Origin of the sequence: Pollutimonas harenae (genome assembly GCF_004153685.1) — a bacterium.
GTDB lineage: Bacteria > Pseudomonadota > Gammaproteobacteria > Burkholderiales > Burkholderiaceae_B > Pusillimonas_C > Pusillimonas_C harenae.
This window is the reverse complement of sequence record NZ_SDQD01000002.1, coordinates 343,402-574,087: the sequence shown is the minus strand read 5'-3', so window position 1 is coordinate 574,087 and position 230,686 is coordinate 343,402. Positions and strand designations below refer to the sequence as shown.

The 230,686-nt window shown below is 56.0% G+C and carries 209 protein-coding genes, 3 tRNA genes, 1 other RNA gene and 1 pseudogene (2 of these 214 running past the window's edge); 67 read left to right on the top strand and 147 right to left on the bottom strand.

Features of this window, described 5'->3' with window-relative positions; genetic code table 11:
- The 3 genes from sucC to metE form a co-directional block, all read right to left on the bottom strand.
- Positions 1 to 410, bottom strand: the 5' end (the start) of a protein-coding gene (sucC, locus tag ERD84_RS09510) for an ADP-forming succinate--CoA ligase subunit beta (RefSeq protein ID WP_130039376.1). It extends 751 nt beyond the left edge of the window; 410 of the gene's 1,161 nt are visible here — the first part of the coding sequence; it begins with the start codon at positions 408 to 410; its stop codon lies beyond the left edge, outside the window.
- An 80-nt stretch (positions 411 to 490) separates the two neighbouring features.
- Positions 491 to 1,063, bottom strand: coding sequence for a DUF2889 domain-containing protein (locus ERD84_RS09505; RefSeq protein WP_130039375.1), 573 nt, complete (start codon positions 1,061 to 1,063; stop codon positions 491 to 493).
- Between the two features lie 30 nt (positions 1,064 to 1,093).
- Positions 1,094 to 3,388, bottom strand: coding sequence for a 5-methyltetrahydropteroyltriglutamate--homocysteine S-methyltransferase (gene metE / locus ERD84_RS09500; RefSeq protein ID WP_130039374.1), 2,295 nt, complete (start codon positions 3,386 to 3,388; stop codon positions 1,094 to 1,096).
- Between the two features lie 127 nt (positions 3,389 to 3,515).
- Here metE and ERD84_RS09495 point away from each other — a divergent pair, with 127 nt between their 5' ends.
- On the top strand, positions 3,516 to 4,436 hold the full coding sequence (locus ERD84_RS09495) for a LysR family transcriptional regulator (RefSeq protein ID WP_130039373.1): 921 nt from the start codon (positions 3,516 to 3,518) through the stop codon (positions 4,434 to 4,436).
- A 15-nt stretch (positions 4,437 to 4,451) separates the two neighbouring features.
- Here the strand turns inward: ERD84_RS09495 and recX are convergent, their stop codons facing one another.
- Together recX and recA are read right to left on the bottom strand one after the other, a co-directional pair.
- Entirely contained in the window at positions 4,452 to 4,967 is a 516-nt protein-coding gene (recX, locus tag ERD84_RS09490) for a recombination regulator RecX (RefSeq protein WP_130039372.1), read from the bottom strand.
- A 55-nt stretch (positions 4,968 to 5,022) separates the two neighbouring features.
- Positions 5,023 to 6,099: a recombinase RecA gene (gene recA, locus ERD84_RS09485; protein ID WP_130039371.1), complete on the bottom strand. Its 1,077-nt coding sequence runs from the start codon at positions 6,097 to 6,099 to the stop codon at positions 5,023 to 5,025.
- A gap of 251 nt (positions 6,100 to 6,350) precedes the next feature.
- Here recA and ERD84_RS09480 point away from each other — a divergent pair, with 251 nt between their 5' ends.
- The 4 genes from ERD84_RS09480 (at position 6,351) to ERD84_RS09465 (ending at position 11,670) form a co-directional block, all read left to right on the top strand.
- The gene (locus tag ERD84_RS09480; RefSeq protein ID WP_130039370.1) at positions 6,351 to 7,040 is read left to right on the top strand and encodes a response regulator transcription factor; all 690 of its coding nucleotides are present in this window, start codon (positions 6,351 to 6,353) and stop codon (positions 7,038 to 7,040) included.
- Positions 7,041 to 7,082: 42 nt separating this feature from the next.
- Complete coding sequence (locus ERD84_RS09475; protein ID WP_130039369.1) at positions 7,083 to 8,582, top strand: sensor histidine kinase; 1,500 nt, start codon at positions 7,083 to 7,085, stop codon at positions 8,580 to 8,582.
- A 215-nt stretch (positions 8,583 to 8,797) separates the two neighbouring features.
- Positions 8,798 to 10,423, top strand: a complete 1,626-nt coding sequence (locus ERD84_RS09470; RefSeq protein ID WP_167667434.1) for an MFS transporter — start codon at positions 8,798 to 8,800, stop codon at positions 10,421 to 10,423.
- Between the two features lie 347 nt (positions 10,424 to 10,770).
- Positions 10,771 to 11,670 carry a recombination-associated protein RdgC gene (locus ERD84_RS09465; protein ID WP_130039368.1) on the top strand — a complete coding sequence of 300 codons (900 nt, stop codon included), beginning with the start codon at positions 10,771 to 10,773 and terminating at the stop codon, positions 11,668 to 11,670.
- Between the two features lie 51 nt (positions 11,671 to 11,721).
- Here ERD84_RS09465 and ERD84_RS09460 read toward each other — a convergent pair whose 3' ends face one another.
- From ERD84_RS09460 to ERD84_RS09445, 4 genes are all read right to left on the bottom strand, one after another.
- Positions 11,722 to 13,014 (bottom strand): aspartate carbamoyltransferase, encoded by a 1,293-nt coding sequence (locus tag ERD84_RS09460; protein ID WP_130039367.1) that lies wholly within the window; start codon positions 13,012 to 13,014, stop codon positions 11,722 to 11,724.
- A gap of 208 nt (positions 13,015 to 13,222) precedes the next feature.
- Positions 13,223 to 13,804 carry a SecDF P1 head subdomain-containing protein gene (locus ERD84_RS09455; RefSeq protein WP_130039366.1) on the bottom strand — a complete coding sequence of 194 codons (582 nt, stop codon included), beginning with the start codon at positions 13,802 to 13,804 and terminating at the stop codon, positions 13,223 to 13,225.
- Between the two features lie 106 nt (positions 13,805 to 13,910).
- Positions 13,911 to 16,082 carry a penicillin-binding protein 1C gene (gene pbpC, locus ERD84_RS09450; RefSeq protein WP_130039365.1) on the bottom strand — a complete coding sequence of 724 codons (2,172 nt, stop codon included), beginning with the start codon at positions 16,080 to 16,082 and terminating at the stop codon, positions 13,911 to 13,913.
- 16 nt (positions 16,083 to 16,098) lie between these two features.
- A complete protein-coding gene (locus ERD84_RS09445) occupies positions 16,099 to 22,053 on the bottom strand; it encodes an alpha-2-macroglobulin family protein (protein WP_245150659.1) in 5,955 nt (1,984 codons plus the stop codon).
- Positions 22,054 to 22,325: 272 nt separating this feature from the next.
- Between ERD84_RS09445 and ERD84_RS09440 the strand changes: the two genes are divergently transcribed.
- Entirely contained in the window at positions 22,326 to 22,757 is a 432-nt protein-coding gene (locus ERD84_RS09440; RefSeq protein WP_130039364.1) for an Ivy family c-type lysozyme inhibitor, read from the top strand.
- A 24-nt stretch (positions 22,758 to 22,781) separates the two neighbouring features.
- Complete coding sequence (locus tag ERD84_RS09435; protein ID WP_130039363.1) at positions 22,782 to 23,069, top strand: hypothetical protein; 288 nt, start codon at positions 22,782 to 22,784, stop codon at positions 23,067 to 23,069.
- A 61-nt stretch (positions 23,070 to 23,130) separates the two neighbouring features.
- Here ERD84_RS09435 and ERD84_RS09430 read toward each other — a convergent pair.
- From ERD84_RS09430 to ERD84_RS09395, 8 genes are all read right to left on the bottom strand, one after another.
- Positions 23,131 to 23,209 (bottom strand) — tRNA-Ile (locus tag ERD84_RS09430).
- 83 nt (positions 23,210 to 23,292) lie between these two features.
- A complete protein-coding gene (locus ERD84_RS09425; RefSeq protein WP_180001931.1) occupies positions 23,293 to 24,117 on the bottom strand; it encodes a ferritin-like domain-containing protein in 825 nt (274 codons plus the stop codon).
- A complete protein-coding gene (locus ERD84_RS09420; protein WP_130039362.1) occupies positions 24,114 to 25,310 on the bottom strand; it encodes an MFS transporter in 1,197 nt (398 codons plus the stop codon). Before ERD84_RS09420 ends, ERD84_RS09425 begins: the two co-directional genes overlap by 4 nt.
- 156 nt (positions 25,311 to 25,466) lie before the next feature.
- Positions 25,467 to 25,811, bottom strand: a complete 345-nt coding sequence (locus ERD84_RS09415; RefSeq protein ID WP_371743162.1) for a hypothetical protein — start codon at positions 25,809 to 25,811, stop codon at positions 25,467 to 25,469.
- Positions 25,812 to 25,910: 99 nt separating this feature from the next.
- Positions 25,911 to 26,231, bottom strand: a complete 321-nt coding sequence (locus tag ERD84_RS09410) for a hypothetical protein (RefSeq protein ID WP_130039361.1) — start codon at positions 26,229 to 26,231, stop codon at positions 25,911 to 25,913.
- A gap of 117 nt (positions 26,232 to 26,348) precedes the next feature.
- On the bottom strand, positions 26,349 to 26,726 hold the full coding sequence (gene crcB / locus ERD84_RS09405) for a fluoride efflux transporter CrcB (protein ID WP_130039360.1): 378 nt from the start codon (positions 26,724 to 26,726) through the stop codon (positions 26,349 to 26,351).
- Positions 26,727 to 26,735: 9 nt separating this feature from the next.
- The gene (locus tag ERD84_RS09400) at positions 26,736 to 28,637 is read right to left on the bottom strand and encodes a potassium transporter Kup (RefSeq protein WP_130039359.1); all 1,902 of its coding nucleotides are present in this window, start codon (positions 28,635 to 28,637) and stop codon (positions 26,736 to 26,738) included.
- A 104-nt stretch (positions 28,638 to 28,741) separates the two neighbouring features.
- Positions 28,742 to 29,197 carry an MgtC/SapB family protein gene (locus ERD84_RS09395; protein ID WP_371743161.1) on the bottom strand — a complete coding sequence of 152 codons (456 nt, stop codon included), beginning with the start codon at positions 29,195 to 29,197 and terminating at the stop codon, positions 28,742 to 28,744.
- 102 nt (positions 29,198 to 29,299) lie between these two features.
- Here ERD84_RS09395 and ERD84_RS09390 point away from each other — a divergent pair, with 102 nt between their 5' ends.
- Entirely contained in the window at positions 29,300 to 30,457 is a 1,158-nt protein-coding gene (locus ERD84_RS09390; RefSeq protein WP_130039358.1) for a benzoate/H(+) symporter BenE family transporter, read from the top strand.
- A 4-nt stretch (positions 30,458 to 30,461) separates the two neighbouring features.
- On the opposite strand, the gene ERD84_RS09385 is transcribed toward ERD84_RS09390, so the two are convergent.
- Positions 30,462 to 31,226 (bottom strand): LamB/YcsF family protein, encoded by a 765-nt coding sequence (locus ERD84_RS09385; protein WP_130039357.1) that lies wholly within the window; start codon positions 31,224 to 31,226, stop codon positions 30,462 to 30,464.
- Between the two features lie 201 nt (positions 31,227 to 31,427).
- Between ERD84_RS09385 and ERD84_RS09380 the strand changes: the two genes are divergently transcribed.
- On the top strand, positions 31,428 to 32,591 hold the full coding sequence (locus ERD84_RS09380) for an alpha-hydroxy acid oxidase (protein WP_130039356.1): 1,164 nt from the start codon (positions 31,428 to 31,430) through the stop codon (positions 32,589 to 32,591).
- Between the two features lie 49 nt (positions 32,592 to 32,640).
- Here the strand turns inward: ERD84_RS09380 and rpoD are convergent, their stop codons facing one another.
- The 19 genes from rpoD to ndk form a co-directional block, all read right to left on the bottom strand.
- Positions 32,641 to 34,890 carry an RNA polymerase sigma factor RpoD gene (gene rpoD / locus ERD84_RS09375; RefSeq protein WP_130039355.1) on the bottom strand — a complete coding sequence of 750 codons (2,250 nt, stop codon included), beginning with the start codon at positions 34,888 to 34,890 and terminating at the stop codon, positions 32,641 to 32,643.
- 244 nt (positions 34,891 to 35,134) lie between these two features.
- The gene (dnaG, locus tag ERD84_RS09370; protein ID WP_130039354.1) at positions 35,135 to 37,096 is read right to left on the bottom strand and encodes a DNA primase; all 1,962 of its coding nucleotides are present in this window, start codon (positions 37,094 to 37,096) and stop codon (positions 35,135 to 35,137) included.
- The gene (gene rpsU, locus ERD84_RS09365; RefSeq protein WP_013742464.1) at positions 37,097 to 37,309 is read right to left on the bottom strand and encodes a 30S ribosomal protein S21; all 213 of its coding nucleotides are present in this window, start codon (positions 37,307 to 37,309) and stop codon (positions 37,097 to 37,099) included.
- A gap of 104 nt (positions 37,310 to 37,413) precedes the next feature.
- Positions 37,414 to 37,956 carry a phosphoribosyltransferase gene (locus ERD84_RS09360; protein WP_130039353.1) on the bottom strand — a complete coding sequence of 181 codons (543 nt, stop codon included), beginning with the start codon at positions 37,954 to 37,956 and terminating at the stop codon, positions 37,414 to 37,416.
- Between the two features lie 132 nt (positions 37,957 to 38,088).
- Positions 38,089 to 39,384, bottom strand: coding sequence for an adenylosuccinate synthase (locus tag ERD84_RS09355; RefSeq protein ID WP_167667374.1), 1,296 nt, complete (start codon positions 39,382 to 39,384; stop codon positions 38,089 to 38,091).
- Positions 39,385 to 39,469: 85 nt separating this feature from the next.
- Complete coding sequence (locus ERD84_RS09350) at positions 39,470 to 40,633, bottom strand: ATP phosphoribosyltransferase regulatory subunit (protein WP_130040013.1); 1,164 nt, start codon at positions 40,631 to 40,633, stop codon at positions 39,470 to 39,472.
- 175 nt (positions 40,634 to 40,808) lie between these two features.
- The gene (gene hflC / locus ERD84_RS09345) at positions 40,809 to 41,705 is read right to left on the bottom strand and encodes a protease modulator HflC (protein WP_130039352.1); all 897 of its coding nucleotides are present in this window, start codon (positions 41,703 to 41,705) and stop codon (positions 40,809 to 40,811) included.
- Between the two features lie 9 nt (positions 41,706 to 41,714).
- On the bottom strand, positions 41,715 to 43,025 hold the full coding sequence (hflK, locus tag ERD84_RS09340) for an FtsH protease activity modulator HflK (protein WP_130039351.1): 1,311 nt from the start codon (positions 43,023 to 43,025) through the stop codon (positions 41,715 to 41,717).
- Positions 43,000 to 44,097: a GTPase HflX gene (gene hflX / locus ERD84_RS09335; RefSeq protein WP_130039350.1), complete on the bottom strand. Its 1,098-nt coding sequence runs from the start codon at positions 44,095 to 44,097 to the stop codon at positions 43,000 to 43,002. Before hflX ends, hflK begins: the two co-directional genes overlap by 26 nt.
- 78 nt (positions 44,098 to 44,175) lie before the next feature.
- A complete protein-coding gene (hfq, locus tag ERD84_RS09330) occupies positions 44,176 to 44,412 on the bottom strand; it encodes an RNA chaperone Hfq (RefSeq protein WP_013742471.1) in 237 nt (78 codons plus the stop codon).
- Between the two features lie 115 nt (positions 44,413 to 44,527).
- On the bottom strand, positions 44,528 to 45,613 hold the full coding sequence (hisC, locus tag ERD84_RS09325; protein WP_130039349.1) for a histidinol-phosphate transaminase: 1,086 nt from the start codon (positions 45,611 to 45,613) through the stop codon (positions 44,528 to 44,530).
- Positions 45,610 to 47,049 (bottom strand): ribosome biogenesis GTPase Der, encoded by a 1,440-nt coding sequence (gene der / locus ERD84_RS09320; protein WP_130039348.1) that lies wholly within the window; start codon positions 47,047 to 47,049, stop codon positions 45,610 to 45,612. The genes hisC (ERD84_RS09325) and der overlap by 4 nt, the downstream gene beginning before the upstream one ends.
- Positions 47,046 to 48,203: an outer membrane protein assembly factor BamB gene (gene bamB, locus ERD84_RS09315; protein WP_130039347.1), complete on the bottom strand. Its 1,158-nt coding sequence runs from the start codon at positions 48,201 to 48,203 to the stop codon at positions 47,046 to 47,048. The genes der and bamB overlap by 4 nt, the downstream gene beginning before the upstream one ends.
- A 3-nt stretch (positions 48,204 to 48,206) precedes the next feature.
- Positions 48,207 to 48,842 carry a YfgM family protein gene (locus ERD84_RS09310; RefSeq protein WP_130039346.1) on the bottom strand — a complete coding sequence of 212 codons (636 nt, stop codon included), beginning with the start codon at positions 48,840 to 48,842 and terminating at the stop codon, positions 48,207 to 48,209.
- 3 nt (positions 48,843 to 48,845) lie between these two features.
- Positions 48,846 to 50,135, bottom strand: a complete 1,290-nt coding sequence (gene hisS / locus ERD84_RS09305; RefSeq protein WP_130039345.1) for a histidine--tRNA ligase — start codon at positions 50,133 to 50,135, stop codon at positions 48,846 to 48,848.
- Between the two features lie 27 nt (positions 50,136 to 50,162).
- Entirely contained in the window at positions 50,163 to 51,467 is a 1,305-nt protein-coding gene (gene ispG, locus ERD84_RS09300) for a flavodoxin-dependent (E)-4-hydroxy-3-methylbut-2-enyl-diphosphate synthase (protein ID WP_130039344.1), read from the bottom strand.
- Positions 51,464 to 51,964, bottom strand: a complete 501-nt coding sequence (locus ERD84_RS09295) for a helix-turn-helix domain-containing protein (protein ID WP_130039343.1) — start codon at positions 51,962 to 51,964, stop codon at positions 51,464 to 51,466. The genes ispG and ERD84_RS09295 overlap by 4 nt, the downstream gene beginning before the upstream one ends.
- A complete protein-coding gene (rlmN, locus tag ERD84_RS09290; RefSeq protein ID WP_130039342.1) occupies positions 51,961 to 53,121 on the bottom strand; it encodes a dual-specificity RNA methyltransferase RlmN in 1,161 nt (386 codons plus the stop codon). Before rlmN ends, ERD84_RS09295 begins: the two co-directional genes overlap by 4 nt.
- A 34-nt stretch (positions 53,122 to 53,155) precedes the next feature.
- Positions 53,156 to 53,581, bottom strand: coding sequence for a nucleoside-diphosphate kinase (gene ndk / locus ERD84_RS09285; protein WP_130039341.1), 426 nt, complete (start codon positions 53,579 to 53,581; stop codon positions 53,156 to 53,158).
- A 254-nt stretch (positions 53,582 to 53,835) separates the two neighbouring features.
- Between ndk and ERD84_RS09280 the strand changes: the two genes are divergently transcribed.
- Positions 53,836 to 56,688, top strand: a complete 2,853-nt coding sequence (locus ERD84_RS09280; protein ID WP_130039340.1) for a valine--tRNA ligase — start codon at positions 53,836 to 53,838, stop codon at positions 56,686 to 56,688.
- Between the two features lie 55 nt (positions 56,689 to 56,743).
- Here ERD84_RS09280 and trmD read toward each other — a convergent pair whose 3' ends face one another.
- From trmD to ERD84_RS09190, 18 genes are all read right to left on the bottom strand, one after another.
- On the bottom strand, positions 56,744 to 57,499 hold the full coding sequence (trmD, locus tag ERD84_RS09275; RefSeq protein ID WP_130039339.1) for a tRNA (guanosine(37)-N1)-methyltransferase TrmD: 756 nt from the start codon (positions 57,497 to 57,499) through the stop codon (positions 56,744 to 56,746).
- 77 nt (positions 57,500 to 57,576) lie between these two features.
- Positions 57,577 to 58,197 (bottom strand): ribosome maturation factor RimM, encoded by a 621-nt coding sequence (gene rimM, locus ERD84_RS09270; protein ID WP_130039338.1) that lies wholly within the window; start codon positions 58,195 to 58,197, stop codon positions 57,577 to 57,579.
- 77 nt (positions 58,198 to 58,274) lie between these two features.
- Positions 58,275 to 58,529 carry a 30S ribosomal protein S16 gene (gene rpsP, locus ERD84_RS09265; protein ID WP_013742489.1) on the bottom strand — a complete coding sequence of 85 codons (255 nt, stop codon included), beginning with the start codon at positions 58,527 to 58,529 and terminating at the stop codon, positions 58,275 to 58,277.
- Between the two features lie 168 nt (positions 58,530 to 58,697).
- On the bottom strand, positions 58,698 to 58,955 hold the full coding sequence (locus ERD84_RS09260) for a sulfurtransferase TusA family protein (RefSeq protein ID WP_130039337.1): 258 nt from the start codon (positions 58,953 to 58,955) through the stop codon (positions 58,698 to 58,700).
- Positions 58,956 to 58,985: 30 nt separating this feature from the next.
- Entirely contained in the window at positions 58,986 to 61,607 is a 2,622-nt protein-coding gene (gene alaS / locus ERD84_RS09255; protein ID WP_130039336.1) for an alanine--tRNA ligase, read from the bottom strand.
- Positions 61,608 to 61,650: 43 nt separating this feature from the next.
- Entirely contained in the window at positions 61,651 to 62,679 is a 1,029-nt protein-coding gene (locus tag ERD84_RS09250) for a hypothetical protein (RefSeq protein ID WP_130039335.1), read from the bottom strand.
- A gap of 64 nt (positions 62,680 to 62,743) precedes the next feature.
- A complete protein-coding gene (locus tag ERD84_RS09245; RefSeq protein WP_130039334.1) occupies positions 62,744 to 63,304 on the bottom strand; it encodes a type 4 pilus major pilin in 561 nt (186 codons plus the stop codon).
- Between the two features lie 27 nt (positions 63,305 to 63,331).
- On the bottom strand, positions 63,332 to 64,468 hold the full coding sequence (locus ERD84_RS09240; RefSeq protein ID WP_130039333.1) for a general secretion pathway protein: 1,137 nt from the start codon (positions 64,466 to 64,468) through the stop codon (positions 63,332 to 63,334).
- The gene (locus tag ERD84_RS09235) at positions 64,465 to 66,180 is read right to left on the bottom strand and encodes an ATPase, T2SS/T4P/T4SS family (RefSeq protein WP_130039332.1); all 1,716 of its coding nucleotides are present in this window, start codon (positions 66,178 to 66,180) and stop codon (positions 64,465 to 64,467) included. The genes ERD84_RS09240 and ERD84_RS09235 overlap by 4 nt, the downstream gene beginning before the upstream one ends.
- Positions 66,177 to 66,632, bottom strand: a complete 456-nt coding sequence (locus tag ERD84_RS09230) for a hypothetical protein (RefSeq protein WP_130039331.1) — start codon at positions 66,630 to 66,632, stop codon at positions 66,177 to 66,179. Before ERD84_RS09230 ends, ERD84_RS09235 begins: the two co-directional genes overlap by 4 nt.
- Complete coding sequence (locus tag ERD84_RS09225; protein ID WP_130039330.1) at positions 66,550 to 67,923, bottom strand: type 4b pilus protein PilO2; 1,374 nt, start codon at positions 67,921 to 67,923, stop codon at positions 66,550 to 66,552. The genes ERD84_RS09230 and ERD84_RS09225 overlap by 83 nt, the downstream gene beginning before the upstream one ends.
- A 1-nt stretch (position 67,924) precedes the next feature.
- Positions 67,925 to 69,514, bottom strand: a complete 1,590-nt coding sequence (locus ERD84_RS09220; protein ID WP_130039329.1) for a hypothetical protein — start codon at positions 69,512 to 69,514, stop codon at positions 67,925 to 67,927.
- Positions 69,514 to 70,371 (bottom strand): TrbG/VirB9 family P-type conjugative transfer protein, encoded by an 858-nt coding sequence (locus tag ERD84_RS09215; protein ID WP_130039328.1) that lies wholly within the window; start codon positions 70,369 to 70,371, stop codon positions 69,514 to 69,516. The genes ERD84_RS09220 and ERD84_RS09215 overlap by 1 nt, the downstream gene beginning before the upstream one ends.
- Positions 70,372 to 70,629: 258 nt before the next feature.
- Positions 70,630 to 71,952 carry an extracellular solute-binding protein gene (locus tag ERD84_RS09210; protein WP_130039327.1) on the bottom strand — a complete coding sequence of 441 codons (1,323 nt, stop codon included), beginning with the start codon at positions 71,950 to 71,952 and terminating at the stop codon, positions 70,630 to 70,632.
- 6 nt (positions 71,953 to 71,958) lie between these two features.
- Positions 71,959 to 73,212 (bottom strand): D-amino acid dehydrogenase, encoded by a 1,254-nt coding sequence (locus tag ERD84_RS09205; protein ID WP_130039326.1) that lies wholly within the window; start codon positions 73,210 to 73,212, stop codon positions 71,959 to 71,961.
- Between the two features lie 65 nt (positions 73,213 to 73,277).
- Positions 73,278 to 74,312 carry a CDP-6-deoxy-delta-3,4-glucoseen reductase gene (locus ERD84_RS09200; RefSeq protein WP_130039325.1) on the bottom strand — a complete coding sequence of 345 codons (1,035 nt, stop codon included), beginning with the start codon at positions 74,310 to 74,312 and terminating at the stop codon, positions 73,278 to 73,280.
- 113 nt (positions 74,313 to 74,425) lie between these two features.
- Positions 74,426 to 76,729, bottom strand: coding sequence for a DNA topoisomerase IV subunit A (gene parC, locus ERD84_RS09195; RefSeq protein WP_130039324.1), 2,304 nt, complete (start codon positions 76,727 to 76,729; stop codon positions 74,426 to 74,428).
- Positions 76,730 to 76,765: 36 nt separating this feature from the next.
- Positions 76,766 to 78,727, bottom strand: a complete 1,962-nt coding sequence (locus tag ERD84_RS09190; protein ID WP_130039323.1) for a DNA topoisomerase IV subunit B — start codon at positions 78,725 to 78,727, stop codon at positions 76,766 to 76,768.
- Between the two features lie 230 nt (positions 78,728 to 78,957).
- On the opposite strand from ERD84_RS09190, the gene trxA reads away from it, so the two are divergent.
- The 3 genes from trxA (at position 78,958) to gdhA (ending at position 82,102) form a co-directional block, all read left to right on the top strand.
- Complete coding sequence (trxA, locus tag ERD84_RS09185) at positions 78,958 to 79,284, top strand: thioredoxin TrxA (protein ID WP_130039322.1); 327 nt, start codon at positions 78,958 to 78,960, stop codon at positions 79,282 to 79,284.
- Positions 79,285 to 79,353: 69 nt separating this feature from the next.
- Complete coding sequence (gene rho, locus ERD84_RS09180; RefSeq protein ID WP_130039321.1) at positions 79,354 to 80,610, top strand: transcription termination factor Rho; 1,257 nt, start codon at positions 79,354 to 79,356, stop codon at positions 80,608 to 80,610.
- Positions 80,611 to 80,758: 148 nt separating this feature from the next.
- A complete protein-coding gene (gdhA, locus tag ERD84_RS09175; protein WP_130039320.1) occupies positions 80,759 to 82,102 on the top strand; it encodes an NADP-specific glutamate dehydrogenase in 1,344 nt (447 codons plus the stop codon).
- Between the two features lie 88 nt (positions 82,103 to 82,190).
- Here gdhA and ERD84_RS09170 read toward each other — a convergent pair whose 3' ends face one another.
- On the bottom strand, positions 82,191 to 85,853 hold the full coding sequence (locus ERD84_RS09170; RefSeq protein ID WP_130039319.1) for a YhdP family protein: 3,663 nt from the start codon (positions 85,851 to 85,853) through the stop codon (positions 82,191 to 82,193).
- A 103-nt stretch (positions 85,854 to 85,956) separates the two neighbouring features.
- On the opposite strand from ERD84_RS09170, the gene glnE reads away from it, so the two are divergent.
- Both glnE and ERD84_RS09160 read left to right on the top strand, forming a co-directional pair.
- The gene (gene glnE, locus ERD84_RS09165) at positions 85,957 to 88,731 is read left to right on the top strand and encodes a bifunctional [glutamate--ammonia ligase]-adenylyl-L-tyrosine phosphorylase/[glutamate--ammonia-ligase] adenylyltransferase (RefSeq protein ID WP_130039318.1); all 2,775 of its coding nucleotides are present in this window, start codon (positions 85,957 to 85,959) and stop codon (positions 88,729 to 88,731) included.
- Positions 88,732 to 88,791: 60 nt separating this feature from the next.
- Entirely contained in the window at positions 88,792 to 89,472 is a 681-nt protein-coding gene (locus ERD84_RS09160; protein ID WP_130039317.1) for an epoxyqueuosine reductase QueH, read from the top strand.
- Between the two features lie 416 nt (positions 89,473 to 89,888).
- Here the strand turns inward: ERD84_RS09160 and clpB are convergent, their stop codons facing one another.
- Positions 89,889 to 92,483, bottom strand: coding sequence for an ATP-dependent chaperone ClpB (clpB, locus tag ERD84_RS09155; protein WP_130039316.1), 2,595 nt, complete (start codon positions 92,481 to 92,483; stop codon positions 89,889 to 89,891).
- Positions 92,484 to 92,645: 162 nt separating this feature from the next.
- On the opposite strand from clpB, the gene ERD84_RS09150 reads away from it, so the two are divergent.
- From ERD84_RS09150 to fnr, 3 genes are all read left to right on the top strand, one after another.
- Positions 92,646 to 92,876, top strand: a complete 231-nt coding sequence (locus ERD84_RS09150; RefSeq protein ID WP_130039315.1) for an AbrB/MazE/SpoVT family DNA-binding domain-containing protein — start codon at positions 92,646 to 92,648, stop codon at positions 92,874 to 92,876.
- Between the two features lie 26 nt (positions 92,877 to 92,902).
- Positions 92,903 to 93,241 carry a type II toxin-antitoxin system PemK/MazF family toxin gene (locus ERD84_RS09145; protein ID WP_130039314.1) on the top strand — a complete coding sequence of 113 codons (339 nt, stop codon included), beginning with the start codon at positions 92,903 to 92,905 and terminating at the stop codon, positions 93,239 to 93,241.
- Positions 93,242 to 93,454: 213 nt separating this feature from the next.
- The gene (gene fnr / locus ERD84_RS09140) at positions 93,455 to 94,183 is read left to right on the top strand and encodes a fumarate/nitrate reduction transcriptional regulator Fnr (protein ID WP_130039313.1); all 729 of its coding nucleotides are present in this window, start codon (positions 93,455 to 93,457) and stop codon (positions 94,181 to 94,183) included.
- A 20-nt stretch (positions 94,184 to 94,203) separates the two neighbouring features.
- Here fnr and ERD84_RS09135 read toward each other — a convergent pair whose 3' ends face one another.
- The 10 genes from ERD84_RS09135 to aceA all read right to left on the bottom strand — a co-directional run bounded on the left by ERD84_RS09135 (position 94,204) and on the right by aceA (position 102,296).
- The gene (locus tag ERD84_RS09135; protein ID WP_167667372.1) at positions 94,204 to 94,458 is read right to left on the bottom strand and encodes a hypothetical protein; all 255 of its coding nucleotides are present in this window, start codon (positions 94,456 to 94,458) and stop codon (positions 94,204 to 94,206) included.
- 28 nt (positions 94,459 to 94,486) lie between these two features.
- Positions 94,487 to 94,726 (bottom strand): FixH family protein, encoded by a 240-nt coding sequence (locus ERD84_RS09130; protein WP_130039312.1) that lies wholly within the window; start codon positions 94,724 to 94,726, stop codon positions 94,487 to 94,489.
- A 13-nt stretch (positions 94,727 to 94,739) separates the two neighbouring features.
- Positions 94,740 to 96,239 (bottom strand): cytochrome c oxidase accessory protein CcoG, encoded by a 1,500-nt coding sequence (gene ccoG, locus ERD84_RS09125; RefSeq protein WP_130039311.1) that lies wholly within the window; start codon positions 96,237 to 96,239, stop codon positions 94,740 to 94,742.
- A gap of 9 nt (positions 96,240 to 96,248) precedes the next feature.
- Entirely contained in the window at positions 96,249 to 97,172 is a 924-nt protein-coding gene (gene ccoP / locus ERD84_RS09120) for a cytochrome-c oxidase, cbb3-type subunit III (RefSeq protein ID WP_130039310.1), read from the bottom strand.
- The gene (locus tag ERD84_RS09115) at positions 97,165 to 97,338 is read right to left on the bottom strand and encodes a cbb3-type cytochrome oxidase subunit 3 (RefSeq protein WP_130039309.1); all 174 of its coding nucleotides are present in this window, start codon (positions 97,336 to 97,338) and stop codon (positions 97,165 to 97,167) included. Before ERD84_RS09115 ends, ccoP begins: the two co-directional genes overlap by 8 nt.
- Positions 97,339 to 97,995, bottom strand: a complete 657-nt coding sequence (gene ccoO, locus ERD84_RS09110) for a cytochrome-c oxidase, cbb3-type subunit II (RefSeq protein ID WP_130039308.1) — start codon at positions 97,993 to 97,995, stop codon at positions 97,339 to 97,341.
- Between the two features lie 11 nt (positions 97,996 to 98,006).
- Positions 98,007 to 99,491: a cytochrome-c oxidase, cbb3-type subunit I gene (gene ccoN, locus ERD84_RS09105; RefSeq protein ID WP_130039307.1), complete on the bottom strand. Its 1,485-nt coding sequence runs from the start codon at positions 99,489 to 99,491 to the stop codon at positions 98,007 to 98,009.
- 136 nt (positions 99,492 to 99,627) lie between these two features.
- Complete coding sequence (gene ccoS / locus ERD84_RS09100) at positions 99,628 to 99,780, bottom strand: cbb3-type cytochrome oxidase assembly protein CcoS (protein ID WP_130039306.1); 153 nt, start codon at positions 99,778 to 99,780, stop codon at positions 99,628 to 99,630.
- Positions 99,781 to 99,789: 9 nt separating this feature from the next.
- Positions 99,790 to 100,746, bottom strand: a complete 957-nt coding sequence (locus ERD84_RS09095; RefSeq protein ID WP_130039305.1) for a P-type ATPase actuator domain-containing protein — start codon at positions 100,744 to 100,746, stop codon at positions 99,790 to 99,792.
- 224 nt (positions 100,747 to 100,970) lie between these two features.
- Positions 100,971 to 102,296, bottom strand: a complete 1,326-nt coding sequence (aceA, locus tag ERD84_RS09090) for an isocitrate lyase (RefSeq protein WP_130039304.1) — start codon at positions 102,294 to 102,296, stop codon at positions 100,971 to 100,973.
- 328 nt (positions 102,297 to 102,624) lie between these two features.
- Here aceA and queF point away from each other — a divergent pair, with 328 nt between their 5' ends.
- Complete coding sequence (gene queF / locus ERD84_RS09085) at positions 102,625 to 103,449, top strand: NADPH-dependent 7-cyano-7-deazaguanine reductase QueF (protein ID WP_130039303.1); 825 nt, start codon at positions 102,625 to 102,627, stop codon at positions 103,447 to 103,449.
- A gap of 39 nt (positions 103,450 to 103,488) precedes the next feature.
- Here queF and ERD84_RS09080 read toward each other — a convergent pair whose 3' ends face one another.
- From ERD84_RS09080 to paaA, 14 genes are all read right to left on the bottom strand, one after another.
- The gene (locus tag ERD84_RS09080) at positions 103,489 to 104,775 is read right to left on the bottom strand and encodes an MFS transporter (protein ID WP_130040011.1); all 1,287 of its coding nucleotides are present in this window, start codon (positions 104,773 to 104,775) and stop codon (positions 103,489 to 103,491) included.
- Positions 104,776 to 104,818: 43 nt separating this feature from the next.
- A complete protein-coding gene (gene pgsA / locus ERD84_RS09075; protein ID WP_130039302.1) occupies positions 104,819 to 105,397 on the bottom strand; it encodes a CDP-diacylglycerol--glycerol-3-phosphate 3-phosphatidyltransferase in 579 nt (192 codons plus the stop codon).
- A 15-nt stretch (positions 105,398 to 105,412) separates the two neighbouring features.
- Positions 105,413 to 107,236, bottom strand: coding sequence for an excinuclease ABC subunit UvrC (gene uvrC, locus ERD84_RS09070; RefSeq protein ID WP_130040010.1), 1,824 nt, complete (start codon positions 107,234 to 107,236; stop codon positions 105,413 to 105,415).
- Positions 107,199 to 108,257 carry a beta-N-acetylhexosaminidase gene (gene nagZ, locus ERD84_RS09065; RefSeq protein WP_130039301.1) on the bottom strand — a complete coding sequence of 353 codons (1,059 nt, stop codon included), beginning with the start codon at positions 108,255 to 108,257 and terminating at the stop codon, positions 107,199 to 107,201. Before nagZ ends, uvrC begins: the two co-directional genes overlap by 38 nt.
- Positions 108,257 to 108,703 carry a holo-ACP synthase gene (gene acpS, locus ERD84_RS09060; protein WP_130039300.1) on the bottom strand — a complete coding sequence of 149 codons (447 nt, stop codon included), beginning with the start codon at positions 108,701 to 108,703 and terminating at the stop codon, positions 108,257 to 108,259. Before acpS ends, nagZ begins: the two co-directional genes overlap by 1 nt.
- Before the next feature lie 125 nt (positions 108,704 to 108,828).
- Positions 108,829 to 110,145 carry a phenylacetate--CoA ligase PaaK gene (paaK, locus tag ERD84_RS09055; RefSeq protein ID WP_130039299.1) on the bottom strand — a complete coding sequence of 439 codons (1,317 nt, stop codon included), beginning with the start codon at positions 110,143 to 110,145 and terminating at the stop codon, positions 108,829 to 108,831.
- Positions 110,146 to 110,224: 79 nt separating this feature from the next.
- Positions 110,225 to 110,701 (bottom strand): hydroxyphenylacetyl-CoA thioesterase PaaI, encoded by a 477-nt coding sequence (paaI, locus tag ERD84_RS09050; protein WP_245150658.1) that lies wholly within the window; start codon positions 110,699 to 110,701, stop codon positions 110,225 to 110,227.
- Positions 110,701 to 111,486 (bottom strand): 2-(1,2-epoxy-1,2-dihydrophenyl)acetyl-CoA isomerase PaaG, encoded by a 786-nt coding sequence (gene paaG / locus ERD84_RS09045; protein ID WP_130039298.1) that lies wholly within the window; start codon positions 111,484 to 111,486, stop codon positions 110,701 to 110,703. The genes paaI and paaG overlap by 1 nt, the downstream gene beginning before the upstream one ends.
- A gap of 17 nt (positions 111,487 to 111,503) precedes the next feature.
- The gene (gene paaN, locus ERD84_RS09040) at positions 111,504 to 113,168 is read right to left on the bottom strand and encodes a phenylacetic acid degradation protein PaaN (RefSeq protein WP_130039297.1); all 1,665 of its coding nucleotides are present in this window, start codon (positions 113,166 to 113,168) and stop codon (positions 111,504 to 111,506) included.
- A 147-nt stretch (positions 113,169 to 113,315) separates the two neighbouring features.
- Positions 113,316 to 114,398 (bottom strand): 1,2-phenylacetyl-CoA epoxidase subunit PaaE, encoded by a 1,083-nt coding sequence (gene paaE / locus ERD84_RS09035; protein WP_130039296.1) that lies wholly within the window; start codon positions 114,396 to 114,398, stop codon positions 113,316 to 113,318.
- A gap of 17 nt (positions 114,399 to 114,415) precedes the next feature.
- On the bottom strand, positions 114,416 to 114,925 hold the full coding sequence (gene paaD, locus ERD84_RS09030) for a 1,2-phenylacetyl-CoA epoxidase subunit PaaD (protein WP_130039295.1): 510 nt from the start codon (positions 114,923 to 114,925) through the stop codon (positions 114,416 to 114,418).
- Complete coding sequence (paaC, locus tag ERD84_RS09025; RefSeq protein ID WP_130039294.1) at positions 114,922 to 115,686, bottom strand: 1,2-phenylacetyl-CoA epoxidase subunit PaaC; 765 nt, start codon at positions 115,684 to 115,686, stop codon at positions 114,922 to 114,924. Before paaC ends, paaD begins: the two co-directional genes overlap by 4 nt.
- Positions 115,687 to 115,694: 8 nt before the next feature.
- Positions 115,695 to 115,982, bottom strand: a complete 288-nt coding sequence (paaB, locus tag ERD84_RS09020; RefSeq protein WP_130039293.1) for a 1,2-phenylacetyl-CoA epoxidase subunit PaaB — start codon at positions 115,980 to 115,982, stop codon at positions 115,695 to 115,697.
- A gap of 59 nt (positions 115,983 to 116,041) precedes the next feature.
- On the bottom strand, positions 116,042 to 117,034 hold the full coding sequence (paaA, locus tag ERD84_RS09015; RefSeq protein WP_130039292.1) for a 1,2-phenylacetyl-CoA epoxidase subunit PaaA: 993 nt from the start codon (positions 117,032 to 117,034) through the stop codon (positions 116,042 to 116,044).
- 192 nt (positions 117,035 to 117,226) lie between these two features.
- Between paaA and paaX the strand changes: the two genes are divergently transcribed.
- The gene (gene paaX, locus ERD84_RS09010) at positions 117,227 to 118,180 is read left to right on the top strand and encodes a phenylacetic acid degradation operon negative regulatory protein PaaX (protein ID WP_167667370.1); all 954 of its coding nucleotides are present in this window, start codon (positions 117,227 to 117,229) and stop codon (positions 118,178 to 118,180) included.
- Between the two features lie 42 nt (positions 118,181 to 118,222).
- Here paaX and orn read toward each other — a convergent pair whose 3' ends face one another.
- Positions 118,223 to 118,768: an oligoribonuclease gene (orn, locus tag ERD84_RS09005; protein WP_130039291.1), complete on the bottom strand. Its 546-nt coding sequence runs from the start codon at positions 118,766 to 118,768 to the stop codon at positions 118,223 to 118,225.
- 49 nt (positions 118,769 to 118,817) lie between these two features.
- On the opposite strand from orn, the gene ERD84_RS09000 reads away from it, so the two are divergent.
- The gene (locus tag ERD84_RS09000; RefSeq protein WP_130039290.1) at positions 118,818 to 120,062 is read left to right on the top strand and encodes a M48 family metallopeptidase; all 1,245 of its coding nucleotides are present in this window, start codon (positions 118,818 to 118,820) and stop codon (positions 120,060 to 120,062) included.
- The gene (gene rsgA, locus ERD84_RS08995; protein ID WP_130039289.1) at positions 120,055 to 120,957 is read left to right on the top strand and encodes a ribosome small subunit-dependent GTPase A; all 903 of its coding nucleotides are present in this window, start codon (positions 120,055 to 120,057) and stop codon (positions 120,955 to 120,957) included. Before ERD84_RS09000 ends, rsgA begins: the two co-directional genes overlap by 8 nt.
- Positions 120,958 to 120,968: 11 nt before the next feature.
- On the opposite strand, the gene ERD84_RS08990 is transcribed toward rsgA, so the two are convergent.
- The 3 genes from ERD84_RS08990 to ERD84_RS15955 form a co-directional block, all read right to left on the bottom strand.
- The gene (locus ERD84_RS08990; RefSeq protein WP_130039288.1) at positions 120,969 to 121,715 is read right to left on the bottom strand and encodes a CoA pyrophosphatase; all 747 of its coding nucleotides are present in this window, start codon (positions 121,713 to 121,715) and stop codon (positions 120,969 to 120,971) included.
- 63 nt (positions 121,716 to 121,778) lie between these two features.
- Entirely contained in the window at positions 121,779 to 122,168 is a 390-nt protein-coding gene (rplS, locus tag ERD84_RS08985) for a 50S ribosomal protein L19 (protein WP_130039287.1), read from the bottom strand.
- A 153-nt stretch (positions 122,169 to 122,321) separates the two neighbouring features.
- The gene (locus tag ERD84_RS15955; RefSeq protein ID WP_167667349.1) at positions 122,322 to 122,498 is read right to left on the bottom strand and encodes a hypothetical protein; all 177 of its coding nucleotides are present in this window, start codon (positions 122,496 to 122,498) and stop codon (positions 122,322 to 122,324) included.
- A 293-nt stretch (positions 122,499 to 122,791) separates the two neighbouring features.
- On the opposite strand from ERD84_RS15955, the gene ERD84_RS08980 reads away from it, so the two are divergent.
- The gene (locus ERD84_RS08980; protein WP_130039286.1) at positions 122,792 to 123,235 is read left to right on the top strand and encodes a universal stress protein; all 444 of its coding nucleotides are present in this window, start codon (positions 122,792 to 122,794) and stop codon (positions 123,233 to 123,235) included.
- 142 nt (positions 123,236 to 123,377) lie between these two features.
- Here ERD84_RS08980 and ERD84_RS08975 read toward each other — a convergent pair whose 3' ends face one another.
- The 5 genes from ERD84_RS08975 to ERD84_RS08955 all read right to left on the bottom strand — a co-directional run bounded on the left by ERD84_RS08975 (position 123,378) and on the right by ERD84_RS08955 (position 128,664).
- Positions 123,378 to 124,019, bottom strand: a complete 642-nt coding sequence (locus ERD84_RS08975) for a peroxiredoxin (RefSeq protein ID WP_130039285.1) — start codon at positions 124,017 to 124,019, stop codon at positions 123,378 to 123,380.
- Between the two features lie 96 nt (positions 124,020 to 124,115).
- Positions 124,116 to 125,939, bottom strand: coding sequence for an acyl-CoA dehydrogenase (locus ERD84_RS08970; RefSeq protein WP_130039284.1), 1,824 nt, complete (start codon positions 125,937 to 125,939; stop codon positions 124,116 to 124,118).
- Between the two features lie 67 nt (positions 125,940 to 126,006).
- Positions 126,007 to 126,936, bottom strand: a complete 930-nt coding sequence (locus ERD84_RS08965; protein WP_130039283.1) for an electron transfer flavoprotein subunit alpha/FixB family protein — start codon at positions 126,934 to 126,936, stop codon at positions 126,007 to 126,009.
- Positions 126,937 to 127,686 (bottom strand): electron transfer flavoprotein subunit beta/FixA family protein, encoded by a 750-nt coding sequence (locus tag ERD84_RS08960; RefSeq protein ID WP_130039282.1) that lies wholly within the window; start codon positions 127,684 to 127,686, stop codon positions 126,937 to 126,939.
- Between the two features lie 54 nt (positions 127,687 to 127,740).
- Positions 127,741 to 128,664, bottom strand: coding sequence for a histone deacetylase family protein (locus ERD84_RS08955; RefSeq protein WP_130039281.1), 924 nt, complete (start codon positions 128,662 to 128,664; stop codon positions 127,741 to 127,743).
- A 10-nt stretch (positions 128,665 to 128,674) separates the two neighbouring features.
- On the opposite strand from ERD84_RS08955, the gene mltB reads away from it, so the two are divergent.
- The gene (mltB, locus tag ERD84_RS08950; protein WP_130039280.1) at positions 128,675 to 129,889 is read left to right on the top strand and encodes a lytic murein transglycosylase B; all 1,215 of its coding nucleotides are present in this window, start codon (positions 128,675 to 128,677) and stop codon (positions 129,887 to 129,889) included.
- Here the strand turns inward: mltB and cysM are convergent.
- The 15 genes from cysM to gyrA all read right to left on the bottom strand — a co-directional run bounded on the left by cysM (position 129,882) and on the right by gyrA (position 146,234).
- On the bottom strand, positions 129,882 to 130,787 hold the full coding sequence (cysM, locus tag ERD84_RS08945; protein ID WP_130039279.1) for a cysteine synthase CysM: 906 nt from the start codon (positions 130,785 to 130,787) through the stop codon (positions 129,882 to 129,884). The two genes, mltB and cysM, sit on opposite strands and share 8 nt — an antisense overlap.
- A gap of 61 nt (positions 130,788 to 130,848) precedes the next feature.
- A complete protein-coding gene (locus ERD84_RS08940; protein WP_245150657.1) occupies positions 130,849 to 131,259 on the bottom strand; it encodes a ComEA family DNA-binding protein in 411 nt (136 codons plus the stop codon).
- Between the two features lie 140 nt (positions 131,260 to 131,399).
- On the bottom strand, positions 131,400 to 132,395 hold the full coding sequence (rfaD, locus tag ERD84_RS08935; RefSeq protein ID WP_130039278.1) for an ADP-glyceromanno-heptose 6-epimerase: 996 nt from the start codon (positions 132,393 to 132,395) through the stop codon (positions 131,400 to 131,402).
- Entirely contained in the window at positions 132,392 to 133,321 is a 930-nt protein-coding gene (gene rfaE1 / locus ERD84_RS08930; protein WP_130039277.1) for a D-glycero-beta-D-manno-heptose-7-phosphate kinase, read from the bottom strand. Before rfaE1 ends, rfaD begins: the two co-directional genes overlap by 4 nt.
- On the bottom strand, positions 133,318 to 134,583 hold the full coding sequence (gene lapB / locus ERD84_RS08925) for a lipopolysaccharide assembly protein LapB (protein WP_130039276.1): 1,266 nt from the start codon (positions 134,581 to 134,583) through the stop codon (positions 133,318 to 133,320). The genes rfaE1 and lapB overlap by 4 nt, the downstream gene beginning before the upstream one ends.
- 20 nt (positions 134,584 to 134,603) lie before the next feature.
- On the bottom strand, positions 134,604 to 134,927 hold the full coding sequence (locus ERD84_RS08920; protein ID WP_130039275.1) for a LapA family protein: 324 nt from the start codon (positions 134,925 to 134,927) through the stop codon (positions 134,604 to 134,606).
- A 152-nt stretch (positions 134,928 to 135,079) separates the two neighbouring features.
- A complete protein-coding gene (locus tag ERD84_RS08915) occupies positions 135,080 to 135,439 on the bottom strand; it encodes an integration host factor subunit beta (protein ID WP_130039274.1) in 360 nt (119 codons plus the stop codon).
- A 5-nt stretch (positions 135,440 to 135,444) separates the two neighbouring features.
- Positions 135,445 to 137,160, bottom strand: coding sequence for a 30S ribosomal protein S1 (rpsA, locus tag ERD84_RS08910; protein ID WP_130039273.1), 1,716 nt, complete (start codon positions 137,158 to 137,160; stop codon positions 135,445 to 135,447).
- Between the two features lie 180 nt (positions 137,161 to 137,340).
- Positions 137,341 to 138,021 (bottom strand): (d)CMP kinase, encoded by a 681-nt coding sequence (gene cmk / locus ERD84_RS08905; protein ID WP_130039272.1) that lies wholly within the window; start codon positions 138,019 to 138,021, stop codon positions 137,341 to 137,343.
- Entirely contained in the window at positions 138,018 to 139,343 is a 1,326-nt protein-coding gene (aroA, locus tag ERD84_RS08900) for a 3-phosphoshikimate 1-carboxyvinyltransferase (RefSeq protein ID WP_130039271.1), read from the bottom strand. The genes cmk and aroA overlap by 4 nt, the downstream gene beginning before the upstream one ends.
- A complete protein-coding gene (locus ERD84_RS08895) occupies positions 139,340 to 140,248 on the bottom strand; it encodes a prephenate dehydrogenase (RefSeq protein ID WP_130039270.1) in 909 nt (302 codons plus the stop codon). Before ERD84_RS08895 ends, aroA begins: the two co-directional genes overlap by 4 nt.
- Positions 140,245 to 141,381, bottom strand: a complete 1,137-nt coding sequence (gene hisC / locus ERD84_RS08890; protein WP_130039269.1) for a histidinol-phosphate transaminase — start codon at positions 141,379 to 141,381, stop codon at positions 140,245 to 140,247. The genes ERD84_RS08895 and hisC (ERD84_RS08890) overlap by 4 nt, the downstream gene beginning before the upstream one ends.
- Positions 141,382 to 141,392: 11 nt before the next feature.
- Complete coding sequence (gene pheA / locus ERD84_RS08885) at positions 141,393 to 142,478, bottom strand: prephenate dehydratase (protein ID WP_130039268.1); 1,086 nt, start codon at positions 142,476 to 142,478, stop codon at positions 141,393 to 141,395.
- Positions 142,471 to 143,598, bottom strand: a complete 1,128-nt coding sequence (serC, locus tag ERD84_RS08880; protein WP_130039267.1) for a 3-phosphoserine/phosphohydroxythreonine transaminase — start codon at positions 143,596 to 143,598, stop codon at positions 142,471 to 142,473. Before serC ends, pheA begins: the two co-directional genes overlap by 8 nt.
- The gene (gyrA, locus tag ERD84_RS08875) at positions 143,598 to 146,234 is read right to left on the bottom strand and encodes a DNA gyrase subunit A (RefSeq protein WP_130039266.1); all 2,637 of its coding nucleotides are present in this window, start codon (positions 146,232 to 146,234) and stop codon (positions 143,598 to 143,600) included. The genes serC and gyrA overlap by 1 nt, the downstream gene beginning before the upstream one ends.
- A 417-nt stretch (positions 146,235 to 146,651) precedes the next feature.
- Between gyrA and ompA the strand changes: the two genes are divergently transcribed.
- From ompA to ERD84_RS08840, 7 genes are all read left to right on the top strand, one after another.
- Positions 146,652 to 147,230 carry an outer membrane protein OmpA gene (gene ompA / locus ERD84_RS08870; protein WP_130039265.1) on the top strand — a complete coding sequence of 193 codons (579 nt, stop codon included), beginning with the start codon at positions 146,652 to 146,654 and terminating at the stop codon, positions 147,228 to 147,230.
- 81 nt (positions 147,231 to 147,311) lie between these two features.
- On the top strand, positions 147,312 to 148,046 hold the full coding sequence (gene ubiG, locus ERD84_RS08865) for a bifunctional 2-polyprenyl-6-hydroxyphenol methylase/3-demethylubiquinol 3-O-methyltransferase UbiG (RefSeq protein ID WP_130039264.1): 735 nt from the start codon (positions 147,312 to 147,314) through the stop codon (positions 148,044 to 148,046).
- A 57-nt stretch (positions 148,047 to 148,103) separates the two neighbouring features.
- Complete coding sequence (gene gph / locus ERD84_RS08860; protein WP_130039263.1) at positions 148,104 to 148,784, top strand: phosphoglycolate phosphatase; 681 nt, start codon at positions 148,104 to 148,106, stop codon at positions 148,782 to 148,784.
- A gap of 111 nt (positions 148,785 to 148,895) precedes the next feature.
- Positions 148,896 to 149,366 carry a (2Fe-2S)-binding protein gene (locus ERD84_RS08855; RefSeq protein WP_130039262.1) on the top strand — a complete coding sequence of 157 codons (471 nt, stop codon included), beginning with the start codon at positions 148,896 to 148,898 and terminating at the stop codon, positions 149,364 to 149,366.
- Positions 149,366 to 151,636 (top strand): xanthine dehydrogenase family protein molybdopterin-binding subunit, encoded by a 2,271-nt coding sequence (locus ERD84_RS08850; RefSeq protein ID WP_130039261.1) that lies wholly within the window; start codon positions 149,366 to 149,368, stop codon positions 151,634 to 151,636. Before ERD84_RS08855 ends, ERD84_RS08850 begins: the two co-directional genes overlap by 1 nt.
- A gap of 4 nt (positions 151,637 to 151,640) precedes the next feature.
- On the top strand, positions 151,641 to 152,243 hold the full coding sequence (locus ERD84_RS08845; RefSeq protein ID WP_130039260.1) for a nucleotidyltransferase family protein: 603 nt from the start codon (positions 151,641 to 151,643) through the stop codon (positions 152,241 to 152,243).
- Positions 152,244 to 152,258: 15 nt separating this feature from the next.
- Positions 152,259 to 153,281, top strand: coding sequence for an XdhC family protein (locus ERD84_RS08840; protein ID WP_130039259.1), 1,023 nt, complete (start codon positions 152,259 to 152,261; stop codon positions 153,279 to 153,281).
- A gap of 36 nt (positions 153,282 to 153,317) precedes the next feature.
- On the opposite strand, the gene ssrA is transcribed toward ERD84_RS08840, so the two are convergent.
- Positions 153,318 to 153,683: a transfer-messenger RNA gene (gene ssrA, locus ERD84_RS08835) on the bottom strand.
- Positions 153,684 to 153,896: 213 nt separating this feature from the next.
- Here ssrA and sstT point away from each other — a divergent pair.
- Positions 153,897 to 155,129 carry a serine/threonine transporter SstT gene (sstT, locus tag ERD84_RS08830; RefSeq protein WP_130039258.1) on the top strand — a complete coding sequence of 411 codons (1,233 nt, stop codon included), beginning with the start codon at positions 153,897 to 153,899 and terminating at the stop codon, positions 155,127 to 155,129.
- A 153-nt stretch (positions 155,130 to 155,282) separates the two neighbouring features.
- Here the strand turns inward: sstT and nirK are convergent, their stop codons facing one another.
- Complete coding sequence (nirK, locus tag ERD84_RS08825; protein WP_209019824.1) at positions 155,283 to 156,689, bottom strand: copper-containing nitrite reductase; 1,407 nt, start codon at positions 156,687 to 156,689, stop codon at positions 155,283 to 155,285.
- 243 nt (positions 156,690 to 156,932) lie between these two features.
- On the opposite strand from nirK, the gene ERD84_RS08820 reads away from it, so the two are divergent.
- Positions 156,933 to 157,583 (top strand): FMN-dependent NADH-azoreductase, encoded by a 651-nt coding sequence (locus tag ERD84_RS08820; RefSeq protein WP_130039257.1) that lies wholly within the window; start codon positions 156,933 to 156,935, stop codon positions 157,581 to 157,583.
- Positions 157,584 to 157,668: 85 nt separating this feature from the next.
- On the top strand, positions 157,669 to 159,060 hold the full coding sequence (gene dbpA, locus ERD84_RS08815) for an ATP-dependent RNA helicase DbpA (protein ID WP_130039256.1): 1,392 nt from the start codon (positions 157,669 to 157,671) through the stop codon (positions 159,058 to 159,060).
- 52 nt (positions 159,061 to 159,112) lie between these two features.
- Here the strand turns inward: dbpA and ribA are convergent, their stop codons facing one another.
- The 6 genes from ribA to ERD84_RS08785 form a co-directional block, all read right to left on the bottom strand.
- Entirely contained in the window at positions 159,113 to 159,787 is a 675-nt protein-coding gene (ribA, locus tag ERD84_RS08810) for a GTP cyclohydrolase II (RefSeq protein WP_245150656.1), read from the bottom strand.
- Positions 159,788 to 159,937: 150 nt separating this feature from the next.
- A complete protein-coding gene (locus tag ERD84_RS08805) occupies positions 159,938 to 160,642 on the bottom strand; it encodes an ABC transporter ATP-binding protein (RefSeq protein WP_130039255.1) in 705 nt (234 codons plus the stop codon).
- Positions 160,629 to 162,467 carry a branched-chain amino acid ABC transporter ATP-binding protein/permease gene (locus tag ERD84_RS08800; protein WP_209019823.1) on the bottom strand — a complete coding sequence of 613 codons (1,839 nt, stop codon included), beginning with the start codon at positions 162,465 to 162,467 and terminating at the stop codon, positions 160,629 to 160,631. The genes ERD84_RS08805 and ERD84_RS08800 overlap by 14 nt, the downstream gene beginning before the upstream one ends.
- Positions 162,464 to 163,330: a branched-chain amino acid ABC transporter permease gene (locus tag ERD84_RS08795; RefSeq protein ID WP_245150655.1), complete on the bottom strand. Its 867-nt coding sequence runs from the start codon at positions 163,328 to 163,330 to the stop codon at positions 162,464 to 162,466. Before ERD84_RS08795 ends, ERD84_RS08800 begins: the two co-directional genes overlap by 4 nt.
- Positions 163,331 to 163,444: 114 nt before the next feature.
- Complete coding sequence (locus ERD84_RS08790) at positions 163,445 to 164,791, bottom strand: substrate-binding protein (protein WP_130039253.1); 1,347 nt, start codon at positions 164,789 to 164,791, stop codon at positions 163,445 to 163,447.
- Between the two features lie 137 nt (positions 164,792 to 164,928).
- A complete protein-coding gene (locus ERD84_RS08785; RefSeq protein ID WP_130039252.1) occupies positions 164,929 to 165,339 on the bottom strand; it encodes a hypothetical protein in 411 nt (136 codons plus the stop codon).
- Between ERD84_RS08785 and ERD84_RS08780 the strand changes: the two genes are divergently transcribed.
- The 3 genes from ERD84_RS08780 to ERD84_RS08770 are packed head-to-tail and all read left to right on the top strand — an operon-like array spanning position 165,332 to position 166,585.
- Positions 165,332 to 165,826, top strand: coding sequence for a hypothetical protein (locus ERD84_RS08780; RefSeq protein ID WP_130039251.1), 495 nt, complete (start codon positions 165,332 to 165,334; stop codon positions 165,824 to 165,826). The genes ERD84_RS08785 and ERD84_RS08780 overlap by 8 nt on opposite strands.
- A gap of 9 nt (positions 165,827 to 165,835) precedes the next feature.
- Positions 165,836 to 166,198 carry a hypothetical protein gene (locus ERD84_RS08775; RefSeq protein WP_130039250.1) on the top strand — a complete coding sequence of 121 codons (363 nt, stop codon included), beginning with the start codon at positions 165,836 to 165,838 and terminating at the stop codon, positions 166,196 to 166,198.
- Between the two features lie 45 nt (positions 166,199 to 166,243).
- Positions 166,244 to 166,585, top strand: a complete 342-nt coding sequence (locus ERD84_RS08770; protein ID WP_130039249.1) for a hypothetical protein — start codon at positions 166,244 to 166,246, stop codon at positions 166,583 to 166,585.
- Between the two features lie 47 nt (positions 166,586 to 166,632).
- Here ERD84_RS08770 and ERD84_RS08765 read toward each other — a convergent pair whose 3' ends face one another.
- On the bottom strand, positions 166,633 to 166,836 hold the full coding sequence (locus tag ERD84_RS08765) for a hypothetical protein (RefSeq protein WP_130039248.1): 204 nt from the start codon (positions 166,834 to 166,836) through the stop codon (positions 166,633 to 166,635).
- 162 nt (positions 166,837 to 166,998) lie between these two features.
- Between ERD84_RS08765 and ERD84_RS08760 the strand changes: the two genes are divergently transcribed.
- The gene (locus tag ERD84_RS08760) at positions 166,999 to 167,262 is read left to right on the top strand and encodes a hypothetical protein (protein WP_130039247.1); all 264 of its coding nucleotides are present in this window, start codon (positions 166,999 to 167,001) and stop codon (positions 167,260 to 167,262) included.
- 41 nt (positions 167,263 to 167,303) lie between these two features.
- The gene (locus tag ERD84_RS08755; protein WP_130039246.1) at positions 167,304 to 167,600 is read left to right on the top strand and encodes a hypothetical protein; all 297 of its coding nucleotides are present in this window, start codon (positions 167,304 to 167,306) and stop codon (positions 167,598 to 167,600) included.
- Positions 167,601 to 167,755: 155 nt separating this feature from the next.
- Here ERD84_RS08755 and ERD84_RS08750 read toward each other — a convergent pair.
- Together ERD84_RS08750 and purB are read right to left on the bottom strand one after the other, a co-directional pair.
- A tRNA-Lys gene (locus ERD84_RS08750) sits at positions 167,756 to 167,831 on the bottom strand.
- Between the two features lie 66 nt (positions 167,832 to 167,897).
- Positions 167,898 to 169,274, bottom strand: a complete 1,377-nt coding sequence (gene purB / locus ERD84_RS08745) for an adenylosuccinate lyase (RefSeq protein ID WP_130039245.1) — start codon at positions 169,272 to 169,274, stop codon at positions 167,898 to 167,900.
- Positions 169,275 to 169,562: 288 nt separating this feature from the next.
- Between purB and ERD84_RS08740 the strand changes: the two genes are divergently transcribed.
- Together ERD84_RS08740 and ERD84_RS08735 are read left to right on the top strand one after the other, a co-directional pair.
- Positions 169,563 to 170,180, top strand: coding sequence for a glutathione S-transferase N-terminal domain-containing protein (locus ERD84_RS08740; RefSeq protein ID WP_130039244.1), 618 nt, complete (start codon positions 169,563 to 169,565; stop codon positions 170,178 to 170,180).
- A gap of 96 nt (positions 170,181 to 170,276) precedes the next feature.
- Complete coding sequence (locus ERD84_RS08735; protein ID WP_130039243.1) at positions 170,277 to 171,086, top strand: sulfite exporter TauE/SafE family protein; 810 nt, start codon at positions 170,277 to 170,279, stop codon at positions 171,084 to 171,086.
- A 67-nt stretch (positions 171,087 to 171,153) separates the two neighbouring features.
- Here the strand turns inward: ERD84_RS08735 and mnmA are convergent, their stop codons facing one another.
- The 6 genes from mnmA to aroG form a co-directional block, all read right to left on the bottom strand.
- Positions 171,154 to 172,269 (bottom strand): tRNA 2-thiouridine(34) synthase MnmA, encoded by a 1,116-nt coding sequence (gene mnmA, locus ERD84_RS08730; RefSeq protein ID WP_130039242.1) that lies wholly within the window; start codon positions 172,267 to 172,269, stop codon positions 171,154 to 171,156.
- 102 nt (positions 172,270 to 172,371) lie between these two features.
- Positions 172,372 to 173,610: a glycolate oxidase subunit GlcF gene (gene glcF, locus ERD84_RS08725; RefSeq protein WP_130039241.1), complete on the bottom strand. Its 1,239-nt coding sequence runs from the start codon at positions 173,608 to 173,610 to the stop codon at positions 172,372 to 172,374.
- A gap of 9 nt (positions 173,611 to 173,619) precedes the next feature.
- Entirely contained in the window at positions 173,620 to 174,717 is a 1,098-nt protein-coding gene (glcE, locus tag ERD84_RS08720; RefSeq protein WP_130039240.1) for a glycolate oxidase subunit GlcE, read from the bottom strand.
- 9 nt (positions 174,718 to 174,726) lie between these two features.
- The gene (locus ERD84_RS08715) at positions 174,727 to 176,220 is read right to left on the bottom strand and encodes an FAD-linked oxidase C-terminal domain-containing protein (protein WP_130039239.1); all 1,494 of its coding nucleotides are present in this window, start codon (positions 176,218 to 176,220) and stop codon (positions 174,727 to 174,729) included.
- Positions 176,221 to 176,284: 64 nt separating this feature from the next.
- The gene (locus ERD84_RS08710; RefSeq protein WP_130039238.1) at positions 176,285 to 177,697 is read right to left on the bottom strand and encodes an FAD-binding oxidoreductase; all 1,413 of its coding nucleotides are present in this window, start codon (positions 177,695 to 177,697) and stop codon (positions 176,285 to 176,287) included.
- 54 nt (positions 177,698 to 177,751) lie between these two features.
- Positions 177,752 to 178,846, bottom strand: coding sequence for a 3-deoxy-7-phosphoheptulonate synthase AroG (gene aroG / locus ERD84_RS08705; RefSeq protein WP_130039237.1), 1,095 nt, complete (start codon positions 178,844 to 178,846; stop codon positions 177,752 to 177,754).
- 352 nt (positions 178,847 to 179,198) lie between these two features.
- On the opposite strand from aroG, the gene ehuB reads away from it, so the two are divergent.
- Genes ehuB through ehuA form a run of 4 tightly spaced genes read left to right on the top strand, consistent with a single transcriptional unit; the run spans position 179,199 to position 182,259 of the window.
- On the top strand, positions 179,199 to 180,050 hold the full coding sequence (gene ehuB, locus ERD84_RS08700) for an ectoine/hydroxyectoine ABC transporter substrate-binding protein EhuB (protein ID WP_245150654.1): 852 nt from the start codon (positions 179,199 to 179,201) through the stop codon (positions 180,048 to 180,050).
- 15 nt (positions 180,051 to 180,065) lie between these two features.
- Entirely contained in the window at positions 180,066 to 180,737 is a 672-nt protein-coding gene (ehuC, locus tag ERD84_RS08695; RefSeq protein ID WP_130039235.1) for an ectoine/hydroxyectoine ABC transporter permease subunit EhuC, read from the top strand.
- A gap of 2 nt (positions 180,738 to 180,739) precedes the next feature.
- The gene (gene ehuD, locus ERD84_RS08690; RefSeq protein ID WP_130039234.1) at positions 180,740 to 181,432 is read left to right on the top strand and encodes an ectoine/hydroxyectoine ABC transporter permease subunit EhuD; all 693 of its coding nucleotides are present in this window, start codon (positions 180,740 to 180,742) and stop codon (positions 181,430 to 181,432) included.
- Entirely contained in the window at positions 181,429 to 182,259 is an 831-nt protein-coding gene (gene ehuA / locus ERD84_RS08685; RefSeq protein ID WP_130039233.1) for an ectoine/hydroxyectoine ABC transporter ATP-binding protein EhuA, read from the top strand. The genes ehuD and ehuA overlap by 4 nt, the downstream gene beginning before the upstream one ends.
- Positions 182,260 to 182,335: 76 nt before the next feature.
- Here ehuA and thpD read toward each other — a convergent pair whose 3' ends face one another.
- The 7 genes from thpD to ERD84_RS08650 form a co-directional block, all read right to left on the bottom strand.
- Entirely contained in the window at positions 182,336 to 183,256 is a 921-nt protein-coding gene (thpD, locus tag ERD84_RS08680; RefSeq protein WP_130039232.1) for an ectoine hydroxylase, read from the bottom strand.
- 18 nt (positions 183,257 to 183,274) lie between these two features.
- Positions 183,275 to 183,670 carry an ectoine synthase gene (locus ERD84_RS08675; RefSeq protein ID WP_130039231.1) on the bottom strand — a complete coding sequence of 132 codons (396 nt, stop codon included), beginning with the start codon at positions 183,668 to 183,670 and terminating at the stop codon, positions 183,275 to 183,277.
- Positions 183,667 to 184,974 (bottom strand): diaminobutyrate--2-oxoglutarate transaminase, encoded by a 1,308-nt coding sequence (gene ectB, locus ERD84_RS08670; protein ID WP_130040003.1) that lies wholly within the window; start codon positions 184,972 to 184,974, stop codon positions 183,667 to 183,669. The genes ERD84_RS08675 and ectB overlap by 4 nt, the downstream gene beginning before the upstream one ends.
- Positions 184,975 to 185,067: 93 nt before the next feature.
- The gene (gene ectA, locus ERD84_RS08665) at positions 185,068 to 185,553 is read right to left on the bottom strand and encodes a diaminobutyrate acetyltransferase (protein WP_180001933.1); all 486 of its coding nucleotides are present in this window, start codon (positions 185,551 to 185,553) and stop codon (positions 185,068 to 185,070) included.
- An 80-nt stretch (positions 185,554 to 185,633) separates the two neighbouring features.
- Positions 185,634 to 186,176, bottom strand: coding sequence for a MarR family winged helix-turn-helix transcriptional regulator (locus ERD84_RS08660; RefSeq protein WP_130039230.1), 543 nt, complete (start codon positions 186,174 to 186,176; stop codon positions 185,634 to 185,636).
- A gap of 152 nt (positions 186,177 to 186,328) precedes the next feature.
- Positions 186,329 to 187,786 carry a metalloprotease TldD gene (gene tldD, locus ERD84_RS08655; RefSeq protein ID WP_130039229.1) on the bottom strand — a complete coding sequence of 486 codons (1,458 nt, stop codon included), beginning with the start codon at positions 187,784 to 187,786 and terminating at the stop codon, positions 186,329 to 186,331.
- Between the two features lie 25 nt (positions 187,787 to 187,811).
- Complete coding sequence (locus tag ERD84_RS08650) at positions 187,812 to 188,630, bottom strand: carbon-nitrogen hydrolase family protein (protein WP_130039228.1); 819 nt, start codon at positions 188,628 to 188,630, stop codon at positions 187,812 to 187,814.
- 146 nt (positions 188,631 to 188,776) lie between these two features.
- Here ERD84_RS08650 and ERD84_RS08645 point away from each other — a divergent pair, with 146 nt between their 5' ends.
- Positions 188,777 to 189,133 carry an H-NS histone family protein gene (locus ERD84_RS08645; protein WP_130039227.1) on the top strand — a complete coding sequence of 119 codons (357 nt, stop codon included), beginning with the start codon at positions 188,777 to 188,779 and terminating at the stop codon, positions 189,131 to 189,133.
- A gap of 38 nt (positions 189,134 to 189,171) precedes the next feature.
- On the opposite strand, the gene ERD84_RS08640 is transcribed toward ERD84_RS08645, so the two are convergent.
- A complete protein-coding gene (locus tag ERD84_RS08640; RefSeq protein ID WP_130039226.1) occupies positions 189,172 to 189,816 on the bottom strand; it encodes a DUF4136 domain-containing protein in 645 nt (214 codons plus the stop codon).
- Positions 189,817 to 189,988: 172 nt separating this feature from the next.
- Between ERD84_RS08640 and pepN the strand changes: the two genes are divergently transcribed.
- From pepN to ERD84_RS08625, 3 genes are read left to right on the top strand one after another with little or no spacing between them, the layout of a single operon-like run.
- A complete protein-coding gene (gene pepN, locus ERD84_RS08635) occupies positions 189,989 to 192,682 on the top strand; it encodes an aminopeptidase N (protein ID WP_130039225.1) in 2,694 nt (897 codons plus the stop codon).
- 17 nt (positions 192,683 to 192,699) lie between these two features.
- Positions 192,700 to 193,710, top strand: a complete 1,011-nt coding sequence (locus tag ERD84_RS08630) for a class 1 fructose-bisphosphatase (RefSeq protein WP_130039224.1) — start codon at positions 192,700 to 192,702, stop codon at positions 193,708 to 193,710.
- 2 nt (positions 193,711 to 193,712) lie between these two features.
- The gene (locus tag ERD84_RS08625) at positions 193,713 to 195,368 is read left to right on the top strand and encodes an alpha/beta hydrolase (protein ID WP_130039223.1); all 1,656 of its coding nucleotides are present in this window, start codon (positions 193,713 to 193,715) and stop codon (positions 195,366 to 195,368) included.
- Between the two features lie 6 nt (positions 195,369 to 195,374).
- Here the strand turns inward: ERD84_RS08625 and ERD84_RS08620 are convergent, their stop codons facing one another.
- Positions 195,375 to 196,361, bottom strand: coding sequence for a quinone oxidoreductase family protein (locus tag ERD84_RS08620; protein WP_130039222.1), 987 nt, complete (start codon positions 196,359 to 196,361; stop codon positions 195,375 to 195,377).
- Positions 196,362 to 196,442: 81 nt separating this feature from the next.
- On the opposite strand from ERD84_RS08620, the gene ERD84_RS08615 reads away from it, so the two are divergent.
- Complete coding sequence (locus ERD84_RS08615) at positions 196,443 to 197,309, top strand: DMT family transporter (protein WP_130039221.1); 867 nt, start codon at positions 196,443 to 196,445, stop codon at positions 197,307 to 197,309.
- Between the two features lie 163 nt (positions 197,310 to 197,472).
- Here the strand turns inward: ERD84_RS08615 and ERD84_RS08610 are convergent, their stop codons facing one another.
- Positions 197,473 to 198,540, bottom strand: a complete 1,068-nt coding sequence (locus tag ERD84_RS08610; RefSeq protein ID WP_130039220.1) for a tartrate dehydrogenase — start codon at positions 198,538 to 198,540, stop codon at positions 197,473 to 197,475.
- A gap of 77 nt (positions 198,541 to 198,617) precedes the next feature.
- Positions 198,618 to 200,141 (bottom strand): helicase HerA-like C-terminal domain-containing protein, encoded by a 1,524-nt coding sequence (locus ERD84_RS08605; protein ID WP_130039219.1) that lies wholly within the window; start codon positions 200,139 to 200,141, stop codon positions 198,618 to 198,620.
- Positions 200,142 to 200,260: 119 nt separating this feature from the next.
- Between ERD84_RS08605 and ERD84_RS08600 the strand changes: the two genes are divergently transcribed.
- The 11 genes from ERD84_RS08600 to ERD84_RS08550 all read left to right on the top strand — a co-directional run bounded on the left by ERD84_RS08600 (position 200,261) and on the right by ERD84_RS08550 (position 209,927).
- Positions 200,261 to 201,004 carry a YebC/PmpR family DNA-binding transcriptional regulator gene (locus tag ERD84_RS08600; RefSeq protein ID WP_130039218.1) on the top strand — a complete coding sequence of 248 codons (744 nt, stop codon included), beginning with the start codon at positions 200,261 to 200,263 and terminating at the stop codon, positions 201,002 to 201,004.
- A gap of 40 nt (positions 201,005 to 201,044) precedes the next feature.
- Positions 201,045 to 202,331, top strand: coding sequence for a phosphoribosylamine--glycine ligase (gene purD, locus ERD84_RS08595; RefSeq protein ID WP_130039217.1), 1,287 nt, complete (start codon positions 201,045 to 201,047; stop codon positions 202,329 to 202,331).
- Positions 202,328 to 203,236, top strand: coding sequence for an oxygen-dependent coproporphyrinogen oxidase (hemF, locus tag ERD84_RS08590; RefSeq protein WP_130039216.1), 909 nt, complete (start codon positions 202,328 to 202,330; stop codon positions 203,234 to 203,236). Before purD ends, hemF begins: the two co-directional genes overlap by 4 nt.
- On the top strand, positions 203,227 to 203,829 hold the full coding sequence (nadD, locus tag ERD84_RS08585) for a nicotinate (nicotinamide) nucleotide adenylyltransferase (RefSeq protein WP_130039215.1): 603 nt from the start codon (positions 203,227 to 203,229) through the stop codon (positions 203,827 to 203,829). Before hemF ends, nadD begins: the two co-directional genes overlap by 10 nt.
- A 22-nt stretch (positions 203,830 to 203,851) precedes the next feature.
- Positions 203,852 to 204,247, top strand: coding sequence for a ribosome silencing factor (gene rsfS, locus ERD84_RS08580; protein ID WP_130039214.1), 396 nt, complete (start codon positions 203,852 to 203,854; stop codon positions 204,245 to 204,247).
- Positions 204,248 to 204,262: 15 nt separating this feature from the next.
- Positions 204,263 to 204,733: a 23S rRNA (pseudouridine(1915)-N(3))-methyltransferase RlmH gene (gene rlmH, locus ERD84_RS08575; protein ID WP_130039213.1), complete on the top strand. Its 471-nt coding sequence runs from the start codon at positions 204,263 to 204,265 to the stop codon at positions 204,731 to 204,733.
- A 12-nt stretch (positions 204,734 to 204,745) separates the two neighbouring features.
- The gene (gene pyk, locus ERD84_RS08570) at positions 204,746 to 206,185 is read left to right on the top strand and encodes a pyruvate kinase (RefSeq protein WP_130039212.1); all 1,440 of its coding nucleotides are present in this window, start codon (positions 204,746 to 204,748) and stop codon (positions 206,183 to 206,185) included.
- Positions 206,186 to 206,196: 11 nt separating this feature from the next.
- The gene (locus ERD84_RS08565; protein WP_130039211.1) at positions 206,197 to 206,796 is read left to right on the top strand and encodes a Maf family protein; all 600 of its coding nucleotides are present in this window, start codon (positions 206,197 to 206,199) and stop codon (positions 206,794 to 206,796) included.
- A gap of 90 nt (positions 206,797 to 206,886) precedes the next feature.
- Entirely contained in the window at positions 206,887 to 207,528 is a 642-nt protein-coding gene (locus tag ERD84_RS08560) for a carbonic anhydrase (protein WP_130039210.1), read from the top strand.
- Positions 207,529 to 207,612: 84 nt separating this feature from the next.
- Positions 207,613 to 208,806: an AI-2E family transporter gene (locus tag ERD84_RS08555; protein ID WP_130039209.1), complete on the top strand. Its 1,194-nt coding sequence runs from the start codon at positions 207,613 to 207,615 to the stop codon at positions 208,804 to 208,806.
- Between the two features lie 59 nt (positions 208,807 to 208,865).
- Complete coding sequence (locus tag ERD84_RS08550; protein ID WP_130039208.1) at positions 208,866 to 209,927, top strand: AI-2E family transporter; 1,062 nt, start codon at positions 208,866 to 208,868, stop codon at positions 209,925 to 209,927.
- Here the strand turns inward: ERD84_RS08550 and ERD84_RS08545 are convergent.
- Positions 209,905 to 210,291 carry an MAPEG family protein gene (locus ERD84_RS08545; RefSeq protein WP_130039207.1) on the bottom strand — a complete coding sequence of 129 codons (387 nt, stop codon included), beginning with the start codon at positions 210,289 to 210,291 and terminating at the stop codon, positions 209,905 to 209,907. The genes ERD84_RS08550 and ERD84_RS08545 overlap by 23 nt on opposite strands.
- A 141-nt stretch (positions 210,292 to 210,432) precedes the next feature.
- Between ERD84_RS08545 and ERD84_RS08540 the strand changes: the two genes are divergently transcribed.
- Positions 210,433 to 210,508 (top strand) — tRNA-Thr (locus ERD84_RS08540).
- A 357-nt stretch (positions 210,509 to 210,865) separates the two neighbouring features.
- Here ERD84_RS08540 and ERD84_RS08535 read toward each other — a convergent pair.
- From ERD84_RS08535 to ERD84_RS08500, 8 genes and pseudogenes are all read right to left on the bottom strand, one after another.
- Positions 210,866 to 211,085, bottom strand: a pseudogene (locus ERD84_RS08535) (zinc ribbon domain-containing protein YjdM); the annotation flags it as partial.
- Between the two features lie 130 nt (positions 211,086 to 211,215).
- A complete protein-coding gene (locus ERD84_RS08530) occupies positions 211,216 to 212,424 on the bottom strand; it encodes a CaiB/BaiF CoA transferase family protein (protein WP_130039206.1) in 1,209 nt (402 codons plus the stop codon).
- 14 nt (positions 212,425 to 212,438) lie between these two features.
- Positions 212,439 to 213,218: an enoyl-CoA hydratase/isomerase family protein gene (locus ERD84_RS08525; RefSeq protein WP_130039205.1), complete on the bottom strand. Its 780-nt coding sequence runs from the start codon at positions 213,216 to 213,218 to the stop codon at positions 212,439 to 212,441.
- Positions 213,219 to 213,239: 21 nt separating this feature from the next.
- Positions 213,240 to 214,523, bottom strand: a complete 1,284-nt coding sequence (locus ERD84_RS08520) for a TRAP transporter large permease (protein ID WP_130039204.1) — start codon at positions 214,521 to 214,523, stop codon at positions 213,240 to 213,242.
- 14 nt (positions 214,524 to 214,537) lie between these two features.
- Entirely contained in the window at positions 214,538 to 215,080 is a 543-nt protein-coding gene (locus ERD84_RS08515; protein ID WP_130039203.1) for a TRAP transporter small permease, read from the bottom strand.
- A gap of 14 nt (positions 215,081 to 215,094) precedes the next feature.
- Positions 215,095 to 216,123, bottom strand: a complete 1,029-nt coding sequence (locus tag ERD84_RS08510) for a TRAP transporter substrate-binding protein (protein WP_245150651.1) — start codon at positions 216,121 to 216,123, stop codon at positions 215,095 to 215,097.
- 76 nt (positions 216,124 to 216,199) lie between these two features.
- Positions 216,200 to 217,711 carry an amidase family protein gene (locus ERD84_RS08505; protein ID WP_130039202.1) on the bottom strand — a complete coding sequence of 504 codons (1,512 nt, stop codon included), beginning with the start codon at positions 217,709 to 217,711 and terminating at the stop codon, positions 216,200 to 216,202.
- An 11-nt stretch (positions 217,712 to 217,722) separates the two neighbouring features.
- Positions 217,723 to 218,937, bottom strand: coding sequence for a pyridoxal-phosphate-dependent aminotransferase family protein (locus tag ERD84_RS08500; RefSeq protein ID WP_130039201.1), 1,215 nt, complete (start codon positions 218,935 to 218,937; stop codon positions 217,723 to 217,725).
- Between the two features lie 207 nt (positions 218,938 to 219,144).
- Here ERD84_RS08500 and ERD84_RS08495 point away from each other — a divergent pair, with 207 nt between their 5' ends.
- Both ERD84_RS08495 and ERD84_RS08490 read left to right on the top strand, forming a co-directional pair.
- Complete coding sequence (locus ERD84_RS08495; RefSeq protein ID WP_130039200.1) at positions 219,145 to 219,882, top strand: GntR family transcriptional regulator; 738 nt, start codon at positions 219,145 to 219,147, stop codon at positions 219,880 to 219,882.
- Positions 219,883 to 219,888: 6 nt separating this feature from the next.
- A complete protein-coding gene (locus ERD84_RS08490; protein WP_130039199.1) occupies positions 219,889 to 222,897 on the top strand; it encodes an FAD-binding and (Fe-S)-binding domain-containing protein in 3,009 nt (1,002 codons plus the stop codon).
- 27 nt (positions 222,898 to 222,924) lie between these two features.
- Here ERD84_RS08490 and ERD84_RS08485 read toward each other — a convergent pair whose 3' ends face one another.
- Entirely contained in the window at positions 222,925 to 223,650 is a 726-nt protein-coding gene (locus tag ERD84_RS08485) for an RNA pseudouridine synthase (protein ID WP_130039198.1), read from the bottom strand.
- Between the two features lie 88 nt (positions 223,651 to 223,738).
- Here ERD84_RS08485 and ERD84_RS08480 point away from each other — a divergent pair, with 88 nt between their 5' ends.
- The 3 genes from ERD84_RS08480 to ERD84_RS08470 all read left to right on the top strand — a co-directional run bounded on the left by ERD84_RS08480 (position 223,739) and on the right by ERD84_RS08470 (position 226,164).
- Positions 223,739 to 224,410: a 7-cyano-7-deazaguanine/7-aminomethyl-7-deazaguanine transporter gene (locus tag ERD84_RS08480; RefSeq protein ID WP_130039197.1), complete on the top strand. Its 672-nt coding sequence runs from the start codon at positions 223,739 to 223,741 to the stop codon at positions 224,408 to 224,410.
- 189 nt (positions 224,411 to 224,599) lie between these two features.
- Entirely contained in the window at positions 224,600 to 225,190 is a 591-nt protein-coding gene (locus tag ERD84_RS08475; RefSeq protein WP_130039196.1) for a hypothetical protein, read from the top strand.
- 32 nt (positions 225,191 to 225,222) lie between these two features.
- Positions 225,223 to 226,164, top strand: coding sequence for a 3-hydroxyacyl-CoA dehydrogenase NAD-binding domain-containing protein (locus tag ERD84_RS08470; RefSeq protein WP_130039195.1), 942 nt, complete (start codon positions 225,223 to 225,225; stop codon positions 226,162 to 226,164).
- On the opposite strand, the gene ERD84_RS08465 is transcribed toward ERD84_RS08470, so the two are convergent.
- The 4 genes in view from ERD84_RS08465 to ERD84_RS08450 are tightly spaced (at most 27 nt apart) and all read right to left on the bottom strand, a layout consistent with a single transcriptional unit that may run on beyond the window.
- Complete coding sequence (locus ERD84_RS08465) at positions 226,161 to 227,462, bottom strand: ABC transporter substrate-binding protein (RefSeq protein WP_130039194.1); 1,302 nt, start codon at positions 227,460 to 227,462, stop codon at positions 226,161 to 226,163. The genes ERD84_RS08470 and ERD84_RS08465 overlap by 4 nt on opposite strands.
- A 22-nt stretch (positions 227,463 to 227,484) precedes the next feature.
- Positions 227,485 to 228,609 carry a zinc-dependent alcohol dehydrogenase family protein gene (locus ERD84_RS08460; protein WP_130039193.1) on the bottom strand — a complete coding sequence of 375 codons (1,125 nt, stop codon included), beginning with the start codon at positions 228,607 to 228,609 and terminating at the stop codon, positions 227,485 to 227,487.
- A gap of 27 nt (positions 228,610 to 228,636) precedes the next feature.
- Positions 228,637 to 229,389 (bottom strand): SDR family oxidoreductase, encoded by a 753-nt coding sequence (locus ERD84_RS08455; RefSeq protein WP_130039192.1) that lies wholly within the window; start codon positions 229,387 to 229,389, stop codon positions 228,637 to 228,639.
- A 13-nt stretch (positions 229,390 to 229,402) separates the two neighbouring features.
- Positions 229,403 to 230,686: the 3' portion of an aldehyde dehydrogenase family protein gene (locus tag ERD84_RS08450; RefSeq protein WP_130039191.1), read on the bottom strand. Its footprint extends 153 nt past the window's final position; the window shows 1,284 of its 1,437 coding nt (coding positions 154-1,437); the start codon falls outside the window, past its right edge; the stop codon is at positions 229,403 to 229,405.

Genomic DNA, 230,686 nt, shown 5'->3' with positions numbered 1-230,686 from the left:
GCAACCTCTTCGATATCCATACCACCTTCGCTGGAAGCGATGAAAGCCACTTTCTGCGTGGCGCGGTCGGTTACGGCGGACAGGTAATACTCTTGCTGAATGTCGGCGCCCTCTTCGATATACAGGCGGCCTACTTTCTGGCCTTCAGGCCCGGTCTGGTGCGTGACCAACTGCATGCCCAGTATTTCGGAGGACAGTTGGCGAACTTCATCGAGCGAGCGAGCCAGCTTGACGCCACCGCCCTTGCCACGACCACCTGCATGAATTTGCGCCTTGACGACCCAAACCGGCCCGCCCAGTTTTTCGGCAGCTGCAACGGCTTCGTCGACGGAAAAAGCAGGAATCCCGCGTGGCACAGTCACGCCAAATTTCTTCAGCAGTTCCTTGCCTTGATACTCGTGAATTTTCATTTATTACCTGTCAGAACGTAAAGATAAAAGAATGCGTTCGCCAGCGCATGAAGGCGCCGTTGCTCGCTGTTGAGAGTTGCCTACTCGCATTTTGCTTCCACCTTGGGCGCTACATACCACTGCGGATAGAACTCTTGCGCAACCGGCCCGTCAAGCCGCAAGGCGTGACAACCCGAAAGCTGGAAAGGTTTTTTCTGAGGGTCGGCTTCTTGCTCCTGGCGCCGCCGGTTGGACATAGTCTGCACAGCCACAGTAGGCAAGACATATGACAGTTCGGTCATATGAGTGCACCCGGCCACTCGTGCAAACCGGTCTTTGACCGATTGCCGAAAGTTGCGCAGCAGATTCATGCCCACCAGCGCTGCATAGTCGGGCGCAATACCGGAACAGTTCTCTGCATAGGGGGCCACATCGTAAGCAGCTACTGCCGCTGTGATCGTAAATGCTTCGTCGATCGTGATGCGAAGATGCATGTGATGGATGGGCTGGCCCGCATAATGTATGGCGCCAGCGTGCCTTGGGAAGTCATAAGCCTTGGTGTCGATAAGCTCTGCTTCAAGATCCCACTGGCCGTCTTCCCGCGCATACGAGTTTACGCGTATGGAACGCGTATGCAGTGGCTCGCGGGCGATATCGGGAGACGGCAAAGGCATGTGTGGAGAAGATGGATTGCGATAAACCCTCTAAGTATAACGCAGTGTTTCTGCTGCCTTGACCATGGCCAGCAAAGCCGCCTCGGTCTCGGGCCAGCCCCTGGTTTTCAGGCCGCAGTCGGGATTTACCCATAAGCGCTCGGCAGGCAATCGCCCACTCGCTTTCTTCATCAGGCCAACCATCCATTCAAGCTTGGGCACATTGGGTGAATGGATATCGTAGACCCCAGGCCCAATATCGTTGGGATACTGAAAATCTTCGAATGCGCCCAGCAGTTCCATGTTGGAACGAGACGTTTCTATGGTGATGACGTCGGCATCCATGGCGGCGATCGATTCAATGATGTCATTGAACTCCGAATAGCACATATGTGTATGGATTTGCGTATCGTCCTGCACACCGCCCGTAGACAGACGAAAGCAGTCCACAGCCCAGTCCAGATAGGCCTGCCAGTCTGTACGCCGTAATGGCAGGCCCTCGCGAAATGCCGGCTCATCGATCTGGATCACCGTAATTCCAGCCGCCTCCAGATCGGTGACTTCATCCCGCAGGGCCAGGGCCAATTGCCGGCAAGTAGTGGCGCGCGGCTGGTCATCCCGAACAAAAGACCACTGCAATATAGTGACTGGCCCGGTAAGCATGCCCTTGACCGGTTTGTCAGTCAAGGATTGCGCATAGGCCGACCAGGCAACCGTCATGGCTGCCGGGCGAGCCACATCACCAAAAATAATGGGGGGTTTCACGCAACGCGAACCGTAGCTTTGCACCCAACCGTTCTGGGTAAAGGCAAAGCCGCCCAGAAGCTCGCCAAAGTACTCGACCATATCATTGCGCTCGGGTTCGCCATGCACCAGCACATCCAGCCCGATTTTTTCCTGAAAACGGATGACCTGCTCGATCTCGGCACGCATGGCCTTTTCATAGGTGGCATCACTGAGCGCCCCCTGCTTCCAGTCACGACGCGCCACCCTGATTTCCGGCGTCTGCGGAAACGAGCCTATGGTGGTGGTTGGGTAACTGGGCAGCCCCAATTTTTTTTGCTGGCCGGCAATACGCTGCTGGAAGGGTGCACGATCACGCCCTACGCCGACGGACGCCTTCAGGCGCTGCTGCACGCCAGGATTATGGATCCGGCTGGAGTTTTTTCTGTTCGACAACGCTAGGCGCTGCTGCTGTAAGGCCCACTGTGTATCAGCGCCTGTCGTATCAGCCAACGAACCCGCCAACACCTTGAGTTCATCCAGCTTCTGAGTGGCAAACGATAGCCAGCTGCGCAGTTCGGCATCGAGGTCACGCTCGACATCCAGATCGACCGGCACATGCAGCAAGGAGCAGGACGGCGCCAGCCACAGGCGTTCACCAAGCTGCCGTGCTGCCTGGCGAATCAGCTCACCCGCCTTGTCGAGATCGCTGCGCCATACATTACGCCCACTGATCAGCCCTGCCGATAGCACTTGCCGATCATCCAATATGGTCAGAACGCGATCAAGCTGTTCCGGTGCGCGGACCAGATCGATGTGCACGCCATCAACCGGCAAGCCCTTCAATACCTGGACATTTTCTTTCAGATCCTCGAAGTAAGTGGCCAGCAGTATGCGCAGTCCGCTTTTGGCCAGGGTTTCATAGGCTGACTGGAAAGCCTGTTTCCAGGCCTCAGGCAAATCCAGTCCTAATATGGGTTCGTCGATCTGTACCCACTCAACCCCCAGCGCCTTGATTTGTTGCAGTACCTGCGCATATACAGGCAAAAGATTCTCGAGCAAGGTCAGCTTGGCCGCATCCCCTGCTCCCTGCGTAAACGCATCCCCCTTGCCCAGCCACAGCCAGGTCAAAGGACCGGGTATGACCGGCTTGACCTTATGGCCCAACGCTTGCGCTTCACGAATCTGATCAAAGAGATAGCTGCGAGCGATGCGATAAGACTGCTCTGGAGCGAGCTCTGGCACGATGTAGTGATAGTTGGTATCGAACCACTTGGTCATTTCACATGCGGCAGCGGGCGAACCACTAGGTGCACGGCCACGCGCCAGGCGAAACAATGTATCGAGCGCTACCGGCTCATCGGAAGGCTGGCCAAAACGCGCGGGTACGGCTCCCAGCAAACAAGTCCACTCCAAAATCTGGTCATACCAGGCAAAATCGCCTACTGGCACCCATTCAAGACCTGACTTGGCCTGGAGGGTCCAATGCCGTGCACGGAGTTCGCGTCCAGTGGCTTCAAGCTCTTGAGCTGTTTGCTTACCAGCCCAATAGGCTTCCAGGGAACGCTTCAATTCCCGCTGCACGCCGATGCGAGGAAAACCCAAATTATGAGTAATTGTCATTTTATTCTCTTGATTAATGAATAATATTTGTACTGTCGTTATTGTGCCTATACAATTTAGTGAAACAAAATCAAATTCAACATACTTAATATGAATTTCTCTCAATCAAATAAAATAAGTTGAGCCTATGCTGGAAATACGTCACCTGGAAACCCTCAGCGCCATACGAGATGCCGGCAGCATGCAAGAGGCGGCAGAAAGACTGCACGTGACCCAATCGGCCTTGTCGCATCAACTGCGCGACCTCGAAGTGCGTCTTAAAACGCCGCTGTTGAATCGTCGCACGCGGCCAGCCCGGATGACGACTGCGGCTCTGCGCATATTGGCCCTGGCCGACGTCGTCTTGCCACAGATCAAAGCAACCGAACGTGAGCTACAACAACTGGCTGCCGGCAAAACAGGCCGGCTTCATCTGGCCATCGATTGCCATTCCTGCTTTCAGTGGCTTATGCCTGCCCTGGATGGATTTCGACGCGAATGGCCGGACGTCGAACTGGATTTGTCAGCCGCCTTCTCGTTTGCGCCGCTGCCAGCGCTGGTGCGTGGAGACCTTGATGTCGTCATTACCTCAGATCCGCAAGAGATAGACGCCGTTGAATACCTGCCTTTGTTTCGCTACGAACTAGTGCTTGCGGTGGCCGCCACCAATCCACTGGCTCAGCACAAATACATAGAGGCCGAGCAACTGGCTGAACAGGTGTTGATTACCTATCCGGTAGAACGACAGCGGCTGGACGTTTTCACGGCGTTCCTGGACCCTGCGGGCGTCGAGCCGGCTGCTTTGCGCAAGGCCGAGCTGACGCCGATTATCGCGCAGCTGGTAGCTGGTCAGCGTGGCGTGGCCGCCCTGCCCAACTGGGCCCTGACCGAATACCTGGACCAGGGTTGGCTACACATATGTCACCTGGGCCAGCAAGGCGTATGGCGCACGTTATATGCCGCAATGCGTTCCGAAGACATCGAGGCGGATTATCTGCAAGCCTTTATGAAGCAAGCACGCGATACTTGCTTCAGGACGCTGACGGGAATAAAAGCTGCGCGCCACTAGAATGCACAAGCAGGCTTAGTCGCTACCGTAAGGGATGTCGCCGAGTATGCGTCGCAGGCATTCGGCTGCGAAACCACGCGAAGCCAGGAAACGATACTGCCGGGCATAGTCTTTGGCATTCTTGGGAGGCTGGCCAAACTTTCTTTCCCAGACGGCGCGGGCGCGTTCGAACTCGGTGTCTTGGAGTTGCTGCCCCATGCTTGCGATGGCGGTATCGTCTACGCCATGCTGCCTGAGCTCGCTCAGGATGCGACTGGCCCCCTGACGCGACGCGCGTCGGTTCAGCAAACTTTGCGCGAAACGTTCGTTGGACAGCCAGTTCTCACGTTCAAGCTGATTCAACAATGATTCGATTTCGTGGGGATCATCGGTAAAAGGCGCGAGCTTACGGCTTAGTTCGCGGCGCGAGTGCTCGCGCCGCGACAAATAGCCTATGGCCCTGGCCTTGAGGCTAGGGCCGGCCTTTTTAGGTGCGCCAGCCTTGGCATTGTCGGGCGACAGTGTTTCGAAATCGTCGTCATTTGATGGCATGGCGCACTTTTACTCTGGCAAGACGACCGGTAAAGGCCGGCTGACGAGCAGCAAGCTAGTCGGTGAGCTCGTCATCTGGTGTTGGCACAGTCTTTTTTGATACTGTTGCTGCCACTTGCGGCACCACGCCCAATTGCTCTCGTACGCGGTTTTCGATTTCGAACGCCATTTCAGGATGTTCTTTAAGGTATTCGCGGGAATTGTCTTTACCCTGACCGATACGCGTACCGCCATAGCTGAACCAGGCACCAGCCTTGTCGACGATGCCAGCCTGTACGCCCAAATCGATGATTTCGCCCTCGCGCGAGATGCCTCCACCGTACATGATGTCGAATTCGGCCTGTTTGAACGGTGGAGCCACCTTGTTCTTAACCACCTTGACGCGGGTCTCATTGCCGACGATTTCATCGGCCTTTTTGATGGAGCCTATGCGGCGGATATCGAGCCGCACCGACGAATAGAACTTGAGTGCGTTTCCACCAGTGGTGGTTTCGGGACTGCCGAACATGACGCCGATCTTCATGCGGATTTGGTTGATGAAGATGACCATGCAATTGGCACGCTTGATGTTGGCGGTAAGCTTGCGCAAGGCTTGGCTCATGAGGCGTGCCTGCAGGCCGGGCAGAGAGTCACCCATATCGCCTTCGATTTCGGCCTTGGGCACCAGCGCAGCAACCGAGTCGATGACGATAAGGTCGACCGAGCCCGAGCGAACCAGTGCATCGGTGATTTCGAGGGCCTGCTCACCGGTATCGGGCTGGGAAATAAGCAGGTCGGCCAGGTTGACGCCCAGCTTGGAGGCGTACTGGACATCAAGGGCGTGCTCAGCGTCGATGAAGGCGCAAGTACCACCGATTTTTTGCATTTCAGCAATGACTTGAAGGGTCAGGGTGGTTTTACCCGAAGATTCGGGACCGTAGATTTCGATGACGCGACCGCGAGGCAGGCCACCGACGCCCAAGGCGACATCAAGCCCCAGTGAGCCAGTAGACACGACCTGGATGTCGTGTTCAACAGTGTCGTCGCCATAGCGCATGACCGAACCTTTGCCAAATTGCTTTTCAATTTGAGATAAGGCGGCAGCCAGTGCTTTGCTGCGCTCGCCGGCGGCTTTGCTGTTTTTGTCGTCCATGTAGGGTCCTTGACTGGAAAACTAATTAATGAGGCAGCTGCTGTAGCTGCCCGCTTTTGCTGACGGATATTGTCTTTATAACTTTGACTACGGCCGCAGCTGTTGTCGGTTAATGAGATTATTGCATCAAATTATACTGTATAAATAAACAGATAACCAGGAAAGTACATCGTTAACCCTGACTGTTCAGGCCTAAACGATAGTGCCAAAATGGGTATTCCTGCCAACAGACCAAGCCAAACCCATCCATCATGCGTATTTTAATCGCCGAGGACGACAGTATTCTTGCCGATGGACTTTCTCGTTCTCTTCGCTATGACGGCTATGCCGTCGATGTCGTCAACGACGGCTCCAGTGCCGATTCCGCACTGAAGCTGCAAAGTTTTGATCTGCTCATCCTCGATCTCGACCTGCCACAAATGCACGGCCTGGCGGTATTGCGTTTGCTGCGGCAGCGGCAAACGCCCCTGCCGGTACTTATTCTGACCGCAGCTGATAGCGTGGAGCAACGCGTCAAAGGCCTGGATCTGGGCGCAGACGACTATATGGCCAAACCCTTTGCCCTGACCGAACTCGAAGCTCGCGTCAGGGCACTCACCCGCCGTAGTGCGGGCGTCAGCACCACTGTACTACGGTATAAACACCTTAGCTTCGACCTGAACGGTCGCACCGCACATATCAACGACCAGCCGCTCGAGCTCTCTGCCCGCGAAACCAGCTTGCTTGAAATATTCCTTTCACGCTGCGGTCGCATGATCAGCAAGAATCAGCTCGTAGACCTGCTATGCCAGTGGGGCGAAGAAGTCACTCCGAATGCCATCGAAGTCTACATACACAGGTTACGTAAAAAAATAGAACCCAGCGGCGCCAAAATCGTTACGGTACGAGGTCTGGGATACTGCCTCGAGCCCGAGAACCACAATGATACGCTTGCGGCCTGAGCCGCTTGCAGCCAGTAAACCGCAACGCCGCGCCGCACAGCAATGCTGATCGACCCGCAAGTCCTGGAAGACACCCACACCAGCATCGAGCCCGATCGCGGCGGTCGTTTTTTTGGTTTGTTCAGGCGTAAGAAGAATCACCGCGCCCTGCTGAACAAGATCATCATCTGGATGTTCGGCCCCTTATTTCTGCTCTGGACCGTCGGCCTGGTCATTACCTATTTCATTGCCCAGAATATCGCTAATGCGCCGTACGATCGTGCATTGGCTGATCATTTGCGTTTGCTCAAGCACGAAGTGGAGCAGCAAAACATACTGAACGGCATACAGCTGAGCCCGTCCGCCATCACCATTTTGCAAGGCGACCCCTTGAACATGATTCACTGGGAAATCCGCGATGCCAACGGAAATTCGCTGGGCGGCAACGCCCACATACCCTTACCCGATAACTGGACCTACGAAGAAGACAAAATACGTCTGCGCAACGAAACCGTCGATAACCGCAGCATACGTGTCGCATATATCTGGGGCGGACAGGATCAGGGCGGCCTGCCTTTTCTGACCATCGTATCGCAATCAAACGAAATGCGTGCCACCCTCCAACAAGAGATCCTGACCGGCATGCTGACCCCGCAGCTGATTGTGTTGCCACTGGCAGCCCTGCTGGCAGGCCTTGGCCTGACACAAGGCCTGGAACCACTCAGCCTGCTGCAAGAACGCATACGTGCACGGCGTGCCAACGACATGTCACCCATCAGCGCCGATCTGGCGCCAGCCGAGATCGTGCCACTCATTGCGGCCATGAACAGCCTGCTTCAGCGCCTGGCGGCAACCAACGAAACCCAGCGACGCTTCGTGGCCAATGCCGCACATCAGCTCAAAACCCCACTGGCCGGCATGCGTACCCAGGCTGAGCTGGCCCTGCGTGAACGCAGCCCCGACAAGCTGAACGCCAGCCTGGAGCAAATGGTATTGGGCTCGGAGCGTGCTACCCGCCTGGTCAACCAACTGCTGACCCTGGCCAAAGCAGAAAGCGCGGAAAACCCCCACCTGATCATCTCAGACGATATCGAATTGAACGAGTTGGCCCGGACGCAAACCTCTGCATGGGTGGATATGGCCCTTGAAAAAGGGCTAGACCTCGGCTTCGAGCCAGCAGCCTATCCCGCCCAAATCCGTGGCGATCGCTTGATGCTTGCCGAATTGCTTAACAATCTCATCGAAAATGCCCTGCTGTACTGCCAGCCGAAGGGCTGGGTCACCGTGCGTGTCGGCGGCGATGCTCTCTCGGCCTATCTGGAAGTGGAAGACTGCGGCCCCGGAATTTCACTAGAAAATCGCGAGCGCGTATTCGACCGCTTCTTCCGAATCCTGGGCAGCGAAGCCGACGGTAGTGGATTGGGGCTCTCCATTGTCAAGGAAATTGCCGACCAGCACGACGGCATCATCAGCTTCATGCCCACCAGCACCCGTAATGGCGTCGCCGGCAGTACCTGCCTGCGCATCACCTTTAGCCGCATCGAGCGCGATCAAACGACCTGATATTCAATGTTTAGTTACAACCATCAAAGTCAACACATGACTCTGTCAGCTTGATGTCAGCCTGCCAACCTAAGGTTCATGAACAAACTGGCAGCAAGCCGGAAAAATCATCCGGGCACGCAAGTATCCGACACGGAGACATAATGGATAGCACGACAACGGTCATCAAGTCCGGCGCCGCGTCTAGAAACGCACCGATGGAAACTCATCGGGCAATGACCCCAGAAGAACGACGCGTCATATTCGCGTCGTCGCTCGGTACGGTATTCGAGTGGTACGACTTCTATCTTTATGGTTCGCTGGCTGCCATTATTGCCGCCCACTTCTTTTCGGGTGTCAATCCCACAGCCGGCTTCATTTTTGCACTGCTGGCCTTTGCCGCCGGCTTCGCAGTGCGCCCATTTGGCGCACTGGTCTTTGGCCGGCTGGGCGATCTGCTGGGTCGCAAATACACTTTCCTGATCACCATTCTGATCATGGGCATGTCGACTTTTCTGGTTGGCGTACTGCCCTCCTATGCATCCATAGGCATGGCTGCACCGGTCATCCTGATCGGCCTGCGCATGCTGCAAGGATTAGCGCTGGGTGGCGAATATGGCGGGGCGGCCACTTATGTGGCCGAACATGCCCCCCAGGACAGGCGTGGTTTTTACACCAGCTGGATTCAAACCACCGCCACCATGGGATTGTTTCTATCCCTGCTCGTGGTTCTGGGCATACGCAAGTCACTGGGCGAAGAAGCGTTCATGGACTGGGGCTGGCGTGTTCCCTTCCTGATTTCGGCTGTATTGCTGCTGATCTCGGTATGGATACGCATGCGGCTGAATGAATCCCCTGTTTTTCGCAAGATCAAGGCAGAAGGCACCTCGTCCAAGTCCCCTATCAAGGACTCCTTCGGTAAATGGAGCAATCTGAAAATTGTGTTGCTGGCTTTGTTTGGCCTCGCCGCTGGGCAAGCCGTCATCTGGTACACGGGCCAGTTCTATGCCTTGTTTTTCCTGACAAAAACCCTGGCGATAGAGCCTAACACCGCCAACATCATGCTGGCCATGGCTCTGCTGTTGGGCACGCCCTTTTTTGTTGTGTTTGGCGCCCTGTCAGACCGGATCGGGCGCAAGCCCATCATCATGGCGGGATGCCTGATCGCCATTGTTGCTTACTTCCCCATATTCAAGGGCTTGACTCACTTTGCCAACCCATCACTGGAAAGAGCCCAGGCATCAGCGCCAGTGACTGTCGTGGCCGACCCGGCCACATGCTCATTCCAATTCAATCCGGTGGGTGTTTCTTCGTTCAAAAGCTCGTGCGACATCCTTAAGGCCTTCATGGCCAGTAACTCTGTCAATTACACCAACGAAGCAGCGCCTGCGGGCAGCCTGGCGAAAGCCCGCATAGGCAGTGATGAGTTTGTTTCATTCGAAGGCCAGCACCTCAACAAGGCCAGCTTCGCCGCCCGCTCGCAAGAGCTCAAAAAGTCCCTGACCGATGCCATACGCAGTCATGGCTACCCGGCAAAAGCAGATCCATCTGAAATCAACTACATCATGATCGTGCTGCTGCTGACCTTGCTGGTCATTATGGTCACCATGGTATACGGGCCTATCGCCGCCATGCTGGTGGAAATGTTTCCCACACGGATCCGCTACACATCCATGAGCCTGCCATATCACATAGGCAACGGCTGGTTCGGTGGGTTTTTACCCCCTGTAGCCTTTGCCGTGGTGGCCGCCACAGGCAATATTTACGATGGCTTGTGGTACCCCATCATCATCACCTCGATTACCTTGTTCATAGGCGTCTTTTTCGTCAAGGAAACCAAAGACAACGACATCAACGCCTAGTGTGCCGCCTGCTTGGTTCGGACAGCACACCACGGCAGCGCCTGGTTTCAGGCTAACGTCAGGCAGGCCCCAGTAAACTGCAATCGTAGAAAGAGCTTTGTGTTTCCTATCGTCTGGCGTCTGATCCCCCGGCTCGACGATGGTGGCTCTTTTTATCACCCGTGTCGCGCCCCCGCGAGCTTTTTTAGTGCGGCACAGTGTGTCTTCAATGGCTCGGCGCTACGGCACCGGGCCGTTTTTTTTGCCGTGGCAAATAGGCTTACAATCAGCGCTCATTCATTTTTGCGACCCTGCACCGCCACGGTGCCTGGGCCCGCAGCATAGACTACTCGAGAAGACATCAGCATATGTGGTTCAAGAATCTCAGGATATTTCGCCTTGCCCCTTCATGGTCATGTACCGCCGACACACTGGAGGCAGCCCTTGAGCAGCAAGCCTTTCAGCCCAGCAGTAGCCGGGACATGCAAAGCTTGGGATGGGTCGCTCCACGCGAAGACAGCGGCCTGGTATACGGCCAGAATGGTCAATACCTGATCACACTCAGAGCCGACAAAAAGCTGTTGCCCACTACCGTCATCAACCAGTTCGCCAAAGCCCGCGCCCAAGATCTTGAAGAGCAGCAAGGCTTCAAGCCAGGCCGCAAACAAATGAAGGAAATCAAGGAACAGGTCACTGATGAGCTGCTCCCCAAAGCGTTCAGCGTATACCGCGACACCCGGGTCTGGCTGGACTTGAATAATCACTGGTTGGTCATCGACGCTGCCGCCGCAGCCAAGAGCGACGAGGTGCTGGGCCTACTGGCCAAGTCCATGGATACCTTGCCTGTCTCTCCGCTTTATGTCGAACAATCCCCTGCTTCGGCGATGACCAACTGGCTGATCAGCGACGAACCGCCCTCGGGTTTTTCAGTAGACCAGGACACCGAGTTGCGCTCTACCAGCGACAGTGGCGCCGCTGTACGCTATGTGCGTCAAAGCATCGAAATCGACGATGTACGCAAGCATGTTCAAGCAGGCAAGCAGTGCACGCGGCTGGCGCTGACCTGGAACGACCGCGTATCATTTGTGCTGACTGAAGGTCTGGACATCAAGCGGGTCAATCCGCTTGATGTATTGAAAGAAGGCCAAGACAGCAGCGCGCATAACGAAGCCGAGCAATTCGATTCGGACTTTGCCCTGATGACGGGTGAGCTTACGCTGCTGATTGCCAGCCTTGTGGACGCTCTGGGCGGCGAGAAGCAGGCCTGAGGCTTATCCGCCCCGCCAGCCTGCCCCAAAGCCTGTTAACCCTTAACAGGCTTAATCCATTCCATGGAATATGCTGTCGTCGGGGCCTATATGCGTGGGCGGACTCCATGTTACGTCCCGCAGCGAATGCTGCACAAGACTTTCAACACCCAACAGCACCGCAAAAATAGCCATGCGCACCGGGATACCGTTGTCGGTTTGGCGGAAGATAGCCAGGCGCGGATCATGGTTCAGATCTACGCTCAAGTCATTGGCTCCTTCTCGGCTGTCGCGCGGCAGAGGGTGCATGACAATGACATCAGGGCCACAGCATTGATCGACGATCGCCTTGTTGACCTGAAAATCAGGGGTATAACCTTCTAGTTCTTCGGCAGCAAAGCGCTCTTTTTGCACACGCGTTGCATAAATGACGTCGGCACCCTGCAAGCCTTGCTCCAGCGAATGGCTTTGCTCGATGACATGGCCGCGCGTGCTGACCTGATCTTGAATATAGTCGGGCATTTCCAGCCCGCGAGGTGACACCAGAGTGAACTTCAGGCCTCGATACAAGGACAGCAACTTGAGCAGCGAGTGTACGGTACGCCCATATTTCAGATCACCCACCAAGGCAATATGCGCGCCGTCCAGCAGCTTGCCCAGGCGTGAGAACTCGGTCAGGATGGTGTACAAGTCGAGCAAGGCCTGGCTGGGATGTTCACCAGGACCATCACCGCCATTGACCACCGGAATATTTGTCGCCCGTGCAAATTCAGCCACAGAACCTTTTTCAGGGTGACGGATCACCATGGCATCGACATAACCACTCATGACACGACTGGTGTCATAAATGGATTCGCCTTTGGCCATGGAAGAAAACGTAAAGCCGGTGGTGTCGCATACCGATCCACCCAGGCGACAAAACGCCGCGCCAAAGCTGACACGCGTACGGGTGCTGGCTTCAAAAAACAGATTTCCCAGCACTGCACCTTCGAGCACCCTTGATACCTTCTGGCGTCGGGCAATAGGCTGCATCTGGTCGGCAATGCGGAAAAGCTCCTCGACCGACTCGCGGCTGAACTGGTCCACAGACAACAACTGATGCTTGCCTTCGGCCGCAATTCGATTGCGTAGCGGGCCCGTCTGTGCGCTTTGCGCATATTTCTGCAGTAAACCCTCGTTTTCGACGATTTCTGTCACGAAGCGGTTGACGACCTCCGGCATGGCCCTGAACTCCTGCGAGCCCTCAGGCAACAGCCAGGTATCAAGCGCACGACGCTTGACGCCTATGCGTCCGGCAAAGACATCGCGCGTCAGATTCAGACGGCGCATGGCATCACGAAGAAACACCTGTTGCGAGACAGACATAGGAAACCCTTAATTTATATACGCAAAGCGTATATTTTATTTCCCATTCCAACAGATGACGAGCAATTTCTATAATCGCCGACAAAATACAACACATAAAAACGGCACCCGAAGGTGCCATTCGTTTTTACCACCGGGCTGTGCCCCAAGGTAACCCACCCCTGGAAGCAGAAAGCCCACTTAACGGGCAAAACCCTGAGGGGTTCTGTTATTGCGTGCCGCCAGTGCTGCTGGTATTACCGGTAGTGCTCGGCGTGGTACTTTGCGCACCCTCTGGTGGAGCCCCGGCGATGGCACGTGCGGCAGCCGTTGCATTTTGTTCAGTGCCTACCGCAAAGACCAGCTGGCCCGTGGTGACTGGCGACGAATAGCCAGGAGCTGCCAGCATGGTCCGGCCCACCACCAGCGCCAAACGCTTATTGGGGTGGTCGGTGGTTGCCTTGGCGACCTTGGCCTTACCCGCGTCATTCAATTCAAGCGCCAGCAAGCCTTCGCCATCTTTATTGGCACCAGCCTGTATGCCCGATAAATCGGCGCGTGTCACGATAGGTTGAGGATTGACGAAAAGCGATCCACCCTGAACATTGACGGAGGTCCAGCCCGACTGCTCTACTGTATCGGCCAGAAATACCGCAACCGGCGCACCTTGCTGCTGCGCCTGGATGCTGGTTTCTGGCTCGGGAGCGTTCGCAGTCTCGGTTGTCTTTTTGCCAGGCATGTTTTGGCATGCTGCCAGCAACACCAGACTGAGTGGCACGAGAATACGGCCTAACGTACCTACTGTTTTCATGAGAATCTCCCTTCAGTAATAATCAATTGGTCGATAGTTAAGTTTAACGGTGTCTTGAACAAAAGCTAAGTCAAAATCTGTCAACTTGTTCTGAACTATATTTGGCTTATTGTAACTGCCCCGCCCGAACCTTTATGCTGACCTGATCGAGTACGAGCCCTCGGTCATCCAACAGTCGAATAATGTGCTGACCAGGCCTTGGAGGCCATCGCAGACTGCTGCCCTGCCCCACCCATCGGCCAGCCACCTGCCAACTGACATGGTCAGCAGCTCCTGCCGCCACATTAGTGGCTTGCAAGCTGACAAGCTGGTTTGCCGCTGGAATATCCGGGTCCAAGGCCAGTATCGTATCATTGGCAGGCGTCAAAATTCTTGGCGAGCCCAAGCCAGGCAAAATATAGTCCTGCGCCAACCGCACCTGACTGATCGCCGTGTCTCTCAAAAAGAAGTCCTGGCGTTCGGGCTCGATATCGTCCTGAAAAACAACATGGCTGGCACTGACGGCGTCTGGCGCGGCGGGCTGAACACTATCATGCTCACGATGCAGATAGCTCATCAAGTCGTGCCAGATGGGGCCGGCCCCAGACACCCCTGACACATCGCGCATGCTGGCGCCGCCACTGTTACCCACCCATACCCCCACCGTATAACGGTCTGACCAACCCATGCACCAGTTATCACGCATATCCTTGCTAGTGCCTGTTTTGACCGCAGTCCAGAAAGGCGTGGACAAGGCACTGTCCAGACCGAACGTCCGGGCCCGTGCCTGTCGGTCCGACAAGATATCGCCCACAATCCAGGCGGCGCCCGGTTGCATCATCTGCTTCACGATGGGTGCAGCAGCCTGAGCGGTAAAACTGGGCGGCGAATACTGCCCCAGGTTGGCCAACGCGCGATAGGCATTGGTCAAGCTCAGCAAGGTCACATCGGCGCTGCCCAACGCCAGGCTATAACCATAAAAATCTCCACTTTGATCCAGGGGCAGCCCAAGGCGCAACAGCCGGCGAGCGAACGCATCCGGCGTCACCATCAGCAAGGTGCGCACAGCCGGAATATTCAAGGAAGATGCCAAGGCAGTGCGCACACTGACCCAGCCCGAAAAATGCCGATCATAGTTCTGGGGAATATATAGGCCGTTGCCGGTGGGCAGATTCAGGGGCTGGTCATTCAACAAAGACACCGTCGTGAGACGCTCTTGCTCGATGGCCTGCGCATAAAGAAAAGGCTTCAGGGTCGAACCGGCCTGTCGCAAGGCACGAGCATGGTCTACCCTTGATGCATCCGAGAGATCGCCCGATGAACCGACATAGGCCAGTACCTGGCCCGTACGATTGTCCAGCACCACCACAGCAGCATCACGCACACTTTGCATGCCCAACTCCTTGATGTGACGCGCTACGCTATGCAAGGCATAGCGCTGCAAGTCGGCATCCAGCGTTGTGTGCAGTGTGCCGCCCCCTGGCATAGGGGCCGTATCCTGTGCTTGTGCCATCCCAAGCCTGGCGTAGTGCGGCGCCATTCTTCGACTGTTGGCCCGCGGCCCGGCCGAACGCATCAGGGTCAGGGCGACAAAATCGCTTAAGCCCTTGCAGTCTTGCGGTGAACCCATATCACCCAATAAGGCACAGGCCCTCTGTACCAGCACCGGATGTGGTGCATTGGGTGCCCGCAGGAACACCGCCGCCAGGGCCGATTCGCGAGCATTCAGGCCACTGGGGTATTTTTGAAACAACACGCGCGACAAGGCATCCACACCAATCAGCTCACCACGGAACGCCGCAAGGTTGAGATACGCCTCCAGGATCTGGGTTTTGCTCCATTGCTCTTCAAGATACCTGGCCTGCCAGGCCTGGTCGATTTTCTGCATGACACTGCGTCCACCCGGACCACGACTATAGTGTTTGTCGATCAGGCCCAGCAACTGCATGCTCAGCGTCGAGGCACCGCGCCGCTGTCCGTGCACCAGATTGCCCCACGCTGCTGCCGCGATGGCTTGCCAGTCTACGCCAGCATGCTCATAAAAGCGGCGATCCTCCGACAAGATCACCGCCCGCTGCAACGCAACTGAAATATCGCTCAAGGCAACCCAGTCACCCCGTCTACCTTGAAAATCGATACGCACCCGATCCAGCAATTGGCCCGATCGATCCAGCACCAGAATATCTGAAGAGCGATAAGCCGCTTTCACCTCGCGATACGATGGTTCGGCCGACACCTGACCAGGCCCGGCCAGCAGCAAGCCCAAACCCAGCAGCAGAAGTCCCACGCAACGCCTCATCAGTCTCGCCCATCGCTCATGGCTTTGCTCCGTCCCGGACCTCCATGCTCGTCGGCCCGGCCAGCTCGCCATACACATCCGGCTGATACATGGCTTCGATACGCGTCGAAGGCAATTGGAATTGGCCTACAGTATTCAGGCGCACCGTATACTCCAGCGTCGATTTCCCCTTGGGCAGATAGTCGTAGTAGGCACGATAAGACTCAAAGCTGCGCTCGATGAAGCTCGGCCCGTACCAGCTGCTGCTGTTTTCTTCGGATCGGGTGGCGATACTGGAATCGCGGCCCAGACCGCCGCCCAGCACAGACGCTCCCGCAGGAATCGGGTCCGTCAGCACGACCCAGGTCATGGGCGACTTCGCATCAATGGTCAGCGTCACCCGATATACATCGCCCCTGGACCAGGCACCCGCTGCGGCTTGCGACACCGGCTTGACGCTACGATGCAGCACATAGCCCGCTGCGATATCCTGGGCCACGGGTACAGCCGCCAATGAGCGGACTGTTGCCCAGGCTCGCCCTTCTCCTTGCTGCGTCAGCACCAAGGTATCTGATGGCTCTCGACCCCAGGGCAAGAAGAACTCATGCGCTTTGACGCCATGATTTGCCTTGACGGCATTCCAGTCGAAAGTCTGTACTTCACCCTCTTGTGCCGTAGCAATACGCAACTGCCCCGAGAGCGGTTTACTTTCGTAATACCGAGAGAACTTTTCGATAGCCAGACTGCCCAGCAAGTTGGCTGTGGTCGTACGCCATGCACCATTGCGCTGCATGTTCAGCAAACCTTGAGCCATACGTGGCAAATCCTGCTCCCAGGCCGGTTGTCCCGCAGCATGCAACAACAAGCTGGCCTGGTTGGATGCACGCCCAGCCATCAGCCACCAATTATCGTTGTGCGCATCTTCGTTCAGGACCATCTCGGTGCCTCGGTCCAGCATACGCGCCAGGATGATCTGCCTGGCGCGCGTCAATTGCGCTTGCTGATCAGGAATGTCAGGCATACGTTGCAATAAGGCCATCCAGTTGATGACGGCAGACGTCGGCCAGCGGTCGGGAGTGATGGATATGCTGTCCAGCAAACGGGGCTGGAGTCGCTCATAGCGCGACAAGGCTTCGAGCGCCATCAATTTACGCGCATCCAGGTCTTGTACCGGCGACCAGCGGTGACGAACGAGCTTGCCTTGCACAAACGCCAGCAAGCCGCCTTGCATCGCTTGTCGGCTGGCTTCGGGGATGGCAAAGGGCAGGCCCAGGCTTTGCGCCTCGTGGCTGACGCTGAGCAAGTAAGCGGTAAGCACTTCGTTGCCATGAATGGTGCCCGGGAAGTAGGCAGCCAAGCCGTCCTCATCGAGATAATCAGGCAAGCGCCGCATGATTTCGTCCCAGTCAGACTGCTCGCGCAGGCCTATGGCCTTGGAGCTGACTTGCTCCAGGCAAGTGTAGGGATAAGCGGCAAACCATTGTTGTACGCCTGGCAGCCCTCCGGCCAGCGTGGACCGCAGCGATACTTGCAGGCCGCCACGAGGCAGGCCATTGGCGTCGGTCAGCGCACCCAAAGGCACGGACACCGGCAACGCCAGCTCCGGCTTATTGCCATCCAATGGCAGCAGTGTCGCCTGCCTTGCCCTGACTGGCACAGCAGGCAACAAGGTTTGCCGGAAAGACAAGGCATCGGAGGCTGCCGCAATAGATCCACCCTGCTCTTGCCGGAGCTGTTCTTGCGCAGACAAGGTCCAGTTCAAGATACTTGTTTCGCCCATGAGATTGCTTTCAGGCGCCTGGATATCCCAGCTTACGGTGCGGGCGGCACCAGCCGCCACCTCGACTTCTTGCACTGGCAAAGCCTCAGGCGGCACACCATTGCCTTCATAAGCAGCCTTTACCTGCAGATGCATGTCGCGTTGAGTGGAATTACGCAAGGTGACCGTTGCACGGTACTGATCCCCTTCGCGCGCCAAGGCTGGTAACCCTTCGATTACTTGCAAGTCTTGGGTGCTGACTATGCTTGCCTTACCCGTACCGAAACGGTCAGGGCCAAAATCGGCCACGGCCACCAATTGAAATTGCGTAATCGAATCATTAAGAGGCAACTTGACTACTGCCTTGCCATGCTCATCCAGCAGTATGGAAGGTTCCCACAGCAATAAGGTGTCGAGGAGCTCACGGGTCGGGCTTTTGCCCCCGCCACCGCCGGCAGGCAAGGCCTTGCGGCCATAGTGCCGCCGGCCAACTACTTGCATCTGTGCCGTGGCCGTTTCAACGCCATAGCTGCGCAGTTGACGCATGGCTGTCAGCAAGTCCCAGCTACGATTGGGAGCCAGCTCCAGTAAAGCCTGGTCAACCGCAGCAAAGGCCACAGTGCCATAGGCCGCAGGCTGCCCATCAGGCAACTTGACCTCTATGGCTACGCTGGCCTCGCCACGGACCTGATAGGTTTTTTTGTCCGGCTGAACACTGACAGCGAGCGTATTTTCGTGGTCGGAAACCCTGATTTCAGTCAGACCAAAACGGAATGACGGCTTGGCCAAATCCACAAATTGAGTGGCAGCCGTCTGATTCCCCCTGGCCTCGGAGTAGGCTCGATACCATTCCAGCGGCTGCCTCCATCCCTGGTCAAAAAAGGATTGCCAGGGCACGTCGTATTGGCGCCCACGCAGTGCCAGCACAGAAACGTACACATTAGGACCCCATTCGGCCTCTATAGGCAGCCTGATGGTGGGATCGCTGCCATGCAGCCGCACCACTCGCGTAGCCAGCACACCCTCGCGTTCGACCGCCACCAAGGCCGTGGCTTCACGGAAAGGCATACGCACCTGGAACTCTGCCGTTTCACCGGGCTTCCACTCTTTTTTGGCCGGAATGATATCGATGCGATCATCGTTCTCGCCGCCAAACCACAGGTCTCCGGCCCCTGTCACCCATAGCGAGGAAGCTGCAGCTGAGCTGCGGCCTTGTTCATCTTGTGCTGTGGCAATCAGCTCTATGGCGCCGGAATCTTGCAAGCTGACAGTGCATGCCAGTGCACCGTCCTGCCCGGTACGACCCGTGCATAATGTGCCCAGATCACGGGTTTCTGTGTGATTATCGTAGCTGTAAAAACCACCGACCATGCGCTTGCGAGTTGAGTAGGTGGTACGCGCCACAGCGGTGACCGTGATGGGAACATTGGCTTGCGGCCGGCCATCAAGCGACAGCGCCAGTACGCTGACGTGCGTGTCCTTCCCGGCTTCGACCCAACCGTCGGCCTTAAGCCCGGCTTGTACCGCGGCCGGCCATACTGGCACCGACTGAGCCAAGGTCTGGATTTGTCCGTTCGGATCCGAAAAGCTGGCTTCAAACAATAACGATCGTGCCCGCGTAAACGCTGGCAGGGAAGCCACGTTCAGACGTCCTCCCCCTTGTGCATCCAGCACCAAGGCCTGCTTATCCAGGAAAAGAGCCTGATTGTCAGTATCCGCTTTATCTTGCAGAGCGGCTTCATTGTCAGCAAACTCAGGTGCACTGAATGAATAGTCATCGTAATCCTGAAAGCTCGGCTGCCAGTCTTGCACCACACCTGAAATCCGGACGGGCAACTGCCCTGCAGGCCCACCCGATAGATAGGCCAGTTGCACATCGGCATCCAGGCTCTCGGGCGCCACCAGGAATGGCCGCCCTTGCCCATCACTGATTTTTAGGTTGCCCGTCAACAAAGGTAACTTGAATTCCTCGACACGGAACTCGCTGCTGCCATACCAGCGCCCCTCCTCGTCAGTCACACGCACCGAGTACTCACCCAAGCGCGCCGTCTCGGGGACGGCAAACTGGGCTATGGCAGACAAACCACCCGATGGGGTTTCTTGCCAATTCAAGGTTTGCTCATAGCGCTGGTCCGAACCCAGATGCTCGATCAGCAACTTGCCGGGCAGCATATCTGAAGCAGCCGGCAGAGCCAGACCATCACGCGTCTGCACACGCACAAAATGCTTCATCGAAACGGTTTCACCCGCTCTCAGCAAAGTACGATCAAACACCGTGTGCACCACCACAGTAGGCTCGGGCTGTGTATCGGTCGGCACATTAAAACGCCACGACTCTATGCCATCATTCCATTCAGACAAAACAAATGAAAAATCTGCCTTGCCGCCTGCCTGTGGATGATCCGCCGGGATGCGAGCCGCCACGTACAGGCCTCTCAAGCCCGTATCTTCGCAATAGTCAGGAGCATCCAGCGCCTGCTGATGATGCCAGATACCTTCTGAATCAGTCTTGCCCTGGGCAAGCAGTTTGCCGGAGCAATCCAGCACGGTAATGGATGCATCCGGCACCACCTTGCCCTCATCCAGCGTGGTAACCCACGCGAGCGTATCGTCGCGCCCTGTTTTGACATGCACCCCCAGATTGGTAAGCAGCACGGCACTGCGCACATACATAGGCTCTTGGGTTTCAAGCAAAGAATGGCCCAGCTTCGCAGACTCCACTTCCAATATATGAAGACCCGGCTCGGACAGCGGTACGCCAATGACCTCGAAGGGTCTTGGGTCGTCGGCATCCATGCCGGGCAAGCGCAAGCTACGCACATCGGACAAGCCCGCAAGCGCCGAGAAACCACGCGTATCCAGCATAGGCTGGTCTTCGGAACGCAACGCTTTCCCGGCCATCACATCCTTGAGCTGATTGCGCGTCAAACGCCGGTTCTCAAGGCGCTGCACCCGTGCATACCATTGCAACGTATCACGATCATTTTGTGTCACGTAATCATCTATAGTGCCCGTTGATATCAACATATCTTGTGTAGCCAGTGCCGCTTCAACATTGCGCACCGTAAGCGGCACGCTGGCCTGCGCCTTGGCTTTGTCGTGGCCAGGCCCAGCATCGGCAAAACGCTCAATAACACCGAAGGAACCTGAGGAAAACTTCACCAAAGGAGGAAAAGCCGCCGTACGAAACGACAAGGGAAACTGATCCGCATTGACCAGCACGCGCCCGGCATCGTCCTTCAATCCTTCAGGCAGGCTCAGGCGCATGTCAGCCTGCTCAGGGAATGCTGGGGAAAACTGAACACTCCACAGGCCATTTTGCTGACCAGCAGCATCATCAATATCTGGAGCCAGCGATGCGGACGGCGTCTGCAATCGTATCTGACGAGCGTCATCCGGAGACACTGGCGCTGAGAATTGAACCGATATGGGGGACACCGGCGTACAAGGCATGCTGGCGTTTTCGCGCATGCACGTAAAGCTTGCCTTGAAGGCTTCTCGTACCTTGAACTCGAACACTTCGGGCTTATTGCTGGCCAATGCCGTGCGGCCTTGCCGTGTGAGCGTAGCAACCCCCGGCCCTACGCTCAGCTCAACCGTGGCCTGGGCGGGCAAGCGCCGAGTGCATTGCAGTAGCTGGGTTGCCTCTGTATCCCAATCCTGGCTTTCGGAACGATCAATGACATCAAGAATCTGCTTGCGCGCATCACCGGTAATCAAACGCAGTGGCACCGCTTCGCCCAGGCCCTGAACCAGGCAGCGGGAATGCTTCAACAAACTGGCAGAATCGACCGCACCGTTGAATCGCAGGGCAAAAACCTGATCCTCGGCTATCGTGGAACCATACGGACGCATACTGGTAACGATAGGCCCGCCCGTCTGAAAACTGAAGCTGGTCTTGCCCGTTACGGGCTCGTTATTCAATGCCTGAAAAGACGGATCCAGCTCGGCCTTGCATGTCACACCCGGCCCGGGATTATCGGTAAAAACATAGGTCCAGCGCTTGCCATCCAGCCAGCGGCCGTTACCACTTAGTTCGGGATCATCGCACTCAATCCGTACGGGCGGCGGCGCCTGCCCATTGCCGAAGGCTATCACCGGCCTGTTAAAAGACAACTTGACGCTCTCTACCTTGGCGACCACCCCCCGGGGACTGAATTGAGTAATCTGTGCGCCCCAAGCCGTCGATACGCATATAGCACCTGCGAACGCTGCAATTCCTAGTTTATGCACGGCGGGCATCCTGATCTTGTCGCTCGTTGTCAACACGCGCCGCACGGAAAACCAGCGGCTCCTCCCTTTATTCCGGCCACAATACCATCGTTTAAATAAGGAGTCAGCCCTCTAAATAATGTGTAACATCGCACTGCTTGCGTATCCCCGGGCATTGCCATGCGCATGCCCTGTCCGGTGCATCGCTTGCATTCAACCTCGAGCACTTCGCAGCCAGGTCGAACCCCGAACGCTTTATGCTTTAATCCAGGGAGACCAACTGAGGAGACATTATGTTCAAAGCTGCTTCCATCGCGCTCTTGGCGCTACCTCTCACGATCTTCAGCCAGATCGGTAGCGCCGAACAAACAGACAAGCACCTGTATGCAGCTGCAAAAGCTGACCCAGCCTTGTCTGCCGAGTTCGAGCGGGTCATGATGCCATTTTCCTCAAACTCTCCTTGGGTGAAATCCTTCGGCACCACAGCACCGGCCACCACTGAAACGGTGGATGGGCAGACCTACGACGTCTACTGGGGCTGCAAGCCTCACGATTGCATCACCGAAAGCTATGTGGTGATGTACAAGCAGAGCACGAAAAAAATTACGGCAGGTGCGTTTCTTCAAAACAGCTATGACGGTCCGAATCTCACGAAAAGCCGCATCACATGGATGGAAAAGACCGATACCGACTCAGCACGTGCGCTGGGCAAGTACCTGTATTAACTCACCAAGTCCAGGATAAGGAAGATGGATCCCAACGAGAAAGCTGAAATAGCAGGAAAACTGCTGGCTATGGAAACCACGCTAGGGATATTGCTATCCTTGGTAATGCGCGATCGCGACGAGCCAGAGAGCAGGATCAATAGGTTGATGGATGCAATAGCTGATGAATTCGAAGAAACAGCCAACGAAGATATCGACACCCCCGAAGATTATCTGGAAGCTATGGTTGAAGCACACGGCGAGACAGTCGAAGTCATTAAATCGGTCGCCATCGGGATGCTGCCGAATCGGAACGAGGACGGCACCTCTTAGTTTTTGTTGACAGCGCAAAAGAAAAGCGGGCTTCCAATTTCTTGGAAACCCGCTTAAATACTGGTGCCCCCCCGCAGAGTCGAACTGCGCACCAACGGATTATGAGTCCGCTGCTCTAACCAGGCATGAGCTAGAGGGGCGTATCGCTCAAAGTCGCTTTTAGCGTATTGCTCGATAGCCCGCAATTATTACATAAACCAGAAAACCTTGCCTAGTGCCAGGCTCAGACCACGCCATCATCAGCCATCCGCAGCAAGGCTTCCAGCTCTGCTTCGTCAAAACCCGCTGCCCGCCGGGCTTCAAGATTGAAAGGGCCACGCAGCCGCGGCGCCTGATACTGCCTGGCCAGCTCCCCATAGCTGCTTACACTATCGCGTTGCTGCTGCGCGCATAGCCATTTGTACCAATAATTGCCGATCGCCACATGGCCCACCTCATCACGCAGGATGATGTCCAATATTGCAGCGCTTTCCTGATCACCCGCCTGCGCAAGCTTATGACGGATTGCCGGCGAAACATCCAGCCCGCGCGCTTCTAAGGTGCGCGGCACCAGCGCCAGCCGGGCCAATAGATTTTCCTGGGTTTTCTCTGCCATCTCCCACAATCCATTGTGGGCAGAAAAGTCCCCGTAGACATGGCCTAATGCCTGCAAGCGGCGCGAGAGCAGGTCAAAGTGCGTAGCTTCCTCGATCGCCACCTTGCACCAATCCCGGTAAAACGCTTCTGGCAAGCCAGGAAAACGCCATAGGACATCCAGAGCCAGGTTAATGGCATTGAACTCAATATGGGCCAACGCGTGCAGCAATGCAGCACGGCCCGCTACTGTAGACATCGCTCTTCGCGGTACCGACGCAGGAGCAACAAGCTCCGGACGCACAGGCCTGCCCGGTATGCCAGGCAGCCTGTCCAGATGAATATCGGTATTAATGCTGGTCGAATCACGCATGGCCCAGACGGCCGCACATTTGGCGTCAGGGTCCTGTAATGCCAAGGCATGGCGCGCCTGCAGACGTATTTCGGTTTGTATGTCAGTTGTCTTGATCATCATGCTGCGGGTTGCATATTCGGATGGCGCTGAAAGAACACCGCAAGCGGTATGCTCAACACGATAACCATGATGCAAAATATCCGTACCGCCACATCCATACCCCAATGGTCGGCAATCCAGCCCACACCCATCATGGGTATCATGCTGCCGATATATCCGATCACCAAATAGCTTGCCATCATACCGGAACGATTGCTGGGCGTAGCAAGTCGATTGACCATGCTCATGCCTGCAAGCATGGACATGCCGTGCCCTATTGCTGTCAGCAACACGCCCGATCCAAACAGAATGGCAGAACTTGCCCATAGATTAAGCATCAGCAAGCCATTACTCAACGCCAGGCTGATCAATCCGACAGCTCCACACCAGTGTATCGGCAAACGCCCGGCCGCTATCTGGACTATCGCCGAGGCAAATAGTATCAATGCAATAGCGGTACCACTGACTACAGGCCCATGCCAGGGCACCAGTTTATCCAGGAACAAAGGAGCCATGGATGCGTACAGGCCGAACACGCCAAAAGCCAGAAACGGCAAGCAGCAAGTCAGCACAAAAGCCCTGGATGTAGCTCGGCCAGGCCATGTCAGCTTAGGCAAGACGTCGCGCCAGCCGACAGGCTCCATCACGCTTGCAGCTTGTGGCAAGGTCAGCCGGAACAAAGCCGTCAGGCCCAGGATGCCCAGCAACAGGGTCGGTATATAAGTCGTGACCAAAGGAGCAGACGCCCATTGGCCTGTGATACCACCCAGCAACGGCCCCAAGCCGAATCCAAAGGCCATCAGAAAGCCTGTCATCATTGCAACCCGCTGCATATTGCCCGACGAGGACAGCTTGGACAAACCCAAGGTAGAGCTGGTCGTCAGCATGCTCGAAGCGATGCCCACAATAAAGCGCCCTATGCTCAAGACCACCATGTCTGACGAGACCATGCTGATGAACGTACCCAGCAAGACCAGAGCCAAGCCGCACTGCATCATGGGACGAAAACCGACACGATCAGGCAAGCGTCCCAAGAACAGCAGCCCACACAAGGCCCCTGCCATGTATATGACATAAATAAACGAAATATCGCTTGCCTGCAGTTGCCATGCCTCTTGGTAGAGTGCGTACAAGGGGCTGATCAGCGCGGTGCCCATGACGCCGACAATCATGGCAAAACTCACCCAGGCGTAGGATGATACGTTGAGTTTCATGGTGTCATGGATGCGTGGCATTTGGTTTGGATGCCACGCATTCTACTACGGGTTTACCCGCAAAACGTCACGTGCGCGACGCAGGCACAGCGCTTGTGGGGTTTCGAGACACAGTCAGCAAAGCGCACCTTCTCATCTTGCAGACGTAAAGGCAGCTCACCAGCCACGCACCCTCGCGGCCGATGCACGATTCAGCCGTTTTGCCTCTTCTTCTGCATATTCTTCTTCATTCGGCTCATACTGGCCTTCGTACATGCAACTGCTGCGACTCCAGGTGCACTCATTGCTGCGGCTCGCGCTTCTGTCTTCGTCTCCGAAACCGAGCATGGAACAGCCGGAAACCTGTGCGGCAAGAAACAGTGCTAGGCCGCATAGGCTTAACCTTTGAACAGACATTTTTTTCCCGATCTCAGAAACTGACAACAAACAATTTATAGCAGATTCCCACTTAAGCACGGGCACGAAAAACGCGCTGGTATCAAATGGATGCAAAGCCAACATCTCGACATCAAACTAAGCAGCAGGCTTGGTTGATTTTCAGTTTCGTTGTCTATTGTCAGGAGCATCGCCGATTGTTTTGTGCGATGTATTTCAGATGGTCTAATCAAGCAATGCGGTTCCCGAACCCAAGGCACCAAGTCGAAGAATATTTCTTAGGTTCTCACTCATCAGTTTGCTGATCACTGCAGAAGCTTCTGCATTTTTCGGGTTGGCCAGGGAGGTCAGCAAGCGTTCTATATCGCCATCGGTCAGTACAACCTGGAGTTGTTCAGAGCTTCCCTTTCCATCGGGTACCCATGCCGTGACTTGTGCGATTAATTTCCCTCGTTCGTCGATCTGTATTTCAGGCACTCCAGGCAGTCGCGCCCGCAATTCGCCCAACTTTCCTTCTGATGACTGTTCTGTTTTCATTATTTTCATGCTGTTTCTCCAGGCAATTTAACGCATCTGTGGATTCTATGCTCGTCGAGCCGCAAAATCCCTCAAGGTAAACCATGATGACTCTGTTCCGACCAAGCGGCAATCATTGGCAAACGCTCACAGTTTGAATTTCAGGAAGTGCAGGACCAGGGCCATGCCGCCGATCGCACCCATCACTGAAACCAACACATACACCAGTGCAGCCAACCACTGTCCTCTATGAAGCAAGGTCATGCTTTCCAGGGAGAACGTAGAGAAGGTTGTAAACCCACCCAATACGCCAGTTGCCAGAAATAACTGAATATGCCGCGGAAGCGCGCCGTGCTGGGACATCAGCACGACCAGCAAACCCATGAGCAATGAACCCAGGACGTTGATAAGCAGCGTGCCTAAGGGAAACCCGCTGGGGCCCACCGTTTTCAGAAAGGCAAGGTTGACCCCGTAGCGCGCCATGCCGCCCAGGCCTGCCCCCAGAAACACGAATAAATAGCCCATTCTTTCTCCTTATATTTCCTGCTGCATACCCATTTCCACCACTCGATTCGGAGGGATCTTGTAGAACCGGGTACTGCGTGTGGCATTGCGTGCCATGAAGGCAAATATCCGACGCTGAAAGCGCGCTATAAGCGGTAATTTCCGTACAACCAGCACCGTCTGGCGCGACATGAAAAATGAAATCTGCAATGGTTCAAGATTGATTTCAGGCATGTCTTGCGCCAGTTGTTCGAGCATCTGCGGTACATTGGGTTCTTGTTTAAAACCCCAGGTTGCCTGGACTTGCCAGCTGGAATGGTTCAGACGCTCGATCTCGTAGCGCTCATGAAACGGAACATAAGGCACTCGGGCTGTCTGGACGGTCACAAACAGCACCTGCTCATGCAGTACCTTGTTATGCTTGAGATTATGCAATAGGGCCGGTGGCACGGTGCCGTAAAGCATGCTCATGAACACGGCCGTCCCTGGTACTTTTACTGGCGGATAGTCTTCCAGGCTTTGCATGAATTCGGCCAGCGAATGTTGCTCTTCAGACAGCGCCTCGTGCAGTTTTTCACGGCCAAGATTCCAGGTAATCATCAAAGTGAATATGGCCAGCCCTATGCCTAAAGGCAACCAGCCCCCCTCGAACACTTTCAGGGTGTTGGACGAGAACAGCAAAACATCGATCACCAGGAATACCGTCAGGCTGACCAACCATATCAGACGCCTGAAACCGGACGATTGCAGCGGCAGCACCCGGAAAGCCAGCAAAGAGGTCATAAGCATGGTGCCGGTAACGGCAAAACCATAAGCATGAGCCAGACGGTCTGCTGAACCAAACCCTATGACCAGCAGCATGACCGCAAGAAAGAGCAAGAAATTCACACGCGGCAGATAAATCTGTCCTTCTGTACTGGCGGAAGTATGTTCGATTTGCATGCGCGGCCAGTATCCCAGCTGAACAGCCTGGCGGGTCAGGGAAAACGCACCAGAAATCACGGCTTGCGACGCAATAATTGCCGCTATGGCCGCCAGCACGATCAGGGGCAGCAACATGAAATCAGGTGCCAACAGGAAAAATGGATTTTTGATGGCAGCAGGATCACGCAGCAGCAATGCTCCTTGTCCAAGATAAGCGAAAGCCAGGCATGGCATGACCAAGCCAAACCAGACTCGTCGGATGGCGCTGCGGCCGAAGTGCCCCATATCGACATAAAGCGCTTCGGCTCCCGTCACAGCCAGGACAATAGCCCCCAGCAACAGAAACACTTCCCAGGGAGCTTCGGCGATGAACTGAACGGCCCAAACAGGATTGAGTGCCTGGAGCACTTGAGGTGTTTGCACGATACGCCACAAGCCCAGCGCACCAATGACAACAAACCAGAGGGCCATGACGGGGCCGAACAATTTGCCCATGGCGCCTGTGCCATAGGATTGGATAGCAAATAGACAGGCCAGTATGAGGAGCGACAACGGGACCACCCAGCCTTCGAGTGTATGGGAGACAACCCCAAGACCCTCGACCGCAGACATGACCGATATGGCAGGCGTAATAACACTGTCGCCGTAAAAAAGGGAGGCACCAATAAGCCCGAAAGTGGTGTAGATCCATTTCCGCCTGCCCTGGAGCTTGGCTTTCGCCAACTCCATGAGTGCCAGGACACCGCCCTCGCCCTGATTATCGGCGCGCATAATGCAAACCACATATTTGATAGAGACAACAAGAGTCAAAAGCCAGATCAGCAACGAGAGCACCCCGAGTATGTGCTGCTCATTCAAGGAGGCAAACCCCGAGAGAGAAACCTTGACGGCATACAGCGGACTGGTCCCTATGTCTCCAAAAACGACTCCTAATGCACCAAGCAGCACCGCTGCGCCGGGCCGCAGCTTCTCGGGATGGCTGAGGTGTTTGCTTTCAAGGCTGCTCATGAGTATTTTGATTTAAGACTGGCTGAATGCCGAGAATAGCGATTATCCACCGATTGGTGCATCGCAGCAAACTCTGACAGTAAATTCGCCGGCATATGATATTTTTACTTTTCGAGTCGTGCGACCACAGCCAGAACGAATAGTGCAATCAGTGTGCTTGCCACGGCAGTCGCTTCTCTTCCGTAACCTGCAGCGACACCCACCGCAGCAGCAACCCAGATACTTGCGGCAGTGGTCAAACCTTTAACGTCGTGCCCCTGCTTGAGTATGGCTCCAGCACCCAGAAAGCCGATGCCTGAAATAATGCCTTGCATGACACGGCTGACTTCCGGCGCGTCCATCCCCGCAGTAACCGGGACCAATACGAATATGGCGGCACCCAGCGATACCAGCATATGGGTGCGCAATCCGGCGTCCTTGCCGCGCAACTCGCGTTCAAAGCCGATCACGGCACCTAGAATAGTCGCCATAAACAAGCGTACTGCAACGACGGTTGCTTCGTGTATATCGGCAATGTCGGAAAACTCACCTGCAATGGTTTGCCAAATATCCGCCATCATGACATGGTTCGCCTCAAAAGCCCGGTAAATAAGCTTAGCAGGAAATCAGTACACTAACTGCTTTCTTGCACAAACAATAATACGAAAACAGTCAGGATATCCGTGAGCAACTGGTTCAGAATTTCGCATATTTCCGCCGGCTTTATTGCCGTTCTTGTCGGCTACACCAGTTCGGTAGCCATTATCTTTCAGGCAGCTCAGGCGGCGGGTGCCACATCTGCCGAACTCAGCTCATGGATGTGGGCGCTGGGCATAGGCATGGGTACAAGCTGCATAGGCCTGTCATTGCGCTATCGCAGCCCTGTGCTGACAGCTTGGTCCACACCTGGCGCAGCCCTGCTGGTTACCAGCCTGCAAGGCCTGAGCATGAATCAGGCCATAGGTGTATTTCTGTTTTCGTCCTTGCTGATCACCTTGGGCGGTGTGACAGGCTGGTTTCAAAAGCTCATGCAGCATATGCCCAGACATATCGCTGCCGCCATGCTCGCAGGGATATTGATCCGCTTTGGTATGGATTTGTTCATCGCCATGCAGACTCAGTGGCTGATGGTCGGGCTTATGTTCCTGACATTCGTTCTTGCCCGTATATGGCTGCCACGCTATACCGTACCGCTCGCACTGGCTGTAGGAGTTATGAGCGCTGGCACCCTGGGCCTGTTGCACCTGGAGGCCTTGAGTTGGGCGCCTGCACGGCCCTTGTTCATGATGCCCGAGTTTTCGCTGTCAGCCATGATCGGCGTGGGCATCCCCTTGTTCATCGTCACCATGACTTCGCAAAATGTTCCCGGGCTGGCCGTGTTACGAGCCAATGGCTACAACACGCCCGCTTCACCCCTGATCAGCTGGACCGGTGGCATAGGCCTGTTGCTGGGGCCATTTGGTGGATTTTCGTTCAATCTGGCTGCCATTACGGCTGCTATATGCATGAGCCCGGATGCTGACCCCGATCCCGACAAGCGTTATGGTGCAGCCGTATGGGCCGGTATATTTTATGTAGTCACAGGAATTTTTGGCGCCACGGTTGTCAGCCTGTTCAGCGCGTTTCCTGGTGAACTGGTTGCAGCCATCGCAGGTCTTGCCCTGCTGGGCACTATCGCCAACAGCCTGGCCGGTGCACTACAGGACGAGCAAGGCCGCGAAGCGGCTATCGTGACCTTCATATGCACTGCATCTGGCCTGAGCTTCATGGGTATAGGTAGTGCCTTCTGGGGTTTGGTATTTGGCCTGGCTGTGCATGCGTTTACAGAACGCCGGGCCTGAGGCCCTACCCACCCATCGCACGAACGACAATGCCTTTTTCTTGCAGCGCCTTGCGTATGGCCTGCGCAAACATAGCGGCACCTGGCTGATCACCGTGGATACACAATGTGTCTGCCTGAACCGGTATTTCGTGGGATTGCTGGGTTACTACCCTGCCATCGAGAACCATGCGCAGAACCTGTTGTATGGACTGCTGGGGATCTTCGATCATGGCATCAGGCTGCTTGCGCGATGTCAGCGAACCATCCTGTTGGTAGGTTCGGTCGGCAAAAACCTCTTGGGCAACGGTCAGGCCAACATCGTTTCCTGCCTGCACCAGCTCGCTGGCGGCCAAAGCATATAAAACCAGCGATGCATTCACATCGTACACAGCCTGTGCAATAGCCAATGCAAGCGGGCGGTTTTTTGCTGCCATGTTGTACAGGGCACCATGCGCTTTGACATGATGCAAACGGCCGCCCTGACTGGCAGCCACTGCTGCCAAGGCACCTATCTGCACAACCACCATATCATAGGCATTTTCAGGACTGATATCCATAGTGCGGCGACCAAACCCCACCAGGTCTGGCAAGCCTGGGTGCGCCCCGAGGGCCACACCATGCTTGATGGCCGCTGCTACAGTCTGCCGCATGACGGCGGGGTCGCCCGCATGGTAGCCGCAAGCTATATTGGCTGAAGTGACGTAAGGCAGGATTTCATTATCCAGACCCATTTTCCATGCACCAAAGCTTTCGCCCATATCGCAGTTCAGATCGATTGAAAGAGTCATGGTATGTCTCGTTATGGTTGTGCTGCCGCCATTGAGCGGCAAATATGTCAGTCTTGAATAATAATCCATAAGACGGCTGGCGCTAGTCTCATACCTGAGGTCCATCGCTATAATCCGGGAAAATCAGGCTTTGGAGGTCGATATGAAACAACCAGGCAAAGATTGCACATCGTTCGGGCTCCAGCCTGCCAGGCAGAACTCATGAGCAGGCTGCTTGATTGCCTGTGCCTGGAAGATTTCGAACGGCAGGCCCGGCGTACCCTACCGCGCCCGCTATACGGCTACATCCGCGCCACCGCTGAAGACGGCATATCGTATAAAAACAATGTTGATGCATTCCGCCGCTACGCTTTTGTTCAGAGATCACTGATAGACGTGTCGGCACGCCACACCGACAGCCTTTTATTTGATCACCAATACAGCCAGCCTTTCGGCATTGCCCCCATGGGCTTGAGTGCGCTGTATACCTATCGGGGCGATATCGTTCTGGCTCAGGCAGCCGCCAATCACAACATCCCCATGATCGTCAGCTCCTCTTCCCTCATTCCCATGGAGCTTATTGCCCGGCATAACCCACAAGCCTGGTTCCAGGCTTATGTTCCCGGAGAAACAGACAAGCTTGAAGCACTGGTAGAACGTATTCTCAATGCCGGATTTCGCACACTGGTGATCACGGTCGATACCCCCGTCAATCCGAATAAGCAAAACTATTTGCGCTATGGCTTCTCATCGCCCCTGAAGCTTACGCCCCAACTGCTATGGCAAGGTATCTCGCACCCTCGCTGGCTCGCAAATACATTTCTGCCAACGGTGCTCAAGCACGGGATCCCTCACTTTGAGAATAATTATGCAACGCGTGGCGTGGCCATTATTTCACGCAAGGTGGAGCGCGACTTCTCTGATCGAGGCAAACTGAACTGGCATCACATCCGGCATATACGCGAGCTGTGGCGCCACAATCTAATCATCAAGGGTTTGCAGGATCCTACGGATGTGGTGAAGGCTGTGGATCATGGTGTGGATGGCGTCATCCTGTCCAACCACGGAGGACGTCAGCTAGACAGCGTGGTGTCACCGCTACAACTCCTGCCTCAAGTCGTCAGCCGATGCCCATCGATTCCAATCATGATGGACGGAGGAATACGGCGCGGGTCGGATGTGATCAAATGCCTGGCGCTGGGCGCCCGCATGGTGTTTGTTGGGCGGCCATTTGCCTACGCGGCGGCAACAGGCGGACGCGCAGGAGTAGACCGGGCTGCTGAACTGCTGTCTCTCGAGATAGACCGCAACCTGGCCATGCTCGGCGTGCCCAATATTGCCGGGCTTGGGCCAGATTGTTTAATCAAGCAGCCCGGGTATCTGTAAGCGCTGGGCAGCCTAAAAAAAAAGCCGGGAAAAACCCGGCTGTTTGTGCTTATTGACCTTCCAGGAAGCTCTTGAGCTTGTCGGCACGGCTGGGATGCCGCAGCTTGCGCAAGGCTTTCGCCTCGATCTGACGAATACGCTCACGCGTGACGTCAAATTGCTTGCCCACCTCTTCCAGTGTCTGGTCGGTGCTCATTTCGATGCCAAAACGCATGCGCAAGACCTTGGCTTCACGCGGCGTGAGAGAATCCAGCACCTCTTTGACCACATCGCGCATGGAGCCATGCAAAGCCCATTCGGACGGCGACAAGGTGCCGGTGTCTTCGATGAAATCACCCAGGTGCGAATCGTCGTCGTCTCCGATGGGGGTTTCCATGGAAATCGGCTCTTTGGCAATCTTCAGGATCTTGCGGACCTTGTCCTCAGGCATATCCATCTTCTGAGCCAGCGTAGCGGGATCAGGCTCAGCGCCGGTTTCCTGAAGAATCTGACGATTGATGCGATTCATTTTATTGATCGTTTCAATCATGTGCACAGGAATACGGATCGTACGAGCCTGATCAGCAATGGAACGGGTAATCGCCTGGCGAATCCACCAGGTGGCATACGTTGAAAACTTGTAGCCGCGACGATATTCGAACTTGTCCACCGCCTTCATCAGGCCAATATTGCCTTCCTGGATAAGATCCAGGAACTGCAAGCCACGATTGGTGTACTTCTTGGCAATAGAAATCACCAGACGCAGGTTGGCCTCGGTCATTTCACGCTTGGCCTTGCGAGCCTTGGCTTCGCCGGTTGCCATACGCTTGTTGACGTCTTTGAGATCTTTGAGCGGCAGGACAACACTGGTTTGCAGGTCGATCAGCTTTTGCTGGATCTCTTGGACGGCAGGAATATGACGCTCGAGCGTTTCGGAATAAGGATGTCCGGCAGCGACCTCTTGAAGCACCCAGTCCAGATTGGTTTCGTTGCCCGGGAATACCTTGATGAAATAAGCGCGCGGCATGCCTGCACGATCAACACAAGTATGCAGGACGGTGCGCTCAAGTTTGCGTACCACGGCAACTTGCTCGCGCAGCGTATCAGCCAGTTTTTCGACCATTTTGGCCGTGAAACGGACCCCCATGAGTTCGTTCAGAATGGCTTCCTGCGCCTCGGTGTACTCTTTGGCCTGGTAACCATCACGCTCGAAGGCCGTGCGCATTTTACCGAACCAGACGCTGATATTTTCGAACTTCTTGAGCGACTTGGTGCGCAAGTGCTCAAGCTGCTTGCTGCTCATGCCGCCCGCAGGACCGTCTTCGTTTTCGTCATTGTCGACCGATACGCCGGCACCTGCGTACTCTTCACCTTCCTGGTCGATCAGGCCGTCGACGACTTCGTCGATCTGGGCTGCACCATCGCGAACGCGTTGGATGTACTGCAGAATTTCATTGACTGTAGTTGGGCATGCAGCAATGGCCATGACCATATGCTTGAGGCCGTCTTCAATACGCTTGGCGATTTCGATTTCGCCTTCACGAGTCAGCAGTTCGACCGTACCCATTTCACGCATATACATGCGGACCGGATCAGTGGTGCGACCGAAGTCGGAGTCAACCGTGGTCAGTGCGGCTTCTGCCTCATCTTCGACATCGTCATCGCTGGAAGCCACGGGCGCGTTATCGCTCATGAGCAAGGCGTCTGCGTCGGGGGCCTGGTCGTAGACCGAGATGCCCATGTCGCTGAATGTACTGATGATGCCGTCAATAGCTTCGGCATCAACCAGGTCATCGGGCAGATGATCGTTGATCTCGCCGTAGGTCAGGTAGCCACGATCCTTGCCCAGCTTGATGAGCACTTTAAGACGGTTGCGACGGGCTTCCTGCTCTTCGGGTGTCATTTGATTGCGAGCAGGCACGTCTTTGTCGGCCTTGCCGCGCTTGCCGCCACGCTTGGGCAGAGGCTTGAGTTCTGGAATGACTTCTGCGTCGCCGTTATCGTCATCGTTGAAATCAGCCGAGTCATTATTGGCGTTCTTGGCCGGCCTTCCTGGACGACGTCCACTAGGCACCTTGGCGGCCGGCTTCGGCGCTGCGGTTTTAGCAGCCGTCTTGCGTGCAGCGGTTTTGCTTGCCGTCTTTTTGGCAGCCGTCTTGCTCGCTGCCGCTGTTTTGGCGGCAGGTTTTTTTTCTGCCTTCGAGCTTGCCCCTACCTTGACTGTTGTCTTGGCAGCGGTTTTGCTTGTTGCCGCAACAGTCTTTGTTTGCTTGACAGTATCTTCTGCAGTAGTGGGGGTTTTACCAGTAACTTGGGTCATAGTCGCTTCCGTAAACGCAAATGCACCCGGTGGACACACGCCAACGAGTGTTGCAAGGGCAGAACGTACTCATCGCAAAGCATGAACATCTTGCGTCGACAACATTGATGCAGCACACACCGCCCAGATAAGAAGTATCCCTGACGTATTATTCATATACCGTTACAGGGCAAAATGGGGCTAGTCGGCTTGCATGCCAGTGGCCATGCAAAATATGTTTAAGTCTTTGCGAAAACTCTCTATTTTAACGCATTTGATGCGAAGTCACACTGTTTACCAGAGCAATTCTTCGCGTCAATTCCTGATACCTTTTTCGGGAGGCATCGTCCCGCAGCCCCGCTTCCACCAATGCCGACTGTTCGGCTTTAATGGCTTCGAGCTCAATGCGTTGCAAGGCATCGTTCCATTCTATTTGCGGATGGGGCAGATCTTCCTGGTCGAGCAATTCGGGCGTCAAGGTGGCCAGCACACTTTCCAGATCGGAACCGGGCTCAGCCGCCTGCAATAAAGCGCCGGCATGGCGCGCGCCTGTCATGTTCGCCAGGGCAATCAATTCTCTTACCAATACCAGATGGGGGCCATGCTCCAGAATTTCAAGCTGCTGGTCACCCAACCCCGATACAAGCTCCGGATGTGCGAGCAACAGTCGTAGCAAACGCTTGGCCATGGGCGTAACGCTTCTGGCCTTGCCAGAAGCGTTACGCCCATGGCCTGGGCGCCCACCGGCCGGTGTGCTGTGGACAGCCGTGTCATTGACCATGATGGCCGGAGCATAAGCGCTGTAATCTTCGTCATCAAAAACGGGGACATCCATGAAGCCAGGCGGTTCGTCCTGGCCTGCGTGTTGGCCGGGCCCTGCCACGCGCTCTACGGGCTGCAAGCCAGGCTCCGCGCCTGCGGCCTGCGGCACAGGCACTGTAGCCATCAATTGATCGAGCTCTTCGGGCGTCAGCTGGACAAGCTTGGCAAACTCACGCTCGATTTGTATACGCAAGGTCGTATCCTCGGGCAACAAGGCCAGCAAAGGCTTGGCTTCGTGCGCACACGCCGCACGGCCCTCTGCTTCGTTCAAGGCATGGCGCGAGGCCAACTCATCGAGCATGAAGCGCGACAGGGGCATCGCCTCGGCCGCGGTAGCCTTGAAGGCCTCGGCGCCATACTCCTTGATATAGGAGTCCGGGTCATGCTCAGCAGGCAGGAACAAGAAGCGCATGGACACGTCATCGCGTACCAAAGGCAGGCAAGTATTCAGGGCACGCCAGGCAGCCCTGCGCCCTGCCTTGTCGCCGTCAAAGCTGAAGATAATTTTGTTGCTGGCGCGCAACAATTTTTGTATATGAAAGGGCGTAGTTGCCGTGCCCAGCGTGGCCACAGCATTGGACAGGCCATGCTGGGCCAGGCCCACGACATCCATATAGCCTTCGACCACCAGCACATAGCCTTCGCTGCGTATGCCGGCGCGGGCCTCCCACATACCATAGAGCTCATGCCCCTTGGAAAAAAGCCCGGTCTCAGGAGAGTTCAGATATTTGGGCTCACCCTTGCCAATAATGCGCCCGCCAAAACCAATCAAGTTACCGCGCGCATTCCGTATCGGGAACATGATGCGTTCCCGAAAACGGTCGTAGCGCCGACCATCGTCAGCTTCGATCACCAGACCGGACTCAACCAGCAAGGTATCTTCGTATTGGGGAAAAACTGCAGCCAGCCCGCGTCGGTCGGTGCCAGACCAGCCCAGACCAAAGCGCGCGGCTATTTCGCCGGACAGGCCCCGCTGCTTGAGGTAGCGGATGGCACTCTGCGAACCCTTGAGTTCACGCAGATAATGCGCCTGCGCCGTATCCAGTATTTGCTGGTGACGGTTAACCTCTTCTTTGCGGCGACGATCGGCAGCCTGCTGTCGGGGGCTGCGGGGCTCTTCGGGCACCGTCATGCCAACGGTTGACGCCAGTGAGCGGACAGCTTCCGGAAAACTGGCGCCCGTATGCTCCATCAGGAAGCCCACAGCGCTGCCATGAGCTCCGCAACCAAAGCAGTGATAAAACTGCTTGGTGGGGCTTACTGTAAATGAGGGGCTTTTTTCGTTGTGGAAGGGGCACAAGCCAAGCAGATTGGCTCCACCCTTGCGCAACTGTACATATCGCCCGACGACGTCAACAACATCAACCCGGGCGAGTAGTTCCTGAACAAATGATTCAGGGATCAATCAATACAGACGCGGAGGCAGTTGTTGGCTGCGGATGCGTTTGTAGTGGCGCTTGACGGCGGCAGCATGCTTGCGCTTACGCTCAGCCGTAGGCTTTTCGTAGAATTCGCGCGAACGCAACTCGGTCAGGAGGCCGATTTTTTCAATAGTGCGCTTGAAGCGGCGAAGCGCGGCTTCAAACGGCTCGTTTTCTTTCAGACGAACGATAGGCATGTAGTCTTAAGCCTTGAAGGTTAAATTAATTTGTGGGTGAAACGGTAACCAAAGAGTTTAACATAAAACCCGCTTCCTTGCCTGCCACCCGAATGCACACAATCCTAATTCCGGACGCCCTTGCGCACCCAGGACTCAAGCTGATGAGGTCGAATGCTGTCGTAGTCTTCGAAGGGTTGATGAATCCAGGGGTTGGTAGGCAGCTTTTCGACGAAATAGTCGGGAACAGCCTGAGAATGCCCCTTCCACCACAAGACAGCGGTTTTCAGCTCGGTAATGGCAGGAAACTGCTGCACCAGGTGATCACGCACACGGCTGAAGGTCATGCCGGTATCGACCATGTCATCAACCAGCAACACCTTGCCGTCGAGCGTACCGCGTGTAATGGTAATAAATTGGGCAATATCAAGTTGCCCTTGCTGTGTACCTGCTGCTTCACGATAACTGCTGGTCGCCAATATACCCAGAGGAATGTCGTAAATACGCGACAACACATCGCCAACCCGGACACCACCACGTGCCAAGCACAGTATTTTGTCGAACTGCCATCCTGATTCGTGGACATTGAGGGCCAAACGCTCGATGAGACGGTGGTACTCGTCCCAGCTGATCCAGAGGTCGCGATCAGTATTCGGAGGCAGATTCATAACAATGGTTCCGTAAAGGGCTATGTTGCAAGGAACGTAATCATAAACCCGTATGCATCACAAGAAAAGGCCAGGCCCCGAATCATACGGAGCCTGGCCCTTCTGACAACCTACAGCCGACAGTGGCGTGGATCAGCCGTTGAACGGATGGCGCAACACAATGGTTTCCATACGGTCGGGACCGGTAGAGACCATATCGATGCCCACGTCGCAGACTTCGGCGATGCGCTCGAGATAGCGGCGCGCATTAACCGGCAGTTTGTCGTATTCGGTGATACCTACCGTGGACTCCGTCCAGCCAGCCATTTCCTCGAGCACGGGCTCGGCTTCGGCCGCCGCATGTGCACCGTAAGGCAAGACATCAAGAAACTGCCCTTTATAGCGATAGCCCACACCAATCTTGAGCTGTTCAACACCGTCGAGTACATCGAGCTTGGTAATGCATAGACCGGAAATGCCGTTGATCATGACGGAACGTTTCATGGCGGCACCATCGAACCAGCCACAGCGGCGGGGACGACCTGTAACCGAGCCAAATTCTTTGCCTACAGTCGCCAGGCGTGCGCCGGTATCGTCGAGCAGCTCGGTCGGGAAGGGGCCACCGCCCACACGTGTGGTGTAGGCCTTGGCAATGCCCAACACATAGTCGAGCGCCTGAGGACCGACACCAGCCCCTGCAGATGCGGCACCCGCTATGCAGTTGCTGCTGGTCACGAAAGGATAAGTACCGTGGTCGATATCGAGTAACGCACCCTGCGCACCTTCGAACAAGAGCTTGTGGCCGGCCTTGCGGGCGAGATGCAAATTGCTGGAGACATCCGCCACCATGGGTTCCAGCACGGGAGCCAGGGCCATGGCCTGGTCACGGACCTCGCTCAGGACAACAGCCTTGCCACCCAGGTACTGCGTGAGCACAAAATTGTGGAAATCAAGGGTTTCAGCCAGCTTTTCGTCAAAAATGGCGGGGTCGTACAAATCTTGCACACGTAGTGCGCGACGACCAATCTTGTCTTCGTAGGCTGGGCCTATGCCACGACCGGTCGTGCCAATTTTGCCGTCGCCCTTGCGTGCTTCGCGAGCTTGGTCAATAGCAATATGGTATGGCAGGATCAGTGGGCAGGCTGGCGAGATTTGCAAACGCGGGCGAACGTCCAGCCCAGCATCTTCGAGTTCGCTGATTTCTTTCAGGAGCGCTTCGGGCGACAGCACCACACCATTGCCGATATAGCAGGTAACGTGTGCATGCATGATGCCGGAAGGAATCAGGCGCAGAATGGTTTTCTTGCCATTGATCCACAAAGTATGGCCGGCATTGTGCCCGCCTTGAAAGCGTACTACACCCTGGGCCGACTCAGCCAGCCAGTCAACGATCTTTCCTTTGCCCTCGTCACCCCATTGGGTTCCGATTACAACGATATTCTTGCTCATGTTACGTATCAGAAAAAATTCCGGCCCGATAGACACAAGGCCAAAGTAGGTTTAAATCATACGATAAAACAAACCGGTTCCCCGGCTAGGCTATCGCCCTCACCTTCCAGGTTCCACCGTCCGGTACCAGCTCACGGTCAACGGTAAACTCATCCAGCCACTGCAGTTGCCCCGGCAGCATCTGTACAACGATCTCGCCTGCAGCGCGCAACTTGCACAAAGCATCGACCAGCGCCGCATCGGTACCCCAAGGAGCACGTATGGCCTTGGCTACCGGGGCTGCCGGCAGCCCCGATGACAATTTGCGTAAATCAAGACTAAACCCTGTTGCCGGGCGGGAACGACCAAAAGCGCGGCCCACACCATCGTAGCGCCCTCCGCGCACCAGCGCATCGTGCCAGCCATGAGCGTAAATGGAAAACACTACGCCAGAGTGGTAGCCATAACCACTGCCCATATCGGCCAGATCAATGCTGAATTCGTGGCCCGGCAATGCTGCAATGAGGACGTCGAGATCGTCGAGAGCCGCATGCAGGGCCGGCAACGCCGGCAACACGCTACGCGCCTTGGTGATGACCCCGGTGGTGCCATACAGTGATGCAAGCTGTATGAGCGCCTGAATACTACCGGTTTGAACACCTGAAATTTGCGTACCCAACTCAGTCAGTCCGGGGACATCTTTGGTGCCCAGCAACTCGTGGATGCGATCAGCAAAGTCGGCCAGCGCCGGATCGGAGTCGATGATCGACCGCAAGACACCAGGGTGATTGAGGTCGACCCGTGCATGCTGGACGCCTGCCCGTTTGACACTGGCCAGGGCCAACTCGATGACTTCGATATCGGCCTCGACACCGGAATGGCCGAAAATCTCGGCGCCAATCTGCAGCAGCTCGCGGTCAGACAACAAGCCTGCAGGCCGTGCATGCAATACCGTGCCGCAGTAGCACAGGCGTGTTACGCCTTCGCGGTTAAGCAAATGAGCGTCTATGCGAGACACCTGCGGCGTCATGTCGGCACGTACCCCCAGGGTACGCCCGGAAACCTGGTCGATAAGTTTGCAGGTACGTAGATTTAGATCGGCGCCGGTGCCTGATAATAAGGACTCGATGTATTCGACCAACGGCGGAGCAACGAGCTCAAAGCCATAGGTGCGATACAGATCCAGCAGGCCACGCCGCAATTCTTCTATGCGACGCGCCTCGGCGGGCAAAATATCGGCCAGGCTTTCTGGCAACAACCAGTTGGACATCATGCGAACCAATGCGGGAAAGTGCCAAACAAAAAGCGACCTGGGGCGTAAGCCCGCCAAGTCGCTTGCGGCAAAAGTTAAACAAAACTTACGCGTTAGTATAAACGATAGCCGCAAGAAGTGAAACAGGCCCCGATTATTCGGAGCCTGTTTTGTGTGTTGCGGGGCAAGTAGCTTAAGGAGTGCCGGGCTGTACGCCTTGCTTGCCTGTACCTGAGTTCCAGAATCGGAAGAACTCGGACTTGGGGCTGATCACAAGCGCATCGCTGGAGTCGGAGAATGCGGCCTTATAGCCTTCAAGACTCTTGTACAGGCTATAGAAGTCGGGATTTGCACCGTAGGCTTCTGCATAAATGGCAGCAGCCTTGGCGTCACCCTCACCCTTGATCCCTTGCGCCTGGGCATAAGCCTTGGCCAGCAACTCCTGACGCTCGCGATCAGCCTGCGCACGAATGCGCTCGCTATCGGCAGCACCCGTCGCCCTCAAGCGATTGGCTTCCTGTTTACGCTCGGCTTCCATACGGCGGTACACCGATTCAGAGATCTCCGGGGCAAAGTCGATGCGGCGCAAGCGCACATCGACCACCTCGACACCAAGCGGCTTGGCACGTTCTTCAACATTGCTCAAGATTTCGCGCATGATGGTGTCACGCTCGTTCGAAACGACTTCCTTGACTGTACGTACGTTTACCGAGGCGTTCAGGGCATCACGGATTTGTGCAGTAAGACGTTCGACTGCTGCCCGGTCGTTGGCACCAAAAGTGACATAAAACAGACGTGGATCAGCAATACGCCACTTGACGAAAGAATCGATCAGCAGGTTCTTCTTTTCAGCAGTCTGGATACGTTCGGGATCGTTGGTTTCGATGGTTTGCAGACGCTTGTCGAGTCTGACCACCGTTTCAAAAGGTGGCGGCAGTTTGAAATGCAAGCCAGGCTCGGTAATGGTGTCGCGCACTTCACCCAGGGCAAAGACCAGTACGGCATCACGTTCGCGGACAACAAATACACAAGTAGACAGGATGGCCAGGAGAATGACCAGGCCGACTAAAGCAGGGAAAAAACGTTGCATTATGGCCTCCTAGCGCGAATACGGATTGGACAACGACGAATTGACCGTAGTGTCGCCGTCGGACGACGTAGCGGGTCGTGCCGGAGCGGACTGCTTAGCCGGCTGAGTCGTTGACGCCGCTGCGGCGCTGGAAGTGCTTTCAATGGATCCACTGAAGCTGCGATGGTCGCCCGCTGCCTGGTTCATGATTTTATCCAGGGGCAGATACAGCATGTTGTTGCTGGCCTGGGAATCAATCATGATCTTGCTGCTGTTCTCTAGTATTTCCTGCATGGTCGACAGATACATGCGTTCGCGAGTGATGTCGGGAGCCTTGGCGAATTCGGCCTCTACTTTGGTAAAGCGTGCCGTATCACCGCTTGCGTCACCAATTACGGTGGCGCGATACCCTTCGGCTTCTTGTATCATCCGTGCGACCTGACCCTGGGCTTCGGGCAACACCTTGTTGGCATACGCGTTACCTTCGTTGATTTGGCGTTCGCGATCCTGACCGGCCTTGACGGCATCATCGAAGGCGGCCTGCACCTGCTCGGGCGGTTGCACGTTCTGGATGGCAACCGTACTGATCTGAATACCCGTTTCGTAGCGATCAAGTATGCTTTGCGCCAGGCTTTGCACTTCAGTTGCCACTTCAGTACGTCCGGAATACAGGACAAAGTCCATGGGCTTCTTGCCGACGATTTCGCGCATGGCGGTTTCAGCGGCTTGCCGCACAGACTCATCGGGATGACTGGTCTTGAACAGGTAGTCTGGTGCACCGTTGGGCATCAGGCGATACTGCACCACAAACTGCAGGTCGACGATGTTCTCGTCGGTGGTCAGCATCAGGGATTCCGGCAGGACCTTGTTACGTGCATTGCCACGATAACCCACTTCGAAAGTACGCAACTGCGCAATATTGACGCTCTGATGTGCTTCAATCGGATACGGCAGGCGCCACTGCAGGCCTGGCGGCAATGTTTTGGTGTACTTGCCAAATTTGGTCACCACCGCAACCTGGCCTTCCTGGACAATGATGAAGCCGCTGGCCAGCCAGAGCGCGACGATAATCGCCACGATGATCGCAATGCTTTTGGGTGATCCTTTGGGCAATTGTGGGCGGCTACCCGAGCCACTGCCATTACCACCGCCGGACTGGCCGCCACGCTTGGGCTTGCGCCCAAACAGAGACCCCAGCCGATTATTGAAATCGCGCCAGACCTCGTCCAGGTCAGGAGGACCTTCGCCCTGATTTGGACGACGGGGCGGTTCGGAACCGTTGTTGTTGCCTCGTCCCCAGCCCGGATCATTCAAATTAAATATTTTCGACATTAAACGCATTATTTCCCGCGATTTGACCGGATTCGACAATTGCCCCACGCAAATCGTCCAAACCCGTGCGCCCTGCGGCGCTTACAAAAACTCGTGCAATCGTACCATGTTCGTTACGCTCCATTCTTGGCTCGTAACCAGCCAGGTCGATTTTGTTATAGACAAGGATCAGTGGAATATCGGCTGCACCGATATCGGCCAATACTTTGTTTACCTCGACAATCTGCTCATCGCGCTGAGGACTTGCAGCATCGACCACATGCAGCAATAGGTCAGCCTGTACGGTTTCTTCCAGGGTCGCCCGGAATGCAGCGATCAGCGTGGGAGGCAGATCGCGTATGAAACCAACCGTATCCGAGATGACCACTTGCCCTGCCCCTTCTATCCATACGCGCCGCGTAGTGGTATCGAGCGTGGCAAACAACTGGTCGGCCGCGTAGGCCCCGGCTCGCGTCAAAGCATTAAACAAGGTCGATTTGCCCGCGTTGGTATAACCTACCAGCGACACCGACAAGGTGTTGCTGCGTGATCGCGCCCGTCGCTGAGTGGTGCGCTGGCGCTGTACACGCGCCAGGCGCTCACGCAGCAAACGCACCTTATCACCTATCATGCGGCGGTCCATTTCGAGTTGTGCCTCGCCCGGACCTCGCATGCCTATACCGCCGCGTTGACGCTCAAGGTGAGACCACATGCGCGTCAACCGAGTCGACAAGTGCTGCAGTTGTGCCAGCTCGACCTGCAGCTTACCCTCGTGGCTCTTGGCCCTGAGGGCAAAGATATCAAGAATCAGCGCAACCCTATCCACCACACGTAGTTTAAAGCCTCTTTCTAAATTACGTTGCTGCGCCGGCGTAAGCGCCTGATCGAACAGAACAAGCTCAGCTTGTTCCGCCTCTGCCACCAGTACAGCCTCTTCGAGCTTGCCTGAGCCAATGAAATGCGCCGCGTCGGGACGTGCCCGTCTGGCAACTATCGTAGCGACGACTTCGGCACCAGCACCTTCGGCCAGCATGGCGAACTCTTCGGCATGAGCGGAATAGTCGGGTTCTCCGAGATCAACGCTGACTATCAGTACCTTCATGCGGGCAGACCAAAAGAAATGCCCGCCGGCGCGAGGCACACGGCGGGCGTTCCGGTGGTGATAAGGCTATGCGGCAGCTTATTCAGAAGGTTCATCCACTTGGAAGTTGACTGGACGGGCAGGTACAACAGTGGAAATAGCGTGCTTGTAGACCATTTGCGTAACGGTATTGCGCAGCAATACGACATACTGGTCGAAAGACTCGACCTGACCCTGCAGCTTGATTCCGTTAACCAGATAGATGGATACAGGTACGTGGTCCTTGCGAAGGGCGTTTAAAAATGGATCTTGTAGTGTTTGCCCTTTATTGCTCATTGGCTAGGCTCCGAATGTGTTGTTATTTAAGGTGGTATTGTGACAGTGCTACTTTACAGGGTTTTCCCTGAATGCGCACGTTACGCAAGTGACAATTAGTCGAGTTCAAGATATTTTAATATGTTTTCTCGAGTATTTTGACCAAGCTATTACATAGACGCTCGCAATCTTCGAGAGTTCCCACGGTAATACGCAAAAACTGGTCTATACGGGGCAGCTTGAAGTGTCGCACCAATATGTTTTGCTCGCGTAGCGCCTGGGCAAGTGCAGCACCCTCGAATTTCGGATGCCGTGCGAACACAAAGTTGGTTTTGCTGGGCAATACCTGGAAACCAAGTCCGGTCAACTGCTCTGTAAGCTGGGTTCGTGCATCGATAACCGCCTGGCACATCTGCTTAAAGTAAGCGGTGTCTTCCAGGGCAGCTACGGCTCCGGCCTGGGCCAGAACATCTAACGGATAAGAGTTGAAGCTATCCTTGACACGATTCAGGCCCTGAATAACCTGAGAGTCGGCTACGGCGAACCCCACACGCAAGCCCGCCAACGAACGCGACTTGGACAAGGTATGCACCACGACGATATTGTCGTACTCTTTGAGCAGTGCAATAGCTGTTTCGGCACCGAAATCGACATAAGCCTCGTCAACCACCACGGGAATATCGGGGTTGGCAGCAGCAATCGCCCTGATATCGTCAAGCGTCAGGGCAATGCCTGTGGGCGCATTGGGATTCGAAAATATAATGCCCGCCGGCTCTACGCTGTGGGCCTGGGTGTAATCGTCGACACGAATCGAAAAATCATCGGCCAGAGGCACCAATTGGACCGGTATCTGGTACAAGGTGCAGTAAGTCCGGTAGAAGCTGTAGGTGATGTCCGGCATCAACAAGGCTCGCCCCGAGCGGCGGAACAAACCATTGAAGATATGTGCCAGGACTTCATCGGAACCGTTGCCGACAAACACCTGCTTGATATCCAGGTCATGCAATTGGGCAATGGCTGCGCGCAGCTTGACCGACTCATTGTCGGGATACAGGCGCAGGCGGTCACTAGCCGCATGCTTGATTGCCTCTAGTGCCCGTGGCGACGGTCCGTATGGATGCTCATTGGTATTGAGCTTGAGCAGATTGGTGACACTCTTGGGTTGCTCACCCGCCACATAAGGCGTCAGATCAGCAAGATGATCACTCCAGAAACGACTCACTGCGCCCCCTGTAGATAAGGATTCTGAGAAGACTTGAACTCTATGCGTAGCGGCGTGCCATCAAGCTTGAACTCGCTACGAAAACGCCCCTCTAGGTAGCGTCGGTAAGAATCCGATATGGCATCAAGGGCATTGCCATGAATGATGATAAGTGGCGGATTTTGCCCCCCTTGGTGCGCATAGCGCATCTTGGGCCGGAAAATGCCCTTGCGTGGCGGCTGCTGTTGCTCGACGGCTGCATGCAGCACACGAGTCAGTTTGGGTGTGGACAGCTTGGCAAACGCTGCAGCATGAGCCGCATTCACAGACTTGAGCAAGGCATTGACACCCTGGCCCTTCAGCGCCGAAACCGTATGCATTTTTGCAAACGACAGAAAATGCAGCTTGCGGTCAAAATCGCGCTGGATGCGCTCGCGCTGATCGCGATCGAGGCCATCCCACTTATTGATGGCCACCACCAGCGCCCTGCCTGTCTCAAGGACAAAGCCGGCGATGTGCGCATCCTGATCGGAAATTTCAGTCTGGGCATCGAGCATCAGCACGACAACATTGCACGCCTCTATGGCCTGCAACGTCTTGATGACAGAGAACTTCTCGATGGCTTCAAAGACTTTGCCACGACGACGCAAGCCGGCCGTATCGATGAGGGTATAAGCCAGACCATTGCGCTCGAATTCGATCTCGATAGCGTCACGCGTAGTGCCAGGCATATCAAAGGCTATGACGCGGTCTTCGCCCAGCAAGGTATTGATCAAGGTCGACTTGCCCACATTAGGGCGTCCGACAATGGCGAGCTTGATACGGTGCGATACTTCTGCGTCTGCGCTTGGTTCTGTGTCGTGCCCGGCCTGATCATCGTCCTCCAGGGAGGGTTCGACATCATCGGCGATGAACTCCGGCTCTTCGGTAGCGTCGGCCTCGTGCACATCGTCGAGATACGACAGCGCATGCTCGATCAGATCGACCACGCCATCGCCATGCGATGCGGAAATGGCATGCGGTTCGCCCAGACCCAGCTCATGAAACTCTGCCGTAGCCGAACCATAGCGCATGCCTTCAGCCTTGTTGACAGCAAGAAAGACACGTTGACCCGATTTGCGCAATAAACGCGCAATTTCGTGATCGTGGGCATTGACGCCTGCGCGTGCATCCACCAAAAAAATGACGACGTCGGACTCGGCTATGGCCTGCTGCGTCTGGCGCGCCATTTCGAGCAGAATGCCATTTTTGGCGACCGGTTCGAAGCCGCCAGTATCGACCGCAATAAATGGGTGTTCGCCCACTCGTCCTTCGCCATAGTGCCGGTCGCGTGTCAGACCTGAAAAATCGGCGACCAACGCGGCGCGCGAACGCGTGATCCGGTTGAACAATGTGGACTTGCCCACGTTGGCGCGCCCTACCAGGGCAACAACCGGCTTATATGCAGTGCTGTTCAATTGACACCAACCAATACCAGATTTCCGTTGCCTGTTTGTACCAGCACGCCATTATTGCTGGCCAGGAGCGGTGAAATAATGGCGTCACCACCCACGTGTACACGGCCAAGCAGTTGACCATCAGCGCGTGACAGGAAATGCACATAGCCTTCGTAGTCACCAAAAGCGACAGCCTGCGGAATGACCGCTGGTGACGACAGGCGGCGGTTGGCCAGAGCATCCTGCTTCCAGACCTCATGCCCGTCATTAAGGGCAAATGCGTGGACTTGCCCCCGCTGATTGGCGGAATAAGCTTGCCGCGTATCGGTGGCCATGCCGGTATTGCTGGAGAAATACTGCTCCCACAGCGGCCTGCCGCCCTGTGTAAGATCAAAGCACACCATGCGCCCCTGATACGTCACACCGCACAGCAAGGGACCTTGCAGCTGCGGTGTACCGACCACATCGCTGATGCGTTCGAGGTCGGTCGCGCCCTGGGACACCGACACGGTGCCTTCCCACTGGACGTTGCCACTACGAGTATCGATTGCAATAAGACGACCATTGGGCAGCCCCGAAACCAGCAGGCCATCGACAATAACCATTTGCATATTGGTTTTCAGAGCCAGAGCCGGGCCGGGGCGCTGCAGGCTCCAGCGCAATTCGCCGGTTTCCTCGTCGAAAGCCTGAATACGGTAATCGCTGCTGCGTACCGCAACAATGCCGTTCCCGACGGCAGGTGGCATATTGACCGCACTGCTTGCCTTGCCGCGCCACTTTTCGATACCCTGGTCGTTAAAGGCAATGACCGTACCATCGCCAGCAGCGACGGCGGTTGTACGTCCGTCGGAACCTACGCCTGCCGACAGATCGACTCCTGCGTTGGACTGCCACAGGACAGCGCCAGAAGCCGCATTCAGCTTGCTGATATTGCCATTGGGCGTAGCGGCGTATACGGCTTCGCCGACCAGTGCGGGAGCAAACCCGTAGCCACCGCCGCTGCCTATCGATACCGACCAGGCGATATGCGCCGATATGCCCGCCGGATATTCGGTAAGGGGCGCTGGTTCATAACGCGGGTTGGGACTGGAGAACATCGAGCAGCCCGCCAGTGCGGCAACGCTCAGGGCAAGGACAGCACTGCGCACGATACGGCGAGAGACGGCAATATGCATGAATCAGGCTCCACCTAAAGCATCTATCTTCAATTGAACGATTTGCGTCACAGGGTCATTACCGAATGCCTTCAGTGCAGTTTCCCAAGCCTTTTTTGCCTCGGCTGTTTTACCTTGTGCCAATAGAATATCACCTTGGCGGTCGGCGTAAAGCCCAGCAAAAGCGGGAGGTGCATCGGCTACCTGCGCAAGAGCCTGATCATACTGTTTTTGCTCAAGCAGCACCCCTGCCAATCTGAGCTTGGCCAGTGGTATCAGGCTTGGGTCGGAACTGTTGTTGACCAGCCATTCAAGCTGCTCACGTGCACCATCGAGGTCGTTGCGTTGCTGCAAGACCTGAGCCGCAATCAGCACGCCACGTGGCGTATAGCCCGACTTGCTGAAATCATCGCGTAAAGTATTGCTGGCAGCCTTGACACGTGCCAAGGCATCATCGCCCTGTTGGCGAGCCGCGCCCTCAAGTGCCTCGAAGTAGCCCATGGCCTGGCTCGCGGTATGCCCTTGATACCACTGCCAGCCACGCCACCCCACGACACCGGCCACCACGACAAAGCTCAGCACAACCAGCAATGTACCGTAGCGTTCCCACCATGCGCGCAATGCGTCAAGTTTTTCCTGTTCTTCTAAATCGTATGCCATGCCTTAAACCTTTAATTTCAATTCTTTCATCAAGCGATCCAGAGGGACCGTTTCCTGCTGAGGCTGGCCTTCAATGGCCGGTTCCCGTAGCCATTTGATACTGGCGCTAGCGGAGGCGACTTCATCTTCCCCAAGAATAACCGCCAGGCTGGCGCCACTGGCATCAGCGCGCTTGAACTGCGACTTGAAGCCAGTCGAACCCGCATGAACAATCACGCGCAAGCCTTCATCACGCATCTGCTCTGCCAGTCGGGCAGCCAAACGTTGAGCTGCTGCTCCCTGGTGAATGACATACACTTGGCATTCAGGAGGTGAAGTGACCTCGCCCGAGTGTGCACACAAGTCAAGCAAACGCTCGACCCCAATGGCAAAACCCACTGCCGGAGCAGGCTTACCACCCAATAATTCAATCAGACCATCATAACGGCCACCACCGCATACGGTACCCTGCGCACCCAGGCGATCAGTCACCCATTCAAAAACTGTCAGGTTGTAATAGTCGAGCCCACGAACCAGACGTGGGTTCAAACGATACTCGATACCGGCGTCGCTCAGGCGATCGCACACCTCCTGAAAATGAGCCAGTGATTCTGCCCCCAGAAAGTCGAACAGGCGCGGAGCGTTGTTGGCCATATCCTGCATGGCCGGATTCTTGGTGTCGAGTACCCGCAACGGATTGGTGTGCATGCGCCGGCGAGCTTCTTCGTCCAACACTTCTTGATGCTGCTCAAGATACTCGATCAGGGCACTGCGATGCGCGGCACGCTCGTGAGCCTGACCCAATGAGTTGAGTTCCAGCCGAATATCGCTAAGACCCAGTATTTTCCAGAGGCGACCCAGCATGATGATGAGCTCGGCGTCGATATCGGGGCCTGCAAAGCCCAGTGCTTCGACGTCGATCTGGTGAAACTGGCGATAGCGCCCACGCTGCGGCTTTTCGTGGCGAAACACCGGACCCATGGCGTAGACACGATGCGGACGGTCGTACAGCATATTGTGCTCGATGCTTGCACGCACCATGCCAGCAGTGAATTCGGGCCGCATGGTCAGGTGCTCGTTATTGAGCGCATCGGTAAATGAGTACATTTCTTTTTCGACGATATCGGTGACTTCGCCGATGCCTCGCGTAAAGAGCCGGGTCTGCTCGAGTACGGGGGTACGCATATTGCGATAGCCGTAGGCGGCCAACCATGCCCGTACCGTGGCTTCCAGTGTTTCCCACTGAGAACTGGTATCGGGAAGTATATCTTTCATGCCTGTGAGGGCACGAACCTTCTGAAACGACTGCGTCATAAATAAATTTTCTATGTATCTGCGGCTTCAGCCGCCTACCTTGTTATTGTTCGTATCGCCCGCACCATAGCGTCGTTCGACATATTGTTCAACGATGGCCTGGAACTCCTGGGCGATAGTATCGCCCTTCAGGGTGACCGTGCGTTTTCCGTCGACATAAACCGGGGCTGAAGGCACTTCGCCCGTACCAGGCAGGCTGATACCAATATCGGCGTGCCGGCTTTCTCCGGGGCCGTTGACCACACATCCCATAACGGCCACATTCATGGTTTCTACACCCGGATAACGATTTTTCCAAACCGGCATCTGATCGCGCAGATATGACTGAATGCTGTCGGCAAGCTCTTGAAATACCGTACTGCTGGTACGTCCGCAGCCTGGACACGCCACGACCATGGGCGTAAAGGCACGCAAGCCCATGCTTTGCAGAATTTCCTGGGCGACGATGACTTCGCGCCGACGATCTCCGCCCGGTTCGGGTGTAAGCGAAATACGGATGGTGTCGCCTATACCCTGCTGCAACAAAACGGACAAGGCAGCCGTCGAGGCCACAATACCTTTGCTGCCCATACCGGCTTCGGTCAGCCCAAGGTGGACGGGATAGTCACAACGTGCCGATAAATCCTGATAAACAGTGATCAAGTCCTGCACGTGACTGACTTTGCACGACAGTACGATGGCATTGGACGGCAAGCCCAACTCTTCGGCACGCCGGGCATTGCTGATGGCGGACACCACCAAGGCATCGCGCATAACAGCCTGGGCATCCCAGGGCTGCGCCCGGCGGCTGTTGTCGTCCATCATGCGGGCCATCAGCTCGTGATCGAGACTGCCCCAGTTAACACCTATTCGTACCGGCTTTTCGTAGCGGCAGGCTACTTCTATCATTTGTGCAAAATTGTCGCCACGCTTCTTGCCTCCACCCATGTTGCCAGGGTTGATGCGGTATTTTGACAATGCCTGGGCACACTCGGGGAAATCGGCCAACAGCTTGTGGCCGTTGTAGTGAAAGTCGCCGACCAGGGGCACCGACACATTCATACGATCAAGCTGCTCGCGAATGGCAGGCACCTCGCGGGCTGCTTCGGGTGTGTTGACCGTAATCCTGACCAGCTCGGAACCCGCCTGAGCCAGGTCTTTGACCTGTATGGCGGTGGCAATGGCATCGGCGGTATCGGTGTTGGTCATGGACTGCACCACCACGGGTGCATTGCCCCCCACCTGAACCACGCGACCGCCCCATTGGACGGCGACAGCCCGTGTGGGCCGACGCCCCGCAGTACCTACTTTCAATGGCGTATCAGCCTGATTCAGGCCTGGTTCGATAATCATGCTTTCAGGGATTTTAGCCAGTCGAATATCAACCAGGAGTCGGGCACCCAGCCACGCTCTATGGCATAGAAACCGGCAACAAACAACAAAATGAGAATAACAATAAACCAGCCCCAGGGTCGATTGGCAGGCTCGCCATGCAGCGGTAGATCGCTGGGCCCGAGCGTCTGAGCCGTATTCAAAGCGGTTGGCTTGGCCACCGCTGTGGTACCAACCTGATTATCGAGCATGACAAGCAAGGCATCGACGTCGGCTTGTAGGTAACGGCCATAGTTCCTGACGAATCCACGCAGCGGCATGCCGCTAGGAAGGCGATCCCACTGCTCGGTCTCCAGGGCCTCGAGTTGACGGCTGGAGAACTTCAGGCGGGCAGACACTTCGCCTGGCGACAGTTGCTTCGCTTCACGGAGCCGGCGCAGCGTTGCACCCACGCCTGTGGGCAAGTCTGGATCATCGACCTCAGGCCGGGCCTCCCTGATTAAAGACGGTTCATTCATCCACGCTCCTGTTTTATTTCGATAATGGCGCGATCCGGCAAACGCTGGCTGATACGCGTACGGTCTTTGACATCGCCGGCTAACTGCCCGCATGCCGCCGCAATATCATCGCCACGTGTTTTACGCACCGTCGTTACTATTCCTGCATCCATCAAACGCTGTGCAAATAAGCGCACGCGTGTTGCTGGAGAACGCTTCAGACCTGATTGCGGAAATGGATTGAACGGAATCAAGTTGAATTTGCATCGCACCTGTTGAGCAATAGTAATCAATTCGCGCGCATGCTGGTCGGTATCGTTGACGCCATCCAGCATAATGTACTCAAAAGTGATGAAGTCACGTGGCGCATGCTCAAGGTAGCGATTACAGGCCGCCAGCAGCTCGGCCAAGGGGTGCTTGCGATTAAGCGGCACCAGTTTATCGCGTAGCGCATCGTTGGGCGCATGCAGCGATACCGCCAGTGCAACCGGGCAATCGCGCCCGAGGCGATCCATCATGGGGACCACGCCAGAGGTCGACACCGTGACGCGCCTGCGCGATAAACCATAGGCATTGTCGTCAAGCATCAGGCGCAAGGCGCCCAGCACTTGATCGTAATTGAGCAAAGGCTCGCCCATGCCCATCATGACCACATTGCTGATTACGCGGGCCGGATCAGCCTGGCTTTGCGAGCCATTGGACGCAGTACGTGCACTTTGCATGTCGGATTGCAGGACGCGCCGCGCATGCCAGAGCTGGCCAATGATTTCAGCCGTGGTCAGGTTGCGATTGAAGCCCTGGTAGCCGGTCGAACAAAAGGGACACGCCACCGTGCAACCCGCCTGGCTGGAGATGCATAGTGTGCCGCGGTCGTCCTCTGGTATGAATACGGCTTCGACGGCATTGTTCTTGCCTACGTCAAATAGCCATTTTCGCGTACCGTCAGCGGAACGCTGTTCGATTGACACCGGAGGGGCGGCAATCGAACAGTGCTCTGCCAGCTGTACGCGAAATTCACGCGCCAGATCGGTCATGTCGTCAAACGAATCAGCGCCGCGCTGATGTACCCAGCGCTGCAGCTGCTTGGCGCGGAAGGGCTTACCGCCCCACTGGCCGACCAGGTCGGTCAGTGCCGGAGTATCCAGACCGAGCAGATTAATGGTTTCGTTGACGGACATGATGTTGGTAGTGTGAATATCGCGAACGCTGCAATTAGCGGCTGTGGATGTTGCTTTCAGGGAAGAAGAAAGCGATTTCGATGGCAGCGGTTTCAGCGGCGTCGGAGCCATGCACGGCATTGGCATCAATGCTGTCAGCAAAATCGGCGCGGATGGTACCGGCATCGGCTTTCTTGGGGTCGGTGGCGCCCATCAGGTCGCGGTTGGTCTGGATGGCATTTTCGCCTTCGAGAACCTGAACGAACACAGGACCCGACACCATGAAATCGACCAGATCCTTGTAGAAAGGACGCTCTTTGTGCACAGCATAGAACCGTTCGGCGTCGTCGCGCGAGAGCTGTTGCAGACGAGCAGCCACAACTTTAAGATTGGCTTTTTCGAAGCGGGCAACGATCTGGCCAATTACGTTCTTGGCGACGGCATCAGGTTTGATAATGGAAAGAGTGCGTTCAATAGCCATATGAGGTCCAAACAAAAATATAGGTGGTTTAAAGGCAGAATCTAAATTTCTAAAGAACTGGTTTGAGCAATTGTTGGCCAAGGAGATGCCTGAAAATTGAAAAAACCAAAAATCTTTAATAAAAACAATAACTTTGCTAAAGTTTATGTTAACCGGGCATTTTAACATGCCACCAGGTGCCCCGCATATATAGCGGGTTTCAGATATAGTCAGACTTTTGCCCTTACGCGGCAACTCGCACGCATCCTCACACCATGACCATAAATCCCAGTCAGAACGATACCGATCAACTCGCCAAAAGCTTCGATCCACAACAAATTGAGTCGCACTGGTATGCGCAATGGGAACGCAAAGGTTATTTTACCGGTGGCCAGCATGTTGCACCCGCCAACGCCGCTCAGAGCCAGGCTTTTGTCATTCAGTTTCCCCCTCCCAACGTGACCGGTACGCTGCACATGGGACACGCCTTCAACCAGACCGTCATGGACGGCCTGGTTCGCTACCATCGCATGCGCGGTGATGACACCGTGTTCATTCCAGGCACCGATCATGCGGGCATCGCCACGCAAATTGTCGTTGAGCGTCAACTTGATGCCCAGAACGTATCACGCCACGATCTCGGTCGCGAAAAGTTCGTAGAGAAAGTCTGGGAATGGAAACAGAAATCAGGCAACGCCATCACCGAACAATTCCGTCGGCTGGGCTCTTCATGCGACTGGGAACGTGAATACTTCACCATGGACGACAACCTGTCGCGCGGTGTCGTAGAAACCTTTGTACGGCTACACGAGCAGGGCCTGATCTATCGAGGTAAACGCCTGGTCAACTGGGACCCCGTCCTGGGTACCGCAGTATCCGACCTGGAAGTCGTCAGCGAGGAAGAAGACGGCTTCATGTGGGAAATACGCTATCCACTGACCAAACCCGTCGATGGCATCAGCCATCTGGTGGTAGCTACTACCCGCCCCGAAACCATGCTGGGCGACGTCGCCGTCATGGTGCACCCCGAAGACGAGCGTTATGCACACCTGATTGGCGCTACCGTAGAGCTGCCCTTGGTAGGCCGCCAGATTCCCATCATTGCCGACGACTACGTCGACCGCGAATTCGGTACTGGCGTCGTCAAGGTCACACCCGCGCACGATTTCAACGACTATGCCGTCGGACAGCGCCACGGCCTGGACATGATCAGCATCCTTACCCTTGATGCCAGAATTTCCGACGAAGCGCCTGAATCCTATCGCGGGCTGGACCGTTTCGAAGCGCGCAAACGCATCGTCGACGACCTGGATGCACAAAACGCCCTGCAAGGCGTCAAGCCGCACAAACTCATGGTTCCTCGTGGCGACCGCAGCAATACAGTGATTGAACCCATGCTCACCGACCAATGGTTCGTGGCCATGAGCAAGCCGGCACCAACCGACACCCTACACCCCGGCAAAAGCATTACCGACGTGGCCCTGGAGGTTGTCGCCGACGGCCGCATCAAGTTCTATCCCGAAAACTGGACCACAACCTACAACCAGTGGCTGGAAAAAATCCAGGACTGGTGCATTTCTCGTCAGTTGTGGTGGGGCCACCAGATCCCCGCCTGGTACGCCGAAGACGGACAAATCTTCGTTGCGCGCAGCGAAGCCGACGCCTTGCAGCAAGCCAAGGCTGCCGGCGTCAGCGGTCCTCTCACACGCGACCCCGACGTGCTTGATACCTGGTTTTCATCCGCTCTCGTACCGTTTACCGATCTTGGCTGGCCCGAGCAAACACCCGACCTCGATCATTATCTGCCCTCAAGTGTGCTGGTCACCGGATTCGACATCATCTTCTTCTGGGTCGCCCGCATGGTGATGATGAGCATGCACATGACGGGTAAGGTCCCCTTCAAAACCGTCTACGTGCATGGCCTGGTTTGCGACATGGACGGCAAGAAAATGAGCAAGTCGAAGGGCAATACCATAGACCCTGTAGACTTGATCGACGGCATTGCTCTTGAAGACTTGCTGGAAAAGCGCAGCAGTGGTCTGATGAATCCCAAGCAGGCAGCCAGCATACGCAAGAAAACCAGCAAAGATTACCCCAATGGCTTCCCCGCCTATGGTACCGACGCCTTGCGCTTTACCATGGCCGCCTACGCGACGCTGGGGCGCAACATCAATTTCGACCTGAAGCGTTGCGAAGGTTATCGGAATTTCTGCAACAAGCTCTGGAATGCAACGCGCTTTGTGTTGATGAACACCGAAGGGCACGCACTTGAAGGCAGTGCGGTCACACCAGAGCTGTCTTTCGCTGACCAATGGGTCATCAGTCAGCTGCAGCGTCTCGAGGCCGATATCGAACGCGGTTTTTCCGACTACCGCTTCGACAACATCGCCAATGCGCTTTACCACTTCATCTGGAATGAATACTGCGACTGGTACGTCGAACTCGCCAAAGTACAGATCCAGCACGGCACGCCGGCAGCGCAATTGGGCACACGCCGCACACTGATCCGTGTTCTCGAAACCCTATTGCGCCTGGCTCACCCGATCATTCCTTTCATTACCGAGGAGCTCTGGCAAAAAGTATCATTGGTGGCGGGCAAGCGTCAGGCCGAGGACGAGACCAGCGTAAGCGTACAGCCCTACCCTGCTCCCAATAGCACCTTGATCAATGAACAGGCCGAGGCCCAGGTTGCAGAGCTTAAGGCCCAGGTGGAGGCAGTGCGTGCGCTGCGTGGCGAAATGAATCTGTCACCCGCACAACGGGTTCCGCTTATTGCCCAGGGCAAGCGTAAGGTACTGGAAGCCAATGGCATGTATCTGTCCGCTCTGGCCAAGCTGGAGGGTGTAGAGATTGTCGATCAGTTGCCCGATGTGGGCGCACCGGTGCAGATCGTCGGCACGACTCAGCTGATGCTGCACGTCGAGATCGATGTCGAGGCCGAAAGGATTCGTCTGAGCAAAGAAATCGAACGTCTGCAAAATGAGATCACCAAGGCCAACGGCAAACTGTCGAATGCCAGTTTTGTCGAGCGAGCTCCAGCTGCGGTGGTTGAGCAGGAAAAGAACCGGGTTGCACAGTTTGGCGAGACACTCACCAAGGTGCAGGAACAGTTGGCCAAACTAGGGTAGTCAGTGCGCCTGCCGGTATACCGGCAGGCTTACAAACCTTGCAGCGCCCGACGACTCAGCCCAACTCCGCCAAGAATTTTTCATCAGCTTTCGACAGCAAACCTGCACGCCTGGCAGACTCAATCAGATCCGGCCGACGCTGCGCAGTCAGGATCAGCGACTGCCTGCGTCGCCAGACTGAAATATTCGCGTGGTGCCCCGACAGCAGCTCAGCCGGCACCGTCATGCCCTGATATTGCTCAGGGCGCGTGTAATGCGGACTATCGAGCAAGCCCGTCAAGGCCTCGTTAAAAGAATCCTGCCGGGCCGACTCCGCATCGTTCAGCACACCCGGCAACAAACGCAGCACGCTGTCCATGATGGCCAGGGCAGCAATCTCACCCCCCGACATCACAAAATCCCCGATGGAAACCTCGTGCGTCACGCAGCGCTTTATAAACCGTTGGTCCACGCCTTCGTATCGTCCGCAGACCAGAACAGCACCCGGGCTAAGCGCCAGTTCCTGTGCCATGGCCTGATCGAAGCGTTGGCCTGTCGGACTCATCAGAATCACCGGCAACGCCGCATCTGCGTCTGTCCTCTCGGTTTTCGCTGCCTGCACAGCCTGCTCGAGGGGCTCAGCCATCATCACCATACCGGGACCACCTCCATAAGGCCGGTCGTCAACCGTGCGATGCACATCGTGGGTATAGTCGCGCGGATTCCATAAGCCCAGCGACCAGCGGCCCTGCTTGTGGGCACGCCCGGTGACCCCCAGGTCACGGACCACGGAGAACATATCGGGGAACAGGGAAATCACATCAAAACGCATGCTTGTGCCTCTTTTGCCGTATTGACAGTCTTGGGAGCCGGCACCGAAAGCCAAGGTTCGATCTCCGTCTGACGTGTTTACAGCTCCACTGGCCAGTCGCTATCCAAACGTCGTGCTGCAAGGTCTACCGTGTGTACGTGGGCGGCCACAAAAGGCACTAGAACCTCTATGGATTTACCTTTGCTGGATTGCAGGAAAACCAGGTCGCCTTCGGCATCAAACTCTGCCCTTGCCACACGCAAGACGGCATGTGCACCGTTATCAACCACATCGAGTACCTGACCGATCAGTGCAGACTGCCCGTCGTGCTCGCCAAACAGGCGGCAACCGATCAGATCTACCCAATAATATTCATCATCCTCAGCAGGAGGAAACTCGGCACGAGGAACCCACACCGTATGCCCCTTCAGGGCTTCGGCCTGGTCTCTGTCGGCCACAACATCAAGCTGTGCGACCACTGTGGCACCTTGAGGCCGACTGGCTGCTACGTTGGTGGCGAACACCAACGCCGAAGCGCCCAGGCCTGTTTTAAGCGTGGGCGCTTTGAGCCACCAGGTTTTTGCTTTGAGCAAAACCTGGCCATTTGAAGAATGGGGCTGGATCTTGACCCAGCCACGCACGCCATAGGCCGACACAACGCGACCAAGCTCCACGAGATCTGTTGGTGCCTGGGAAGGCAGCGTCGTGGACGTGCTCATGTGGCCTTTGAATGGTCAACTATTTACCGTCGCAGCTTGCTCGCAACACTGCGAGCCTGCAACAGCAATATGCGCTATTAGGCAGCGGCTTTAGCCGAGAACTCTTTAACCAGGCGAGTTACTGCAGGCGACAACTGCGCACCGTTTTCTGTCCAGTACTGAACGCGATCAAGGGCTAGACGCAGATTTTCCTGGCCTTCGCTGGCTACAGGGTTGTAAAAGCCTACGCGCTCGATAAAACGACCGTCGCGACGATTACGCGAGTCGGCTGCTACAACGTTGTAAAACGGACGTTTCTTCGAGCCGCCGCGGGCTAGACGAATCACAACCATGGTAATCCTTTGAAAATACTGTGAAAAACAAAAGATTCTAGCACTTTTTGGCTAGCATTCGCAAACCATACCGTGCTGAATCTCTAAATATACAATCAAAAAGCAACAAACCGAATAGCGCGGTAAGCTTGCGGCCTTGTTTCGGAACCACAAGCGCCACACCACATGCTATGTAGCACGTCGACGCAAATAGTGCACCGCGCCTGTCTCGGTTTCGAGTTGTGCCTCTAGTGTGTTACCCGTTTGCCTCGCAAACGCCTGAAAATCCTTGATTGCGTGCGTGTCGGTCGTGATGACTTTAAGAACCTGCCCGCCCTCGATTTGGGCGAGCGCCTTCTTGGCACGCAAGATGGGCAAGGGGCATTTCAGGCCCGAAGCATCGACTTCAAGCTGGGCATCAGGCAAGGATTGGTCGGTATCAGTCATGAGCGGTTTCGATATATTGGGCATTGCACTTTAAGCCAGGCGCTCACGCACCCATGCCTCAACACCGGCGGTTGCCGCTGGCAAAGCACCCACGTCAGTACCACCACCCATCGCCATATCGGGCCGGCCACCACCCTTGCCGCCCACCTGGGCCGCCACCATGCCTACCAGATCACCCGCCTTGACCTGACTGACCAAGTCACCGGTGACTCCGGCTGCCAGACTGATTTTGTCATCGGCCACCGCAGCCAGGAGCACAACCGCCGACTTGAGCTTGTCTTTAAGCTGGTCGATCATGCCACGCAAGGCTTTGGGATCTACACCCGAAAGGCTGGCCACCAAGAGCTTGGCTTCGCCTTGCAGAACAACGGCCTGACTGGCCAAGTCGTTGCCGGCCGATGCAGCCAGCTTGCTTTTCAGGCGATCCAGCTCACGCTCCATGGTTTTTGTCTGAGTCTGCATCAGTGCTACACGCTCAACCAGCTCAGCAGGCTGGGTTTTCAGCAAACCGGCAGCACGCAATAAGGTGTCGTTGGTTTGCTGCACCCAGGCAACGGCGTTATCACCAGTAATCGCCTCGACGCGACGCACACCGGCGGCCACACCGCCCTCTGAGGTTATTTTGAATAAACCGATATCGCCTGTACGTGCTACGTGCGTACCACCACATAGTTCGCGCGAAGAACCGATGTCGAGCACACGTACCGTATCGCCGTATTTTTCGCCAAACAAAGCCATGGCGCCGCCTTGCACGGCGTCATCGTAGGACATCAGCTGGGCCCGGGTTGCGTGATTGTCCAGCACTTCGGCATTGACGATGCGTTCGACCTGCGCAATTTGCTCTGGCGTCATGGGCGCATCGTGGGCAAAGTCGAAACGGGTTTTATCAGGGTCAACCAGGGAGCCCCGCTGCTGCACATGACTGCCCAGTACTTGACGCAATGCCTTGTGCATAAGGTGTGTGGCCGAATGGTTGCGTACCGTACGCGCGCGCCGCACCGTATCGACCTGAGCATCGACGGTATCGCCAACGGCTAGTACACCTTCCAGCATTTCGCCATGATGACCAAAGACGGCACTCTGGATTTTTTGTGTATCGGCTACCGCAAAGCGAGCGCCATGTGCCTGCAGGATGCCAGCGTCACCAACCTGCCCGCCGGATTCGGCATAAAAAGGTGTGGCATCGAGTACAACAATGGCTTGCTGACCGGCAGACACGGATTCAACCTGGGTTCCATCAACATACAGCGCCGTAACCGTCCCCTGGCTTTGCAAATGATCGTAGCCGTCAAAACGGGTGTCGACTCCGCTATAGCTAAGGCCTTCAGCCGCCTTGAACTTGCCCGCAGCGCGCGCCTGCTCACGCTGGTGGTTCATGGCAACTTCAAAGCCCGCCATGTCGACCTGCATTTCGCGCTCACGGCAGATATCGGCGGTCAAGTCGACAGGAAAGCCATAGGTGTCGTACAAGGTAAACAAGGTCTGGCCATCGAGCATGCCTTTTTCGGGAACGGCGGCAAGCGCTGCGTCCAGAATTCTCATGCCATTTTCCAGTGTTTCGCTGAAGCGCTCTTCTTCTTGTTTAAGTACCTGTTCGACTCGGGACTGTTGGGCGGCCAGCTCGGGATAAGCTTGCCCCATTTCGGCGACCAGATCTTTTACCAAGCGATGAAAAAAGACGCCCGATTGACCTAATTTATGCCCATGACGCAATGCCCGGCGCACAATTCGACGCAAGACATAGCCTCTGCCTTCGTTACTGGGGATGACACCATCGACAACCAGGAAGCTGCAAGCACGAATGTGATCGGCAATCACCTTGAGCGAATTGTTGGCGAGATCAGTTGTGCCGGTTTCGCGGGCAGCTGCCTTGATCAAGGATTGGAACAGGTCGATTTCGTAATTGGAGTGCACGTGCTGCAGCACCGCTGCGATACGTTCCAGGCCCATGCCAGTATCGACACAGGGCTTGGGCAGCAAGGGCATGTTTCCTGCAGCATCGCGCTCGAACTGCATGAAAACCAGATTCCAGATTTCGATGTAGCGGTCACCGTCTTCGTCGGGAGACCCGGGAGGCCCACCCCAGACATCGGAGCCATGGTCATAGAAAATTTCGGAGCACGGACCGCAAGGGCCGGTGTCTGCCATCTGCCAGAAGTTGTCTGATGCGTAACGGGCACCTTTATTGTCACCGATACGCACGATGCGTTCGGCTGGCACGCCGATTTCTTTGGCCCATATATCGTAGGCTTCGTCGTCTTCCTGATAGACCGTCACCCACAGCTTTTCTGCAGGCAACTTATAAACCGTGGTGAGCAGCTCCCAGGCATTCTGGATGGCATCTCGTTTGAAGTAATCACCAAAACTGAAGTTGCCCAGCATCTCGAAGAAGGTGTGGTGTCTGGCGGTATAACCGACATTTTCAAGATCATTATGCTTGCCACCAGCCCGCACACAGCGCTGCGATGAGGTTGCCCGGCTATAGGGCCGGCTTTCTTTGCCAGTAAATACGTCTTTGAACTGGACCATGCCCGAATTGGTAAACAGCAAGGTAGGGTCGTTGCCAGGCACGAGCGACGAAGAAGGCACAACCTGATGTCCCTTCGACTCGAAGAAAGACAGGAACTTCTGACGTATTTCGGAGGTTTTCATTGCAGAAAAGCACGTATTGATAGGTAACCAAGCATTATAAACACTAATCCACACACAAAAATCCTACGGTTCGACCCTCCGGGTATACCTGAGGACCACTGTCGGAAATTTGTACCGTCGTGGAGTGCTCAGGACAACTGCAGCCACCCGTCACCGGATTGGCTGTGGATGTTCCAAAACTGTTCTGGCACCCCCGCCACTGATGAGTGGAAAAGCCTCCCGCGCTGCGACGCGCAAGCGGGCGCCACAGTTGGTTTTGGCAAATGAGCATGCCTCCGTTGGACTCACGGCTAATTGCGCCCTCATCGACACAAGGCTGCAGCATTTGCTCAGGCGTATTCAGATATAGATATCGCTGCACACGCAGGTCGGCACCAGACTGGATCGTCCCTTGCACGGTGGCGGTTCCCTGAAAACTAGGATCACGCTCATCGCCCACGCGCAGAAAATCAAGCTTGTGCAGTTGTTCTGAAGTCAGGGCGAGCGCCACTGTTCCGGCTGGCAAGGGTGTACCGGACCAGGGTGGGTTGGCATATTCGAACGCCGCACCGCCCAGGACCCCCGGCCGCTTGCCATCAACCCACCCTCCCCAACCCTGACTGGCCATCAGCCACTGGGCCACCATTTGCTCGTCAACACGATTCGTGTGCTTCTTTAGAAAAGGACTATTGCTATGAATCAAGGCCTCGATGCGGCAGTTGCCTCCCGGGCATGCGCCATGGCGCATGAGACGCACCGTAGCGCCCCCACCCGGCCGAACATGGCCTGGAAAGCCTGGTGAAAGCAAACCATCAGCCTTGAGCTCATCAATCGTGGGGAGTGCCCAATCAACATACCCCGCATCAACCAGCGCCGCAGTGTGTCCGGCCTGCGCCAAAGCACTCGCATAGCGCTCTATGTAATCTTGCACTGCTTTCTTGAGTGACAACATCCATGCCGCATGCGCCTGGGCACCAGCATCGTTGATCTTGTTGATCAATGTTTGCGTGCCCCACCCTGCCAAGAGGGCAGCCAGCAATACAGCCAGGACCAACTCCAGCAATACAAACCCCTGTTGCCTGCGCACTGTCATGGCACCGCACTCCGATCGCCTGATTGCTCCATACTGAAGACCCTCCTTGACCGGCCTTGACGACTCAGCTGGCTGTAAAGACGAAGGTATTGACCGCGCCGGCCGCACAATAAGACTCTGCAGCCAGGGCGCTGTAATGTGTGCTCTGATCTTTGACGGCTGTAGCAGCCTGACCATCAAAACCGACCGTGATAGTGTCTGATACCCGCTGCATGACCGAGGCTATGGACGGGCAGGCTGCATCGTGTACCTTGGATAGCGTAATGGAGAACGCCGCTCCGGAATCAGACTCCGCCACACTCACTTCGCCGCCTGCTCCCAAACCATGCATCACCTTGGTTGTCGCCCCGGTGCCTGACACCGTGAAGATGCTGGAGTCGTGAACCATGCTCGCAAAGTTCAAGGTGGAGATACCGCTATAAGGTGTGCTGGAACCATTGGGCGCATTGACCTTGGTCTGAAGAATGAATCGAGCCAGTTCCTCGCCCACTTTGGGAACCTTGTTTTCAACCACATAGCCGCCGATCGCCGGCACACCGATAATGGCCAGCAACAAGACGATGGCGGTGACGATGGATACTTCGATCAACGAGAATCCCTGCTGGGCAGGCTTCATAGCAGACATGACAGCTCCTTGAAAATAAGCCGGCCCCTATTGGCTGGCGTAGAAAAGCATGAGTGAACGACGCAGTTCATCGATGACGGCGTAATGCCACAGACCCAGGCCCAACAGGCCAGCCAGACAGCCCAACAATAAGCACCACCGTAATATGGCTGCCTGCCTGGCCGTCGCACTCAGTACATGGATGCGCAAGCGCTCAGTACCCAGCATCAGACCGGTATAAAGTCCGCGGGCCGTCATCATGTCGGCAAGAAACCAGAAGTGCGGCTGATCCAGTAAGTTGACATCAAAGGTATCGGCACCGGCTATGCCTAGGTCAATGCGATCGAGCATGAGATCGATATAGCTGTCGAGCCAGCGGGAAGCACCCATTTTTTGCAAAGACAGCACAGTCTTCAATTGCGTGGACCCGACATCGTCCCGCATCAGCAAAATGGCCAGCATGCTCAGAAAACGCAAGGCGTGGATATAACGATAAAGACGCCAGAACGCATAGCGATCGAGCCGGCGACGCAGCGGCCCACCTGTATTGGGTAGTGACCATAGCAACAGTGATGCACCACCCAGCAACAACACGGCCAAGAACAGCCAATACGCCTCGATGACACCCGCAAAACGCAGCAACAAGACAGTCAACCGACCATGGTATTCAGCCGGCACGGCATCGAAGGTATTGAGCAGACGAGGTACGGTGAAACCAGGCACCGCCAGCATCATGACAAAAAGCATGAGCAGGGCCGTCACCCCTGCCCAAAGTGTAGAGCTCAGGATATGCCTGGCTTGCTCAGCCAGCCGCAACGCAGAAGAGAGTTCAGCTAATGTGCGCAGCAAGACGGTACCGCCAAAAGCCTGTGCTGCGCGCAACAAGCCCAGCTCATTTTGCGGGAAGCTGTCCAGCCAGGTGGTGTACAGATCACCTCCGGCCATTTGGTAGGACTGTGCCCAATGGCTGGACAAGCGCCCTCGCACCGAATGCGGTCCGTAACGACGTGCATCCAGCTCAAAAACCTCTTTGAGCGTTCGGCCCTGCTGCATGCCTTGCAACAAGGCCGCCAGATAGTCGTAGTAATCGGCGCGAACAGCCGAAAATCTTTGGCAGTCGTAGCGATGCAGCAAAGCCTGCAGCCACTGCACACGTACCGGCCGACGTGCTGAATAATGGCTCATATCACCATCCTCAAGCCTGCAGCGGGTACTGCTGCCTTTGCTTGCATCGCACGTCGGACTTGCTCGGTCTCGAAGGCATGGAAACGAACTTCGATATCGCGCAGATCGATAAGCCCTGCATCCGCTTTATGCATGGCGCAATCCATGGCAGAACGCGCCTGATGCAAACCAAGCGGAGGTTCGATGATTTCAGCCACGACCGTACGGCCAGCGTATCCGTTCAGTTCGGGCAGACGATCTTTGCGGCATGCCGTGCATCCCTCGGGGTTGCGTATGCGCCAGGAATCTCCGGAGCAGTCGTAGAGCTGCCGCACCAGGTCCAGCCATGCCGCGCCATGCCCCTGGTGGTGGCCGTGCTTTCCAGAATGCCCGCCCAGTTTTTGCAAATATCTGACAGGCAAAGCACACTGCTGGCACAACACCGGCAACAATGCCTGAAATATCATGAGCTTGAGAATTCCGGGCGTAGCCAGGAAATCCGACGATACGCCTATGAAATCGGACGCCAGCCTACGCGGAATATGAGCAGCCGATGGTGCGTGAACCGTGGTGTATACATTGACGCCAGACCCGGCCAGGTCCATGAACGCCCTGCCGGTTTCTTCATCTCGTACTTCGCCCAGAAGAACGTCGGTCATGGCTGAACGCTTCAATGCCCGGAGCTTGGACGCATAGCTATCATGTGCTGCAGTGCGCAATTGTCGTGCAATAGAGTTTTGTATCGAGGCCGGTATTAGATATTCGACCGGTTCTTCGAGCGTGATTACCTTGCGGTGCGAGGGCAGCCGTGTAATCAATGAGGCTAGGCTGGTGGACTTGCCCGAACCGACCGTTCCCGCAAAGATCACCACGCCGCCTTCAGACTGCATGACCCGGTCTACAAGCGATATCTGATCAGCCAGATAACCCAGCTGCCCAAGATCAGGCAAACGGGCAGCCGCATCACGCCTTAGCAAACGCAGGCATACACTGGGCCCTTCGTCGGCAGCCAACGATGCCCAACGCAGCATGATGCTTTGTCCATCGACTTGTTTTACCAGGCTGCCCTGCTGTTCGATGAAGGGATCGAATACGGCGCCATTTCCGCCGCAGATATCCATCCAGGCCACCGACAACATGTCGAACAGCGTGCTGGTAGGCATACGTCGGAAGCGCTCAGGAGCTACATAGCGCCCCGATACCGTGTACTTCACTTCGGATTCAGGCTCATTCAGACGCACGTTCAAGTGAATATCGCTGGCATCGTGACGCACTCCCCACCCAAGCAAGTCCTGGAAAGCTTCGGCCAGTGCGGTTCTGGATTGCTCGAATCCGGTGCGAGGCTGACTGGCAAGAGACTGGGGTGTTATCTGGCTGCGCGCGACGGCCAGCAATAGAGGAGCAGCCAGAATGTATCGGGCCGGCTTGGATAGACGGTATCCTGACGCCAGAACGCGACGCTCCAACTCATCAGCCTGGTCGCTACCTACATGCTCGGCCAGGGAGAATATTGCTACGGACTGATCGTCAAGGAGGACAGGTCCGAGACGACCCGCCAGCAACTCTACATCGAACTGAGCACTCAGGGAACGGACAAATGCGGGGCACAACGCAGCCAGATCGTCAGCGCTGGAGATTGTCACTGCAGCAGCCGAGTTGAAGCGTGTAGACGGCGCAACGGCAGCCAAGTCCTGTCGGGTAGTGCGACGCCATTGTCCAAGTGTTGCATTCATTTATCACCCCATAAGCCCGGGTGCAAGCACAGAGTATGTCCTTCTTCCTCCCGCTTCAGATGCACACAAGAACCAGATATGCCTTGCAAGCGATAAGAAGATGGGCTTGCCTTCATGCCTACCGCCCAAGCCTGGCCACGCATATAGATATGCGTACGTTCACCTATCCGGACTTCGGCCAACAACTTTTTTCCGACTCCGTATATAGCCAGCAGCTTAAGCGCACCACTCTGCGCAATCTGCCCGGCATTCTCTGCAATGTCTTGTCCCACACGCTGCTGACGCAGACGCGCTTTGGTATGTTCGAGCGCCAACGCAGTATCGAGATACATCAGTTCACGCACTGACATCTGATGACTGCTCAGGTCTTCATGGCCCGGCGCAGCGGCCGTCGTCAAGCTGGACACACATAACAGTGCCAGACCCACCATCCATTGCGTTATCAATTTCATAAATATGCCCTTGAAGTGACAAGTTCAATTTGCTGCTGGTCAAGCCAACCTTGTCGGCTTGGTTGATAGTCAGGGAGGCGTTCAGCCAGGACATGGTTTCTGCGTTGGGCAGCAACAGAATGGCCGAACGCAATGGCCCGGCAATCTGAACAGGCCTGGACGCATAGACCATTTGCTCTTTCGGTCGCGGCAATGGTCGCCCCTGCTGGTCTTTGGGCACTACCAACGGAATGGGTACAGGCTGCCCTATTTGCATTTGTAGAAAACTGGGTCTGATGCCCTGCAAGGCACTCAACAAATCACGCTCAGTCTGTGCCGAGGACGACAGGCTTGCTTGCAACAAAGGCATGTCGTGGGACTCAATCTGCCAGCCCACCGACACGCGGTCGAGTGATGAAAACTCGGCTTTCCATGCAGGCAAAGACGAGGCCAGAAAAGAGCTGTTGCTTGCCTTGACATCTTGCCGTTCGTACTCGGCCTGACATAACCAGCGACCTGCTTCGGGCTTGCAGATGGCGCGCTGCAGGGCCCAGCCGCCCAGACTTGTTGGCAGGGCAAGAAAAGAGTCAATCAAGGTACGCATCCCCTTGCGACCATGTACTCGGTGTCTGTTGGCCGAAGCTGTCACGGCCAAACGCCAGGCTTGTGCCGGATTGAGTACCGGGGGTTCTGGCACGCTTGTCTGAGCACCATGGAACAGCGGCAAAGCACGAGGAAGCAACAAGACCAGAACCAGCGCCAGCACAAAGCCCTGCACCGGCCAGGGCATGGCTGATTGCCAGCGCCGAACGGGCTGCAATTGACTACAGCTGGCACTGGCTGCAGCGATCCCATCCAGAGTAGGCAGCTTATTGTCTTGCTCCTGAGAGAGAACTTGAAGCTGTGGATATGCCTGACTCAGGCTATCGATGACTTCACCAGCGTCGTCCAGTGACAGGTAGACTTGATCGGTACGTGTCACCACCGCGCCCTCGTGGATGGCTACCAGCCAGTACCCCATTTGCGGCAGTTCAATCAAAAGGGCCACCGACCCAGTGGAAAAAAGCTGCGCCACATTCTGTGCTGCGGAATACATCTTGATTTTTCTTGAAGGTCTTTGCCTTTTGAGCGATACAAGACCGATAGAACCCAATGCAGTAACAGGCGGTACAAGGTGCGTGGATCTGTGCCTGCGAGCCAGCTTCATCCCTGCCTTGCCAGACTGGCCTCCCAGCATAGGAAACCAGTCCATGCCGAACACGAGGGTGCCAGCGGCTGTGGGCAGTATCAGCGGTGCAAGAGCAGTCGCCATGTCAGAACCCCTCTTCGACCTGCGCTGTGACTATCATGACCGTCATCAGGCTTTGGCGCGAAGCACGGTCACTGCCACCCAACACCAACGGCATACCGGGATTAAGACGCCTGCCTTCGGTCTCTTCCTGTGTACGATCAAACCCTGAAATCAACAGCGGTTGGCCTGGCTGAAGTGCTACCTGCTGTACGGTGCCGTTTCCGTCGATAGTGATTTGTTGCAGCTGCAGGGGATTGTCTTTATCGCCAAAAGTGACTGATTTGAGTGGTTGGGCCACGGTGTTGTCATAAGCCACCGACAACAGTATTTGTCCGTCTTCCTGGGCATCGGGCACCAGAGTAAGCAGTGAGCCCACTGTTTCTTCCTGCTGGCTAACAGAAACCGATGGCAAAGCCATACCCAGGGAGCTGGCCAGCGCAGTGGTCTGAACCTTATCGATATACGAAAAGGTAGTGCGCACCGCATGCGTAACTGGCCGCCGATTCAGGGTCAATACAGGAAGGCTGCTGCGCCGTACGACCCGCCCAACCTCGCTCAAGGCTTTGACGATGGCATCTGAACCCTGAAAAGAGCCCTGCTTCAGGCCCAAGCTGATCATTCCGGGCTCAGCCATGCCGGCTCCCGCCATGGTCATTGCTGCGGCCACCTTGGCGCTGGAAAAGACCAGGTTCCAGTCCAGTCCAGCCTCGGCATGATCATTGACCACAATAGTCAGTTCTTCGAAGATCAAGCGCACGCGGCGCGTAAGTGCCCGGTTTTCGTGCTCGAGGTACGCAGCGATCTGCTGGAGTACGTCGGGGGTATCGGTAACGACGATGGATGAGCTGGCACCCGCCTCGGCCACCAGCACGCCCGAACGCGAAAGAAAGGGTTCGATACGGGCCCTGACCACAGCCAGAACATCATGCTGGCCGCTGTCAAGACTGGTGCGCGACGTGCTGACAAAGCCTTCGCTATTATTGTCTCCGCTCAGGCCCAGCGAGGCCTGGGCACTGGCATTCAAGGTCAGTGCCCGTACATTGAACACCCGGGTTTCCGTACGATAGAACTCGATTCGATCTTGCTGATATCGCCACATGACACCCAAACGGGCACCAATGCGATCCAGGATACGTCCTAACGGTTCTGAGCCTCCGGCCAGGGTCACTCTAGTCGGTTCTTTGACGGTGCTGCCCGATTGCCCCGCTTGTGCAAGGCGAGGCAGAAACTGCTCGAGAGGGAGCAAGGCATCGGGGCGCACATGTACGGGAATATGAGTAGCCAGCGTAATGCGCTGGGCAATGCCAGTCAGATCAAGCGGGCCATCGGCGAACATCAACGTTGTATTGACGTTTGCTCGCAAGGCCGGCGGCAAGGTGACTTCACGGGCTAGCGGCTGAGCACGTCCAGCCAGCCAGGGACGATCTACCTCTTGTGCTGCCTTACGCACCTCGAGGCCTTGCGTAGCTCGCAAGAAGTGCTCATGCTTGTCTTGCGCCGTGGATTGTGCCTGGCTGATCGAGTCGGTAATCTGCCTGACCTGCTCGCTTAAGGCACAAGACGACAAAACCAGGCAGCAGTTCATTGCCGCGATAAGTCGACAGCGCATCATTACGACACCCTCGCGGTTCCAACGGTTCTGTTGCAGGGCTGTGCATAAGGCACGACACGCAAGACCCGATTAGAGTAGAAGCAAGGCTGCAAGGGCCTGTCTGCCAGCTCGGTTGACGCCACAAGCTCCTGAACGGCCTGCTTGAATGGCAAGGCGAAGCTGGCTGATCCGACAATGGGAATATCGACATCCAGAGCCCAATGCTCGGGCTCGAAAGTCCATCCTGCCGCACCCGCCCACTTGGTCAGCGCCGCACGCAAGGTCAGATCGAGCGGGCTGACTTCATAATGCTGCACCAGTATCGGAGCAACGGATTCGGCGGCGGGCTCGACGACAATAGGCTCAAACACCTTTACGTCTATCGAGGTCTCTGGTGGCAGCGCTTGTAATGCAGGTAACTTATCTTGCGCTGGTGCAACTACCTGGGAGTCGACCCCGGATGTTGCCAGAGCGTCGAGCGCTGGCGTTGCTGGCGCGGGGACCGCCTTTGTACGCTTTGCCTGACTTTGCAATGCACCGCCCTGGAACTGCAGATGCTGGGAAAGACTTGGCAGGACAATGTATGGACCTTGGCGAGTGTACGGCAAAGGACGTGCGCCGCCGGGCTGCAATTCAAATATTGCCGGTATTGGTTGCCCAGGCGCAAATTGCAGCCAGACGCGCTGACCGTCGTCAAATATTTGCAAAGGAGCAACCTCTCTGTTGCCTGACAGCTCCCATGCGAAGCTGAACTCGGACAACTCGTGCTGATTTTGGACTGGTCCTGCCGCCCGCAATGCGGAGGGGAACCAGTCAGGAGCCCCTGCGCACGCAGGCAGCAAAACCAACACTATCGAAGCAGCAAGTATTTTCACCATGACGCACACCCAAAACAGGAAACCAACGCCACCCTTTGGCGTTCTGGTCTATCTTGCGTTCATGGCGCTGCCACACAACAGTCCGGCTTATACGGATAGAAGCTTTTATCGCTACCGCAAAAAACAATAAAGCCAAGCAAAATCAGCTGCTTGGCTTTATTTTCAAGCTTGCATGCAACATCGGGAATATGTCGCATGCTTGTCCACCCATCATTCACTCAGGGCCTTTCGGCGGGAGTGATGACCAGCACACACTGCTTATTTTTTACTCATCAACTTGCTCGCCTGTGCCGCCGCAGTCTTAAGAGCTGTAGGTGCCGTCTGGTTACCGCTCAGGGCTTTTTCCAGCGTCTCGTGGAACATGGCCCGGATTTGCGGATAGTTGTCTATGCGAAAACCGCGGCCATTGGCAGCCGGATCTTTTTGGTATGCAGCAATCAGCTCACGCCAGTCACCCAGCTTCTTGTAGAAACTCTTGTCGGTCTCTTTAAACGCCTGCTCGGTAAGGGGCAAAAACCCCGTGTCCTGGTGCCACTGCGCCGCACGCTTGGGTTGGGCGAGCCAGGCCAGAAACTTCGCACTGGCGGCGTCGCTTTCCTTGGAATGGCCGGATGTAACCCACAAGGCCGAACCACCCACAAAGGCATTGCCGGGCTTGGGTGTAATTGCCGGATAGTACGGCAGGCCCGTCAAGGAAAAGTCAAGCTTGCTGCTATCGCGGAACCAGCCAATATTGCTGGAGGTTGAAAACAATACCGCACATTCACTGTTGGCAAAGCGCTTGGTGGCATTGGCATTGAACTCAGGCTTGACCATGAGCTCAGACTTGACCCAACTGATCATCATGGACAAGTGGCGTATGTACAGCACATCAAAGGCAAATGCCGGCTTGCCTTTGCCTGTCAGACCGTTACGATTGGTTGCGTATAGCTGATTATTCACGGCTGCCAGGTTTTCCAGGTTGACCGATACTGGCTGATCGCTGGTCAAGGGGCATTTACGCGAGCCGTTATTGGCCAGTGTCACCAACTGGGCCTGCAGCTTGGCCCAGTCACGCGCGGGTACTGTGGGCTGAAGGTTGGCCTTCTTGAACGCGTCGATGTTGTAGTACATGACGGGAATATCGACCATATAAGGAAAAGCCAGCAGGCGACCCTTGGCGTCACGAGCAAAGGTGTTTTTGTCCGATAGAAACCATTTGGCATCCTTGATCGGATACTTGGCCAGCAAAGTATTCAAGGGCTGAATATACGAGCGGCCGGCCACCTCCTCGGGCGACCGGTCGTCATCTAGCTGTACCAGTTGTGGCCTGTTATCGCGTTTTTTTTCAGTTGCCAGGGCCGTTTCGATGGCTGCTTCGCTGTCAAAGGACTTCAGCTTGACTCTGACCCCGTCCTGTTCTTTATTGAAATCCTTGACCAGATCTTCGAATATGTCTTCGTTGTGGGGGCTGAGCGAGTGCCACAGCACAATATCGGTTGCGGCGACGGCCGCCGTGGAAGACAGCAAGATCGCGCCTGCGCTTACGCACGCAGCCGTACGCCCCGTACGCAGGGCGTCGAAAAACCAAGATAGCTTCATAAAAACTTAGCCTAAAAAAGGGAAATCGGGTTCTGGCTTGCAACCGCAAATCAGATCTGCCAGTGCACGTCCGGAGCCTACGCCCATAGTCCAGCCCAAAGAACCATGCCCGGTGTTCAGGTACAGATTCTGAATTTTCGTTCTACCTATGAGCGGAACATTGGACGGCGTTGTTGGTCGCAATCCAGACCAGTAGCGTACGTTATCAAAAGCAAGGGCCGTTGGGAACAGTTCTTGAGCGAGTTGGGTCAAATTTTCGCAACGGTTTGTATTAAGCGCGCGCGAATAACCTGACAATTCGGCAGTACCTGCCATACGCAACTGATTGCCCAGGCGGGAATACACCACCTTATGAGCGCTGTCGGTCAGGCTGACAGTGGGCGCTGCCAGCTCATCAACGATATCGAAAGTAGCTGAATAGCCTTTTGCAGGATACACATTGCATGGCACCCCCAGCGGCGTGACAAGCGCGGGGGTAAACGAACCCAGCGCAGCCACATAGGCATCTGCCCTGACCGTATCGTACAAGCCATCGGGGTTGACGACTTCAACTCCCTGTATCTGTCCGCCAGCCGGTAACAGACGGCTGATTTGCGTAGCAAAGCGGAACTCGACGCCTGCATGGCGTGCTTGCTCGGCCAAAGCTGTTGTAAACAGGTAGATATCGCCGGATTCGTCCTCGGCCGTGTAGTCACCACCAACAATGGTATGACGCACTCTTTCCAGGGCGGGTTCAATCTGCACGATTTCGTCGGTACTGACAATACGGCGATCCACACCGAAATCACGCATCACGCCGGCCATTCGCTGGGAGTTTTCGAACTCTGCCTGATCTCTGTAAAAATTCAGTATGCCGCGCTCAAGATGGTGGTATTCAATACCCAATTCGCTACGCATGGCCTGCAGAGTATTGCGACTATATTCAGCCATACGCACCATGGCACGTATATTGGGCGCTACCCGGCCCGGCAGGCACTCACGCAAAAACATCAAGCCCCACCACCACTGCCTGAGATCGAACTGCGGCCGGAACAGCATGGGAGAGTTATCCTGGAACAGCCAGCGCAACAGCTTGAGCGGTGCCTGTGGATTGGCCCAGGGCTCGGAGTACGACACTGAAATCTGGCCACCATTGGCGCGGCTGGTTTCCTGGGCAGGCCCACTTTCGCGGTCAATCACGACGACCTCGTGACCTGCCTGATTAAGCCACCACGCAGTGGATACGCCGATAATACCGCTACCCAGCACCGCAATTTTCATGCATGTCTCCTTTGACACTGATTGGGCGGCGCGCCCCGAATATCTGTTCCAGGAATGGCCGGCGCTTAGACTGCGTCAGCCTCGGTGGTGAAAGCATCGGCAAAGAACTCTTCTTCGGGCAAGCCACCCTGGTGAATGAAATCTTTGCGTGCGCTATCGACCATGACTGGAGCACCACAGGCATAGACTTGGTATGACGACAGATCGGGAATGTCTTGCAGGACCGCCTGGTGCACAAAACCGGTACGCCCGTCCCAGGCATCTTCAGCTTGTGCCTCGGAAACAACCGGAATGAAACGGAAATCGGGCAAGTCTTGCTCCCACTGCCGAGCTTGCTCTTGCATATACAGGTCGGCCGGACGGCGCCCACCCCAATAAAGCACGGCAGGTTGCGAGACGCCTTCCTGCACCATGCGCTCGACAATGGCCTTGATAGGCGCAAAACCCGTCCCACTGGCCAAAAATACCAAAGGCTTGTTGCTGTCGTCACGCAGGAAGAACGAACCAAAAGGCCCTTCAACCCGCAAGATCTCCCGCACTTTCATTTGTGTTTCGCCCGCCCCAAATACGTGGTCGGTAAAGCGTCCGCCGGGTGTATGCCGGATATGCAGTTCGACCAGATTGCTGTCTGCCGGAGGTGTAGCCATGGAATAGCTGCGCCGCTTGCCATCCTTCAGGATAAATTCAAGATACTGGCCGGCGTAATAGCGGAAAGGATCGGCTGTAGGCAATTGCAGCTTGACCACCATGACATCGGTGGCGACTTGCTCCATCGCCATGACCCGCGACGGCATCTTGCGTATCTGGATATCGCTGGCCATGCGGATTTCGTGTGCCTCTATCACCAGATCGGAGGTTGGGTGCGCCTGGCAAAACAGGGTATAGCCTTGCTCCAGTTCTTCGGGTGCAAGAATTTGTGCCGGGTTGGGCCCCGCATCGTAAGAGCCCTCCAGCACTTTACCCTTGCAAGTAGAACACGCACCATTGCGACAGCTATATGGCAGGACGATACCCGCAGCCAGAGCTGCATCCAGTACGGACTGCCCGTCCTCGACGGTGAATTCATGATTGCTGGGCTGAACCGAGACTTTGAAACTCATAAGGTCTGAACAAAAGGATAATGTGAAAGATACCAACAATTTTAACCATGTAAACCCAGAACAAGCCCTGGCAACGAAAGCGCTGGTTCAGCGCTGTCTTGCCACGGGATATCTCAGGCAGGCAAAAGCTGGGGCTGCTTGACTTTGACGGAGAGGTTTTTCCCCTTGCGTGCCCGTTTGCCCAGGTATTCATCCAGGAAATCCGGGCCCAGGGTTTCGACCACATCGCGATTGCGATATACGCCTTTGGCCAAAATACCATTGGGTCCCACAGCCACCCATTGAGCCAGCATATCACCCGCATCCAGTCCCATCAGTATGGTACCCCGACCACCGCCAGACAGTCGTTTCAGCTCGGAGAGGGCCACCACCAGGAAACGCCCTTTTCTGGTCAGCATGGCCAGGTGCTGATCGGTATCGCGTAAACGCAAAGGCTTGATCAGCATGTCGCCATCGTCCAGCGTCATGAACTGCTTGCCGGCACGCTGGCGCGTCGTCAAGTCTTTCAGGGTAGTGATGAATCCATAGCCCGACTGCGTACCCAGCACGTAACGATGCTGCGCGTTCCCGGCAATCATATGCGTAATACGGCTGCCAGACTCAATTTCTATCATGGACGTCACCGGTTGCCCGTCTCCTCGCGCAGAAGGCAGGCTCGATACGGCAACGGTATAAACACGGCCTGTGTTGGAGAATGCAACCAGCTCTTCTGTGCTCAGACACTCGATCGCATCGTACAAGCCATCGCCAGCCTTGAAATTGAATTGACTGGCGTCGTGGCCATGCCCCTGACGGCTGCGTAGCCAGCCTTTCTGAGAAATAATAACCGTGACGGGTTCTTCGACAACCCGATTTTCAAGTATTGCGCGCTCGGCAGCCTCGATCAGGGTGCGCCGGTCGTCACCATACTGTTTGGCGTCTGCTTCAATTTCCTTGATCATCAGGCGCTTGAATGTGCCAGGGTTGTCCAGCAAGTCACGTAGCGTGGCCTGCTCGTCACGCTGCGAGGCCAGTTCTTTCTCTATCTTGAACCCCTCTAGACGAGCCAGTTGACGCAAGCGCATTTCCAGGATGTCTTCAGCCTGTCGTTCACTTAAGTCAAAGCGCTGCATCAGGGCTGCACGCGGCTCATCCGACTCGCGTATGGTCTGAATGACCTCGTCCACATTCAGGTAGACGACCATGCGGCCTTCCAGCACATGGATACGGTCGGTAACCTTATCCAGGCGGTACTGGGTACGGCGTGTCATGGTGTGGGCACGGAAACCCAGCCATTCGGTCAACACCTGCCGCAAGGAGCGCTGGCCTGGCCGCCCATCGGTGCCTATGCACACCAGATTGATCGAAACACTGCCTTCCATGCTGGTTTGCGCCAACAGCATATTGACGAACTCATCGCGGTCTATGCGGCTCGTTTTAGGCTCAAACACCAGGCGCACGGCGGCATCTTTGCCTGACTCATCGCGTACTGCGTCGAGGAGCCCCAGCATCAGGGCTTTGGTTTGCTGCTGCTCGGGAGTGAGGCTCTTCTTGCCGGTCTTGACCTTGGGGTTGGTTCGATCCTCGATTTCTTCGAGCACTTTTTGAGCAGAAGTGCCCGGAGGCAACTCATTGACCACCAGTTGCCACTGTCCGCGTGCCAGTTCTTCGAACTGCCAGCGCGCCCTGGCCTTGATGGCTCCCCTGCCACTATCGTAGATATGCGCGATATCGGCTGCCGACGTGATGATCTGACCACCACCAGCGAAGTCGGGGCCAGGCACCAGTGTGTACAGTTCTTCGTCCGGCAGCTTGGGGTTACGTATCATGGCTACGCAGGCCCGAGCTACCTCACGCAGATTGTGGGATGGAATTTCGGTTGCCATACCCACCGCAATACCTGATGCCCCATTCAGCAACATCACTGGCAGGCGCGCCGGCAGCAGCACGGGTTCTTTCTGGCTACCGTCATAATTGGGAACGAAGTCGACAGTGCCTTCGTCCAGCTCATCCAGCAAGACTCGGGCAAATGGGGTCAGGCGTGCTTCGGTATAACGCATGGCGGCGGCATTATCGCCATCGCGCGAGCCGAAGTTGCCTTGGCCGTCGACCAAAGGGTAGCGCAGCACGAAGTCCTGTGCCATACGCACCATGGCATCGTACGCCGCTTGGTCGCCATGCGGATGATATTTGCCCAACACATCACCCACCACACGGGCAGACTTGACGGGTTTTGCACTTGGTCCCAGGCCCATGGCCTGCATGGCATAGAGAATGCGTCGCTGCACGGGCTTTTGTCCGTCAGCCACGTCCGGCAGAGCCCGCCCGCGCACTACGGAAACTGCGTAATCCAGATAAGCTTGCTCGGCATAATGTGCCAGAGCGATGTCGTCACCACCCTGTTCGCCATCGAACAGACCTGCTTGTGTACTATCCATCTTGTATCTCGGTATGTGTTAAGACCGGCTGCACGACTAAACGTCGATCTCGGCCAGATTGCCTTTTTCTTCGAGCCAGACGCGGCGCTGAGCAGACTCGCCCTTGCCCATCAGCATATCGAACATTGCGGTGGTGCCGGACGTGCCCAGCTCGCCGCAAGTAACCGGCATCAGGCGTCGTGTATCGGGATTCATGGTGGTATCCCAAAGCTGTTCAGCGCTCATTTCGCCCAGCCCCTTGAAGCGGCTGATGCTCCATGATCCCTCGCGCACGCCTTCCTTGCGCAGCTTGTCCTGGACGATATCCAGCTCGGCTTGATCGAGGCAATACACCTTGCGGGCCGGCCGTTTACCGGCGGCGGGTACATCGACACGGAACAAGGGCGGCCGTGCAATATATACATGGCCTGCATCGATCAGCTTGGGAAAATGTCTGAAGAATAAAGTAAGCAGCAAAACCTGGATATGTGAACCGTCGACGTCAGCGTCCGACAGGATGCAAATGTGGCCGTAGCGCAGACCGGACAAATCGGGCGTGTCGTTCGGCCCGTGTGGATCGACCCCGATAGCCACGGCTATATCGTGAATTTCGTTATTGGCGAACAACCTGTCGCGATCGACTTCCCAGGAATTCAGCACCTTGCCGCGCAGAGGAAGAATCGCCTGGAACTCTTTGCTACGACCCATTTTTGCCGACCCGCCAGCCGAGTCACCCTCGACCAGGAACAGCTCGGTACGCGAGACATCATCAGACTCACAGTCAGTTAGTTTGCCGGGAAGGACCGCCACACCTGAACTCTTGCGCTTTTCAACTTTCTTGGCCGAGCGGGCCCGGGCTTGCGCCTGCCGGATTGCGGCGTCAGCCAACTTCTTGCCGTATTCGACATTGGCATTCAGCCAAAGGTCGAGCGCGTTCTTGACGAAACCGCCCACCAGCCGGACGGCGTCCCGGCTATTGAGTTTTTCTTTGATCTGACCCTGAAACTGCGGATCGAGCACTTTGGCCGACAGTACAAAGCTGGCCCGGGCGAAGACGTCTTCGGCAAGCAGCTTGACACCTTTGGGAATAAGGCTATGCAGTTCGGCAAAGGACTTGACGGCATTGAACAAACCATCGCGCAAGCCCGCCTCGTGGGTACCGCCGGCAGTCGTGGCAATCAGATTGACGTAGGACTCGCGCACCACCTGGCCCTCGAGCGTCCAGGCGATCACCCACTGTGCCCCCTCGCCTTCAGCGTAAGACTCGTCGTCGTCGGCAGCATACTGCTTGCCTTCAAGTAAAGGAATGATTTTTTCGGTATCGCCCAAGGCCTCTTCGAGGTAACCACGCAAGCCCTCCTGGTATTGCCATTCGCGCATCTCGCCCGTTTTTTCTATGGTCAGCGTCACTTTAACGCCGCTCAACAGCACCGCCTTGCTGCGCAGGGCATGGGCCAGCTCAGCGATAGGCAGCGTCGCCGTATCGAAATACTTTGGATCGGGCCAGACGCGAATGCGCGTCCCGGTTTTTTTCCGGCTGACGGGTTCGAGTTCTTGCAGGGGGGTGTGCACAGCAGCGTCAGCAAAGATCAGCTGGTGCGTGGCGCCATCGCGCCAGACCAGTACCTCGAGCCGGGTGGACAAGGCGTTGGTAACAGAGACCCCCACTCCGTGCAGTCCGCCCGAAAAAGCGTAAGCGCCCGCAGATTTCTTGTCGAACTTGCCGCCAGCATGTAGCCGCGTGAACACCAATTCGACCACAGGAGCCTTTTCCTCGGGATGCAGGCCTACCGGGATACCGCGCCCGTTGTCTTCAACCGACACACTGCCGTCAGTGTGCAAAGTCACTTTGATAGTGGTGCAGAACCCCGCCAGCGCCTCGTCGGCCGCGTTGTCGATGACCTCTTGCACAATATGCAGGGGATTGTCGGTACGGGTGTACATGCCGGGTCGTTGCTTGACGGGTTCGAGCCCCTTCAATACCCGGATGGATCCTTCGTCATAGCGTGGAATAGCCAAAATATCGTCTCGAAATTACGGAAAAGAATGCGGTATTTTACGGAAAGCTCGGCGCTTCCCAAGCGAAGGGTCGGTAAATACTGCTATTACCCATCGTGTGCGCGCCTTCGCCTACAGTGGTATGCTTAACAAAATCCAGAAATAAAAAACACAAGCGCAACACAGAATACACTGTGCTGCGGGCTTGCCTTCCCTTATAGCCTTCAAACCATCCTCTTTTTTCTTTTACCATGAGCGAATCCATCAAACACGTGAGCGATGCCTCATTTGAGGCTGACGTCATCAACTCCGACGTCCCTGTACTAGTCGACTATTGGGCTGCCTGGTGTGGCCCCTGCAAAATGATTGCACCCTTGCTCGACGAAGCGGCCAAGCAATACGAAGGCCGTGTTATTATTGCCAAAGTCGACGTCGACGCAAACCCCGACACAGCCGCCAAGTTCGGCGTTCGTGGCATCCCAACGCTTATGCTGTTCAAAGACGGCAAGGCAGCGGCAACCAAAGTCGGCGCACTGTCAAAATCCCAACTGACTGCATTCCTGGACGAATCCTTGTAATTCCGTTTCTAGCTTTTGCGCGCGAGCCTTTCCTGGCTCGCCATACTGGCAAACCCTCTCTCTTCTCACATGCACCTCACCGAATTAAAAACACAGCACGTTTCCAAGCTGCTCGAAATGGCCGCCGAACTGGAAATCGACAACGCCAGCCGTCTACGCAAACAGGAACTGATGTTTGCCATCATGAAACGACGGGCCAAACAGGGCGAGCAGATCTTCGGTGATGGTGTGCTTGAAGTATTGCCTGACGGCTTCGGGTTCCTGCGTTCACCTGAAACCTCGTATCTGGCCAGCCCTGACGATATTTACATCTCGCCGTCCCAGATCCGTCGATTCAATCTGCACACAGGTGACTCCATAGAAGGCGAAGTCCGCACGCCCAAAGATGGCGAGCGCTATTTTGCCCTGGTCAAGGTCGACAAAGTCAATGGCATGCAGCCCGAGACCATCAAACATCGCATTATGTTTGATAACCTCACGCCGCTGCACCCAGACGAAGTCATGACGCTCGAGCGCAACATCAAGAGCGAAGAAAACATCACGGGCCGCATACTGGATATCTTTGCACCTTTTGGCAAAGGCCAGCGCGCCCTTATCGTGGCCAGTCCCAAGTCGGGCAAAACGGTCATGATGCAGCATATTGCACATGCCATCAGCACCAACTACCCCGACGCCGTCATGATCGTCATGCTGGTCGACGAACGTCCGGAAGAAGTCACTGAAATGCAACGCACCGTGCGTGGTGAGGTTGTGGCATCCACTTTCGACGAGCCAGCAACACGCCACGTCCAGGTCGCAGAAATGGTCATCGAAAAGGCCAAACGACTGGTTGAGCTTAAAAAAGACGTCGTCATTCTGCTCGACTCCATCACCCGTCTGGCACGGGCTTACAATACCGTCGTACCGGCTTCCGGCAAGGTGCTTACCGGCGGTGTCGACGCCAATGCACTGCAGCGGCCCAAGCGCTTTTTTGGCGCGGCTCGCAACGTCGAAGAAGGCGGCTCGCTGACCATCATCGGTACGGCACTGGTAGAAACCGGCAGCCGCATGGATGAGGTCATCTACGAAGAATTCAAAGGCACAGGTAACTCCGAGGTCCACCTCGAGCGGCGCCTGGCCGAAAAGCGTGTTTATCCGGCCATCAACCTGAATAAATCAGGCACACGCCGTGAGGAACTGCTCATCAAGCCTGAGCTTCTACAAAAAGTTTGGGTACTTCGAAAGTTCATACACGACATGGACGAAATCGAAGCAATGGAGTTCATCCTGGACAAAATTCGTGCAACCAAAACAAACTCCGAATTTTTTGACATGATGAAAAAATAAGCGGCAAGCCACACCTGTAAGCCTCTCTAACGAGAGGCTTACTTGTCTGTCATATCACCCCGCGGGATGGTAGCTGCCCAGACCTGAATCACTATTTTCAATACTCACTGAGCCTTGCTTACTCAGTACCTACAACAGAGCATACTTGATGACACTACCTACTCTTGACCAGTTTCTTGACCAAATCAAGGCCCGCGACCCGCATCAACCCGAATTCATGCAGGCCGTGAAAGAAGTCATGAACAGTTTGTGGCCCTTCATCGAGCAAAATCCCAAATACGCCGAGCAAGGGCTGCTGGAACGTCTGGTCGAGCCTGAGCGTGCCATCCAGTTTCGCATCTCTTGGGTCGATGACCAGGGCAAGGTACGAACCAACCGCGGTTTCCGCATCCAACACAGTTCCGCCATCGGCCCATTCAAGGGCGGCATGCGCTTCCACTCCTCAGTCAACCTGTCCATCCTCAAGTTCCTGGCCTTTGAGCAGACCTTCAAGAATGCGTTGACGACACTGCCTATGGGCGGCGGCAAAGGCGGTTCCGATTTCGACCCCAAAGGCAAATCCGATGCAGAAGTGATGCGTTTCTGCCAGGCATTGATTATCGAACTCTATCGTCACCTGGGTCCGGACACCGACGTACCGGCAGGCGATATCGGCGTGGGTGCTCGCGAAGTCGGCTTCATGGCCGGCATGATGAAGAAACTCTCGAACTCGTCAGCCAGTGTCTTTACAGGTAAAGGGTTAAGCTTTGGCGGCAGCCTGATACGCCCGGAAGCTACCGGTTACGGTACCGTATATTTTGCAGAAGAAATGCTCAAGCAGGCCCGCCAGTCTCTTGAAGGCTATACCGTGTCGGTATCGGGCTCGGGCAACGTAGCCCAGTACGCCATCCAGAAGTGCATGCAATTGGGTGCCAAGGTCATTACCGTGTCGGATTCTCATGGTGTCGTCATCGACAAAGCTGGCTTCAGCCCCGAGAAACTCGAAGCGCTTATACACATCAAGAACGAGCAGCGCGGCCGGGTCGAAGACTACGCCAAGCAATTCAATCTGGTTTACGAAGCAGGCAAACGCCCCTGGCATGTACCGGTCGATGTCGCCCTGCCTTGCGCCACCCAGAACGAACTTGAGCTGGAAGACGCCAAAGCCCTGATTAAAAATGGCGTACGCTGTGTAGCCGAAGGCGCCAACATGCCCACCAGCCTTGACGCTGTCGAAACCTTCCTGCATGCCGGCATCCTGTATGCGCCCGGCAAAGCCAGTAATGCAGGCGGTGTGGCAGTGTCAGGCCTGGAAATGAGCCAGAACGCACAAAGGCTGCACTGGACCCGTGAGCAGGTCGACAACAAGCTGCACGCCATCATGCGTGATATTCACGAAAACTGCGTTTTGCACGGTGGCATGCCGGGTGGCAAGGTCAACTATGTGAATGGAGCCAATATTGCCGGCTTCGTCAAGGTCGCTGATGCCATGCTGCAGCAAGGCGTCTACTAAGCCAGACCAGGTACCGACCCCCAACATCATGGCGAGCCAAATGCTCGCCATGATGTTGTTGGGCTTATTCGAGTCTTGATGACCCAGCTCAGTGCTCGATCACCGGCTCTGGCTGCTCCGGGGTCGCTGGCCTGGCACCGGCGTCAGGCTCAGGCCCCTCCAGCTCCTTGATTTTCGGATCATCCCACTTACCGCTTATTTGATACTGGACCGTCATGGCCTTGGCCAGGGGCACCTGCAGCAACCATTGGGTAAGAAATGCACCCACGCCTACAATGGGGTTGATGGCGATACCGGCCGCCACCGCCGCACCACTGATATCCAGACTTGGAATGACTACGGCCTGCAAGTCCAGCAGCTCGTTGACCAGGTCGATGTTTCCGCCTATCACTATGGTGCCAACCGGCCCGATAACCCGATAGTCACTGGTGCTCATCAGGCCATTGTTGATACTGACAGTGCCGCGCAGATCGTCGTAAGGAAAGCCTTCCCGGGTTAGCCCGGCGGGGTTGAAGTCCAGGCGGGCCAGACGTTTGACTGATTGCAATGACAAAAGCTCGAGCAGGCGTGCCGAGTACGAATTCAGTGAGCTGAAGCGCCCTTTGCGTAAACTGAACTCGATCTGGCCATTCAAGTCAGCCCTGCTGAAATGCCAAGGCATGTTGTGCCATTCAAGCTTGCCTTTAACCGTACCCTCGCCTGCTTTCATTACATCCTTTTGGCCGATTTGATCCAGATATTCGCCCAGATTTGTAATCTGGACTTCAGCATCCAGTGTCAAACCACGGTTGGGTCCCTGCAGGCGCCAGAGGCCAGACCCCGATAACTCGGCTGATGGACTCTTGAGTCTCAAGCTTTCGAGTTTCCATAAGTCGCCGCGAGCCTGATTGACCCCCACCAAAGACAGTTCTCCGACATCGCGCCCATACAGACGGAATTTCCTGACATGTAGATTGACCCCCGGAATATCCAGCTCGTCATCGATTTGAAATTCGTCTGCTGACTGATGAGATGACTCACCCTCTTGTTCGCTCCCTAAAGACAAGCGGTCAAAATTGGCATCGATGCGTCCCGCCACGCGGCCGTTGGCTTCGTGCCAGAACAAGGTTCCGGCTGTTTGAGACGAACTGATATCGGCGCGCCACTGCTGTGGCTCCGGGCGGTGCGCCGCAAAGGTGAATGTATCCAGCATAACGCCCTTGACCAGTACCTTGTCGGCCTGCAGCCGCAAGGTTTGAATGGCGGGCAGTAAGGGCTGACTACGCGCTTTGTCGGCGCCTGGCAGGGTATTGGAAAACTCATTGACGAGATCGGTCCAGGCGTCTATGTCGACGACGGGATAGCTCAGATCGAGCGCAAAGCCAGACTTGGGCAGTACAGCTTTCTTGTTCACCCCTAGTGCAGCCGCATGAAAGTAAGCACCGTCTCTTGCATTATCGCGATGCAGCAACTTTGCCTGCAGTTCTGTACCCAACGCAAGACCCAGGGCCATGCTCTTGCCATCACCATGACGCTGCCAGCTGATCCGCAGAGGCAAGCGTTTGCTGGTAGTCTTCTTAAGGGGTGGCGGAAAATCCATGGCCAGGCCGACCAGATCTGACTCGATATCAAGCACGAAAGCCCTGTCTTTACCTTTACCCTGGTGCAGGCCTGCCCGATAGACCATATGCCCCGTCAATCGCTTCAAGCCTTCCAGGCCAGTATATTCGCGTATCGCACTTGCCTGCGCCGTGCCCTGAAGCCGCAAACCCTTGAGCGCTCCACCCACTCCTCCACTTATGGCTACGGGCCCACCGAGGAATTCGCTTTTAAGGTCCGACGTGCTGAAACCAGTATCGCTAAACTCCAGCGTGCCCGTCACCTTGCTGAAAACAGGCATTTCAGGTGTCAGGCGCAAATCCCCTTCAGAAAAATGAATGGCACCCTTTACCGTAGTGTCGCGACTATGCATCAACGGGATCGTCAGGGCCAGCGGTACTGACCACACACCTGTTGCGCGTGTCTCGTTGAATTGCTCGTCCAGCATGCCGCCCAATGGAGTATGCGTCATCAAGGCAAGATAAGTGTTGCCGTCAGCCTGGGTCTGGCCTGTGATGCTGAGTACGGAATTCTTTTCCAGATTGGGTATCCGTGCCTGAACATCATGCAGCTGTATCGACTGCTGCGGCGTTGGCCACATGACAGCCTGATCGGCCGATAGACGCAAGTCTGCGCGATCCAGTGACACCTTGCCCTGCATATCAACCAGGCGCGGCCAACCTGGCGATTTCTTATTGGCCGGCAGATAGTCAATAATGGCACCTGAATACTGGCCAGCTATGTTGAAAACGCCTTCATCAGCCGTATCGTTAAAGGGGAAGTCGTCAAGATCTCCCCGCAAAACAAGGCTGGCATCGTTGACCTGTCCAGCCAGCAGGCCGCGCTCCATCCATTCTCGCGCATCCGGATTGACGCTGGCGGGCAGATAATGCTTTATGGCCGGGATGGCGAGCCGCGTTATGCTGCCCTGCAGATCGATAAAGCCGCTTGTATCGACACCATGCTGCCGCCAGTGACCTTGCAGTCTGGCTGCCATATCGGGGCCGGACAGGTCCAACTGAGACGCATCCACGCGCCAACCAGTATCAGGGCGCTGCACAGCGCCGCGTGACACCAGGTGCTCGAGCCTTATGGCTCGCTCAAAGGTATTAGGTGCCTGTATTTCCAGTTTTTGCGCCAGCAAGCGGTACGCCACCCCCTGGAGCGTAGCCCCCTCTTTGGCAGGGCTTTGGGGCGCAGCGTCATACTGATTCAGCAGCCGTGTGTAATCGCGCCATGGCCCAGACATGAACAATCGCACGGCCTGCGCCTTGACCCCATAGCGTGTCGACTCCCAGTACCCATCCATGACGGTCACGTCCGAGGTCAACGACTCTATGTCGCCGGACTGGAACTTGAGCCAGCTACGCACTGATAACCGCCCTGATTTCAGACTGCGAGGCATATCGATCCACGGCGCCCAGCCCAAAGGCTGCATGTTCTCGACATGCGCGTATAGCTGCCCCCTGCCCTCGTTCAGGTCCAAGGGCTCGGATTCATTGGTGGGGGTATGCAGGAATTCTCCCCGCAAATCCAGTGTTTTTCCCAGAGCTTCAGGTATATCAGCCTGCAACATGAATCGGTGATCGTCATGGCGGTTGCTCAAACGCAACGCGACACGTTTGAGCACCAGAGGCGGTGCGTTCCGTGTCTCGTCTATCCAGCGCAATGTGGCTGAGCGCAACATGATATCGCGTTGCCCGAGCAGCCAGTCGGCGGCTGTTCCGGTATCTTCCGACGAAGGCCTGGGCCCACCCAGGCTGAAAGAGCGGCCCATGACCCAGACCTGGTCATCGAGGCCTCTACGCAGAGTCAGGTCTAGCCCACTGGCTTCGAGCATAACCAGTTGCAGATCGCCGCCAAGGAGACTGCGCCAGCTGATCGTTGCCTGGATTTCAGGAACCGCCAACAAGCTGCGCCCTTGCTCATCCTGAAGCTTGACATCCAGCGCCTGAAGCTTGGGATTAGGCCCCTTCCAATCGACGGCAATGGCGCCCAGACTGACATCACTATTGAGGGCTACGGACAAATGCCTTTCGATCTGCGGCCGCCATTCGTTGATGTTGGGGAACACCCAATAGCGCGCCCCCAGAAACAGCAGGCCCAGGACAAAGTACGCAATCAGCGCTATTTTTCCGACCAGCTTGAAAATGAGAGTAGAAAATTGAAGCACAGATTGAGCCAGGGCCTGTAATATTTACGGTATCGTGGGATTGGAGCTGTTTGGCGGTCAAGCTGCAGCTGTTTTCCGCTTTTTTCCTATTTTTGCATGCCTTATGTCTGAAGCCATTATATTAGCGCCCGCCCTGCAATGGTCAGGATCACTTCGCCGCAAACTGATGGCCAACACCGCATTTGAACAATGGTTGATCAATGCGGCCGGTCAGGCCCTGAATCGTAAAACTATCCTCCAATGGTTTTACGACCTGAAAGGCGACGACACCGACCGTGCGCTGCCAGTGACAGACATCCGGCGCGTATTGCGCCAGTTACGTGAACGCGTATTTTTTACAGCAATGGTACGCGACCTGAATCAGACCGCATCGGTCCAGGAAGTAGTCGGCGCCATGTCGGTGCTGGCCGACCTTGCCGTAACCGAGGCGTACAAAAGTGTCGCCACCAGCCTGGCCGAGCTGCACGGCATACCGATCGATCCCAATACCGGCAAGCCGCAAGAGCTGCTGATTGTAGGAATGGGTAAGCTGGGCGGCAAGGAACTGAATGTATCGTCCGATATCGACTTGATCATGATTTATGGCGAAGAAGGCGAAACGGATGGGCGCCGCAAGATCAGTCACCACGAATTCTATGGCCGGGTCACACAGCGCATGATGCCTGTACTGTCAGAAATCGACGCCGACGGTCACGTATTCCGTACAGACCTGCGCTTGCGCCCCGATGGAGACTCAGGCCCATTAGCCTGGAGCCTCGACGCCCTTGAAAACTATCTGGTCACCCAGGGGCGCGAATGGGAACGCTACGCCTGGCTTAAAGGCCGAGTCATACGTTGCCAGGCTTTTGCAGGCAGCGATCCTCGTAGCCAAATTGAGCAGCTGGAATCCTTGCGTATTCCATTCGTATACCGTAAATATTTTGATTTCGACGCACTGGCGGCCTTGCGCGGCCTGCGCGAGCGCATACGCCTGGACTGGCAAAAGCGCGCGCTCGCTCGTACTGGCATAGACACCGTGCACAACATCAAGCTCGGGGACGGTGGCATACGCGAAATAGAGTTCGTTGTACAGCTGAGCCAGCTCATACGCGGCGGACGCATGCCTTCACTGCAGCAACGCGGGCTGCTCTCGGCCTTGCACAAGCAAGACAAGGCTGGCCTGATTGCCACCGATGTCGCCGAGCAGCTGGCATCGGCCTATTGTTTTCTGCGGCGTGTCGAACATATGCTGCAATATCGCGAAGATGAGCAAACTCATCTGCTGCCGCGCGACCCCAAAATATGCGCCGACCTGGCGCAAGCAATGGGCATGGCACAAGCCGATTTTGACGCGCAATTAACCTCGCTACGCGCCTTTGTATCCCAGACATTCCGCAATGCATTCAGAATCGCTGGCATGGGTAATGATGATAGCGACGATGATACGCCATCACCGCAGGCCGATACGCCTTGCGCCGACCTGAACGATCACATCCAGCAACGCGTAGGCGAGCAGGCACAGGCCGTCTCAAAACGAGTCGAAGCCTTCCTGGACAGTCATCGTATTCGAAGCTTGTCGGGTACCAGCCGCAAGCGTGTGGAAGCCCTGCTGCCTGCCATCGTCAACATGGCGGCCCAAACCGAAACGCCCGAAACAACGGCAGTCAGGCTGCTGGCATTGGTCGAACATATTGCCCAGCGCAGTGCCTATCTGGCCTTGCTGGCCGAATACCCCGAAACGCTGGCACGTGTCACGCGTATCATCAGTGCCAGCCCGTGGGCCTCTGAGTTCCTGAGCCGCTACCCCCTTTTGCTTGATAGCCTGATCGAATGGCATTCGCTGCTGGCACCGCCCGACTTTGAGCAACTGGCGCAGCAATTGCGCGACGACCTGGACGCCTGCGTACTGACAGATGGGCAGCCCGACGTCGAACAGCAAATGAACCTCATGCGCGACACCCAGCATCAGGTCACCTTTCAGTTGCTGGCCCAGGATCTGGAAGGCGTGCTGACTGTCGAGCAATTAGGCGATCGTCTCTCGGCGCTGGCCGACATGATGCTGACTGAAACCATCCATCGCGTATGGCCTTTGGTTCAACCACGTGGCGAGCGCAGCAACCTTGCTCCGCCTCGATTCGCCATCATTGCTTACGGCCGGCTCGGTGGCAAAGAATTAGGCTATGCCTCCGACCTCGACTTGGTATTCCTTTACGATGACCCCACCGACGAGGCCAGCGAACTCTATGCCAAGCTCGGACGGCGGATGGCCTCGTGGCTGTCCACCATGACCTCTTCAGGGCGGCTGTACGAAATCGACCTGAGGTTGCGTCCCGACGGCGACGCCGGCCTGCTGGCCGTCTCGGTCGAAGCCTTTTCCCAGTATCAAACCCAGCATGCCTGGGCCTGGGAACATCAAGCCATCACACGGGCGCGTTTTGCAGCAGGAGACCCCGAAATCGGCCAGCGTTTCGAAGATATCCGCCAGCAAGTGCTTCTTCTGCCGCGCGACAGTCAGGCTTTCAAGAATGAAGTGCGTAATATGCGCCAGAAAATCAGCGCCGGCCATCCCAACCGCACGCCGGATTTCGACCTGAAGCACGACCGGGGCGGCATGGTAGACGTCGAGTTTGTCACCCAATACCTGGTATTGTGCTTTGGCCGACAGCATCCGGCCCTGCTGGACAATCTGGGCAACATCACATTATTGCGTCTGGCTGCCGAATCGGGCTTGATTCCAGCCGATCTGGCATCGAAGTCCGGAGATGCCTACCGGACGTTCAGAAAACGCCAGCATGCCCTGCGTCTGCAGGGTGCCGAGAAGGCTCGCGTACCCAGCGAACAGCTGGTTGCAGAACGCAAGACTGTACAGGCACTTTGGAATACCGTCATAGCAGACTAAAATAGCTTTATCTACGACTAGTACACTAGGCGCTAGTCATCTTGACAGCGCCTTTCTGCCATGACCACTGTTCAACGCCCCAAACTCGTTCTGCCCGATAACCGAAAAAAGGTGCTGCTGCACTCCTGCTGCGCGCCCTGTTCCGGCGAAGTCATGGAAGCCATCACGGCATCGGGTATTGATTACGCCATTTATTTTTACAACCCCAATATTCACCCCGATCGCGAGTACGAGATTCGCAAGAATGAAAACATCCGGTTTGCCGAGCAAAACGGCATTGAGTTCATCGACGCCGATTACGATCGCGACAATTGGTTTGAACGCGTCAAGGGCCTCGAAAACGAGCCCGAGCGGGGCCATCGCTGCACGGTATGTTTCGATATGCGTTTCGAACGCACCGCCCTGTACGCTCACGAACACGGCTACGATACGATCAGCAGCTCGCTGGGTATTTCACGCTGGAAAGACATGAACCAGATCAACGGCTGTGGCGAACGTGCTGCTGCCCGTTATCCCGGAATGCTCTACTGGACGTACAACTGGCGCAAAGGCGGCGGATCGGCCCGCATGATAGAAATCAGCAAGCGCGAAGAGTTCTACCAGCAGGAGTACTGCGGCTGCGTGTATTCACTGCGTGACACCAACCGCCACCGACGCGAGCAAGGCCGGGAGCGGATCAAGATCGGCATCAAGTTCTACGGAAAGGACGAACTCACGCTGAATCCTCCTCCCAAGAGCTGATCGAACGAAAGCCGCCCCAATTGGGCGGCTTTTTACATGACTCTCCAGTCACTACCACGCTGTACATGGCTGTCGGCATGAATCAGGCTGAGCCCTGTTATTCACTGCAGCTTAAGAAGCCTGTTGCCGGGGTGTAGGGTGGGGCTGGCGTTCAGGCGTGCGCCGCGTGCTACGGAAGGGAGGCTGGGGGAAGTCGTCGGGCGCTGTTTGAGCGAGCGTAGCGAGTGAGTTCGCCCGACGCCCGGCTGGACGACGTAGACGCGGAAAAAAGCACGCCGTGCCTGCACCGCCCTACACCCCGGCAACAGGCTAAGTGCACCAGATAACAGGGTTCAGCCTGATTCAGGCAAGCTTTTTAACCCGGACCAAACAATTCGGCCGGCCCTGCATAAGCAGAGACCGGCCAAATATGCGGCTTACTGCAAAGTCCGCTCGAACACGAACTCGTCATCGTGCCAATCCACCGGCACCACATCCTTAGGCCCGAACTTGCCTTCCAGAATCAGGCGGGCAATCGGGTTCTCAATGTGCTGCTGGATGGCCCTTTTCAGGGGACGCGCACCAAAGACCGGATCGAAGCCAGTACGGGCCAGCTGCGCCAGTGCTGCATCTGAGACCTCAAGCCGCATCTCCTTCTCGGCCATGCGTTGCCCCAGACGTTGCAATTGAATCCGGGCGATGGACTCAATATGTTTTGCTTCCAGGCCATGGAACACCACAACTTCGTCTATCCGGTTCAGAAACTCAGGCCGGAAAGACTGCTTGAGCTCATCCCAAATAACTTCTTTCACAACCTCGTAGGGCTGCCCAGCCATACTCTGGATATGCTGCGAACCCAGATTGGACGTCATGATGATCACCGTATTGCGAAAATCTACTGTACGGCCCTGGCCATCGGTCAGCCGGCCATCATCCAGCACCTGCAACAATACGTTGAAGACATCAGGGTGGGCCTTCTCGATTTCGTCCAACAACACCACGCTATAGGGCTTGCGCCTGACCGCCTCGGTCAGGTAACCGCCCTCTTCATAGCCCACATAGCCCGGAGGCGCACCTATCAGTCGTGCGACCGAATGCTTCTCCATGAACTCGCTCATGTCTATGCGTATCATGTGCTCTTCGGAGTCAAACAGAAAATTCGCCAAGGCTTTGGTCAGCTCGGTCTTGCCCACCCCGGTAGGCCCCAGGAACAGGAAAGAGCCATAGGGCCGTGATGGATCGGACAAACCCGCCCGCGAGCGACGTATGGCATCGGACACCAAAGTAACCGCCTCGTTCTGGCCTACAACACGCTGATGCAGGAAATCTTCCATTTTCAGCAGCTTGTCACGCTCACCCTGCATCATCTTGGCCACGGGTATACCGGTGGCGCGCGACACGACCTCGGCAATCTCTTCCGCACCTACTTGCGTTCGCAACAAACGCGGACGCTCCGCGTCGTCATCCTTCTGCTGGCTGGCTTCAGCCGACTGCAAGCGGCTTTCCAGTTCGGGGAGCTTGCCATACTGCAGTTCGGCAAGCTTATCGAACTGGCCTTTACGTTGCAGCTCGGCCATCTCGGCACGAACCCGTTCGATTTCCTCTTTGATGACCTGTGAACCCTGTACTGCGGCCTTTTCCGACTTCCACACCTCTTCGTAGTCGTTGTACTCACGCTGCAATTTGACCAATTCATCTTCGATGGCCTTGAGCCTGCGCTGTGATCCCTCGTCAGTGTCCTTGTTGACCGCCTCACGCTCGATTTTCAGTTGAATGATGCGGCGATCCAGCTTGTCCATGACTTCGGGTTTGGAGTCGATCTCCATGCGTATGCGGGCAGCAGCCTCATCGATCAGGTCGATGGCCTTGTCAGGCAGGAAACGGTCGGTAATGTAACGATTGGACAGCTCGGCAGCGGCCACAATGGCCGGGTCGGTAATCGCCACACCGTGGTGCAACTCATAGCGTTCTTGCAGGCCACGCAATATGGCAATGGTCGACTCAACATCGGGCTCATTGATCAGCACCTTCTGGAAGCGCCGCTCCAGTGCGGCGTCTTTCTCGATGTACTTGCGGTATTCGTCCAGCGTCGTGGCGCCTATGCAGTGCAATTCACCCCTGGACAGCGCAGGTTTGAGCATATTGCCGGCGTCCATCGCGCCCTCGGCCTTGCCTGCACCCACCATGGTGTGCAGCTCGTCGATGAAGACAATGGTGCGCCCATCGTCCTGTGACAATTCCTTCAGGACAGCTTTAAGACGTTCTTCAAATTCACCGCGATACTTGGCACCAGCCAGCAAGGCCGCCATATCCAGCGACAATACCCGCTTGCCCTTAAGGGTTTCGGGCACTTCATTGTTCACGATGCGTTGCGCCAACCCTTCCACAATGGCGGTCTTGCCCACACCCGGCTCACCGATCAGTACCGGGTTGTTCTTGGTGCGGCGCTGCAATATCTGTATGGAGCGGCGAATTTCATCATCGCGCCCAATAACCGGGTCAAGCTTACCCAAACGGGCGCGCTCAGTCAGGTCGGTGGTGTACTTGGTCAGGGCCTCCCGATTCGACTCACCGTCGGAGTCGGACACGGATTCTCCGCCACGCACCGCCTCAATGGCGGTTTCCAGGGCCTTGCGCTGCAAGCCTGCTTCACGCATCAAACGGCCGGCCTCGCCTTTGTCGTCGGCCAGCACCAGAAGAAACAGCTCGCTGGCGATATAGGCGTCGCCACGGTTGGACGCTTCTTTATCTGTACGCGCCAATACAGACTGCAGGTCGCGACTGACTTGTATATTGCCTTCGGCGCCCTGCACTCGCGGCAAGCCTTCTATGAGGGCATCGACCCCGGTTGCCAGACGCTTGACCGCAGCACCCGCCCGTGCCAACAGACTGGCGGCACCGCTGTCGGTGTCGGCCAGCAACGCAGACAGTACGTGGAGGGGTTCTATGTATTGATTGTCGTGTTTTACAGCCAGACTTTGCGCATCGGCAATGGCCTGCTGAAACTTCGTTGTGAGTTTATCGAATCGCATAATCTTTTCACTGAAATAAAGGAAGGGCACGTGCCCGAATAGTGAATATGTGTGGCCAAAATGAAAAATTTCAAGGGTCACAGGGACTTACACTAGCGTCGACACACCGTTTACACTACAGTTTTATCGATTTCCGGCCACCTGTTCTATAAGGAGATAGCCATGCGTGGTGTAATAAAAAAATGGGGTAATAGCGCAGCAATCCGTTTACCCTCCTCCATGCTCAAATCGCTCAAGCTTAGCGCCGACGACATCGTGGATTTACGACTCGAACGCGGCACGATAGTCATCCAGCCTGTACGCTCCGAAGAATATCTGCTCGCGCAGCTATTGAGCGGCATCAAACCCAAGAACCTGCATCCCGAAATTGATTTTGGTGCGGCCAGCGACTAACACGTGTCAATACAAGGGAGCATGCCATGAATAAGCGTTATACACCCGACACCGGCGATATCATTCATTTGCACTTCGACCTTCCTGGCAACAGCGCCAGTAATGGCTACAAGCCGGCCGTCGTGCTCAGTCCGACGGCTTACAATAAGAAAACCGGGCTTATGGTCTGCTGCGCCATCACGGGCGATATAAAAAGCTACCCATTCGAAGTTCCGATTCAGTCCGATCCGCCCATAGCCGTGCTGTCAGATCAAGTCAAAAGTATCGATTGGGTACATACCAAAATCAGCCATCATGGCCGTATCAGTGCAAACGAACTGGCACAAGTGCGAGCCAAGCTGCTGGCACTCTTGTCTAAGGCATAATAGGAAGCCAGACAACCCAAAAGGCAGTAACACCCATTTACACCTCGTTTTTTGCATTAACCCTACGAGTAACTCAACAATTTACGGCGCGCTACCGTATACTTGATATAAATCAGCTGCCAACAATCTAAATCTAGGGTTAACCCTAGATTTAATCGCTGACACTTTTCCTCATTCACCCGGTTGATATTTTTTCGTCCTCAGGGCGACCGCATGCAAAAAAGAATCTCTGTAACACCTGACTCTACCCGTTGCTCGACCTGCATGCTAAATGAGATATGCTTGCCACTGGGCATGCAGCGTGGTGACGTCAATAAACTTGATGAGCTCATCAAAGAGCGTATACGCATTGCCAAGGGTTCCGCACTGTTCCAGTTAGGTGACCCAACCGAAGCCGTCTACGGTATCCGCTCCGGCTCACTCAAGACGCAACTGGAAGATTCGTCTGGCCAGGTCCAGATTACCGGCTTCCTGCTGCCTGGCGAAATCATCGGCATGGACGGACTGCTCGACAATACACATGTATCGAATGCCATAGCCCTCGAAGACAGCGAGGTCTGTGTCATCCGCATCGATGAGCTCGACGAGCTATCGCACCACCTGCCTGTGTTGCAACAACAATTACGCCGCCTCATGAGCAAGGAAATCAGCCGCTCCCACCAGCTGGTGATGTCATTGGGTGCCTTGCGTTCAGAGCAAAGGCTGGCTGCATTCCTGATCAATCTGTCGCAGCGCCTCTCAACGCTGGGATACTCGCCCAGCGAGTTCATCCTGCGCATGAGCCGCGAAGAAATTGGCAATTATCTGGGTTTGACCCTTGAGACGGTCAGCCGCCTGTTTTCACGCTTTGCGCGCGAAGGCCTGATACGTGTCCACCAGCGCGAAGTACACATTCTTGACATGGGTGGCTTGCGCTTGTTGTCGGGCACCGACTGCGGCTGAAAGCCCCGTCATTTGACCGCCTAGCCCTCTATTGGGTCGCCAAAGTCGTCTACGATACGTCCGCGCGGCGCCATATGCAGGGTTAGTGCACTTGATAGCGCCGCCATCAACCAGAACAGAAAGAAACCACCGGCATAAACCTGCTGCCTGCTGGCTTTCAAATACCCCAAAAAGGTGATGTCCAGTGGATCGACCAGAGCAAAAACGGTTGCACTGGTTGCTGCGCCTATCAGGAACGACGGCCATAGAATCCACATTAACGAACGATACTGCATGAGCGGTCTCCTGTTGTATTGAAACAATCTATTTTTGAGGTTCTGGAGCTGGCGCCTGTACTTGCTTGGTGACAACCAGCCCGCGTTTGATGCCGCCATCTTTGATGACCTGGTTGCCCGCATTCTGAAACGCCAGCACGATGGTGATGATACACCCAATGACGGCAATGGCCGGCCCAGCCATGATTATCCAGGGCCAGGGTTCACGCCACCATGGGCCCTTATCCTGGTTTCTTGACAAGCCGGTTTTTTCTGTTTGGGGTGACATTACGTTTTCCTTGCTATTTCGGCACAAAGAAGCTCGAGCGCTCGACCACAGAAATACTATTGCCTTCTTGGTACTGGCCAATCGCTGTCAACTCGATTTCGTGCAGACCGGGAGTAGTCTGGCCTGCCGGCGCACGTACTACAACAGGAACCATTTTATTGGATGCAGCATCAATCTTCACCATTGTCGCTCCACCGTCTGCAGTAGCGACAGACAACTCAGGAACACCCGTGACACCAAGAGTGAGGGTCATGGGCGACTCTGATGCATTCATGAACTGCAAGCGATACACGTTTTCTATCATGCCACCCGGAACCTCGCGCCCCAATGTACCGCGATCACGGATGATATCCATGCGCAGAGTGGTACGCGTGGCCAATGAAACGACAAAGGCGATTGCAACAAGACCCAATATGGCCGAGTAGATCAGTACGCGTGGGCGCAACATGCGCTTGCGCACCTGGCTTTGTGTCATGCCATCGGTAATGGCGCGCCCCGACGTATAACGTATCAGGCCGCGATCGTAATTCATCTTGTCCATGACCGTGTCACAGGCATCGACACAGGCCCCGCAACCTATGCACATGTACTGCAAGCCATCACGGATATCAATGCCGGTTGGACATACTTGTACGCACAGGCTGCAATCAACACAATCACCCATGCCCGCTTCTTTGTGATCAACGCGGCGCGAGCGTCCGCCTCGGGGTTCGCCACGCACGTGGTCGTAGGTCACCACAAAGGTATCATCATCCACCATGACGCTTTGAAAGCGCGCATAAGGGCACATGTACTTGCAGACCGCCTCACGCATGAAGCCGGCATTACCCCAGGTAGCAAAGGCGTAAAACACCATCCAAAACCATTGCCATGGACCCAGCGACAGTGTCAGCAGACCCATGCCAAGTTCGCGTATGGGAGCAAAATAGCCAATAAAGGTGGAACCCGTCCACCAGGCAATCAGGATCCAGACAATGTGCTTGCTGACCTTGAGCCTTATCTTGCGGGCGTTCCAGGGTTGCTCGTCGAGTCGTATGCGGGCAAGTCGGTCGCCCTCGATACGGCGTTCGACCCACATGAAGATTTCGGTATAAACCGTTTGCGGACAGGCATAGCCGCAAAACAACCGCCCCGCCATGGCCGTGAACAAAAACAGCGCGAAAGCGGAAATTACCAGGAGCACCGCAAGATAGATCACGTCTTGCGGCCAAAGCACCATGCCAAAAAGATAAAACTTGCGGGCCGCCAGATCGAACAACACAGCCTGGCGTCCGTTCCATTGCAGCCAGGGCAAGCCGTAGAAGATCAGTTGGGTGGCGAACACCATAATGACCCGCCAGCGCGCATAAATACCCGTCACCGACCGCGGATATATTTTGCGACGGACCTCCGACAGGGCCTTCTCGACCTGAGGAGAGGTCCCCCCCGCCTTGCGGACTCTGGGCCGCTGCCTGGCAGACGCAGCTTCGGCAGATTGCTCTTGATCCAGCTTGACGGGTGGTTTGCTACTCATGTAATACCTTTAGTTTGTGGTGGTCTTCGTATCCTGGTTGTTCAAACCCCATACCCATGCAGTAAGCATACGAATCTGATCCTCAGTAAGAATGCCTTCTTGGGCGGGCATGATATTGACACGACCGTTAAGGATGGTTTCCACAATAGTTGCTTCAGAGCTACCGTACAGCCAGACGTTGTCGGTCAGGTTGGGAGCGCCCAGCATTGTGTTGCCTTTGCCTTCCGCCCCATGGCAGGCCACGCAGAATGTATCGAAGCCGCGCTTGCCTGGCACGACCCGCAGGGAATCTGCTGCCAGTCCGGACAAGGACCGCACATACTGGGCAATATCGGAAGCTTCGGCTGGCTTGATCTGGGCTGCCCAGGGCGGCATCATGCCGTGACGACCTTTGGTGATGGTTTGCAGAATCTGCTCGGGAGCACCACCATACAGCCAATCGCCGTCAGTCAGGTTGGGAAAGTTCGCGGCCCCCCGCGCGTCGGAGCCGTGACACTGGGCACAATTATTCAGGAACAAGCGCTGTCCAATCTGCCGTGCGTCGGCGTCATGCGCAACCTCGGGTATGGACATTTTCTGGTAACGCTCATACACCGGCCTGATGCGCTCATTGAGCGCCTCTTGCTGTGCCTTGACCTGGCCCGCAGAGGTATAGCCCAGCGAACCTTTGTATGTCCCCAGCCCTGGATACAAAAAGAACAAGGCCAGAGCCGCAACACAAAGCCCAATATAGAAAACCGTCCACCAGCGCGGTACCGGTGTATTGAATTCAGTGAGATCACCGTCCCAGACGTGACCGGTTTCTTCGACCTCTGGGGCGGATTGCTTGAGCCATGCCCTTTGCGTATACAGCAGCCACAGACAGAAAACCACACCGCCCACGGCGATAATGGTGATGAAATAGCTCCAGAAGCTACTGACAAAATCACTCATGAGAGCCCCCTTCATTCTTGTTCGAGACGCCTTCGTCAGGGACGTTAAAAGGCAGCATGGACGCGTCGTAATTGGCCTGTGCCCGGCCTCGTGAAAACGCCCACCAGACTATTCCCAAAAAGGTCAGCATGGCGAAAATCGTCGCCACCGCATTGAGCATGGCCATTTACAGTTCTCCTTCAGCCACAGCTTTGGCAGCAGCAGCACGACCCGCCACACCCAGCCCTTGCAGGTAGGCAATCAGCGCATCTTCTTCTGTCTTGCCCTTGAGCTGCTCAGGGGCCTTGTCGATTTGCTCGTCGGTATAAGGCACGCCCAGCGTGCGCAATACCTTCATGCGGTCCTGCACATTTTCGTTTTCAACGGAGTTGTGCTGCAGCCAGGGATAGGCCGGCATATTCGATTCCTGGACGACATCACGCGGATTACGCAAATGCACACGATGCCAGTCATCGGAATAGCGTTTTCCAACACGCGCCAGGTCAGGGCCAGTGCGCTTGGAACCCCACAGGAAAGGATGGTCGTATCTGGACTCTCCGGCCAGGGAATAAGGACCGTAGCGCTGCACCTCTGAGCTGAGCATGCGGATCTGTTGCGAATGGCAACCTACGCATCCTTCACGTATATAGACGTCGCGACCAATCAGGTTCAGCGGCTCGTAGGGCTCTACACCCGGCGTTGGCTGAGTGGTGGAGTGCTGAAAGAACAGCGGAACAATCTGGGCCAGGCCAGCAAAAGAGATGACGGCAATGCTCAGGATGATCAGCAGGCCAACATTGGTTTCAATCATCTTGTGAGAAAAACCGGTACTTTTCTTGGTCATTTATGCTCTCCTTATGCCGTCGCAGAAGCCGGACCGATAAAAGCGGGATCGCGCGCGTCAGGACTGTACAGCGGCACGGCCGGATTGACCTTGGGTTGACCTTTGACAGTTTTCCAGGTGTTCCAGGCCATGATGCACATACCCGACAGGAACAGCAGACCACCCATCAAACGTATGGCGTAGAAGGGGTAAGTTGCCTTGACAGCCTCGACGAAACTGTAAGTGAGCGTACCGTCTTCGCCCGTGGCGCTCCACATCAGGCCTTGCATGACCCCGGCAATCCACATCGAGCTGATGTACAGCACCACACCCAGCGTAGCAACCCAGAAATGCAGCTCAACCAGCTTCATGCTGGCCATGGAGGTACGGCCGTACAAGCGTGGAATCATGTAGTAGAAAGAACCGAAGGTAATCATGGCCACCCAGCCCAGGGCACCGGAGTGCACGTGGCCTATTGTCCAGTCGGTATAGTGCGACAAGGCATTGACCGTGCGGATGGACATCATCGAGCCTTCAAAGGTCGACATGCCGTAGAACGACAGGGCCACCACCAGGAACTTCAGGATGGGGTCGGTGCGCAGCTTGTGCCAGGCTCCGGATACCGTCATGATGCCGTTGATCATGCCGCCCCATGACGGCGCCAGCAGAATCAGCGACAGCGCCATGCCCAGTGTCTGGGTCCAGTCAGGCAGCGAGGTATACAGCAAATGGTGCGGACCCGCCCACATATAGGTGAAAGCCAGCGCCCAGAAGTGCACGATGGAAAGGCGGTACGAATAAATGGGACGCTCGGCCTGCTTGGGCACGAAGTAATACATCATGCCCAGGAAGCTGGTAGTCAGAAAGAAACCCACCGCATTGTGGCCATACCACCACTGCACCATGGCATCCTGCACACCGGCATATACCGAGTACGACTTCCACATACTGACAGGCAGCTCGAGGTTGTTGAAAATGTGCAGGACGGCGATGGTCAGGATATACGAGCCAAAGAACCAGTTGGCTACGTAAATATGCTTGACCCGGCGTTTGGCGATCGTGCCAAAAAACACCACGGCGAACGCAACCCAGACCAGAGTGATCAGGACGTCGATGGGCCATTCGAGTTCGGCATATTCTTTGGTGCTGGTATAACCCAGGGGAAGGGTAATGACCGCAGCAACCAGAACCACTTGCCAGCCCCAGAAGGTAAAGGCCGCCAGCTTGTCACTGAACAAGCGCACCTGACAGGTACGCTGCACGACATAGTAGGCAGTGGCGAACAATGCACTGCCCCCAAACGCGAAAATTACACCATTGGTGTGCAACGGACGCAGACGCCCGTAACTAAACCACGGTGTATTGAAATTCAACTCCGGCCAAATGAGTTGCGCGGCGATCAGTACACCGACCGCCATGCCGACAACACCCCAAAATACCGTGGCGATCGTAAACTGCCTGACCACACGGTAATTGAAGACTTCGGCCTGTGCTCCGATCGTATCGGACGTGCCCATGAGCTTCCCCTAAAACAAATAAACAATGCGAGACGCCAGCATCTTGCTGCAAGAGCGGCTTGCTCTCTTTGACTTGCAACAAGAAGAGCCGCTTGCCTCGAATACTGACGCTTTCGCGCCACACTTTATAAAGAACTTAGCTGTCGGTATCGTTATCGTGCAGGATGGATTCGGCGGCCTGGTTCGTATTGTCGAACTGGCCCGAAAAAATAGCCCACCAGAACGCTACGCCTATCAAAATCACCAATAACAGAGAAATCGGTAAGAGCAAGAACAGAGATGCTTCCATTGTCAGCTCCTATGCCACCGCGGCCTGCCAGCCGTCATGCGGGCGCGTGTACTTACGGTACAAACGCCAGGAGTTAGCGGCGACGGCAAGCGACGAAAGCAGCATGGTAATGGCCGCCAACCACGGCGCAACCAAGCCAAAGGCTGCCAACGGAGTCATCAGTAGGTGCCAGGCTACCGCTCCATAGAGATTTTGCCGGGCGATCAGGCCGGTTGCCTGCACCAGTTGGAGTGTATTGAGGCGGGCCGCATCGGGAGCGGCCGAATAGCTCGCATGCGCCGCTGCTACCGCCGTGGGCACGGCCATGGCCATGGCGCAGGGACAGCTCATGACCAGCAAGGCCACCATCACTGCAATGGCATGCTGTGGCGCGTAAACATACCAGACGGCGCCGACCAGAAAGGCCAGGACTAGTTGCACCAGCACAAACCAGAATGCCACACGGTTGGCACGCACAGAGACCGAAATACGAAACTGTTCGATCATTTGGTGTACTTTGCCCCCCCCTACAGACTGCCGCGCACAGAGCTCAAGGTAGCGGGCGGTCAAGAGGAAAGCCACAAACATGGTGACGGAATCAAAGTAGACCTCTCCGTGACCCGTCCAGGTAGTGACTGCACTGGGAATGAATGCGGCAATAATGCCCAGGGCAACGGGTACATCCATGCCCACCCTGCCCCGTCGCAGGCTGTTGAAAGCACCCTGCCAGACCGGCCAGGCGCAATACAGCATGACGGGTACCGTCAGGATCAGGCTGATCCAGTTCATGAGAAAAATTGCTTGATCGAGCAGCTCGAGATTCTCGGGCGCCATACTTTCCGAGCGCAAATAGCCCGGAAAGGCAAACATCATGACTTGCATCATGGCAAGCCATCCCAGCCCCATGCGGGCAAGCATATGCCGCCGCTTCTGGCGGTCGCCATCCGACAGGCCACTGGGTGTGGAGAATATTGAAAATGCGCGCATGGAAGGGAATATAGCAAATGGCCCAGCGAATGGCTTGATTTAAATCAAGGTTTTGAAAAGACTGAGTTTTACCGGTTGGCCTCGCAGCAACGAAAAACAAAAAAAGCGTAAGAACATCGCATTGCAATATTCTTACGCCGTGGCTGGCGAGTCGTGGCTACAGGCAAAAATGCTTATGCAGCCATTATGTCACTCACGAAACAAACAACCCGCCGGATGGGTCATCAGGCCACCTTCCTTTCGTTCGCCCCCTGTGTTTCGAACTGGGCCTCTTCGGTCGATCCAGTCAGTGCTGTGGTGGACGATTGCCCGCCTTCGATAGCCTGTGTGACAGCATCGAAATAGCCAGTACCCACCTCACGCTGATGCTTGACAGCGGTAAAGCCCAATTCAGTCGCCGCAAATTCTTTCTGCTGCAGTTCAACGAAAGCACTCATCTGGCGACGGGCATAACCATGTGCCAGCTCAAACATGCCATAGTTCAAGGCATGGAAACCCGCCAGGGTAATGAACTGGAACTTGTAGCCCATGGCGCCCAGCTCCCGCTGGAACTTGGCCACCGTTGCATCATCAAGATTTTTCTTCCAATTGAATGAAGGCGAGCAGTTGTAGGCCAGAAGCTTTCCGGGGAACTGACGGTGTATGGCTTCAGCAAACTGACGGGCATACTCGAGATTGGGCGTGGACGTTTCGCACCACAACAGGTCGGCGTAAGGCGCATAGGCCAAGCCCCGCGAAATACCTTGTTCAATACCAGCACGCGTACGGAAGAAACCTTCAACCGTGCGCTCCCCGGTAATGAAGGGGCGGTCATTTTCGTCAATATCACTGGTGACCAGGTCGGCCGCATCGGCATCGGTGCGTGCCAGCAACAATGTGGGTACCCCCAGCACATCGGCGGCCAGACGAGCCGACACCAGCTTGGCCACAGCGTCGCGCGTGGGCACCAGCACTTTACCGCCCATATGGCCGCATTTCTTAACAGAAGCCAGTTGATCTTCAAAGTGCACGCCCGCGGCACCAGCTTCAATCATGGCTTTCATCAATTCGAAGGCATTCAGCACGCCGCCAAAGCCTGCTTCGGCATCGGCAACAATGGGGGCGAAGTAATCCAGATAGCCGGGATCCTGAGGATTCTTGCCTTCCATCCACTGGATTTGATCGCATCGGGCCAACGCATTATTAATGCGCCTGACCACTTGCGGCACAGAATTGGCCGGATACAAGGACTGATCGGGATACATCTCACCAGCCCCATTGGCATCGCCCGCAACCTGCCAGCCCGACAGATAAATGGCCTTTAGCCCTGCCTTGACCTGCTGCATGGCCTGGTTGCCCGTCAGCGCTCCCAAGGAGTTTACAAAGGGTTCGGAATGCAGCAGGCCCCACAGTTTCTCGGCGCCACGACGAGCCAAGGTATGCTCGACCTGCACCGAACCACGCAGACGGATCACGTCTTCGGCACCATAACCGCGCTTGATGCCCTGCCAACGGCTGTCTTCAGCCCAGGCTTTCTGCAAACTGCGTATTTCATTTTCCCGTGTCGTCATGATGTTGCTCCTTAAAAGTAAAAAAGAAACCTGAAATTCATGAGGAAAGTCTACGCGTTTGCTGCGAAGCACATACGGCTTTTGTCTTATATAAGACTAAAAATATTATTTTTTAATAACAATGACTTAAAAATATTTTTTTATAATACGGGATAATATTTTTCCCTATGAAATGGTTGATCTTGCGTCGCAACAAGAAAATTTCATAATCTGAAATGCATCTTTCACCATACGGTATGAACGCGGTGGCAAGTACAATCAGGTTTGCTTATCCGCTCAAGCGCGCCCACAACACGCACTTTCCCCTTTTTATTTGATAGTTACCATCATGCACGACCCTGCTCTCGTCAAGGCGCCGCTAGGCCGCGAGATTTCCTATCCCGACGCCTACGATGCCAGCCTTCTTTTTCCTATTGACCGCAGCACCAATCGGGCTGCGCTCTCCCTCCCTGAAAGCTGGTATGGGGCTGATATCTGGAATGCCTACGAGGTGTCATGGCTTACGCCCAAAGGCAAGCCCGTCGTTGCTTTGGCACGCTTCATATTTCCGCAGAACAGCCCGCGGCTGGTCGAATCCAAATCGTTCAAACTCTACTTGAACTCCTTTAGCGAGGAGCGATTCGATAGCACAAACACCGTGCGCACAATTATGCAGGCTGACTTGAGTCTGGCGGCAGGGGCAGATGTAAATATTGAATTAAACCCACTCTCCCAGCCACCGGCGCTGGAATATGGCTCAATGGAAGGAATCAATATTGACGACACCGATATTGAAATTTCCACCTACGAGCCTACTCCTGGTCTGTTGCAATGCTTGCCGGCAGGCAAAAACATCAGTGAAACTCTGGTATCCGATCTGCTGAAGTCCAACTGCCCCGTTACCGGCCAGCCAGACTGGGGCAGTGTTCAAGTACGTTATACCGGCTTGCAAATTGATCGGGACGCGCTGCTCCGGTACATTGTGTCGCTACGCCGGCACACGGAATTTCACGAACACTGTGTCGAAAAAATGTATTGCGACATCTGGCAGGCTTGTAAGCCGACCTCTTTATTTGTGTACGCGCGCTATACCCGTCGTGGTGGTCTGGATATCAACCCTTGGCGCAGCAGTGAGCCGGCCCATGTCAGCCATGCCAGGACGGCACGGCAATAATTCAGCTTGCCAAGAAGCCGACCTGATATAAGAGCCGTTTCAGGCCCGTGCGGGGGTGGCGGGCAAAACGCCACGACTGGCAGATTTGGCCACCAGCACTGCCAGGCCTGCCGCGAGCATAAAACCCGCAGCCGCACCAAACCATGGCCCCTGGGTGAATCCCGCATCAAGCATTAGACCGAAGCCTACCGGGGCCAGCGACGAACCGACATCCATGCCTGAATAAACCAGGCCATACACGGTACCGGTCGCCCCTTTTGGGGTGACACGCCGTATGAGCATGTCTCGAGACGGAGCGGATACGCCAGAGCAAAATCCTGCCAGACCCACCAATGCCATGGCAAACGCCGGAGGCACACCGCCAATGGCCAGCACTACCAGCAAACCGCCAGCCAACAACAGGGAAACAGCCACCGTACGCTCGGTATTAGGGGTTGCGCCAACCAGGAACCCCCCTGCCACCATTCCCAGTGCTGCAGCAATCATATAGCCGGACAAAGTCGTGCCCGCCAGCACCTTGTCTATGCCATAGACATCGCCCAGCATGGGTATAGTGTAGTTTTGCACCGCCGACAAAGCCATGGAGGTAAAGGCAAAAAACAGAAAAGCGCCCCAAAGTGCCGGTTGCACCAGCAGGGTGGCCAGCGTCTGCCCTACTGTTTGCTGAGACAGGTCAGTTTGTGGCGTGGCACTGGTATCGATTGCCGGTGCCATGGCGGTATTCTTGCCCGCCAGGAGGTTACGGCCTAGCCATGTCAGGAAAAGCACAAAAGCCACTAGCGCCGAAGCGCCAAATGCAGCTACCCGCCAGTTGGCCAAATAAATGAGGGCAGCCATGAATACCGGCGTCAGGGCCCAGCCCAGGTTACCCGTCAGGCCGTGCGTGCTGAAAGCATGTCCTAGCCGCTGCGGGCTGACGCGATGGTTGATAATGGAATAATCGACGGGATGGAAAACGGAATTACCAATACCGCCAATTGCGGCAGCCAACAGCAGCATGGTATAGCCATTGGAGGTGGCGATCAGGACGCCCGACAACACAAAACATGCAAGACCGAAACGTAGCACCGGAGCCGGGCCGATTCGATCGACGATAAAACCCGAGGAGGCCTGACCAAAACATGACACCAGGAAAAACACGGTGGCAAGCAACCCCAGCCTAGCGAAATCGTAGCCATACTCGTGAGCCAGCGACAGATACAGTGTGGGGAACACCAATTGAAAAAAATGCGAGCAAGCGTGCGCCGACCCTATCAGACTGATGATTTTCCAGTCTTTGCGCTTCAGTGCCCGGTTTTCTTTTTGGGTCTCCAGATCTAGAGCCATCATTTTTACGTCTCGGAAGTCTCTTTCCTGCCTTGGACGCGCCTCAGCGCCTGTCGGCGCGATCGCGTATTTCAGGCCACGCGCGACGCAGGTAGTAGCACATGGACCAGACCGTCAGGATGGCGGCGATCACGATCAGAATCTGGCCAACCAGCTGCAGCGAAACCCCATACAGCGGCTGCCAGTACAACAAACACGGTATCGCTATCATTTGCGCAGCCGTCTTGAATTTGCCAAGACGATGCACCGCCACGCTGCCGCTGGCGCCAATCTTGGCCATCCATTCGCGCAAGGCAGAAATAGTGATTTCACGGCCTATGATGATAAGCGCAATAAAGGAATCGACGCGGCTCAAGTCGAGCAAAATAAGCAGTGCCGCGCAAACCATTAATTTGTCGGCAACGGGATCGAGGAAAGCGCCAAATGAGGAAGTTTGATTCCAGCGCCGGGCCAGCCAGCCGTCGAACCAGTCAGTCAGGGCAGCAACAATGAACGCAAACGCTGCCACAGCATCACGGACCGGAATGGATATCCAGTCGACGGGAATATAAAACAGCCCGACGATCAGCGGGATCATGGCGATGCGCAGCCACGTCAGGGCAATAGGTAAGTTCATAGGCATAAGCTGAATACTACCCTATCGGAGCGCCTGATAGATACGTTCTGCCAGTTCATCTGAAATTCCTTCTACTGACCTGAGATCGTCGACGCTGGCGTCGACAACACCCGTGAATCCACCAAAGCGTGCCAGCAATTTCTGGCGTCGCTTGGCGCCTATGCCTTCGATCTCTTCAAGACGAGACACATTGCGCGCCTTAGCTCGTTGCGCACGCATGCCGGTAATGGCGAACCGATGCGCCTCGTCGCGGATTTGCGCCACCAGCATGAGCGCCGCCGACTCAATCCCCAGGGCGACAGACTCTCTGCCATCAACAAATACCAGCGTCTCCAGGCCCACCTTACGGCCTTCACCCTTGGCAACACCGACTATCGTATGCGCATCCAGGCCCAGTTCAACAAAAACTTGCCTGGCCACCTCGACCTGCCCCTTTCCGCCATCGATAAGCACGACACTGGGCATCTCTGCCTGCCCGTCCGCGACTCGGCTGAATCGCCGGGTCAGCACTTGCCTCATCGCCGCATAATCGTCACCCGGGGTGATACCTGCAATGTTGTATCGGCGATACAAGGATGGCTGCATATCATGATGCTTGTACACCACACACGAGGCCTGGGTGGCCTCTCCCGCGGTATGACTGATGTCAAAACATTCTATGTGCATGACATCCAGGGCGGCTTCGTCGGTATCCATGTCCAACGCCGTGGCCAACGCCATCGTACGTGCCACGCGCGCACTGGATTCGGTCAGCAGTCGGGCCAGGGCTAACTCGGCGTTCTTGACCGCCTGTTCAAGCCAGATTTTGCGCAACCCTTGCGGCCTGACCAGTACCCGGGCCTTGGTCCCGGTTTGCTCAGCCAGCAGCTTGATCAGGTCGGGATCAGGTAAGACATGCGAGCAGACCAGGACGGCCGGCATGGCATTATCGAGATAGTGCTGGGCCACAAAGGCCGCCAGGACGTCCGTGGGGTTGTCGTCCAGTGTATGGGTGGGAAAGAATGGCTTGTCACCCAAATGACGGCCACCTCGCACCATGGCAAGGTTGACACAAATCCGGCCGCCCGCCGCGGCTACCGCAATGACATCGACATCGTCATTGCCCACCTTTTCCATCGATTGTTGCTGCAATACCTTGGCCAACGCAGCTACCTGATCCCGCAACACAGCAGCTTTCTCGAATTCAAGCGCCTCGGATGCCTGATGCATGCGCTGCTCAATATCGCGCATGACCTCATTGGCCCGGCCATCCAGAAACTGAATGGCACGATCGACATCCGCCTGATAATCCTCGGCAGAAATCAGGTTTACACAAGGTGCGGAACAACGCCCGATCTGATACAGCAGGCAAGGTCGTGAACGATTGGCAAAGACGCTGTCTTCACAGGTACGCAGGCGAAATACCCGTTGCAGTATCTGTATCGTTTCCCGCACGGCCCAGGCATTGGGATAAGGCCCAAAGAACCGCCCTTTGCCGCTGGTACTACCACGATAATAAGCAATGCGAGGTGTCTGGTGACCACTGAACATCAGGTAGGGATAAGATTTGTCGTCCCTGAACAAAATGTTGTAGCGCGGCTTCAGGCGCTTGATCAGATTGTTTTCCAGCAGCAAGGCCTCGGCCTCGGAGCGTGTAATCGTGACCTCCAGCCGCTCTACCCGCGCCACCATGTGGGCGATGCGCGGACTGCTTGGTGTTTTCTGAAAGTACGAACTGACGCGCTTTTTCAAATCGCGCGCCTTCCCTACATACAGCACCGTCCCTTCGGCATCCAGATGCCGATAAACACCTGGAAGGTGCGGCAGGTCAGCCAGAAACGATTTGAGATTGAAGTCGTCTGGCATATTGGTATCGTTCATCAGCCTGCAGGGCATCCCAGCCCGGCGCAACACTGGCCGGCATCAGGCGGCGTATGCGCTGTACCGACGCTGCATCGTGCTCGGTATTCAGGCGTGACAGCAGTTCATCGGCCAGGTCGGGACGATTGCATACCAATACCATGTCGCAACCTGCTCCCAAGGCAGCCTCGGCCCGCGCCAGAATATCGCCGGCCACGGTAGCACCTTCCATGGTCAGGTCGTCCGAAAAGACCACTCCATCGTAAGCCAGGTCTTGCCGCAACACTTGCTGTATCCAGTGATGGGAAAAGCCAGCCGGCTGCGGATCTACTTGCGAATAGATGACATGGGCGGGCATGACCGATGGCAGTATCATATCGCCCAGCCAGCCATACGGTGCCGCATCTTCCTGCATGATTTCTTCGAAACTGCGTGTATCGACTGGAATCTCGTGATGGGAATCCGCCTCGACCGCCCCATGGCCCGGAAAATGCTTGCCGCAAGCCGCCATACCCGACAGCATCAGGCCTTGTATCAGTGCCCTGGCCAGCATGGACACCACCCGTGGATCGCGATGGAAGGAACGGTTGCCTATCACTTTGCTGACACCGTAATCGAGATCGAGCACGGGGGTAAAACTAAGATCCACGCCGCAAGCGCGCAATTCGGCCCCCAGTACGTACCCCGCCTCGGACGCCAACCGCATGGCTGCCAGGGAATCTTGCGACCAGAGCTCACCAAAAACACTCATGGCCGGAATGGAGGTAAAGCCATCCGTACGAAAACGCTGTACGCGGCCGCCCTCGTGATCGACGGCGATCAACAACGGCTCATCGCGTTCGGCATGAATGGCCTGGCATAAGGCGGTGAGCTGCTCACGATGATCAAAATTACGTGCAAATAAGATCACCCCGCCCACCAGGGGATTGCGCAGGCGCTCACGCTCGTGGTGAGTAAGTACTGTGCCTTCCACATCCACCATAACCGGGCCAGGCGGCAAGCTCTTAAGCATAGGGCTGTCTGTCATTAATTTGTTTCCGTTAAATTCCTGGGTATCAGGTTCAGCGCCTCGACGACGACAAAGGCCGCTACTGTATCAGTTTCGTCTGTGACTGAGATATGGGCTTTGCCAAAGCGCTCCGCATACCAGCTGGCCAAAGGTTCTGACAACTGTACACGCGGCTTGCCACCGGGTTCGTTCAGGGTTTGCATGCGTGACCATGCCATGGGGCTGTGCATGCCCAGGCCTATGGCTTTGGAAAACGCCTCTTTGGCGGCAAAGCGTGTTGCCAGGAAGCGTATGCCGCGTTGAGGATCACGTTGGCTGCGCAGCCGGAATTTTTCGATTTCCTGTGGGCCCAGAATACGGCGTACGAATTTTTCTCCGTGACGCGCATACACCCCTTCGATGCGGTCCAGCCGCAGCAAATCAACGCCAATACCCGCTATGCCCGGAACCGCTGCCGCTTCCATTATCAATATCCGTCCACGATACCTCTCGAACTTGGAATGATACCTTGTCGAATGGGGATAATGCTTCGTTCATATCTATGCGGTTTCAATGACGTTGTCTGGAGCACAGATAAGGCAATAACAGCCTACTTCGCCCGTTTATCCAGTACCCGACGCGCCTTACCCGTCAGCGTACGCTCAACCAGCCCCGCCGTCTGCACCGTCACGCGCGCCGACACCCCTATATACGTCTTCACCGCATGTCGCAGCTTATCGGCAATCACATCCCGCGCAGCAACACTCAAGTGATCGAACTCGGGACGCACCTCGGTCAGAATTTCGAGTTCATCAAGATTGCCGCTACGCGTCAATACCAGTTGATACTGCGCGGCCAACTCTGGGATCTTCAGGACTACTTCTTCGACCTGAGTTGGGAACAGATTAACCCCTCGAACAATCAACATATCGTCGCTGCGGCCCGTAATCTTGTCGATACGACGCATGCTGCGCGACGTCGGCGGCAACAAACGGGTCAGGTCACGCGTACGGTAACGAATCACCGGCATGCCCTCTTTGGTCAGTGACGTAAAGACAAGCTCGCCTTCCTGCCCATCGGGCAGCACCTCGCCCGTAACAGGATCGATGATCTCCGGATAGAAATGATCCTCCCACACCACTGGGCCGTCCTTGGACTCGACACACTCCATGGCCACGCCCGGCCCCATCACTTCCGACAAACCATAGATATCAACCGCGTCTATTCCCGTGCGTTGCTCGATATCCGCGCGCATCTGCCCCGTCCAGGGTTCGGCGCCAAAAATTCCTATACGCAGGGAGCTTGAAGCGGGGTCCATACCCTGGCGCTGCATCTCCTCGATAAGATTGCAGAAATACGATGGCGTCACCATGATGATGGACGGCTCAAAGTCGCGTATCAGCTGCACCTGCTTTTCAGTTTGCCCGCCAGACATCGGCACCACACTGCAACCCAGCCTCTCGGCGCCATAGTGCGCCCCCAACCCGCCTGTAAACAAGCCATAGCCATAGGCCACATGTGCAATATCGCCTGGACGGCCACCGCCAGCCCAAATCGACCGCGCCACAAGATCGGCCCAGTTATCGATGTCCCTGGCCGTATAGCCCACCACGGTAGGCTTGCCAGTGGTTCCGCTGGACGCATGAATACGCACAATCTGCTCACGCGGCACGGCGAACATATTGAAGGGATAGTTATCGCGTAAATCCTGTTTGCTGGTCAGTGGAAATCGGGATATATCCGATAGCTGCTTCAGATCGTCGGGATGGATGCCCGCCGCATCAAACGCCTTTTTGTAATGAGGCACATTTTGATAAGCGTGCCTCAACGTCCACTTCATACGCTCCAGCTGCAAGCTTTGCAGCTCATCCACACTCGCATGCTCGATAGCGTCGCGGCCGGCGTTCGACAACTTGGCTTCAGACATTTTCGGCTCCTACCTTTTTGTTATTCAAAATGATTTATTTTTATACGCGTCGACAAAGCAACGCATGCGCACTACAGCATCAGTCACCAACCACCTGTCCCTTGATGCGATACGAGCGCCCTCGGAAAATGGCAATGCGCTTGCCCTCTTGGTTGGTGACCTGGACGTCATAGACACCAGTTCGACCAGACAGTGAATATTCGGCGGCGTTGGCGGTGAGCACGTCACCCTCGAATGCTGGCGCCAGATAATCTATGGTGCAGCCTGCAGCCACTGTTGCGGCATTACGCGAGTTGCAGGCAAACGCAAAGCTACTGTCGGCCAGCGCAAAAATGAAGCCACCATGGCAGGTTTTATGACCATTCAGCATATCGGCCCGCACTGGCATGCTCATGCTCGCCTGACCAGGAGCCACGGATACGATATGCATGCCCAGGGCTTGCGAGGCAGGGTCATTGGCATACATGACACGCGCGGTCAGCTCTGCCAAAGCCTGAGGATTCTCGGGCAAGGTATCTTCGGTCTGCTCGTTAACACTGGCTGACATGGAGTTCATCAGTTTCCCTTGAAAACAGCCGGACGTTTTTCCAGAAAGGCCGAAACGCCTTCAGCGTAATCCTGGCTGGCACCCAATTCACGCATCAGGTCACGCTCAAGATCCAATTGTTCATCCAGCGTATTGCTCAGACTCTCGTTCAAGGCTCGCTTCGTGTAGGCCAAGCCCTTGGTCGCCGCAGCGGCGAAATGCCTGGCCAATTCATCCAGACGGACCTGGAAGGCGTCATCGGAGACACATTCCCAGATCAGACCCCATTGCTCGGCCTGCTGAGCGCTTAGCTTGTCACCCAACAAAGACAGCCCCATCGCTCTGGCCCGACCCACCAGCCGAGGCAAGACATACGTACCGCCGGTATCCGGCAATAAGCCCAGACGGCAAAACGGCTGGATGAAACTGGCGCTTTGCTTGGCAATGACAATATCGCCGGCCAGGGCCAGGTTTGCCCCAGCCCCTGCAGCCACACCGTTTACGCCAACTACAACGGGCATGGGCAAGGCATGCAGGCGCCGAACCAGTGGCGCGTAGTATTTATCTATGGTCTGGCCCAGGTCGACTTCATTCGCACGGCTCATCTGCCCTTCGGAAAGATCCTGCCCCGCACAAAAACCACGCCCATTACCCGTCAGTATCAGCACGCGGGCACCTTGAGCCTCGATCACGCCCAATGCATGCGCCAGCTCGTTATGCATGGCGACGTTGAAGCTATTCAGCTTGTCGGGACGGTTCAATGTCACACGGGCTATGCCGTCATTAAGGCTGAACTCGATATTTTCATACTGCATGGAAACTCCAATAGCGGTTATGCGTGCCAACGGGTTTGTACGACGCGGAAACGATTGGCGACATAGGCCGAATCGGATAAAGCGGCATTGGCAGCGGGATTGGCCCCCGTGCCATGAAAATCGCTGAAGGCTGCCGTCTGGTTCACGAAGACGGCGCCCGTCAAATTCACTGAAAGCGATACGCCAGCACGCTCTGACGCTTTACGCGTCTGTTCGAGCACCGCATCGTCTGTGGAATAGACAGCAAGCGACAAGGCGCCGTGGTCAATGACGGTTTGCTGGGCCAGCTTGATGCTGCTCTCGGTAGAGTCGGTAGCCACTACAAAGGCGATAGGTCCAAACCACTCACGCTGGATAGCGGAATGGCTGGCATCGGTCTTGAGTAACAAGGGGGTGTGCACATTGGCCTGTTCGAACTGTGGATGTTCGAGTTGCCTGCTATCGCACAGTATGGGCAAGCCTAAGGCACGAGCCTCAGCCACCCGCCGGGCGATGCCATCGTTCTGGATGGCGCCGGTAATCTCGACCGCGCGGGCCGGGTCGGACACCAGTTTCTCCACGGCCTGGGCCAGGCCTGCGGCAACCTCATCGAAGCTCATGCGGCCGTCGGCCGTCTGGATGCCATCACGCGGTACATATACATTTTGCGGCGCTGTACACATCTGGCCGGAATACAGGGAGAATGAAAACGCCAGATTGCGTGCCACACTTTTAAAATCATCGACGGAATCGATGATGACTTGATTGACGCCTGCTTTCTCGGTATAGACCTGGGCCTGGCGGGCATTTTGCTCGAGCCAATCGCCATTGGCGCTGCTACCCGTAAAATCTATAAGCCTGACTGCGGGGTCCAGGGCCAGCGCCTGAGCGGTATCGTCAGTGACCGAATGCGCAGCCAACTGCACAACATTGGGATTGAAGCCCGCCTCAGCCAGGACTTCGCGTGCGATTTTTACAGTGATTGCCAGCGGCAAAATAGCCCCCGGGTGAGGCTTCACTATCAAGGTGTTACCCGTAGCCAGACTTGCAAACAGACCCGGGTAGGCATTCCAGGTTGGAAAGGTAGAGCAACCTATCACTAGGGCAATGCCACGCGGTACAACAGTAAACCGTTTCTGCATCTTGATGGGATCGTGCTTGCCCTGCGGCTTTTCCCAACTGGCCAAGCCTGGAATACGCGCCATTTCCTGCCAGGCGTAGGCCACTGCCTCGAGGCCGCGGTCTTGCGCATGTGGCCCCCCTGCCTGGAAGGCCATCATAAAGCCCTGCCCTGTTGTGTGCTGCACTGCATAAGCCATTTCAAAGCTGCGTCGATTCAGTCTATGCAGAATTTCCAGCGCCACGCCCACCCAGGCCTGAGGGCCGGCCTCACGCCAGGACTCAAGTGCCGCTTGCGAGCTGTTGATGAGCGTAGACGCAGGCACCTGGGGGTAGCGAATACCCAAGGCAAACCCGAAAGGCGATGCTTCGTTGCCGGTGCTGCCGCTTGCGCCTTCCTGATGCAAAGGGAAGTCATTATTGCAATAGGCATCAAAAGCCGCCTTGCCCTCATCATTGGCAGTTTCACCATAGGCTCGCGGGCTGGGCGATTCGGAAAATGGGCTCCAATAACCGCGTGTTGCAGCCGCAGCAACGGCCTGCTCAAGGACATCACCGTGAGTCTTGAAAAAATCGGTGGACACTGTTTTTGCTCCTAGTACGCCACTCCACTTCAGGAGATCAAGGCTTTGTTCAAATTTAAAGGAAAAATCAAAATCATGGTATGGCTGTTTTACCTAAAAGGCGGCGTGACCTGAATCGCCCACGGCAAGCAGCTCCGGAATCAGCACTCAGGTTTCCTGATCAAAATCTATGAGCAGTGTGTCGGTGACGGGAAAGCTCTGACAACACAGCACGAACCCCCGGTCGACTTCGTAGTCTTCCAGTGCGAAGTTGGCGTCCATGTCGACCTCTCCATCGATGACCTTGCATCGGCAGGTGGAACAGACACCTCCCTTGCAGGAATAAGGCAACTCTATGCCCTGTGCCAGGGCAGAATCAAGCACACTGTCCTTATTTTTTTCGATAGTGAGCGTGCGCGTGAGTCCGTCGTGCACGACGGTGACTTCACATAAATCCTTGCCGGGCGCCTTGCGTGCATCGTGTCCAGTGCGCAAGGCTCGCGGCCCCTTGGGCGACCCAAACAACTCGAACTTGATCTGGTTTTTTTCCAGACCTTTGGCTTGCAAGGCCTGCGTGACCGATTCGGTCATGTCTTGAGGACCGCAGACAAAGGCGTAGTCAATGCTGGCAGGATTCATCCATAGTGTCAGCAACTGTTCGACCTTGGCGCCATCCAGCCGCCCGTTGAACAACTCAATATCCTGATGCTCGCGACTCATGACATAGACCAGAGAAAACCGCTGCATATAACGGTTCTTCAAGTCTTCGATCTCTTCGCGAAACAACACGGCTGACGAAGCGCGGTTGCCGAAGAAAAGAGTAAAGCAGCTGTCGGGCTCGGTTTCGAGCGCAGTTTTGATCAGCGACAAAATAGGAGTGATACCGCTACCCACCGCAAAGGCCACATAGTTGCGGGCGTGTTCAGCGGAAAAATCAACCGTGAAATGCCCATCAGGCGGCATGACATCGAGTAGCTGGCCGCCCGTCAGGTGTTCGTTGGCCCAGCTGGAAAATGCACCGTCACTCAAACGCTTGATGGCGACCCGCAATTGCCGATCGCCTGGCGCCGCGCAAATGGAATAAGAACGGCGCAGCTCCTGACCGTCCAGTTGCGTACGCAAAGTAAGGTACTGGCCAGGCCTGAACCGGAACTTTTCATTGAGCTCGCCAGGCACATCGAAGGTGACCACCACCGCGTCGCGTGTATTCTTTGCGACCGATGCCACCCTGAGCGGATAGAACTTGTTCATGTAGTGACCCGTTAACGCTAGTGCGGTTTAAAGTAATCGAATGGTTCCCCACACGTCTGGCAGCGGTATAAGGCCTTGCATGAGGTTGATCCAAAATGGCTGATGGCCCGGGTATGGCTGGATCCGCACAAGGGGCAGGCTACGACAGCAGCGGTCTTTTTGCGGGTCAGGCCCGAGATATCAATGGCTTTTTCAGCAGGCGGCGCAATACCATAGCCGAGCAAGGCGTCTCTGCCCTTCTGGCTCATCCAGTCTGTTGTCCAGGCGGGTGACAAGCTTGTGCGGATAAGCAAATGCTCTATACCATGGCTGGACAAGACCTGCCGTATGCCGGCGGAGATCTCCTGCATGGCCGGGCAACCTGAATACGTAGGCGTAATGGTGACCGCACAAGTGTCGCCATCCCAGGCGATATGGCGTACCAGCCCCAGGTCAACGATGGACAGCACGGGAATCTCGGGGTCGGACACCTCTGCCAGCCATTGCATGAGCTGGTCAACACTGGGGCGTTGAATGATCGCATTCACCAAGAGGCTCCGGGATAACTGCGCTGCAAATGCTGCATTTCAGCCAGCAAATAGCCCAGCGCTTCAGTGTGACGGCCATATACCCCACCAGTGTGTGCCGGATGCACAGCAGCATCGGGGTCGGGCATGGTCAGCGTAGCTTCTGCCAATGTGAGCGCTACATGGTTTAACCACGGCTGCCATAGGCTGGCATGGGCGGGCACAACGCCTTGCCCTTCCAGAGCCAGCGTAATGTCGTCGTCAATAAAGAGCTCGCCGCAGAAGCGCCAGGCATCATTGACGGCATCCTGCATGCGGGCATGGCTTTCGGCGGTTCCATCACCCAGCCTGACCAGTATGTCGGACGAGCGCCGTGCGTGGTAGCTGACCTCTTTGATGGACTTTTCGGCAATGGCTGCAACATGCTCATTGGTCGACGTACAGAGGCCCTGCAGCAGCAAATAGTGCCACGCATCAAACAAGAACTGGCGTGCGATGGTATGACCATAGTGGCCGTTATCGCGTTCCACCAACAGGTAGTTTCGGTACTGAGGCGCATCACGCAAGTAGGCAAGCTGGTCTTCGTCTCGTGAGGCACCTTCCAGCTCGCCGGCCAGTGTCAGCCACATCCGCGCCTGCCCAAGCAGGTCCAGTGCCACGTTGGTCATGGCCAGGTCTTCTTCGAGTTCCGGCCCGTGTCCGGTCCACTCAGACAAGCGGTGCGAAAGTATCAAGGTGGTATCGCCCATGCGCAGCGAATACTGAAACAAGGTTTGGTCCATGCGATCTCCTACATATGCTTGATTTCGTCAGGCATGGGAAAGAAGGTCGGATGACGGTAGACCTTGCTGTTGGCCGGCTCGAATAAAGGCTGTTTGTCGTCGGGGCTGCTGGCAACGATGTCGGCGGCCCTGACGACCCAGATGCTCAGGCCTTCGTTGCGGCGCGTGTAGACATCACGCGCGTTGTTGACGGCCATTTCGGCATCGGGTGCATGCAGACTGCCCACATGCTTGTGGGCCAGACCATGCTGGCTGCGTATGAATACTTCCCATAAAGGCCATGCGTTCTGGCTCATGTTCGTCTCCGTCATGCCAGTCTGCGTGGACAGCCGGCCATGTCTGAAAAGTGCCGGAATCAGGCCACTGCCTGTTCCGATTCGTGTTTGTTGGCGTAGGCTGAAAAAGCCTCTCGTACCCACTGGCCCTCTTTGTGTGCGTTAACCCTGGCTGCCAGCCGTTCACGATTGCAGGGGCCATTACCCTTGATTACCGCGTAAAACTCATCCCAGTCGATTTCACCAAAATCGTAATGACCTTGATCTTTGTTCCATTTGAGATCGGGATCTGGCACCTTGAGGCCCAGGTATTCGGCCTGAGGTACGGTTTGATCAACCATTTTCTGGCGCAACTCGTCGTTGGAGAACAGCTTGATGCGCCACTGCATGGACTGCGCGCTGTTGGGGGAATCGGCGTCAGAGGGACCAAACATCATGAGCGCAGGCCACCACCAGCGATTCAAGGCTTCCTGGCACATGTCTTTTTGGGCTTGCGTGCCGTGCAGGCACATCTGGATCAGCAAGTCATAGCCTTGACGCTGATGGAAAGATTCTTCTTTGCAAACACGTACCATAGCGCGCGCATAAGGGCCATAGGAGCATCGACATAGCGGTATCTGATTGATAATGGCCGAGCCATCGACCAGCCAGCCTATCATGCCGATATCGGCCCAGGTCAACGTGGGGTAATTGAAAATGCTGGAGTACTTGGCCTTGCCCGAATGCAGGTCGCCGACCAGTTCATCGCGCGAAACCCCCAGCGTTTCAGCAGCACTGTACAAATACAGCCCGTGGCCTGCTTCGTCTTGCACTTTGGCCAGCAAAATGGCCTTGCGCTTGAGAGTTGGCGCCCGCGTGATCCAGTTTCCTTCAGGCAGCATACCCACGATTTCGGAATGGGCGTGCTGCGAAATTTGCCGGATCAATGTTTTACGATAAGGCTCAGGCATCCAGTCTTTGGGCTCGATGCGTATGCCTTCGTCTATGCGTTGCTGGAACGCCTGCTCGTCCCCTGTCAACTGGTCAGTGGAACGGACGCTTTTGACCCCGGTTTCAACAAGCTGCGCATACATGATGACAGTCTCCATTATTGCAAACGGCCTAAAGGACTCGCCGCCTGCATTGCTTTGACACCATTATTTAATACAAAAATATTGATGTCAATCAAATTTTAGTATCAAATGAGACGTAAGGCGCTGCCGCCCACTACAGATTCTTATAATTTGATATCCACATAAAGCCGCTCACCATGGCGGCACCATGCCATGCACGATATGCAGCAATCCCTACAATGCCAGCTACATGCCTTGCTCGAACGGGACCCACCCCGCGCGAAGTCGCTTTGTGTGACCTTGCTCGGCGACGCCATCGAACCGCATGGCGGCAGTATCTGGCTCAGCAAGCTGATCGAACTGGTTGCACCCTTGGGTATCAACGAAAGGCTGCTGCGTACCAGCGTCTTCAGGCTGGTGGCACAAGACTGGTTGCAATCAGAACGGCATGGCCGTCGCAGCCTGTATCGCTTGAGCAAGCAGGGGCGCGACCTGACGGAACAAGCATCCGAACGCATTTACGAAGGTCCTTCGCCAAGCTGGCAAGGCGACTGGACGCTGGTGGTGCTGCCACGTTTTGGCAATGCAAGTCTGAGCAAGCGCGGTGAAGTGCGCCGCGAACTGATCTGGGCAGGCTTTGGCGCCATTGCGCCGGGTATTTTTGCCTTGCCCCGCAATCAGACGGTTACAGCCAACAAAGTACTGGGCAAGCTCAAGCTCGGCAACCACGCCCTTGTTCTGGGCGCACATGAAATGAATGAAGGCAAAGGCTTGCTGATCAGCGAATTGGTCACGCAATGCTGGGACCTGGATGGCGTCGCCAGACAATATCAGAATTTCCTGGACACCTTCCAACCCATATTGGCCGCCATCAATACAGACATGCACCCTCTGCAGGCCTACCTCATCCGGGCGCTGACACTGCACGAATGGCGCCGAATCGTGCTGCACGACCCCCAGCTGCCCACTCAGATGCTGCCCTCGGACTGGCCTGGCCATACGGCACGTACACTGTGCGGCGCTTTGTACTGGCGGGTATTCGACCAGGCGGAAGTATTTCTTGACGAATCGTTAGGCCAGGATCCTGAACACTACCAGCCCCTCCAGCCCTTTGTATACCAGCGTTTCGGCGGTCGAAATACCGTTCGGGGCGTACAGGCAGCATGACAGGCATGGCCACGGCCTGCGCCGCCTGGCCAGGCGACGATGTTATATTTTGATGAAGTGCTCGCGATAATGCTTGAGCTCATCGATGGATTCATAAATATCGGCCAGGGCTTCGTGCCGGCTCTTCTTGATAAAGCTTCTATAGACTTCGGGCTTCCAGCGCAACGACAGCTCCTTGAGCGTGCTGACATCCAGGTTGCGATAATGAAAGAAGGCCTCCAGCCTGGGCATGTACTTGACCATGAAACGACGGTCCTGCCCTATGGTGTTGCCACACATAGGCGACTTGCCCACCGGTACATGCTGCGCCAGAAAAGCCAGCAATTGATCTTCGGCCTGGGCTTCAGTAAGCGTCGAGGCCTTGACCTTGTCAATGAGTCCGCTCTTTCCGTGCGTCGACTGATTCCATTTATCCATCGCATCAAGCAAAGCATCGCTTTGGTGTATAACCAATACAGGGCCTTCAGCCACGAAACTGAGGTCGGGTTCGGTCACAACGACCGCCACCTCAATAATCCGTTCTTTTTCAGGGTCTAGCCCTGTCATTTCCATATCGAGCCACACCAAGCGTTGGTCATTCGACGCCATAGCCATAATCCTTCTTTAAAACAGAGATTCTCTCATACGCCCGCTTCCTATGTTTACATTGCTGTTTATTGCCTTCCTGATTGTGGATATTGTCTTCCGATTCTGGCTCGATTCCCGTCAACTGCGCCACGTGCAGGCGCACCGCAATCAAGTCCCCGATGAGTTCTCCGATCGCATAGGCTTGCGCAGTCATCAACGTGCCGCCGGCTACACCAGCGCAAAAATCCAGTTTTCCATAATTGAGCGTATTGTCGAAGCCGCCGTGCTGGTAAGTCTGACGCTGCTGGGCGGCCTGCAATTCATCGACCTGCAGCTCGGCGTCTTGATCGATAACGAAATGCTGCGTCAGCTCGCCCTGATTGCTTCTGTGCTCGCGATACTGGGTGTCATTGGCCTGCCCTTCTCGGCGTGGCGCAAGTTCAAGCTGGAAGCACGCTACGGCTTTAATCGCGTTACACCTCGTCTCTTCATTCTGGATGCATGCAAAACCCTGGCCATCACGCTGGTCCTGGGCGCTCCGCTGGCAGCAGGCGTATTGTGGGTCATGGCCAACGCCGGTGCCAATTGGGTCTGGTGGGCATGGGGCATCTGGGTTGCTTTCAACTTTTTGATACTGTGGCTCTTCCCGACGGTTATCGCTCCCTTGTTCAACAAATTCACGCCTCTCGACAATCCCGAGATGGCCGACCGCATCCATGCCCTGGCACAGCGCTGCGGATTTTCACTTGGCGGACTCTTTGTGATGGATGGGTCAAAGCGCTCAGCTCACGGTAACGCCTATTTCACCGGCTTCGGCAAGGCCCGACGCATTGTCTTTTTCGACACGCTGCTGGCCCGCCTGAACACTGACGAAATAGAAGCGGTACTGGCGCACGAGCTGGGACACTTCAAGCATCGCCATATCATCAAGCGCATGCTCATCAGCTTCAGCCTTGCATTGGTATTCTTTCTATTGCTGGGGTGGCTATCCACTCAGGTATGGTTTTATACCGATCTTGGTGTGCTGCCGCAGTTGGGCAGACCCAACGACGCACTGGCCCTGATTCTGTTTTTTCTTGTCATGCCCGTCTTTACCTTTTGGGCCACGCCTCTGGCAAGCTGGATGTCACGCCGTGATGAGTTCCAGGCTGATCGCTATGCCGCCGAACAATGCTCATCTACCAGCCTTATTTCCGCATTGGTCAAGCTATACGACGATAACGCCGCCACACTGACGCCTGATCCGGTACACTCTGCGTTTTACGATAGCCACCCGCCCGCCGTGCTGCGCATACAACAGCTAAAACATGGATAAAGATCCCGTCCTGCACGGGCGCATTATCGCGGCTCATGGCCGCCACTACACCGCAGAACTGCCAGACGGCAGCCTGCGAAAATGCTTTCCCCGCGGCAAAAAGGCAGTAGCTGTGGTGGGCGATCGCGTAAGCATCGTCCCGCAAGGCACCGAGGAAGGCGCTATCGACCAAGTACTCGACCGCCGCAATCTGCTGTATCGATCCGACGACGTGCGTACCAAGCAGTTTGCTGCCAATGTTGATCAATTGTTGATCGTGGTGGCGCCCGAGCCCATGTTTTCCGACGACCTGCTGGGCCGGGCACTGGTCGCCGCCCACAGCGCCGGAATAGAACCCTTTATTGTTCTGAACAAGATAGACCTGGAAGCCAAGCTGCCTCGTGCCCGCGAACGCCTGGCTTTACTATCGAAAGCGAATGTCCGAATTATTGAGGTCTGCGCCACCGATCCGGAACAAGTACACACAGCGCTGGGTCATCTGCTGCAAGGACGCAGCAGCCTGCTGCTGGGACAAAGCGGCATGGGCAAGTCGACTTTACTCAATGTGCTGGTGCCTCAGGCGCAAGCACATACGCAGGAACACTCACAGGCGTTGGGCACGGGCAAACATACAACCACCAGCACCCGCCTATACTCTCTGCCAGAAGGCGGCGACTTGATCGACTCGCCCGGTTTCCAGGCCTTTGGCCTCTATCACTTGAGCTCAACCGAGATTGAGCAAGGGTTTCCAGAGTTCAGCGCCGAAGTGGAACACTGCCGCTTTTATAATTGCACGCATCGCCATGAGCCCGGCTGCGGCGTGTTGGCTGCTCTGGCCCGTGGAGACATATCTCCCGAACGCCACGAGCTATACAAAAGAATATTGGCCGAGAACGAGGCCCAGGGACGGTACTGATACTTGCCTGACTAAGGTCGCCGGCCGCCTTTAGTTTGGGTCTCAGCAGCAGCCAGAAAATGATAAAAGTTGCGTATCAGGGCAGCCGTGGCACCCCAGATAAAGTACGATTTCCAGGTAAGCGAGAAATAAAAACGATGCCCGCCATCGGGTAGATTGGCCTGATGTAGGCGATGCAGGCGGGTATCCATCAGTACCGACAGCGGCACCTCAAAAACCTCGGCAACCTCGGTAATATCGGGAACAATGGTAAAACCAGGGCGTATCAAGCCAATGATTGGCTTCATGGTAAAACGCGTTGATGTCAAAAACCCCGGTTGCGTGCCTATATATTGAATATATTCAGGCCCTATACCAACTTCTTCCTGGGTCTCGCGCAAGGCCGCGGCCACCGCATCGTGATCGCCAGGCTCTATGCGGCCACCTGGGAAAGATATCTGCCCGGCATGGTCGTATAGGTGCGAAGCGCGCCGCGTAAACAACACATGCAACCCGGAAGGCCGCTGCACAAGCGGAAATAGCACTGCCGCTTGCACGACATCTTCTGGCTGTGTGATGTCTACCTGAAACGATTTGGTAAAGACAGGCTCTACTTGCCAGTTTATGGGGCAGGAAAAAGCCGAACAAATAAAATCAGGCTCAAGACTGCTTGGCGCCAATGCCTGCAAAGCGTTGCTCTGGACAATAGGTTGCGTCAGGGGGTCGAAACCCGCCGCAATAATACGCCTGTTTCGAGAAGGTAATATGCTTTGCGACATAACACTCATAAAACAAAGGCACCCGTCGGGTGCCTTTGCTGGATTGTATCGGGAAGCTGCAGCTTATTCTGCTGCGACCTTTTTGGCCGATTTGCGCACCAGTTTTTCTTTAATACGAGCGGCTTTACCCGAGCGGCTACGCAGATAGTAAAGTTTAGCACGACGGACATCACCACGGCGCTTGACTTCAATGCTGGCAATTTGCGGGGAATAAAGCTGGAATGTACGCTCGACGGCTTCGCCCGAGGAAATCTTGCGGACGATGAAAGACGAGTTAAGACCACGGTTGCGACGGCCGATGACCACGCCTTCGTAGGCCTGCACACGCTTGCGTGCGCCTTCAACCACGTTTACATTGACAACGACAGTGTCGCCAGGGCCAAATTCAGGTTTGGCTTCGCCGCCGGTCAGGCGAGCGATTTCTTCTTGTTCGAGAGTTTCGATAAGGTTCACGTTGAACGCTCCAGGTTTCATCTTGATGCAGGCGCAGTGTATGGCCAAGTGGCCTAAGGCTTATTCCTTGGGAGTACATGAAACCCAGGTTTTATTGCCCCTGTCAGAGGATGAGTTAGCAAAGCCGAAAATTATACAAGCAATTGGCCTTTTTTAAAAGCCACCCATTGCCCCCAACCACATCAGACCTGGAATGGTAGCGCCCCATACCGCCACCAGGCAGACATCGGCCACCATAGACCCACGGCTAAGAGAGGCCGATTGCTTCCGGGCCGGACGTGCGGGAAAAGGCCATTTTGATGGTGCATTCTTGGGTTGATAAGTTTTCATGATTGTCTCGCAAAAAGGGCGGCCGACTTGACGCTTGTAAGGCTACCAACAGAGCAACCTGGTACAGACCGCATGATACTGTTTAAAAACACAGCTAATCCATAAGATGAACTGTACAAAAGAACAGTAGTTTTTGCAAGCACTTATTTTCGACCTAGTTCATTGCCCTGCTTCGTGCCGGCTAATCATTCAGGCCCTGCCTCTGCAACTCAAAAACATAATCATGAATCGCAGTACCAGGACCCGAATTACGGCTATCATCAAACAGTCAATGACTGTGATGGAGACCTGCCATGTATAAACGTATCCTGGTTGCCACCGATGGTTCCGAGTTATCGGCGAAAGCAGTAAGCACCGCTCTGGATTTCGCCCAGCTGGCCAATGCCGAACTGGTGGCCCTCAATGTCATTCCCCCCTCTCCAGTCAGCTACTGGGATGGCACATCCCGTAGCCAAATGAACGCAGTGACTGTCACAGAAAGTGCACATATCGAAGCCGGCCAAAATATCGTGCATGCCGTCAAAGAGGCGGGCGAACTAAAAGGGGTCAGCACACAAGCCATTACCATCAAGTCGGATTTGGTGGCTGAAAGCATTATTTCGGCCGCCCACCAATACGAGTGCGAACTCATTGTCATGGCATCACACGGCCGACGCGGCATTAACAGAGTACTGATGGGCAACGAAACCATGAACGTACTGACCCACTCAAAAATCCCCGTGCTGGTGCTGCGTTAGCACGATAAAAAGCCATTTTCTGCAACAACCTTTCGCCATAAAAAAACACCCCAAATGCGGACTCTGGGTCCAGCCTTTGGGGTGTTACACAACCATGCCAGGGCTTGCCGCCCTCTGGCCAACAGCCTGATATCAGCTACTGTTATTTATTAGGTTGTGGTGTTACACGCAGGTACGGGCGTACTTCCTTGTAGCCTTTGGGGAATTTCTCTTTCAGGACGGCCTCGTCTTTCAGGGAGGGCACGATAATGACATCGTCGCCGTCTTCCCAGTTGACCGGGGTAGCCACGCTGTGGCTGTCGGTCAGTTGCAGCGAATCGAGCACCCGAAGGATTTCATTGAAATTGCGACCCGTGCTGGCCGGATAGGTAAGCGTCAGGCGCACCTTCTTGGCCGGATCAATAATAAAGACAGAACGAACGGTAGCCGTTGTACTGGCATTGGGGTGAATCATGTCGTACAGCGTCGAGACCTTGCGGTCTTCATCGGCCAGAATGGGAAACTCTACCTTGGTGTTCTGGGTATCGTTGATGTCTTCGATCCACTTCCGGTGCGACTCGGCATCGTCGACCGACACGGCGATGACCTTGGCGTTGCGCTTGGCGAACTCGCCCGACACAATGGACGTATAGCCCAGCTCGGTGGTGCAGACTGGTGTGAAGTCGGCAGGATGGGAAAACAAAACCCCCCAACCATCACCCAGGAACTCGTGGAACTTGATCTTGCCTATAGAGGAATCTTGTTCGAAATCAGGGGCGGTATCGCCCAAACGCAGTGTCGTCATGGCAGCTCTCTTTACGTTGAAACAACAGTCAAAAACAATATGCCATATATTGTGGCAACATAAGCACGCTATTGGAAATAACTATTCAATATAACCTTATGTTGCCTGAATCATACCGGCATATTCGCTAGCAACCCTCCCTTCGAGTACGGTAGCCGCCAATGCCTCGGCACGCGGCATTATTTGTGCAGCATAAAAAACGCTGGTTGCCATCTTTTGCTGATGAAAATCCGTGGCATTGCCGTTGTTGGCATATTCGGCGCATACCAGCGCAGCACGCGCCATTTGCCAGCCCGCATGCACCACGCCTGCGAGCATCAGATATGGCACGCTACCCAGGAAAATGGCACGAATGTTGTCAGCCGCATTGCCCAGCACAAAAGCACTTGCCTGTTCGTAGGCCTGTATGCCCGCCGCCAGACGCCGCGCAATCAGCGCCAAGCCTTCGGCATCAGCTTTGGATGTACTGGCGGCCTTTTCCAGCTGCTCGACAGTGGCACGCATTTCATGTACCAGTGCCTGGACGACCGCGCCCCCATCACGCAATACCTTGCGGCCTACGAAATCATTGGCCTGAATCGCTGTAGTGCCTTCGTAGATAGGCAATATCCGGGCATCGCGATAATACTGGGCGGCACCGGTTTCTTCGATGAAGCCCATACCGCCATGCACCTGAACCCCCAGCGATGCCACCTCGGTGGACAGTTCGGTAGAAAATCCTTTGACGACAGGCACCAGATACTCGTACAGGGCTTTATTGTTGGCCCGCTCTGCCTGGTCAGGGTGGCGGCGCGATTTGTCGCAGGCTGCTGCGGCCACATAAGCCAGCGACCGGGCGCCTTCAGTCAGGGCCTTCATGGTGAACAGCATACGTTGGACATCGGGATGGTTGGCAATGGCGACCGGTCCCGCCGAGCCTTCCAGTGCCTGGCCTTGCACGCGTTCTTGAGCGTAGGCGCTTGCCTGCTGTAACGCCCTTTCAGAAAGCGCCACCCCCTGGATTCCGACGGCGTATCTTGCCGCATTCATCATGATGAACATGTACTCCAGGCCGCGGTTTTCTTCGCCGACCAGATACCCCACCGCGCCCTCGCCCACATCGCCCTTGCCAGAGCCATACAGCAAGACTGCAGTCGGGCTGCCATGTATGCCCAGCTTATGCTCAAGCGAGGCGCACCAGACGTCATTGCGGTCACCCAGTGTACCGTCTTCGTTGACCAGAAACTTGGGCACGATGAATAGAGAAATCCCTTTGACGCCCTTGGGTGCATCGGGCGTACGCGCCAGTACAAGATGCACGATATTCTCTGCCATATCGTGCTCACCATAGGTGATGAAGATTTTCTGGCCTGATAGCCGATAAGAACCATCGTCTTGCTTGACCGCCCGGGTGGCGATTAACGCCAAATCAGATCCGGCCTGGGGCTCGGTCAAATTCATGGTCCCCGTCCAGCGACCTTCGAGCATGGCGGGAATAAACCGTGACTGCTGCTCATGACTGCCAACGGCCGCCAGGGCTTCGATTACCCCATCGGTCAGCAAAGGGCACAGTGAGAACGCCAGATTTGCCGAGTTGATGTTTTCGCTGGCTGGCGCCCCCACCAGCTTGGGCAAGCCCTGCCCCCCAAATTCTTGTTCGTGCTGCAAACCCTGCCAGCCACCCTGTCCAAACTCGATGAAAGCCTGCTTGAAGCCGGGCGAGGTCGTCACGCTGCCATCCGACCATTTTGCGCCGGTGGTGTCACCATTGCGATTCAAAGGTGCGATGGCCTGCTCGACGAAGCGAGCATTCTCTTCGAGCACCGCATCGACCAAATCTGTGGTCACTTCTTCGAAGCCGGGCAAGGCAAGAACACCATCCAGATCTGCCAGCTCATGCAGAATAAAACGAATGTCTTGGACGGGTGCACGATAAGTCATAAGGTCTCCGATTCCGTAAAAAAAGCCTGCAAGCAAAACACTTACAGGCTTTATGCTACATCAAGGTTTATAGCGCTTCGACAAGTTCCGGTACAGCCTGGAACAAGTCAGCCACCAGGCCGTAGTCGGCCACGCCAAAAATAGGTGCCTCAGCGTCTTTGTTGATGGCCACGATAACCTTGGAGTCTTTCATGCCGGCCAAGTGCTGGATCGCACCAGAAATACCCACTGCCACATAGAGCTGAGGTGCCACGATTTTTCCGGTTTGGCCTACCTGCCAGTCGTTGGGGGCATAGCCTGCATCGACCGCTGCACGCGAAGCGCCCAGCGCAGCGCCAAGCTTGTCTGCCAACGGGTCCAGCAGCTTGAAGTTCTCGGCACTGCCCAGACCTCGCCCGCCCGATACCACGACGGCCGCACCAGCCAGTTCAGGGCGATCGTTTTTGGCGACCTCACGGCCAACAAAAGCAGACAGGCCGGAATCGGCTACAGCACTTACCGACTCAATGGCGGCGCTGCCACCTTGTGCGGCAACCGCGTCGAAAGCCGTAGTACGTACGGTAATGACTTTGATCTGGTCAGCCGACTGCACGGTAGCGATGGCGTTACCTGCATAGATGGGGCGGGTGAAGGTATCGGCCGACTCAACTGAAATGATGTCGGAAATCTGGGCGACGTCGAGCTTCGCAGCCACGCGCGGAGCCACGTTTTTACCTGCGGCAGTAGCCGGGAACAAAATATGGCTGTAGCCGGAGGCCAGCGCCAGCACCTGCTCGGCTACGTTTTCAGCCAGACCTTCTGCCAAAGCCGGCGCATCGGCCAACAAGACTTTAGTCACACCGGCAGCCTGTGCCGCCTGGTCTGCAACCGCCTGGGCGCCGCCACCGGCGACCAGTACATGGACGTCGTCGCCCAGCTTGGCAGCTGCGGCTATGGTGTTGAGGCTGGCGCCTTTCAGTTCTGCGTTATCGTGTTCAGCAATTACCAATATCGTCATTTAAACCACCTTCGCTTCGTTCTTCAGTTTGTCGACCAAGGTTGCCACATCAGGCACAACAATACCCGCCGAACGTGTGGGCGGTTCGGAAACCTTGAGTGTCTTCAGGCGAGGAGCGACATCTACACCCAAGTCTTCAGGTGTAACGACCTCCAGGGGTTTTTTCTTGGCCTTCATGATGTTAGGCAGCGTCACGTAGCGCGGCTCATTCAAGCGCAGGTCGGTGGTGACAATGGCCGGCAGCTTGAGCGCCAGGGTTTCCAGACCGCCATCGACTTCACGGGTAACCGTTACTTTGCCGTCAGCTACTTCAACCTTGCTGGCGAAAGTGGCTTGAGGCCAGTTGAGCAGTGCCGCCAGCATCTGGCCGGTTTGATTGGCGTCGTCATCAATGGCCTGCTTACCCAGAATCACCAGCTCAGGCTGCTCTTTGTCAACCAAGGCCTTGAGCAGCTTGGCCACGGCCAGAGGCTGAAGCTCGGCATCGGTTTGCACCAATGCGGCGCGGTCGGCGCCGATAGCCATGGCGGTACGCAAGGTTTCCTGGCATTGTGCAACACCGCAAGACACCGCAACCACTTCGGTAGCGACACCTTTCTCTTTCAGGCGCGTGGCCTCTTCGATCGCAATTTCGTCAAAGGGATTCATGGACATTTTTACATTAGCGATATCCACAGCGCTTTGATCGGACTTCACGCGTACTTTGACGTTGTAATCAACCACACGCTTGACAGGTACCAGTACCTTCATCGAGCATCCTCCAAGGGAACTATTAAAAAAACCGTAAAGAAAATTCTTTGTATTCTACAACTTTGCCAGCGCCCTGATATGAACCTCGGTGCTGCGCCCGAGTGCAGACAGGCAGTATCCGCCTTCCAGAAAGCTGATGATCCGGCCTTGGGCGGTCTCATCGGCCAGCGCTACTATTTGTTCGGTAATCCAGGCATAGTCTGATTCCACCATGCCCAACTGCCCCATGTCGTCTTCGCGATGACCATCAAAGCCAGCCGAAATCAAAACCAGCTGAGGCTGGAATGCCTGTAGCCTGGGCATCCATACATCACTGACCAGAAAGCGCAGTTCATCGCCTTTGGCATAGGCATGTACCGGTATATTTACCATGTTTTCCGCCGGGGGATCCTGGTAGTGATCAGGAAACAAAGGGTGCTGAAAAAAGCTGCACATCAGCACTCGCGGATCGCCAGCAAAGGTTTCTTCGGTTCCATTGCCGTGGTGAACATCGAAATCAATGATGGCCACGCGATCAAGCTTATATTTTTCAAGGGCATAGGCTGCGGCAATGGCGATATTGTTAAGAAAACAAAAACCCATGGCCTTGGCCGGACCGGCGTGATGACCCGGCGGACGAACCGAGCAGAAAGCATTGCGATGTGTTTGCCGCATGACGGCATCGACAGCGTTGATGCCCGCGCCTGCCGCCACCCAGGCGGCTTCAAGAGTATGTGGGTTCATGAGGGTATCGGGATCAACCTGAAAATACCCTTCGGTGGGCGCATGCATCCGCAAATACGCTATATACCCAGGTTCATGTACCCGCAGCAGATCGGCATCGGTGGCCGGCTCGGCTGTTTGCTCGTCGATAAAATCCATCAGGCCGCTGGCAACCAGGCGGTCGTTGATGGCATCGAGCCTGCCGGGGCATTCGGGATGCCAGTTGCCCATTTCATGCAAGTGGCAAGCAGGGTGGGTAATATATAGTGTCTGCATAAGGATGATTATGTTCAAACCTGCTCGTATATTGCAAGTCGTCTTCTTTAACTTACTCCTGGTGGGGTGTGCCTCCACTCAAAATGGCCCTTCCGGACATGACACAGCCCAGGCTGCGGCTGCGGCTGCGGCAAAGCCTGAAACGGCATCAAACGCCCTGCCACTGTCTACTCCCGAGCCGGCGCCCTCCATACAGGCCGGACGATCCATACCCGGCAACAGCGGTTTTCTGCAGGCCAATGGTCAGCTCACCGACAATATCCAGGCCTATGCCAACGAAGTCGCACGTGCGCGCGGCATACCTTTGGCCCATGTCGAAGCCTTGCTGAAGCAGGCGCAGTACAACGCGACAGCAGCCAAATTGATGACACCGTCAAAGACCCGCATACGTCGAAGCTGGGTTACTTACCGCAAGCGCTTTGTCGAGCCCGTCCGTATCAACGCGGGCACGACTTTCTGGACAGAGAACAAAGCCACTCTCGACCGCGTGGCAAGCCAATATGGCGTACCGCCATCAATTATCGTCGCGATTATTGGCGTCGAAACCGTATACGGCAGAGTCACCGGTAATTTCAAGGTACTCGATGCATTGGCCACACTTGGATTTCGCTACCCTGATGATAGCCGCCCCGAGCGCAGCCAACTGTTTCGTGACCAGCTTGCAGACCTGATTCAGCTCGATTACGAAAACAAACTGGATGCAAGCCAGGTTGAGGGCTCGTTTGCTGGTGCCATGGGACTGCCGCAATTCATGCCAGGCAGCTTGATGCGCTATGCGGCAGACGGCAATAACGATGGCCGCATCGATCTGCTCTACAGTACAGACGATGCCATCGCATCGGTGGCGCGTTTTTTGCGCTTACACGGTTGGGTTCCTGGCTTGCCGGTGTTTGCCCCCGCCTCATTGCCTAAGAATCCCAAAGCATTGGTCGTAGGCGGGTTATACCCCACCTTGGATTGGTCACAGTTACAGGATCAGGGCGCGCGGTTCCGTACAGCAGCCGGAAACTCAAATACGGCTTATGCGCAAAATAGCAGCTGGACGCAGCACAAGCTGGGCATCGTCGATTTGCTGGACGAGCCCAGAAATCTGGCCGAATACCGGGTGGGAACGCCCAACTTCTTTGCCATTACCCACTATAACCGCAGCTATTTCTATGCTAGTTCGGTGGCCGACCTGGCGCAGGCGCTGGCCGACCGCGTGGGATACGGTGGCCCTAATTGAATACACCGGTAGATAAATAGCGGTCGCCCCGGTCACACACAATAAAAACGATGGTGGCATTACTGACTTGCGCTGCCACACGGGTGGCTGCAACCAATGCGCCTGCCGATGAAATACCGCCGAAAATGCCTTCTTCGGCAGCCAGCCGGCGGGCCATGGTTTCGGCTTCGTCCTGACTGATCAGCTCGAACTGGTCAACCTGCTTGGGCTGATAAATTTTGGGCTGATAGGCTTCGGGCCATTTACGTATGCCCGGAATTTGGGACCCTTCGGCGGGTTGCGCACCCACGACTTGTATAGCCGAATTCTTTGAGCGCAAATACTGCCCTACTCCCATGATGGTTCCGGTCGTGCCCATGGCACTCACGAAGTGAGTAATCTGCCCGTCGGTTTGCTGCCAGAGCTCAGGGCCGGTGGTTTCGATATGAGCCAAGGGGTTATCGGCATTGGCGAACTGATCAAGTACCTTTCCCTTGCCGTCTGCCTGCATCTTGTCGGCCAGGTCACGGGCATATTCCATACCACCCTCTTTGGCCGGTGTGAGGATGAGTTCGGCGCCATATGCCGTCATGGAGGCACGCCGTTCAACCGAAAGGTTGTCGGGCATGATAAGAATCATTTTGTACCCCCGTACCGCCGCCGTCATGGCCAGTGCAATACCCGTATTGCCGCTGGTGGCCTCGATAAGCGTATCGCCCGGCTTGATCTCGCCGCGCGCTTCGGCCTGCCGTATCATGGAGCTGGCGGCACGGTCTTTGACGGAGCCGGCGGGGTTATTGCCCTCGAGCTTGGCCAAAATAACATTACCGCGCGGCTCACCAGCGTCGCCAGGGATACGCTGCAGTCGTACAAGCGGGGTTGCGCCAATGGTGTCTTCGATAGTCTGGTATTTTTTCATGCGGAAATCATACACCCTAGCACCTGACAACAACACTACGGCCTGGCGGACTGCAATGAAATTATTTAGGCCTGGTTTTGGGGGTAGACGGATTCTTGGGCTGAGACAGACTGGCGCCAGCGGTCAGGCCTGCGGCCTGCAAGGCTGCCGCCTTTTTGGGCCCTATACCCTTGACCCGGTCAGATAAATCTTCAAGCGAGTCGTAGCGGCCTGCGCGCGAACGTTCTTCTATGATGATTTTTGCCGTTTTCGGGCCTATACCGCGCACGCCGAGCAGTTGTTCTTGCGTGGCAGTATTGACGTCCAGCGCATGTACCCCGGCGGGCAAGGCAAGGCCGGTAAGCACACCCAGTGTAAGCCCTAGCAAAGCACGCCGCTTGCGGCGACGCATGGCTGTGGCAGCACCATTAAATCGGGAACATACGCCCTCAGCCAATGGCCTTGCCACAGTAGATTCAGTAAACGGATTCATGAGCAGCCTCCTGGTGTGGAAAAGAACTGTCATGATCGCCACAATGCCCGCAGCCCGATAGCCGCAAGACGGCAATTGATCCATGCGTACAGCTACCGGTGGATGGTATGGGGCGCGCAGTCGGCGCGCAGTCTATCTGGCTAGACTCTGCCCTGCTCCAGCAGGAATTTGACGTATTCGCTCACGCCCTGCTGCACATCGCGAAATGGCTGTTCGTAGCCGGCCGCGCGCAATTGAGTCAGGTCAGCCTGCGTATGACTTTGGTAGCGCCCTTTGAGATCGTCCGGAAACTCGATATAGCGAATCAAACCCTGCTCGACCAACTCCGGCAAAGACAAAACCGGCTTGCCTTTGCCAAGACGGAATGTGTTCACGACTGAGCTTGCCACATCGTTGAATGGCTGGGCCCGACCTGTGCCGCAATTGAAGACACCTGTTTTTTCAGGGTGATCGAGAAAATGCAGATTTACATTGACCACATCGTCGATATGGATGAAATCGCGCATCTGACCACCATCGACATAACCATCCCAGCCACCAAACAGACGTACGTGTCCTTCTGATCGGAACTGATTCATGTTGTGGAAGGCCACCGATGCCATGCGGCCCTTGTGTTGCTCATTGGGACCGTAAACATTGAAATAGCGCAGCCCCACTACGGGTGCTGTCAGCGTTTGAAGCTGGCGTCGCAACACCTGATCGAACAAATACTTGGAATAGCCGTAAACGTTCAGCGGCGATTCGTACAACGCATTTTCGACATAGACAGGCCCCGCCCCATAGACAGCGGCCGACGAGGCATATATGAACGGTATCTTGCCGGCCTGGCAAAATTGAAAGAGCTCAAGCGTAACGCGATAGTTGTTATCGAGCATGTACTGCCCGTTGCGCTCGGTGGTATCTGAACATGCTCCCTGATGGAAAACCGCTTCGATATTGGAAAACTGGCCTTGGGACACACGCTGCCTGAAATCATCTTTATCGAGATAGTCGGCAATCTGGCCGTCAACCAGGTTCCGAAACTTATCGCCTTCAGTCAAGTCATCGACCACCAGAATATCGGTATAGCCGCGCTGATTGAGGCCGCGCACAATATTGCTGCCGATAAAGCCGGCGCCTCCGGTAACAATAATCATGAAAGTTCTCCTGCTGTAACAACCGACGTACCCAATTTACCCACCACCAGGCCACCGGCACGGTTAGCCCACAAGACAGCATCAAACCAGCTCATGCCGGATGCTTTGGTTACGGCCAAGGCAGCCAGCACCGTATCGCCTGCCCCCGACACATCAAATACTTCATGCGCATAGGCGTCGGTATGCTGGCGACCGTCCTGAGTGAAAAGCGTCATGCCCTGCTCGGAACGAGTCACCAGCAAAGCATCCAGCTCCAGTTCCTGGCGTAGGGCCTGCGCCCGCTGCTCAAGCTCTTCTTCGCTATGCCAACGGCCAACAGCCTCTTGCATCTCGAGACGGTTGGGGGTGATAATGCTGGCGCCGCGATAACGCTGATACAGATGGCCTTTGGGATCGACCAGCACGGGGACACCTGCCTCGCGGGCGGCCCCAATCAGGGCCTCGACCTGCGACAACGCCCCTTTGGCATAATCGGACAAGACCAGCATATCGTGTTGTGCAATCAGCTGCTTGGCCTGGGCTTCGAGCTTGGCCAGCGCCTGAACGCCCGGGCCTTCTTCGAAATCTACGCGCAACAACTGCTGCTGCCGCCCCATCACACGCATTTTGAGAGTGGTCGGCAAGTCATTGTCGACCACCAGGCAAGAATTGATACCTGCCTCGCGGGCCAGATCGCGAACCTTGCCTCCCGCCTCATCACCACCCACGATGCCCAGCAGGCTGGCCTGCGCACCCAATGCCACAATATTGCGCGCCACGTTGGCAGCACCACCCAGACGATCCTCACGGCGGGCTACGCGCACCACCGGAACAGGCGCCTCGGGTGAAATACGATCGACTTCGCCGAACCAATAGCGGTCCAGCATGATATCGCCGGCCACCAATACTTTGACGCGGCTGACTGCCTCTGCCGGGAACGGCATCATTTGATTTCCTCCAGACGGCGGGGAGCGTAGGTTTCCCACGAATTACATCCCGGACATTGCCAATAAAAGTGCCGGGCCTCGAAGCCGCATACCCGACAGGCATAGCGATCGAGTCTTTGAGTATGCTTGTGTATGAGCGAACGCAACAGGCTCAGGTCGGCGCCTGGCACGATGTCGGACTGAACATTATCGGTCGTTGCACTGCCTTGGGCTGGGCTGCGTTCGGTGGCCTTGTCGGCGTCATAGACCGCCAGCTCAGCCTCCAGCAAACGATCGAGACCGAGTAGCGATGGATGCATGCGCAAAGCGTCGCGCGCAAATGCCCATGCGGGACCATGGCCTTGTTGGGCTCTTAATTCTCGAAATACCACATTGAAGGTATCCAGCGACGGATAGCGCATATAGTGCGACTGCAGTACTTGCAGGCCTTCCTTTTGTTGGCCCATGCGCCGGTAGCTTTCAAGCAAGTCGGCGGCCACCAGGCTGGCGTATTCGGGCGCAGTCGTCAGAACGGATTCCAGATAGCTGCGCTCGCGCTCGGGCTGATTGCCTAGTCGGGCCAGATGCGCGCGCAGCATGGCTATACGTGCTTCAGACGCCTGCCCCTTGCTTTGTCCCCGCAAGGCCCCGGCCGCATGATCAGCCTCATCCAGGGCCGCATCTGCGGCAGCCAGATCGGGCGTCTGGGCCGTCAAGGCACTGACGGCCCTTTCGCATTGATAATGCACCAGCTGCGGTACAGGTTCGTCAACCAGGGCACGGAGTCGTTTAACCGCCTCGATGGCGCGTGGCCAATCGTGCTCGGATTCGTAGATGCGTATCAGGGCACGTACCGCAGGCACGGCAAAGCGGGTATCGAGGACCTGCTCGAAAGCTTGCTCGGCCCGGTCCAGCATGCCTGCCTTGAGAAAATCCTGAGCCAGCTCGTGCTGTGCATTTTCACGATCGGCCTGCGGCAAGTCTGCGCGCGAGAGCAAGCTTTGATGCACCCGGATGGCCCGCTCCATTTCACCTCGGCGGCGGAACAGACTGCCCAGGGCAAAGTGCAGCTCAGTGGTTTCTGGATCGAGCTTGGCGACTTCGACAAAAGCATCGATGGCACGATCAGGCTCTTCGTTCAATAAGAAGTTGAGTCCCTTGAAATACGAATTTGGCAAGGAGCGCGTTTCGGAAAGCATTTGCCTGATATCGACACGCGCGGCTATCCAGCCGAGCGCGAACAAAAGAGGCACGAAAATTAACCACCACGGTTCAAAATCCACTTATTAAGCCTCGGTGCAAGTTACAAGGGAGCCAATGGTGCGACAGTTTCTGGTGCCACCGAACTGGGAGGCACGCTGTTTGATGTGGATTTGGTGTCGAGCTTGGCAAGCTCGCGCCGCAGGCGCGCCGCTTCGCGTCGCTTGCGCATAATGGCTGGCGCGGCGAGCAAGAACCCGAACAAGGCCCCGAGCACGAATACCACCAGCATAACCACAATCAGAGGCACACCTGTCACCATATGGTCGGCAAAAAAGCGCACATCTACTAGCCCGGTATTTTTGAGTGCGAACATCAGCACGACGATAAAGACCACGAGCCTGAGTATCCAAACCACATAACGCATAACGAGTTCTCCAATAATCCCGGAATTAGGCAATTGTAAGGGGAATCGCCCTCCATGCCCCCCGGAGAGGCCAAAAAAAAGAAAGCAGATCTTCCTGAAGGAGGATCTGCTTTCTTGCATGCATGGCCCAAAGAGGCCAAAAGGCGAATCAATCAGCCGTGCATGATGCGCGTGTTGAATTGACCCAAAGTGAAGATAGACTCGTCGGCAGCCGATTCGGTCTCTTGGTCGTAAGCCGAGTCAACGCGCTCGCGCAACTCTTTGCCTGGCTTGAAGTGCGGTACCTGTTTACCAGGAACCTGTACTTTTTCACCGGACTTGGGGTTGCGACCTATGCGCGGTGCCCGCTCGGACAGGGAGAAGCTCCCGAACCCACGGATCTCGATGCGCTGACCAGAGGCCAAAGCCTGGGTCATGGCATCGAGCACCGTCTTGACGGCGTAATCAGTATCACGCGCCGCCAATTGCGGGTAACGGCTAGCAAGTATCGCTATCAGTTCCGACTTTGTCACGCCAATTAACCGTCGTCGCGCGCCTGGTCAAGCTTGGCCTTCAGCAAAGCACCCAGGTTGGTTGTACCTGACGAAGCGCTGGCATCGGACATGCGCTGGATGGTATCGGCTGTTTCGGCATTGTCGCGCGCCTTGATCGACAACTGGATCGAACGCGTCTTGCGGTCGATGTTGATGATCATGGTTTCGACTGAGTCGCCCACGTTCAGCACGGTGCTGGCGTCTTCGACGCGGCCGGCTGAAATTTCAGAAGCGCGCAGATAACCCTCGACGTCAACCGACAGGGTTACTACAGCACCCCGGGCTTCTACCGATTTGATCACGCCGGGAACAACAGCACCCTTGTCGTAGGTAGCCACGAAGTTGTTGAAGGGATCGCCTTCCAGCTGCTTGATACCCAGCGAGATGCGTTCCTTGTCGGTATCGATACCCAGAACCACTGCATCGATTTCGTCGCCCTTCTTGAAATTGCGAACAGCTTCTTCACCGGTTTCAGTCCAGGACAGATCGGACAAGTGGACCAGACCATCGATGCCGCCAGGCAAGCCAACGAACACACCGAAGTCGGTAATCGACTTGATTGCGCCGCGGACTTTGTCGCCACGCTTGAAGTTGATGGAGAACTCTTCCCATGGGTTGGCACGGCACTGCTTCATGCCCAGGGAAATACGGCGACGGTCTTCGTCGATTTCCAGAACCATGACTTCGACTTCTTCGCCCAAGGTAACAACCTTGCGTGGGTCGACGTTCTTGTTGGTCCAGTCCATTTCGGAAACGTGAACCAGGCCTTCGATGCCGGCTTCGACTTCAACGAACGCACCATAGTCGGTGAGGTTGGTAACCTTGCCGAACAGGCGAGTGCTTTGGGGATAGCGACGGGCCAGACCGACCCATGGATCTTCGCCCAATTGCTTGACGCCCAGCGAGACGCGGCTCTTTTCCTGGTCGAACTTGAGCACTTTGGCTTCGACTTCCTGACCGACTTGCAGAACTTCGGAAGGATGACGGACACGGCGCCATGCCATGTCGGTGATGTGCAACAGACCGTCGATACCGCCCAGGTCGACAAACGCACCGTAGTCGGTGATGTTCTTGACCACGCCCTTGACCACAGCGCCTTCGCTGAGGGTTTCCAGGAGCTTCTGACGCTCTTCGCCCATGCTGGCTTCAAGCACGGCGCGGCGCGACAGCACGACGTTGTTGCGCTTGCGATCGAGCTTGATGACCTTGAACTCCATGGTCTTACCCTCGTAGGGGGTAGTGTCCTTGACGGGGCGCAGATCAACCAGCGAACCCGGCAGGAAAGCGCGGATGCCGTTGGTCATGACGGTGAGGCCACCCTTTACTTTGCCAGTAATGGTGCCGTTTACCATTTCGCCCGATTCCAGGGCTTGTTCCAGCTGCAGCCAGGCCGACAGGCGTTTGGCACGATCACGCGACAAAATCGTGTCGCCGTAACCGTTCTCGAGCGAATCGATGGCAACCGATACGAAATCACCGGCTTCGACTTCAAGCTCGCCCTGATCATTCAGGAACTCTTCGAGTGGGATCAGCGCCTCGGACTTAAGGCCTGCATTGACAACGACAAAATTGTGATCAATACGAACGACTTCTGCAGAAATGACCTCACCGGACTTCATGTCCTGGTCTTTGATACTTTCGGCAAACAGGTCGGCAAAGCTTTCGCCGCCAGTGGCAGCAGTGGTTGGAGTGGTGGACATTAAATGAAATCCATAAGCCAGAAATGGCTGTTAAAAACACACCAAGGCTATAAAAGTGGCCCCAGTGGAGTAAAAAATAATTCCGGATGCAGCCGGCACGCATTGGGCAATATCGCCCGCCGTCATGCACTGCACCGAAACACCAAAACCGCATATAGCGGGTACCGCCGGTAAAGCAAACTACACCTTTTTGCAGGCCTCTGACCATAAGTCGAGCACCTGCTTAACCGTTTCATCGATACTCAAGCACGATGAATCGACTGTTTTGGCATCATGTGCCGCAACAAGCGGCGCATTGGCCCGGTTGCGATCGCGCTCATCGCGCGCACGCATATCCTCTAGCAAGCCCGTTAGATTAGCAGAAAACCCCTTTTCCTTCAACTGCTTACAACGCCTTTCTGCCCGCGCCTGCACATCGGCAACCAAAAATACCTTCAACGGCGCATCGGGAAAGACCACTGTACCCATATCCCGACCATCTGCAACCAGGCCCGGAGCCACGCGAAATGCCCGCTGTCGTTCGAGCAATGCTTGCCGCAGCGGCGCATAGGCCGCAACTTTAGAAGCCAAATTTCCTACGCTCTCCTGCCGTATCAGGGCGGCCACATCCTGGCCCGACAACAACACTTGCTCACCCTGGAATCCGACATCGAGCCGCAAGGCGACTTGGGCGACCGCGAGCTCATCAAAGGCATCGACGCCTTGCTGCTGCACCGCTAATGCGGTCAGACGGTACAAGGCACCGCTATCGAGCGTATGCCATCCCAGTTGCTGGGCGACGCGATGAGCAATGGTTCCCTTGCCCGATGCAGTCGGGCCGTCTATGGTGATGACTGGAACGACAGCTGGATGCTTGCTCATGCCTGGACCAAATCCTTGAACACTGAAAAATAGCCGGGAAAAGTCTTGCCAACACAGTCGGGATCAAGAATCGTGACGGGCACGGGACCAAAGGCGGCAAGCGAAAAACACATGGCCATACGATGATCATCGTAAGTTTTAATGGTGGCTGCCTTCCAGGCGGATGAATCGACCGGATGCACCCTCAGCCAGTCCGACCCCGACTCGACCTGTGCACCCAGCTTTTCCAGCTCGGCATGCATCGCGTCAATACGATCTGTTTCTTTCACCCGCCAACTGGCAATATTGCGCAATGTGCAGGGTCCATCAGCATAAAGTGCCATGGCGGCGGCCGTCATGGCGGCATCAGGGATCAAATTGAAATCACGATCAAAGGCCTTCAGACGATCGCCCTCCGCCACCCTGACACCGCTGACAGTGACCGAATCAGCGTGGCGAACCACTGTGGCCCCCATGTCTTCAACCACATCGGCAAACGCCATGTCACCCTGTATGCTGTTGGCACCCGCGCCCTGTATATGCAGCGGCCCGCCGCCCAGCGCACCCAGCGCCATGAAGTATGAGGCTGTCGATGCATCGCCCTCGATCGTGAGGGTACCCGGAGACCGATAACACGCCCCGGCGGGAATAATGAAACGCTGCCAACCTTCACGCCTGACCGTAACGCCAAACCGACTCATCAGATTCAGGGTAATCAGAATATATGGCTTGGAAATCAGCTCGCCTTCGACCTCGATGACCAAATCAGCAGACTGCTGCCCTGTATGGATAGGCGCCGCCATCAGCAAGGCAGTCAGAAACTGGCTGGACACTGAACCTTTGATTGAGATTGGTCGGCCAGCACTGATGCTGCCTTTGCCTAGGGTCAATGGCGGGTAGCCCGGCGTGCCTGTATGACGGATATCTGCGCCCAGCGCAATCAGGGCATCGACCAGATCGCCAATAGGACGCTCGTGCATACGCGGCACACCTGAGAGCCGGTAATCGCCTCCCATGAGAGCCAGTGCAGCGGTCAGGGGCCGGAACGCAGTGCCTGCATTACCGAGAAACAAATCGGCCTGCTTGACAGGAAAAACGCCGCAACCCCGGACTTGTGCGCGGCCTGCCGGAGCATCGGCGTCGACCTCGACACCCAGCGTCCGCAATGCATCAAGCATCACACGCGTGTCATCAGAATCAAGCAGGCCTTCCAGATGCGTCACGCCATCAGCCAGCGCCGCAAGCAACAACACGCGATTGGAAATGCTTTTGGAACCCGGCAACCGGAACTGCCCAGCCGCAAGCCGAACCGGCGGCAAACATAAACTGGACCCATCACTCATGACAAACCACTCCTGCTGCCCCAAAACCTGCGTGCCAGTGCTGCACGCTCCAGAAAATCCTGCAAATCCGGACCATCCGCATCTTGCAGGGCTAGCTCCGCACGTGCCAACGCTGCCTTGACCTCTTGTAACTCGGCCAGGATGGCCGGACGGTTGGTCAGGAAAATATCGCGCCACACTTCGGGCGAACCTGCGGCAATACGGGTGAAGTCCCGAAAACCGCTACCGGCCAACCGCATGCGCAGATCAGAATCTTGCGCTGTGGCAACCTGCCACATGAACACCGAAGACAGGAAATGAGGCACATGACTGACAGAGGCCATGGCCGCATCATGCGCTTCGGGTTCCATGACGATGACCTTGGCACCGCAGCGTTCCCATATCTTGGTCAGCGCGGCCTTATCGCCACCGCTGTTCTCAGGCAGCGGTGTCAACACGACATTCCGGTGTCGGTACAAGGCGGGGTCAGCGGCTTCTGGACCTGTTTTTTCGGCACCTGCAATAGGATGACCTGGAATGAACTGTCTAATGCGCTCGCCCAGCGCTTCGCGTGCAGCAGCCACGACATCGGCTTTGGTGCTGCCCGCATCGGTAATCAGGGTTGAATCCCGCAGGCAGGGCTTGAGCGCGGCCAACATCGGGGCAATCGCGCCCACCGGTGTCGCCAGAAAAATCAGGTCAGCTTCGCGGCCCGCACGCTCAAGCGTTGCCACCTCGTCAATAATGCCCAGTTCACGTGCCGTGCTCAGCGACGTCGCACTGCGCCCTACCCCGAGCACCTTGCCCACAGCCCCCGACGCACGCAGGGCGGCGGCAAATGAGCCACCAATCAGCCCCACTCCCACGACGGCCAGCACCGGCACCAAAGGCCGCGCTGGCTCGACCGTAGTATGGGCCGCTGTCATGGAGCACCGAGTATGTCGGCGAGCGCTTGCAGGAAGCGCGCGTTCTCTTCGGGCAAGCCAATCGAGATACGCAGCCATTCGGGCAAACCATCACCCGCCACTGGTCGTACGATCACACCACGCTTGAGCAACTCAAGATTGACGCGCGCAGCGTCACCGACTCGCAGCAGCACGAAATTGCCATAGCTGGGCACGAACTCCAGACCTAGCCGGGCAAAGCCTTCAGTCAGGGCTTGTTTGCCAAGCCGGTTGACTTCGTAGGACTGCTCCAGAAAAGCGGCATCATTCAGGGCGGCAATCGCGGCTGCCTGCGCCAGGCTATTCACATTGAAAGGCTGCCGGACACGATTGAGCAAGTCGGTGAGCCTGGGCTGGGCAATTGCAAAGCCCACACGCAAACCAGCCAGGCCATAAGCTTTGGAAAAGGTGCGCGAGACAATCAAATTGGAATACTGCTCGACCCAGCGGGCGCTATCTACGCGCAGGCTGGCATCGAGGTATTCGTTATAAGCTTCGTCAAGCATCACGGTGACGCTGTCGCCGTGATGCTCATGCACGCGCGCCAGGAAAGCAGCCACCTCTTCGGCGGGCAGGAATGTTCCGGTGGGATTGTTCGGGTTGGCAATGAACACCACGCTGGTATCTTGATCGATAGCATCAAACATGGCGTTCAAGTCGTGGCCATAGTCACGGGCCGGCACCATGATGTGACGCGCTCCGCGAGCCTGGGTGGCCAGCCTGTAGACGACAAAGGCATGCTGTGCGTAAACGCAAGACAAGCCGGGGGACAACAAGGCCAAAGAAGCCAGCTCCAGCAAATCGTTCGACCCATTACCCAGGGTGATCCAATCGGCAGGTACGCGATAATGCTTGGCTAACGCTGCCTTCAGTTCAAAACCGTTGGGGTCAGGATAGCGCCCCAGCCCGGTGATGACCGTTTCCATGGCGCGTCGCGCCGATGCCGGCACCCCCAACGGGTTTTCATTTGACGCCAGCTTTATGATGGTGGCTGGATCAAGTTTGAATTCACGCGCCAGCTCTTCAATAGGCTTGCCTGCCTGATAAGGTGCGATGGCCCGTACGTATTCCGGGCCAACGTCCGACGTGGCGGATTTTATGTCATGAGTGCTCATGCAGCTTGTTCCTATTGCCTGGGATAAGAGCCCAACACCTTGAAAAAGGCGACTTCTTTTTTGAGATCAACCAGTGCCTGAGCCACGGCCGGCTCATTGCGGTGGCCCAATACATCGACGTAGAAATAATATTCCCACTGGCCTGTACGTGCCGGACGCGACTCGAAGCGCGTCATGGACACACCATTGGCAGCCAGCGGTGCCAGCATGTCGTAGACGGCCCCGGAACGATTGGGTACCGCCAGAATGATGCTGGTCTTGTCGCTATCGGTAGGCAGGGTTTCAATAGCCCCCACCGCAAGGAAACGTGTTCGGTTTTGCGGGTCATCCTGTATGCCTGAGGCCACCACCTGCAGATCCCAGGCCTGCGCTGCCGTAGCACCGGCAATGGCAGCCACCGTGGGATCCAGCGATGCATTGCGAGCTGCTTCGCCATTACTGGATGCAGCATCGCGAATCAGCTTGGGATAATGCTGCGTCAACCAGGATTGACACTGAGCCAGGGCCTGCGGATGAGCCATGACACGTGTCACGCCCTCGAGGGTGCCGGATTGCGTCATGAGATTGTGATGAATCTTGATGGAACGCTCGCCCAACACTTTCAGTGGTGAGTTCAGCAGCAAGTCCAGCGTACGATTGACAGCACCTTCTGTGGAGTTTTCCACGGGCACCATGCCCACATTGGCCTGACCGGCTTCTACCGCCCGGAACACTTCGTCGAAGGAATCACAGCGCAGGCGTGTAATTGCATGGCCAAAATGCTCCAGGGCGGCCTGCTCTGAGAACGAACCCTGCGGCCCCAGATAGGCCACCGTCAGCACACTTTCCAAGCCACGACAGGTGGAAATGATTTGTGTCCAGACCGCATCAATGGCCTGTTCGGTAAACGGGCCTTTATTAAGTGCCTGCAGGCGTCGGATCACCATGGCCTCGCGCTCTGGCTTGAGTACCGGACCGTCAACGTCGAACTCTTGCTTGACCTCGCCTACCGCCTGGGCCGCTTTGGCCCTTTGATTAAGCAAGTCTAGAATCTGCTCGTCCAACGCATCGATGCGCTCGCGCAGTGGCAATAAACGGGCTTGCAAAGAGTTATCCATGGCGGCGTTCGAAATCCTGCAGGTATGAAATAAGTTCCTGGACCGCTTCCAGCGGCACGGCGTTATAAATGGAGGCGCGCATGCCTCCTACGCTTTTATGGCCTTTCAATTGCATCAGGCCGGCTTTTTCAGCCTGGGCCAGGAATTCAGCGTTAAGCGATTCATCATGCAAGAAAAACGGCACATTCATGCGTGAGCGCGAGGCGGCGTGCACGGGGCTGACATAGAAGCTGGAGGCATCCAGGAAACCATACAGAGCTTGTGCCTTGGCAATATTGGCCGCTTCAATGGCCGCTACGCCGCCCTGCCGCTTGAGCCACTTGAACACCAGGCCCGCCATATAAATAGCATAGGTAGGTGGTGTATTGAACATGGAGCCGGCGGCCGCCACATTGGCATAATCGAAAGCCGAAGGACATATCGGCAAGGCATGCCCTATGAGGTCTTTACGCACAATGACGACGGTTACCCCCGCCGGCCCGGCGTTTTTCTGGGCGCCGGCATACACCATGGCCGCTTTTGAAAAGTCGATGGGGCGCGACAGAAAGTGCGATGACGCATCAACGACCAGGGGCACACGGGCGGCGCCCAGCGCAGCCATGTCGGGGAGCTCGGAGAGCTCCAGCCCGCCTATGGTTTCGTTGGAACACAGATGTAAATAAGCCGCGTCACTGCGTACATGCCAGTCTTGTGCAGAGGGATACCAGGTCCAGGGAGCCTGGCTGACGCCGTTGATGACGGTGTCGGTGCCACTACTGCCGGCTATGGCGATATCACCATAGCGCTGGGCTTCTTTGTGCGACTTGTTCGACCAGATACCGCTAAGGACGTAATCGGCCTTGCCCAGACCTGCACGCCCGATCAGATTCATGGGCACGATGGCATTCTGTGCCGTAGCGCCACCCTGCATGAACAAGACGTCGAAGTCGTCTGGAATAGCCAGGAGCTCGCGCAAGTCGGCTACCGCTTCATCACGTATCTGCGTGAACTGCTTGCCGCGATGGCTCATTTCCATCACGGACATACCGCAGCCGCGCCAATCCGTCATTTCAGCGGCTGCCTGTTGCAGCACCTCCAGCGGCAGGGCCGAGGGGCCTGCCGAAAAATTCCACGGGCGCATCAGGACTCCTTGTCGTCCACGTTATCGTCGGCATCATCGACCAACACCTCGACATCATCATCATCGGCATCGCTTTCGACGACTCGACGCACGCCTGAAAGCATGCTGTTGTCATCGACGCTGATCAGGGTGACACCTTGTGTGGCACGTCCCATTTCACGAATCTCGGATACGCGCGTGCGCACCAGCACCCCACCCGTTGTGATCAGCATGATTTCGTCAGACGGACGCACCAATACGGCACCCACTACCTTGCCGTTGCGTGTGGATGTCTGGATGGCGATCATGCCCTTGGTGCCGCGACCGTGACGTGTGTACTCTACGATGGACGTACGTTTGCCAAAGCCATTTTCAGTGGCCGTCAGGACGCTTTGAGTTTCGTCTTCGGCAACCAGCATGGCGATCACAGTCTGGCCGTCTTCGAGCATCATGCCACGCACACCGCGTGCGGTGCGCCCCATGGGCCTGACGTCGTTCTCGTCAAATCGCACTGCCTTGCCGGCATCGGAGAAGAGCATGACATCGTGAGCGCCATCGGTCAGGTCGGCGCCAATGAGATAGTCGTTGTCGTCGAGCGCCACGGCAATAATGCCGGCCTTACGCGGATTGGAAAAATCCGACAGCGGTGTTTTCTTGACGGTACCGCGCGAAGTGGCCATGAATACATAATGGTCTTCGCTGAACTCCTTGACCGGCAATACCACCGTGATTTTCTCGTCATCGATCAAGGGGAACATATTGACGATAGGCCGGCCGCGTGAGTTGCGCGAACCTTGCGGGACCTCCCACACCTTCAGCCAGTAGACCCGGCCGCGATCGGAGAAGCACAGCAGATAATCGTGGGTATTGGCGATAAACAACTGGTCTACCCAGTCATTTTCCTTCATGGCGGTTGCCTGCTTGCCTCGGCCGCCCCGCTTCTGCGAGCGATACTCGGACAAAGGCTGGCTCTTGATGTAGCCCGTTTGCGACAGCGTTACCACCATATCCATGGGGGTGATCAAGTCTTCGGTGTCCAGCTCGGTCGCATTATGCTCAATCTCGGAGCGGCGCGTATCTTTGGTGCCTGTAGAGAACTCAGCCTTGATGGCCAGGAGCTCATCGCCAATGATGGTAGTGATGCGCTCTGGACGTGCCAGGATATCGAGCAAATCGGCGATGGTGGCCATGATGTCTTTGTATTCGCCGACAATCTTGTCCTGCTCCAGTCCTGTCAGGCGCTGCAGGCGCATGTTCAGTATTTCTTGGGCCTGCACTTCGCTGAGGCGATACAAGCCATCTTCTTGCAGGCCAAAAACCTGAGGCAAACCCTCGGGACGATAAGCCGTCCGTCCGCCCGGCGTAGCGCCGTCGTCGGCACGCACCAGCATCTCGCGCACCAAAGAGGAATCCCACGAACGCGCCATGAGTTCCTGGCGCGCCACCGGTGGCGTAGGCGCCGCCTTGATGATGGTAATGAAATCATCAATATTGGCCAGCGCAACCGCCAGACCTTCGAGTACGTGGCCACGCTCGCGTGCCTTGCGCAGCTGAAATACTGTGCGCCGGGTAACGACCTCGCGTCGGTGGAACAGGAAGTACTCCACAATTTGCTTCAGGTTCAGCAGACGCGGCTGGCCATCGACCAGCGCCACCATATTCATGCCGAAAGTGTCTTGAAGCTGCGTGTTTTTATACAGATTGTTCAGGATGACTTCGGGGACTTCGCCGCGCTTGAGTTCAATGACCAGGCGCATGCCGTCTTTGTCGGACTCGTCGCGGATATCGGAAATACCCTCGATTTTCTTGTCGTTGACCAAGTCAGCAATCTTTTCCTGCAAGGTCTTTTTGTTGACCTGATAAGGAATGGCGTCGACGATAATCGCCTGCCTGTTCCCTTTTTCCATGTCTTCGAAGTGGGTTTTTGCGCGCATGATGACGCGACCCCGGCCAGTGCGATAGCCTTCGCGAACACCCGACATGCCATAGATAATGCCGCCCGTAGGAAAATCGGGCGCAGGGATCAACTCGATGAGCTCATCAATCGAGCAATCGGGATTACGCAAACAATACAAGCACCCTTCGATGACTTCGGCCAGGTTATGTGGCGGAATATTGGTTGCCATGCCCACGGCAATACCCGAACTGCCATTGACCAGCAGATTGGGCAGGCGCGAAGGCAAGAGCAATGGCTCTTGTTCGCTGCCATCATAGTTGGGACCGAAATCAACGGTTTCCTGGTCGATGTCAGCCAGGAGCTCGTGGGCAATCTTGGCCAGGCGGATCTCGGTATACCGCATGGCGGCAGCGCTATCGCCATCGACCGAACCGAAGTTCCCTTGCCCGTCTACCAACATGTAGCGCAGCGAAAAGTCTTGTGCCATACGCACAATCGTGTCGTAGACGGCGGAATCACCATGCGGGTGATACTTACCTATGACGTCACCAACAATGCGCGCCGACTTCTTGTAAGCCCGGTTCCAGTCATTGTTGAGTTCGTGCATGGCGAACAACACGCGCCGGTGCACGGGTTTTAAGCCGTCTCGGACGTCTGGTAAGGCGCGCCCGACGATTACGCTCATGGCGTAGTCGAGATAACTGCGGCGCATTTCCTCTTCCAACGAAATTGGAAGGGTCTCCTTGGCGAAGGAATCCATAGAGTGTCTTAAAAACGTAAAAGCGTGAAATCGGGCCGTTAACGGGCGAATAGGAAATTCTAGCACTTCCTCCTATAGAGGCCGGAACGAACCCTATAAGGACTTCCCCGACTATCTCTTCCGCAGTTAAAACCACAATCTCCCTGCAGCTCTTCATAAAGCACTTTAAGCCTTCGTTTCGTTGCAAAAAACCAACAATAATGCTGGAGATGGAGTAGAAATCCCGATATCTGACCGATATGCACCACTCAAGCTTAACGAACCCCACAGAAATGCCGTAAGATTCGCCCTAACACGCATCAAACCCAGCGCAATACTTTGATTAGTCAGAGCGTTGCTATACTGGCTCCGATTTCCTGATATGCGGCGGGGGTTCGCTGCGGTCACTTACCAGCATTAAGCTCAACGAGGAGAAATATGAACAAACCCTCCAAAATCGCACTAGCACTCGCCATCGCCGCTTCCACGGCCGCTGGCGCAGTATCTGCGCAAACTGTCGATAACTGGCGCAACCCATTTGGCGACGTTTGGATGAACGGCACCAATGAATTGTGCTGGCGTGACAACTTCTGGACACCAGCTACCGGCATCCCCGGTTGCGACGGCGTACCAGTTGCTGAAGCCCCTGTCGTGGCTCCTACCGCCACCAAGGTTGTTCTCAATGCAGACACCTTCTTCGACTTCGACAAATCCACGTTGAAGCCTGAAGGCCGTCAAGTACTTGACCAAGTTGCTTCGCAAGCCGCCACGATCAACCTCGAGACCCTGATTGCTACTGGTCATACCGACTCCATCGGTACTGAAGCGTACAACCAAGGCCTGTCAGAGCGTCGTGCCAACTCGGTTAAAGAGTATCTGATCAGCAAGGGCGTTGCCGCTGATCGTATCTACACCGAAGGCAAAGGCGAAACGAGCCCTGTTGCATCCAACAGCACTCGTGAAGGTCGCGCACAAAACCGTCGCGTAGAGATCGAAATCGTAGGTACACGCAAGTAATCATGCCTGCGTAAACCTGCAGCGTTAAACGCTACAATAAGGGCTCCGCTTCGCGGGGCCCTTATTTTTTCTGGATAGGCCATGAATACGACTGCCACCAATGACTCGACCCAAAGCCAGAATGTAGACCAGGCCGAACTCGACAAATTCGCCGCGCTGGCCTCACGATGGTGGGACCCTGAAAGTGAATTCAAGCCACTGCACGCCATCAACCCGCTGCGTCTGGGCTGGATTACCGACCATGCCGGCTCGCTGGCCGGTAAAACCATACTCGATGTCGGCTGCGGCGGTGGCATTCTGGCCGAAAGCATGGCCAAGGCAGGCGCCCAGGTCACCGGCATAGACCTTGCCCAGCAATCACTTACCGTAGCCAGGCTGCATGGCCTGGAATCGGGTGTGTCGGTCGATTATCAAAAAATCAGTGCCGAAGACATGGCTGCACGGCAGTCCGGCCAGTACGACATCGTGACCTGCATGGAGATGCTCGAGCACGTACCCGATCCAGGCTCGATAGTGCAAGCTTGCGCAAGCCTGGTCAAACCTGGCGGCCAGGTGTTTTTTTCCACGCTGAACCGCAATCCAAAGTCATTCCTGTTTGCCATCGTTGGTGCTGAATACGTCCTGCGCATGCTCCCCAAAGGCACGCACAGCTACGAAAACTTCATCAAGCCCAGTGAACTGGCTGCCGCGGCGCGGCGGGCTGGCCTGACCGTGACAAAGTTGGCCGGTATGGAGTACAACCCCATTACCGATCACTACAAGCTCAGCCACGACACCTCGGTCAACTACTTGATGGCTACGCAACGCGAGAGCTAAGCTCGAGGCTGGCTCTGCCTTCACGCCATTTCGTTCAATAGTTACAGGCTTTCACCCATGCAAAAACTGGTTTTGTTCGACTTCGACGGCACCCTGGCCGATACCGCCCCCGATCTGGCTGCCGCAGCCAACAAACAACGCGCGCGTCGTGGTTTGCCGCCGCTAGCCTACGAAGCGCTCAGGCCGTATGCATCACAGGGCGCCAGGGGTCTGCTCAAGGCTGGGCTCGACATGAACCCCGACCACCCGGAGTACGAAACCTGTCGCCAGCAGTTCCTCGAAGACTATGAGCAAGACATGACCACGCTTACCCGGCTTTTCCCGGGTGTCAGCGAGCTGTTGTCCACCTTGAAGCAAAACGATTATGCCTGGGGCATTGTCACCAATAAGATGGAGTATCTGGCTATTCCACTGGTGGTGCACTTGGGGCTGTACACCGATTGCGTCATTACCGTGGGCGGCGATACTACCGAGTACACCAAGCCTCACCCCGCGCCTCTGCTTCATGCAGCCGAGCAGGCAGGCGTCGAACCCACCCAGTGCATCTATATCGGCGACGATCAACGCGACATCATTGCCGGCAAGGCGGCCGGTATGGCTACGCTTGTGGCAGCCTATGGCTATTGCGGACAAGAAACCGCCCTGCACGCCTGGGATGCCGATGGCATTGCCCAGTCACCTCAAGAACTCTGGCCCGCCATCCAAAAGTGGACAAACGCCAGTAAACGTTCAGCCTGACTCCCTGGGTCACAACTGACTGCCTGAGACGGAGTCACTGCATCTCAAGCAGTATTTCCGTCAAGAGCCTGTTGTTGCCCAGTGCCTTTTCACTCATTCCAGGACTTCGCCATGACCCAATTTCAAGTTAACGGCCAGACCAAAGATGTAGACGTCCCCCAAGACATGCCCCTGTTGTGGGTACTGCGCGATGAGCTGGGTATGACAGGTACCAAGTTCGGCTGTGGCATGGCGCTATGCGGCGCCTGTACGGTACATATGGACGGCCAGCCCATACGGGCTTGCGTCACACCGATTTCGGCTGTGGCCGGGCGTGCTATTTCGACCATCGAGGGCATAGAAGACGACCAGGTCGGTCAAGCTGTGCAACAAGCCTGGATAGAAAACAACGTCGCCCAGTGCGGCTATTGCCAGGCCGGGCAAATCATGTCGGCAGTCAGTCTGCTCAAGACCACGCCCTCGCCTAGCGATGAACAAATCGACGACGCCATGACTGGCAATATTTGCCGCTGCGGCACTTACCCACGCATTCACGCCGCCATTCAGCAAGCCGCCGGTCATCTGGCCAAAGGGGCAAAATAATGTTGACGAAAACACAAAACCCTAGCCGCCGCACGTTTCTGCAAGGCAGCCTGAGCGCTCTATTTCTGGCCGTCAGCGCCAACGGTTCGGTCTGGGCGGCAGACGCCAAAAAATATGGCGCCGACGCCATGCCCGGTGGTACGGTAGACGACCCTCTGGTGTTTGTCTCCATCGCAGCTGATGGCCTTGTCACTATTGTGGCGCACCGCGTCGAAATGGGAACCGGCGTACGCACCAGCCTGCCGATGGTCGTTGCCGACGAAATGGAAGCCAACTGGGATCGCGTGCACGTGGTACAGGCCGAGGCCAATGAAACTCGCTACGGCAATCAGAACGTTGATGGCTCACGCAGCATGCGTCACTTCATGCAGCCCATGCGGCGCGTGGGCGCCGCCGCCCGTCATATGCTGGAAGCCGCAGCAGCTGCGCGCTGGTCGGTGCCAGTTACTGAAGTACGCGCCACACAACACGAAGTAGTACACGTAGCCAGCGACCGACGCCTGGGCTATGGCGAGCTCGCAGCTGACGCCGCCAAACAACCCGTGCCCAAGGGTGAGGCCCTCAGGGTCAAATCACCCTCGGATTTCCGCTACATTGGCAAAGAGCTGGTGCGGCTGGTAGACCTGGATGCCATAGGCAAGGGCCAAGCCACCTATGGCATAGACATGCGCCTGCCCGGCATGGTGTATGCAGTGGTTGCCCGCCCGCCTGTCGTCGGCGGCAAACTGCGTAGCGTGCGTAGCGAAAAAGCGCTCCAGGTGCCTGGCGTACTGAAAATTGTCGACATCCCCTCTTACCGTGGCGCGCCTGGCTTCCAGGCACTGGGCGGCGTGGCCGTAGTCGCCTCCAATACGTGGTCGGCCATGCAAGGCCGTGCCGCCCTGGAAATCGACTGGGACGATGGCCCCAACGCCAGCTATGACTCGGTTGCCTACCGCAAGACGCTGGAAGCTGCCGCCCGTGCGCCTGGCAAAGTCTTGCGCAACGACGGCAACCTGCCCGATGTCTGGACCAAAGCGCCCGAAACCGAGCGCTACACAGCCGAATACTATCTGCCGCACCTGGCCCATGCATCCATGGAGCCACCGACGGCAACCGTTGTCGTCAAAGGCGATCACTGCGAAGTCTGGACCTCGGTGCAAGACCCGCAAGCGGCGCTCAATACTGTTGCCACGCGCCTCAAGTTCAAACCCGAAAACGTCACGGTGAATGCGCTGTTACTGGGTGGCGCCTTTGGCCGCAAGTCCAAACCCGACTTCGTGGACGAGGCCGCCATCATTGCTCAAACCATGCCAGAGACACCAGTCAAACTGGTGTGGACGCGTGAAGATGACATTCATCACGACTACCTGCACGCTGTCGCCGTTGAACGGCTGGAAGCGGTTGTCGGCAAGAATGGGCAGCCTGAAACGTGGCTGCATCGTAGCGCCGCTCCCACGATCGCTTCCTTGTTCACCGAAGGTGCCAAAGGCCTGCAGTCATTTGAGGCTGCCATGTCGGCCATCAACATGCCCTATCAGATTCCCCATGTGCGTGTAGAAACCGCTGAAGTGCCGGCGTATGCCCGCATAGGCTGGTTCCGCTCGGTATACAACATTCCTCACGCTTTTGCCGCACAAAGCTTCATTGCCGAATTGGCGCACCGGGCGGGGCAGGATCACAAGCAATTCGCACTGGATCTGATAGGTCCAGCCCGAAAGATCAACCCTGGCACGCTTTCCGACACCTGGAACTACGACGAATCGCCCGAACGTTACCCCTACGATACCGGCCGCCTGCGCGACGTGATCGAAGCGGCAACGCGCGGCGCGGGCTGGGGCAGAACCATGCCCAAGGGTCATGGCTTAGGACTGGCGTTTTGCTACAGCTTCATGAGCTACACGGCCACCGTTGTCGAAGTGGCGGTGGATGACAGCGGCGACCTGCAAGTAGTGGCCGTAGACATGGCTATAGATTGCGGGCCTCAGGTCAATCCCGAGCGCATACGCGCACAAATGCAGGGCGGCGCCATTATGGGACTCAGTCTGGCACTATCGGGGGAAATCAGCTTCAAGGACGGCCGCGTACAACAAAGCAACTTCCATGACTACGAAGTACTGCGTCACGCCGCTTCCCCGCACACTATCCGTACCCATCTGGTCAACGACAACCACGCCGTACCGCCCGGTGGTGTAGGCGAACCACCCGTACCCCCCGTCGCTCCGGCCCTATGCAATGCCATCTTTGCGGCAACAGGTAAGCGTGTGCGCAGCTTGCCGGTAAGTCTGTAAGGCTATGGTGGGCACGGGCAAGCAAGCTCGACAACCTATCGTCATCGTATTGGCGGCAGGCCGCGGCAGTCGGTTTCGGCAATCTGGCGGCACCGTGCATAAGCTGGATGCCCTGCTTGGCGGTACAACCGTACTGGAACGCGTGCTACACACAGTCACCGCCTCAGGGCTAGCTTGCCATGTCGTGCGCCCCGATCCCGCGAGCAGCGCCAACTCATCTGGCATCGGAGATTCCATTGCTAAAGGTGTACAAGCCACAGCGAATGCCTGGGGATGGCTTATTCTGCCCGGCGACTTGCCGCTGGTCGATGCGCAAACCCTGCTGCAGGTGGCATGGGGATTAGCAACCCAACCAGTGGTAACCCCATTCTGGAACGGACAACGCGGCCATCCTGTTGGCTTTCGCGCAGAATGCTTCAAGGCACTGACCTCACTTCACGGCGACACCGGTGCGGCCTCGATCGTGCGCACGTACCAACAGGCGGGTGCCATGCAAGGGCTGCATCTGAACGACCCAGGAATCACCACCGATATTGATACGCTGGAGAACCTGGCACACGCCGAAATGCTGCTGTCCACACAGCTCTCCACCCCTCATCCTGGCTAGGTTAAGGAAAAATTTATGGAAAGCATTGATGTCAGTGTCCTACGCACCTTGCGAGACTGGCGCACCGACGGCCATAAGGCACTGCTGGCGACCGTCATCAAAACCTGGGGATCATCGCCAAGACCGATAGGCGCCATGATGGCCCTGCGCGAGGATGGACGTGCCATCGGCTCGGTCTCTGGCGGCTGTATCGAGGACGATCTGATCTCCCGTTATACGCGCGCTCACGAAACACAAGGTATTCCTAATGGGCCGCCACAAATCGTACGCTATGGCGTGAGCGCCGACGAGGCCCATCAATTCGGTCTTCCCTGCGGTGGCACCCTGGAGCTCCTGCTGGAATTCACCCCCCAGCAGGAGCCATTGGACCAACTAGTACAACAGCTGGAGGCCGGCGAGCTCATGCGCCGTACCATTGATTGCTCTAATGGCCATGTCACCATCGAACATGCCAGCGAACCGGCACCACTGCAGTTTGACGGTCATTACATGAGCACTACCCTAGGCCCGGAATACCGCATGCTGCTGATTGGGGCGGGTATGCTCACTGAATACTTGTCCACTATGGCACTATTCAACGGATTCACCGTCAGCGTCTGCGACCCACGAGTTGAGTACATGGATGCCTGGACCTTGCCTGGTGTGCAGAAAATCGTCGAAATGCCCGACGATGCAGTCCTCGCCTTTCGCCCCGATCAACGCAGTTGCGTCATAGCACTAAGCCATGATCCGAAACTCGATGACTTGGCACTGCTGGAGGCACTGCACAGTCCCGCCTTCTATGTGGGCGCCATCGGTTCACGGCGCAATACCGAGAGTCGACGGGCCCGGATGATAGAACACTTTGACGAGACAGAAGCATCTCTGGAACGCCTTCGTGGCCCCGTAGGTATCTACATCGGCAGCAAGACACCCGCCGAAATCGCAGTAAGCGTGATGGCGGAAGTCCTTGCGGTCAAGAACGGCGTACATCTACCCCGGGATATATCTGTTGCTCAGGCCAAGCAGGACCAAGAAAAAAACCCGCATATCGTTTAAATATGCGGGTTTTGGAGGGTTTTTACTACTGTGTCTTGGTGGAGTCGGGGGGAATTGAACCCCCGTCCGCAAGCCCTCTGCAGGCAGTTCTACATGTTTATTCGGTTCACTTTAAGTTTTAACCTTGGAGCGTGCCAACCGACAGGCCCTTCCTTGGCGATTCACATCAATTTAAGAGCATGCTGAGTGACCCAGCAAGATCCGATTCTTTGTAAATGACGCTGCTGTAGGTTTGACCCTACCTAACCCAAAGACAAATTAGTGCAGCGGCTTACCGCATTAAGCGGCTAAAGCGAAACGCTCGTCGTTGGCGTTTATAGTGTTCCAGTGGATTTACGAGCTTACTGGTGCTCGACATGCCCTGCTCTGTTTCGCGACCCACGTCGAAGCCGGATCGACCCCATTACGCACATTGTAACTCACTGGCCGTTTTTAAACCATTTTTCGAAGTGGTAGAATTCCCCTCCGGCAGGCTTTATAGCTTTTTGTCATAAAAATCAAGACGCACGAGTGCTCGGCACAGTCTCGCACATAAAATGCGCCGCGCTCATCAGGCGCAATGCGGTGGAGCTCATTTTTCTTTACAAGCCAGTAGGCTTAGCCTTGGAGTCCATCATGCCTCGTGCAGCAAACAGACAAAACCCGCTACTGCAATTCGTCAGCAATGGCAGCCTGGTCGTGCAAATATTAATCGGTCTTGTCGCCGGCATTGTTCTCGCGCTCATTTCTCCGGCGGCGGCTGCCTGGGTTTCACTACTAGGCAGTTTGTTCGTCAACGCACTGAAGGCGGTTGCACCGGTTCTGGTTTTCGTCCTGGTGGCGGCGGCCATTGCCAACCATAAGCAGGGCCAGCAAACCAATATGGGCTCCATTTTGTCCTTGTATTTGGTAGGTACATTTGCCGCCGCTCTGGTGGCTGTGACAGCCAGCTTCTTGTTTCCACTGACCATACAGCTGAAACTTGACGCACAAGTGCTTGACGCCCCTGGCGGTATTGCCGAGGTCTTATCCAACCTGCTCATGAGCGTGGTCGACAATCCAATCAATGCCTTGGCCAACGCCAATTACATTGGCATTCTTGCTTGGGCTATTGCTACTGGCTTTGCCCTGCGACAGGCACACGGCACTACCAAGAATGTGGTGGCTGATCTGTCCATGGTGCTGTCATTTATTGTCAAGGCTGTGATACGTCTCGCACCTCTGGGGATTTTTGGACTGGTGGCGGCTACCGTCGCAGAAGCTGGTCTGGATGCTTTGTGGAGCTATGCACATTTGCTAGCCGTGCTGCTCGGATGCATGGTGTTTGTGGCATTGGTGATGAATCCACTGATTGTCTTCGCCAAGATCCGCCGCAATCCTTATCCGCTGGTTTTTACTTGCTTGCGGGAAAGTGGCATTACCGCTTTCTTCACACGCAGCTCGGCAGCTAATATTCCCGTCAACATGCAGCTATGCAAGCGCCTGGGTCTACCTGAAGACACCTACTCCATCTCCATACCGCTGGGTGCCACCATCAATATGGCGGGCGCAGCAGTGACTATTACGGTACTGACACTGGCAGCCGTCAATACATTGGGCATAGAGGTAGACTTATTTACAGCACTGCTGCTCAGCGTGGTTGCTGCGATTTGCGCTTGCGGTGCATCGGGTGTTGCCGGTGGTTCCTTGCTGCTGATTCCCCTGGCATGCAGCTTGTTCGGTATTTCAAATGATGTGGCCATGCAGGTAGTTGGCGTGGGCTTCATTATTGGTGTGTTGCAAGACTCTACGGAAACCGCCTTGAACTCTTCCACCGACGTCTTGTTTACCGCAGCGGGTTCTTATGGACATACGGCACAAGAGGCATAAGCCAACACAGTCAAGTCCTGGCTTGTTACTGCGAGGTGTAGCCTGACAGAGGCACACCATAGAAAAATCGGGGCCTGGCAAATATTGCCAGGCCCCGATTTTTTGCCAGAACTCCGGCAAACTGCCGGAGCGTGGAGTGCTTAGCTACCCACGTTAATGGTGAGCCTTATGGGTTGCTGCCGCTGCTGCACCCGGCTCGTGGGAGTGGAAGATCTTCTGGTCTTCGGGTCCGGTTACGGTCAGCACACCAGACAGGCCCTTTTCCACACGAGACAAGGCATGGTCAACCAGAACGTAATGGCCCGGATAGTCTACTTTGAACTCGACCATGGTAGCGCCGCCCGGGGCAACCGAGGTGGTCTGCACATCGGTCAGCGGAGGGCTGGTCAGGGAAGCCTGGCTATAGACCTTGTCGAAGACTTCGCCGATGACGTGGAAGCTGGACGTCAGGTTGGGTCCGCCGACGCCGAAGAAAATACGCACGGTTTCGCCCACTTTAGCCTCGAGCTTGTACTGTTTGCTCAGGGCATCCATGGTGCCATTGAACATCAGGTGCTCGGGGTTTTCGTCGAGCAGTTTTTCGAGCGAAAACTCTTGATGCCCCAATGCGCCGTGCTTTTCAGCGGTGTAGAGCTCGCCTTGCATCACATAGAACTCACGATCGACTGCCGACAGGCCACCTTCGGGTTCGACCAGAATCATGCCGTACATGCCGTTGGTAATATGCTGAGCCACCATGGGCGTTGCGCAGTGATATACAAACAGCCCCGGATGCTTGGCCGTGAAGGTAAAACTCTTGGCCTGACCTGGTGCCGCCTGGGTTACGTCAGCACCACCGCCAGGACCCGTTACAGCATGCAAGTCAATCGAGTGGATGTGCGAGGCATCCGAAGCGTTGGCCAGGTTGATGGTTACGGTATCGCCCACACGAACGCGGATGAACGGGCCCGGTACCGTGTTATTGAAGGTCCAGTATTTATAGGTGCTGCCGTCGGCCAGTTTACCTACCACTTCAGTGGTTTCAAGATCAACGGTGATGTGCTCGGGGCCGCGCTTGCCAACAGGTACGCCAACCTCGGTGGGGTTCTTGGCAATATCCAGAGCGCTGCTCTCAGCCTGTTCTTGCGGTTCACCCACTATCAGCTTGCCAAACATGCCGGCTGCCTTGTGCCCGGGTAGTGTGCACAGGTATTCGAATGTGCCGTTCGCGTTGGCACGGAACACAATAGCCGTGGCAGCGCCTTTCCCGGTGATGTGGTCGGACTTGGCGCCAAACTGAGGTACCGCAATATCGTGAATGGCGCCGTCGCCGTTGATCACGTTAATTTGCACCACAGCATTTTCCGGCACCTGCAGGTCAGGGTTGACCTGACCGTTAATAGCCCCCGCATCGCCAATAAACACCAGCTTGCCGTCTGCGATGCTGGTACGCAGGGTAAAGGTGACGTCCGGTGTAAAACTAACCGTGCCGTGCGGCGCATCGCCATCGTGGGCCGCAAATGAGGGGGCAACAAACCCCAACGATGCCACGAAGGCACACAACATAAGCAATATTCGCATTATTGATTTCCCCTGAAAGTTCGCGACTTAGTGCAATCCAGACTCCACTGTACTTGAAGCAGCCATATTGGTTTTGATGTAAGTCAAGGCAATGACGTACACAGCGACCGCCCTGGAGATTACTTATAAAAATGGAACAATTAATTGCGTTTTTTGCATCTTATCAAACAAATGCTGCTAATTCATAATGAATCCATTGCTTCTTTTAAATATTTTGACGTAAACCGAACATCTGGAGAACTCATGAAACTGCTGCACGTAGACTCAAGCATCAACGGCGCCAATTCCGTTTCCCGCCAACTTACCAAGGACGTCGTCGCACAGTGGCTGGCTGACGCTCCCGACACACAAGTCGAATATCTGGACCTGGCAGTCAACACGCCCAGCCACTTTTCGCAAGACGCCATGGGCTTTCGCCTGCCTCCATCCAGCGAAACACTGACCGACGCTCAGCGCAGCGAAAACGCTCTTTCCGAGGCTTTGGTGTCGCAATTTCTGGCGGCGGACGTGATTGTAGTGGGCGCCCCCTTGTACAACTTCTCCATTCCAACGCAGCTGAAAGCCTGGATCGACCGTCTGGCTCAGGCCGGCCGTACCTTCAAGTACACAGAGTCCGGGGTAGTGGGACTGGCCGCAGGCAAGACGGTAATTGCAGCGCTCAGCCGCGGCGGCATCTATTCCAATAGCGAAGCCGGCCGCGCCATGGAGCACCAGGAAACCTACCTGAAAACGGTCTTTGGCTTCTTTGGCATTACCGATGTACGCGTCGTACGTGCTGAAGGCACTGACATGGGCGCAGAGAATCGTGCACAAGCTCTGGAAACCGCCGACCGATGCATCAAGGTGCTGGCTAACCAAACCTTCGATCCGCAAACGGCTGAAGCCGCAGCCTGATTAACGACAGGCAGTACAATCGGGCCTATGTTCTGGTGTCCGTCCAATCCCGGGCGGACACCATAGAGCTCTAAAGCGCCCAACCGTGACCACCCCTCTTTCCTTCTCCAGCCTGCCTCTCTCTCCTGCCATACTCGATAATCTGGGAACACTGGATTATCAGGCGATGACGCCCATACAGGCGCAAAGCCTGCCGCTGATACTGGCCGGCCAAGACTTGATCGCCCAGGCCAAGACCGGCAGTGGCAAAACCGCTGCGTTCGGGCTGGGCATTGTTCATAAACTCGACGCAACAGCCTATCGCATCCAGGCACTGGTGCTTTGCCCTACCCGCGAACTCAGTGAGCAAGTCGCCAATGAACTGCGTCGGCTCGCCCGCGCCATTGGCAATATCAAGGTTCTGACACTGTGCGGGGGCACGCCTATCCGGCCACAGATCGAATCATTGAAGTTCGGCGCCCATATCATCGTAGGTACGCCAGGCCGCCTGATGGATCACATCGAGCGCGATAGCGTCGATTTCTCGGGCCTGAACACGCTGGTACTGGACGAAGCTGACCGCATGCTGGACATGGGTTTCTATGACGATGTAGCCAAAGTCGTTGGTGCCTGCCCCGGCATACGGCAAACCTTGCTGTTTTCAGCCACCTACGCCGATGACATCCGCAAGGCCAGTGCGCGCTTTTTGAACAAACCCGCAGAAGTCAAAGTTGAATCAGTGCATGATGCCGGCCAGATAGAACAGCGATTCTATGAAATAGACGCCGACAAACGCCATAGTGCGGTCGCCCAGCTGCTGGAACATTTCAGACCTGACTCAACCCTGGCCTTTTGCAATACCAAGGCGCAATGCAGGGAGCTGGAGGCTTACCTTGAGTCGCGTGGTTTCAGTGCACTGGCACTGCATGGCGACCTCGAGCAGCGCGATCGCGAAGACGTGCTGATTCAATTTTCCAATCGCAGCTGTTCCGTCCTGGTTGCTACCGATGTGGCCGCACGCGGCCTGGATATCGATGCGCTGGATGCCGTCATCAATGTAGAGATCACACCCGATCCTGAAGTGCACATTCACCGCATAGGGCGCACGGGCCGTGGTGAGGCCAAGGGACTGGCCCTGAGCCTGTGCGCCGGCTACGAAATGCGCTGGGTCAATCAGATTGAACAATATCAGGGGCAAGCCATTGTGTGGTCCAACCTGAAATCACTGAAGCCCGCACCAGGCGGCCGCCTGCGGGCCCCGATGGTCACCCTCTGCATACAGGGCGGCAAAAAAGATAAACTACGGCCGGGCGACTTGCTGGGCGCCTTGACGAAAGACGCCGGTATTGCCGGCGCGCAGATTGGCAAAATCAATATTCTGGAATTCGTCAGCTTCGTCGCACTTGAGCGAGGTATTGCCAGGCAAGCCTACGCAAAGCTGAGCAGCGGCAGCATCAAGGGTCGGCGATTCAAGATGCGCTTCATGGCTGAAGTCTGAACCAAGCAGCCCGCACTGGCGTGCTCGTCAGCCATGAAACCGGGCAACGCTGCTACAAGCGTTCTTTCAGCCAATGCCCAAGCTTGGTTGCCTTGGTGCTCAGGTAGTTTTCGTTAAAAGGGTTGCGGTTGACCTGTATGGGAATACGCTCGGACACCTGCACACCAATTTTTTCCATAGCCCGCACTTTGCGAGGGTTGTTCGTCATGAGCCGCAAAGCCGATATGCCGAACTTGGCAAGCATGGGTTTACATAAATCATAGCGACGCATATCTGCGGGGAAACCCAGGCGTTCGTTGGCCTCGACCGTATCGGCGCCTGCGTCTTGCAGCTGATAGGCACGAATTTTATTGACCAAACCTATACCCCGCCCTTCCTGGCGCAAATACAGCAAGACGCCACGCCCCTCGGTGGCAATGGCGCGCAAGGCAGTTTCGAGTTGTGCTCCGCAATCGCAGCGCTGACTGAACAGCGCATCGCCCGTCAGGCATTCGGAGTGCACACGGGCCAATACTGGCTTGCCATCGCTTACATCGCCCAAAGTCAGTGCAAGATGCTCTTTGCTGGTGGCGGGATCTACAAAGATATGAATGGAAAACTCCGCCCACGGTGTCGGTAGTTTGCTGGATGCAATGTAATCCAGCTGATAATTCACAGGGCGGGCGTCGGCGCTGCCAACGACATCGTTTTCGGGCTCGGCCGAATCAGCGCCTGGGGTAAGCGGCATAAAGAAAACCTCGAGATACAAAAAAGCGAAGGCCAGCGTACGACAGCCCCTGCATGCGCAACAACGCTGCAAGCCAATATAATACTTCGGTAAAGAATGAAAAGGGCAGCCTCAAGAGCTGCCCTTTTCTATGGAAGGAAAAAAACGCCCTTATACCTTTACACCCAGGTATTTCTCGATGACGCTGTTGTCCTCCTGGAGTTGCGTCGGAGTGCCTTCAAAAACCATATGCCCGTTATTGATCAGGTAACAACGATCAGCCAGCGAAAGGGCTGCCCGCACGTTTTGTTCAACAATGACAATAGTATTGCCGGCTTCGGCAAGCCGACGGCATACTTCGATAAGGTCGCGCACGATCAAGGGCGCCAGACCTTCGAAAGGTTCATCCAGCATGATGATATTGGCATTGCGTATCATGGCTCGCGCAATCGCCAGCATTTGCTGTTCTCCTCCCGACAACTGCTTTCCACGATTGCGCCGGCGCTCGGCCAAACGTGGAAACGTTTCGTAGATTTCATCCAGCGAACGCGCCCGCTCTGCAGACATCGCCGCCAGCTGCAGGTTTTCCTGCACGGTAATTGACCCGAAGACGCGCCGCTCTTCGGGAACAAGCTGTATGCCACGCCTGGCCAACTGATACGGAGGAAGATGCTGAACCTCAGTGCCGTTATGACGGATAGTGCCACTTTTGGTTTGCACCATCCCCATCAGGGACTTGAGTGTAGTGCTCTTGCCGGCGCCATTTCGCCCCAGCAAAGCCACCACTTCGTTCTCTTCCACGCGCATCGACACGTCGAACAGGATATGGGAATCCCCATAGTAGCTATTGATTTTATCGACCTCAAGCAGACTCATGCTCGTCCATCCCTCCGAGATATGCTGCCTGGACTGCCGGACTCGACCGGATTTCATCCGGAGTGCCTTCCGCCAGCTTACGGCCTTCATAAAGTACGGTAATGCGCTCAGCCAGTTCAAACATGGCATCCATGTCGTGTTCGACAATCACCATGCTGCGGCCTTTGCGTATTGATTTAAGCAGCGCAACGACGTGCACACGTTCTTCTGGCCCCAAACCTGCAAGAGGTTCGTCGAACAGCAACACGTTTGCGCCAGTGGCCAGCGCCAACCCGATTTCCAGGCGACGTTTTTCACCATACGACAGCTCGGACACCAGAGTATCGGCCTGGTGCCTGAGGCCAACCAGCTCTATGGCGGCATTGACCTGCTCATCCAGCCCCTCCGAGCGATGCAGGCTGCGCAACATATCGGTGCGGAACTTGCCCCGGCTACGCGCCAGCACAGGTATGGCGGCATTTTGCCGGACGGTCAAGGCCTCGAAAAGCTGATTGATCTGGTAGCTTTTGCTCATGCCCAACTGGCAAACTGCAGTGACGCCGATGCCGGTGATTTCCTGACCTCGGAAAAACACTTGACCCTTGGTGGTGGGCAGCTCGCCGGCCAGCATGGCAAAGAAGGTGGATTTGCCCGCGCCGTTAGGCCCGATCACACCACGCATCTCACCTTCGGACAATGAGAAATCCACATCACTGACTGCCATCAGGCCGCCGTACTGCTTGGTGATGCCACGTGCTTCGAGCACTGGCGCACCAGGTCGGTTAGCGATGGGCGGCACAATGCTCAGTGGAGCCATAGACACGCTGTCAGCTTCGTCATCGACCACTTTGGTGGTTTTGCGGCGGCGCTGCATGAAGTCAAGCACACCACCTGCCACACCATGACGGAACACAGTGACCAACACCACGAACACAATGCCCAGTATCAGTTTCCAATAGGCACCAATATTGGCCACCTGCTGCAGACCTTCATACAGATACAGCCAGATGGTCGCACCCAGCAATGGGCCCAGCAAAGTACCTGCTCCGCCCATGACTGTCTGGATGACCAACTGCGCGGAAGTGTCGAGCGCAAAGGCATCTGGCGGCATATACGACTGGAACACACCAAGCAGGCCGCCGGCCAGACCGCCATAGGCGGCAGCAATCACAAACACGGTCAGCTTGTAACCCTGTATGGAATGCCCCAGCGCCATGGCCCGCTTGGGGTTGCCCCGTATGGCCTTGAGCACTGCACCAAACGGCGAACGTACAATGCGACGGGCGATCAGATAGCCGACAAAGAAGAACGCGGCTACAAACCAGTACATGGGCCAGCCACTGGAAATATTGATGGTCGTGAAACCAAGCGATATTTCTGGTGGCGGTACACCCGCAATGCCGTTTTCACCTCCGGTGTACTCCTTGAACAAGGAGTTTTCAAGAAAGTAGAACATCTCGCCAAAAGCCAGTGTGCTCATTGCGAAATAGATGCCCGTGCGACGCAAGGTCAGGTAACCAATGGCCAGGCCGGCGAGCGCGGCAACCACCACACCGCAAAGCAAGGCAAACAGCATATGAGGCACGATACCCGCTGTCAGCAGGTAGGCAGCCACAAAGCCCCCGGTTCCATAAAAAGCTGACTGACCGAACGACAGCAAACCCGTATAGCCAAACAGAAGGTCAAACCCCAGACCAAACAAGCCCCAGATAAGAATGCGGGTCAGCAAGTCTGCACTCATGCCCAAATGCGGCAGGATAAACGGCGCAGCAAGCAGGCACAGGCCCACTATCATTTCTGGAACGCGGTGACGCAGGAATGCGCCTGAGTGTTGATGCGTGCTCATTCGCGACCCTCCTGTCCCATCAGACCCTGCGGCCGGAAAATAAGGACCAGTGCCATCACGACAAACAGCATCACATGCGAGTATGCAGGACTGAACATAGAAGTAAGACTTAGAATTTGGCCCGCAATAATGCCGCCAACAATTGCACCCGGAAAGGAGCCAACACCACCGATGACCACCACAACGAATGAGTCAACCAGTACTCGATGCCCCATATCGGGCGACAGCGTGACAATGGGAGAGTCGATGACACCCGCATAGCCAGCCGCCATGGCGCCAATACCAAACACGAGTAAAAAGGTGCGTTTGACGTTGATGCCCAATGCATTGACCATCTGGGCATCTTCGATACCTGCCCGCACGATAAGGCCCAGGCTGGTGCGGTACAGCACGTAATACAGCACCCCCAGCGTGGCTACGGCAATGCCCAGCGCCTGCAGGCGATACAGCGGATAGATCAACGATCCGATGTGTGCAATGCCCTGCCCCCACTCCGGGGTAGGCACCGACAGGCTGATCCCACCATAAATGGACCGGACCAGCTCGACCAATATGATCCCTATACCGAAAGTGACCAATATCTGGTCTTCGGGTGGACGGCCATAGTATTGACGCATGAGACCGCGCTCGATGATGAGCCCGACCACCAAGGCCACCAAGGAGCCAGCGGCAATGGCGACAACAAAGGACTCTGTCAGTCCGTATGCAGTGAAGCCGGCATACGCCCCCACCACAAACAAGGCGCCATGCGCAAAGTTAACAACCCCGAGCGTGCCGTAGATAATCGTCAAACCCGTACTGATAAGTGCCAGCAACAGACCGGTTGCCAGTCCGTTGAATAGCTGTGATAAGAACAACGACATGCTCGGCATTCAAGTTCCTCCTTTACATGTAGCGCACCCGGAATGATCTGGACAAGCGGCCCTGCCCCGTGCAGGGCGCCTGTTCAGCCATTCTTTGTTGTTGTCGTTGTTTTGTTAGACGTATGGGCCCAATTTGCAGCCCAACACACCCACATCGGGGAGAGCTTCCTTGCCGTTAACCACTTCCACGATCTCGAAGTAATCGTCGGGATTCTGCATATCTTCTTTTTTCTTCCCCTTGACGATGGGGAAGTTGATGATGCCCTGGTGATCTTCCGCGCGGAAGCTGACATCTCCGACCGGGCCTTGACGTACTTCGCCAGCCTCGTAGGCCTTGATCACGTCAGGTGGGTAGAAGGTTCCTGCCCGCTCGACCGCATCCGCCCAGAGCGCGGTAGTCAAGTAAGCGATGTACGCCGAATCACGCGGCTTGGCATTGTATTTTTTCTCGAATGCAGTGACGAAGTCCTTGGCAACCGGGTATTGGTCTTGCAGGGTCCACCAAAAGCCGGTAGCGCCATATACACCACCCATGATCTCGGCCCCGATTTCCTTCTCCAGGAAGGCCGACATGTAAGGCACCACGATGTTCATCTTCTCGAGCAAGCCAAACTGCTTGGCTTGCTTGATCGAGTTGGCGGCATCAGCGCCATAGGCAATGACGACTAGCGTATCGGCGCCGCTATTGGCAATGTTGATCAGGAATGAGCTGTAGTCTTTTGCGCCCAAGGGGTGCACCTGCTCGCCTACGGTTGTCCAGCCCTGTTTCTCGGTGAACTCGACCATGGAGTCGTAGGTGGTATGGCCGTAGGTATAGTCAGGCACAAGGTAGATGGCCTTGCGATCCTTACCCAGCGACTTGGCCAGCACAGGCGCAATGGCCTTGCAGGCCGTATAGGCAAAATAACATAGGCGGAAACCATAGCGCTGGCAATCTACGCCAGTGGTCTCGTTCGAGCCGCTGATGGCGGGCAAATAAATTGTGCGCTCACGATCGCAGACTTTTTGCAAAGCAATGGCAACTGCGCTGCTGGTGCTGCCCGAGATCATCATGGCCTTGTCGTCGTGAATAAAACGGCTGGCCGCCTGCACTGCCGTATTAGGCTTGGTTTCGGCGTCAGCCACCCCAAACTTGACGGTTTTGCCCAGCACACCCTTTTTGGTCAGTGGAGAAATTTTCTTGATTTCTTCTGCCCCGGCATTCAGTTGCTCAATGGCCAACTCATAGCCCTTCTGCTGGTCAGCTCCCTGAGCCGAGTACGGTCCGGTAATGTCGAGCGTCAAACCGATGAAAACGGAATCGCCCTCGGTCCCGGCTGGAAAATTTCCTATTGGTTTTTTCTCTTCGGCCGCTAAGGCCATTTTGGGTGCGCCGGCCAGCAAGGCACTGCCTGCCGCGCCCATCTTAAGCATTGACCGGCGATTCACGCCTCCGGTCTTGTTTTGGGTTTTGTCGTCCATCCATGAACTCCTTTAAATAAGTCAAATGGCTTGTTTCTTGATATCGGTCTGCGCCGACTTGGAGCACTGCAAAGGCACAGAGTATGTGTATGTATTGCGCCGAGTATTAGAAATACAATTTGAAACTTACGTAAAACTTACACAGCAAATACCCGCCATCTGCCTGCGTAAGGCTTTGTCGCTAAAATGCGACCATGAAGATCTGGATAATTTTGCTGAGTATGGCTGCTGCGGCGGGTACATGGTGGTGGCATGCCCGTTACAAAACTGACGGCCGCCAAACCCTGAAGCAAAAAATAAAAACTTTCACTACCAGCGTCATTGCAGGCGTGGCTGTATATTTTTTCCTGATGGCAATAGCTTTTATATATCTGATGCTTATAAGTAAATAGAAAAGTATTTAGTCTTATTTCTTTCCCCGCTTGCGTATCAGACAAAAATGAAATGTAATAGCACTTACAAAGCTCACATATTGCGCAATTTTTGTAACGTTTTCCTGAGCCGTTTGATTCAGGCTTCGTTTGTAAACGGGGTTTCACCATGCCCATGCTATTTACCAAGCTACTGGCAGCCATAGTCGTTACCTTTTTCAGTACCATTGCTGCAGCCACCTCGCCTTCTACATGGCCAGTCAGTCCATCACGCCTGCACTTATCGACCCCTTACGGTACGCTGGATGTCGCACCCAGCGAATACGTGTACGAATCACGGTTGCGCATCGACAAGATCGACGTAAGTCCCGCCATCACCGGCATACTCAATATCACGTATGCCTTCAGCACACCCAAAGCCCAGATAGCGCTTATTTCCATCAATGACGGCAACAACGGTTGTCCTGTCACCTACCGCTGGATCGCCCTGCAAGAATCGGGCTACACCCTCTCGCCCGAATTCGGTTCATGTTCAGATCAAATCAAGGTGAGCGCCCGAGGCCGTTTGCTTACCCTGCAAACACCCAGCTACAGTGCGCCCGGCAAAATCGACGTTTATACTTACGACGGAAAGACCATCAAACACCGAACTGCAAAACCTTAAAGAAGCAATTTGAAATCCGTCAATAATGAATCCTGGGGCTTTCTGCACCCCGAATGCCATGGCCAGCAAGCGCTCATGTTCTTCAGCTGGGACCTGGCAAAAACCATAGAGCAGCAATTCAAGCTCCATACCGAAGCCAGCCTCGCCGTGCAGCTGCACGAAGCACAAAAGGCAGTCGACCGTCTCTTGAAGCAATATGTGCAAATCCAGGCCAACCCCGACGCCTTCGAGGGCCAAAGCATCAAGCTCAGCCTGGAAAGAGACAATGCCGACCCGCAAGCCTCTGTGCTGGCACTGCAAACATCACCTCATCTGGAGGCCTTGATTTTGCAAGCTCAAGAACAACACAAAGGCTCCAGCAGCATCAATTAAGCCCGCCGGGTTACACCCTGCATGCTGTATTCATTCGAGGTCAATATGACAACACACCAGTGGGGCTACGAACGGGCTGACTGCAAGGGCGACCACGCCCTGAATCTGTTCCTGGAAGACCTGGAACATTTAGTGGATCATTACGCCGGGCAGGCCGGGCAACAGCTGGAAACGCGCTTATTCCAGGCCCAGGCCGCCGCCAACAAGCTGCTGCAGGCCTACCAGAAGAATGCACGCAACACCGAAGCCTTTAGCGGTCAGTTTATCGAGATTAAATCGGTTGTCGACGCACAGGACACCCTGCAATTGGTGCCTATTTTTTCCAGTGGACTAAAGCAGCATTTGGTGCGATTGCTGAAGCGCTCAAATACGACGACACAGCATTAGCATTAAGGCGCCATTTCGGCCAGCCGAGACACTGACGCCGCTATTTGCTAGCCTTTTGAGTGGCCCACACCAGGACCACGGCCAAAGCAGTCAAAAAATACCCTGCAGAACAAACGATGCAGCCATGCTTTCCAGGCACGGCGTTGCGCCGGCTGGGTACCTGCTGCGGCCAGCAGCAGCAACAGGAAAAGAACGCCTGCCCCAAGCGTTGCAGCGGTAACAACCAAGAGAGGAACAAGCAACTGATTCATTACACGCCTCCTAAGTAATTACCCCAAGTTTACGCCAAGTCGCCAGGCAAAAGCTACCGCCTGGCAGTGCGTGAGGCATAGGCATGAAGATACAAAATGCAGCCCACGGCAAGGCGCTGCAAAAGGCCGGTTGCTACAATGAATGCTTATCTAAGGAGTCTTATGTTGGAATTTCAGCCCGGAGCACGGGCGTATCTTATGGAAATACGGGCCCTATCCACGGACGGGGATCACAATGAAGTATTTGTAGGAATGACGGTCAAGGAGTCGGTTTGGTACCAGAACTATCTTGAAGAGTCATTTAACGGAAAAACTGACCGTTCCGACGGCTCGCAGGAAAAGTATCTGGCGTTACACGACAGGCACGAAGAGGCACGGCAGGCAGCGATAGCCGCTGAATCGCACTCACAGAAGCCTGCCAACTGATTGACGTTTTCAGACAGCAACCACTTAAAGAAGGAACAAGAATGAGCCTCGAGATGTTGGTCATACTAAAACCCGAAGCATTGACGCAACGGCTGCTAGCTGCCGCCGCAACAGAGCTGGGTCAAGAAATCCTGAAACTCTATCCCGATGGCTCAGACCAGCCTGCTATATTGCAGGTAAAGTGCAAACGAGTAGAGGCTACAGACTACGGTCTGATTCGGCTGGGGCTTGGAGGAGACGATCAAACGCTTGGGGTATCGGTAAGACCTGAACTGGTGATAGCGACGCTCGACTCAGAAGATCGGCTGCCATTTGGGTTTCTGCCAGAGGCAGATTAACTCTCCCTATCCTGCTCAATCGCTGCCGGCCCTAAACGCAATATTGAAAGAGGCTGGTACTTCCTGGCCCCAGGAAGAAGCGCAAAGCAAAAGACAGAAAAGCAAAGAGCCACTGACTAGAGTGGCTCTAACTAACTGATACTACCGCATGAATCTGGTGGGCTGTGACAGGCTCGAACTGTCGACCGACGGATTAAGAGTCCGCTGCTCTACCAACTGAGCTAACAGCCCATCGCTGCAAAGACAAAGATTCTAACTTGAAAATCCTTCACTCGACAAGAAAAACCAGTACAAATATCAGATTTTCTTGGCCAGCTCAGCGGCGAGCCCCACATAGCTGCGAGGTGTCATGGCCAACAACCGGGCCTTGGGCTCTGCGGGCAGGTCAAGGCCGTTGATAAATTCAGTCAGGCCTTCGCGGTTGATGCCCTTGCCGCGTGTCAGTGCCTTCAGCTGCTCGTAGGGTTGTGGCAAGCCATATCGGCGCATGACGGTCTGCACGGGCTCGGCCAGAACTTCCCAGCATGCATCGATATCTTCGTCGATGGCGGCGGCATTCAGTTCAAGCTTGTGCAAGCCACGCGAGCATGAGTCGTAGGCCACAGCGCAGTAGCCAAATGCAACGCCCAGGTTACGCAAGACGGTAGAGTCGGTCAGATCACGCTGCCAGCGGGACACGGGCAGCTTTTCCGACAGATGACGCAATACCGCATTAGCCAGACCCAGATTGCCCTCGGAATTCTCGAAATCGATAGGGTTGACTTTGTGGGGCATGGTGGACGAACCGACCTCCCCTTCTTTGAGTCGCTGCTTGAAATAACCCAAGGAGATATAAGCCCATATGTCTCGGTTCAGGTCCAGCAAGATAGTATTGGTGCGAGCGACAGCATCGAACAGCGCTGCCATCCAGTCATGGGGTTCTATCTGTATGGAGTATGGGTTTTGTGTCAACCCCAGGTTGGACAACACACCCGCGCTGAATGCCTGCCAGTCGATATCGGGATAGGCCGAGAGGTGGGCATTGTAATTACCGGTAGCGCCATTCATTTTTGCCAGAGGCTCTACCGCCTGTATCGCAGATACAGCGCGCTCCAGACGTGCGGCCACATTGGCAAACTCTTTGCCCAATGTGGTTGGGCTGGCCGGCTGTCCGTGCGTACGCGACAGCATGGGCTGGTCGGCGAACTGGCGCGACAACGATTTAATATGCTCGCACAATTCAGTCAGGCACGGAACGATGAACTGTTCGCGGGCACGCGTCAGCATCAACGCATGCGAGGTGTTGTTGATGTCTTCCGACGTGCAGGCAAAGTGGATGAACTCGGCAGCAGCAGCCAGTTCGTTGTTGCCGGCTACGCGCTCCTTGAGCCAATATTCAACCGCCTTGACATCGTGATTGGTGGTTTTTTCGATTTCCTTGATACGTGCAGCATCGCTCTCGGAAAACCCGGCAACCAAAGCCTTGAGCGTGGCTTTCGCCTCTGGTGAGAAAGCAGCCAGTTCAGGCAGACCTGCTTCCGACAAACCTACCAGCCAGGCCACCTCGACTTCGACCCGATGCGCCATGAAGGCGGCTTCCGATAGTGTTTCGCGCAGAGGCTGGCCTTTGGCGGCATAACGGCCGTCTAGGGGCGACAAGGCATTCAGGTGACTAAGTTGGGGGGCAATTTGCATGACTGCTCACAGATAGGAAAATCACCCGGAATTCTACCACCTGGGCAGAACTCACCCCTCCCCGCCAGAAGCCGGATGAGCACGGTCAATGACAACAAGCTGCACACACCTCTCGCACGCATTTAACCGATTCCATACGAAAAGTCACACCCTTATCGCCAGATATACGCATATAAACGACACATTCGCCACTTAGGTGCTTAAGAAACAGCCTTGTCCACCCTCGATAACGAATATAAGTCGCTATCCTGCTATACTTTTTTTTGCCCATAACTTACTGACCTTGCCATGAAACTTATTGGTTCGCTCACTAGTCCTTATGTCCGCAAAGTACGCGTCGTGATGGCTGAGAAAAAACTCGAATATGAATTCGTAGTTGAAAATGTATGGGCTCAAGACACAAGCATACAAACCCATAATCCGCTGGGTAAGGTGCCCTGCCTGCTCATGGACGACAACGGCAGTCTGTTCGACTCACGCGTCATTGTCGAGTACCTCGATACGCTTTCACCCGTGGGCCGGCTTATTCCTCAGCCAGGGCGCGATCGCGCCGCCACCAAGTGTTGGGAAGCAATTGCTGATGGCGTCCTCGACGCTGCTGTCGCCATCAACATCGAAACCACCAAGCGTCCTGCCGAACTGCGCAGCCAAGACTGGATCGATCGTCAACATAAAAAGATTGCCGCCGCGCTCGACTCCATGAACAAAAGTCTGGACGACCAGCCGTTTTGCATGGGTGTCAATTTCAGTCTGGCCGACATAGCCGTAGGCTGTGCCTTGGGCTATCTTGACCTGCGGTTTTCCGACCTTAACTGGCGTTCTCAATACGGTAATTTGCAGCGACTCGACGAAAAGCTCCAGGCCCGGCCTTCCTTCGTCAGCTCCCTGCCACCCACCCAGAACTAGTTTGCCGGCACACAGCCGTCCTTTGCCCCACTCTTTCCCGGGCGGCATAGCCCGTTGGAACGAAGGCGCGTTCGCGCACCTTAACCGCATATTGTCATGAACACTCTTCTCATTATTGAATTAATCCTGCTTGGAATCGGCAGCGGCTTTCTGGCCGGGCTGTTGGGGATAGGCGGGGGCATGGTGCTTGTACCCTTCCTGACGTACTTGATTTCCGCCCAAGGCGTAGACAGCGAGCTTGCCGTCAAAATGGCCATCGCTACCTCTATGGCCGTGATCATATTCACTTCTGTTTCCAGTGTTCGGGCTCATCACAAGCGTGGTGCTGTACGCTGGGATATCGTGCGCAAACTGGCACCGGGCATTGTCCTGGGCAGCATGCTAGGCAGCATAGGCGTATTTTCCGTGCTCAAGGGCGCTTACCTGGCGATATTTTTCGGGATTTTCGTAGCGTTCTCGGCAACGCAGATGTTTTTGGGCAAGAAACCTCCACCAACCCGCCAGATGCCGGGTACGGGTGGCCAGCTGCTGGCTGGCGGTTTCATAGGCTTTCTGTCCGGCCTGGTTGGCGCTGGTGGCGGCTTCATCAGCGTACCCTTCATGACCTGGTGCAATGTTGCCATTCATACCGCTGTGGCAACCAGTGCCGCACTGGGCTTTCCCATTGCTGTCGCCAACGTTGCAGGCTATATCGTTTCGGGTATGGCCGTAACCGATTTGCCGCCCGCCTCTTTTGGCTATATCTACTTGCCAGCTCTCGCTCTGATCGCAGCAGCCAGCGTCTGCACGGCTCCTTTAGGCGCCCGGGCAGCACACAGTCTGCCCGTTAGTCGGCTTAAGCGCGTCTTTGCCATCATGCTTTACGCACTGGCAATCTATATGTTCATGAAAGGCATTAACGCCTGATATAACGGCGCGTTGAGTTCGGTGTCAGGCCAACAGCGCCCTCTTGTGCTGGCTAGCCTGAGCGGCCTCAGATGATAATACCGCCCCCCAGGCAGACATCCCCGTCGTAAAGCACAGCCGACTGACCCGGCGTGACGGCCCACTGGTCTTCCTGAAACGACAAGGAAAACTGATCGCCGGACGTGTCAACAAGAGCACAAGCTGAGTCTGCCTGCCGGTAGCGCGTCTTGGCGGCATAGTTTCCGAGGCCTGGTGCCTGGCCTGCCACCCAACTGGCATCCTGGGCGTTTAGCTTGGCAGCCAACAGCCAGGGATGGTCATGGCCCTGGACTACATACAAGATATTGTTCTCCAGGTCTTTGCGAGCGGTATACCAGGCATCAGCCGTACCGTCCTCGCGCTGACGGCCTTTTACGCCGCCTATGCCCAGACCCTTACGCTGGCCTAGGGTATAAAACGACAAGCCCTGGTGCTCACCCACCACGACGCCCTCGGGTGTCTTGATGGGGCCCGCATGCGTCGGCAAATAACGGTTGAGGAATTCACGAAAAGGCCGTTCGCCAATAAAGCAAATACCCGTGGAATCTTTCTTGGCGGCATTGGGCAGTTGCAACTGCTGCGCCAGGCGTCGTACCTCGGTCTTGGGAATTTCACCCAAAGGGAACAAGGTACGGGCGAGTTGGGTCTGGTTGAGCCGATGCAGAAAATAACTTTGATCTTTGCTCAGGTCCAGAGCCTTGAGCAACTGATGCTGCTCACCCTGGGGTGTATCGATACTGCGCACGCGTGCATAGTGCCCGGTTGCAATATAGTCGGCGCCCAGTGACATGGCGTGATCCAGAAATGCCTTGAACTTGATCTCGGCATTACACAGAACGTCGGGGTTGGGAGTGCGGCCAGCAGAATATTCGCGTAAAAAATCGGCAAAAACTCTATCTTTATACTCAGCTGCGAAATTGACAGCCTCGATGTCGACACCGATCAGATCAGCCACACTGGCAGCGTCCAGCCAGTCTTGTCGTGTGGAGCAGTACTCAGAATCATCGTCGTCTTCCCAGTTTTTCATGAAAAGACCCAGTACGTCGTAGCCCTGTTCTTTAAGCAGCCACGCCGCCACCGAGGAGTCGACGCCCCCCGACATGCCGATCACGACACGCTTTTTTGTTACTGATGCTGTAGTCATGCCCGCTATTTTATGCGTATTTACGGTATGAAGCAGGCCCAAGCGCAAGAAGGCGGCGCCTGTTTAAGGGCGCCACCTACATGCCTGGCGATTATGGCTGGATCACGACTTGCCTGCCATCAAAGCCTCGTCGACGAGTTCTATCCAGTGGCGCACAGGCGTATCAGTACCACTTTGCAAATGAGAGATACAGCCTACATTGGACGAAACGATGGCGTCAGGTTCCACGGCATGCAAGGCATCGAGTTTGCGCTCGCGCAGAGTCTTGGACAGCTCAGGTTGAGTGACCGAATAGGTGCCGGCAGACCCGCAACACAGATGCGAATCGGTAAAAGGCTGCAGATTGAATCCCAGGTCTTGCAACAGGGTTTCACTGACGCCGCGCAAGCCCTGCCAGTGCTGCAAAGTACATGGCGGATGAAAAGCGGTCTTGCTCGGCAGGCTGCTCAGTCTGGCTTTGAGCTCGGCACTGTGAGGCGCAACGATTTCAGCGATATCGCGCACCTTGTCGACCACGCGCAAAGCCTTGGCCACATAGTCAGCATCGTGGCGCAGATGATGAGCGTATTCCTTGACCATGCCTCCGCAACCTGAGGCATTCATGACAATGGCCTCTACTTCGCCGCTGTCCAGCAACGGTAGCCAGGCATCGATATTGGCCCGCATTTGCACCAAGGCCGCCTCCTGGGCATCCAGGTGGAAATTGATGGCGCCGCAGCAACCCGAGCCCTTCACCAGTTGGGTTCCTATACCCAGACTATCCAAAACCCGTATGGTGGCCGCGTCTATGGTAGGCATCATGGCTGGCTGAACACACCCTGCCAGCATAATCACTTGACGAGGATGCCGTGCAACATTGGCCGGAAGCGGTCCGACTGGACGTGCCTGTGGCACCTTGTTGCGCAATACTTCGGGCAGCATGGGACGCATCAACCGGCCCAGCTTCATGGCCGGACCAAACAAAGATGAATTCAAGGTATGACGCAAAAGCCGACGAGTGATCCTTTGCTTGAGTGGACGCTCAACCCGCTGATCGACCAGATGACGGCCTATGTCGACCAAGGCCCCATACTGCACGCCAGACGGGCAAGTCGTTTCACAATTACGGCAGGTCAGGCAGCGATCCAGGTGCTGCTGTGTTTTCTCGGTGGGCTCGACACCTTCAAGCACCTGCTTGATAAGGTAGATGCGCCCTCGCGGACTATCGCGTTCGTCTCCGAGTATCTGATAGGTGGGACAGGTAGCCAGGCAAAAGCCGCAATGCACGCAACGACGCAGGATTTCGTCGGCATCATTGCCCAGATCGGTCTCTCGCGCCCATGAAGCTAGATTCGTTTGCATGCATTACCCTCAGAAATCCGGAAAGAGGCGTTTAGGGTTGAAAATACCGGTGGGATCAAGCTCTTGCTTGAGCCGCAAGCTGATGTTTTTAAGTCCCGGCGACAAAGGGTGGAACACAGGTGTGTCGTGTGGTTTATGCTCATAACGATATAGCGTTGCATGCCCCCCCTGCTGTGCAATGGTGTCACGCAAGCCAGCTGCTGACTCGACCTCTGATACCCAGCGCAGCCCACCATTCCATTCGATCAGGGTAGGCCCCAAGTTCAGCGCCGGAGTTTGAGGTGGAACAGCCAACCGCCACAAAGGCCGATGCTGGAAGAAGGAATGGGTTTGGTCGCGCAGGCTGGACCAGAATGATTGCGCTTCAGCATCGGGCAGCGTGTCACCGCCGATTCTTTCGGCCGCGCTGGTCACGGCGGGTGCACTACCCGATACCCGGGCGTACAACACTCCAGCCTGGCCTGGTTCTGCCACCCACGCCGTGGCGCTAATGGGTATGGGCAGGCCGCGCCATGTTCCAAACAGATCCAGCGCCTGATCCTGGTCAAGCTCAAGCCGGAAGGTTTTTTCCTGGAAGGGTTTGGGCACTACTTTGAGCGACACCTCGATCATGGCACCAAATATACCCATGGAGCCCGCCAACAAACGCGAAATATCGTAGCCGGCCACGTTTTTCATGACCTCGCCGCCGAAGCTCAGAACCACTCCGGAGGAATCAAGCAGTTTGGCGCCCAGCACGAAATCACGTACGCTACCTGCAGCCATGCGTCGCGGACCGGATAGCCCGCTGGCCACGCATCCACCTATGGTGGATGTGGGACCAAAGCGCGGCGGCTCGAATGCGAGCATCTGGTTTTGCTCATCCAGCGCAGCTTCGACATCGCTCAGCAAGGTGCCAGCCCTGACCGTCATGACCAGCTCCGATGGCTCATAGCTGACGATACCTGCATACCCTGACATATCGAGTACTGCTGTACCTGGAATCGGATCGGGGCCAAGGTTTTCACCATAAAAACGCTTGGTTCCGCCCCCCTGGATATAAACAGGACGCTCGGCCCCGCGAGCCGCCATGACCTGCTGGCAGAGTTCAGAAAGTACAAATTCCATATACAGCTCTTAAAAACGAGGTAGCTCGGGAAAGCGGATTTCACCGCCATGCACATGCATCTTCCCGTATTCGGCGCAGCGCACCAGGGTAGGAATGACCTTGTCGGGATTCAACAAACCATAAGGATCGAAAGCGCGCTTGAAGGCACAGAAAAAATCGAGTTCTTCGCGTGTGAACTGCACACACATCTGATTGATTTTTTCGATACCCACGCCGTGTTCGCCCGTGACGGTACCGCCTACTTGTACGCACAGCTCGAGAATAGCAGCACCGAATTTTTCGGCCCGCTCAACTTCATTCGGCTGGTTGGAGTCGAACATGATGAGGGGATGCAAGTTGCCATCGCCAGCATGAAACACGTTCGCGCAGCGCAAGCTGAATTCGTCTTCCATTTCTTCTATGGCCCGTAATACTCGGCCAAGATGCCTGCGTGGAATGGTGCCATCCATGCAGTAATAGTCTGGAGAAATTCGGCCCGCTGCGGGGAAGGCATTTTTGCGACCTGCCCAGAACACCAGACGTTCTTGCTCAGAATTCGACACCTGTAGCCGCGTGGCGCCCGCCTTCTGGAAGACGTCAAGCATGCGCTGGATCTCGTCTTCGACCTCTTCTTCGGTTCCATCCGATTCGCACAGCAAAATGGCCTCGGCCTCCAGGTCGTAGCCCGCCTTGACGAAGGGCTCGACCATATGAACAGCGCGCTTATCCATCATTTCGAGACCGGCAGGAATGATGCCGGTGGCAATAATGTTGGTAACGGCTAGCCCAGCCCCTTCGACGCTGGCAAAACTGGCCATGATGACGCGTGCGCTGGCTGGCTTGGGAATGAGTTTGACGACAACTTCGGTGACCACGCCCAGCATGCCTTCAGACCCAATGAAAGCTGCCAGCAATTCAAGGCCTGGGCTGTCGGGCGCCTCGGAACCCAACTCGACGATATCGCCATCTATGGTCACCAGCCTGACTTTCAGGACATTATGTACCGTCAGGCCGTATTTCAAGCAGTGAACGCCGCCTGAGTTTTCGGCGATGTTGCCGCCTATGGAACAGGCAATCTGGCTGGAAGGATCGGGAGCATAGTACAAACCATAGGGTGCCGCGGCCTCGGAAATGGCCAGATTGCGGACACCAGGCTGCACCACTGCCGTGGCTGTCTTGAGATCGATTTTCTGGATGCGATTGAGTTTGGCCAGGCCCAGCACAATGCCTTGTGCATGCGGCATGGCGCCACCCGACAAACCCGTACCCGCCCCACGGGCAACAATAGGAATATTGAAGGCCTTGCAGGCTTGCAGAACCGCAACGACCTGCTCTTCGTTTTCGGGCAGGATGACTACCGGCGGCAAGGTACGATACAAAGACAGCCCGTCGCACTCATAGGGACGGGTGTCTTCGATTTTCGACAAAATACAGTGCTTGGGAACGCTGTCTTTCAGCCGTGCAATCAAGCCCGCGAAATCAGGAACATACTCGGCCACCGCACTCATGGCAGTCTGGTTCATTGTGTCTCTTCTATCTTGTTGTTATGTTCTTGTCGTGATGCGCCCTGCCACGCCCAAGAAGGGTTCAGGCTTGTGGAATGATTTTCCCCGGGTTCAGTATATTATGTGGATCAAAGGCAAGCTTCAGGCTGGACATGAGGTCAAGCGCATCTTGCCCATGCTCGGCCTGCATGAATTCCATTTTGTGCAGGCCCACACCATGCTCGCCCGTGCACGTACCTTGCATGCGAATGGCCCGCTCGACCAGGCGCCGGTTAAGCTGCTCGGACTCCGTCCACTCGGCAGGATTATCAGGGTCAAGCAGCATCAAGACATGGAAATTCCCGTCGCCCACATGACCCACAATGGTGTACGGAAAGCTGGCCTCGTTAAGCTCGGCAGCCGTTTCCGACACACATTCGGCCAGGCGAGAAATAGGCACACAGACGTCTGTTGTGCTGGAACGGCAGCCTGGACGCAGCTGCAGGCCGGCAAAATAAGCATTATGGCGCGCCGTCCATAAACGGCTGCGGTCTTCGGGCTGTTCGGCCCATTCGAAGTCCATGCCGCCATTGTCGTGCGTGATGCTCTGGACGATTTCGGCCTGCTCTTTGACACCGGCCGGGCTGCCATGGAACTCAAACAGCAGCAATGGGGATTCGGTTAGAGTGAGCTTGCTATAGGCATTGGTGGCCTTGACCGCCCAGGCATCCATGAATTCGACGCGAGCAACCGGCACCCCCATCTGGATGATTTCAATCACGCTTTGCACGGCAGCTTGTAGCGTGGGGAAGTTACAAATAGCCGCCGATATGGCTTCTGGTTGCGGGTACAAACGTATGGTGACTTCGGTAATAATGCCCAGCGTCCCTTCGCTACCCACAAAAATACGCGTCAGGTCGTAGCCGGCCGCCGACTTGCGGGCACGATTGGCGGTTTCGATCACACGCCCGTCGGCCGTGACCACCTTGAGCGACATGACGTTTTCGCGCATGGTGCCGTAACGCACGGCATTGGTACCCGAGGCTCGCGTGGCTGCCATACCGCCCAGGCTGGCATCAGCCCCCGGATCGATCGGGAAGAACAGGCCGGTATTGCGGATTTCTTCGTTCAGCTGCTTGCGTGTTACCCCGGCCTGGACCGTAGCGGTGAAGTCTTCGGGGTTGACCGAAACCAGCTGATTCATACCTGATAAGTCGAGGCTGATGCCGCCTTGCACTGCCAGCAAATGACCTTCTAGCGAGGAGCCCACGCCATAGGGAATAAGCGGTACCTTGTGGCTGTGACAATGGCGCGCCACCCAGGCAACCTCTTCGGTACTATTGGCAAACACCACGCCATCGGGCAGCATGGGCGGATAAGGAGACTCGTCGCGTCCGTGGTGCTCGCGCACCGCATGCGCAGTTGAAAAGCGTTCGCCAAACTGCTCCGCCAAGGCTTCGAGAAAACCTGCTGGAATAGCACGGCGCAACGTATTGAAAAGATCGGGGGCATTCATGCCTGTACTCCTGGGAACCCTGCTATATAAAACCAACCTCCATACTAACGGGTTTTATGCCTTGCTGCCGATCAGGGCATTTGCTGATTGCGCAGCAACCTGACGGCGATTCTTGACCGCCAGCGCCAGACGTTCGAGCACCTGCACCGAACTATCCCAACTTATGCAACCATCAGTAATGCTCTGGCCATAAGTCAGCGTCTGGCCGGCAACCAAATCCTGGCGCCCTTCGACCAAATTACTTTCTATCATGACGCCAAAAATCCGCTCGTCGCCAGTTTCCATCTGCTTCGCCACGTCTTCGAGCACCAAAGGCTGGTTTCTGTAGTCTTTATTGCTGTTGGCATGGCTGGCATCGATCATGATGCGGGGGCGCTGCCCAGCCTTCACCAGCACCTGGCTGGCGGCATCGACGCTGGCAGCGTCGTAATTGGGTGATTTGCCACCACGCAGAATCAAATGGCAGTCTTCGTTGCCAGCGGTGGAAACAATGGCGGAATGCCCCCCTTTGGTCACGGACAAAAAGTGATGGGACTGGGAGGCCGCCATAATGGCATCAATGGCGATTTTGGTATCGCCGCCCGTACCGTTCTTGAAACCTACCGGGCAGGACAAACCCGACGATAGCTCACGGTGCACCTGGCTTTCGGTTGTTCGGGCGCCAATAGCCCCCCATGAAACCAGATCGGCGATGTACTGCGGGGTAATCATGTCAAGAAATTCGCAGCCAGCCGGTAAACCCAGTGCATTGACTTCAATGAGTAATTCGCGTGCCGTACGCAAGCCCTGATTAATATTGAAACTGCCGTCGAGGCCTGGGTCGTTGATCAGCCCCTTCCAGCCGACAGTGGTTCGGGGCTTTTCAAAGTAAACGCGCATGATGATTTCAAGCTCGCCTTTGAAACGCTCGCGTTGCGCGACAAGACCTTTGGCGTACTCGATGGCGGCAACCGGATTATGAATAGAGCATGGGCCTATGACCACGACCAGACGGTCGTCGGAACCATGCAGAATATCGTGCACGGCATGACGGGCGTCGTAAACGGTCGAAGAAATGGCGGTGGTACATGGAAACTCGCGCATGATATGAGCGGGCGGGCTGAGCTCTTTGATTTCTCGGATGCGTAAATCATCAGTATTGTGCGACACAACTAGACTCCAGAGTAATTGCCCGCTTGCCGGCGGTACAAAAAAAGCCGCCTAGCTTTGCTGGCGGCTTTTTGGGAATTTGGTTCTTTTTACTGCGTACAACGCTTCCCTTCCTCCACCAGCGGTTTTGGAAAAGCATAAAAATAAAAAAAGAAAAATTGGCTTGCGCGGTACATAGAAGGTAATCCTAGCACAGAGTTTTTCTCCTGCCAATAAAAAATAAAAACAACGCCTAATAAACTTTGGCAGTCAATTCATTACACTAATATTAATTTGAGTACTAATGATTTAATGATGTATGATTTCTTCGATGATTATTTCTGAGCAAATGGAACAAGGACACGCAATGACCATGATTAAAAAATTAGCCCTTTGCACTTTGGCCGTCGCCCTGACCGGCGGTCTGGCAAGTCAGGCTAGCGCTGCCAGCCTCCAGGAAATCAAAGATCGCGGCACCGTCCGTATTGCCGTGGCCAATGAAATACCCTACGGCTATATGGATATGTCGGGCAAAGCCAAAGGCGTTGGTCCTGAAACAGCCCAACACATCATGGAGCAATTGGGCATCAAGAAAATTGAATGGGTGACGACCAATTTTGGTTCTTTGATTCCAGGCCTGCAGGCCAACCGCTTCGATATGGTCTCGGCCGAGATGGCCATATTGCCCCAGCGTTGCAAGGAAGTGCTTTTTTCTGAACCCAATAGCTCATATGGCGAAGGCCTGCTGGTCGCACAAGGTAATCCCGACAACGTCCACACCTACGAAGACTTTGCCAAATCCGATAAGAAAATAGCCATCATGGCCGGTGCCGACCAGCTTGAAATGCTTCAGGCACTGGGCGTGCCCGGTGAGCGCATGGTCACCATATCGAATAATGCCGATGCGATCTCCACCGTATCCACAGGTCGCGCCAGTGCCTATGCCGCCACCAGCCTGACGGTCAGTGAGCTGGCCAAAAAGAGCGACAAAGTCGAAGCCGCAAAAGAGTTTACCGACCCGGTGATCGATGGGGAACCCGCACGTAGCTGGGGAGGCTTTACCTTCAGCCAGGACTCCAAAGACTTTCGGGATGCCGTCAATGCCGAGCTCGCCAAATTCAAGAAAACCGATGCCTGGGGCAAGATTATGGCTGAATACGGCTTCAGTGAGGCTGATGCCAAAGAGTCCTTCAACAAAACCACCGAGCAACTTTGCACCGAATAAAGCGTAGATTCCCTCATGGAATGGCTTAGCTACAGCACGCCGCTGCTGCAAGGCGCCTGGGTAACGATACAACTGACTGTTTACTCGACCATCCTGGGCGCTTTTTTTGCCTTTGCCTTTGGCATAGGAAAACTCTCCACCAACTGGCTCATCAAGGGCGTCTCAATAGGTCTCATCGAGATATTCCGGGGTACATCATTGCTGGTACAGCTGTTCTGGCTGTACTTTGCCCTGCCCTTGCTGGGTCAGGCCATAGGCGTGGATTTGCGCCTTCCGCCTGTGGTGGCCGGTACGCTGGCCCTCAGCCTGAATATCGGTGCCTATGGCGCCGAAGTGGTGCGTGGCGCCATCCAGGCAGTCCCCCCTACTCAGCACGAGGCTGCCAAAGCGCTGGACTTCACACCACGGCAGGTGTTGTGGCGGATATCCCTGCCCCAGGCGATACCTGAAATGATGCCCAGCTTCGGCAATCTGGCCGTCCAGAACCTGAAAGACACTGCACTGGTATCACTGATCAGCCTGGGCGACCTGGCCTTTCGGGCCGAACAAATCCGCAACTTCACGCAAGACAGCGTTACGGTCTACACCCTGCTGCTGTTCATGTATTTTGGCATGGCGCTGGTTCTGACGGCCATCATGAAGTTGCTGGAGCGCTCAGTTGGGCGCTGGCGTGCGGGGAGGACCTGAGTATGTTATTTGGTATAGAGTGGGACACCTCTTCGAACTGGCTGTTCGCAAGCTCGATATTGCCCATTTTGTTCAAGGGCCTGGTCGTAACCATACAGGCAACCGTGCTGGGCTTCTTCGTCGCGGCAGTGCTGGGCCTGGTGCTGGCAGCCCTGAAGTCTTCGCGGCTGCGCATTATCTCGTGGCCAGCCCGCCTGATCACCGAGTTCATCCGCGATACACCGCTGCTGGTACAGCTATTCTTCCTGTATTACGTGCTGCCCGAATACGGTATTGTGCTGCCTGCCTTCCTGACCGGCGCCCTCGCCCTCGGCATACAGTACAGTGCCTATACGTCCGAGGTATACCGGGCCGGCATAGAGTCCATTACACGCGGCCAGACCGAAGCCGCCTGCGCACTGGACCTGTCACCGCTACGCACTTTTTGCGTGATTATTGTCCCGCAGGCCATCCCGCGCATTATCCCGGCACTGGGCAACTACCTGGTTTCCATCATGAAAGACGTGCCCGTGCTGTCGGTTGTGTCGGTCCTGGAAATGCTCAACGTGGCCAAAATCATCGGTGATCGCACCTTCAATTATCTGATTCCACTATCCATGGTGGGCGGGCTATATCTTATTCTGACCCTCGTGGCTTCGGCAGCCATACGCCACCTCGACCAGCGCCTGCCCAAGCAAGGAATACCCCTAAAATGAACGACTCCGCAACCACGGAACAAACGCCTGGCCTGACGCAGACGCCCGATCCAAACACCATCATCCAGTTCGACAAGGTGGTGAAACGCTTTGGTGATGTGACTGTGCTCGACAGCCTCGATTTCAATGTGCAAAAGGGTGAGAAAGTCACCATTATCGGCCCGTCCGGCTCCGGTAAATCCACCGTCTTGCGCATACTCATGACCCTGGAGACCATTAACGAAGGGGTCATACATGTGGCGGGCCGGCCTTTATGGCACGAACTGCGCAACGACCAGCTGATACCAGCCAGCGAAGATCACCTGCGCCAGATGCGCAAGGAAATGGGCATGGTGTTCCAGCAGTTCAACCTGTTCCCTCACATGACGGTCAGGCGCAATATTACCGAAGCGCCAGTGCATGTGCTGGGACTGTCCAAAGACAAGGCCAATCAACGCGCCGAGGAGTATCTGGAACTGGTCGGGCTTTCGGACCAAGCCGATAAATTCCCCAGCCAGCTATCGGGCGGTCAGCAGCAACGGGTTGCCATTGCCCGCGCCCTGGCCATGAAACCCAATATCATGCTGTTCGACGAGCCGACCTCAGCCCTGGATCCCGAGCTGGTCGGCGAAGTACTCAATGTGATTCAGCGTCTTTCTGAAGAGCAAGACCTGACCATGTTGCTGGTTACGCATGAAATGCAGTTTGCCAAGCAAATTTCCGACCGCGTCTGCTTTTTCGACAAAGGCAGGATTGTTGAAGAAGGCCCGCCAGAACAGGTGTTTTCATCGCCACGTGAGGAACGCACTCAGGAGTTCCTCAAGGGCTTCATCAATCCCGAATGTTGAGCTAGCCACCAGCACTGGACTGGAGCGGTGTGCCCCGATGAGCAGGAGTCACACCGCCAAGTGCTGCTAGTACAGTTCAAGCAGTAGCAGCCTCTTCCAGAGGAAGCAGTGGCGTGAACCGTTTGCGTGTTGCAATATGCTCTGGTCGCGGCACCAGACCATACTTGGGAGGCTCCAGCGTGTTTTCCATGCTGTTGTACACCATGAAAACATTGGCACGGGGCCATGGCGAAATATTCCCGTTGGAGCCATGCATAGTGTTGCAATCGAAGAACACCACCGAGCCAGCCTTGCCCGTCATGGCCTGAATACCGCCCTGCTCGGCCAGCAGCTGCAGGCTCAAGGTGTCGGGTACGCCATACTCCTGCTTCTTGAGCGACTTTTTGTAGTGATTATCAGGCGTGATGCCCTGGCATGAAATAAACTGCTGGTGTGACCCTGGAACCAACATCAAAGGGCCGTTGCAGGCACTGTTGTCGGTCAGCAAGACCGAGCAGCTGAGTGCGCGCATGGCCGGCATGCCATCCTCGATGTGCCAGGTTTCAAAGTCGGAATGCCAATAGAATTCCTTGCCCTTGAAGCCGGGCTTCATATTGGCCCGTGACTGGTGCATATACACCTCGGAACCCAACAATTGCCGGGCAACGTGTATAAGCCGCGGATCGCAGGCCAGCCGGCCCAACAACTGACTAAGCTCATGCACCCGGAAGATGGACCGGACGGCATCACTGCCTGGCTCGGTAATCGCTTCTTCCAGCTTGATGATATCGGGGTCAGTGCCCATGCGCTTGACCTCGGCGAGCAAGCCCTGAACCTCTTCATCGCTGAATATATTCTCGAGCAACAAAAAGCCGTCACGCTCATAGGATGCTACCTGTTCTGACGCCAGTGCGTCGGCATAAGTACCATCCTTGTATACCACCGGATCCCGGCGAGCAATAATCGCAGAGGTCCGGTCGGTACGCGACGCATAAGGGTCGTTCATAGATACATTCATCTTTTACTCCTTTGCAACTCAAGCCGCATCGGTAACCAGCGGATACACTCCTTTATCGTCATGCACCTCGAAGCCGGTCAACGGCGGATTGAATACGCAGATTACTCGCAGCGGCTCTTTGCCGCCGCGCAGCCAATGTTCATCATGTTCGTCCAAGGCATAAACCACACCTGGACCCAAGGCATATTTCTTGCCATCGGCGATTGTTTCGATTTCGCCATCACCTTCGATGCACCATACGGCTTCGAGGTGGTTCTGGTAATGAATATGCGTTTCCGTACCAGGAAAAATCACGGTCTCGTGAAAGGAAAACCCCATGCCGTCTTTTTGCAGCAATACACGACGGCTCAGCCAAGTCTCGGTTTTTACCTCGTTCTCGGTACCGATCACATCCTTTACATTCCTGACGATCATCCTGCTTTACCTCCAAATTTCAATACACGGGCACTGACGCCCTTCTCTGATAAAACTTCTGCCAAGCTGCGCTCGATCACCTGAAGGCCACGCATCAGCAAATCATCTTCGATGGTCAGTGCCGGCAACAGTTTCAGCACCTCATCATTGGCACCCGAAGTTTCGATCACCAGCCCATGCTCGAAAGCCTTCTTGGCAATCTGATTGGCCATGTCATCATCATTCGGCGTGACCAGGCCCTGGATCAGTCCGCGTCCGCGCACACTCAGACCTGCTCCCGGATAGCTATGAACCAGGTTCTCGAGCCAGTCGCGTACCATACGCTCTTTGCGCAGGGTGTCCTCGGCAAATCGGTCATCGCGCCAGTAGCTGTCCAGAACCTGGGCAGCCGTGACAAACGCCATATTGTTACCCCGGAAAGTGCCGCTATGGGCACCGGGCTTCCAGATATCGCATTCGGGCTTCATCAGCACTAGCGACATGGGCAGACCAAAGCCAGACAAGGATTTGGACAAGGTGATGATGTCGGGTTCTATACCAGCGGACTCAAAACTGAAGAAGTTTCCGGTACGGCCACAACCTACCTGTATATCGTCCACGATCAGCAACATATCGTGCTGACGGCAGACTCTTTGCAGCTCTTTCAGCCAGCGCTTGGACGCCACATTGACACCACCTTCACCTTGCACGGTTTCAACGATAACGGCAGCGGGATGATCCAACCCGCTACTGTTATCGTTCAATAGGCGCTCAAAATAAGCAATCGTGTTTACGTCTGGGCCCATATAGCCATCGAATGGCATAAACGAAGTATTGCTGAGTGCCACACCGGCAGCTTGTCGGAATTTCGAATTGGCAGTGACCGCCAAAGAACCACCGCTGACACCATGAAAACCATGCGTGAACGAAACGACGTTCTGACGGCCCTTTATCTGTCGTGCAAGCTTCAACGCAGCCTCGACAGCATTCGTACCGGTAGGGCCGGTAAACTGCAGGGTGTATTTCCAGTTCCGTGGCTTGAACAGCACCTGCTCAACCGTTTCCAGGAAATATTTCTTGGCGCTCGTTGCCATATCCAGGCCGTGCACCAGTCCGTCCGTATCCAGATACTCGATCAGTTTCTGCTTCAGGATGGGATTGTTATGGCCGTAATTAAGGGTCCCCGCTCCGCTGAAAAAGTCCACGTACTCTCTGTTGTTTTCATCTATCAGCACGGAACCGCGAGCTTGTTTGAATATGACTGGGAACGACCGGACATAGCCCCGTACTTCCGACTCCATCCGGTCAAATATTTTTAAGTCCATCATGTTTTGTTCTCCTATGTGTGAGGCGCCGGCGAAAAAACCGAGCTGAGCGCAGACCTTTCGGGCGCCTCAACTGTGAAACGAATTCGCAGCCTAAGGCAGCGATGCGATAGCAAACGGGCCTATGCGCAGCAAAGGCTCATCTTCGTGGGCATGCACACCGAACATATCCCGCGTGAATAGCGGCTGCTCATCAATAGGTGCAAGCAATTTTTGGGCCAGACTGGCAAACATGGCGCGCGAAGCGCGGTTGTCAGGGCCTACAGTAGTCTCTATGTATTGAATATGAGCCAGGCCGGGGCGCTGCAGCAGATGTTGCATCATGCGCCGTCCCAGGCTTTGCCCACGGCCTTGCTCATGCACTGCTACCTGCCAGACAAAAAGCGTATTGGGTCGCTCGGGCGGCACATAGCCGGACACAAAGCCATGCAAAGTATCGTCGGCACCGGCCAGTACACAAGAGGCACCAAAGTGCTCGCTCAGAAGCAGGTAGGTATAAACAGAATTGAGGTCGAGTGGCGGGCACTCGGAGATGAGGCGATGGATGCCTGCCGCGTCGCTGATTTGCGGCATCCGCATCCAACTGCGGTGATGACTGGGGCGGTTATCGCCGGTGTTTTCTGAAGATTTGGTGGAGGAGTTGATAGTTTCGCAATCTGTCACACGACCAGTCCCGATTCGGGAAGCGCGCCTCCGACAGGCACATCAAGAATGGGCGAAGCAAGCTCGCCGGGCGCTTCCTGTGGCGTAACACCGTCGGATTCCATTAGATCAACGACGCGTTCGAGCGACGTGGTGATGGAAGCCTGCTCTTGCTCGGGCAAGGCATTCAGGGCATCAGCCAGTTTCTGTTGCAAGGGGGACGGGGTATCGTGAGCAAGCTTGACGCCGGCTTGCGTAGCCGTCACAAAAACAATGCGACGGTCTTCGCGACCCCGTTCACGGTTGATCAAGCCTTTGTCTTCGAGGCGGTCGAGAATGCCCACCACCGTACTGGCGCTAAGGTGGATTTCACGACTGATGGCAGTCGCCGTAAGCGGCCCATGCTCGATGACTGCGCGCAGACAAATGAGCTGAGGCGCAGTGATATGGCTATAAGCCGCCAACTGTCGTGAATGCAGCGCAACCGACCGCGTGATGCGCCGCAACGCACGCAAAATGCGCAGGTCGTACTGCTGAGCGGAAGTCGAAGTATTAGGCATAATCAAAAAGAGTTCAATCCAATTAATTTCTACTCAAATCATAAGCTCGCTAATGATTTGTGTCAACCACGGATGGAAGCAAAAAGGGCGGGATGATATGGCTATCATCCCGCCCTTTTTAGTATCTTGCAGCTGCTTTCAGGCAGTAGAGATCAGGCGGTTCCGCCTACTGTCAGACCATCCATGCGCACGGTAGGCATACCAACGCCCACCGGAACACTTTGCCCTTCTTTGCCGCAAGTGCCTACGCCGGAATCCAGTTGCAAATCATTACCAATGAAGCCGACCTGATTCATGGCTTCCGGGCCATTGCCAATAAGTGTGGCCCCTTTGACGGGGCAAGTCACCTTGCCGTTTTCGATCAAGTAGGCTTCAGAAGTGGAAAATACAAACTTGCCGCTGGTGATATCAACTTGACCGCCGCCAAAGTTCACCGCATACAAGCCCTTTTTGACCGACGCGATGATTTCTTCCGGAGGCGTCTGCCCGGCCAGCATATAGGTATTGGTCATGCGCGGCATAGGTAAATGGGCGTATGACTCACGCCGCCCGTTGCCCGTCACGGGCATTTTCATCAGGCGCGCATTCATGGAGTCTTGCATATAGCCTTTCAATATGCCATCTTCGATCAGGACATTATGCTGCGTCGCGTTGCCTTCGTCGTCGATATTGAGCGAGCCACGGCGGTCGGCAATGGTGCCATCATCGACCACGGTAACGCCCTTGGATGCAACACGTTCGCCGATACGGCCGGAAAACACGCTGGAGCCCTTGCGGTTGAAGTCGCCTTCGAGACCATGGCCCACGGCTTCGTGCAACAAAATACCCGGCCAGCCTGAACCCAACACCACCGTCATTTGGCCGGCCGGAGCAGGTTTGGCATCGAGATTGGTCAGTGCCTCGTGTGTGGCACGTTGTACATAGCTGCGCAGGACATCGTCGGTGAAGTAGGCCAGGCCAGTACGGCCGCCACCGCCGCCGTGCCCCATTTCCCGGCGGCCATCGCGCTCGGCGATGACTGTCAGGGACAGACGCACCAGCGGACGAACGTCTGCCGCCAGACGGCCGTCGCTGCCAGCCACCAGCACAACATCGTATTCGGCACCCAGGCCCGCCATGACCTGAATGATGCGCGGATCAGACGCGCGGGCCATAGCCTCGAGTCTTTCGAGCAAGGCCACCTTTTCGGGCGCGCTCAAGGTGTTGACCGGATCTATGGCCGGATACAAGTTGTGTGACAACGGCGGATGACCGCTGATCACCTTCTGGCGTCCAGCGCCCCGGCGCGCAATGCTGCGCACAGCCCGTGCGGAAGAAAGCAAAGCGTCAGCAGACAAGGTATCAGAATAGGCGAAAGCCGTTTTTTCTCCGGTGATGGCGCGTACGCCCACACCCTGCTCTATCGAAAAGCTGCCGGTCTTGACGATACCTTCTTCGAGGCTCCAGCCTTCGCTACGCGTATATTGAAAATATAGGTCGGCATAGTCGACCTTGTGGGTAAAAATTTCGCCCAGGGCGCGCGCCATGTCGGCTTCGTCCAATCCCCAAGGGTCGAGCAAAACCGACTTGGCTGTGGCCAGGGCATTAATAGCGGAATCCGCAGGTTTCATAAATATGGCAAGTCCATTACTGTGTTTACATCGTACGATGTTTGAGGGCGGGCAAAGACGCCCGCACATCGGCAATTCTTTCAAGGCTCAGCGTGCCCACGGCAATACCCGGCTCGTGATCGACCTGGGCAAGTATTTCGCCCCATGGATCAATTAGAACAGAATGCCCCCATGTGCGCCGGCCATTTTCGTGTTTACCGCCTTGGGCGGGTGCAAGCACATAGCACTGGTTTTCGATAGCGCGGGCGCGTAGCAATATTTCCCAGTGGGCTGACCCGGTTGTATAGGTAAAGGCAGAAGGTATCACAATCAAGTCGACTGGCCCCATCGCCCGGAAAAACTCCGGAAACCTGAGGTCGTAGCAAATGGAAAGCCCCACACGGCCCCAGGGGGTATCGAAGGTTTGAGGTGCATTCCGGCCAGGCCGAATGACCACAGATTCATCGTAGGATTCCTGCCCTTTCGTAAACCCGAACAGATGGACCTTATCGTAGCGTGCCACCTGATTTCCGGCAGGGTCATACACTAGACTGGCATTGAATATGCGTTGCGGGTCGTCGGTATTGAGCGGTAAGGTGCCACCCACCAGCCATATTCCGTGCTGACGCGCCTGATCTGCCAGAAACGACTGAATGGCACCCTGCCCCAGCGCTTCCTGAACGAGCAACTTGTCGGTGTCTGTGCGCCCCATTACGCAAAAATACTCGGGTAGCGCAACTATCGTGGCACCTGCCTGCGCAGCTTGGGCGATAAGCTCGGCAGCCTGGCGCAGATTATCGTCGACGCTAGTAGACGATACCATTTGAATGGCTGCCGCCTTGATAATATTTTTAAGTTTATTCATATGAGCCAAAGTTACCGATGGGTTATTGAGCTATTTTCCGGCATAATACGAACCCTTAATCACTATAATACTAACCAGCACTCTATTTGATTAATCATTCGGCACCAGAAACGACAAGCACAAACCTCCGCAAACAGGAATACTTAATGACACGTGAAACGTACTCTGTCCTTAAACAAAAAATCGAAAAAGAAATTCAAAAGCTGCAAAAACAGGCTCAGGCGCTACAAGCCAAGCAGCGCGGCCCTGTCGTCATTTCTATTATCCGGTCCATGCGTGAATACGATATCACGCCCGATGACATTGCCGCCGCATACAACAAAAAAACTGGCAGCACGCGCAGCAAAAAAACCGCAACCGCCCCAGCAGCAAAACGCACTGTACCGATCAAGTTTCGTCATCCTGAAACCAACGAAACCTGGACAGGTCGCGGCAAAGCGCCACGCTGGATTACCACTGCCGAAGCCGAAGGTAAAAGCCGTAACGACTTCCTGATTACCTAACAAGCTGCTGGCCGGGTTCAAATCCGGCAAACAACTTATTAGCGCTGCCTTTCATACTGCACTTCGCGCACCTGTCCATTATTGCCGGGGAAACGGTCGAATACCGCCCGAGCCAGATAAGGCATGACCTGCAATAAATTATCGTTCGAGCTTTGATTTACAGCACTGGATCGATAAACCTCGGCATTATTGGCCCGATTATCATTAATAACGATGGTCAAAGTATTATTATAAATATCAACCGGGAAATTAGACACCGACGGCGCCATGTAAATGCCGCCCCATCCCCAACCCGAGAAACCACCGTAATAACCGCCAAATGCCGGCCCCATCCAGCCATCATTCAAATAGGGGTCGTTATAACGCTGCACCCAGGTTTTGGTAACTGGATTATCGTAGGTAATATGCAGATCGAAACGGGCTTTGCCTGACTGCGCCTCGACCAAGCCTGTAGGGCCGATGTTGGCCCGGACCATATCGGCCACAGCCTCGAATTCAAGATTATTCTTTTGTGGATCAGTACGCACGATACGATAGGTTTCGCCTTGGGCATTACCAGGCCACTGCTGAAAGCTGGTTACCCGGGCCGATAATGTCGAGGCGCAGCCAGCCAGCAAAAAGACGCTGCCCAAGACCAGGCAACGGAATAGTTCTTTCTGGTATCGACAAATTTGGTACCACATACTTACCCCTGATTTGGTCGCGAGTCTTTATCTTGCCACAGTCAAAGACTACGTCGACAAGACTATTACTATCAGACCACAATACCCAGGCAAAGGTTGCATATTTGATGTAAAAACCGCAACACGAAGCAAACACTACAATAGCTGCGTCCACTCTTTATTTTCTATCGTCATGCGCACAGATACCGCCCCGACCATTTCACGTCACGATTATCAGCCTTACCCTTATCGCTTAACTCAGGTCACTCTGGATTTCGATCTGGATCCGGGCCAAACCCGGGTACAAGCGCAACTGCAATTCGAGCAGGCTGCCACCAGCCTGCAGCCGCTGGTGTTAAACGGTCAGGACTTGCAACTGGAATCGCTTGCATTGAACGGACGCGCTCTGACTCCTGAGCAGTATCAGCTGAACGACGATACGCTGGTCGTGCATCCTGACACCGGCACTTTTACGCTCGAGATCACCAGTCTGTGTCAGCCCGATAAGAACACCAGCCTGATGGGTTTATATGTATCGGGCGGCAAACTCTTCACGCAATGCGAAGCTGAAGGCTTCCGGCGCATTACTTGGTTTCCCGATCGCCCTGACGTCATGGCCCGCTATCGCGTACGCATACGGGCCAACAAACAGCAATATCCTCTTTTGCTATCCAACGGCAACCTGCTTGAGCAACGCGACCTGGCCGATGGCCGACACGAAGCCATCTGGGAAGATCCCCACCCCAAGCCCAGCTATCTGTTTGCGCTGGTGGCAGGAAGTTTCGACTGCCGCGAGCAAACCATCAAGACACGCAGCGGCCGCGACGCCCTGCTGCAGGTATACAGCGACGTTGGCACCTACAACAAGACGGAGTGGGCCCTGGATTGCCTGACCCGCTCGGTCAAATGGGACGAAAGCCGTTTCAACCTTGAGCTGGATCTGGATCGCTTCATGATCGTGGCTGCACATGATTTCAATATGGGCGCCATGGAAAACAAGGGGCTGAATGTATTCAATGCCGCCTATGTTCTAGCCGATGCCGACACCGCCACAGACGCCGCCTACCGGGCGATTGAGGCCGTGATTGGTCATGAGTACTTCCACAACTGGACAGGCAACCGTGTCACCTGCCGCGACTGGTTCCAGCTGTCGCTGAAAGAAGGCCTGACGGTATTCCGCGACCAGGAGTTTTCGGCTGATATGCTGGCCCAGGGCCTGGACGGCGCCGAGGCCGAGAGCGCCCGGGCCGTCAAGCGTATTGACGACGTCAGTACACTGCGCCTGGCCCAGTTCCCCGAAGACGCCGGCCCTATGGCTCATCCCATACGCCCCGAAAGCTATCAGGAAATCGGCAATTTCTATACCGCCACGGTGTACGAGAAAGGCGCCGAAGTCATACGGATGCAGCACACTCTGCTGGGCGAAGCAGGCTTCCAGGCCGGTCTGGCTGAATACTTCAGACGCCATGATGGTGCAGCCGTCACTTGCGATGATTTTGTCAGCGCCATGGAATCGGTCTATGCCAAGCAAAACCCCGGCAAGAGCTTCGACATTTTCCGCCGCTGGTACTCGCAGGCAGGTACGCCGCGTGTGCAAGTGAGCTTGTCGTACGCCGCCGAAGACCAGACATGCACGGTGACGCTACGTCAGCATAATCCCCCCGTCGGCATAGAAAAACTCAGTACACCACCGCAAGCCAAGCCTCCCCTGCATATCCCCTTTGCGCTGGGACTGCTGGGACAAGACGGCCAAGCCTTGCCTATTACCCACGAAGGCAAAGCAGCCGACACCATCGTGCTTGACCTATGTCACGAAGAACAAAGCTGGACCTTTACCCAAATTCCCGAGCAGCCCATTCCGTCGCTGCTAAGGCGTTTCTCTGCGCCAGTCATTGTCGAGTTTGATCGCAGCAATGCCGACCTGGCCTTGCTGACGCGACACGACAGCGATCCCTTTGCCCGCTGGGAAGCCGCCCAAACACTGGCCAGTCACCAGCTACTTGCCCTGGTTCAGGCCTTTGCCCGGAATACGGCGCCTGAAGTCGATCCGCACTTCATCGGCACCTGGCGCAGCCTGCTGAACGACACCTCCCTGACCGCAGCCTACAAGGCCAGAGTGCTGAGCCTGCCCAGTCAGCGTGAGTTGCTGGAAAAAACCACACCCATGGATCCACTGGGCGTGGTTCAGGCCAGCCGATACTTACGGGTCGAACTGGGCAAGGCCCTGGTCGAGCCATGGCTGGCCACCTATCACGCCAACACAGATGGCGACACGCCTTATCAACCCGACCCTGCGTCATCTGGTCGACGTACCCTGAAGAACCTGGCCCTGAACTATCTGATGGCTGCGCAACATCCGCAAGCAGAACAGCTGGCACTGGCACAATATTACGACGCACGCAATATGACGGACCGCATGGGCGGCCTCTCAGCACTGGTCCATTACTCCACATCCACAGAATGCGGTCGTGCCCTCGATCACTTCTACGAACAGTGGCAGCAAGATGCCTTGGTGATAGATAAATGGTTTACGTTACAGGCCGTTGCCCCGACCACTTCGGTTGAAAAAATACGTGCACTGATGGTGCATCCGGCGTTTTCCATGCGCAACCCAAATCGCGCACGCGCCCTGATCTTCCAGTTTTGCCTGAACAATTTGCAGGGTATACATACGCCTGAAGGTTATGCTTTCTGGGCCGATCAAGTGCTGGCCCTGGATCAGACCAACCCCGAAATTGCAGCTCGCCTGGCGCGCGCATTCGACAACTGGGCACGTTTTGGCCAGCCGCAACGCGACGCCCTGCATCAAGCACTGGAGCACATCCGGCAACAACCCAAGCTTTCGCCCAACGTATCCGAAATCATTTCCAAAGCCTTGAATATCTAGTCCCGGAGCATTCACTCATGACACGCAAGACACTCACGCAGTATCTGGTTGAACAACAACGACAAAAGAAAGCGGTTTCGGCCGAAGTCCGCCTGCTGATAGAAACGGTAGCCCGTGCCTGCAAGGCCATCAATCATGCTGTCAGCAAAGGAGCATTGGGTGGTGTGCTGGGCAGTCTGGAAACTGAAAACGTGCAAGGTGAAGTACAAAAGAAACTCGACGTACTGTCCAACGAGATACTGCTGGAAGCCAATGAGTGGGGCGGCCACCTGGCTGCCATGGCTTCCGAAGAAATGGAAACCATACACCGCATTCCCAACCGCTATCCCAAAGGCGAATACCTGCTGCTGTTCGATCCCCTCGATGGTTCTTCCAACATCGACGTAAACGTATCCATAGGCACCATCTTCTCGGTGCTGCATGCACCGCACCATACCTCGGGACGCGAAGTGGAAGAGGAAGATTTCCTGCAGCCCGGATCACAACAAGTGGCTGCCGGCTACGCGGTTTATGGCCCGCAAGCCATGCTGGTACTAACGGTAGGCACCGGCGTGGTCAGCTTCACCCTGGATCGCGAAATGGGCTCGTGGGTACTCACCAACGAAGACATCAAAATCCCCGAGCAAACATCGGAATTTGCCATCAACATGTCGAACATGCGTCACTGGGAAGCCCCGGTCAAGCGCTATATCGATGACTGCCTGGCCGGCAAGACTGGCTCTTTGGGCAAAGACTACAACATGCGCTGGATCGCCTCCATGGTTGCCGACGTGCATCGCATCCTGACACGTGGCGGCATTTTCATGTACCCCCGCGATGAACGGCCATCAGGCAAGGCAGGTAAGCTGCGGTTAATGTATGAAGCCAACCCCATGAGCTTCATCGTGGAGCAGGCCGGCGGCGCTGCAATTGATGGCAATGAACGCATTCTCGACGTCCAGCCCACCGCTCTGCATCAACGGATAGGCGTCGTGCTGGGCTCAAAGGAGGAAGTGGAACGCGTGCGGAATTATCACGCACAGGCGTAAACATGAGTACGTGGCCTACCGGCCGGAGCGCGTCCTTCTGCGGCATCGGCCTCGTGCTGGGTACATTGTTTTTCGCGGCGTCGCTGACACCCTCGCTGGTACCGCGATCTCCGATGGTACAGGGCGTGCTGGGTGGCTTCTGTCTGGCGGCAGGCTATGGCCTGGGTGTGTTGTTACGCCGAGTCTGGTGTGCCTTGGCCTTGCCCACACTGTCTCAGCGGGCACACCGGATCAGCTTGCTGATAGTGCTGGCCGCCTGTATCGCAACAGCAATTCTGGCGTTGCAATGGGCCACCACTTGGCAAAACCAACTGCGCGCCCTGATGCAGATGCCGCCTATCGACAGCGCAGGACCATGGACGAGTGCCGGCCTGGCTCTCCTGACGTTTGCCTGCTTGCTGGCACTCGGACGGCTGGCGAGCTGGCTTGCGCACCGGGTATCCAAAGGACTGTCTCGCATACTGTCACGGCAGGCGGCCATGCTGCTGGCTGTTGTGATCACTGCCACACTGTTCTGGACCATAGGCAATGGTGTGCTTGCACATGGCGTCTTCCGCTGGGCCGACCAGATATACAGCCGTCTGGATGAGCTGATTGAGGACGACATTGCACAGCCTGTCTCGCAAGACAAGACCGGCGGCCCCGGATCCTTGATCGACTGGCAACGACTTGGCCGCCAAGGGCGGCGGATGGTGGCTGCCGGCCCTGACGCCGCCGACATCGAGCGCCTCACCGGACAATCGGCACGCGAGCCCCTGCGCGTCTATGTAGGCTTGAACTCAGCCCCCTCCCCCCGTGAGCGGGCTGACTTGGCGCTGCACGAACTCTTGCGAATAGGCGCCTTCAAACGGGAAAATCTGGTCATCGCCACTCCCACCGGCACTGGCTGGGTAGATCCGGAAAGTCAGTCAGCGCTGGAATACGTGCTGCATGGCGACGTTGCTACGGTCTCGGTACAGTACTCTTACCTGTTGAGCTGGCTTGCCTTGCTGGCCGACCCCGACTACGGGGTGGAAACAGCACGGGCGGTATTTGCCACGGTGTACGGCCATTGGCGCACGCTCGACCCTGAAACTCGGCCACGACTGTATTTGCAAGGCCTCAGCCTGGGTGCACTAAATGGCGACCTGAGCCATGACCTTTACCAAGTGATTGGAGCGCCCTATCAAGGTGCCCTGTGGTCGGGGCCACCGTTCAATACACCAACCTGGAAGTCAGTAACGGCGAACCGCAATGCAGGTTCGCCGGCCTGGCTGCCAACATTTGGCGACCAATCGGTAGTGCGTTTCACCGCACAGGAAAACACGTTGGAGCAGGCTGAGCAGCCATGGGGCTCCTTCCGGGTGGTCTTCCTGCAGTATGCGAGCGACGCTGTAACTTTTTTTGATCCCCGGGCACTATGGCGCCGCCCCGACTGGATGACGCCCCCGCTGGGCCCGGATGTATCGCCCGCCATGCGATGGATTCCGGTCGTGACTTTCTTGCAGCTTACCTTTGACCTGGCCCTGGCGGTGGAGCCGCCTAAAGGCCATGGGCATGTGTATGCGTTTGATCATTACCTGGATGCCTGGGCCAGCCTGACGTCTCCGTCGGACTGGACGCCTGAGTCGCTGGAGGCCCTCAAGCGTGCCGTTAAGGCTGACCGCAGCAAACCATAAGCAGCTTTAATCCAGCGTGAGAATCGTGGCACCAACCGTTTTGCGGCCAGCGAGAGCCTCTTGTGCATCGGCGGCAGCTTCCAGCGGGAAGCGCTGACCTATGGTGATGTCGATTTTCTTTTTGGACACCAGCCCAAAGAGTTCGTCGGCGGCGGCTTTCATTTTGGCCAGTGTAGACACGTGCGTACCCAGCGTTGGACGGGTAACGAACAAAGAGCCTTTGCTGGCCAGTACGCCCAGGTTGATGCCGTTGACGGGCCCCGAGGCGTTGCCAAAGCTGACCATGAGGCCGCGTGGTTCGAGGCAGTCGAGAGATGTGGTCCAGGTGTCTTGGCCCACGCCGTCGTAGACCACGGGTACTTTCTTGCCGTTGGTCAGCTCTTTGACGCGCTCGGCTACATTTTCGCGCGAGTAGTCGATGACTTCCCAGGCGCCCTGAGCTTTGGCCAAGGCGGCTTTTTCTGGGGTGGACGCAGTACCAATAAGCTTTACACCCAGGGCTTTGGCCCATTGGCAGGCGATCAAGCCGACACCGCCAGCAGCAGCATGGAACAGAATGGTTTCACCGCCTTGCAGGCGATAGGTTTGCCTGAACAGGTATTGCACTGTGAGGCCTTTGAGCATAATGGCAGCGGCCTGCTCGAAGCTGACACCCTTGGGCAGCTTGACGACGCGGTCAGCCGGTACATTGCGGGCTTCTGCATAAGCACCCAGGGGGCTTTGGCCATAGGCAACGCGATCACCTACTTTCAAGTGCTTGACGCCCGAACCCACAGCTTCGACCACGCCTGAGGCTTCAAAACCCAGGCCATGCGGTAAAGGATGAGCATACAAACCGCTACGGCAGTAAATGTCGATGAAATTAAGCCCGACTGCTTTTTGGCGTATAGTGACTTCGTTTTCTTGAGGTGCCGGAACCTGTACTGATACGAGTTTCAGTACCTCGGGGCCACCATTTTTTTCGATGCGTATTGCTTTGACCTGGGTTTCCAAGACAGACTCCTTGCGTGAAATTGTGATGCTTGCTCGACAGCGCCTAGTTTAAATCTTAATCGCCTTCCTGTATCGTAATTTATGAATCGACAGCGTGCTCTTTTTGCGATTCATATCGCCGCCGTGTTGTTTGGGCTGACCGGCATCTTCGGCGAACTGATCCAGGCCGATGCCATGGTCATCACCGCCGGCCGGGCAAGCTTTGCCGTCCTTGCGCTGCTCGCCTTCATTCGCTATCAGGGTGCATCACCCGTACGCGGCATCAAACCGAAGGACCTGACCATCCTGGCCATTGCCGGTGCCATGCTGGCTGTCCACTGGGTAACATTTTTCATTGCCGTCAAAATCAGCGGCGTGGCGATTGCCACGCTGGGCTTTGCCAGCTTTCCCGCCTTTATTACTTTGGGCGAGTATTTTTTCCTCAAGGAAAGAATTAGCGTCAGCGAATGGCTGATTCTGCTGCTGGTCACACTGGGGCTGGTACTGGTCACGCCTTCCTTCAACTTTCAGGACGACGCCACCATCGGTCTGCTGTGGGCCGTACTATCGGGCTTTTCATTTGCCCTGTTCACACTGATCAACCGACGCGCAGCCACCCATCTTCCCGCACAACAGGTCGCCTGCTGGGAGAACCTGTTTGTAGCCTTGCTGACCCTGCCTTTTTCCATACCCGCCATCAGCCAGCTGGGCGCCATGGACTGGGTCTGGCTGGCCTTGCTGGGTGTGATGTGTACGGCCCTCTCGCATTTCCTGCTGGTATCCAGTCTGGTGGTCTTGAATGCGCGCAGCGCCGGCATTGTGATTGCGCTGGAGCCCGTCTATGCCATCGCTTTCGCAGCTGTTTTGTTTGCCCAGTACCCCAGCACGCGCGCCGTACTGGGCGGTATCTTGATGGTCGGCGCCATCGTGTGGGCGGGCCTGCGCAAGGCCGACAAAAAGCCGGCCTAAGCCGGCTGGTGCAACATCTGCAGCGCACCTAACTCAGATCGCTCCAGCAAGCCCAGGCACCCTCCAGACGACTATCTGGATAATCCCGCCATCTGGCGTCACGTTCTTAAAATCGTGAATGAGCTCAGCCTTCATGTTGTCAATAGCGACAACAGACAAGCCATTACCCTTTCGCCACCTGATCCGCCACGGCCTGGCCGACTTCCTGGGTGCTGGCAGTACCGCCCATATCGCGTGTACGTGGGCCATGCTCCAGTACTAGCTCGATGGCTTTGACGACCTCGGCAGACGCTTGCTCGTAACCCAGGAAGTCGAGCATCAGCGCGCCACTCCATATCTGGCCGATAGGGTTGGCGATGCCTTTGCCCGCGATATCGGGGGCCGAACCGTGCACCGGCTCGAATAGCGACGGGAACTTGCGCTCTGGGTTCAGGTTGGCCGATGGGGCAATGCCTATGGTGCCGGTGCAAGCCGGGCCGAGATCAGACAAGATGTCACCGAACAGGTTGGAGGCCACAACCACGTCGAAGAAATCGGGACGCTGCACAAAGTGCGCGCACAGAATATCGATATGGAATTTGTCCCAGCGCACATCGGGATACTGCTGGCCAATCTCGGCCACCCGTTCATCCCACCAGGGCATGGAAATGGAAATACCGTTGGACTTGGTGGCGGCCGTCAGGTGCTTGCCGCGCTTTTGCGCCAGCTCGTAGGCAAACTTAAGGACACGCTCGGCACCGACACGCGTATAGACGCTTTCCTGGATGACGACTTCGCGCTGGGTACCCTCGAACAGAATACCGCCGCTGTTGGAATACTCGCCTTCGGTATTTTCGCGAACAATGAAGAAGTCGATGTCACCGGGCTTGCGATCGGCCAGCGGGCTTTTCACGCCGGGCATCAAGCGTACCGGACGCAGGTTGATGTATTGATCGAATTCGCGGCGGAACTTGAACAACGATTCCCACAACACGACGTGGTCGGGAGCGATATCGGGCCAACCCATGGCACCAAAGAAAATGGCCTCATGCCCGCCTATGCGGTCTTTCCAGTCTTCGGGCATCATGCGGCCATGCTTGGCGTAGTGGTCAGAGCTCCAGTCCAGCTCATCAAACTCAAACTTGATGCCATGACGCGCCGACACGGCATCAAGCACTCGCAGCCCCTCGGGCATGACCTCCTTACCAATGCCATCACCCGCGATGACTGCAATTTTATGAACTTCGGACATGAGTTCTCCTGTTTCCTGACATTAAGTTATTCAAAGTTTGTTCGATTCAATGATTCAATATTAAGCACGACCAACGTTTAACGACGCGTGTTTATCAAAGACCCCAGGACGCCGCGCAACAACTTGGTAGCCGTGCTACGCACCGCGCTTCTCACTGCGGACTGTACCACCCCTTCGCGCCGGCCTCCGCGTGGTCCGGTCGAACCGAACAGGAAGTCGGTGACTTCGCCCATGAGGCCTGAGTCTTCTTCGGTAGTGGTGGGCTTGGCCTTTTCTGTGTTCACAGCAGCCTCGCCGGCCTCGGCGCTTTCAGCCACTGCCCCGCCAGCACGTTTTTCCAATACCTCGTAGGCGGATTCGCGATCAATGGTCTTGTCGTATTTGCCGCCAAGCAAAGACGCCGAACGTATCGCCTGGCGCTCGGCCTCGGTGGCGGGCCCGATGCGGCTGCCTGGCGCCATCATCCAGACTCGCTCGGTAACGGTAGGCCGGCCCTTGGCATCGAGCAGGGAAACCAGCGCCTCGCCTACGCCCAGTTCAGTAATGGCGGCCTCGATGTCCAGGCCGGGATTGGGCCGCATGGTTTCAGCCGCTGTCTTGACGGCCTTCTGGTCGCGAGGCGTAAAGGCACGCAAGGCGTGCTGAACACGATTGCCCAACTGACCCAGCACGGTATCAGGAATGTCCAGCGGGTTCTGGGTAACGAAATAAACACCTACCCCTTTGGACCGCACCAACCTGACCACCTGCTCGATCTTTTCGAGCAGCGCCTTGGGCGCATCGTTGAACAGCAAATGCGCTTCGTCGAAAAAGAAAACAAATTTGGGTTTTTCCGGGTCGCCCACTTCGGGCAGGCCTTCGTACAGGTCGGCCAGCATCCACAGCAGGAAGACGGCATACAGACGCGGCGCCTGCATGAGTTTGTCGGCCGCCAGAATATTGACGATACCTTGCCCTTTGTCATTGGTGCGAATCCAGTCGAAGATATCGAGCATGGGCTCGCCAAAGAACTGGTCGGCCCCTTGCGACTCCAGGCGCAGCAAGCTGCGCTGTATGGCACCTATGGACGCCGAAGACACATTGCCATAGCGCGTACGCAGCTCGGCCGAACGGTCAGCCACGTTCTGCAGCATGGCACGCAAGTCTTTCAGGTCGAGCAAGAGCTGGCCTTCGTCGTCGGCCACCTTGAACACCAGGCTAAGCACGCCTTCCTGCGTATCGTTCAATTCCAGCATGCGAGCCAACAGCAAAGGACCCATATCCGACACCGTGGCACGCACCGGATGCCCTTGCTCGCCGAAAATATCCCAAAACACCACAGGGCTGCCACCCCACACCGGCTCGGGCAGACCCAGGTTGCTCAAACGCTCTTGTAGCTTGGGACTTGGTGCAGCCGCCTGCGAAATGCCGCTCAGGTCGCCCTTGACGTCGGCCATGAATACGGGCGTGCCCATGCGTGAGAACGATTCGGCCAGCACCTGCAAGGTCACGGTTTTGCCCGTACCCGTGGCCCCCGTGATACAACCGTGCCGGTTGGCAAGCTGAGGCAATAAGCTGGTCTGTACCTGTTTATTTTTTGCAATAACGATGGGTTCGGCCATTTTTATCATTCCGCAAGTAGCTAAAGAAGAGAAGCCCAAGTGTAATTCGATGCCTTCCTGACTGCACGCGTTAAAATAGAAGGAATTACCTTCTTTACTCGGAATTATTCAATACAGTTATGGCCGGTCATAGTAAATGGGCGAATATCCAGCACCGTAAAGGTCGCCAAGATGCCAAGCGAGGCAAGCTCTGGACAAAAATCATTCGTGAAATCACCGTTGCGGCACGTGCCGGCGGCGCCGACCCCGACACCAACCCGCGCCTGCGGATGGCCTGGGACAAGGCAACCGCAGCCAATATGCCCAAAGACAACATCCAGCGCGCCACACAGCGCGGCGCGGGCGCAGCCGACGGTGCCAACTACGAAGAAATCCGCTACGAAGGCTATGGCGTGGGCGGTGCAGCCGTTATCGTCGACTGCATGACCGACAACCGCATGCGCACCGTGGCCGAAGTACGCCACGCCTTCAGCAAGCACGGCGGAAATCTGGGGCAAGAAGGCTCTGTAGCCTTCATGTTCCAGCACTGCGGCCAGTTCCTGTTTGCGCCTGGCACTTCTGAAGAAGCCGTCATGGAAGCCGCCCTGGAAGCCGGCGCCGAAGACATCCAGACCGACGAGGAAGGCATGATCGAAGTCATCACCTCCCCCGCCGACTACGCCGCCGTCAAGACCGCTTTCGAACAGGCCACACTCACACCCGAGGTGCAAGGTGTCGTCATGAAGGCCCTGAACGAAACCGAGCTCGCTGGCGACGACGCGGTCAAAATGCAGAAAATGCTCGACATGCTCGAAAGCCTGGACGACGTCCAGGAAGTCTATGCCACAGCCACCTTCGACGAGTCCAACGACATCGACGAGTAGCCATTTTTTATATTCACCTGAGCGTTCAAGCACCCACAACATGAAACTACTCGTAATCGGCGGCGGTGGCCGGGAACACGCACTGGCCTGGCGCCTGGCGCAATCTCCACGCATACAAACGGTATATCTTGCACCGGGCAATGGCGGTACCGCCCTGGCCGATAACATGCAGAACCTGGCCATCAGCTCCACTGAAGAGCTCATTGCCTTCGCCAAGCAAGAAAAAATCGCTTATACCGTGGTGGGCCCTGAAGCCCCCTTGGCAGCCGGCATGGTCGATGCCTTCCACAGCGCCGGGCTGAAGATTTTCGGCCCAAACAAAGCAGCCGCGCAGCTTGAAAGCTCCAAGGATTACGCCAAGGCCTTCATGGTGCGGCATCGCATTCCCACGGCTGCCTATCAAACCTTTACCGACCCCGAACAGGCCAAGACCTATATCACTCAGAAAGGCGCGCCCATTGTGGTGAAGGCCGACGGGCTGGCAGCGGGCAAAGGCGTCGTTGTGGCAACCGATCTGGTGCAGGCGCATGAAGCCATCGACATGATGCTCGGCGACGGCTCCTTCGGTGCAGCCGGTGCGCGGGTGGTGGTCGAAGAGTGCCTGATGGGCGAAGAAGCCAGCTTCATCGTCATGAGCGACGGCCAGCATGTACTGGCACTGGCCACCAGCCAGGATCACAAACGCCTGAAAGACGAGGACCAGGGGCCCAATACGGGCGGCATGGGGGCTTATTCGCCTGCGCCGGTCATCACCCCTGCCCTGCACAATCGCATTATGCGTGAGGTCATCAACCCTACTCTGGCGGGCATGGCCAAAGACGGCCTGCCTTATACCGGCTTTCTTTACGCCGGCCTGATGATAGGGCCAGGCCCTGATGCCACGCGCTCACTCAAGGTCCTGGAGTTCAATTGCCGCATGGGCGACCCTGAAACCCAACCCATCATGATGCGTATCAAAAACGACCTGACCGAAGTCTTTGAGCTGGCCGTCAATGGCCGCCTGGACGAGGCCAGCATCGAGTGGGACCGTCGCACCGCGCTAGGTGTGGTCATGGCTGCCCAAGACTATCCGGCTACGCCCCGCACGGGCGATGCCATCAGAATCCCCGACGATACCGACGAATGCGTGATATTTCACGCAGGCACCCGCCTCGATGGCACCGAACTGAAAACATCAGGCGGACGTGTATTGTGCGTCACCGCACTGGGTGACTCGGTCAAGCGCGCCCAGGCTACCGCCTACGCCGCTGTGGCTCAAACCCACTTCGACGGTCAGCAATACCGCCGTGATATAGGCTGGCGCGCCCTACCCAAAGGCTCGGCATGACGGTACCCATTTCCACCGCTTACGACTACTTCCTGGACTTGCAGGCACGCATCGTCGCCTCTCTCGAAGAGGCCGGTGGCACAAGCTTCCAAACCGATCAGTGGCAACGCGACGAGGGCGGTGGCGGCATTTCACGTTACCTGGAAGGCGGCCAGCTACTCGAACGCGCAGGTGTGCTGTTCAGCCATGTGCAAGGCAAGACCTTGCCGCCCTCGGCCAGCGCGCACCGCAAAGAGCTGGCGGGCCGGCCCTGGGAAGCCATGGGTGTGTCCATGGTGCTGCATCCGCGCAACCCATATATTCCGACCACCCATATGAACGTGCGTCTGTTTGTCGCCCACGCTACGCCCGGCAGCGGTGACGACGACGTGTTCTGGTTTGGCGGTGGCCTCGACCTGACGCCTTATTACGCCTACGAAGAAGACGCCCGCCACTTCCACCAGGTCTGCCACGACGCCGTGGCACCTTTCGGAGCCGACAAATACCCGGCCTACAAGAAATGGTGCGACGAATATTTCTACCTCAAGCATCGCGACGAAACCCGCGGTGTGGGTGGCCTGTTTTTTGATGACCTGAATGAGCAAAGCTTTGACCATAGCTTCGCCCTGACACGCGCGGTAGGCGACTGTTTCCTGGATGCCTACATGCCCATCGTCGAAAAGCGCCGCGTCATGGCCTATACCGATACACAGCGCGACTTCCAGGCTTACCGTCGAGGCCGCTACGTAGAATTCAATCTGGTTTTCGACCGCGGCACTCTGTTTGGCCTGCAGTCAGGCGGCCGTACCGAGTCCATCCTGCTGTCCATGCCTCCAAACGCCAACTGGCGCTATAACTGGACACCTGAGCCAGACACGCCCGAAGCAGCTCTGCCCGACTTCCTGAAACCACGCACATGGCTGTAAAGATCGGCCTGCTTGGCGGTAGTTTCGACCCCATACACCTGGCCCATGTCGGCCTGGCAGTCACAGCCTGGCAGGCTTTGGGACTGGACCATGTACAGCTGATACCGGCCGCCAACCCCTGGCAGCGCGAGCCGCTGGCCGCCAGCGCCAGCCAGCGGCTCGCCATGCTCGATATCGCTATACGCAAGTATTCCCATCTGCGCATCAACACCATCGAAATCGACCGGGGTGGCCCCAGCTACACCATCACCACGCTGCGTCAGTTACCGGCCGGCCCCGAGTACTACTGGATACTGGGCGCCGATCAGCTGGAAAATTTCTGTACCTGGGAGTCGTGGGAAGACATCAGTCGTCTGGCACACCTGGCGGTTGCCCAGCGGCCCGGTGCCATACTGCAGGCGCCTGCCGCCCTGACCACGCACCTGCATGTCTTGGGGCGCAGCCTGATCCCTCTGCCGTTCGAACCCACACCGATATCAGCCACCGAGATTCGGCAGCGCCTGGCTGCGGGCGAATCAACCACCGGCATGCTCGATGTTGCTGTCGAGCAATACATTCAACAAAAAGGGCTGTATCAAGCCCCTTCCGCCTAAAGTCTCACGGTATAGTCACACCATGGATATTCAAAAACTACAACGCTTGGTCATAGACGCTCTTGAAGACGTCAAGGCGCAAGACATCAAAGTCTTCAACACCACGCACATTACCGGTCTGTTTGACCGCGTGGTCATTGCCAGCGGCACCTCAAACCGGCAAACCCGTGCCATTGCGTCCAGCGTGGCCGATGCCGCGCGTAAGCAAAAAGTACCCATCATCGCCTACGAAGGCGATGACACCGGCGAATGGGTGCTGATAGACCTGGGCGATATCGTCGTGCACTGCATGCAGCCCATGGTGCGCCAGTATTACAACCTGGAAGAAATCTGGGGTGGCAAGCCCGTGCGCGTCAAGTTGTTGCCGCAATCGACCCAGCCCAGCATGCCCGAGTCCTACGACTTCGACGACGACTGATAGCAGGCCTGGCCCATGAAGCTCATCGTTGTTGCCGTTGGCCTGCGCATGCCGGATTGGGTGGAAACGGCCTGGCGCGACTATGCCAAGCGGCTGCCCGCCGATTGCTCGCTGGAACTGAAAGAAATCAAGCCCGAACCCCGCACCTCGGGCAAGACACCCGCACAGATGATGCAGGCCGAAGCCAAGCGCATCGAGGCCGCCCTGCCCAGCCATGCCCTGCGCATCGCGCTCGACGAGCGCGGCAAGGACATCAGCACCATGGGCCTCGCCACAGAGCTGGAAAAATGGCGAGGCGACGGACACGACGTGGTATTTCTTGTGGGCGGCCCCGACGGGCTGGACCCTGCCCTCAAGCAATCCTGTCACGGCAAACTGCGGCTTTCGTCGCTGACACTGCCTCACCCCATGGTGCGCGTGGTGCTGGCCGAACAACTATATAGGGCTTGGGCTATCATGACAGGCCACCCTTATCATCGGGCCTGAAAGAGAAAGCACATGAGCATACGTCGAACCAAAATTGTTGCCACACTAGGACCCGCCAGCTCCAGCCCCGAAAAAATCGAGCAACTCATCCTGGCCGGCATGGATGTAGCGCGCCTGAATTTTTCACATGGCAAGGCCGACGATCACCGCCAGCGTGCTGAACTGGTCCGATCATTATCCGAGAAGCATGGCAAATATGTAGCGATTATGGGAGACCTGCAAGGTCCCAAAATCCGCATCGCCCGCTTCACCCACGACAAAGTCGTCTTGCAAGCAGGGCAGCCTTTTATTCTGTCCAAAACCCACCCCTCCGAAGCCGGCGACGAAAGCATCGTCGGTATCGACTATCCCAGCCTGGTGCAAGATTGCCATCGGGGCGACGAACTGCTGCTGGATGATGGCCGCGTTGTACTGCAAGTAGACCACGTTGAAGAACACGAGGTACACACCATTGTGACCGTGGGCGGGCCTTTATCCAACAACAAAGGCATCAATCGACGCGGCGGCGGCATTTCAGCACCCAGCCTGACCGACAAAGACCGTGAAGACATCATGCTGGCTGCGAAGCTCGAGATGGACTTCGTGGCTGTTTCGTTTCCACGCTATGGCAGCGACATCCAGGAAGCACGCAAGCTGGTTCAAGCAGCCGGCAGCAAAGCCTGGATTATTGCCAAGATAGAACGCGCCGAAGCCGTAGCCGATGACCGGGCGCTGGACGCCATCATCAAGGTCAGCGACGGCGTCATGGTCGCCCGCGGCGACCTGGGTGTCGAGGTGGGCGATGCCCGCTTGGTCGGCATACAAAAACGCATCATCCAGCATGCCCGTACCCACAACAAGCTGGTCATTACCGCCACGCAGATGATGGAATCCATGATCAGCAGCCCCTTGCCCACCCGAGCCGAGGTGTCGGACGTGGCCAACGCTGTGCTCGACTACACCGACGCAGTCATGCTGTCGGCCGAAAGCGCCTCGGGCCAGTACCCGGTGGAAGCCGTAGAGGCCATGGCCCGTGTTTGCCTGGGCGCTGAACAAGAACCCACCACCACGCGATCGCAACACCGCCTGGGTGAAACCTTTACCCGCTGCGACGAAACCATAGCCCTGGCCACCATGTACGCCGCCAACCACTTTCCGGGCGTCAAGGCTATTATCAGCCTGACCGAAAGCGGGCACACACCATTGATTATGTCGCGCATACGTTCGGGCGTACCCATATACTGCTACACCCGCCACCCCCGTACACAGCGACGCGCGGCTATGTTCCGCGGCGTGTATACCATACCCTTCGATGCCGCGGGCATAGATCCCGCACAGGTCAGCGACCAGGCCATAAGCAAGCTGAAGGAACGAAATTTGCTCAAGAAAGGCGACTGGATCATACTGACCAAGGGTGACTTCTACAGCAATAGTGGCGGGACCAATGGCATGAAGATATTGAAGGTGAAATAGGCTATTGCGGTATGAACTTTCCCTTTATCTACCTGGCCTCAGCCAGCCCGCGCCGCCACGAGATACTGCTGCAAATGGGTGTGGTGCACGAAGTACTGCATGTACCCGCCCCACCCGGCGAAGACGAGCCACGTCTGGCCAACGAAGCACCGCAAGATTACGTAAAGCGCACAGCAAGGGAAAAAGCTGAACAGGCCGTGCGATGGCTCGAGACACAAACCGCCATGGATCGCAACCGGCCTGTTCTGTCGGCCGACACCACCGTCATCCTGGATGATGACGTCCTGGGCAAACCAGCCGATCTCAAAGATGCCCGCCGCATTTTGGGCAAGCTATCGGGGCGCAACCATGCCGTGCATACCGCTGTCGTGATGGCATATGCGGGCACACTGCATGAAGCGCTATCAATCACCGAGGTGCGATTCAAACCACTGACAGACGCCGAAATCGAGGCTTATTGCGCTAGCGGCGAGCCCATGGGCAAGGCCGGCGCCTACGGCATACAGGGCAGGGCCGGATTCTTTGTAGAGCATATTGCCGGCAGCTATACCGGCGTGATGGGACTACCGGTTTTCGAAACCGGAAAACTGCTGGCCGCAGTAAATTCTTAGGGGCTATCCAGCAGATAGCGGCACGCGTCCCGGCAGCGTAGCCGCTGCAAGAGTAAAATGCTTCCGTCTCAAATAACAAAAGGAATGCACGTGTTTCCATCCAGGCTGACTTCTGGTTACCAGTCATTTTTAAATGGCAGGCTTGCCCGCGAACGCGCACGCTACGAAGAACTGTCCGCTTCCGGACAACACCCTGAAATCATGGTCATAGGCTGTGGGGATTCGCGCGTAGCACCTGAAACCATTTTTGATGCAGGCCCCGGCGAAATATTTGTGGTCCGCAATATTGCCAACCTTGTCCCCCCTTGCGAAACCGACGTTGAAACATCATTCCACGGCACCAGCGCCGCCATTGAGTTCGGTGTAAACGCCTTGAAGGTTAAGCATATCGTAGTGCTAGGCCATGCCAGTTGCGGCGGCGTTGCCGCCTTTGCCAACAATGCTGCGCCCTTGTCCAAGCGCGATTTCATCGGCAAGTGGATGTCGCAAATCGCACCAGTTGCCGAGCGCATCGGCCCGCCCACCGATGATCGCCAAGGCTGGATACAAAAACTGGAGTGGGCGGTCGTCGAGTACAGCCTGGAAAATCTAATGACTTTTCCTGCAGTGCGTGAGGACGTGGAAGCGGGCACACTGACCTTGCATGGTGCCTACTTTGGCGTAGGTACCGGTGTGCTGTTTATCCGCGACCCCGAAACAGGCCGCTTTGCCCCCTACACAGAAGACTGCTAGCCTCGGCTACACTGACTCAGCTGTTCACGGCGACAATTCGGCAGCTAATAAGTATTCCAACAATACAAGGTGTGGATGGATCCGATGAAACCAGCTGCAGTCAGCACGAACACAGACGAAGCTGAACAGAATCCTGATCAGCCGGACCCGGTTCCGCTAAGCGACATCGTACCCGAGCTTTCCAGCCGAACATCTGTAGGTGGCTTGCCTTTGACCATATTGGCAACCATCGCCCTGGTTTTTACCTTGCAATGGGCCAAGGGCTTTTTCATACCGCTGGTGCTGGGCATACTGATTGCCTTTACATTGAACCCCTTGGTAAGTTGGCTGGAGCGCCTGCGCTTGCCGCGTATCATGGCCACCAGCCTGGTCATGCTGGCGCTGCTCGGGTCCAGCGCCATGGTGGCCGTTTCGGTCTACAACGAGGCAGACGCCATTATGGACGAGCTGCCTACCGCCACCTACAAACTGGCCAACGCCTTCAAACGCATAAACAATGGTGAGCTGGGTACCCTGGACAAACTCAGGAGCGCGGCCAACACACTCAAAGAAGCTGCCATTCCGGCAGCACCTGACTCGCAAACTGCCGGCAAAATGCCAGCGGCCCCTACTGTACCCTCCGTACCCGCTATCAACTTGAACGACTGGCTATGGACGGGATCGCTAAGCGCTGCAGCTTTTCTGGGCCAAATGAGCATGGTGCTCTTACTGTCATTCTTTGCGCTACTGTCGGGCAATACATTCAAGCGCAAGTTGGTCAAGCTGACCGGGCCATCGCTATCGCGCAAGAAAATCACCGTGCAAATCCTGGACGATATCAACAGCTCAGTCCAGAAATACATGCTGATGCTACTCGTCACCAACGTCTTGCTGGGCCTGATCAGCTGGGCCGTCTGGCATCTTATCGGTCTTGAAAACCCGGGTGCCTGGGCCGTTGCCGGCGCTCTGCTGCATATCATCCCTTATTTTGGCTCGCTGCTGGCTGCCGCAGCCACAGGGTTTGCAGCATTCATGCAGTTCGACTCCTTTTCCATGATGCTGCTGGTGGCCGCGATTGCACTGGGTATCGCCAGCTTTGTCGGCATGCTGGTTGCTACCTGGGTGACCGGGCGCATTGCCAAAATGAATCCTGCAGCCGTTTTCGTCGCCCTCTTATTTGGCACCTGGCTGTGGGGTGTATGGGGTATGTTGTTGTGCGTACCCATCGTTATGGTTATAAAAGTGGTGTCACAGCATATAGAAGACTTGGAACCCATAGCCGAACTGCTTGGTGACTAAGCGACTTTTTCGCATAGAATGGGTACCTTGCGCCTGGCGCCCCACATCTTGAGTACTGGATGGACAATTCCAATCTATATTTCCGCTCCTTCCTGCTGCTGCTGGCTGCAGTCAGCGTAGCATTCATCTGGATACTGCTGCCCTACTACGGGGCTATCTTCTGGGGCGCGATCCTGGCCCTTATTTTCATGCCCTTGAACCGCAGCCTGCTGGACAAAATGCATGGCCGGCGCAATCTGGCCGCACTAACAACCCTGCTGATCATTATTCTGATCGTCATTATTCCGCTCATATTGATCACAGCATCGTTGTTACGCGAAGGAGCAGAAGTCTACCAGCGCATCAGCTCGGGCGAGTTCAATCTGGGCGCCTACTTCGAACAAATCATGAATGCCTTGCCCAAGTCCGTGCACGATATATTGCTGCGCTTTGGCGTAGGCGACGTATTCAGTCTTCGTGAAAAACTGTCGACCATGGCCTTGCAAGGCAGCAAATACCTGGCGTCTCAGGCGGTCAACGTAGGCCAAAACACGTTTCAATTCTTGATCGGCATGGGCGTCATGCTGTATTTGCTGTTCTTCCTGCTGCGCGACGGCAGCAATCTGGCCCGCCACAGCAAAAGCCTGATCCCCCTTAGCGAAGGCCACAAGCAGCACCTGTTCCGCAAATTCGCCACCGTGGTGCGCGCCACCGTCAAGGGCAATATTGTGGTCGCGGCCACGCAAGGCACGCTGGGCGGCATGATGTTCTGGTTTCTGGGCATAGAAGGCGCCTTGCTGTGGGGAGTGCTGATGGCTTTCCTATCGCTGTTGCCGGCCGTCGGAGCCGCCATTATCTGGGTGCCCGTTGCTGTCTACTTCCTGGTAACTGGCGCCATGTGGGAAGGCATCACCCTGGTCTTGTTTGGCGTGCTTGTCATAGGCCTGGTCGACAATATCCTGCGCCCTTTGCTGGTAGGCAAAGACACCAAGATTCCTGACTACGTAATTTTGGTTTCAACGCTGGGTGGCCTGGCCGTATTTGGCCTGAATGGCTTTGTTATCGGCCCTCTGTTTGCCGCCCTGTTCATCGCATGTTGGGACTTGTTCCCGTCGGCCATCAAGCTGAACCAGGAAGACTGAACAACAAGATGATGACATTCACCGCAAAGGCCAGCCCCCAGACAATGCTGCGCATGGTACCGTAGCCGGCTATGTACATCGCTAGGTAAGCCATTCTTAAGGCCAGCCAGGTCATCATCATGCTGGCCAGCCAACCCTGCTCGGCCTGACTGTACAAAGCAAACAAGACCGCCACATAAAAGAATGGCAGACCCTCGAACAGATTTTCCTGCGCCGAATTAGCCCTTGCCCGCCACCCTTGTTGTCGTGCCAGCCACAACCGAGGATCATTGTTATTGTATGCTTTGCCACCGGCCTTGGATGCTGCGGCAGCAATAATAGGCAGCAGGGCTGCAATCAATAAAAGCCACGCAATCGTACTCATAGATACACCCCACTACAGAAGAGGTGGCCTGCGCCGCCTTGCGCATACCATTCAAAGCAAAATATGTATAATAGCGGGCTTGACGGAAACAGTCTTTCCGTTTTTGGCACTGCGCCGTTTTGGCCGGTAGACCAATAAAAAGCCGATGTAGCTCAGTTGGTAGAGCAGCTCATTCGTAATGAGAAGGTCGGGGGTTCGACTCCTCTCATCGGCACCAAGATTCCCCTTATCAATCAATGATTTGGGGTATTTTTTTGCCTGTTGATTTTGACTGAAATTTTCCTAGGTAGCATATAGGTAGCAACTACGAGGCAGTATTCAAGCCATTCACAGAAGTGCGTGCTGTAGCTGCCGTGTATGGAGCGGTCGCCCCAACTACTGCCATCATCACCATAACGAAACTACTGACCGCTTATACTGAGACCACCTTCGCTTAGAGCAGGCAGGTCATTCCCTCACTTCGGACAGCAGGCCACTGCGGTCACATATGAATAATTCAAGATGGCTCTACAAGTTCCTGGAATTCCAGGAATAGTTTTCAGAGCTCATGCCAGATGCCTACCGATCTTGACGCCCCCCCCGATCCTTTGAGCTTCAGGTCTTTGATCACGGTAACGACATCGCCATCCTGCAAGACATTCCCGACCGCGTCGCGGTAAACTTTACCGGCCTCTTCAGCTGTGGCAACCACCTGTGCAGACCATTCGTGCGCGCATTCCGGACAGACCAGCAAGTCGCCATCTTCGTAGGTATATGCAGACTGGCATTCGGGACAGGGGCGGCAATGTACTCATCTTTGATCCATGTTGTCCCAGGCACCATGGCGCCTGCAATATAAACTCAGGATTGAGACCATACCATTTTTGTCCGTTGATATCGATACGGTGCGGCATTCGTATTCCAGCGCGACGAGGCACCGCGATCTTATGCCACTACACCCTGGTCAACAAAGCCGTCGATGTCGGTATCGGCATAACCGGCCTCGCGCAATAGCTCACGGGTATGTTGCCCTAATACGGGTGCAGGTCGACGCACCTGGGTCGGCGTCCGAGAGAAATGAATTGGACACCCCAGAGCCTTGGTCGGACCTGCCTGCACGTGATCAAGGTCGATCACCATATTGCGCGCCAACGTCTGGGGGTGCGAGAGCGCCTGGCCAATGGTGTGTACCGGCCCCGCCGGCACGCCTGCCGCGTCAAACGCCCCGATCCAGTACGCAGTATCTTGTTCTTGCAAGACTGCGTCCATCAGCGCAACCAGAGCCTCCAGATTGGCCATCCGGTCGCTATTGGTGTCAAAGCGGGCATCCTCAAGCCATTCGGGATGGCCCATGACCTCGGCAATGCGTTCCCAGTTTGCCTGATTCGCTCCGCCGATGTTGATCCAGCTATCGCGTGTGCGAAAGGCCTGATAAGGAGCGGTCAATAAATGGGCAGAACCCGTAGGCCCCACGGACTCGCCGGTGGCAAAGTACGAGGCCGCATGCCAGTAAGTCTGTTGAATCGCAGCCTCCATCAGCGAGGTATCGACCACCTGACCCTGGCCGGTCTTGAGTTTATGGATATAGGCGGCCATGATACCTGCCGCAGCAAGGATTCCGGCATTAATGTCGGCAATTGAATTACCCGTCTTCATCGGCGGGCGCCCTGGTTCGCCGGTAATAGACATCAAGCCAGAGAAACCCTGGGCAATGAGATCGAAGCCGGCTTTATCGCCATAGGGGCCGTCGCGCCCATAGCCAGACACCGCGCAATAGATCAGACCCGGGTTGACCTTTGACAAGACATCGTAGCCCAGACCGAGCTTTTCCAGCGTGCCGCGTCGATAGTTCTCGGTCAACACGTCGGCATCGCGCACCATGCGCAGCAAGATATCTCGACCCTGGGGCAGCTTCAGGTTCAGCGCCATACCCCGCTTGTTGCGGTTTAAAATCATGAAGGGCGCCGACACCCCGTTCACCCGAGGCTCGCTATAACTGCGTGAGTCATCGCCACCCGGCAGCTTCTCGACCTTGACAACATCGGCGCCCATGTCGGCCAGCATCATTCCGCACGTGGGCCCGGCCATGATCTGGGCCAGCTCCAGTACCCGCACACCAACCAGCGGTCCACTGTGGGTTCGTGTATCAACCATTACGCCTCCTGGAATTACTTCCCGCGAAACGCGGGCGTCTGCTTGGCGAGGAACGCGGCATAACCAATGCGAAAGTCCTCGGTATCGAAACAATCAAAGCACTCTTCGCGCTCGGCGTCCGAGATCGGCGTGCTGTCGCCCAGGCGACGGGCGAATTTCTTGTGCCAGCGTGCCACCAGCGGCGCCCCTTCTGCAATGCGCCGTGCCGCTGCCTGTGCCTGCTCGGCAACCTGCTTGTCGGAGACGACACGCGTAACCAGGCCTTTTTCCTTGGCCTCCGCCGCCCCGAAAATCCTGCCCTCGAGCAGGATCTCCAGTGCAATAACCGGCCCGGTCAGCCGCACGATGGACTCCAGCTCCTGGTAGGCCATCACCAGCCCCAGGTTTTTGATCGGCGCACCGAACCGGCTGGACTCCCCACAAATGCGTATATCGCAAAGGGCGGCGATCTCCAGGCCTCCGCCTACGCAGATCCCATGGATTTGCGCCACCAAGGGATGCCTGCATTGCGTCAAGGCTTGTACAGCACTGTGCATAAGACGCCCATATTCAATGGCCTGCACCTTGTTGGAGCGCTCTGTCTCGAACTCGGAAATGTCATTACCAGGGGAAAATGATTTTTCACCCGCGCCGCGCACGATAATGCAGCGCACCGCATCATCGGCGGACAACTGCTCAATCGCCTCGCCTAGTTGCTGCCACATGGGGCGCGTCATGGCATTGAGCTTGTCGGGACGGTTCAACACGACAGTGGCGATCGAGCCATTGTGTTGCACCAGTATCAGATCGGACATGTGAGCTCCTGTACGGTCGCATCAACGATAAAAGACATCAACCAGGGCCAAGCCGGTGATCGGGACATACGTCACCAGCAGCAACACGGCGACGAGTATGCTGATAAACCAGAGATTTACCCGCGTGACTTCCCACACCGAGGACTTGGCAATCGAGCACGCCACCATCAATACGCTGGCAACCGGCGGGGTCTGCTGGCCGATACCCAGGTTGATCGTCACTATGAGCCCGAACTGGATGGGGTCTATGCCCACCAGGTGGACCAGCGGCATCACCACGGGAATGACCAGAATAATGGCCGCCGCCGAATGCAGGAACATGCCCAGAAACAAGAACAGCACATTGAGCAGCGCCAGCACTACCCATTTGCTGGACGTGAAATCACTGACCGCCTGGGCCAGCGCCTGGGGCGCCTGGACCTCGGACAGATAAGTACCCAGCAAGGCGCTGGTAGCGACCAGCAACATAACGATGGCAGTCTGTATGCCCCCCTCAAGTATGGCTTTCTTTAGCTCCTTGAGGTTGAGTTGACGGTAGATGAACAAGCCGACAACGAGAGCCGCCACCACCGCCAGCGCCGCGCCCTCGGTGGCGGTGACCACACCGCCAAAGATGCCTCCCAGGATGATGATGGGCAGCAGGAAGGCCCACAGCGCCTGGCGTGCGGTGTGCGCCACACGCTTTATCGAGAATGCCTCGTCGCGCGGCAGATTGTAGCGACGCGCAAGGAATGATGCGACACACATCAACCCTGCACCGCCCAGTATTCCCGGCACAATGCCGGCCACGAACATCTGCACCACCGAGGTTTCCGCCATCACCGCATACAGAATCATGGGAATGGAGGGCGGGATGATAATGGCCAGAGTCGAAGCCGAAGACATGACGGCCGCTGCCATCGGCGCCGGATAGCCCTTCTCTTTCATCCCCGGGATGAGGATGGATCCCAGGGCAGCCACATCGGCCACTGCCGAGCCGGATATCTCGGCGAAGAATAATGACGAGCCGATAGACACGTGCGCCAATCCGCCCCGTATCCAGCCAAAAAGTGAGGACGCGAACGCAATGAGCCTGTGCGAGATTCCCGAGGCGTTCATGATGGCGCCAGCCAGGATGAACAGCGGAATTGCGAGCAGTGGGAAATTGGTCGCACCATTGAAGGTCACCAGCGCAACATTGGGCAGGATATCCGTGCCTTGGCTAGCCACCATGGCAACGACTGCAACAATACCCAGCGACACGGCAATCGGTACATTGATAAGGACCAGCAACAGTACGGCGCCAAACAAGCCTAGCATGATCATGAGAGTTCCTCCGGTCAGATCAGGCCATCGGACAGGGCCGACGCCGTATTTTCATCATCCGGTGTCCGAATCAGGTCGATGAGGTGCATCACCTCGGCGATCAGAATCAGCGCGGCCGAAATAGGAATGGCCGAATGCACGAAATTGACGGGCACCCACGGCAGGCTCACCAAGGTGTCCCCCGCGAGGATGGGCATGATTTCCAGGCCCATCCACCCCAGCAGGGCAAAGAACGCAATAACGAGCAACTGTGCAACGATATTGAAATAGCGTCGGCCCCGGGGGCCCAGAGACTCCACCACCTCGGGGCAGCCGATGTGGGCGCGGCGCACTGATGCAAGGGCTGACCCATAAAAGGTCAGCCACGCCAGCAGCAGGGATGCTGTTTCGTCATACCAGACCAATGAGTTTCCTAACCATCGAAAGACGACCCCTATCGTCACCTCGATGGCCAGTATGATCATTAGTGTGCCCACCACCCACTCCAGCACCTTGCCGTAACCATGGCGAAAGCGATGCATGGGATTGCTGGGTCGTACCGGTGTGACTGCGTCCATAAGGATTACCTCGCCTATTGTTTGCCAAGTTCAATTGCACGCGCGATAAGTTCCTGCGCGCCGTCGACCTCTTGGCCGAATTCCTCATAGATGGGCTTGCTGGCCGCGATGAAGGCCTCTTTGTCGACCTCGTTAACCTGCATGCCGGCGTCCTTGAGCTTGCCCAGCAGTTCATCGTCCGCCTTGGCGGCCTGCTCGTAAACATAGGCCTGGTTCTCGCGAGCCACATCCTCGAGTATCTTGCGCACGTTCTCCGGCAGCTTGGCGTAACGCTTCGTGCCTACGGTCAGGTAGGCCGGCGTGTAGACGTGGGCGGACAGGGATAGGTATTTTTGTACTTCCTGCAGCTTGGCCGAATAGATCTGGGTCAAGGGGTTCTCCTGGCCGTCCATGACACCCGTCTGCAGGGCGCTGAACAGCTCTGAAAAACTCATGGGGCTGGGGTTGGCGCCATACTCCTGGAACATCTTGACGCGCCATTTACCCTTGGGCGTGCGCAGCTTGATGCCATGCAAGTCCTCGGGCTTGGCGATGGGATGCTTGTTATTGGTTATATGGCGATATCCATTTTCCCAGACTGCCAGTATCGTCAGGCCTTTCTTTTCCGCTGCGGGTGCGATCTTGGGCCAGAAAATCTCTTTTTCGATGCGCTTCATGTGCTCGCGATCCTTGACGATGTAGGGCATCTCGAAAAGACCGAACAAATCGACCTCGGAGGACATCACGGTCGAGGGCAGCACCATGTCTATGGTGCCGAGCTTGAGCTTTTGCAACATTTCCTTGTCTCCACCCAACTGGCTGGAACCAAACACCACAACCTTGTATTCATCGCCCAATTTGGCGTTGGCGCGTTTGGCGAACTCGTCGGCGCTTAACTGGAACAGTGAACCCGGGTTACCGACGTGGCCAAGTTTCAGTTCGATCTGCGCCTGGGAAATACTCGGCGCTCCCAGCGCTGCCGCCGCGCCTAGCGCGGCGAGCAAGACCACTATACGTCGACGCAAACTACGGGACTGAGGGATTGAAGCTGTATATATCATCATTATCTCCTGTGGTCCGGTTGTGAATTGCGCCGCGCACCCGGACTGCGCACGACTCTGAAATGGGCTAATTACATGTCTAATCGGGCCATAAGGTGTGCAAAGGCGGTTTTCGAACACGAGCGCGCTGCTCGAAGGCGTATCCCAGCCCAAGCAGCAAGGGTTCATCGAAAGGCCGGGCCAGCAAATCCATTCCCATGGGCACGCCCAAGGGTGCGTTGAGATCGGGGGTGGAAAACCCCATAGGTACATTCAAGGCAGGAAACCCAGTAAGGGCAGCCAAGATGCCATTGCGCTCGGCTTGGCCACCCGCGCCTACAGGCACGACCAGACATTTCTGCAAGGGGTAGGCCAAAGCATCGAGTGCGTGCTCGGCCATGAGACCGAGCACACGATCCCGCAGGCGATCGTGTGCGGCAAGCCGACCCAGATATCCGCAATCGTGCTCGGAATCGACAGTATCGTTGGACTGGACTAGGAACTCGTGCAAAGTTTCCTGATGGTAGGCGCCGCAGGCCAACACATCGCCCAAGGTTCGCACACCATTTTGTGGCAAGGCTCGTAGATAGGCCTCGAACAAAGGCTTGAACTCCCATTTCTGTACGTCCCCGTCACGCAGTAAAGCATCCGCGTTAATGCAGGGATCGTCGACCTCAAGCACCTGTGCGCCGCCATCGCGCATGGTCTGCACAGCCCGAGCCATGGCGGTATTGACCTCTAGATGCCGAGGTTCGTCACCTAACAACCTACGCAAAACCCCTATGCGTCTGCCTTCAAAGGCCTTGTGGTCCAGGGATGCGTAATAGGACGCCGGGATCCGGCCCACTGCACGCGCAGTGACCGGATCATCGGTGTCGTAACCCGCGAGCACTTCCAGGACGCGCGCTACGTCGCTCACCGTTCGGGCCATCGGCCCTATCGAGTCCTGCGTTTGAGACACGGGCATGACACCCGCACGACTAATCAAGCCTCGCGTGGGCCGCAGCCCAACCAGACAATTGGCCGATGCCGGTGACCGTATGGAGTTGACCGTATCCGTACCGATGGCCACCGTCGCGAAACTCATGGCCGCCGCCACCCCCGAGCCACCGCTAGAACCTCCAGGCGTGCGAGTAAGGTCGTAAGGATTGAGGGTTTGGCCACCCAGCGAACTCACCGTGGTGCCCGACAGGGCGAACTCATGCAAGTTTGTTTTAGCCAGCACAATCGCCCCCGCGTCACTGAGTTTTCGCGACACTGTACTGTTGATCGTAGGCACAATGCCCTGCAATGAGAGAGATCCGCCGGTCGTGGGCATGTCGGTCGTGTTGCAATTGTCCTTGAGTGCAACAACAACGCCATGCAGTGGGCCTGAAAACCGGCCCTCGGCAGCCAATGCGGCGTCCCGATTGGCTGCAAGCTTGCGCGCAGCCGGGTTCAATGCCAGCACGGCGCGCAGCATGGGCCCTCTTTTATCCCAGCGTGCAATGCGCCCCAGATACGCGTCAACCAGCGCCACACAGTTAAACTCGCCGGCCAGCAGCCCCCTTTGCAAGTCCTCTATGGTTGCTTCGTCAACAATATCGTCTGGACGGACTACGCGTGAAGTCATTGATTTCGTTGTTAGGACCGTGAGTCTGCGAGGCTGGACCGAATCTCGGCCTTTTGCGTCAGGTATTCCATGGCGGCCTGCACGCCGCCCTTTTCATGCGGTACACCAGCCAGCACCAAGCCCATCTCGATGCCGGCAAGGGTTCCACACAGAGACAAATCGTTGATGTCACCCAGATGCCCAATACGAAAGACCTTGTCCTTGAGTTTTGAAAGACCCTGGCCCAGCGACATATTGAAATGATCCAGAACAATCTTGCGAAACGCGTCGGCGCTGTGGCCTTCGGGCATGATCACCGCGGTCAGCGCCGGACTATATTCGTTCGGGTCAGCGCAGAGGATCTCCAGACCCCAGGCCCGCACCGCCAGTCGGGTCGCCTCGGCGTGGCGCTGGTGTCGGGCGAAGACCGTGTCAAGTCCTTCGTCAAACAACATCTCCAGGGCCTCATGCAAGCCGTAAAGCAAATTAGTGGCCGGCGTATACGGAAAATAGCCAGTGGCGTTGCTGGCGATCATGGCGCGCCAATCCCAGTACGAACGCCTCAGGGAGGCGTGTTCACTGGCCGCCAAAGCCTTGGCGCTGATTGCATTGAAAGACAAGCCCGGGGGCAGCATCAGGCCTTTCTGGGAGCCCGCCACCGTCACGTCCACACCCCATTCATCGTGGCGGTAATCGACCGAGCCCAATGATGAAATGGTGTCTACCATCAGCAAGGCCGGATGCCCCACTTGGTCGATCGCCGCACGCACGCCTTTGACGTTGCTGGCAACCCCGGTGGCCGTTTCGTTGTGCACGATGCACACTGCCTTGATTTCATGATTTGCGTCGGATGTCAGGCGAGCCTGGATCGCCGCTGGGTCGACGCCACGCCGCCAGTCGCCGGGCAGGAACTCGACGCGCAAACCCAACTCAGTGGCCATTTTCTTCCACAAGGTGGCGAAATGCCCGGTCTCGGCCATGAGAATCAAATCGCCGACCGACAGGGTGTTGACCAAGGCCGCCTCCCAGGCGCCGGTACCCGACGCCGGATAGATGACAACGTGACTGTCGGTCTTGAATACCTTTTGCAGGCCGGCGAGCACCGACTTGCCCAACTCCCCGAATTCGGGGCCGCGATGGTCGATCGTGACGTTATCTATGGCACGCAGCACGCGATCCGGCACATTGGTGGGACCTGGAATCTGGAGAAAATGGCGACCTGAAGGGTGCGAGCTGAGTCGAAGCATATCTAAGCCCTATCAATAATTGGTATACAAAATACAATTAGTGCATAGTACGCCCCCTTTCCCGCTCCGACAAGGAGAGTTTCTCCCCATAGACCATAAACAATAGTATAGGCAAGCTTCATTCAAGGGGAAATCCAATGTATTTAACTCATGCCCCTCTGTCTGGTCGCTATAATATAATCTTTAATGGTATACAAAATTTAACCTATGGCCAGTACTCCAGCCTCCAGTCTCGTCGACGACACGATCGATCGGCGCACCCTTCCGGCCGTCGCTGCCGAACGACTACGCGAACTCATCATCGAGGGCGAACTGCCGGCCGGCAGCCGGCTCAACGAGCGCGCCTTGTGCGAACGCCTCGGTGTCTCTCGCACACCTTTGCGCGAAGCGTTCCGCCTGCTGGCCGCCGAGGGGCTGGTCGACATTCAACCCAATCGCGGCGCAAGGGTCACAGTCCTCTCCGAGAACGACATCCGGGAAAGTTTCGCGGTGCTGGGGGGACTGGAAGCGCTCTCGGGCGAATTGGCCTGTCAACATGCGACCGACAAAGAGATCTCCGAAATCCGGGCGCTTACCTTCGAAATGCAAGCCTGTCATGCCAGGCAGGACCTGTCCTCTTACTATCGGATCAACCGCGAGATCCACAACTGCATCAACCAGGCGGCTCACAACCGCCTGCTGGTGCAGGTCTACTCCACCCTGAACCAGCGCGTCCAGAACCTGCGGTTTCGTTCCAACCTGAACCCCGACAAATGGAAGAGAGCCATGAGCGAGCACATTGCCATGGCCGATGCGCTCGCCCAACGCGATGGGATCGAACTTGGCCGCTTGATGCGCGAGCATCTACAACGCAAATGCGAAGCAGCGATCGAAGGCCTAGGCAAGGAGTACAACCCGACTGACAGCCCTCCTGTGATCTCATTTCCCCTCACTAAAAGCAGCTGAATCCCCATGAATGCGCCCCTACCCTCAAAAGTCATACACGCCGGCCAGCAGCGCAACGAGCTCTCCGAGCGCCTCGCACGCGAGGTCCAGGGCGAAATCCTATTTGGCCGGGGGGACCGGGGCCGCTACGCGACAGACGCCTCGATCTATCAGGCCGATCCGATCGGAGTGTTGGTCCCCAAGACCTTTGACGACGTGCGTGCGGCGGCTTCCATCTGTGCCGAACTGCGTGCACCGTTTGTGGCACGTGGCGGCGGAACCTCCCAATGCGGCCAGACCGTGGGGCCGGCCCTGATCCTGGACAACAGCAAATACCTGAACCGCGTCATCGATTTCGATCGCGAGGCCATGACGGTAACGGTGGAACCGGGCATCGTGCTCGATCACCTCAATGCCTGGCTCAAGCCACACGGCGTCTGGTTCCCTGTAGACGTGAGTACCTCGGCCCAGTGCACGCTTGGAGGCATGGCGGGCAACAATTCCTGTGGCTCGCGTTCCATCCAGTACGGCAACATGGTGCACAACGTGCTTGCCATCGACGCCCTGCTGGCCGATGGCGCCGAGGGCCGGTTTGGACCCCTGTCGACCATGCCAACAGACCAAACGCGCCTGGCCGCCATCGTGCGCCGTCTGCAAGAAATCGCCGTGCGCGAGCACGATGAAATCGCCCGGACCGTGCCCAAGGTCTTGCGCCGGGTCGGCGGTTATAACCTCGATATTTTCAATCCGCAAAGCGAACGCCCCTATACTCCGGACAACAGCCCGAACCTCGCGCACCTGCTCGTGGGCAGCGAGGGCACGCTGGCAATCACGCGCCTGCTCACACTACAGCTTGCGCCACTGCCAACCCACAAAATGCTGGGGGTGGTGAATTTCCCGACGTTCTACCAAGCCATGGACATGGCGCAGCACATCGTCAAGCTGGGACCGGTAGCAGTCGAGTTGGTGGATCGCACCATGATCGATCTGGCGCGCAACAACCCGGCCTTTGGGCCCACCATCGAACGGGCACTGATCGATGAACCCCAGGCCGTCCTGTTGGTCGAGTTCGCCGGCACAACACAAGACGAACAGGCCGCCCGGCTACGGCAGCTAGTGGAACTGATGGGCGATCTGGGCCTGCCCAACAGCGTCGTGGAAATGCCGGAACCTGCCGCGCAACAGGCGTTATGGTCAGTGCGCAAGGCAGGCCTGAACATCATGATGAGCATGCGCGGGGACGGCAAGCCGGTCTCGTTCATCGAAGATTGCGCCGTACCGCTCGAGCACCTGGCCGAATACACCAGCCGCCTGACCGAGATTTTTCACAAGCACGGCACCAGCGGCACCTGGTACGCCCACGCCTCGGTGGGCACTTTGCACGTGCGCCCCATCCTGGACATGCGCACCGACGGTGCGGCCAAGATGCGCGCCATCGCCGAGGAGGCCAGCGCCATGGTGCGCGAATACAAGGGCGCGTTCTCCGGCGAACACGGCGACGGCCTGGTGCGCAGCGAATGGGTTTCGTGGCAGTTCGGCCCACGGCTGACACAGGCCTTCGAAGACATCAAGGATCTGTTCGATCCGCAGGGCCTCATGAATCCCGGCAAGATTGTGCGCAGCCCCAAGATGGATGAAACCTCACTGTTTCGATTCAAGCCCACCTACCAGGTCCTGCCCCTCGAGCCCGCACTGGACTGGTCCGCCTGGAATGTCACCGGCAATGCCGCTGCACAAACCACCAGCGCGCCGGGCACGGGCAATGATCCCGCCCATGGCTTTGCCAAAGCCATCGAGATGTGCAACAACAACGGCCACTGCCGCAAATTCGACGCCGGCACGATGTGTCCCAGCTACCGCGTGACACACGACGAGCAACACCTCACGCGGGGCCGTGCAAACACCCTGCGTCTCGCGCTTTCAGGCCAGATGGGTCCTGACGCCTTTACTTCCGACGAGGTGCACCAGACCCTGGACCTCTGTGTCAGCTGCAAAGGCTGCAAGCGCGAGTGTCCCACGGGGGTGGACATGGCCAAAATGAAAATCGAGTTTCTGTACCAGTGGCAGAAGCAACACGGCCTGCGCCTCAAGGACAAGCTCATCGCCACCATGCCCCGCTGGGCGCCGTGGGCGGCGCGCCTGCCGTGGCTATTCAACCTGCGCGACACCTTGCCAGGGGCCGCGTGGCTGTCGGAGCGCCTGCTGGGCCTGTCCGCGCGTCGCTCGCTGCCCCAGTGGCGAGGCGACACCTTCCTGGCTACGGCGCATTCGGACCATACAAAAGACGCCGACGTCGTCCTGTTTGCCGATACCTTCAACAACTACCTGGAATCAGAAAATGCCCGCGCCGCCCTGACCGTACTGGAGGCCGCAGGCTACAAGGTTCACATCGCGCGCGCCGACTCCCAGGATACGCAAAAAGACCGGCCCCTATGCTGTGGGCGCACCTACCTGTCCGCCGGCCTGATTGACGAGGCGAAGGCCGAGGCCCGTCGCGTGGTACAGGCCCTGCGTCCTTTCATCTCCCGGGGTGTCCCCATCGTCGGCCTGGAACCTTCGTGCCTGCTGTCGCTACGCGATGAGTTCCTTGTCATGGGACTGGGCGAAGACGCGAGCAGCCTCGCGCGTCTGTCCTTTTTATTCGAAGAGTTCCTTGAGCGCGAGCACGCCGCCGGCACCCTGCACCTGGCGCTCAAACCCCTGCCCCAGAAAAAAGCGTTGCTGCACGGCCATTGCCATCAAAAAGCCTTCGACGCAGTCAAGCCGGTGCAGACGGTCCTGGGATTGATCCCGGAACTGAATGTGGGTCTGATCGAGTCCAGCTGCTGCGGCATGGCCGGCAGCTTTGGCTACGAGGCCTCACACTACGACGTATCGATGCAAATGGCCGAACTGTCACTGCTGCCTGCCGTGCGCAAGGCCGAAACCGATACTTTGCTCGTCGCTGATGGCACCAGTTGCCGCCACCAGATCGCTGACGGAGCTGGCAGGCAGGCCGAGCACGTGGCCTGCGTACTGGCTCGTGCACTGGCCTAAGCACTCAGCAGAACTTATTCAGCGCCTCTAGAAACGTTCGTAAGCCAAACGATAACGCCATTGACCGACGGGCAGGCCCGCTAAAGGCAAACGGCCAATGCGTATGCGCTTGACGTCTAATACCAGCAAACCCACCTGCTGGCACATATCTGCAATCAAGCCGGGCGGCGGATTCTTAAGTGCAAATCGCAAGCGGGTTTCATTCTGCCAACTGACCTTGATGGGTGCCAAAGGCACACCCTGCCAGGACAGCCCATGATTCAATTTCTTCAAACCGCTCTGTGACAACGTCCCGGCAACCTCAACGATGTATTCCTGTTCGATCTTGGCTGCATCATCCGCAAGCTTGCGGGCTATGCCGTACTCTTGCGTCAAGACGATCAGCCCGCACGTATCTACGGCCAAGGGCATGAACAGTTCCAGGTCTTTCAAATCGATCTTCACAAAATGACGGCCCGACCGATCATCTGGCACCTGATTCTCGGGTACGATCAAGTCCGATATTGAACGCCCGTCCGGGCCGCTGCCATAACCCTTGGGCTTGTGCAGCAAAATCGTAGCCGGCTTGTGATCATCAGGGCGCGCATTCTTGGCCAACTCGACCTCTTGATGTGATTCGATGCGCACACCGGGCTCTTCAACAACCTGCCCATCCACTCGCACCCAACCACCTTTCACATAGTTCTCGGCCTCGCGGCGCGAACAGAAAAATCGGGCTGCAAGATATTTGCTTAGGCGTACGGAGTCAGTCATTCGAATAGGTTACACTACTTAACTGCCTTCTAACGGCACCAGGTTTTCTTCATGGGTTCCCTAACCCCATCAGTCAAAAAGGCTCATCATGACATCGGTATCCGCTCCTCGATCGGGCGCTTCATTCTATCTTGCCCTGCTGGTCGCATTTCACATCTTCATCATCATTGCCAGCAATTACCTGGTGCAGTTGCCCATAGACCTGTTCGGCTTTCACAGCACCTGGGGCGCCTTCAGCTTTCCGTTTATTTTTCTGGCCACCGACCTGACCGTGCGTCTGATTGGCAAGAACGAAGCACGCCGTGTCATCACGCGCGCCATGGTGCCGGCGCTGATCGCCTCGTACATCGTATCGGTACTGTTCCATGAGGGCCGCTTCAATGGCCTGGGAGAACTGGGCGAGTTCAACAGCTTTGTATTTCGCATTGCCTTCGCCAGCTTCGCCGCCTATGCCTTGGGTCAGTTGCTGGACATTCAAGTATTCGACCGCATGCGCCGCAACTACGTGCAATGGTGGATAGCACCGGCCGCAGCCTCTGTGTTCGGGCAAGCTCTGGACACCGCCGCGTTCTTCAGCATTGCCTTCTGGCGCAGCACCAACCCCTTCATGGCCGCGCACTGGGGAGAAATAGCCGTGGTCGACTACGTCATTAAACTGACTGTCAGCCTACTGCTGTTTGTGCCCATGTATGGTGTTGCCCTGAACGCCATTACCCGGGCCATCAAACGGCGCGACACCCTGTCAACGGCACACTTTTAGAAAAGAATACGTGGGGAAAACTGAAGTGACAGCTGCTCTCATTCGAGTGGCTATCGATGGCCGCAAGATCATAACGGCGCTTCTCATTACCGTTAAAAATAAATGCATGGCAGCCGCACATGACATCTGTCACAGTGCAAGCAACACAGGTATCATCATCATTAATAAAAACCATCAGACTCGATCCCCATGGACGTTGCTACGCCACATCCCGATCAGCTCGTACACATCCGCATCATGCTGGGCGTCATTATGGGGCTTAGCCTGACCCGCCTGCTTTCGGGGCTTGCGCGGTTTGTTCAACACCCGGGCCGTGAGCCTATATACCTTGTACATCTTGGCTGGATTATTTTTCTTCTCTCGGCCGTCATTCACTTCTGGTGGTTCCAGTTTTACTTGCACAACGTATCACGCTGGAGTTTCGGCCTATACCTGTTCCTGCTTTGCTATTCAGCCCTGTACTACTTTACTTGTACATTGCTGTGTCCGGACAACACGCAAGAATACGTTAGCTTTGCCGACTATTTTCACTCACGCCAGAAGTGGTTCTATGGGCTACTGGCCTTGCTGTTTGCAGTAGACGTGGTTGACACCCTGTGGAAAGGCATAGACCATTTCCATGAGCTTGGCACGCTATACCTTGTGCGTCAGAGCATGGTCATCGTCCTTGCCTTGCTGGCCATGTTCATCAAGCACCGAGCCTTCCATTATGCATTTGTGGCGCTCATACTGATTGTGCAAGTCTATTGGATTGTTCAATACTACGAATTTCTTTCTTAAAAAATGCCCTCCGCAGGGCCCGAGACTTAATCATGAATCATTCCAACAAAAAAATAGCTGTCGTCGGAACCGGTGTCATCGGCGCCAGCTGGGCCGCATGTTTTCTTGCTAATGGCTTTGACGTGGCTGCCACCGATCCAGCGCCCGGTGCCCAGGCCCGATTGCATGAATTGGTTGACACCTATTGGCCTATGCTGGAACGCATGGGTCTGGCTGAAGGCGCATCCAAGGCACGCCTGAGCTTTCATGAAGATCTGGCCGCTGCTGTAGAAGGCGCAATGCTTGTACAGGAAAGCGGCCCCGAACGTGTCGACATCAAGCGTGAAACCATGGCGCAAATCAGTGCTGCCGCGCCAGCCGATGCGCTGATCGCCACCAGCTCATCTGGCATACCGGTCAGCCAAATTCAGGATGCCGCCCAGCACCCGGAGCGTGTCTTGATCGGTCATCCATTCAACCCACCGCATTTGATCCCACTGGTCGAAGTCGTGGGTGGGAGTCTGACTTCCCCCGATGCTATCCAGAAAGCCATGGACTTTTATCTGTCGATAGGCAAGAAGCCCATACATATCCGCCGCGAGGTCAAGGGGCATGTCGCCAACCGCCTGCAAGCGGCCTTATGGCGCGAGGCTTTTCATTTGGTCGAAGAAGGTGTGGCCTCGGTCAGCGATATTGATACCGCTATTGCCCATGGACCAGGTTTGCGCTGGGCATTGCTAGGCCCATTTCTGAATCTGCACCTGTCGGGCGGAGCCGGTGGCATCAGTCATTTACTGGATCACTTAGGCCCACCCATGGAGGAGTGGTGGGCTGACCTGGGCCAGGTCAAGCTCAACCCCGAGCTGAACAAACAGCTTATAGACGGGGTTGATCAGGAACTGAAGGCCACCGATCAGGGCAGTATGGTTGCCCAGCGCGATGACCTATTGCTTACCCTGCTCAAACTCAAGGCAAGCGCCGACAAACTGCCTTAGAACGTAGCCAGCTTATCGCTGTTCAAGACGTCAGGCGTCAGGTTTTTCTCGATCCAGTCGAAGGTGTTTACACCGGAAGGAGGCGTAACCAATTCGGCTGGGATAATCATCATGTCTTTCAGGACCTTGAAGGAATGGTCAGGAGAAGACGTGGTGATGCCGAACAGCTGAGCTTCCAGACCTTGGCCGTCAGGACGATTGATAGTGACTTCGCGGCCAAAGCCCTTGAAGGTGATGTCGTGCATGGCGGCAGCGGCCTGCTCGATGGTGGGCCATTCGCCATTGTTGTCGGCAATGGCTTTCTCGTAGCCAGCTTTCAAGCCATTCAAAGCCTGTGCCATGTGGTACACCGAGTAAATCGGATAGGCGCCGGTCTTGTCATGGAATTTCTTGATGAATTCCTTGTGAGCAGGATCATCCTTGGTTTCAGGATGCTGCCAGTAGTGATCACCACGGGCACCGATGATTACGCCTTCAGGCAAGGCATCACCCAAACGCTCGAGCGAGCTTTCTGCCAGCGACAACACAAAAGTCGAGTTCTTGAACAGATTACGCTGCGAAGCCTGGCGCACGAAGTTGTCGAGGTCACCACCCCATGAGGTGGAAAGAATCACGTCCGGACGCAAGGCTTGCAAACGGCTGATTTCGGTTGAGAAATCTGCGGCGCCAAACTTGGGGAACATTTCGGCAACAACTTTGACATCAGGCTTGAATTTCTTCAGGGCAGCCAGGAAGATGTCACGCGAATCGCGGCCCCAGGCATAGTCTTGATTGACGATGGCGAGGGTCTTGAAGTCAGGGTGCTTCTTCATCAGGTAGATGACCTGAGCAATCATTTCAGTAGTGGCGTTGGCTTCAGTGCGGACCACATACTTCAGCTCTTTTTCTTCCAGTGCTTTCTGTGTACCGCAATCCCAAAGAATGTTCAGGATTTTCAGGTCTTCGGCCACAGGCGCCACAATACCGCAGTGGCCGCTGGAAATGGCAGAGAGCATGACCTTGGTTCCGCCTTCGGCCAGACGACGGTATTCAGACAGCAATTTCTCGCTGCCACCACCTTCGTCGATGTAGGTCACCTTGACAGGCACGCCGCCAATACCGCCCTTGGCGTTCATATCGGCGACAAGGATATCGGCTGCTTCTTTGGCGGGAACACCAAAGACGGAAGCAGAACCCGACAGATAAGTGGAAATGCCAACATTCAGCTCGGCTGGTTTGTCGGCGGCAAATACGGCTGTGCTGCCCGCGGCAAGCACCATTGCGGCAGCAAGGCCGGCAACTTTATTCTTCAAATGCATGGATTGTCTCCAGAGGAACATACTACAAAACAATAGCGTCACGCAGGCTGCTGCCCGACGCCAGGTGATCAAAACCTTCATTGATTTCATCAAGTGTGAAGGTTTTGCCCAAAAGCTTGTCGACCGGCAGTCGACCGTTCTTGTACAGATCGATATAACGCGTGATATCAACGGCCGGCACACCCGAACCCAGGTAACTGCCTTGTATTTCGCGCTCTTCGCCCACCATTTGCGCCAGCGGCAGCTGGAAACGCGCCCCAGGGTTAGGCAAACCCGATGTGATGGTGGAACCACCACGGCCGGTCAATTTGTAGGCTGTTTCGAATGCCGGCACAGCACCCGCCATATCGAATCCGTAATCGACCGGCCCGCCGGCTGCCTCAAGCAAGTCGGCATCACTGGTGATATTGCGTGGATTGACGAGGTGGGTTGCGCCGAGCTCTTTGGCCAGCTTCAGTTTTTCATCGGACAGGTCGACGGCGACGATGCGTCGTGCCCCTGTTGCGGCAGCGGCCAACAAGGCACTCAAGCCCACGCCACCCAGGCCTACGACCGCGGCGGTGTCACCCGCCCGCAGGCTGGCACGGTTAAGCACTGCACCTGCGCCGGTCAGGACTGCGCAACCGAACAAGGCTGCCTCGCGATGGCTGATGTCGGTATTGATCTTTACGCAGGAACGGCGCGACACGACAGCGTATTCGGCAAAGCAGGATACGCCCGTGGCATGGTTGAGATATTCCTCGCCTATATGCAGGCGACGCTCGCCTGAAAGCAGCGTACCCTGACCATTGGCTTTTGCGCCCGGCTCGCATAGTGCAGGCCGGCCCTTCATGCACGGGAAGCAGCAGCCGCAACTGGGCACGAACACCATCACCACGTGATCGCCGGCGCGCAGATCATCGACCCCCTCGCCTGCTTCGACCACTTCGGCAGATGATTCGTGACCCAGCACGATAGGTAACGCCCGAGGACGGTCGCCATTGATGACCGACAAGTCAGAGTGGCAGAGCCCTGCCACCTTGATCTTGATAAGCACTTCACCAGGACCTGGCGGGTCCAGCTCGACGTCGGTAATTACCACCGGCTTCGATTCGGCATAAGGGCCAGCGACCCCCATTTCTCGCAATAATGCAGCGCGGGTTTTCATAGCATTGTCCTCGGTAATACTTAGTACTTAAATAGTGCGGCCACCATCAACGGGGAATTCGACCCCGGTAATGAACTCGGCGGCATCACTGGCCAGATACAGTGCGGCGGCAGCCACATCCGACGGCTGGCAGAAACGGCCCAGCGGAATAGTGGACTGGAACTTGGCACGGTTCTCGGGGGTATCTGGCGCTCCCATGAACAACTCGAACATGCCGGTTACACCCATGACGGGGCAAATGGCATTCACCCGGATATTGTCAGGACCGAGCTCGACCGCCATCGATTTGGACAGCAGGTTGACTGCGCCCTTTGAAGCGTTGTACCAGGTCAGACCGGGCCGGGGACGAATGCCGGCGGTGGATCCGATATTGATGATCACACCCTTGCCCTGCTTGCGCATGACCGGCACTACAGCGTTGCTCATGTGGAAAATGGACTTCACGTTGACATCGAACATGCGGTCAAACATGGCTTCATCCACTTCCAGCATGGGCTGATTCTTGTGGGTGATGGCTGCATTGTTGATAACGATGTCCAATGAACCGAATTCCTTGATACTGGCATCGACCATGCCCTGCACGTCGTCACGCTTGGAGACGTCGCCTTTGAGCGCCAGCGCACTGCTGCCGATTTCAGAGGCCACGCGATTAGCTGCCTGCTCGTTAAGATCGGCAATAACCACTTTGGCGCCTTCACGAGCGAACAGCTTGGCGGTACCTTCGCCGAAACCACTACCGGCGCCAGTAATCAGCGCGACCTTACCTTCTAGTTGTCCCATTTTGCTCTACTCCTTATTCACCGTGGAAATGGACAATGGTTTTGGTGGTGCTCATTTCTTCGAGCGCAACAAATCCTTTTTCGCGGCCGTGACCGCTCTTCTTGACGCCGCCGAAAGGCAGCTCGACGCCACCACCCGCACCAAAACTGTTGATGTAAATCTGACCGGCTTGCATGGACCTGGCCACGCGCTGCTGACGTCCACCGTTCTCGGACCAGACAGCCCCCATCAGACCGTATTCGGTTGCATTGGCCAGCTCAATAGCTTGTGCCTCAGTTTCGAAGGGCACCACTACCAGTACGGGGCCGAAGATTTCTTCCATCAGCAAGTCGCTGTCGTGGTTCTTGGCGCCAAAAATGGTGGGGGTCACAAAATAGCCGCCTTCGGGTACGCCGTCGGCGACTGCGCCTTGAGCCACCACCACCAGGCCTTCATCTTTGCCCTTCTGGATATAACGATTGATACGTTCCCACTGGGTCTTGTTGACCACAGGGCCGCAAGTCAGGTCCATTTCTGGGGTGCCCGCACGAGTTTTGGAAAACTCCTCGGCCAATGCCTTCAGGAATTCGTCGTGCACGCCCTTCTGCAAGAGCAGGCGGCTGCCGGCCGTGCAGGTTTGTCCGGCATTGTGGACAATACCGCGCACAATGGCTGGAATGGCCTTCTTGAAATCGACATCGTCAAAAACCACATGAGCCGATTTGCCACCCAACTCGAGCACACATTTCACGGCATTGAGTGCTGCCGACTGCTGGACCAGCACACCGACCTCGTTCGAGCCAGTGAACGAAACGAAATTGATGCCAGGATGCTTGGACAGCGCCGCACCGGCCTCTTCGCCCAGGCCGGTCACGACATTAAGCGCACCAGCGGGGAAGCCGACTTCGAGGGCCAGCTCTGCAATACGTACGATGGAGAGGCATGCATCTTCGGCAGGCTTGACCACCACCGCGTTACCCATGGCCAGGGCGGGCGCAACACTACGACCAAACATCTGCGCCGGGTAGTTCCATGGAATGATGTGCGCCGTGACGCCCAGGGGTTCGCGCACCACTTCGACGGAATAGTCGTTCAGGAAGGGAATGGTCTCGCCATGGATCTTGTCGGCACCACCACCATAAAACTCAAAATAACGTGCCAGTACAGTGATGTCGCCACGGGAAGTAGAAATAGGCTTGCCGGTATCTTTGGACTCAAGCTGCGCCAGTTCTTCGTGGTTATCCAACACGGCCTGGGCCAGTTTGAACAAGAGACGACCACGCTCGAATGCCGGAACCTTACCCCAGTTACTCGTCAG

Coding starts and splice junctions, on each gene's coding strand:
- ERD84_RS09505 (WP_130039375.1), bottom strand. CDS start 1,063: ATGCCTTTGCCGTCTCCCGATATCGCCCGCGAGCCACTGCATACGCGT.
- metE (WP_130039374.1), bottom strand. CDS start 3,388: ATGACAATTACTCATAATTTGGGTTTTCCTCGCATCGGCGTGCAGCGG.
- ERD84_RS09495 (WP_130039373.1), top strand. CDS start 3,516: ATGCTGGAAATACGTCACCTGGAAACCCTCAGCGCCATACGAGATGCC.
- recX (WP_130039372.1), bottom strand. CDS start 4,967: ATGCCATCAAATGACGACGATTTCGAAACACTGTCGCCCGACAATGCC.
- recA (WP_130039371.1), bottom strand. CDS start 6,099: ATGGACGACAAAAACAGCAAAGCCGCCGGCGAGCGCAGCAAAGCACTG.
- ERD84_RS09480 (WP_130039370.1), top strand. CDS start 6,351: ATGCGTATTTTAATCGCCGAGGACGACAGTATTCTTGCCGATGGACTT.
- ERD84_RS09475 (WP_130039369.1), top strand. CDS start 7,083: ATGCTGATCGACCCGCAAGTCCTGGAAGACACCCACACCAGCATCGAG.
- ERD84_RS09470 (WP_167667434.1), top strand. CDS start 8,798: ATGACCCCAGAAGAACGACGCGTCATATTCGCGTCGTCGCTCGGTACG.
- ERD84_RS09465 (WP_130039368.1), top strand. CDS start 10,771: ATGTGGTTCAAGAATCTCAGGATATTTCGCCTTGCCCCTTCATGGTCA.
- ERD84_RS09460 (WP_130039367.1), bottom strand. CDS start 13,014: ATGTCTGTCTCGCAACAGGTGTTTCTTCGTGATGCCATGCGCCGTCTG.
- ERD84_RS09455 (WP_130039366.1), bottom strand. CDS start 13,804: ATGAAAACAGTAGGTACGTTAGGCCGTATTCTCGTGCCACTCAGTCTG.
- pbpC (WP_130039365.1), bottom strand. CDS start 16,082: ATGAGGCGTTGCGTGGGACTTCTGCTGCTGGGTTTGGGCTTGCTGCTG.
- ERD84_RS09440 (WP_130039364.1), top strand. CDS start 22,326: ATGTTCAAAGCTGCTTCCATCGCGCTCTTGGCGCTACCTCTCACGATC.
- ERD84_RS09435 (WP_130039363.1), top strand. CDS start 22,782: ATGGATCCCAACGAGAAAGCTGAAATAGCAGGAAAACTGCTGGCTATG.
- ERD84_RS09425 (WP_180001931.1), bottom strand. CDS start 24,117: ATGATGATCAAGACAACTGACATACAAACCGAAATACGTCTGCAGGCG.
- ERD84_RS09420 (WP_130039362.1), bottom strand. CDS start 25,310: ATGAAACTCAACGTATCATCCTACGCCTGGGTGAGTTTTGCCATGATT.
- ERD84_RS09415 (WP_371743162.1), bottom strand. CDS start 25,811: ATGTTGGCTTTGCATCCATTTGATACCAGCGCGTTTTTCGTGCCCGTG.
- ERD84_RS09410 (WP_130039361.1), bottom strand. CDS start 26,231: ATGAAAATAATGAAAACAGAACAGTCATCAGAAGGAAAGTTGGGCGAA.
- crcB (WP_130039360.1), bottom strand. CDS start 26,726: ATGGGCTATTTATTCGTGTTTCTGGGGGCAGGCCTGGGCGGCATGGCG.
- ERD84_RS09400 (WP_130039359.1), bottom strand. CDS start 28,637: ATGAGCAGCCTTGAAAGCAAACACCTCAGCCATCCCGAGAAGCTGCGG.
- ERD84_RS09395 (WP_371743161.1), bottom strand. CDS start 29,197: ATGATGGCGGATATTTGGCAAACCATTGCAGGTGAGTTTTCCGACATT.
- ERD84_RS09385 (WP_130039357.1), bottom strand. CDS start 31,226: ATGACTCTTTCAATCGATCTGAACTGCGATATGGGCGAAAGCTTTGGT.
- ERD84_RS09380 (WP_130039356.1), top strand. CDS start 31,428: ATGAGCAGGCTGCTTGATTGCCTGTGCCTGGAAGATTTCGAACGGCAG.
- rpoD (WP_130039355.1), bottom strand. CDS start 34,890: ATGACCCAAGTTACTGGTAAAACCCCCACTACTGCAGAAGATACTGTC.
- rpsU (WP_013742464.1), bottom strand. CDS start 37,309: ATGCCTATCGTTCGTCTGAAAGAAAACGAGCCGTTTGAAGCCGCGCTT.
- ERD84_RS09360 (WP_130039353.1), bottom strand. CDS start 37,956: ATGAATCTGCCTCCGAATACTGATCGCGACCTCTGGATCAGCTGGGAC.
- ERD84_RS09355 (WP_167667374.1), bottom strand. CDS start 39,384: ATGAGCAAGAATATCGTTGTAATCGGAACCCAATGGGGTGACGAGGGC.
- ERD84_RS09350 (WP_130040013.1), bottom strand. CDS start 40,633: ATGTCCAACTGGTTGTTGCCAGAAAGCCTGGCCGATATTTTGCCCGCC.
- hflC (WP_130039352.1), bottom strand. CDS start 41,705: ATGCAACGTTTTTTCCCTGCTTTAGTCGGCCTGGTCATTCTCCTGGCC.
- hflK (WP_130039351.1), bottom strand. CDS start 43,025: ATGCGTTTAATGTCGAAAATATTTAATTTGAATGATCCGGGCTGGGGA.
- hflX (WP_130039350.1), bottom strand. CDS start 44,097: ATGAAGGTACTGATAGTCAGCGTTGATCTCGGAGAACCCGACTATTCC.
- hfq (WP_013742471.1), bottom strand. CDS start 44,412: ATGAGCAATAAAGGGCAAACACTACAAGATCCATTTTTAAACGCCCTT.
- bamB (WP_130039347.1), bottom strand. CDS start 48,203: ATGCATATTGCCGTCTCTCGCCGTATCGTGCGCAGTGCTGTCCTTGCC.
- ERD84_RS09310 (WP_130039346.1), bottom strand. CDS start 48,842: ATGGCATACGATTTAGAAGAACAGGAAAAACTTGACGCATTGCGCGCA.
- hisS (WP_130039345.1), bottom strand. CDS start 50,135: ATGACGCAGTCGTTTCAGAAGGTTCGTGCCCTCACAGGCATGAAAGAT.
- ispG (WP_130039344.1), bottom strand. CDS start 51,467: ATGATTATCGAACCAGGCCTGAATCAGGCTGATACGCCATTGAAAGTA.
- ERD84_RS09295 (WP_130039343.1), bottom strand. CDS start 51,964: ATGAATGAACCGTCTTTAATCAGGGAGGCCCGGCCTGAGGTCGATGAT.
- rlmN (WP_130039342.1), bottom strand. CDS start 53,121: ATGTCCGTCAACGAAACCATTAATCTGCTCGGTCTGGATACTCCGGCA.
- ndk (WP_130039341.1), bottom strand. CDS start 53,581: ATGGCTATTGAACGCACTCTTTCCATTATCAAACCTGATGCCGTCGCC.
- ERD84_RS09280 (WP_130039340.1), top strand. CDS start 53,836: ATGACCATAAATCCCAGTCAGAACGATACCGATCAACTCGCCAAAAGC.
- trmD (WP_130039339.1), bottom strand. CDS start 57,499: ATGCGTTTTGATGTGATTTCCCTGTTCCCCGATATGTTCTCCGTGGTC.
- rimM (WP_130039338.1), bottom strand. CDS start 58,197: ATGAGCACGTCCACGACGCTGCCTTCCCAGGCACCAACAGATCTCGTG.
- rpsP (WP_013742489.1), bottom strand. CDS start 58,529: ATGGTTGTGATTCGTCTAGCCCGCGGCGGCTCGAAGAAACGTCCGTTT.
- ERD84_RS09260 (WP_130039337.1), bottom strand. CDS start 58,955: ATGACTGATACCGACCAATCCTTGCCTGATGCCCAGCTTGAAGTCGAT.
- alaS (WP_130039336.1), bottom strand. CDS start 61,607: ATGAAAACCTCCGAAATACGTCAGAAGTTCCTGTCTTTCTTCGAGTCG.
- ERD84_RS09250 (WP_130039335.1), bottom strand. CDS start 62,679: ATGACAGTGCGCAGGCAACAGGGGTTTGTATTGCTGGAGTTGGTCCTG.
- ERD84_RS09245 (WP_130039334.1), bottom strand. CDS start 63,304: ATGTCTGCTATGAAGCCTGCCCAGCAGGGATTCTCGTTGATCGAAGTA.
- ERD84_RS09240 (WP_130039333.1), bottom strand. CDS start 64,468: ATGAGCCATTATTCAGCACGTCGGCCGGTACGTGTGCAGTGGCTGCAG.
- ERD84_RS09235 (WP_130039332.1), bottom strand. CDS start 66,180: ATGAATGCAACACTTGGACAATGGCGTCGCACTACCCGACAGGACTTG.
- ERD84_RS09230 (WP_130039331.1), bottom strand. CDS start 66,632: ATGAAATTGATAACGCAATGGATGGTGGGTCTGGCACTGTTATGTGTG.
- ERD84_RS09225 (WP_130039330.1), bottom strand. CDS start 67,923: ATGGCGACTGCTCTTGCACCGCTGATACTGCCCACAGCCGCTGGCACC.
- ERD84_RS09220 (WP_130039329.1), bottom strand. CDS start 69,514: ATGATGCGCTGTCGACTTATCGCGGCAATGAACTGCTGCCTGGTTTTG.
- ERD84_RS09215 (WP_130039328.1), bottom strand. CDS start 70,371: ATGGTGAAAATACTTGCTGCTTCGATAGTGTTGGTTTTGCTGCCTGCG.
- ERD84_RS09210 (WP_130039327.1), bottom strand. CDS start 71,952: ATGAAGCTATCTTGGTTTTTCGACGCCCTGCGTACGGGGCGTACGGCT.
- ERD84_RS09205 (WP_130039326.1), bottom strand. CDS start 73,212: ATGAAAATTGCGGTGCTGGGTAGCGGTATTATCGGCGTATCCACTGCG.
- ERD84_RS09200 (WP_130039325.1), bottom strand. CDS start 74,312: ATGAGTTTCAAAGTCTCGGTTCAGCCCAGCAATCATGAATTCACCGTC.
- parC (WP_130039324.1), bottom strand. CDS start 76,729: ATGGATAGTACACAAGCAGGTCTGTTCGATGGCGAACAGGGTGGTGAC.
- trxA (WP_130039322.1), top strand. CDS start 78,958: ATGAGCGAATCCATCAAACACGTGAGCGATGCCTCATTTGAGGCTGAC.
- rho (WP_130039321.1), top strand. CDS start 79,354: ATGCACCTCACCGAATTAAAAACACAGCACGTTTCCAAGCTGCTCGAA.
- gdhA (WP_130039320.1), top strand. CDS start 80,759: ATGACACTACCTACTCTTGACCAGTTTCTTGACCAAATCAAGGCCCGC.
- glnE (WP_130039318.1), top strand. CDS start 85,957: ATGTCTGAAGCCATTATATTAGCGCCCGCCCTGCAATGGTCAGGATCA.
- ERD84_RS09160 (WP_130039317.1), top strand. CDS start 88,792: ATGACCACTGTTCAACGCCCCAAACTCGTTCTGCCCGATAACCGAAAA.
- clpB (WP_130039316.1), bottom strand. CDS start 92,483: ATGCGATTCGATAAACTCACAACGAAGTTTCAGCAGGCCATTGCCGAT.
- ERD84_RS09150 (WP_130039315.1), top strand. CDS start 92,646: ATGCGTGGTGTAATAAAAAAATGGGGTAATAGCGCAGCAATCCGTTTA.
- ERD84_RS09145 (WP_130039314.1), top strand. CDS start 92,903: ATGAATAAGCGTTATACACCCGACACCGGCGATATCATTCATTTGCAC.
- fnr (WP_130039313.1), top strand. CDS start 93,455: ATGCAAAAAAGAATCTCTGTAACACCTGACTCTACCCGTTGCTCGACC.
- ERD84_RS09135 (WP_167667372.1), bottom strand. CDS start 94,458: ATGCAGTATCGTTCGTTAATGTGGATTCTATGGCCGTCGTTCCTGATA.
- ERD84_RS09130 (WP_130039312.1), bottom strand. CDS start 94,726: ATGTCACCCCAAACAGAAAAAACCGGCTTGTCAAGAAACCAGGATAAG.
- ccoG (WP_130039311.1), bottom strand. CDS start 96,239: ATGAGTAGCAAACCACCCGTCAAGCTGGATCAAGAGCAATCTGCCGAA.
- ccoP (WP_130039310.1), bottom strand. CDS start 97,172: ATGAGTGATTTTGTCAGTAGCTTCTGGAGCTATTTCATCACCATTATC.
- ERD84_RS09115 (WP_130039309.1), bottom strand. CDS start 97,338: ATGGCCATGCTCAATGCGGTGGCGACGATTTTCGCCATGCTGACCTTT.
- ccoO (WP_130039308.1), bottom strand. CDS start 97,995: ATGACCAAGAAAAGTACCGGTTTTTCTCACAAGATGATTGAAACCAAT.
- ccoN (WP_130039307.1), bottom strand. CDS start 99,491: ATGGGCACGTCCGATACGATCGGAGCACAGGCCGAAGTCTTCAATTAC.
- ccoS (WP_130039306.1), bottom strand. CDS start 99,780: ATGGAAGCATCTCTGTTCTTGCTCTTACCGATTTCTCTGTTATTGGTG.
- ERD84_RS09095 (WP_130039305.1), bottom strand. CDS start 100,746: ATGCGCGCATTTTCAATATTCTCCACACCCAGTGGCCTGTCGGATGGC.
- aceA (WP_130039304.1), bottom strand. CDS start 102,296: ATGACGACACGGGAAAATGAAATACGCAGTTTGCAGAAAGCCTGGGCT.
- queF (WP_130039303.1), top strand. CDS start 102,625: ATGCACGACCCTGCTCTCGTCAAGGCGCCGCTAGGCCGCGAGATTTCC.
- ERD84_RS09080 (WP_130040011.1), bottom strand. CDS start 104,775: ATGGCTCTAGATCTGGAGACCCAAAAAGAAAACCGGGCACTGAAGCGC.
- pgsA (WP_130039302.1), bottom strand. CDS start 105,397: ATGCCTATGAACTTACCTATTGCCCTGACGTGGCTGCGCATCGCCATG.
- uvrC (WP_130040010.1), bottom strand. CDS start 107,236: ATGCCAGACGACTTCAATCTCAAATCGTTTCTGGCTGACCTGCCGCAC.
- nagZ (WP_130039301.1), bottom strand. CDS start 108,257: ATGACAGACAGCCCTATGCTTAAGAGCTTGCCGCCTGGCCCGGTTATG.
- acpS (WP_130039300.1), bottom strand. CDS start 108,703: ATGGAAGCGGCAGCGGTTCCGGGCATAGCGGGTATTGGCGTTGATTTG.
- paaK (WP_130039299.1), bottom strand. CDS start 110,145: ATGTCTGAAGCCAAGTTGTCGAACGCCGGCCGCGACGCTATCGAGCAT.
- paaI (WP_245150658.1), bottom strand. CDS start 110,701: ATGAACTCCATGTCAGCCAGTGTTAACGAGCAGACCGAAGATACCTTG.
- paaG (WP_130039298.1), bottom strand. CDS start 111,486: ATGCAGTATGAAAATATCGAGTTCAGCCTTAATGACGGCATAGCCCGT.
- paaE (WP_130039296.1), bottom strand. CDS start 114,398: ATGAACAAGTTCTATCCGCTCAGGGTGGCATCGGTCGCAAAGAATACA.
- paaC (WP_130039294.1), bottom strand. CDS start 115,686: ATGGACCAAACCTTGTTTCAGTATTCGCTGCGCATGGGCGATACCACC.
- paaB (WP_130039293.1), bottom strand. CDS start 115,982: ATGAGCCAGAACGCATGGCCTTTATGGGAAGTATTCATACGCAGCCAG.
- paaA (WP_130039292.1), bottom strand. CDS start 117,034: ATGTATGCGCAGCTTGTTGAAACCGGGGTCAAAAGCGTCCGTTCCACT.
- paaX (WP_167667370.1), top strand. CDS start 117,227: ATGCACGATATGCAGCAATCCCTACAATGCCAGCTACATGCCTTGCTC.
- orn (WP_130039291.1), bottom strand. CDS start 118,768: ATGGCGTCGAATGACCAACGCTTGGTGTGGCTCGATATGGAAATGACA.
- ERD84_RS09000 (WP_130039290.1), top strand. CDS start 118,818: ATGTTTACATTGCTGTTTATTGCCTTCCTGATTGTGGATATTGTCTTC.
- rsgA (WP_130039289.1), top strand. CDS start 120,055: ATGGATAAAGATCCCGTCCTGCACGGGCGCATTATCGCGGCTCATGGC.
- ERD84_RS08990 (WP_130039288.1), bottom strand. CDS start 121,715: ATGTCGCAAAGCATATTACCTTCTCGAAACAGGCGTATTATTGCGGCG.
- ERD84_RS15955 (WP_167667349.1), bottom strand. CDS start 122,498: ATGAAAACTTATCAACCCAAGAATGCACCATCAAAATGGCCTTTTCCC.
- ERD84_RS08980 (WP_130039286.1), top strand. CDS start 122,792: ATGTATAAACGTATCCTGGTTGCCACCGATGGTTCCGAGTTATCGGCG.
- ERD84_RS08975 (WP_130039285.1), bottom strand. CDS start 124,019: ATGACGACACTGCGTTTGGGCGATACCGCCCCTGATTTCGAACAAGAT.
- ERD84_RS08970 (WP_130039284.1), bottom strand. CDS start 125,939: ATGACTTATCGTGCACCCGTCCAAGACATTCGTTTTATTCTGCATGAG.
- ERD84_RS08965 (WP_130039283.1), bottom strand. CDS start 126,936: ATGACGATATTGGTAATTGCTGAACACGATAACGCAGAACTGAAAGGC.
- ERD84_RS08960 (WP_130039282.1), bottom strand. CDS start 127,686: ATGAAGGTACTGGTACCTGTCAAGCGTGTGGTTGATTACAACGTCAAA.
- ERD84_RS08955 (WP_130039281.1), bottom strand. CDS start 128,664: ATGCAGACACTATATATTACCCACCCTGCTTGCCACTTGCATGAAATG.
- mltB (WP_130039280.1), top strand. CDS start 128,675: ATGTTCAAACCTGCTCGTATATTGCAAGTCGTCTTCTTTAACTTACTC.
- cysM (WP_130039279.1), bottom strand. CDS start 130,787: ATGAAAAAATACCAGACTATCGAAGACACCATTGGCGCAACCCCGCTT.
- ERD84_RS08940 (WP_245150657.1), bottom strand. CDS start 131,259: ATGAATCCGTTTACTGAATCTACTGTGGCAAGGCCATTGGCTGAGGGC.
- rfaD (WP_130039278.1), bottom strand. CDS start 132,395: ATGATTATTGTTACCGGAGGCGCCGGCTTTATCGGCAGCAATATTGTG.
- rfaE1 (WP_130039277.1), bottom strand. CDS start 133,321: ATGATGCCGTTCCCGGCAGAGGCAGTCAGCCGCGTCAAAGTATTGGTG.
- ERD84_RS08920 (WP_130039275.1), bottom strand. CDS start 134,927: ATGCGTTATGTGGTTTGGATACTCAGGCTCGTGGTCTTTATCGTCGTG.
- rpsA (WP_130039273.1), bottom strand. CDS start 137,160: ATGTCCACCACTCCAACCACTGCTGCCACTGGCGGCGAAAGCTTTGCC.
- cmk (WP_130039272.1), bottom strand. CDS start 138,021: ATGAGCAAGCATCCAGCTGTCGTTCCAGTCATCACCATAGACGGCCCG.
- aroA (WP_130039271.1), bottom strand. CDS start 139,343: ATGAGTGATGGGTCCAGTTTATGTTTGCCGCCGGTTCGGCTTGCGGCT.
- ERD84_RS08895 (WP_130039270.1), bottom strand. CDS start 140,248: ATGACAGCGGCCCATACTACGGTCGAGCCAGCGCGGCCTTTGGTGCCG.
- hisC (WP_130039269.1), bottom strand. CDS start 141,381: ATGAGCACTCATGACATAAAATCCGCCACGTCGGACGTTGGCCCGGAA.
- pheA (WP_130039268.1), bottom strand. CDS start 142,478: ATGGATAACTCTTTGCAAGCCCGTTTATTGCCACTGCGCGAGCGCATC.
- serC (WP_130039267.1), bottom strand. CDS start 143,598: ATGCGCCCGTGGAATTTTTCGGCAGGCCCCTCGGCCCTGCCGCTGGAG.
- gyrA (WP_130039266.1), bottom strand. CDS start 146,234: ATGGATTCCTTCGCCAAGGAGACCCTTCCAATTTCGTTGGAAGAGGAA.
- ompA (WP_130039265.1), top strand. CDS start 146,652: ATGAACAAACCCTCCAAAATCGCACTAGCACTCGCCATCGCCGCTTCC.
- ubiG (WP_130039264.1), top strand. CDS start 147,312: ATGAATACGACTGCCACCAATGACTCGACCCAAAGCCAGAATGTAGAC.
- gph (WP_130039263.1), top strand. CDS start 148,104: ATGCAAAAACTGGTTTTGTTCGACTTCGACGGCACCCTGGCCGATACC.
- ERD84_RS08855 (WP_130039262.1), top strand. CDS start 148,896: ATGACCCAATTTCAAGTTAACGGCCAGACCAAAGATGTAGACGTCCCC.
- ERD84_RS08850 (WP_130039261.1), top strand. CDS start 149,366: ATGTTGACGAAAACACAAAACCCTAGCCGCCGCACGTTTCTGCAAGGC.
- ERD84_RS08845 (WP_130039260.1), top strand. CDS start 151,641: ATGGTGGGCACGGGCAAGCAAGCTCGACAACCTATCGTCATCGTATTG.
- ERD84_RS08840 (WP_130039259.1), top strand. CDS start 152,259: ATGGAAAGCATTGATGTCAGTGTCCTACGCACCTTGCGAGACTGGCGC.
- sstT (WP_130039258.1), top strand. CDS start 153,897: ATGCCTCGTGCAGCAAACAGACAAAACCCGCTACTGCAATTCGTCAGC.
- nirK (WP_209019824.1), bottom strand. CDS start 156,689: ATGCGAATATTGCTTATGTTGTGTGCCTTCGTGGCATCGTTGGGGTTT.
- ERD84_RS08820 (WP_130039257.1), top strand. CDS start 156,933: ATGAAACTGCTGCACGTAGACTCAAGCATCAACGGCGCCAATTCCGTT.
- ribA (WP_245150656.1), bottom strand. CDS start 159,787: ATGCCGCTTACCCCAGGCGCTGATTCGGCCGAGCCCGAAAACGATGTC.
- ERD84_RS08805 (WP_130039255.1), bottom strand. CDS start 160,642: ATGAGTCTGCTTGAGGTCGATAAAATCAATAGCTACTATGGGGATTCC.
- ERD84_RS08800 (WP_209019823.1), bottom strand. CDS start 162,467: ATGAGCACGCATCAACACTCAGGCGCATTCCTGCGTCACCGCGTTCCA.
- ERD84_RS08795 (WP_245150655.1), bottom strand. CDS start 163,330: ATGTCGTTGTTCTTATCACAGCTATTCAACGGACTGGCAACCGGTCTG.
- ERD84_RS08790 (WP_130039253.1), bottom strand. CDS start 164,791: ATGGACGACAAAACCCAAAACAAGACCGGAGGCGTGAATCGCCGGTCA.
- ERD84_RS08780 (WP_130039251.1), top strand. CDS start 165,332: ATGCCCATGCTATTTACCAAGCTACTGGCAGCCATAGTCGTTACCTTT.
- ERD84_RS08785 (WP_130039252.1), bottom strand. CDS start 165,339: ATGGGCATGGTGAAACCCCGTTTACAAACGAAGCCTGAATCAAACGGC.
- ERD84_RS08770 (WP_130039249.1), top strand. CDS start 166,244: ATGACAACACACCAGTGGGGCTACGAACGGGCTGACTGCAAGGGCGAC.
- ERD84_RS08765 (WP_130039248.1), bottom strand. CDS start 166,836: ATGAATCAGTTGCTTGTTCCTCTCTTGGTTGTTACCGCTGCAACGCTT.
- ERD84_RS08760 (WP_130039247.1), top strand. CDS start 166,999: ATGTTGGAATTTCAGCCCGGAGCACGGGCGTATCTTATGGAAATACGG.
- ERD84_RS08755 (WP_130039246.1), top strand. CDS start 167,304: ATGAGCCTCGAGATGTTGGTCATACTAAAACCCGAAGCATTGACGCAA.
- purB (WP_130039245.1), bottom strand. CDS start 169,274: ATGCAAATTGCCCCCCAACTTAGTCACCTGAATGCCTTGTCGCCCCTA.
- ERD84_RS08740 (WP_130039244.1), top strand. CDS start 169,563: ATGAAACTTATTGGTTCGCTCACTAGTCCTTATGTCCGCAAAGTACGC.
- ERD84_RS08735 (WP_130039243.1), top strand. CDS start 170,277: ATGAACACTCTTCTCATTATTGAATTAATCCTGCTTGGAATCGGCAGC.
- mnmA (WP_130039242.1), bottom strand. CDS start 172,269: ATGACTACAGCATCAGTAACAAAAAAGCGTGTCGTGATCGGCATGTCG.
- glcF (WP_130039241.1), bottom strand. CDS start 173,610: ATGCAAACGAATCTAGCTTCATGGGCGCGAGAGACCGATCTGGGCAAT.
- glcE (WP_130039240.1), bottom strand. CDS start 174,717: ATGGAATTTGTACTTTCTGAACTCTGCCAGCAGGTCATGGCGGCTCGC.
- ERD84_RS08715 (WP_130039239.1), bottom strand. CDS start 176,220: ATGAACCAGACTGCCATGAGTGCGGTGGCCGAGTATGTTCCTGATTTC.
- ERD84_RS08710 (WP_130039238.1), bottom strand. CDS start 177,697: ATGAATGCCCCCGATCTTTTCAATACGTTGCGCCGTGCTATTCCAGCA.
- ehuB (WP_245150654.1), top strand. CDS start 179,199: ATGATTAAAAAATTAGCCCTTTGCACTTTGGCCGTCGCCCTGACCGGC.
- ehuC (WP_130039235.1), top strand. CDS start 180,066: ATGGAATGGCTTAGCTACAGCACGCCGCTGCTGCAAGGCGCCTGGGTA.
- ehuD (WP_130039234.1), top strand. CDS start 180,740: ATGTTATTTGGTATAGAGTGGGACACCTCTTCGAACTGGCTGTTCGCA.
- ehuA (WP_130039233.1), top strand. CDS start 181,429: ATGAACGACTCCGCAACCACGGAACAAACGCCTGGCCTGACGCAGACG.
- thpD (WP_130039232.1), bottom strand. CDS start 183,256: ATGAATGTATCTATGAACGACCCTTATGCGTCGCGTACCGACCGGACC.
- ERD84_RS08675 (WP_130039231.1), bottom strand. CDS start 183,670: ATGATCGTCAGGAATGTAAAGGATGTGATCGGTACCGAGAACGAGGTA.
- ectB (WP_130040003.1), bottom strand. CDS start 184,974: ATGGACTTAAAAATATTTGACCGGATGGAGTCGGAAGTACGGGGCTAT.
- ectA (WP_180001933.1), bottom strand. CDS start 185,553: ATGCGGATGCCGCAAATCAGCGACGCGGCAGGCATCCATCGCCTCATC.
- ERD84_RS08660 (WP_130039230.1), bottom strand. CDS start 186,176: ATGCCTAATACTTCGACTTCCGCTCAGCAGTACGACCTGCGCATTTTG.
- tldD (WP_130039229.1), bottom strand. CDS start 187,786: ATGAAACCTGCGGATTCCGCTATTAATGCCCTGGCCACAGCCAAGTCG.
- ERD84_RS08650 (WP_130039228.1), bottom strand. CDS start 188,630: ATGAATAAACTTAAAAATATTATCAAGGCGGCAGCCATTCAAATGGTA.
- ERD84_RS08645 (WP_130039227.1), top strand. CDS start 188,777: ATGACACGTGAAACGTACTCTGTCCTTAAACAAAAAATCGAAAAAGAA.
- ERD84_RS08640 (WP_130039226.1), bottom strand. CDS start 189,816: ATGTGGTACCAAATTTGTCGATACCAGAAAGAACTATTCCGTTGCCTG.
- pepN (WP_130039225.1), top strand. CDS start 189,989: ATGCGCACAGATACCGCCCCGACCATTTCACGTCACGATTATCAGCCT.
- ERD84_RS08630 (WP_130039224.1), top strand. CDS start 192,700: ATGACACGCAAGACACTCACGCAGTATCTGGTTGAACAACAACGACAA.
- ERD84_RS08625 (WP_130039223.1), top strand. CDS start 193,713: ATGAGTACGTGGCCTACCGGCCGGAGCGCGTCCTTCTGCGGCATCGGC.
- ERD84_RS08615 (WP_130039221.1), top strand. CDS start 196,443: ATGAATCGACAGCGTGCTCTTTTTGCGATTCATATCGCCGCCGTGTTG.
- ERD84_RS08610 (WP_130039220.1), bottom strand. CDS start 198,540: ATGTCCGAAGTTCATAAAATTGCAGTCATCGCGGGTGATGGCATTGGT.
- ERD84_RS08605 (WP_130039219.1), bottom strand. CDS start 200,141: ATGGCCGAACCCATCGTTATTGCAAAAAATAAACAGGTACAGACCAGC.
- ERD84_RS08600 (WP_130039218.1), top strand. CDS start 200,261: ATGGCCGGTCATAGTAAATGGGCGAATATCCAGCACCGTAAAGGTCGC.
- purD (WP_130039217.1), top strand. CDS start 201,045: ATGAAACTACTCGTAATCGGCGGCGGTGGCCGGGAACACGCACTGGCC.
- hemF (WP_130039216.1), top strand. CDS start 202,328: ATGACGGTACCCATTTCCACCGCTTACGACTACTTCCTGGACTTGCAG.
- nadD (WP_130039215.1), top strand. CDS start 203,227: ATGGCTGTAAAGATCGGCCTGCTTGGCGGTAGTTTCGACCCCATACAC.
- rsfS (WP_130039214.1), top strand. CDS start 203,852: ATGGATATTCAAAAACTACAACGCTTGGTCATAGACGCTCTTGAAGAC.
- rlmH (WP_130039213.1), top strand. CDS start 204,263: ATGAAGCTCATCGTTGTTGCCGTTGGCCTGCGCATGCCGGATTGGGTG.
- pyk (WP_130039212.1), top strand. CDS start 204,746: ATGAGCATACGTCGAACCAAAATTGTTGCCACACTAGGACCCGCCAGC.
- ERD84_RS08565 (WP_130039211.1), top strand. CDS start 206,197: ATGAACTTTCCCTTTATCTACCTGGCCTCAGCCAGCCCGCGCCGCCAC.
- ERD84_RS08555 (WP_130039209.1), top strand. CDS start 207,613: ATGAAACCAGCTGCAGTCAGCACGAACACAGACGAAGCTGAACAGAAT.
- ERD84_RS08550 (WP_130039208.1), top strand. CDS start 208,866: ATGGACAATTCCAATCTATATTTCCGCTCCTTCCTGCTGCTGCTGGCT.
- ERD84_RS08545 (WP_130039207.1), bottom strand. CDS start 210,291: ATGAGTACGATTGCGTGGCTTTTATTGATTGCAGCCCTGCTGCCTATT.
- ERD84_RS08530 (WP_130039206.1), bottom strand. CDS start 212,424: ATGGTTGATACACGAACCCACAGTGGACCGCTGGTTGGTGTGCGGGTA.
- ERD84_RS08525 (WP_130039205.1), bottom strand. CDS start 213,218: ATGTCCGATCTGATACTGGTGCAACACAATGGCTCGATCGCCACTGTC.
- ERD84_RS08520 (WP_130039204.1), bottom strand. CDS start 214,523: ATGATCATGCTAGGCTTGTTTGGCGCCGTACTGTTGCTGGTCCTTATC.
- ERD84_RS08515 (WP_130039203.1), bottom strand. CDS start 215,080: ATGGACGCAGTCACACCGGTACGACCCAGCAATCCCATGCATCGCTTT.
- ERD84_RS08510 (WP_245150651.1), bottom strand. CDS start 216,123: ATGATGATATATACAGCTTCAATCCCTCAGTCCCGTAGTTTGCGTCGA.
- ERD84_RS08505 (WP_130039202.1), bottom strand. CDS start 217,711: ATGACTTCACGCGTAGTCCGTCCAGACGATATTGTTGACGAAGCAACC.
- ERD84_RS08500 (WP_130039201.1), bottom strand. CDS start 218,937: ATGCTTCGACTCAGCTCGCACCCTTCAGGTCGCCATTTTCTCCAGATT.
- ERD84_RS08495 (WP_130039200.1), top strand. CDS start 219,145: ATGGCCAGTACTCCAGCCTCCAGTCTCGTCGACGACACGATCGATCGG.
- ERD84_RS08490 (WP_130039199.1), top strand. CDS start 219,889: ATGAATGCGCCCCTACCCTCAAAAGTCATACACGCCGGCCAGCAGCGC.
- ERD84_RS08485 (WP_130039198.1), bottom strand. CDS start 223,650: ATGACTGACTCCGTACGCCTAAGCAAATATCTTGCAGCCCGATTTTTC.
- ERD84_RS08480 (WP_130039197.1), top strand. CDS start 223,739: ATGACATCGGTATCCGCTCCTCGATCGGGCGCTTCATTCTATCTTGCC.
- ERD84_RS08475 (WP_130039196.1), top strand. CDS start 224,600: ATGGACGTTGCTACGCCACATCCCGATCAGCTCGTACACATCCGCATC.
- ERD84_RS08470 (WP_130039195.1), top strand. CDS start 225,223: ATGAATCATTCCAACAAAAAAATAGCTGTCGTCGGAACCGGTGTCATC.
- ERD84_RS08465 (WP_130039194.1), bottom strand. CDS start 227,462: ATGCATTTGAAGAATAAAGTTGCCGGCCTTGCTGCCGCAATGGTGCTT.
- ERD84_RS08460 (WP_130039193.1), bottom strand. CDS start 228,609: ATGAAAACCCGCGCTGCATTATTGCGAGAAATGGGGGTCGCTGGCCCT.
- ERD84_RS08455 (WP_130039192.1), bottom strand. CDS start 229,389: ATGGGACAACTAGAAGGTAAGGTCGCGCTGATTACTGGCGCCGGTAGT.